Origin of the sequence: Barrientosiimonas endolithica, assembly GCF_030296655.1 — a bacterium.
Classification (GTDB): domain Bacteria; phylum Actinomycetota; class Actinomycetes; order Actinomycetales; family Dermatophilaceae; genus Barrientosiimonas; species Barrientosiimonas humi.
Map to the genome: position 1 here is coordinate 2,539,393 of NZ_AP027735.1, position 227,549 is coordinate 2,766,941.

The following is a 227,549-nucleotide window of genomic DNA, read 5'->3' on the forward strand; positions in this document are numbered from 1 at the left end:
GGACGGGGTCGGTCAGCAGCTCAGGCACGGGTCGACCCTATGCCCGCCCCGGCCCATGAAACCGGGTTACGTGCGTTTGACCCGAATGCATCAGGGTCAAACGCACGTAACCCGGTTTCATGCCCAGGAGGGAGGGCCGAGCGGCCCGCGGCTCAGCCGACGCGGTCGATGACCAGCGGCGGCCGGTCGGCGGCGGACTCGCCGATCTCCCAGGCGCCGTCGAGGTCGCGCCGCGCCGACTCGAAGGCGTCGGGGGTGTCGGTGTGCAGGGTCAGCAGCGGTTGCCCGGCCCGTACGTCATCGCCGGGCTTCGCGTGCAGCTCCACCCCGGCGCCGGCCTGCACCGGGTCCTCCTTGCGCGCCCGGCCGGCCCCGAGCCGCCACGCGGCGACCCCCACCTGCAACGCGTCGAGCCGGGTGAGCACGCCGTCGCGGTCGGCCGTGACGACCTCCGTCTCGCGCGCGGTCGGCAGGTCCGCGTCGGGGTCGCCGCCCTGCGCCCGGATCATCCGGCGCCACACGTCCATGGCCCGTCCGTCGGCGAGCGCCTCGGCAGGGTCGACGTCGGAAACGCCTGCGGCAGAGAGCATCTCGCGCGCCAGGGTCACGGTCAGCTCGACCACGTCGGCCGGTCCGCCGCCCGCGAGCACCTCGACCGACTCGCGCACCTCGAGCGCGTTGCCGGCCGTCAGCCCGAGCGGGGTGGACATGTCGGTGAGCAGCGCGACGGTGCGCACGCCGGCGTCGGTGCCGAGCTGCACCATGGTGCGGGCCAGCTCGCCGGCGCGGTCGGCGTCCTTCATGAACGCGCCCGACCCGACCTTGACGTCGAGCACCAGCGCGCCGGTGCCCTCGGCGATCTTCTTGCTCATGATGGAGCTGGCGATCAGCGGGATCGCCTCGACGGTCCCGGTCACGTCGCGAAGGGCGTACAGCTTCTTGTCGGCGGGCGCGAGCCCGTCGCCGGCCGCGCAGATCACGGCGCCCACGTCGTCGAGCTGGGCCAGCATCTCGGCGTTGCTGAGTGCGGCGCGCCAGCCGGGGACCGCCTCGAGCTTGTCGAGGGTGCCGCCGGTGTGGCCGAGGCCGCGGCCCGACAGCTGCGGCACGGCGACGCCGCACGCCGCGACCAGCGGGGCGAGCGGCAGGGTGATCTTGTCGCCGACGCCGCCGGTGGAGTGCTTGTCGGCGGTCGGGCGCGACAGGCCGGAGAAGTCCATCCGCTCCCCGAGGCGATCATCGCCTGCGTCCACCGGGCGATCTCCGCGGCGGTCATCCCGTTGAGCAGGATCGCCATCGCGAGCGCCGACATCTGCTCGTCGGCGACGTCACCGCGGGTGTAGGCGTCGACCACCCAGTCGATCTGCTCGGGGGTCAGCTCCCCCGGTCGCGCTTGGTGCGGATCACGTCGACAGCGGCGAAGGACATGCCCGGATCCTAGGACGCCCGTGCTCGGGCTGGAGGTGGGCCAACTCGGCGGGAACCGGACCCGGACTTCCCCGTCCAACCCCCGGCCACCATCATGGGGCCGAATCGCTCATGAGCCCGCGCGCGACGGCGCGCCGAGGAGGACCGCATGCGTCAGACCAAGTCCCGAGTCACGGCAGCCGCGTTGATGCTCGCTGCCACAGGTGTGCTGTCGGGGTGCGGCATGCTCGACAGCAGCAGCGAGGAGTCGGCCTCCACCCCGGCCGGCAGCTCGCAGGCCTCGGAGCCGGGCGGCTCGTCCGACGCGCCGCAGGCCACGCCGACCGACGGCTCGTCCGACGACTCCGGCTCGTCGGAGGACGGGGGCAGCAGCAGCGAGGACGGCGGCGGAGCCGACGACGGCAACAAGCCCTCGCGCGAGGACGTCGTCGCCGGGCTGAAGAACTTCTACGCCACCAACGACTCCAGCGGCGGCGCGCTCGACCAGGACAAGTTCGCCAACTGCATCGTCGACAAGGGCTACGACAGCCTCTCGGCCAAGACGCTCAACGCCATGAAGGACGGGCAGCCCACCCAGATGGACCCGGCCGACCAGGCGAAGTTCGTCTCGATCTCGGGCCAGTGCGCCCCGCAGGCGATGAAGTCCGGCGCGGTCCCCTCGATGCCGTCGATGCCCTCCATGCCGTCGATGCCGTCCATGCCCTCGATGCCCACCGAGCTCCCGAGCTGATTGACGCTCGAGACACCCGACAATGATCGAGACGACCAGGCATGCCTGGTCGTCTCGATCATTTCTGCGGGGGTCGGCGGCCTATCCCTCGAGGCCCCTCGACCCGCCCTACCCCTTGACCCCGCCCTGCGCCACGAACCCGTCGCGCAGCCGGCGGCCGAGCACGAGATAGAGCAGCACCACGGGCATGGTGTAGAGGATCGAGAAGGCGGCGAGCTGGCCGTACTGCACCTGGCCGTACTGCGAGGAGAAGGTGAACAGGCTCACCGACGCCGGCAGCTTGTCCGGCGACAGCAGCAGCATGAACGGCACGAAGAAGTCGCCCCACATCTTGGCGAAGGTGAGCATCGTGACCACGGCCGTGCCGGGCCGCATCAGCGGCAGCACGATCGACCACAGCGCGCGCAGCACGCCGGCGCCCTCGGTCCAGGCGCTCTCCTCCAGCTCGCGCGGCACGCCGTCCATGAAGTTCTTCATCATGAAGATGGCGTACGGCAGCGACGACGCGGCGAGGAACGCGATCGCCCCGAGCATCGAGTCGATCAGGTTGACCTGCACGAACATCGCGTAGACCGGGATCATGATCGCGGTGATCGGCAGCCCGGCCGCGAAGATGATCGTGAGCAGGAACGGCCGCTTGGCGCGCGAGGCATACCGACTGAGCGGGTATGCCGCGAGCGCCGCGCACACGATCGTCAGGATCGTGCCGCCGCCGCACAGCAGCAGCGAGTTCCAGATCGGTCGGTAGGTCGTCTCCTCGTTCAGCACGGCCCGGTAGTTCTGCGTGCTCACCTGCGCGGGCCACTCGACCGACAGGTTGGCGCTGGGGTTGATCGAGGCCAGCACGACCCACAGCAGCGGGATGCAGAACAGCACGGCGACGACGAGCAGCACCGCGGAGCTGCCGAGCTTCACCGACGTACGCCGGGCGCTGGCCGAGCGTCCGGGCGCGGCCTGCTGGGTGGTCGGGACCGACGCGGCGGTCATCGCTTGTTCTCCTCGGGCAGCACCTTCAGGTAGGCGAGGGCGGCGACGCCGCCGATCGCGAGCAGCAGCAGCGCGACCGCCGTGCCGTAGCCGAGCTGGCCGAAGCTGAACGCCTGCTCGTACATGTAGAGCGGCAGCGTCTGGCTGTCGGTGCCGGGGCCGCCGCCGGTCATGATGTAGATCAGGCCGAAGACCGACAGGGTCTGCAGCGTGGTCAGCATCAGGCAGGTCATGATCGAGGGCCGCAGCAGCGGCAGCGTGATCGAGCGGAACCGCCGGATCACACCCGCCCCGTCGATCTGTGCGCTCTCGTCGAGCGCGGGGTCGACCTGCGACAGGGCCGCCGAGTAGGTCAGCATCGCGAACGCCGTCCCCCGCCACACGTTGGCGAACGACACCGCGACGATCGGTGAGGCGATCAGCCAGTCCTGGCTCGGCAGGTTGAGGAAGCCGAGCAGGTTGTTCAGCGACCCGCCGTCGGACAGGAAGGTGTACCAGAGGTATCCGGCGACGACCTCGGGCACGATCCACGCGCCCACGACGACCGTCGAGGTGAGCACGTTCACCCAGGTCGCCGAGCGGCGCAGCAGCAGCGCGAGCGCCATGCCGAGGACGTTCTGTCCGATCACGCCGGACAGCACGGCGAAGATCAGCGTCAGGGTGACCGAGTTCCAGAACTCGGGGTTGTCGAACGCGGTGCGGAAGTTCTCCAGCCCCACGAACGACGTCTCCGACGACCCCTCGCCGCGCAGCGCGCGGTTGGTGAAGGCCAGGTAGACGCTGTAGATCACCGGCCCGGCGAGGAAGACGCCGAGCAGCACCAGCGCCGGCAGCGTGGGGATCGCCCGGCCGGGGCGGCGCTTCGGCGGGTTCAGCCGAGGCCGCGAATCGTGTTTCTTCTCAACGGTTTCGGTGACGGTCGCCATCACGCCTCCCGCATGGTCTGGTCGGGGCCGACGATGCCGGTGACCGTGCTGTCGTACGCCTTCGCGGCCGCGGCGGGTGACCCGCCGAGCATCACGGACTCGGAGGCGATCTGGATCGCGTTGGACACCTGCGGGTACGGCGCGAGCGCCGGTCGGTACGTCGTGTTCTTCACCAGGTCGGTGAAGAAGGGGATGAACGGCGAGCCGTTGCGGTACGCCGGCTGGGCCGCGACGTCCGTGCGCACCGTGACGTTGCCGTCGGCGACGGTGAAGTCGGTCATGTTCTCGGTGCTGGCCAGCACCTTGAGCAGCTCCCAGGCGAGGTCGGGGCGCGATGCCTTGGCGGGCAGCGCCCACAGCCAGCCGCCCGAGAGGGTCACCATCCCCGGTGCCTGGCCGCGCTGGGTCGGCATCCGCGCCATGCGCATGACCTGGGCCGCCTGCGGCCACTCCCCCGACGCGCCCTCGCGCCAGGCGGAGCTGATCCAGCTGCCGTCGACGGCCATCGCGATCTTGCCCTGGGGGAACCAGGCGTTGTTGATCTGCTAGCTGAGGTTGGGGTCGAGCGCGCTGTTCAGCGGCGGGCCGAGCTTCTCGGCGAACAGGGTGCGCACGAAGCCGAGGCTGTCGAGGAACCCCTTGCTGCCGAGCACCCACTTGCGGGCGTCCTGGTCGTACAGCGTGGAGCCGGTGCCGTAGAGCAGCATCTCGAACCCCTGCATCGAGGTCTTCTCGCCGGAGGCCTTGCTGGCGTACAGGTTCAGCGGGATGACGCCGGGCAGCCGGCGCTTGATCGTGCGGGCGGCGGTCAGCACGTCCGCCCAGGTGCGCGGCTGCCACGGCACCGGCAGGCCGGCCCGGCGGAACAGCTCGGAGTGGTACCAGATCGCGCGGGTGTCGGTGGAGGTCGGGACGCCGTAGCGCTTGCCGTCCTCGGCCTTGACCGCGTCACGGGTGACGGGCTGGAAGTAGCGCCACTGCGGCCAGTCGGCGAGGTAGTCGTCGATCGGGCGCAGGTAACCCGCCGCAACGTCGGAGTTGAGGATGAAGGTGTCCTCGTAGACCAGGTCGGTCGCGGTGCGCGCCGAGCTCATCATCAGCTCGTTCTTGGTGAAGTAGTCGTTCTCGGCCGCGACCAGCGGCACCAGGTCGACCGCGAGCTCGGGCCGCTGCTGGCTGAACTCGGGCCACCTCGGTGATGTAGTTGCGCATCACCTGCCCGGAGCCGAACTGCTGATAGCTCACCCGCAGCGTGCTGGCCGTGTCCTGCCTGCCGCAGCCGGCGAGGGCCGAGGCGATCGGCACGGCGAACGCCGCGCCGCCGATCATCCGGATCACGTCTCGTCGGGAGTGCCCCTGCGCGGGGTGCCAGGGCCGGGCGTCGGGTGGAGGTCGGTGCGCGTCCATCGGGTCCTTCGGGTGCCGGGGAGCCGCGGGGTGTGACTCGGGTCACGACAGCCTGGCAAAGAAGTGCCGCCCGATGGGGTGAACCGGTTAATCCTTATCCCCCGGTGACCTGCGCGAACCTCGCTCGAGACGCCCGACGAAGATCGAGACGACCAGGCATGCCTGGTCGTCTCGATCATTCTTGAGGTGGTCAGGCGGGGTGCAGGTCGTCGGCGCCGAACGCCTGCGGCAGCACCTCGCGCATGGGCAGCGCGCCCTCGGGGGTGTCGAGCAGGCAGTCGGGGCCGCCGTTCTCCCAGAGCAGCTGGCGGCAGCGGCCGCACGGCATGAGGGCCGCGCCGTCGCGGTTCACGCACGCGACGGCGACGAGCCGGCCGCCGCCGGTGCGGTGCAGCTGCGACACCATCCCGCACTCGGCGCACAGGCCGACGCCGTAGGCGGCGTTCTCGACGTTGCAGCCGCTCACGACCCGCCCGTCGTCGACCAGCCCGGCGACGCCGACCGGGAACCCGCTGTACGGCGCGTAGGCCGTGCGCATGGCCGTCACCGCCTCGCGGCGCAGCGCCGCCCAGTCCACCTCGGGAATCACTGCCCCTCGCCGCGGCGATAGATCTTGCCGTCGGCCGCGGGCATGCGCAGCCGTTGCGAGGCGAGCGCCATGACCAGCAGCGTCACGACGTACGGCGTGGTGCTGGCGAGCTCGCTGCTGACCGTGTCGGTGAGCAGGTAGAGCAGCAGCGCCGCACCGGCGAAGGCGATGGCCAGCATGCCCTGCAGCGTCTTGCCCTTCTTGACCAGCTGCCACAGGCCGACGGCCAGCAGCACCACGGCAGCGACCAGGATCATCGCGTGGATGTTGCTGCCGCCGCCGCGCAGCCGGGCGGCGTCGGTGTAGCCGAACAGCAGCGAGCCGGCGGCGAGCCCGCCGGGGCGCCAGTTGCCGAAGATCATCGCGGCCAGACCGATGTATCCGCGGCCGCCGGTCTGCCCCTCGCGGTAGGAGTTGGCGGCCACCTGCGCGAGGAACGACCCGGCGAGGCCGGCCATCGCGCCGGAGATCAGCACGGCGAGGAACTTGTAGCGGTAGACGTTGACGCCGAGCGTCTCGGCGGCGACCGGCGACTCACCGCACGCGCGCAGGCGCAGGCCGAAGGGCGTACGCCACAGCACCCACCAGGACACGACGACCAGGGCGATCGCGAGCAGGGTGACGACGGACAGGTTGGTGAGCAGCCCGCGCAGGATGCCCGCGATGTCGGACAGCAGGAAGGTGCCCTGCTGCTCGAGGTCGCCGAGCGGCTCGCTGATGCCGGGCACCGACAGGCGCGGCAGCGGGTCCAGCGGGGGCGACTGGGTCGGGCCGCCGCCCTGCAGCCCGACGAACGTGCGGGTCGCGAGGAAGGCCGCCGCGCCGGGCGCGATGACGTTGATCGCGACACCGGAGACGATGTGGTCGACGCCGAAGACGACGGTCGCGAGCGCGTGCAGCGCCGCGCCGAGCAGCCCGGCGACGATGCCGCCGACGAGCCCCATCCACGGGCCCCACTGGATCGCGGCGAACGCGGCGCCCCAGGTGCCGAGGATCATCATGCCCTCGAGACCGATGTTGACCACGCCCGCGCGCTCGGACCACAGCCCGCCCAGGGCGGCCAGGCCGATCGGCACCGCGCCGATGAGCGCGGCGTTGACGACGCCGCTGGAGTCGATGTCGTCGGCGCCGGTGACCACCCGCAGCAGCGACACCAGCACCAGGCCGGCGAGGGCGCCGAGCAGCCAGTACTTCGGGGGCACCCGGCGCGGCGCGCGCCGCGGCTCGGCGGTGTGCGTGCCGACCTCGAGCCCGGCGGTCATGCCTGCGCCCCGGTGGTCTCGGCGGGGCGCTTGTCCTGCGCGGCCAGCTCGCGGGTCACCTGTTGCTGCTCCATCCGTCGCTGGAACCGGCGTACGACCTCGTAGGCGATGACGACGGCCAGCACCATCACGCCCTGGATGATCTTGACGATCGAGTCGTCGACGTCGGTGGCGATCGGCAGGGTGACCGCCTGCTGCTCGAGGTAGGCCCACAGCAGCGCCCCGAGCGCGACCCCGACCGGGTGGTTGCGGCCGAGCAGCGCGATCGCGATGCCCGAGAAGCCCAGCCCGGACTGGAAGTCGGTGCCGTAGTTGAAGTTCTCGCCGAGCAGCAGCGGCAGCCCGACCAGGCCCGCGACGGCGCCGGACATGAGCATCGAGACGAGCACCATCTTCTTGACGTCGACGCCGCTCGCGACGGCCGCGCTCTCGGAGCGGCCGGTGGCGCGCAGGTCGAACCCGAAGCGGGTGCGGTTGATGACGAACCAGTAGAGGAAGCCCACGAGGATCGCGAGGAAGATCAGGCCGTAGACCTGCCGGCCGGTGCCGGGGACCAGGCTGAGGCCGGGGATGCGCGAGCTCTCCGGCAGGTCCTTGGTGCCGATGTCGTTGGACCCGGCCTCCTGCTCGGCCGCGACCCGCGCCAGCAGCCACGCGACGACGCCGGTGGCGATGGCGTTGAGCATGATCGTGGAGATGACCTCGCTGACGCCGCGAGTCACCTTGAGCCAGCCGGCGATGCCGGCCCACAGCGCGCCGCACATCATCGCGGTGATCAGGATGAGCACGATGTTGAGCGGCCCGGGCAGCCACGCCTCGCCGCCGACGGCGGCCGCGGCGAACGCGGCCACGCGGTACTGCCCGTCGACGCCGATGTTGAACAGGTTCATCCGGAAGCCGATGGCCACGGCGATCGCGGAGAAGTAGAGCACCGTCGCGCTGTTGATGATGATGACCGTCTGGCTGGCGCTCGGCTGGGTGAGCATCTGGCGCCACACCTCACCGACCGGGTCGCCGGTCGCGAGCAGCACCAGCGACGTGACGACGATCGCGACGAGCAGCGCGAGCACGGGGCGGCCACCGCGAGACCGATCGCGCGCAGGTCGACCCGGCCGCGGGCGTACGACTTCGGCGGGGTGGACCCGCCCGGCGCCTCCGCCTCGGGGCTGGCGTGGCTCATGCGCTCTCCTCCTGGCTCGCGCCGGTCATGGCCGACCCGAGCTGCTCGGCGGTGACGGTGTCGGGGTCGAACGTGCCGACCAGCCGGCCGCGCAGGATGACCCGGATCGTGTCGGACAGGCCGATCAGCTCGTCGAGGTCGGCCGAGATCAGCAGCACGCCCAGGCCCTCGCGGCGGGCGGCGCGGATGTGGTCCCAGATCGCGGCCTGCGCACCGACGTCGACGCCGCGGGTCGGGTGGGAGGCCACGAGCACCTTCGGCTGGTGGCTCATCTCGCGGCCGATGATCAGCTTCTGCTGGTTGCCGCCGGACAGCGAGCCGGCGGTGACGTTGATCCCCGGCGTGCGCACGTCGTAGGTCTGCACGATCCGCTCGGTGTCGTCCTTGGCGGCCCTGGCGTCGATCAGCGCGCCCTTGACGTTGGGCGGCTCGGTCTGGTGGCCGAGGATGCGGTTCTCCCACAGCGGCGCGTCGAGCAGCAGCCCGTGCCGGTGCCGGTCGGCGGGGACGTAACCGATCCCGGCCTCGCGGATCTGCCGGGTGTGCCAGTCGGTGATGTCGGTGTCGCCGAAGTGCACGGTGCCGGCGTCGGAGTCGACCATGCCCATGACGATCTCGACGAGCTCCTCCTGGCCGTTGCCCTCGACGCCGGCGATGCCGACGACCTCGCCGGCGTGCACGGTGAGGTCGATGTCGTCGAGCACCGCCGGGCCGGCGCCCTTGCGCAGGGTGAGGTCGGTGAGCTGCAGCACGACCCGGTCGGTGACCGTCGACTCCTCGGTGTCGGGCGTCGGCAGCTGCGAGCCGACCATCAGCTCGGCCAGCTGGCGCGCGGTGACGCCCTTCGGGTCGACGGTCTGCACGGTGGTGCCGCGCCGGATGACGGTGATGTCGTCGGCGACCTTGAGCACCTCGTCGAGCTTGTGCGAGATGAAGATGATCGTCAGGCCCTCGGCCTTGAGCTCGGCGAGGTTGGCGAACAGCTCGTCGACCTCCTGCGGCACCAGCACCGCGGTCGGCTCGTCGAGGATGAGGATCTGGGCGCCGCGATAGAGCACCTTGAGGATCTCGACGCGCTGCCGGGAGCCCACCCCGAGGTCGGCCACCAGGTCGTCGGCGTGCACGCCCAGGCCGTACGCCTGGCTGATCTTCTCGATCTCGCGCCGGGCAGCGCCGCCGATGCCGTGCAGCTTCTCCGCGCCGAGCACGACGTTCTCCAGCACGGTGAGGTTGTCGGCCAGCATGAAGTGCTGGAACACCATGCCGATGCCGGCCTCGATGGCGTCGGTCGGGCTGTGCAGCTCGACCTGCCGGCCGTTGATGGTGATGGTGCCCTCGTCGGGCCGCTGCACGCCGTACAGGATCTTCATCAGGGTCGACTTGCCCGCGCCGTTCTCGCCCACGACCGCGTGCACGGTGCCGCGGCGCACGGAGATCTCGACGTCCTTGTTGGCGACGACGCCCGGGAAGCGCTTGGTGATGCCGTGCAGCTCGACGGCCAGCTGGCCGGCCGGGCTCTGGGGGTCTGCGCTGATGGCGAACGCTCCTGGTCCGGGCCCGCAGCGTCGCGGGCGTCGTGGTTGGGGCGGGACGGTTCGGCGGGGACGACGACCCGGGTGGCACGGTAGCGCGCCACCCGGGTCGGTGTCGTGAGGTGCGGCCGGGCCGCGCAGGTCAGCTCGCGGGCACCTTGATGGTGCCGTCGACGATCTGCTTCTGCAGGGCGTCCAGCTGCGGCTTGATGTCGTTGATGTGCCCGCCGGTGGTGGCGACGCTGACGCCGCCGTCCTTCAGCGTGAAGGTGCGCACGCCCGCCTTGAACGAGTCGTCCTTGACCGACTTGATGAAGTCGAAGACGCCGACGTTCACGTTCTTGACCATCGAGGTCAGGATCAGCGGACGCACGGCCGGGTCGGCGGTCAGCGCCTGGTCGGAGTCGACGCCGATGGCCCACTTGCCCTTGCTCGCACCGCCCGCGGCGTTGGCGGCGTTGAACACGCCCGCGCCCGAACCGCCGGCCGCCTGGTAGACGATGTCGGCGCCCTTCTGGTACATGCCGTCGGCCGCGGTCTTGCCCTTGGCCGAGTCGGCGAAGCCGCTGAAGTCCGGCGGCTGGGTGAGGTAGGTGGTGTCCACCTTGATGCTCGGGTCGATCTTCTGGGCGCCGGCCTTGTAGCCCGCCTCGAACTTCTTGATCAGCGGGGTCTGCACGCCGCCGACGAAGCCGATCTGCTTGCTCTTGGACTTCAGCGCGGCCGCCGCGCCGACGAGGTAGGAGCCCTCGTTCTCGGCGAAGGTGATCTGGGCGACGTTGGGGCCCTTGGAGTCGGCCGAGGCGTCGTCGATGATCGCGAACTTCACGTCGGGGTTGGCCTTGGCCATCTTGCCGACCGACTTCGCGTAGGCGTAGCCCACCGCGATGATCGTGGTGTAGCCGCCGTCGACCAGGCTCTGCAGGCGCTGCTCGCGGGCCGACTCCGACTCGCCGGTGCTGGCCTCGGACTCCTTGCCCTCGACGCCGAGCTCCTTCTTGGCCTGGTCGAGGCCGCGGGCGGCGGAGTCGTTGAACGACTGGTCGCCACGGCCGCCCACGTCATAGGCGAGGCCGACCTTCATGGCGCCGTCGCCGGAGGCGCCCGCGCCGTCGCCGCTGTCGCTGGACCCGCAGGCCGTCAGTCCCAGGGCAAGAGTGGTGAATGCGGCGGTCATGCTGAGAGCGCGGCGCACGGGATCTCCTTCGTTGCTCGGACGTCCCCGGCGCCTGGTGGGGTGGACGTGCCTGCGCCGCGGGACCGTTCGGCCTGGTGACGGCACGAACCGACCGGACTCTACTCGCGGGTCGCGCCCCGCGGGGAGGTCCTCCGTGCGGGGTGATCCAACCGTTACCGGATGGGCGAGGTGGCGTCTCCCGCACCGTGGTACAGCGCCGCGCCTGCCAGCAGCGTCGCGCCGTGACCGATGGCGCGCTCGTCGACGACGAGGTCGCCCTGGTGGAGCTCGTACGTCGTCCCGCCCGGCGTGCGCGTGCCCAGCCGGGCCATCGCGCCGGGCACGTCGCCGAGGTACCAGGAGAAGTCCTCGCCGCCGAGCGACTGCCGCGTCGGCACGACGGCGGCCGGGCCGAGCGCGCTGCTCGCGGCGCGGCTGAGCGCCAGCACCGACGCCGCCTGGTTGACCACCGGCGGCACGCCGCGGACGTACTCGGTCTGCACACTCACGTCGTAGGGCGCCGCGACCTCCTGCACGATCTTCTCGACCCGCTCCCCCAGGTCGCGCCACGCCTCGACGTCGAGCACCCGGATGGTGCCGGAGGCCGAGCCGCTGGCGGGGATGACGTTCTGGGCGTTGCCGGCGTGCACCGTGCCCCACACGAGCACCACGCCCGAGCGCGGGTCGAGCCGGCGAGACAGCGCAGCCGGGACGTCGGCGACGATCTTGCCGAGGGCGTACACGAGGTCCTGGGTCAGGTGCGGGCGCGAGGTGTGGCCGCCCTTGCCGTGCAGGTTCACGGTGAGCGCGTCGCAGGCGGAGGTGATCGGGCCGGTCGCGAGACCGACCTCGCCCACGTCGATGCTGGGGTCGCAGTGCACCGCGAAGATCTCGTCCACGCCGTCGAGCGCGCCGTGCTCCATCATGTGGTGCGCGCCGCCGGGGACCCGCTCCTCGGCGGGCTGGAACAGCAGCCGCACCGCGCGGCCCTGGGCCTCCAGCTCGTCCTGCACGTGGGCCAGCGCCAGCCCGGCGCCGAGCACCACGGTGGTGTGCACGTCGTGGCCGCAGCCGTGCGCGACGCCGTCGATGGTCGAGGCGTACTCCAGGCCGGTGCGGTCCTGGATCGGCAGCGCGTCGAGGTCGGCGCGCAGCGCGACCCGGCGGGTCGGCTCGGCCGCCCCCACGTCGGCGATGACACCGGTCCCGGGAAGGCGGCGATGGCGTACGCCGGCGCGGGCCAGGTGCTCGCAGACGACGTCGGTGGTGCGCGTCTCCTGCCAGGACAGCTCGGGGTGGGAGTGCAGGTCGCGGCGGACCTGGACGAGCACGGGATCGAGCTCGGTGACCCGGTCCCGCACCCGCTCGGTCAGCTCGCTTCCGAGGTGGTCGGTGGGGAGGGGACTGTTCACAGTTGAATGATTCTACGCCCGTCGCCTCAGCCGGACGCGCGCACCACCAGGACAGCGGGGCTCGGCGCGGGCTCCTCGGCCCGCTCCAGCAGCACCTCGCGCAGGGTCTCGCGCAGGGACTCCTCGAGGTCTTCGGAGCCCGTCCAGGCGAGCAGCGTGCCGGGCGTGGCGTCCAGGTCGCGCAGCGCGTCGGCGAGGGCGTCCCAGTTGCGGCCGAACCACGCGGGCAGGTCGAGGTCGCGCGCGACGCGATCCATGAGGGCGGCCTTGTCCTCGATCCCGGAGGTGTCCAGGCGGGCGGTGCGCCAGCCCGCGTCGGCGGCCAGGCGCAGCACGTCGGCGGCGGGGGCGGCGGTGCGGAACCCGCCGCCGCGGCCCTGCGCGAGCGCGGTGCGCAGGGTGGGGCGGGGCTGGTCGGCGGCGTCGCTCATCGGTTCTCGCTCACGATCCTGCGGAAGGAGTCGTAGTGGTCGTCGGTGTAGTAGAGCGTGCCGTCGCGCGCGGCCACGATGCGCCGGGCGCCGCGGTCGTTCTCCCCCGGCGTGCGCACGGTGTACTCGCGGTAGTAGCCGCGCGGCTCGATCGGCAGCAGCCGCTCCCGGTTGCCGAACACCGAGCCGTCCTGGCGGTAGGGGAACGGCCCGTCGCGCTCGATCAGCCGCATCGTCTCGCGCGCCTCGGGCGGCAGGTCCGCGGCGGCGACCGTCGCGTAACCGTCGGAGCGCTCGGGGCCCTCGGTGCTGCGCGTGGCGCCGTCGGTGCCGCGCCCGGTCGAGGAGCCGCCGGGGCTCGGCGACCAGGCGCCCTGGTCGGTGGTGGTGGCGTACGTCCGCGTCGGCTCCGCGGCCCCGTCGCCCCCGCCGCGCGAGCCGTAGGCGATCAGCGCGATGAGCCCCAGCACGACCAGCACCACCATCGGCCAGCTGCGCCGCAGCGTGGACACGGTGGACCGGTTGATCATGCGTGGTCCTCCGAGCCGGTCGAGCGTCGCCCTGAGTAGCGCGAGGGACGAGCGCGTATCGAAGGGGAGGGCTGAGCGCCGGCGGAGCCCGCCGACAGCCGGGTCGCCAGGGCGGTGACCAGGGCGGGGCCGCGATAGATCAGCCCGGTGTAGACCTGCACCAGCTGGGCGCCGGCGTCGACCAGGGCGACCCCGTCGTCGGGCGTCATGACCCCGCCCACCCCGATCACGGGCAGGTGCGTGGCCTGCGCGAGCCGGCCGACGACGTACCGCGAGCGCCGGGTCAGGGGCGCCCCGGAGAGCCCGCCGGCCTCGTCGGCCAGGGGCAGGTCGCGGGCCGCCAGGCCGTCGCGGGACAGCGTGGTGTTGGTCGCGACGATCCCGCTGACGTCGGCCTCGTGGGCGACCTCGAGCACCTCGTCGAGCGCCTCGTCGGTGAGGTCGGGCGCAACCTTCACGAAGACGGGGACCGGCCGGGCGTCGCGGCGACGGGCCAGGTGCGCGGCCTCGGAGGTGATCGCGGCGAGCAGCTCGCGCAGTGGCTCCTTGTCCTGCAGCGAGCGCAGCCCCGGCGTGTTGGGGCTGGAGACGTTGACCGCGAGGTAGTCGGCCAGCCCGTCGAGCGCGCGCACGCTGGTGAGGTAGTCATCGACCGCGTCCTCGACGGGGACGACCTTGGTCTTGCCGATGCTCACGCCGACGGGGATCCCGACCGGGCCGACCTCGCGCAGCCGGGCCGCGAGCGCGGCGGCGCCGGCGTTGTTGAACCCCATCCGGTTGATGATCGCCCGGCTCGCGGGGAGCCGGAACAGGCGCGGCTCGGGGTTGCCCGGCTGCGGCTGACCGGTGACCGTGCCGAGCTCGACGTGCCCGAGGCCGAGAGCGGGCCAGGCGCGCAGGGCCAGGCCGTCCTTGTCGACGCCGGCGGCCAGGCCGACCCGGTGCGGGAAGGTGATGCCGGCGACGGTCACCGGGCTCTCGGGCGCGCGCTGCAGCCGCGCGACGGCGGCCAGGCGGCGCGGCTCCTCGGCGAGCGCGGCCAGCCGCCGCAGCGTGTCGTGGTGGGCGGCCTCCGGGTCGCCTCCGCCGGTGCGGAACAGCACGGGCCGCACCGCACCGCGGTACCCGACGTCGAAGATGCGCGTGCGGATCGCGGCGGCGCGGGACGTACGAGAAACCACGGTGGCGACCCTATCCCCGCAGCTGAAACGCAGTTCTGGCGGTTTGACTCCGCTGCAGTGGAGTCAGAGCGCTGGAACCGCGTTTCAGCGGTCAGGTGAGGTCTTCGCGGCCGGAGAGCTTGAGCTTCTCCACGATCTGCTTGACGTCCTGGGCGCGCTCGCGGGTGGTGACCATGACGGCGTCGGGGGTGTCGACCACGACGACGTCGTCGAGGCCGAGGGCGACGACCGTACGTCCGGAGCGGGGGCGATGACGCCGGTCGAGTCCTGCATGACCACCAGCTCCTGCTCCCCCAGCACCTTGACGCCCGGGGCGTCGGCGGACTCGACGAGCACCGAGGCGAGCGAGGCGAAGTCGCCGACGTCGTCCCACTCGAAGTTGCCGGGGACCACGGCGACCCGGCCGTCGACGGCGGCCGGCTCGGCGATGGCCGGGTCGATCGCGATCTTGGTGAGGCGCGGCCACAGCTCGTTGAGCCGCATGGGGTTGTTGGCGATCGAGCGCAGGTAGTGCGCCATCAGCGGCTGGTAGTGCGCCAGCATGTCGAGCAGCACCGACGCCTTGACGACGAACATGCCGGCGTTCCAACGGAACTCGCCGCTGCTGACGTAGGCCTGGGCGGTCGGCGCGTCAGGCTTCTCGACGAACGCCCGCACCGCCAGGGCCCGCGGGGCGCCGGGGATCTCCAGCGGCAGACCGGTCTGGATGTAGCCGAAACCCGTTGCGGGATATGACGGTTCGATGCCGATCGTGACGAGCTTGCCGGTGTGGGCGACGGCGACGGCCTCGCGCACGCACTCGCGGAAGGCGTCCTCCTGCCCGATCACGTGGTCGGCGGCGAACGAGCCGATGACGCCCTCGGGGTCCTGCTGCTCTACGAGCGCGGCGGCCAGTCCGATCGCCGGCATCGACTCGCGGGGCGAGGGCTCGACCAGCAGCCCGTCGTCGCCGAGGTCGGGCAGCTGCTCGCGCACCGACTCGGCGTGCAGCACGCCGGTGACGACCATCAGCCGCTCGCCGCACAGCGGCTCCAGCCGGTCGACGGTGCCCTGCAGCAGCGACCTGCCGCTGCCGGTCAGGTCGTGCAGGAACTTCGGCGACCCCGCCCGCGACAGCGGCCACAGCCGCGTCCCGGAGCCGCCCGCCGGCACGATGCCCCAGAAACCCGCCATCTCGCCTCGCTCGGTCACGCCACCCTCGGACATGACAGGGACGCTAACCCACGCCGTTCACCGACCGCTCACCAGACACTCAGGTCGGTGACCCCGTGATTCCACCCCGCGTCGGGACCGTGGTGGTGTGCGCATCGCCATCGTGACCGAGTCGTTCTTGCCGACGCTCAACGGTGTGACCACGAGCGTCTGCCGAGTCCTGGACTGCCTGCGCGAGGCGGGGCACGACGCCCTGGTCATCGCCCCCGCGCCGGCCCCCGCGACCTATCGCGACTTCCCCGTCCGCACCGTCCGCGGCGTCACGCTGCGCCAGTTCCGGGTGGGGCTGCCGTCGTACGAGCTCGAGGGCGTGCTCGCCCGCTTCTCGCCCGACGTGGTCCACGCCGCCTCGCCGTTCGGCCTCGGCGCCCGCGGCCTCGCCGCGGCGCGCAACCTCGGCATCCCGAGCGTCGCGGTCTACCAGACCGACATGCCGAGCTATCTGAAGCAGCACGGCGGCCCGCTCGGCGCCCCCGTCGAGCGCGCCGCGTGGCGCTGGATCCGGCACTTCCACACCCTCGCCGACCTCACCCTGGCGCCGAGCACCCAGACGCTGCAGGAACTTTCGGCCCACGGGGTGCCGCGCACGGCGCTGTGGCGGCGCGGGGTCGACGCGGAAAGCTACTCCCCGAGCGACGCACCGACCCCGAGGTCGCCGACCTGCGTTCGATGCTGGCCCCGCGCGGCGAGACGATCGTGGGGTACGTCGGCCGACTCGCCCCCGAGAAGGAGTGCCACCGCCTCGCCGAGGTCGCCAACCTTCCGGGCGTCAGCCTGTGCCTGGTCGGCGACGGCCCGACCCGCGGCGCGCTGGAGCAGCTGCTCCCCCGCGCCAACTTCCTGGGCTACCGCAGCGGGCTGCCGCTGGCGCACGCGTACGCCGCGCTCGACGTGTTCGTGCACACGGGCACCAAGGAGACGTTCGGGCAGACGCTGCAGGAGGCCATGGCCGCCGGGCTCCCCGTCGTCGCCCCGGCCGCCGGCGGACCGCTCGACATCGTCAAGCCGGGTGTCACCGGGCTGCTGTTCGACCCCGAGCAGCCGGGCTCGCTGCGCCAGGCCGTCGGCGGGCTCGTGGCCGACCCGGCGATGCGCGCGCGGATGGGCGCCTCCGGCCGCGGCAAGGTCGAGACCCGCAGCTGGAAGACGCTGACCGCCGAGCTGCTGGAGTTCTACGGGTCGGTGATCAACCCCGCCTGGGCCCCCGGCATCCGGGTGGCGTGAGGCGGTCTCAAGCTGGTCGAGTGGCCTCCGACGATGGTCGAGTAGGCCGGAGCTCCAGCGGAGGCCGTATCGAGACCTCCCAAGGTGGTCGAGTGGCCTCCGACGATGGTCGAGTAGGCCGCGAGGGACGAGCGGCCGTATCGAGACCCGTCACCTGGCTCTTCGGTCATCGAAAGGCGCCTGGAGGCGGGAGTCGGGGCGTGGTCGGCCTGGTCTGGCGGCTCGCGGTGGCGACGTTTCTGACAGAACCCGACGTTGTTGACACGGACTGACGTTGTTGACAGACGTGCGTGCTGTAGCAGCCCTTCGTGTCAACAACGCACTGTCGTGTCGAGATCGTGGGGTGCTGTCAGGACCGACCCCGCCCAGACTGGCCAGAATCTCTCAGACTGGTCGCGAACTAACAGACTGGTCAGTTGCAACCGACCAGTCTGTTAGTTGGTGACCACTCCGGCGATGTACGCCATCGGCGACTCGCGAGAACGACGTCACCCCAGGCGTACTCACGCCTCCCGGCGCCTTTCGGTCACCACCGAGCGCGGTGACCGGGTCTCGATACGGCCTCCGCTGCGCTCCGGCCTACTCGACCACCTTCAGGCCGGGTCAGCTGTGGCGCTTGGCGCGGCGGAAGTCGGAGTTGAGCGTGGAGATCACGTCCAGCGGGATCTCCTTGGGGCAGGCGCCGGCGCACTCACCGATGTTCGTGCAGCCGCCGAAGCCCTCGTGGTCGTGCTGGTTGACCATCGAGACCACGCGGGCGTCGCGCTCGGGCTGGCCCTGCGGCATCTCGCCGAGGTGCCGGATCTTGGCGCCGACGAACAGCATCGCCGAGGCGTTCGGGCAGGCCGCGACGCAGGCGCCGCAGCCGATGCACTTGGCCGCCTCGAACGCGCGGTCGGCGTTCTCCTTGGGCACCGGGGTCGAGTGCGCCTCGGGGGCGGCACCGGTGTTGACCGAGATGTAGCCGCCGGACTGGATGATCCGGTCGAACGCCGACCGGTCGACCACCAGGTCGCGCACGACCGGGAACGCCTCGGCGCGCCACGGCTCGATGGTGATGGTGTCGCCGTCGGTGAACGAGCGCATGTGCAGCTGGCAGGTCGTGGTGACCTCGGGGCCGTGGGCCTCGCCGGAGATCATCAGACCGCACATGCCGCAGATGCCCTCGCGACAGTCGCTGTCGAACGCCACCGGCTCGACGCCCTGCTCGATGAGCTGCTCGTTGAGCACGTCGAGCATCTCCAGGAACGACATCTCGGGCGAGACGTCGGAGATGGGGTAGGTGACCAGCTCGCCGGCGACGTCGGGCCCGTCCTGCCGCCAGATCTTGAGGGTGAGATTCACTTGTAGCTCCGCTGCTTCAGCTCGATGAACTTGTAGACGAGTTCTTCCTTGTGCAGGGTCGGCACGAGCGCACCGGTCTCGTCGATGCCGGTGAACTCCCAGTTGGCGACGTAGGCGAACTCGTCGTCGTGCCGCAGCGCCTCGCCGTCCTCGGTCTGGCTCTCGACCCGGAAGTGGCCGCCGCAGGACTCGCGACGGTGCAGGGCGTCGATGCACATCAGCTCGCCCAGCTCGAGGAAGTCGGCGACGCGGCCGGCCTTCTCCAGCGACTGGTTGAGCGTGTCGGCACTGCCGAGCACCCGCACGTTGCGCCAGAACTCCTCGCGCAGACCGCGGATGAGGCCGATGGCCTTGCGCAGCCCCTCGTCGGAGCGCTCCATCCCGCAGTACTCCCACATGATGTGGCCGAGCTCCTTGTGGAAGGAGTCGACGCTGCGCTCGCCCTGGATCGCCAGCAGCTTCTGCAGGCGGTCCTCGACCTGGGCCCGCGCCTCGACCACCTCGGGGGCGTCGTCGGTGACCTTGTCGAACGGTCCCTCCGCGAGGTAGTCGCGGATGGTGTTGGGCAGCACGAAGTAGCCGTCGGCGAGGCACTGCATGAGCGAGCTCGCACCCAGCCGGTTGGCTCCGTGGTCGGAGAAGTTGGCCTCGCCGATGGCGTACAGGCCCGGGATGGTCGTGCGCAGGTCGTAGTCGACCCACAGCCCGCCCATCGTGTAGTGCACCGCGGGGTAGATGCGCATCGGCACCTCGTACGGCGACTCACCGGTGATCCGCTCGTACATGTCGAAGAGGTTGCCGTACTTGGCCTTGACCTGGTCCTTGCTCAGCCGGGCCATGGCGTCGGCGAAGTCGAGGTAGACGCCGCGGCGGAAGTCGCCGACCAGCGGGCCGACGCCGCGACCCTCGTCGCAGACGTTCTTGGCCTGCCGGGAGGCGATGTCGCGCGGGACCAGGTTGCCGAACGAGGGGTAGATCCGCTCCAGGTAGTAGTCGCGGTCCTCCTCGGGGATGTCGCGCGGGTCCTTGTCGGCGTCCTCGCGGCGCTTGGGCACCCAGATGCGGCCGTCGTTGCGCAGCGACTCCGACATCAGCGTCAGCTTCGACTGGTAGTCGCCGGAGACGGGGATGCAGGTCGGGTGGATCTGGGTGTAGCAGGGGTTGCCGAACAGGGCGCCCTTGCGGTGCGCGCGCCAGGTGGCGGTCGCGTTGCAACCCATCGCGTTGGTGGACAGGAAGAAGACGTTGCCGTAGCCGCCCGTGGCCAGCACGACCGCGTCGGCCAGGTGGGTCTTGATCTCGCCGGTGGTCATGTCGCGCGCGACGATGCCGCGGGCGCGCCCGTCGACGATGACCAGCTCGAGCATCTCGTGGCGGGTGAACTCCTGCACCGTGCCGGCCTGCACTTGGCGCTCCATGGCCTGGTAGGCGCCGATCAGCAGCTGCTGCCCGGTCTGGCCGGCGGCGTAGAACGTGCGGGCCACCTGCACACCGCCGAACGAGCGGTTGTCGAGCAGGCCGCCGTACTCGCGGGCGAAGGGCACGCCCTGGGCGACGCACTGGTCGATGATCTTGGTGCTGACGTCGGCCAGGCGGTAGACGTTGGACTCGCGCGAGCGGTAGTCGCCGCCCTTCACGGTGTCGTAGAACAACCGGTAGACCGAGTCGCCGTCGTCGTTGTAGTTCTTCGCCGCGTTGATGCCGCCCTGGGCCGCGATCGAGTGGGCGCGGCGGGTGGAGTCCTGGTAGCAGAAGACCTTGACGTTGTAGCCGTCCTGGCCCATCGTCGCGGCGGCCGAGGCGCCGGCCAGGCCGGTGCCGACGATGATCACCGACAGCTTGCGGCGGTTGGCCGGGTTCACCAGCTTGTTGGTGAACTGCTTCTCCGGCCACATCTTGGTGATGTCGACGTCGGGCGTCGCGTGGTCGCTGATCGGGTCGCCGAGGCGGTACAGCCCCTCCACGAGTTCACTCATGATGTCGTCCCTCTTAGTTGATGACGTCGAACTGGACCAGCAGCGGCGGCAGGATGAAGCCGATCGAGATCACCAGGCCGACGACGGCACCGGCGGTCTTGGCGATGCGGCGGCTCTTGGGGGTGCTGGTCAGCCCCAGGGTCTGGGCGGCGCTCCACACCCCGTGGTGCAGGTGCAGGCCGAGCGCGACCATCGCCGCGAAGTAGATGAGCGTGATCCACCAGATCTCGAAGCTCCCGACCAGCAGCTGGTAGGGGTTCCCGGTCTGGCCGTCGCCGAAGTTCATCTTCGGCGCGGTGAACTGCAGCAGGTGGAAGATCACGAACAGCAGCAGGGCGAGGCCGCCCCAGCGCATGGTGCGCGAGCTCGGCGTCGACGCCGGGTTCTTCTTCACCTGGTACTTCTGCGGGCGAGCCTTGCTCGCGCGCGCGGCGAGGATCGCCGCGGAGGCGACGTGCGCCACCAGCGACACGATCAGGCCGACGCGCAGGATCCACAGGAGGCCGGCGTACGGCAGGATCGGCTCGCCGATCGTGCGCAGGTGCTCGGCGTAGGAGTTGAACGCACGCTCGCCCTGGATGATTTTCAGGTTGCCGGCCATGTGGGCGGCGACGAAGAGGACGAACAGCACTCCCGAGACCGCCATCAGCGTCTTCAGGAAGAGCGTGGTCCCCGCCTTCGACGTCCGCTCCGCAGCGGGGAGGGTCTTGGTTGCCACAAGCGAAGATTACTGCTGCGGTCACGCCGTGTCCGGGTGAGGCGACCCTTAACTGGGTGTGGCGTCGCCCACCTGGCCGCCGCCGCCGAACGCGAACCGCTCGACCGGCCGCCAGACGAGGTCCTCGCCGTGCAGGTAGAGATCGAACCCGGCCACCTCGAACTGCGCGCGATAGCCGGCCAGGTCTTCGAACGCGCGGTCCAGCGCCGCCTCGTCGACGCCGTGAGCGATCGTCACGTGCGGGTGGTAGGGGAACTCCAGGTCGCGGTGGACCGGCCCGGAGCGCACCATCGCCTCGAGCCGCTCGCACGGCGCGATGCCCTCGGCGACCGCGACGAACACGACGGGCGACACCGGCCGGAAGGTGCCCGTTCCCTGCAGCGTCATCCGGAACGGCTCGGCCGAACCCGCGACCGCGCGCAGGTGCTCGGTGAACTCCGGCTCCCCCACCCGCGCGAGGGGCGTCGGCGGCATCAGCGTGACGTGGCTGGGCACCGCGTCGGCGAGCGGGTCACCCGCGCGGCGCCGCGCCTCCTGCAGCTGCTCGCCGAACGGGGCGGGCACGGGGATGCTGACCCCGATCGTCCTCATGGGTGGCAAGCCTGGCGCAGGTCAGCGGCCTGAGGAAGGAAACCGACGGCGTCGTACGCCCGCGCGAGCGTCGCCGAGGCGACCTCCCGTGCGCGGTCGGCCCCCTTGGCGAGGATCGCGTCGAGCTCGGCCGGGTCGGCGAGCAGCTCGTCGACCCGCTGCTTGAACGGCTGCTGCACCGCGACGACCAGCTCGGCGACGTCGGTCTTGAGCGCGCCGTACTTGTTCTCCCCGCGTAGCGCTCGACGAGGGTGTCGACGCTCTCGCCGGACAGCGCGGAGTGGATGCGCAGCAGGTTGGCGATGCCGGGCTTGGTCTCGGGGTCGAACCGGACGGCGTTGTCGGTGTCGGTGACGGCCGACTTGACCTTCTTGGTGTTGGCCTTGGGCTCGTCGAGCATCATCAGGTTGCCCGACTGGTTGTCGGCCGACTTGCTCATCTTCGAGGTGGGTTCGGCGAGCGACATGATGCGCGCGGTCTCGGTCGGGATGTGCGCCTCGGGCACCGTGAACGTGTCGCGGTAGCGGGTGTTGAAGCGCTGCGCGAGGTCGCGGGTGAGCTCCAGGTGCTGGCGCTGGTCCTCGCCCACCGGCACGGCGGCGGTGTCGTAGAGCAGGATGTCGGCCGCCATGAGCATCGGGTAGGCGAACAGCCCGACGTTGGTGCCCTCGTGCCCGCGCTTGCCGGACTTGTCCTTGAACTGGGTCATCCGCGACGCCTCGCCGAAGCCGGTGAGGCAGTCCAGCACCCACGCCAGCTGCGCGTGCTCGGGCACGTGGCTCTGCACGAAGACGGTCGAGCGGTCCGAGTCGACGCCGCCGGCGAGGTACTGCGCGGCCGTCACGCGCGTACGCCGTCGCAGGTCGTCCGGGTCCGGCAGCACGGTCAGGGCGTGCTGGTCGACGACGCAGAAGAAGGCGTCGAAGTCGTCCTGCATCCGCACCCAGTTGACCTGCGCACCCAGGTAGTTGCCGAGGTGCAGCGAGTCGTGCGTGGGCTGCATGCCGGAGAGCAGGCGAGGTCGAGGCATGCGGATGATTCTGCCAAGGCTCGCGCGGGGTCATACCGTGGGTGCGTGCTGGCGAGGCAGCGGCAGGAGCTGATCCTGCAGGAGGTCGAGCAGTCCGGGGGCGTGCGCGTCTCGGAGCTGGTCGAGCGACTCGGCGTCTCCGACATGACGGTTCGGCGCGACATCGAGGTGCTCGCGAGCAAGAACCTCGTGGTCAAGGTGCACGGCGGCGCGACCGCGGCGGGCACCCGGCACCCGGACGAGCCCGGCTTCTCGGTGAAGTCGGAGATCAACCCGGCGCACAAGTCGGAGATCGCGCGCACCGCCGCCTCGCTCATCGAGCCCGGCTCGACCATCGCGGTGTCGGCGGGCACCACGGCCTACGCGGTGGCGGTGGAGCTGCGCCCGATCAAGCGGCTGACCGTGGTGACGAACTCGCCCCGGGTGGCCGAGGTCCTCTACGACGCCGACCGCGACGACCAGCTGGTCGTGCTGACCGGTGGGGTGCGTACGCCGTCGGACGCCCTGGCAGGGCCCGTCGCCAACACGATGCTCGCCGACATCCACGTGGAGACGCTCATCCTCGGCGTGCACGGGATCGACCTCACGGCCGGCCTGACAACGCCGAATCTGCAGGAGGCGCAGACGAATCGGGCGCTGATCCGCAGCGCCCGACGCATCGTCGTCGTGGCCGACCACAGCAAGTGGGGGTCGTCGGGCTGCAGACCATCGCGCCGCTCGGCAGCGTGCACACGCTGGTGACCGACGCCGACCTCGACCCCGAGGCCCGGCGGGCGATCGCCGACCTCGGGGTGCAGCTGATCGTGGCGCCGCGCTCGGACGGGGAGCAGGCGGCGGGTCAGTAGGCAGGTCGGTCTCAACTATTCTCGGTCGGACTGCTAGTCTCCAGCGTGAACGGCCGTCCACCGGTGCGCGGCCCGACTTCCAACTGTCTTCTCGCGGCGGCGCTTGCGCTGCCGCGACCTGCCGAGAGTTCCGCCATGAGCAAACCAGGCGCCACGTCCCCGACGCGACGATCTGTCGCCGCGGGGACGGCGTGGGCCGTCCCCAGCATCCTCGTCGCGGCGGCAGCGCCAGCAGCTGCGGCGTCGCCTCGAATCGTGATGTCCCACATCACCAGGTTCCAGTGGTTCAACAACTCCGCTGACTGGTGCCAGTCGGGGCGCGACGGCCTGCGCTTCAACACCACTGCGACGGGCACCGGCACGACCTTCACCAATACGCGCACGACGACGTCAATCACCAACGTCTATGCGATCTTCTGGTGGGCACGAACCGACATCGCCTGGTCCGCCGACACTGGTAACTCGGGATGCTGGAGCGTGCCGACCCTGACGTCGACCACCGCCGTCGACGGCTTGTATCCCTATCGGTCCAACTACACCTGTGCCATCACTCCGGTGAACGGCACCACGGGGCTGCAACCGTATGCCTGGCGGAGCCAGTGCTACGACCAGAGCGACTGGAGCCCCGAGCGTTATGTCCGCCGTCAGGCATTCGGCACCGTCAACGGGCAGCAGCAGACGACCGACACCGGTCGCTTTGAGATCAAGTCATGAAGCGCTGAGGAGCACCGATGAGCACTGACCAGCCTCTTCCCAGCACGGGTGACGAGAAATTGACACCTGGCCCAACCTCATCCCCATCCACGCTCGAGACCGACACGCCCTCCACGGCGGAGACCGACACGTCGCCGGCCCCGCCCGACGCGTCGACCCCTCGGGTGGAGACCTGCATCAGGTGACTTGCGCGTAACCGGAGATTCATCAACGGCACCTATGCTGTGCCCGTGGCAGAACTCGCGACGCCGTCCACGGGCGAGCGCACAGACAGCAGTCTCAGCCGTCGCACCTTGACCCACGGCACGGCATGGGCCGTGCCGGTGGTCATCCTCGGCAGCCGCGCACCTGCCACCGCCGCCTCGCCATGCCCACGGCTCCCGACCGTGAGTTCGGGTTGGACCACCACGGGGACGAACCTCGACTGCACCGCCGGCCAGGGCAGCTCGGGCTACGTGACGAACTGGAACGGCAGCCCTCCAGCTGCGTTGACTTCCGGGTTCGCGTTCACCTCTGGGTGCAACGCGAGGCAGGGCTCGCCGCCACCGTGACGACATCCACCACCATCGACGTCGTCTCCGGCACGACCTACCGATTCGACCAGCTGGTGATCGGCGCCGGCTACGGCAACAACAACTCGGCCACGAGCATGGCCCAAACCATCCGCGTGAGCATCGGCGGGACGCAGATCTTCTACGGGTCAACCCGCGCGCTGACCGGCGCCACGACCCTGCGCATCGGCAGCTCGCAGACCTACGACACCAGCGCCGTCGCCTACACCCCGACGACGAGTGGGCAGGTCACGGTGACTTTTTCCTTCACCCTGTCGGCCACGACGTCCACGCGCCCCGCAAGCGACGACATCGCCATCCGACTGCCGGTGCTGACCTGTCGGTAAGCCCGTCAGGCACCGGCCAGCCCATCGGCGACGGTGTCAGTAGGCGCCGCGCCCGTGGAGCACGGCGCCGACGGTGCGCCCGAGGATGACCAGGTCGCCCAGCACCGACCAGTTCTCGACGTAGTAGAGGTCCAGGCGCACCGACTCCTGCCAGGACAGGTCGCTGCGGCCGTTGATCTGCCACAGACCGGTGGCGCCGGGGCGAACAAGGAGGCGACGGCGTACGTCGTTCTCGTAGCCGGCGACCTCGTGCGGCAGCGGCGGGCGCGGCCCGACCAGGCTCATGTCGCCGCGCAGCACGTTGATCAGCTGGGGGTCTCGTCGATGGAGAACCGGCGCAGCACGCGGCCGACGCGCGTCACGCGCGGGTCGTCGCGGTCCTTGAACAGCAGGCCGGAGCCGTCGTGCTCGCCCTCGCGCAGGTCGAGCTCCTCGGAGTCAGCGCCCACCCGCATCGAGCGGAACTTCCAGATCTTGAACGGGCGCCCGTTCTGGCCGATGCGTTCCTGGCGATAGAACAGCGGACCGCGGTCGCCGGCCCAGATGGCGACCGCGACGACCGCCCAGACGGGCAGCAGCACCAGCAGCATCACCGTCGAGAGTGCGTAGTCCATTGCCAGCTTGGCGATGAGCTTGGGGCCGGAAAAGGTCGGTCGCTCGACGTAGAGCAGCGGCAGGCCCGACACCGGGGTGGCGCTGAGCCGGGGGCCCGCGATGTCGATCAGGCCGGGCAGCACGACCAGACCGGTGCGCGTGCCTTCGAGCGACCAGCCCAGACGCTTGAGTGCCTCGGGGCCGGAGCGCGAGCCCGCCCAGGCAACCAGGTCGTAGTCGCCGCTGGCGACGACCGTGGGCGCCTGCAGCTCGCGCCCGACGACCGGCCGTCCCGCGACCGAGCCGTCTGGCGACGACTCGTCGGAGCAGACCGCGTCGACCCGGAAACCGGCGCCCGGCTCGCGGTCGGTGGCCTCGACGAGCTGGGCGATGTGGGCGCTGTCACCGACAGCCAGCACTCGCACGGAGAGCTCACCGCGCTGGCGCAACCGGACCAGGCGGCGACGCCACAGCCAGTGGTTGAGCAGCAGCAGCAGGATCCCCAGCGGCAGCGCGATCAGCACATAGCCGCGGGCCAGCTGGTAGCGCAGGGCATAGCTGAGCAGAGCGGCGAAGGCGAACAGCTGCACGCTGGCCGTGACCGCCAGGACGAACTCCTTGGTCCCATGGCCGAGAACGTCCTTGCGGTAGGCACCGCGCGACAGCAGCGCGACCGACCAGGCGACCACGAGCGCGGCAGAGAGGCTGGCGTAGCGGATCTCGGAGCCCTCCACGTTGGCTCCCGCAAAGCCGAACCGGGTGAACTGGGCGATTCCGACGGCGACCGCGACCAGCAGCAGGTCGGTGACCGCGAGGCCGAGCCGGAAGCGGCGCAACCTGGCCCCGCTACGCTGCGCGGCGGCGGACTCGCGACCCGCGCTCACGGCGCGGGCGGCCACCTGCTGCGGCTCAACGGACGTGCTCAAGGACTACCTCTGATGGGCGCGGGATTCGGCTAATGTGCCGGGCCCCTCCCCGGCTACTCCCATAAGGTTACTCCCCCGAAACGGTGTTCTCTATCCGAACGGAAGATGTGTGGTTGAGGCCTCAACCGCCTGGAGTCGCAAGGCGGGCGGCCACAGCGGCAGCCGGCTCGACGGCCGGGTCGGGCCAAGCGGGAGTGGGGTCCTCCCCCACCGGCGCAGGCCGTAACGCTCCCACAGGTCCTCGACCCACGGCGGCGAGTCGGTGTGCGCGACCCAGGCGGGCAGGCCGCGCTGGGCGGCCTCGAGCGTGCCGGTGGAGAAGATGCTAACGACCGGGCGGCCGAGGTCGAGCAGGCTGCCCGGCTCGTCGGCGAAACGGACCCCGGCGCGGCGCATGACCCGGTGAGCGGCACGGGAGGCAAGGTCTCGCTCGTTGGGGTGCGGCCGGTAGTCGACTCTCTCGGAACGACCGAACCGAAGGTACGTCCGCAGCGCCTCGCGGCGGTTCAGCTCCACGCCGTGAAGCTGTCCGAGCATCACGGCCCGATCGCTCTTGAGCGGCACCTTCGGCTCGCGTCCGGCGAGCGCCAGCAGCTGCGAGCCGACCACCTCTGACGTGATGGACGCGCGGCCGGCGGTCCAGTACGCCGCGTCGGCCTCGCTCCAGGCGAGCAGGTGGTCACCGTCTGCGAGGGGTGGCACCCAACGGGTGAGCAGCCCGTGCTGGACGACCACGTGCCGCGCCCCGCGCGGCCGTGCCCACGCGACGACCTGGTCGGCGAGGGCATTGAACGTGCCGAGCGTCAGGACCTGCTGCACCCCCGGTAGCACGGTCTCGGCGGACCAGGAGCGCGGTTCCCACTGCGCAGGGAGGTCAGCCGAGTCGAGCGGCACGGGCGCGAGCAGCGCGGTCCGGGCGGGGTCCAGATGCGCGACCGGGTCGAGCACCGCCGCCCGGCAGCTCGGGCTGAGCACGTCGAGCACCACGAGCGTCTCGACCCCGCCCTCACCTGCGGGCGGCAGGTGGAGCGTGGGTGCGACGTACGGCATGGGGCGCAGCCGCTGCTTCGCTGCGCGCACGGCGCGCTCGACCGGTCGCCGCGTGCGCGCCCAGCGGCGCCACGCGTCCAGGTCGGCGGGAAAGGCCAGGCCAGCCTCGGACGTACGGCTCATGACCGGCCTTCCTCGATGCCGACACCGACGGCCGGCTCGTGCCGGCGCCCGCGCACCCGGTCGATCTCACCGAGCCACAGCCCGAGCCCGGCTCCGAGGCGGGTCGCCACCGCGGGCCAGTCACGCTCCTCGCGTGGACGGGTCGCCACCTTGGCGGCCGCGCCCGTCGCCCGGAGCGGGTCGAGTCGCCACGTCGGCCGGCTCAGGTGGGGCGACTGCTCCCGCATGCCGTGCCGGACGCTCAGCTCCACGTGCCCGCGCCCCGCCCGCAGTGCGCGGTCAAAGGCTCCTCGGGAGCTCGCGCGTCGTCGCGCGGCGTGCAGCATGGCGTGCGCGCGGTGCAGCAGGTGACCATGGCGCTGCAGCCGCACGGCCAGGTCGTTGTCCTCGTTGGCGTCGACCATGCCGGCGTCGAATCCCCTACCTGGAGCAGGGTTTCGCGCCTCGCCGCGAAGTTTCCGCCGAGCAGGATCGGATAGGGCACCGGCGCCGCGGCACGCTCCAGAGCACCGCGCGGGATGACGTCGAGGTGCTGGTCCCAGACGTTGTGGAGGCTGCGGAACTCCGCGTAGGGCAGCGTGACGTCGTCGCCGTTGGCCACCTCGACCTGCTCGAGCGCTGCGGCGCCCTCGCGCACCCAGTCGCGGGCCACGACGTCGTCGGCGTCGCAGAACAGCAGCCGCTCCCCTGCGCCGCGCCGATGCCGACGTTGCGCGCATACCCCGCCCCGGGGAGACGCTCGGCGCGGACCAGCCGAACCCCGGGCAGGCTCACCGCCCAGCGCCGCACGACCTCGGCGAGGTCGTCGGTCGAGCGGTTGTCGACGACGACGACCTCGAAGTCCGGCGCCTCTTCCTGACCGGCGAGCGCGGCCAGCTGCAGCGAGAGCAGGCCGGCGGCGTCGTGGCACGGGATCACCACGCTCACCGCGGGGGCGTCGCTCATCGGTCACCTCGGGGTCGACGGGGTTCCTAGTATTGGCGCGATGCGGCCGACTAGTGGAACGGAGACCGCGATGACCGGTCCCGACGCGGCCGACGATCTCACGCCCGTCCTGCACGCGCGACCGGTCCTGGTGCTCGCCCCGCACCTGGACGACGCGTGGCTGAGCGCGGCCGGGGTGCTGCAGCGGGCGACGTGCACGGTCTGGACGGTGTTCGCCGGGACGCCGTCCCCCGTGCAGTCGACGCCGTGGGACGCGGCCAGCGGGTTCGCCGACTCGGACGCCACGATGCGCGCCCGGACCGACGAGGACACGAAGGCGTTCGCGGGAACCCCGCACGAGGTCGAGCGGTTGCCGCTGCTGGACGCGACGTACGCCGACCACGCCGTGCGCGCGCAGGACCGGCAGGAGCTGGGTCGGCGGCTCGACGCCTGGCTCGAGTCGCACCCCGACGGCGTCGTCGTGGCGCCCGTGGGCGCGGGGTGCACGTGCCGCAGGCGGCGTGGCAGGTGCTGCGCGAGCGACTGCGCGGGGCGCGGGACACCCCGGCCGGGCCCGTCGCGGCGGACGCGACCTCCGACGCACCGCCGGCACCCCCGGTCGGTGGCGCCCGCCGGCTAGGATCGGTGAAAAACGTTGCGGCACAGGCGGTTCGCCGACTCATGCACGCGGACGCGCAGCGCCGCCGCCGCAAGGCGCAGCGGCGCGGGATGGCGGCGAACCCGGATCATCTGCTGGTGCGCGACGTCGCGCTGGCGACGGTGCCCCAGCACCGGGGGCGACATTGGTCCTGTCGGAGGACCTTCCCTACCTGTGGCACGAGAGAGGTGCCGCTCAGGCTCGACGGCTGCGAGGGCGTACGGCGGGGTTGCGGGAGGTCACCGTGCCCGTGGACGTGACCGACAAGCACGCGCGGCTGCAGGCATACGTGTCGCAGCTCCCGGTGCTCGACGAGCAGGGCCGGCTCAGCGCCGCCGACGGGCTGCCGATCACCGAGACCTACTGGATCGTCGAGGACGAGGACCGTTCATGAGCATTCCCGCAGTCATCCCGGCGCGCGGAGGTTCCAAGGGCATCCCGCGCAAGAACCTCAAGCCGCTCGGGGAAGCCGTTGATCGTCTGGACGATCGAGCAGGTGCTGGCCGCCCCGGGGCTGACGCCGTACGTCTCCACCGAGGACGCCGAGATCGCCGCGGTGGCGCGCGCCGCCGGGGCCGAGATCATCGAGCGTCCCGACGACCTGGCCGAGGACACCACGGCCACCGAGCCGGTGGTCGAGCACGCCGTCGAGGTCATCACCGAGCGGTCGCAACGCCCCGAGGCCGTGATGCTGCTCCAGGCCACGTCACCGATCCGACTGCCCGGAACGCTCTCCCGGGCGGTCGCCGAGTTCTCTTCCAGCGCAGTCGATTCCATGGTCGGCGTGGTCCCCGAGCCGATCTTCCTGTGGCAGCGCTCCCCCGAGGTGCGCGCGCTCTATCCGTTCGAGAACCGGCCGCGCCGACAGGACGTCACTCCCGAGCAGGAACGGTTCCGCGAGACGGGATCGCTCTATCTCACCCGCACCGAGATCTATGAGAGGCAGCACAACCGCCTCGGCGGCCGCATCGGACTGTTCGTGATGGACCCGGCCGAGAGCCTGGACATCGACACGCTGGAGGACTTCGAACGGGCCGAGCAGTGGGTGGCCGGCAACCACTGACCTTTCTCCTAGACTTGCCCAGGCCTACGCGAAAGATGTTGCGCATGACGACGATCGACCGACGCATCGGTCCCTACGTGGTTCTTGGCGACGACTCCATCCTCGCCGCGCTGACGAAGATCAGCGACAACAAGTCGGGAATCGTGTTCTGCGTCGACGCGCGGGGCATCCTCGTGGGGTCCTTCTCCGACGGCGACTTCCGCCGGTGGGTCACCTCCACTCCCACTATCGACCTCACAACCCCGGTGGAGCAGGCCGCGCACCGCGACGCGGTGAGCCTGGCATACGGCTCGGACCCAGCCACCGTGGCCGCCGCCTTCCGCCCCGGCATCGAGGTCATCCCGCTCGTGGACGACCGCGGCCGGCTGGAGGCGATCGCGCGTCCGGCCGCGCAGGAGCTGCAGATCGGCCGGCACACGGTCGGCGAGGGGCACCCGGCGCTGCTCATCGCCGAGATCGGCAACAACCACCAGGGCGACGTCGGCCGGGCCAAGCACCTGGTCGACCTGGCCAAGGAGGCCGGGGCCGACGCCGTGAAGTTCCAGCTGCGCGACCTCGATTCCCTCTATCGCCAGGGCGCGGTGTCGACGTCGGAGGGCGAAGACCTCGGCCCGCAGTACACGATGAATCTGCTCGCGAAGTTCTCCTTCACCCCGGAGCAGATGATCGAGACGCTCGACCACTGCCGCGCCGTCGACATCGACGCGTTCTGCACGCCGTGGGACGAGCCGTCGCTGCGCGTGCTGTCCGACTACGGCGTGCCCGCGCTGAAGACCGCGAGCGCCGACCTGACCAACCACGACCTGCTGCGCGCCTGCGCCGCCGAGCACCTGCCGCTGCTGGTCTCGACCGGCATGTCGACCGAGGACGAGATCGTCGCGGCCGTCGACGTGCTGCGCCGGGCCGGCGCCCAGTTCGCGCTGCTGCAGTGCCAGTCGACCTACCCCGCCCCGTTCAAGGACGTCCACCTGCGCTACATGGACCGGTTGGCCGAGCTGGGCGACTGCCCCGTCGGCTACTCCGGGCACGAGCGCGGCATCCACGTCCCCGTCGCCGCCGTCGCCCGCGGCGCGCACGTCATCGAGAAGCACTTCACCGACGACAAGACGCTCGAGGGCAACGACCACCAGGTGTCGCTGCTGCCCGATGAGTTCGCCGACATGCTGAGCCGGGTGCGCGAGGTGGAGTCGGCGCTCGGCAGCGGCGAGTCACGCGCGGTGTCCACGGGCGAGCTGATGAACCGCGCCAACCTGGCCAAGTCGCTGGTCGCCACGCGTCGGCTCGAGATCGGCGAGCACGTGACGCGCGACGCCGTCACGGTGAAGTCTCCCGGCCGCGGACTGCAGCCCAACCACCTCGACGCGCTGATCGGCCGTCCCACGCGCCGCGTCGTCGAGGCCGGTGACTTCTTCTACGCCTCGGACGTCTCCGACACGGTGACCGAGGGCCGCGCCTACACCTTCCGGCGCCCGTGGGGGTGCCGGTGCGCTACCACGACGCCCGCCGGCTCATCACCGACAACCCGGTCAACCCCGACTTCCTGGAGTTCCACCTCTCGGCGCACGACGTGGAGATGGACGCCGAGACGATCGACCGGCTCCTCGGCGGCCGGTTCCCGGGCATGACGTACGCCGTGCACTGCCCCGACCTCTATCCCGGCGACTTCATCATCGACCTGGCCAGCGAGGACGACGACGTCTGGGAGCGCTCGATCGTCGAGGTCCAGCGCGTCATCGACATCACCCGCGACCTGGCCGGATGGTTCGACGCCGACCAGCCGCCCGTCGTGATCTGCACCATGGGCGGGTTCACCCGCGACCGGTTCATCCCGCCGGAGGACCGCCCCGCGCGCTACGCCCGCATCGCCCAGGCGCTGGAGCGGGTCGACGAGAGCGACGTGCGGCTGACGTCCCAGACGCTGCCGCCCTTCCCCTGGCTCATGGGCGGCCAGCAGCACCACAACCTGTTCATGGGCCTGGAGGACACGGTCGAGTTCTGCCGTCAGTACGATCGGCGCCTGACCCTGGACCTCAGCCACTCCAAGCTCGCCGCGAACTACACCCGCCGCCCGTTCAGCGAGTACGTCGAGCAGCTGGCGCCGCTCACCGACCACCTGCACATCGTCGACGCCGAGGGCGTCGACGGCGAAGGGCCGCAGATCGGCGAGGGCGAGATCGACTGGGCCACCACCGCGACGCAGCTGGACCGGCTCGCGCCGGGCGTCCCGTTCATCCCCGAGATCTGGCAGGGCCACGTCGACAACGGGGCCGGGTTCTGGACCGCCCTGGACCGCCTGGAGGAGTGGTTCTGATGCAGCCGGTCGCGCTGTGGGTGTGCCCGGTCGGGGAGTTCGCGGGCGTCGCGCGCCACATCACCGACGTCGCGCGCGTCGGCCTGCCCGGCTATCGGCTGGTCGTCACCGCACCGGAAGGTCCGCTGCTGGACCGGTTGTACGCCCTGGGCTGCCCGGCCGTCCCGCTTCCGGTCGAGGGAACGCCGACGCACCGCACGGTGCGCACCCTGCGTGAGACGGTGCGCCGGCTGCGGCCCGCTGTCGTCCACTCCCACCTGGCGAAGGCCGACTTCCTGGTCGCGATGGCCACGGTGGGAATGCCGGTCCGGCTGGTGTCGACCGAGCACCACATCCCCGAGGACCCGTTGACCTTCCACGGCAGCCGGGCCAAGTCGATGAGCCGGCGCGGCGCGCACCACGCGCGCATCCGGCGCTTCGACCAGCTGATCGCGGTGAGCGAGTCGACCCGGCGCGACATGCTGCGCCAGTGGCGCCCGAGCGCGCCCGTCACGGTCATCCGCAACGGCGTGGACCGCCTTGCGCCACAACAGGATCCGCCCACCGGGTTGCGCTTGCTGTCGTTGTCCCGGCTGTCCCCGGAGAAGAACGTCGAGACGACCCTTGAGGTGTTCGCCCGGCTTCGCAACCGCCACCCCGACGCCACGCTGACCGTGGCGGGGCAGGGCGACGAGCGAGCCGCCCTGGAGCAGCTGGCCGGACGGCTCGGGATCGAGGACGCCACGACGTTTCCCGGGTTCGTCGACGCCGAGGAGGCGATGGCGGACCACGACGTCCTGGTGCAGCCGTCGCGTGCCGACAACCTGTCCTACACGCTGCTCGACGCGGTCAACCGCGGCATGGGGGTCGTCGCCAGCGACATCGGCGGCAACCCGGAAATCCTGCCGCCCGGTTGCCTGGCCGGCCCCGACGACGTCGACGCCCTGGCCGTTGCCGTCGTCGAGCAGGGCACGCAGCCCGAGGCGCGCCCCTCGCTTCCGACGAACATCCCCGACGTGGCGGGGATGGTTCGCCAGATCGTCGGCATCTACGAACAGGCCCACCCCACTCCCGACCACGTCGACACCGCAGGAGCCGCCTGATGGGCGCCATGAACACCATCCGCCGCCTCGGCAGCCTCCCGGGTGTGCGCAAGGTCGCGCTGCACCCGCCCGTCCGCAAGGCGCTGGCCACCACCCTGATGCTGCGTTACATCCCGGCGGCGTGGGAGACGACCACTCCCAGAGCGTTCCTGCGACGCGAGTACCTCGATCGCGGCAACGTCGCGGCCTACACGCTGAAAGACGGCGGCTCTCGCCTCTGGCTCCAGCACGGACGCGACTTCGAGGCCCTGTACGAGTTGATCCACCGGGGCGAATACGAGCCCCCGGAACCTCTGCGTGCCCGGCTCGACCGCCCCGCGCTGCGGGTGCTCGACATCGGCGCCAACATCGGCGTCTTCTCCGCCTGGATCCTGCAGAAGTGGCCCGACGCGCAGATCACTGCCTTCGAGCCCGAGCCGGAGAACGCGGACCTCTACCGCCGCTGGGCGGCCTCTGCACCGCAGTCACCGGCCTTCGTCGAAGCCGCAGTGGTGACCTCCGAGAGCACGGTCCACATGCGGGAGGGCCTGGGCAGCGGGTCGTTCCTCACGGCCGACGAGCAGGGCAGCGCGGTCCGGGGTGTCGACGCGTTCGACTACCTCCCCGACGCGGACTTCGTGAAGATCGACATCGAGGGCGGTGAGTGGGCGATCCTCGGGGACCCGCGCATGCGTGACCTCCGGGAGTTGACCTTGGTCATGGAGTATCACCGCCACATGTCCCCCAGTCAGCCGCCGCGAGACGCCGCGGAGCGCCTCCTGCGTGACGCCGGGTTCACGACTGGGTTCGTCACGCAGAACTACTGGGGCCACGGGACGCTGTGGGCGTGGAAGGACTGACCCGCCCGCACCGGATCTCGTTCGCGGCCAACCACGGACAGATGGCCGGGGGCGAGGTGATGCTGCTCGCGATGGCCGAGGCCGCCACCGAGCTCGGCCACGACGTCGAGGTCGTGGCCCCGGAGCACCCCCACGACGTCGTCGACGAGGCTGCTCGGCGGGGTCTTCGCGTCGTCCCGCTGCGGACCCGCGGTGGCGCCGACCAGCTGCGGGTCACCCGCGCCTGGGACCGTGCCGAGCGTCGAGGACTGTTGTGGTGCAACGGGCCACGGCCTGCGCTCGCCACGACGGGACGGCCCCACCGGGTCGTGCACCTGCACCAGCGCCCCTCCGCAAGACAGCGGCGCCTGGTCCAGCTGGCGCGCCGCGGAGCGCTCGCGACCATCGTCCCCTCCTCCTCGATGGCGCGCCACGTGGCCAGCGCGAAGATCCTGTGGAACTGGTCTCCGGCCTTCCCTCCACCTCGACCCCAACCCGACCGGGGTTACATCACCCTCGGCTACCTCGGGCGCCTGTCGGAGGACAAGGGTCTGCTCGTGCTGTGCGAGGCGGTGCGCCGGCTGCAGGACCGTCGCCCGGGCTCCTTCCGTCTGCTGGTCGCCGGCGAGTCCCGGTTCGTCGCGCCCGACGAGGCCGGACGGGTGGCCGCCGCGCTGCAGGCGGTCGGGGCCGACCTCAGGGGATGGATGCCCGCCGACCGCTTCTTCGAGTCGGTCGACCTGGCCGTCTTCCCCTCGCTCTGGGACGAACCCTTCGGACTCGTGGTGAGCGAGGCGATGTCGGCCCGCCGGGCGTTCGTCATCAGCGACGCCGGCGCGCTCCCGGAGGTGGCCGGTGAGGGCTATCCGTGGACCTTCCGTCGCGGTGACGCCGACGGACTGGCGCGGCTGCTGGACAGGGCCAGCACCGCCGACTGGGCCCCCACGGTCGAAGAATCCTACGCGCGGTGGGCGACGCACTTCTCGCCCGAGGCGGGACGCGAGCGCCTGGGCCGACTGCTGGGGCAGCTCGAGACGAGGAAAGCCTCATGACGCGCGCCTCGCTGGTGGTCCCGTCCTATGCCGGGGCCGGTCGCCTCCCCCGGTTGCTCGACGCCCTGGCGCGGCAGACCCACGACGACTGGGAGGCCGTCGTCGTCCTCGACGGCGAGGTAGACGGCTCCGCCCAGACCCTGCGCGACCGTCACGACCTGCCGCTGCGCACCGTCGTGCTCCCGACCAACCAGGGACGGGTCGCTGCGCTCAACGCCGGCTTCCGGGCGGCAGACGGCGATGTCCTCATCCGGTGCGACGACGACTTCGAGCCTGCTCCGCACCACGTCGCGGCTCACGTCGCCGCGCACGAACGGCGCGAGTGCGGCGTGATCGGCCTGCCACGAAACATCGCCCCCGACGGCGCCTACCTGCGCGCGTACGGTCTCTACGCCGACGAGCGCCACCGAATCGCCGCGCTCTCGGCGCCGCCGGACGAACGTTGGCGCTTCTGGGGCGGCAACACCTCGGTCACCCGCGAAGTGTTCGACCGGGTCGGCGAGTTCGACGACCGCTATCGCGGATACGGCTGGGAGGACGTCGACTTCGGTTACCGCGTCCATCGGTTGGGCGTGCCCATCGACGTCGTCGAAGCGACCGAGGTGCGGCACCACATGGCCTCGGTCGACACCCGCACCCGAGCCCAGCGCGCCTTCTGGTCCGGCCAGGCACGGCGTCAGTTCGAGAACATCCACGGTCCCGACGTCAGCGCTCCGCCCGGCCCACCCACCTGGTGGAGCAGAGCCACCGACGCCGTGGCGGCCCGGCTCGACGAGGGGCGCGTCGCACGACTCGGCGCGGCCGTAGACAGGGCACTGCCCGCGCTGCCCGCCCCCGTCGGCCGCAAGGCTGTGGCGCTGGTGGTCGAGTCCTCGGCCAGGGCCGGCTTCGACAACAATGAGCCCCGATGACTTCCGGTGCAGCGATGGAGATCTGGTGCGTCACGCCCTCGTCCTCGGGCGGCTGGGGCCCGGTCACAGCACTCGCCGAGCTGGCTGGGCGAGTGCTCCAGGCCGACGTGCGGTTCATCCACCCTTCGAAGCCGTACGGGCCAGCCCGTAAAGCATTCGCCCATCTCCCCCGCCGACGTGGCAGTGGGCGGTCCCTGCTACTCATCGCCGCCCACCCAGGGAACCTGTTGTCGGTGGCCGAAGCTCCGGTGCTCGCGGGCCGTTTCGACCGCGTGGGTGCCTGGATCATCGACTCCTTCTGGGACGAGCTGCTGCCGCGATTCGCCCGACACCGCAACACGTTCGACAGGCTCTGGGTGACGGACGGCGAGCTGGCCGACCGCTACGGCGCGGCCACGGGCGTTCCTACTGGCTGGCTCCCCTGGGGGACGGACGCGTTGCAGGCGCAGCAGGACCACGACCTCACCGCCAATCGCCCGGTCGATGTGCTGCGTCTGGGTCGCCAACCGCGCGCCTGGGATGACGACGACTCCAACCGAGCAGCGCTCTCCCGCGTCGGGATGAGCTATCAGGGCCGCTTCCCGCTGGCAACAGACGGGTCGACCAACCAGCGCACGGTTCACGACCAGCTACGAAGGGCAAAGGTCGTCCTCGCGTCGAGCAGCCTCGACAGTCCCAGCGCATACCGCCACCCAACTCGCGACTATCTCTCTGCCCGATTCACCGACGCCGTGGCCAACGGGACGCTGATCGCCGGTTCGTCGCCCCGCTGCCGAGCCGCAGACCTGCTCCCGTCTGACGCGCTCATCCCAATGGATGTCAGCTCTCTCGAGGTGGGCCTGCCTGCCCTGCGCGCGGCCCTCGAGACGTACGACACCGGTGCGCCCCTGCGGCTGTCGCGCCACGCCCTGCGCATGTTGGACTGGCGCCACCGGATCCGCATCATCGCCGACGAGTTCGAGCTGAATCCAGCCACGCTCGATCAGGAGCTCGCTCAGATCGGGCACCTCGCGGAGGTGATGGACCCATGAGAGCGGACCTGCGCTACCTGCTCTCCACCTTCACGGCGAGAGACCGGTTCCTTCTCGTCATGGTGGTGCTGGCCCAGTTCACCTCGGCACTGCTCGACCTGGTCGGTATCGCCGTCGTGTTCCCGTTGATGCAGACACTTACCGGCGCCTCGCTGGACAGCGGCGTCCTCGGGCGCCTCTACGACATCCTCGGTGGCGGGTCCCGCGAGCGATTCACCATTGCCCTCGCCCTCGTCATGATCCTCGCCTTTCTGGCGAAGGCCGTACTGGCGTCGATCATCCTGTGGTGGTCCAGTGGGATCGTGGTGCGGTTGCAGACGACAACATCACGGCGACTCCTGCAGCACTACTTGACCGAGCCCTACCTGCGGCATCGCGACCGCAACGTGGGTGAGGTCATCAGTGCCGTCGGGCAGGGCGCGCAGATGGCTCACACCAGCGTGCTCGGTGGGTTGCTCCAGGTGCTCAGCCAGGCCATGTCGATCGGGTTGATCGCGGCGTTTCTACTCGTGGTGGCACCACTGCCCACCCTCGCCGCCATCGCCTACTTCGCCATCGTCGTCTTCGGTCTGCAACGGGCGCTAGCACCCGCCAACCGCAAGGCGGGTCTCGAGGCGCAGAACGCCGCCTGGGCGAGCTCCCACGCCTTGGTGGACTCGCTGCACGGCTTCCGAGAGCTGACGATGCACGACGCTCAGGGCTTTTTCGTCGATCGCTTCGACGCTGCCAACGTCAGCCAGGCTCAGTCCGCGCGGCGGGCGAACTTCTTGGCCATGCTGCCGAAGTCAGTCCTGGAACTGACCACGATGGCAGCAATCGCGCTCCTGGTGATCCTCTCGGTGGCGACCGGCAGCGAAGCCGCAGCCCTCCCCACGCTGAGTCTGTTCGTGGCCGCGAGCATCCGGATCCTCCCCTCGATGGTCGCCCTCACCGCGACCTTGGGAACCATCAAGGTCGGGCGAGCCGGTCTCGAGGTTGTCGTGCGTGCGCTCCAGGAGGCCCTCACGTCCGGGGCCAACGATCGAGACCCGCGCACGGAAGCCGCGCATCCCGTCACCGGAGCCCCGATCGAGGTGCAACAAGTCGGGTTCCGGTACCCCGGTGCCGGTCGCGACGTGCTCCGCGACGTGACGCTCCACATCCCCACCGGTTCGTCGCTGGCCCTCGCCGGCCCGAGCGGATCGGGCAAGACGACGCTGGTCAACATCATCCTCGGGCTCATCCCGCCGACCAGCGGCTCGGTGGCCTACGGCGATGTCCCCATCCGCCAGTCCGACCAGTGGTGGCACGACGTCGTGGCCTATGTACCGCAGGACGTCTACGTCGCCGACGACACTCTCGCCGGGAACATCGCCTTCGGAGTCCCAGAGGATCAGCGCGATCACGAGCTCGTTCGGCGCTCCGCCGACCGCGCGCTCTTGGGTGACCTGCTCGCAGAGCTCCCCGACGGCCTCGACACCCGTGTGGGAGAACGAGGTTCGCGACTGTCCGGCGGACAGCGTCAGCGTGTCGGGATCGCACGCGCCCTCTATCGCGAACCGCAGGTGCTAGTCCTGGACGAGGCGACCTCAGCCCTCGACAACGAGACAGAGCACCGGATGACCGAGGCGATCCGCAGTCTGCACGGTGAGATCACCACGATCATCGTCGCGCACCGGCTGTCCACGGTCCGCCACGCGCGCCAGCTGGCCTTCCTTGCCGACGGTCGGGTTGAAGCCGTCGGCACGTTCGACGAGGTGGTCTCCGCTTCCCCTCGATTCGCGCGGCTTGTCGCGCTAGGACAGCTCGACCTACAGGAGGGGCCCGAATCGGCATGAGAGATCGAGCGCGAGAATCGTTCGCTTCCGGCAAGCACGCAGCGCAGCAGCTGAAGCACCGGGCGTTCCTGGCGTACAAGCCGTACCGGTTCCGGGTGGCCGGCGCGGTCGAGCCGGTGTTCCGAGCCGCACACAAGCTCCGGCCATACCGGCTCGATCCGAATGACTGGCCGGGAACCCACCTCCCGCACAACGAGCCGCTGACTCGACGCACCAACGAGGCGCTGCCACGCCGCATCTTCGTGTTCTGGACCGGTGACAATGCAGTGTCGGCGCAGCGCCAGCGAGGCATCGACTCGCTGCGGGCGCTCAACCCAAGCCTCGACGTCGTCCTGATCACCCCCGAGAATCTGGACGACTACGTATTTCCGGGACACCCCTTCACCCGGCGTACAACGGCCTCTCCTTCATTCACCGCGCGGACTACCTCAAGAGCTACTTCATGCAGTTCCACGGTGGCGGCTATGCCGACATCAAGCCATCCCGGAACAGTTGGGAACCAGTTTTCGACCGCATGGACGACTCAGAGCAATGGATGGCCGGGTATCGCGTCCCGGTGCGGCTCATGACTCCCAACGAACCTGACCCTCGATTGGAGAAGGTTATGCGTCGATGCTCAGAGGTCCGCCTGGGGCAGTGCAGCTACATCGCTCGCCCAGACACTCCCCTGACCCGCGAGTGGTGGGTGGAGCTGAATCATCGAATGGACAAGTACGCTGACCACCTCGCTCTGCACCCGGGGAACGCTCGCGGCGACAACGTTGGCTACCCTGTCCCCTTCAACGCTCTCCTGGCTCAGGTCGTCGACCCGCTGCAGGTGAAGTACCGGGACGCGCTGCTGTACGACGAGCGGCTCTTCCCGGACCACGACGACTACCAGTGATGCGCATCCGCCAGATCCGCGTAGCCCTCGACGACTGACCATCGGGGGTCGAGCTGAAAGGCCTTGTCGCCGTTGATCCCTCGACGGTGGAACGCCGGCGCCCACACCAGCGCGTGGTTGTCTCTGTAGACACCGTTGCTGAGGTAGGCACCCCAGTAGGAGAACGTCGAGTTCGCGAGCACCAGCCGCCGCGCTGAAGCGAGCTGCGCCAGGTTGGCCACAGGCCCGTCTCCGGTTCGCTGGTATGTCACCTCCCCGAACTCGGTCAGGAACCCCAGCTCGGCCGAGCACCACCCGGGGTCGTCGGAGACCACGTCCACGCGCGCGATTGCCTGTTGCCGCCTGGCCCCGTGCATGGCTGCGCGCACGTAGCCACGCACGTCGAACCCGTAGAGCAGTCGAAGCTGCGGATCTGAGTAGTAGTCACCGCGGCGAACGTTGACCGTGACTACGTCCTCGCGCGGCTCGCGGGAGACGGGGAGGCCCGACCTCAGGAGTCGCTCGCGCACGAAGTCCGGGAGGAACTCCTCGGGGAACTTGTCGAAGTCTTGCGACCAGTCGCACTCTCGCGCGTCCGAGAAGCGAAGCTCGTCGCGAGCCAGGAGCAGAGGCTCGATGCGGGGGAACACCTCGAGCCACGGCCGCATGGCGTCGGTCTGGAGGACCCACCAGTCCCGACCGGTCGCCTGGCCGTAGTGGCCCCAGAGCCAGAAGGAGAACATGTTGCCGACGCCGATCCCGGACTCGGGAGGCAGGTTGACCGTTCGATGGCGGCCATTCGCTCGCCAGGCGTCCAGCCGCTTCAGAGCGTGAAAGCGGACGAACCGGGCTGCCCGGGCGGGTGCGCTCCTGCGTGCTACCGAAGTGCGGCTCATTTCCACCGACCGGTCTCGCGCACGAACGCGATCTTGCGTCGCACGCGCTTGTGCGCCGCGCGCCCCAGAAGCGCAAGCTCGCGACCGACCATCTCGCGGCGTGGCATCTCTTCCCGACGGCGGACCGAGAATCGATCGAGCAGCTCCTCAGGCACCAGCTCCTGCCCCATGCCGAAGCGGCGTCCGAACCGGGCCACCTTGAGGGGTTTGTCGCCGGGGCCGCAGAAGTGCACTGCGAACGCGTCGTTGAGGTCGCCGTCGTAGTAGTGAGCACGAGAGTTGAGCCGTCGGTGACCGACGATGGTCACGCCTTCGGTGAACTCCGGGTGGTCGCGGATCGTGCGCCAGATCGCGTCCTGGTCGCCGAACGTGTACAACCCCTCGTCGGTCTCGGACCAGTCAGAGCGGATCGCCTCGAGATCCCAGGCCTGTGCCGCATCGAGGAAGGCGAAGGTGCGCGGGTCGTTGCGCAGGAGCAGCACACCGCTGTTGACCCGGGTCCAGGTGTCATCCGGTTCTCGCGGCCCCTCAGCGATCACGAGGAACGCATCGCTGTCCGTCGCTTCAGCGATCAGCTCTTCCACCGCGGGGCTCTTCAGGTCGGTGACGTAGACGTCGTCATCCAGATAGAGGACCCAGTCGAAATGCGGCAGGATCTCGCGAACCAGCTCGAACTTGTAGTAGTAGACGGTGTCGATGCCCGGGGCCAGGCCGATCCCGATGTGATGGGTGAAACCGTGAAGACCGGCGAAGACCTTGTGGTTGACGTACGAGCGATAGCGCACCTCGTCACCACCGCTCGCCACGCACACGCGCGGACTAGCCGCCATTCGCGTTCACCTCCTCGGATGATTCTCCCTCACGACGAGTCGCCCAGCCGTGCTGGATGATCGCCCTTTGGCTGCGGAACCCTGACAGCGGCTGGACGTCGCGTCCGGCCAACCGACGGGCGCCGTTCCAGCCGAGATTGACCAGACTCGCCGCCATCAAGCCCACGCGCAGGGCTGCTGGTGAACCCCACTTCTGCTGGTAACGGAACCGCGAGTCGACGACCCAGCCAGCGCGGCGGAGCGGGTCGGACGAACCCCCGCCTTCGTGCTCGAGCGTCGGGGACGGCAGGACGACGACGGGCAGTCCTCGCTCCTCGTGAAGACGCCGCTGCAGGTCGATCTCCTCGCTGTTCATGAAGAACCGCTCGTCAAACCCGCCGACAGCCTGGACGTCGTCCGTCGGGATCAGCAGGCACACACCGACCGCCCAGTCCGTGACGGCAACGGACGGCGAGGACCATCCGGCGACGTCGTTGCCCAGCGCTCGCTCCAGCCAAGGCCGACCGTGGAAACGGGCAAGGGGCTCCAGCCACTCGACGACGTGCTGGCCTGGCGTGGGCCACAACCGCGTGACACACAGGTCACGCTGCTGACGGACCTGCACGGACACCACGGCTGGCCACCACGGATCGGCTGCCGCCAGCAGGCGGGAGACGAAGTCAGGCTCGACCTGGGCGTCGCTGTTGAGCACCAGCACCGCATCCTCACTGACGACAGCGAGCCCTGAGTTCACCGCGGACCCGAACCCCCGTTCCTATGGCGCCGGACCACCTCGAACCCTTCCCCGGCGGGGAAAGGGACCGGAGACGCGTCGTCCACGACGATGACCCGGCAGTCGCTGCCCTTCTGGTCAGTGAGCTGCCGGACCAGCAGCTGAGTCGGGGCAGGATCACCGAAGTGCGGGATGACCACCGCTACAGACGCGTTCGTCACCACAGCTGCTCCAGCTGCGTCACCCGCTGCACCATCGTGTGTTCGGCCAGCGTGCGCTGCCTCGCCCGGCGTCGCAGCTCGACGAACTCCGCCGGGTGCTCGACGACCCGGCGAGCGGCCTCCACCAGCTCGTCGTGATCGGTGAAGACCAGGATCTCCCGACCGGGCTCGTAGAGCTCGGCGACGTCGGGCCGGTCGATGAGCTGCACGCCACCGACCGCGCTGGCCTCGTAGGTGCGCATGGTGAACCCGTCCTGGTCGCCGTGCACGTTCAGCGTCGCGGCACTGTCCCGCATGATCGCGAGTGCCTGGTCATAGGGAACGTCGCGCGAGTTGGGCAGCGGGTTCGGCCGCAATCGCCACGTGCGCGCACGGTCGATCGGGTGGTCCGACCATCCTCGGCCCCACACGTGGACCGGAAGCCCGGCCTGGTGCATCGCGGTGAGAGCGACGGTCCGGTTAGGCAGAGGGGCGCCCACGAAACTCACCAGCCCGTCGGCCTCGCTCGTGGCTGCCGGAACCTTGCGGTCGTCGAAGCCGGTGCGCACGTGCAGCGCGGGGATTCCCTTCTCGCGCAACGCTGCTGCGTCACCGCTGCTGTAGGTCGCGATGCGTGCGACCTGGGCGAGGCCAGCGGGGTCGTACGTCATCCGACGCAGCTCGTCGTAGAGCCAGACTGCGACCTGCCTCCCGCCGGACGACGCCTCGTCCCAGAAGGCAGAGGTCAGCAGATCGCCCCGGACGACCAGCACGACGTCCGGCCGGAACTGCCGCATCCGGGCGATGGCACGGTCGGTGGCATAGGTGGCCGACTGGACCAGGGCACCGTCCCCCGGATCTTCGCCGGCAGCTCGAAGGCGAGCTTGTTCCAGGCCTTGCGCGCACGGGAGTCGACGGCGTCGTAGCGGTGCACGGCCACGTCATAGCCGCGCCGCGACAGCGCGTCACCGATGGAGTCGCCGTACCCGTGGAACCCGGGCGCGACCACAAGCAGCCGGCTCATGCTGACCGACTCCGCAACAGCTTGGCGGGGACTCCGCCGACCACGGCGCCGGCCGGAACGTCGGACACCACTACGGCCCCCGCCGCGACGGTGGCGCCGTCACCGATCTGGACGCCGCCGAGCACGACGACGTTCTGTCCCAGGAAGACGTCGTCACCGATCGTGACCGCCCCGGTCCCGTGCACCCCGTGCCGGTCGGCTCGCTCGTGGTCGGTGCTGGTCACCATGACGTTGTCGGCCAGCACGCACCGCTGACCCAGCTCGACGGGGTCGATCGAGTGCAGGTGTGCGCGGTGACCGATGTAGCAGCCGTCGCCGATGACGAGCCGGCTGCCCTCGCCCTCGGTCGCCAGCCAGGCGCCGTCGCGGACGAGCACATCCCGACCGATGGTGATGCGGTCGACGCCCATGAGCATCAGCGGAGCGACAACGACCGTGCCGGCGCCGATGCTGTCGAACGCCGCGCGCATGACGGGCATCCCGAGCTGCGCCAGCCGGTAGCGCAGGCCAGCGCGCTTCTCGACCAGGAGCCGGGCGAGCTTGTGGCTCATGGCGCCGCCCACCATCGATCGGCCAGACGGGGCTCTTCTCCGAACCGCGCGCCGATGGCCAGTCCGAGCACAATGAAGGCTCCCGTCGTCATGAACACCTCACCGAGCTTCCACCCACACACGAGGATCACGACGGTCGCCGCCTCCGCGATCAGCAGCGGCCTCGGCACGGTCACCCGGCGACTGAAGATGCCGAGGGCCAGGACGCCGAACGCCAGGATCGTCGCGTACAGGAAGGGATAACCGCCCTCGACGAAGGCCTGGGCATAGGAGTCGTGCATGAATGCCTCTCGGCCGCCTTCGAGCACGACGTATCCCTCGTTGAGGCCAAGCCCGGTCGGGGGTGTAGCCAACCTTCACCTCAGTGGCCGCATTGATCTGCTCGCGATACCAGTCCGTGCCGACTCGGTCGGCGAAGACTCCGATGCGGGCGAACTGGGTCTCGACGAAGATCACCATCCAGACCGCCAACGCGGTTCCAGCCAGCCGGAAGGTGATCCCGAGTCGGTTGCGGAGCAGCAGCCAGGCGACCCCCAACGCGAACGCCATCATGGACGTGCGTGAGCCGGTGAGGAACAGCAGACCGCTCGACAGCAGCAACCAGGGGATCGTCCAGCGGCGCGGGATGGCGAGCAGCCCCAGCATCCCGACGAGGGCGTAGTAGAGGCCGGCGACGTTCTTGTCGGTGTAGAAACCGCTGAGGAACGGGGGTAGTTGTTCGGCGCGACCCCCGCGTAGAACGCGATGGCGTTGAGGAGCGGGGAGATGGCCGCCCCCGCGAAGAACGACACCGGGTCGATGCGTTGCTGCGCGACGACCGCCGCAACGGTCAGGATGAGGAAGAAGCGGAAGCTGCGCTGCGCCCAGGTTTGGCCCTGGTCGATCGACACCAGGATCAGATACGCGAAAAGCGCCAGGCCCAGAAGGTAGAGGATCCCACCCCAGCGCACGTGCACGGCGGGTCGCCGGAACGCGGCCACCGTGATGATCAATCCGGACAGCGCGACCCCGAGGGGCGCCGGGCCGATCGTGTAGTTGTTGAGCACGAGCAGGGCGCCCAGCACGAAGTCGAGCGCATTGACCTGCGACCAGTAGGCGCTGGCCCGCTCCAGCCACTGCGGCTTGGCCGACGCGGTGGCAACCGAGGCCCCGCTGTGCGCGGCCGGGGGCGCGAGGGCCACCTCAGCCCACCGCGTCCTTCCTCCGCCGCCGCTTCCGGGCCGCCCGGCTGCTGGTCGGCTCGGCATCAGTGACGACGTCTGCGGGCCGCGAGCGCTCGGACGAGGCCGCCCCGGCTCCGCCGCGGCGTAGTAGTCCTTGTAGTAGCCGGTGTATCCGGTGTAGCTGTAGGCCGAGTCGGTCAGCGAGCGCTTCGACGCCGCGTTCAGGACGACGCCCAGGACGCGGGCCTTGGTCTGGTCGAGCAGCTTGGTGCTCTGCTCGAGCGCCGCCCGGTGCGTGCGCCCGAGTCGCGTCACCAGGATGGTGCCGTCGGCAGCGGCGCTCAGCAGGGCGCCGTCGGTGACCGCGAGCACCGGCGGCGCGTCGATGACGACCATGTGGTTGGCCGCGAGCCGATCGATGAGCGTGTGCATGGCGTTCGACCCCACCAGCTCGGACGGGTTCGGGGGATGCGTCCTGCGGGGAGGATCTGCAGCCCCCGCGTGCCCGACTCGACGAGCGCGTCCTCGAGCGGCACGTCACCGGCGAGCACCTGGGTGACCCCGACCGCCGAGTCGACGTTGAACTGGTCGCCCTGGGTCGGGCGGCGCAGGTCGCAGTCGATGAGCACCACGGGCTGGCCAGCGGCGGCCAGAAGGCGAGCGAGCTGCGCCGCGATGGTCGACTTGCCGTCACCGGGGGCGGGCGACGTGACGACCACCGAGCGCGGCGGGGCGTCCACGCTCACGAACCGCAGGTTGGTGCGCAGCTGCCGCAACGCCTCCCCTGCCGCGCCGCTGACCCGCTTCGACGCCTGACCCTTGCGGATCTTGAGCGACTTGGTCTCGGGGACGACGCCGAGCACCGACTTGCCGGTGAGCAGCTCGACCTGCTCCTGGCTGCGGATCCGCGCGTCCAACGCACGCCGGGCGAAGGCGAAGAAACCACCGAGCAGCGCCCCGGCCAACCCGCCGATAACGAGGTTTCGCAGTGCCCCGGGGCGTGCCGGCGCCCCCGGCAGCGCAGCTGGTTCGTAGGCGAGCACGTTGATGCTCGTCATCCCCCGCATCTGTTCCTCGGATGTCTCTCGGCCCTGGGTCCGCCCGAAGGTCTCCAGGCGCAGCGCCTCGTAGCGCAGGGCGGACAAGGTCGCGTTGGCCAGAGCCTGCGCCTCGCGGGCGGTCGGCGCCTGCGCCGTCACGTTGATGAAGGGAGACCCGGCCGACGTGGTCGCCGTGACCGTGCCGCTGCTCGTGAGCCCCTGCGAGGCCAGGGTCCGCGACGCGCGCTCGGCGACGGCGCTGGTGTTGACCAACGACGCGTACATCGACGCACGACTGACCGTGACGGTGTCACCAGACATGGTGTCGCCGACCGACAGTGTGCTGCCGGCGACAACCACTCCACGCGACTCCGCGACGTACATCGTCGGACGGGTCAGGGTGTAGGCGGCGGCGACGAGCAGGCCGATCAGCAGCCCGATGGCCACGCTGAGCCACGAGCGGCGCAGCAGGCGGATGACGTCGAGGATGGTCACGGTGCTCCCGGGGTGTTCTCCAGCAGGCCCACCTCGGTGAGCTGTGCCAGACAGGTCTGAATGTCGGCGCGGACGATGGATGGGGTTTGGTCGAGGGCCTGGCTCACCTCGTCGACGACTTCCTCGGCGGTGCTCCTGCCCGACGCGACGTCCCACACGACGAACGCCGTGGGCGACAGCACGTGGACCGGTCCGCCGTCGGCGTGCACGACGTAGGCCACGCCGTCGCCAGCGTGCCAGACGACATCCTCCGGGGCCTTCCAGGTCATGCTCTCCCCTCCGTAGACCCCGGCGCGCAAGAATACCGGCCTGCGAGAACGCTGTCCTCACCCGGTGCAGATTCGCCCGTGCGTAGTCGGTCGGTGTCGGCTCGCGGCCCAGCTCCTCGCGCAGCAGATCGGGGTTGACCGATACGAAGGCCCGCGCGACCCGCGCCTTGGCGCGGGGCCCGCGCGCCGCCTGGAAGCGGCCCGCCCACTCGTCGAAGCGGTTCGAGTCACGCTCGGAGAAGTGCCGCCACAGCCGATAGTCGCGGTGGTGGCGAAACTGCTCCAGCTCCCCCGTCGCGGCCGCCAGCGCCACCTCGGCGTCGAACTCCTTCGCCAGCCGCCGCACGACCGCCCGGTCCTCCTCGCTCGCGTCCAACCAGGTGAGGGACTGGTCGTCGACGGCCGTCCCGCCGCTGCGCGCCGCGTGCAGCAGCAGGATGAAGCGTTGGGCTGGCACTGACGGGACCGGGCACGAGACGTGTCCCAGCTCGACGCGCCCCGCGTCGCGCCACAGCCGGTCGAACGCCTCGGTCGCGTCGATCCCGAACCCCGGCCAGCTGCGGTGCAGGTCGAGCAGTCCGAGGTATTCGTGCCGGAGGTTGAACGCGTGGCCGAACGCCGAGCCTTCGTCGAACCCGCTGACGCGCGCCCACCCGCGCTGCTGCAGCGCCTCGAGCAGGACGTCGACGTGTGCCGGGCGGACCAGCACGTCGGCGTCCAGGCTCTGCCGACCCGGGGCGCGCAGCGACCCGTCGGCGGCGGGCCCCTTGAGGTGCAGCAGGTCGACGCCGTGCTGATCGGCGAGGCGCTGCGCCACGCCGTGCGCGAGCCGCACGCGCACGGCGACCGGGACCTCCTCGATCATTCCGCGCCACCCCGCGACGAGTTCGCGAGCAGCCCCGCCACCACGCGCCGGACGTCTGCGTCGAGGACCCGCGCGCAGTTGCGCGCGGCCTCGGGCCCCTTGCCCATGGGGTCGGCGACGTCCTCCTCGGGCCGCACGCTCGCCCGGTGCCGGCGGATCGTCGCGGCCAGGTCGGCTCCGGTCTGCTCGGCCGGCAGCCGCTCCAGGGTGCGGGCCAGCTGCCCGAGCGTGAGGGTGACCGAGGCGCGGGCCGGGTGGTCCTCGATCACGCGGTCGCGCTGGGAGCGCTGCATCGCCACGACGAGATCGGCCGCGCGGACGAGCGACGGGGTCAGCTGCCGCGCGACGAATCCGCCCGGGTCGCCGCCGCGGCGGGCCAGCTGCTCGGCCATCAGCGGATCCATCGGTGAGCCCGCCAGCGCCCCCAGGCCGGCGCTGCTGAACTGCCACCCGCTGTCGCCGGCCAGGGAGCCGGCCAGGCGCTCGGCGAACGGGGAACGGCAGACGTTGCCCTCGCAGACGAAAAGCAGTGTCGGCAAACCGTCGCCCTCAGACCTCGACCGGCTCTTCAGGTTCGCCGCTGGGTGCCAGCTCGTCGACGAGCGGCACGACGTCGGCGATCGACTCGCAGACCCGGGTCGGCACGAACGGGAAGCGGTCGACGGCGTCCTTCCGCGTCGATCCGGACAGCACCAGGATCGTCCGCAGCCCGGCCTCCAGACCGCTGACGATGTCGGTGTCCATCCGGTCACCGACCATCACCGTGGTCTCGCTGTGCGCGTCGATGCGGTTCAGCGCGCTGCGCATCATCAGCGGGTTGGGCTTGCCGACGTAGTAGGGCTCGACGCCGGTCGCCTTCGTGATCAGCGCCGCGATCGACCCGGTCGCCGGCAGCGACCCCTCGGTGGAAGGGCCGGTGGCGTCGGGGTTCGTGGCGATGAACCGCGCGCCCGCCTCGATCAGCCTGATCGCCCGGGTGATCGCCTCGAAGGAGTAGGTGCGGGTCTCCCCCAGCACGACGTAGTCCGGCTTGCGCGAGGACAGCACGTAGCCCACGTCGTGCAGCGCCGTGGTCAACCCGGCCTCCCCGAGGACGTACGCCGACCCGCCCGCACGCTGGTCGTCCAGGAACTGCGCGGTGGCCAGGGCCGACGTCCAGATCGACTCCTCCGGCACGTCGATGCCCGACGCCAGCAGCCGCGCCCGCAGGTCTCGCGGGGTGTAGATGGAGTTGTTGGTCAGGACCAGGAAGCGACGACCGGTCTCCTGCAGCCGGGCCAGGAACTCGCCCGCCCCGGGGATCGCCTGCTCCTCGTGCACCAGGACGCCGTCCATGTCGGTGAGCCAGCACTCGACGGGCTTGCGGTTGGTCATGGGCACAGTGTGTCAGGGGTAGGTCGATTCGGGCCCGGGTCGTGACCAGCGGGAACCTCGACTCCTCACCCTGCCCGAGCACCGCTCCAGCCGATCTACCCGCACCTGGCCTACTTCCATCGCAGCGAATACTTACGCTGCCAGATGCACCAGTCCGGCGGCACCCACACTGACATCAAGAGGAAACGAGGTTCATGCAGAAGCGGTCGAGATCCTCAACGGTCGACCCGCCCTGTGGGTTGTGGGCGCCTGCCGAGTAGAGCTCCCCGCCCGATCGACATTGAGTCACGACTCGACCGGAACTGCTCACGGAACACTGACATCCTCTCGTTCGACGACGCATTCGCGATCCTACCCAGACCAGTTTGGACTGGTATGCCGAAGTACACCGACGAGCGGACTACATGACTTGACCAAGAGGCGCCCCTGCAGCGGCATCCCCAGCATTGCACATACCCGCACCGAACTTACGTGATGATGCCGAGGAGCGCTCAGCAAGGGACCCGATCAGGGATCAGCCCGGTTCACGGGAACGTAGACCTGACCGTAGTTGCTCCCGATCGTCTGATACCGATCCAGAAAAATGGGGGCCGGCAGGACGCATCCCGACCAGGAGCCGCGAAAGAGCTCGTTCAGCACCTTCGGAAACGTATGGGTTGCCAGGGCGTCGACTGACCAATATGCAGTCAGGTCGACGCTCCAACTGACGTTCTACCGGAAGTCGATGCAGGACCTCAAGACTCACCCATGACCCCATCGCTGCACTATCCGCCGGGAGCCACAAATACGCACCAGCAACCCCAATAACTAGCGAACGCGAGTCACGTGGGCACCGCGCTGCGAGCGCTTCTACGGCACGGGTACGCGTAACGGAGCTTTCCGATACCCAGAGGCCAGCGGCAGGGCCGGAGGTGATCTGATGCCTGGACTGAAAGGTTGTCCCTTCGCTGAACACCACGGCCGTCAAGGCCGCCGCACTGATGAGTGCAGGAAGAATGGATCCAACCCGTGCTGCTCGGCTCCAGGTCGAAAACTCAAGACTAGACTCGCGATCGCGCGTCAACGGATTTCTTTCATGGTTGCTGTATCTACTTCCAACTTTCACCGGCCTTGGGTCCTGGGCGTCCCTGCAGCCTGGCCAATCGGGTGCACAGGTCACGCTGTTCAGGGTTTGGGCAGCATTTCTGGCGGTAATCGCCTTTGCTCTCTTCTTTGGGGCCCAGCGCCCCTTCCCGTCCTCGCTGCCCGGCGTGGCATGGTACCTATTTTTTGCGGCGATTTTGATGCAGGGCCTCTTTTTATTCTCTGGCCGCAGCTATGTCTGGTTCGGTAGTTGGCGAGAGTACCTTGGGTTCCTTGTAGCCACTCTGGTTGCGACCACTGTTTTCTTCATCCTTCGGAGTGATCCAGCAACTAGGGAACCCTTCCTCCACGGATTTCAGCTTAGCTTCTGGATATTCGGGCTGTTCGCACTTCTCGAAGTGATTACCGGGTTTCACGTCCTCCAGTTCACGAGCAGGGGCTGGATTTTTCCTGCTCGATCCGCCGCCGCAACCTTTAACAATCCGAATGACCTTGCTGTCTTCTTGACGCTGAGCCTGGTCGCGCTTCTTGCTTTGCCGTCGCCCAAATCACAGGTATCTCGGATGATTTTCCCCCTGGGCCTGCTGACGGTCGTGGCGTTCGCAGGCGGCAGTCGTGGCGCACTGCTGGGGGACTTGTTATCGGCATTCTTGTGATGCTGTCGTACCCGCGTTATCGCGTCCACGCCATCGTTTTCGGCGGCCTCGCGATCTGGCCAACCCTTGTGCTGCAGTCCGCGCTCTCGCCACCAGCAGGGCCCGACCAATCTGCCGAGCGACGAATGGCACTAATGGGAGACGCTTGGGAGCTGTTCCTACGGGCACCGGCATTGGGCTCGGGGCCCGGCAGCTTCGAGGGGTTCTGGTCGCAGCGGTACAACTATCCCATCGAGCTTGCGGCGCCGCCACACAGTCTCTTGCATGAGCTGCTGTCTGAGTACGGACTCTTCGTCACTGTCCCGCTAGCGCTGTCGCTGGCTGTTGTCGCGGTACGAGCGATACGGCCCATGCTTTCGCGCAACGGTGCCGATGTTCAGAGTTTCATCGGTCCGTCGTGGATCCCTGCGCTCATCTTGGCGGCTCTCCTGCCCTCATCGGTGATCGCCGCTCCCTGGTTCTGGATCTGGCTCGCAGGGGTGATCGCAATTCAGATCAACCAACATCAGAGCTCTGAAGTGACGAGTACTGGGATCACCGGACGTGCTCACTCGGTGGAATCTGGCTCATCCGAATCGAGGGTGTAGTTGCGGTCTGAAGCCGCCGGTCTCGAGCAGGCTTCTGGCGATGTAGTTGGTCAGGTTGCGGAACCCGAGTGCGGATCCGCGCAGGTGTTCGAGCCTGCCGTTGATCGCCTCGGTGGGTCCGTTGGACGTGCCGGGGCGGTCGAAGTAGGCCAGCACGTCCTCGGTGCGCTTGGTCAGCGTCCGGCCCAGCTTCGTGACCTCGACCAGGGCCTTCGGGACGCCGGTGCGGATCGAGTCGATGAGCGTGACCATCAGCTCACGCCCACGGTGCCGGTCCTGGTGGCGGTACGCCTCGATCATCCGCTGGTAGACACCCCAGGTCGCCTCGACCTCGACGTGGGCGTCGTCGGCGAACAGCGTGGTGAGTCGGTCGGCCTGCCTGTCGGTGAGCAGGTCAGCACCCGTCGATGAGGTCCGACGCGCGGCGTAGAGCGGATCGCCCTTCCTGCCGCGGTGACCGTGGATGGCTTGTTGGACCCGGCGTCGGCACTCCTCGAGCGCCTCGCCGGCCAGCCTCGTGACATGGAAGGGATCCATCACCGTGGCCACGCCGGGCAGCTCCTCAACGGCGGCGGTCTTGAACCCGGTGAACCCGTCCATCGCCACGACCTCAACACCGTCACGCCAGGCCTGATCACGGTCGGCGAGCCAGCTCTTGAACGTCTGCTTGGAGCGGCCCTCGATCATGTCGAGCAGCCTCGCTGGGCCGGTGCCGTCGCGGACCGGGGTCAGGTCGATGACCACGGTGACGTACTTCTCGCCCCGCCGGGTGTGCCGCCACACGTGCTCATCCACGCCGATCACGGCCACGCCGTCGAACCTGGCGGGGTCGTGAATCAGCAGGCGCTTGCCCTTCGGCCAGGACCGCGTTGTTCGCGGTGTCCCACGCGACCCCAAGTCCTTCGGCGACCCGAGCCACGGTCAGGTGCTGGACCACGATCCCGACCACCGCCCACCGCACCGCGGCCCGGGTCAGCTTGGCCCGCGGCTCGGCCGCTGCGCTGGTGTCCTGCCGCCACACGTGACCACATTCGCCGCAGCGGTAGCGACGGATCGTGACCTCCAACGTCGTCGGCCGCCAGCCCAGCGGCTCGTGCGCCAACGGACGCACCACCGTGTCCCGCGGTGCGCCCTCGCACCCACAGCGACGACACCACTGGTCGGGTTCGACCACCCGGCACGCCAGCACCGCCCGGTCAGGCTCGAGCCGCTGCCCCGTTACCTCAAGACCCAGCTCATCGAGCCGGCAGAACGTGGTGAGGTCAGGGCAAGCGAAGAAGGTAGCGTCAGGCACGTCGAGGTCTTCCAGATGGGCAGCGTGAGAACTCCCATCCTCGGAAGACCTCGACGCCTACGCCCGGACCGACGCGCCCGCACGCACTACACCCTCATCTGGGAAGAGCCTGGAATCGCTCGCCTAGCACCTCGTGCACGCAGAAGGCCGCCCCGCGTTCGTGCGGGGCGGCCTTTCGCGTCAGGGGCGAGGGCTCAGCCCATCGCCTTCTGCAGGTTCTCGTCGATCGCGGCCAGGAACTCCTCGGTCGTCAGGAACTCCTGCTCCGGCGAGATCAGCAGCGCCAGGTCCTTGGTCATCTTGCCCGACTCGACGGTCTCGATGCAGACCCGCTCGAGGGTCTCGGCGAACTGGGTGACCTCGGGGGTGCCGTCGAGCTTGCCGCGGTGCGCGAGGCCGCGCGTCCAGGCGAAGATCGAGGCGATCGGGTTGGTCGAGGTGGCCTTGCCCTGCTGGTGCTGGCGGTAGTGCCGCGTCACCGTGCCGTGCGCCGCCTCGGCCTCGACGGTCTTGCCGTCGGGGCTCATCAGCACCGAGGTCATCAGCCCGAGCGAGCCGAAGCCCTGCGCGACGACGTCGGACTGCACGTCGCCGTCGTAGTTCTTGCACGCCCAGACGTAGCCGCCCTCCCACTTCATCGCGGCGGCGACCATGTCGTCGATCAGCCGGTGCTCGTAGGTGATGCCGACGGCGTCGAACTTGTCCTTGAACTCGGTGTCGAAGACGTGCTGGAAGATGTCCTTGAACTGCCCGTCGTAGGCCTTGAGGATCGTGTTCTTCGTCGACAGGTAGACGGGGTACTTGCGCTGCAGGCCGTAGTTGAACGACGCCCGCGCGAAGTCGCGGATCGAGTCGTCGAAGTTGTACATGCCCATCGCGACGCCGCCGTCGTCGCCGAACTCGGCGATCTCGTACGTCTGCACCTCGCCGCCGTCGGCCGGGGCGTACGAGATCGTCACCGTGCCGGCGCCCGGCACCTTGAAGTTCTGCGACTTGTACTGGTCGCCGTGCGCGTGACGGCCGATGACGATCGGCTGCTTCCAGCCCGGCACCAGCCGCGGCACGTTGCCGATGATGATCGGCTCGCGGAAGATCACGCCACCGAGGATGTTGCGGATCGTCCCGTTCGGGCTCTTCCACATCTCCTTCAGGCCGAACTCCTCGACCCGCGCCTCGTCCGGGGTGATGGTGGCGCACTTGACGCCGACGCCGTACTCCTTGATGGCCTTGGCCGCGTCGACGGTCACCTGGTCGTCGGTGGCGTCGCGGTTCTCGATCCCGAGGTCGTAGTACTTCAGGTCGACGTCGACGTAGGGGTGGATGAGCCGGTCCTTGATGAACGCCCAGATGATGCGCGTCATCTCGTCACCGTCGAGCTCGACGATGGGGTTCTTGACCGTGATCTTCTGCATGGACGAAGGGCTCCTAGACAGCGGGGTGACGCTCGGGGCACCGGCCGAACACGCCGGTTGCGCGGTCGCTAGCCTATCGCCCGCCCCGGCGCCGATTTTCAGCGGGCGGCGCGCCGCCAGGTGATACACAAGTCACACCGCCCCCACCTTCGCGCGTAGTCTTGAGGGTGCACGGCACTGCCCCGCACGAAGAACACGGATGGAGACGACTCGGGTGCGATCGGGACGAGCGGACGGCGCCTTCGAGCGGTCGAGCGCGGGACGTGCGCGATGACCAGGCGCAACGAGGTCCCCAGGACCAGGGTCCAGCGACGCCACCTCGCGACGGTCGAGGAGGTCAAGGAGATCGCCCGTGAGCGGCTGGTCCGCGAGGGCGCGGCCACGCTGTCGCTGCGCGCGATCGCGCGCGACATGGGCGTCGTCCCGTCCGCGCTGTACCGCTACTTCCCCAGCCACGCCCACCTGCTCGAGGCGCTCGCCGACGACGCCGCGACCTCGATGCTGGAGCACGTCCGCATGGCCGGCGCCGTGCTGCCCAGCACCGACCACCGCGGCCGGTGGGTCGCCCAGCTGCGGGCGTACCGCGCCTGGGTGATGAGCCACGTGCCCGGCTACACCCTGAACTTCGGCCCCGCGCCCGAGCGGCACACCGAGCACCCGCCCGACGACGTCGTGCGGCGCATCGTCGCCCAGCTCGCCCGCACGCTGCAGGACGCCGACGCCGACGGCACCCTCGACCTGCTCAACCACCCGATCAGCGAGGTCGTCGGGGTGACCCTCGAGGTCCCCGCGATGCACGACACCGACATCGACCCCAAGATCTTCAGCATCGCGCTGGCCGCCTGGACCGCGATCCACGGCATCGTCGCCCTCGAGGCCACCGGCCGGCTGCCGCTGACCGACAAGGCCGCGGACGACTACTTCGAGGCGCAGCTAGCGGGGCTCACCCTCGCCCTCGGGTTCGACGACCAGTGACAGCCGCTGCGGCGGCCCGTCGAACAGGCCGTCGCTGAACTCGCTCGCCCGGTTGCCCCCAGGGAAGCGCAGCGCCGCCTGCACGAGCGTGTACGCCATCGGCAGCACCTCCAGCAGGTCGGCCGACCACTGGTCGCCGTAGAACTCCACCGCCCAGGCCACCGCGTCGGGGTCGTAGCCCCCGACCAGCAGCACCTCGCGCACCGACGTGCCCTGGAAGCGGGCGCGGGTGCCCGCGGGGGCGTCGCTCATCAGCACGTGCAGCCCCACCCCGTCGACCACCGAGCTGACGGGGATCCCGTCGTCGTGGTGCGGGCCGGCGTCGCGCGCCTGGAAGCGCAGCTCGAGCCGGGTGCCCGCCGTGTCGTCGCGGATCGCCCGCCAGCCGGAGGCGTTGACCGCCCGGCCCAGGGCGTGCGCGACCGCGGAGATGCGCATGCGCGTGCTGTCGCGCTCCATGCCGTCGAGATCGTGCAGCACGCGGTAGGCCACCTCGGCGAACGCCCGCGGATCGACGCGGCGGTCGTCGGACTGCGGCAGGCTCGCCGCGTGGCTCCGGAACTCTCGGTGGAGTCCGCTCATCGGTGTTCCCTCCCCTGACAAACCTTCCACATTCAACAGGTTCGGCGGGCGGAGCGCACGTCGGTCGCCGATTCCCCCAGAAACGACCTCAAGCGGGAACAACTTGCACCCACGACTGCTGGTTGACCCGGCTGGGGCCCCAGGCGATGTCGACGACGCCCAGCGCGAAGCCCCGCCGCCGCAGCTCGGTGATGGTCCGCCCAAGGTAGGACAGCTGCCCCGAGCCGCACTGCACCACGTCGTTGCCGTCGTGCAGCAGGATCAGCGCCTGGTCGACCGCGTTGCCGACGACGTACTTCTGTACGCCCGCCGCACCCGGGCACTCGAAGTCGCCCGGGAGCGGGTTGGTCCAGTGCCACAGCACCCCGCCCCACATGCCCTGCTCGCGGATGACCGCGTTGCCGTCGGCGGTCTCCTCCCCGAACGGGTAGCGGAACAGCACCGGCCGGGTGCCGGTGATCTGCTCGATGGTGTCGTTGGTGCGCACGATCTCGGTGCGCGCCTGCTCGGCGGTCAGCGACGAGAACCGCGGGTGGCTCCAGGAGTGGTTGCCGATGACGTGGCCGTCGGCGGCGATCGCGCGCACCAGGTCGGGCCGGGCCGCGGCGTGCTCGCCCTGCAGGAAGAACGTCGCCTTCGCGCGGTAGCTGCGCAGCGTCGACAGCACCGTGGGCGTGATCTCGGCCGACGGGCCGTCGTCGAAGGTGAGCGCCACGAGGCCGGCCGAGCCGGGCGCGGTCGCCCGCGCCCACCCGGGCGTCGCCGCGGTCGCCCGGTCTGCGGGGAGCAGCGCCAGCGGGGCCGCGGCGGCGGCGCCCAGCAGCGTGCGGCGCCGCATCACCGGCGGGTGGCCCGCGCGCCCCGCAGCACGATCCGGTAGAGGACGAACAGGGTGAACAGGATGGTGACCGTCAGCAGCAGCCCGTGCAGGGCGCCGACGGCCGTCCCCATGCCGGCGAGCGAGACGTAACCGGTGTTGACCAGCGGTCCGTTGCCGTTGTCGTACATGTCGTGTGCTTCCTTCTGTCGTTCCGATGTTTTCGGTGTGATCTCGGTGGTGGTCGGTCGGTGGGCGCTACCAGTTCTGGTCGGCGCCCCGGAGGCTGCGCACCACGGCGACCGCGGTGCACGCCTCGAGGAAGAGCCCGTAGAAGTCCTCGATGAGCATCGGCAGGACGATCGCCATGTCGCGCCAGTCACGGCCCGGGACCCGCCAGGCCGAGGCAACCCGGTCGAACCACATGATCGCCAGCGGCACGAGGCCGAGCAGCGACAGCGTCATGCTGAGCCCGAGCGCCAGGATGAGCACGACGTACGCGATGAACACCAGGCGCATGAGCATCCCGAACGCGAACAGCACGTAGGCCGCGATGTCGCGCCGGGTCCCCCAGACCCAGCCGCGCTTGCGGCACTCGTCGACGCCGCCGCGGCCCCAGCGCTGCCGCTGGGTCCACAGCTCGCCGAACGTCTTCGGGGTGTCGGTGATGACGTGGGCGCCGTTGGAGGCGCGCACCCGATAGCCCTGCGACTTCAGGTCGAGCGTGAGGCCGTAGTCCTCGATCAGGCTCGTCTCGTCCCACGGCCCCCGCCCGGCGCGCACCCGCGGCAGCCGGCGCAGCACCTCGCCGCGATACATCGCCGCCGCACCCGAGGCCACCTGGATGCGCCAGCCGCGGATCTCGCGGTTGTCGTCGTAGCGGGCGTACTCCAGCCGCTGCAGCCGCTGGGCCAGGCCCTTGGCGTCGCGCGCCCAGTAGCGCGCGCACACCGCGGCCGAGCTGCGGTCGGCGAGCATCGAGGCCACCAGCTGCTCGATCGAGTCGGGGCGCAGCACCGTGTCGGCGTCCATCGTGAAGACGACGTCGGCGTCGCGGGCGTGCAGCGCCCACGCCTGGTTCAGGGCACCTGACTTGCGGTGGGGGTTGTCGACCGTCTCCATCACGACGACCGGGAACTCCCGGGCGATCTCGACGGTGCGGTCGGTGCAGTTGTCGGCGACGACGACGATCGTGGTGGGCGGCACGGTCTGCGTCAGCAACGACGTGATGGTCTGCGCGACGCAGTCCTGCTCGTTGTGCGCCGGCACGATCGCCACGATCTCGGGGACGACGAGCCCCGCCCGCAGCCACGAGCGCATCCGACGGCTTCCGTGGGTGCGCCCCAGCTCCGGTCGTTGAATCTTGTCCCCTGCCACGAGAGAACACTGTTCTCGTTAGCGAGCACCGTTGTCAACTGTGATGAACGTCCCCTTTGCACGAATTTTACGTTACCGAAGGTTACTGGCGCGTGAAGTCACCCCGAAGTGGGGGCTTGGATCGTCGCTCGGGGGAGCGCGCGCCCGGACGGCGCGGGCCTACTCCCCCGGGACGACGGGGTTCTTGGGCGTACGCCCGGCGCGGCGCAGCGTCTCGCGCGCCAGCGCGTCGACCGAGTCGACGAGACGAGGATCACGTCCGAGGTTGTGCTCGTCGTACGCCACCGACAGCTCGGTGCAGCCCAGCACCACGACGTCGCTGCCCTTGGCGACCATCGCGTCGACCAGCGCGAGCAGCGCCCCGAGGTCGGTCGACAGGCCGGCCTTGACCTGGTCGTAGATGATCCGCATGACCTCGCGCTGCTCGTCGTCGCTGGTGTCGACCGGCTCGCCACCGAGCGCCCGCACGGCGTCGGCGTAGATGCCGGCCGCGCGGGTGCCGGTCGTCGCGAGGATGCCGACGCGCGGAGGGCGGCCCTCGGCGCGGGCCGCGGCCTGCTCGACCGCGGCCGTCGCGGTGGTCTCGACGATGTCGATCATCGGCACCGAGACCTGGTCCGCGACGGCGCGCAGGAACGGGTGCGCGGAGTTGCACGGCACCGCGATCAGCTCGGCGCCGATGCCCTGCAGCCGCAGCGCGTCGGCGAGCAGCACCGGGGCCGGGTCGGGCGCGGCCGGGTCGGTGAGCCGGGCGGTGCGGTCGGGCGTGGTCGAGTGGCTGAGCAGCACCGCGTCGAGCTGCTCCTGGTCGGACTCGGCCGGGGTGAGCAGGGTCAGCACCCGCAGGAACGTCGCGCCCGCCAGCGGCCCGAGCCCGCCCATGATGCCGACGACCGGGGCGGACCAGCCCTGCTCGGCCGTCACGCGGATCTCGTTGTCGCTCATGACGATTCAGGCCTTCTCGCGCTCGGCGTCACGCTTGGGCGGCGGGTAGACCCGGAAGTACTTGCGCACCTGGTTCGCGCCGTACGCCCCGACGTAGGCCCAGCGCTTGGGGTGGGGGTCGCGGGCGTACATCATCGGGTTGGTGACCTTGCCGCGCGCGACGAGCGAGAGCACCTTCTTGCGCAGGTCGCCCGGCAGGTAGCGCAGGACCAGCGGCACCGGCAGCGAGGTGTAGAGCTCCTCCTTCGCCGACTCCACGAGGCGCGGCTCGTCGGAGAGGTCGCTGCCGTCGACGTACTGCTCGACGTAGTAGCGGGCGGTGTTGACCCCGCCGGCGTTGACGTAGAAGTTGGACCGGCCGAGCCGGGGTTGAGCTCGAAGAACTTGGTACGTCCGTCGCGGGGGTCGTACTTCAGGTCGAAGTTGGCGTAGCCGCGCCAGCCGACGTGCTCCAGCAGGCGCACGGCCTCGTCGAGGACCGCGCGGTCCTGACCGGTGATGATCGCGGCGGGGACGCCGAGGGTCTCCGGCAGGTGCTCCTCGAGCAGCACGTGCCCGAAGGCGCCCATGCGCACCTTGCCGGCGCGGTCGCAGTAGCAGGTGAGGATCCGCATGCCGTCGTCCAGGCCGGGGATCATGTCCTGCAGGATGAAGGTGCCGGGGTAGCCGCTGTCGTGGACGCGCTGCATCAGGTCCATCAGCTCCTCGCGGGAGCCCGCCGTGTGCACCTTCTGCTTGCCGGGGAAGTCGTAGCGCTCGTACGTCGCGGAGTTGCCGGTCTTGGCGATGATCGGGAAGCTCAGCCGGGAAAGCCGCTCGCGCAGCTGCGGGTCTTCCTTGAGCTGCTCGTGGCGGGCGACGTCGTAGACCACCGTCTCGGGGTGGGCGATGCCGAGCTCGCTGCACAGCTCGGCGAACTGGGCCTTGTCGGTGAGCCGGTCGATCAGCGCGAGGCCGGGGTAGGGGATCGTCAGGCGCGGCTCGAGCCGGTCGCGCAGCGTGACGATGCGGCGCACGAGGTAGTCGGTGCTGGTGAGCAGCAGCAGCGGGCGGTCGCCGAACCGCTCCCCCAGGCCCTGCAGGTGGGCGACCAGGGCGTCGTCGTCGTCGAAGTCGGCCAGCCGGGAGACCTCGATGATGCGGCTGTTGGCGACCGGGCCGGCGCCGAGCCGGGAGACGGCGACCGAGATCGCGGCGTACTCCTCGTGGAAGCTGCGCGCGAGGCTGTAGGTCGAGGCGTCGGCCCCCAGCAGCACGGGCACGAATCGTTGGTCGTCCGGAACGGTCGTGGCACTCACGCCGCCACCCTAGGCTGCCGGGGTGGACGACGACGCGAGCACCACGACCCCCGCCGCCGATGCGAGCGAGACCACACGCCCGGCCGAGCCGAAGGACGAGCTGGTCACGACGGCGCACACGCTGAAGGTCGGCCGAAAGACGTTGCGCTACAAGGCGGCTGCCGGTCGGCTGGTGCTGCGCGAGGACGTGTTCAAGGACGACGTCTACCAGGGCCGGCGGGCCAAGGCCGAGGTCGGGCTGACGGCGTACACGCTCGACGAGGGGGCCGACGCGGACGCGACGACCCGGCCGGTGACGTTCGCGTTCAACGGCGGGCCGGGGTCCTCCAGCGTGTGGCTGCACCTGGGCCTGCTCGGGCCGCGCCGCGTCGTCGCCGGTGACGCGGGCGGGTTGGCGCGCCCGCCGTACGCCCTCGCGGACAACCCCGAGTCGCTCCTCGCGGTCAGCGACCTGGTGCTCATCGACCCGGTCTCGACCGGCTGGTCGCGCGCCGCGGAGGGCGAGAAGGCCAAGGACTTCCACGGCTACGCCAAGGACGTGGAGTCGATGGCCGAGGTGATCCGGCTGTGGACCACCCGCAACGCGCGGTGGGGGTCGCCGAAGTTCCTCGCGGGCGAGTCCTACGGCACGACGCGGGCCGTGGCGCTGGCCGAGCGGCTGCAGAGCCGGGAGGGGATGTACCTCAACGGGCTGATGCTCATCTCCTCGGTGCTGGACTTCGGCACCCTCGACTTCGAGATCCCGCGCAACGACCGGGCGCACGCGCTCTACCTGCCGCACTACGCCGCGACGGCGCACTTCCACGGCAAGCACGGGCGCCGGTCGCTGCGCTCGGTGCTGACCGAGGCCGAGACGTACGCGGCGGGCGAGTACCCGCGGGTGCTGGCGCTCGGCAGCCGCGCGTCGGCGACCGAGCGGGCCGAGGCGGTGGCCACGGTGGCGCGGCTGGCCGGTCTGAGCGAGGACTACGTCGACCGGGCCGACCTGCGCATCGAGCACTGGCGCTACTACGGCGAGCTGCTGCGCGACGAGCGGCGCACGGTCGGCCGGCTGGACTCGCGGTTCACCGGGGCGGCCGCGTCGGCGATCGCCGAGTCGATGGACGCCGACCCGTCGATGGACGCGATCATCGGGCCGTACGCCACCGCCTGGAACCACTACGCCCGGGCCGAGCTCGGGCTCGACTCGGACGCGCCCTACCGCGTGTTCGGCGACGTGCACCCTTGGAGCTACAAGGATTTCGAGGGCAAGCCGATCTACGTGCTCGACAAGCTGGAGCGGGCGATGCGGCAGAACCCGCACCTGCGCGTGCACGTCGCGTACGGCTACTACGACGGCGCCACCCCGTACGCCGCCGGCCAGGACGCCCTCGCCCGCACCAGCCTCCCGCCCGAGCTGCTGGACAACATCGAGCACCGGTTCTACGAGGCCGGCCACATGATGTACGTCCACGAGCCCAGCCGCCTCCAGCAGAGCAAGGACCTCGCGGACTTCGTCGCCCGCGCCACGTGACGCCCACGCCCAGGCTGGTCGAGTAGGCCGCGAGGGACGAGCCGCTACAAGCCGGTCGAGTAGGCGGCGAGGAACGAGCGGCCGTATCGAGACCCTGCTCAGCCCCCGAAACCCTCTCGCCCCGCGGCTTTACTCTGGGGCGGCTCGTGCGCCACCCGCGAACCCCGTGATCCTGCGGTGGCGCACCACGTGCCCCAGAGTAAAGCCGCCGCCGAGCCATTCCTCCGTCTCGGCCGAACGGCCGATACCGCCGCCGCACAACCGGTCTCGCGGCCGATGTGGCGGCACCCCCGCGATTCCTACCGTCGTGGCCATGAACTCGTTGAACTCGATCTGGCAGGCCCAGCAGGGTCTCGATACGGCCTCCGCTGGCGCTCCGGCCTACTCGACCACCATGGGCGGCGCTCCGGCCTCCTCGACCACCACGCGCGCCACCACGGGCGCTCCGCTGCTGTCGGTGCGCGGGGTGGGGCACGCGTACGGCGACACGACCGTGCTGCACGGCGTCAGCTGCGACGTCCCGCAGGGACGAGCCGTGGCGCTGATGGGGCCGTCCGGCTCCGGCAAGACCACGCTGCTGCACCTGATGGCCGGCATCCTGGCGCCGCAGCAGGGCAGCATCGTGCTCGCCGGCGACCAGACCGACCTCGCCCGGCTGGGCATCGAGGAGCGAGCGGCGTTGCGGCGCAGCCGGTTCGGTCTGGTGTTCCAGTCCGGCCAGCTGCTCGGTGAGCTCACCGCCGTCGAGAACGCGGCGCTGCCGCTGATCGTCGACGGGGTGGCCTACGCCGATGCGCTGGCCCGGACGTCCGAGCTGTTCGCGCCGCTCGGCCTCGGCGGTCTCGACGCGCGCCGGCCGGGTGAGCTGTCCGGCGGCCAGCAGCAGCGCGTCGCCATCGCCCGCGCGATGGTCACCCGCCCGCAGCTGCTGCTCGCCGACGAGCCGACCGGCGCGCTCGACCGGCGCACCGGCGAGGAGGTCATGACCCTGCTGCTGCAGGCGCAGCGCTCGCTCGGCGCCTCGCTCGTGCTGGTCACCCACGACCCGGAGATCGCCCAGCGCTGCGACCTCGTGCTGCACCTGCGCGACGGCCGCATCGTCAGCGCCAGCGAGGGGTCCTGCGATGAGCACCAGCGCCCTCCTGGCCCGCCGCATGCTGCGCGGCGGCGGTGCGCGCGACCTGCGCACCCACGGCCTGGCCGTGCTCGCGACCGCCGTCGCGGTCACCGTCATGCTGCTCACCCTCGGCGCCGTCACCGGTCTGGCCGACCGCGACGGACGGACCGCCTGGCTGCGGCCCGCCGCCTCCGACGACGCCGTCGCGGTCCAGACCACGAGCACGACGTACGTCGACGGCAAGCCGCTCACGCTCGTGCACCTGGCCGCGCTGCCGGGTGAGCGCGGCAGGGACCGCGCGCTGCCCGCGCCGCCCGGCATGGACGCCTTCCCGGAGCCCGGCGAGGTCGCCGTCTCCCCGCGCTGCGCGACCTGCTGGCGTCGCGCCCGGCCGACCAGCGGCCGGTGGGTCCGGTCACCGCCGAGCTCGGCACCGACGGGCTGATCGGCCCCGACCAGCTGGTCGCGGTCGTCGGCGCCCGCCCCGGTGACGCGGTGCTGCAGGGCCCGGCCTGGAGCTCGGCCAACACCCCCGGCGACTTCGCCGGCCCGACCGAGATCCGCGACTTCACCGGCAGTCCGGCCGCGGCCGAGAGCGACGAGCGCGGCTACGTCCAGCTCGCGCTGGTGGCCTCGATCCTGCTGGTCATCCCGGTGCTCACGCTGACCGGCGCCGCGGCCCGGCTCGGCGCCTCCCGTCGCGCCGACCGCCTCGCACGGCTGCGCCTCGCCGGCGCCTCCGGGCGCACCGTCGCGGGCGTCGCGGTCGTCGAGGCCGGGGCGATCGCGGTGACGGGCGCGCTCGCGGGGGCGATGGCGTACGCCCTGCTCCTGCCTCTCGTCAGCCGCATCCCGGTCGGCGGCTCTGCGTTCACCCCCGGTCAGCTGTGGGTCGGTGTGCTCGGGCTGCTCGCGGTGACCGCGCTCGTCGCGGCCCTCGGCATCGCCAGCGCGCTGGTGCCGGTGCGGCGGATCCTGCGCGACCCGCTCAGCGTCGCCCAGCAGCACGCCCAGTCGATGCCGCTGCTGTGGCGCGTGCTCGCCGCCGGCGCCGCGGCCCTGGCCTTCCACCAGCTCACCCGCAACGGCGACACCTCGTCGGTCGGCGTGCTGATCGCGTTCGCCGCGGTGTTCGGGGTGCTCGCGATCGTCGGCCCGGTCGTGGTGACGCTGCTCGGCCGGATGGTCGTACGCCGGGCGCAGCGCCGCGCCGACAGCGCCCGGCTCATCGCCGGCCGCCGGCTGCTGGACGACCCCCGCGCCGGCTGGCGCAGCGTGTCCGGGCTGGTCATGGCCAGCTTCGTCGCGGGCTTCCTCGCGCTGTTCTCCGTCGGTGGCGGCGGGGTCGTGTGGGGTCAGGAGCGCGAGCTGGAGATCGCCGTGACCGCCGAGCAGGCTCCCGGCGCGCTCGCGAAGGCCCGGTCCGCCCTGGCCGACGCCGACGTCGAGGCCACCCCCGTGCGCGGCGACGACAGCGGCGCGCTGCTCTTCCTCGACGCGGGCGAGCGCGCGTGGAGCACCGTCGTGGTGCCGCTGCCCGCCGACCCCGCCGAGGAGAACCGCGCCCGCGCGGCCGTCGCCCGGGCCTTCCCCGGCGCGCCCACCGCGAGCGGCGGCGACGTGGAGAACCGCGCCGACCAGTTCGCCCGCGACTTCCGCGCCGCGAGCGTGGTGGTGCTGCTGGTGTCGTTCCTCGTCGCCGCGGCCTCGACCGGGATCGTCGCGGCGGCCGCCGTGCTCGACCGCCGGGAGAACTACCGCCGGCTCTGGCAGGCAGGCGTCCCGCTGCCGACGCTGGACCGCGCGCGGGTGCTCGAGAGCACCTCGCCGATGGTCGTGTGCGCCTCGCTCGCGGTCTTCGCCGGGCTGTTCGCCGCGGCACCGATCACCCTCGCCGGCGGGTCGGTCAGCGGCACCGGAGCCCTGCTGCTGGTGCTCACCATCGTGCTCGGCGCGGCCGGCGTGCACCTGGCGATCCGGGCCAGCCGCGGCCTGCTCCGCTCGGCCGCGCAGTCCTGAGAACCGTTCCGCCCCAACCTGATTCGTCCCTCACCACCACCCTGCACAGAGATCGGAGAACTCCCATGCGCACCTCCCGGGTCATCGTCCCGCTCGTCCTGCCCCTCCTCCTCGTCGGCGGCGGCCTCGCCTCCGAGCAGCTCGCCAAGCGCACCCTCGAGGACGATGTCCGCACCGCGGTCACCTCGCTCTATCCCGAGGAGCGGGTGAGCGCGATGAACGTCCGCGGCCGGCCGTACGTCGTGTCGAGCCTGAACGGAGAGGTGTCGACGGCGTACGTCGAGCTGGCGCCGGGTCGCGACGCGCGGCGCCAGCTGCTCGTGCAGGAGCTGCGCCCCGACGAGGGCAAGGTCGGCCGCAGCCGGATGTTCGTGACGCTGCCCTACGCCGACGGCCAGCAGGGCAAGCCGCAGCTGACCCGCAACGACGCCTACACCGACCGCGCGACCGTCGACGGCCGGACGGTGACCTATCGGGCCTCGGTCGACGGGCGCACCCTGACCGTGCGGGGCACCGGCGTCGACCGGCTGCGCACGGCGCTGCCCGAGGGCACCTCGTGGAGCATGGTCGGCACCCCCGCGGCCACCGAGCGCGGCGTGCTCGTCGAGGTCGAGGCCGACGAGGTGCGCCTCCCCGCGCGTAGGCTGCGCGAGCAACCCCGTTCACGAGGAGCGCCCCGATGCCCTGGCTCGCCCTGCTGATCCTCGGGCCGCTGCTGCCCGCGGCGCTGCTGGAGGCCGTGAGCGACCCGCCGCCGCTGCTGCTGGCCGGATCCGTCGCTGCCGCAACGGTTCTCGCGTGGTGCGCCCTGCAGGTGGCGCGGGGCAGGCGGGAGCCGGCACCGGCGTACGGCTGGGCGGGCGTGGCCGCGCTGGTGCTGCTCAGCGCGACCGCGACGAGCCGCGAGCTGTGGCCCATCACGCTGGGCTGGGCGGTCGTCGCCCTCGCCGGTGCGCTCGCGTCGCGGCTGCGCGGCAACGCCGAGCTGGTGGCGCTGTGCGCGCTGGTCGCGGCGGCGGTGCTGACGCCGCTGACGATGCCCGACACCGGGGTGCTGCTCGCACTGTTCCTGGCCACGGCGATGGCGACCGCGGTGGGTGTCGGGCTGCAGGTGCGCTCGGGACGGGAGCAGGCGGTGACCGCGCGGCGGCAGGCCGTCGCCGAGGAGCGCGCCGGCATGGCCCGCGAGCTGCACGACCTCGTCGCGCACGAGGTGACCGGCATCGTCGTGCTCGCGCAGGCCGCGGCGGCCGCGACGCCCGACCCGACCACGGCCGACGTGCTGCGCCGCATCGAGCGGTCGGGGCACGACGCGCTGGCCCAGATCCGCGCGATGGTGCAGACGCTGCGCGCCGACGAGGAGGCCGAGCTGCGCCCGACCGGCGGCGGGGCTGCCGGCCTGCGCGACCTGGTGGCGGAGTTCGCCACGTCGGGCCGGGCCCGGGTGGACGCCCGGATCGACGACCTGGACCTGCCCGCCGCGCACGACGCCGCGCTGCAGCGCCTCGTGTCGGAGGGGCTGACCAACGTGCGCCGGCACGCGGGTGAGGCCACCGTCGTGGAGGTGTCGGTGACGCAGCGCCCCGGGGGTGTCGGTCTGCGGATCGTCAACGACGGCAGCGGAACTCGCGGCATCGGACCCGGCAGCGGTTACGGCCTGGTCGGGGCGCGCGAGCGGCTCGAACGCCTCGGGGGCCGCCTCGACACCCGCCGCGAGCAGGACCGGTGGATCCTGGAGGCAGACCTGCCCCTGGCCGACCCGAAGGACGGTGCGTCGTGATCCGCGTGGTGCTCGCCGACGACCAGGAGATGGTGCGCATGGGGTTCGCGATGATCCTCGAGCGCGCCGACGACATCGAGGTCGTCGCGCAGTGCCGCGACGGGGTCGAGGCGCTGGAGGCGATCCGGCGCGAGCGGCCCGACGTGGCGCTGCTCGACATCCGCATGCCCAGGCTCGACGGCCTCGCGGTCAACCGGCAGGTCGCCGGCCAGACCCGGGTCGTCATCGTCACGACGTTCGACCACGACGACTACGTCGACACCGCCCTGGCCGACGGCGCGGTCGGCTTCCTGCTGAAGGACTCCGGACCCGACCTGCTGGTCTCGGCGATCCGCGCGGCGGCCAGCGGGGACGCGCTGATCAGCCCCGAGCTGACCGTGCGTCTGCTGCAGCGCACCCGCGCCGCCGGCTCGGCCGCGCCGGCCGTGCCCGGCGTCGCCGACCTGTCCGAGCGGGAGCTGGACGTCGCGCGCCTGGTGGCGCGCGGACGTACCAACTCCGAGGTGGCGGCCGAGCTGTTCATCTCGCTCGGCACGGTCAAGACCCACCTCGGCAGCATCCAGACCAAGCTGGGCGTGCGGAACCGGGTCGAGATCGCCGCCCGGATGTGGGAGTCGGGCCAGGTCTGAGCCGGCCTGGTCAGGCGGCGCCGCGCTCGGCGTCGGCCTCGCCCTCGAGCTCACGCACCAGCGGGATGACCTCCTTGCCGAAGCGCTCGACCTCCTCCTGCACGTGCAGGAAGCCGACGAGCAGCAGGTCGACGCCGACCTTCTTGTACTCGACGATGCGGCGGGCGACCTGCTCGGGCGTGCCGACGAGGCCGGTCTTGAAGCCGTCGTTGTACTGCACCAGGTCCTTGAAGTCGGAGCCGGCCCACATGCCCTTGCCGTCCGAGCTGGCCTTGCCGGCCTGCTTCACGGCCTCGCCGAACGCCTTGACCTTGTCCTCGTCGGCGTTGTCGATGATGTCCTGCACCACCTGGCGGGCCTCGTCCTCGGTGTCGCGCACGACGGCGAACCCGTTGAGCCCGAAGCCCGGTCGGCGGTCATGCTCCTGGCCGTAGCCGGAGACCTCCTCGACCTGGTCACGCACGTCCTCGACGGTGTTGCCGTTCATGAAGTACCAGTCCGACAGGCGGCCGGCCATCTTGCGCGCGCTGGTGGAGTTGCCGCCCTGGAAGACCTCCGGCGGCGTGCTCGGCTGCGGGCGGAAGGTGAGGTCGCGGGTGCGGTAGAAGTCGCCGCGGAAGGTGAAGTCGTCGGTGCTCCAGGCGCCCTTGAGCACCTCGATGAACTCCTCGGAGCGGCGGTAGCGCTCCTCGTGGTCCAGCCACGGCTCACCGAGGTTGGTGAACTCCTGCTTGAACCAGCCCGACACGACGTTGAGCGCGAACCGGTCGTTGCTCCACTCCTGCGCGGTCGCCGCGAGCTTGGCGAGCACCGCCGGCTGCCAGAAGCCCGGGTGGACGGCCGCGATGACCTTCAGCTTCTCGGTGTTGGCGAGCAGCAGCTGCGAGAACGAGGTCGACTCGTGCTGGGCGTCGGCGCCGTAGGACGCGAGGTAGCGCACCTGCGTCAGGGCGTACTCGAAGCCGTTCTGCTCGGCCACGCGCGCCGTGTCGATGTTGTACGCCGGTGAGTGGTTCGTGCGCTGCGGCAGCGTGCTCACGACGAGACCACCGGACACGTTGGGCACCCAGTAGGCGAACTTCAGAGGGTCGACAGACATGCGTGAAACTCCTTGTGGGGTTTGGGTTCTCGAGGTCCGGTGCGCTGCGCGCGACTCAGTCGAGCGCGCGGTAGACCGCGTCGTGGTGCACCAGCGGACGCACGCCCTCGGCGCGCTCGAGGTCGGTGACCTCCGCGGTCACGACGAGGCTGTCGCCGGCCTCCAGCACCCCGACCACGGCGGCCGACAGGCGCAGCACCGGGTCGGTGAGCGCGGGCAGCTCGTCGGCGTGCCAGCGCCAGGTGCCGTCGTAGGCGAACCGCTGGCTGCGGTCGGCGGAGAAGCGGCGGGCGAGGTCGGCCTGCCCGTCGGCGAGCAGGTGCAGGGCCACCCGACCGGACTGCTCGATCGTCGACCGGCTCGAGCTGGTGAGGTTGAGGTTGAACGACACCAGCGGCGGGTCCACCGACACCGACACCACGGAGATCGCGGTGAAGCCGACCGGCTGACCAGCGTGCGAGCTGGTGATGACCCAGGCGCTGCTGGCCGCCTGCCGGAAGGCCGGGCGCAGGTCGATCGGGGCGTCTCGTCGGGGCAGCACGGTGAGGGGTTGTGACATCGCGGAGCGTCCTCTCGGCCATCGGTCCTGGCGTTAGCACCTTCCTCGGGCGAGGCGGTTGCTGCGGCGTCGACGAGCCAGGTCTCTCAGCAGCTCTGGATGGGATAACGAGACGTTATTGAGAGGTCCGTCAGTCGGGCAAGCCCTGTCCAGCACCTGGGACCAGGGCCAGCCCGTCGGCCACCACGCGTCCGGCGTGGATCACCGTGCGGTCGGTGCCGCGGTCCATCACCGCCGAGGTCACGGTCTCGCCGTCGACCAGCAGCAGCTCGGCCGGGTCGCCCACCTCGAGACCGGGCCGGTCGGCGACGCCGCCGAGCCGCGGCGCGGTCGCGTCGAGCACCGCCGCGCCGCCCACGGTCGCGATCGCGACGCAATGCTCGATGAGCTCGTCGGCCCGGAAGCCGTGGGTGAACGCCAGCTGCCAGGTGCGCTCGAGCATGTCCGCGTTGCCGTAGGGCGACCAGTAGTCGCGCTGCCCGTCCTCCCCCAGCCCCACGCGTACGCCCGCCTCGGCGAGCGCCGTCAGCGGCAGTCCCTGCTGCCTGGCCGGGGCGACGGTGGCCATCGCGATGTCGAGCTCGGCGAACGTCTCGACCAGCCGCCGGGTGGTGGCCTCGTCGACCGAGCCGAGGTCGTACGCGTGGGACATCGTGACCTGCCCCTGCATGCCGAGCGCGCGCACCCGCTCGATCACCAGGTCGGTGCTGAACACCCCGAGGTGCCCGGGCTCGTGCAGGTGAATGTCGATCGGGACCTGGTACCGCTCGGCCAGGTCGAAGACCACGTCGAGGTGGCCCTTGGGGTCGCGGTCGAGCGTGCACGGGTCGATGCCGCCCATCACGTCGGCGCCCTGGCGCAGCGCCTCCTCGAGCAGCGGCACCGTCCCCTCCTCGCGCAGCAGCCCCGCCTGCGGGAAGGCGATGACCGCGACGTCGCAGCGGTCCGCGTGGGCCTCCTTGGCCCGGCGCACCGCGTCGAACCGCTCGAGCCCGGCGTCGACGTCGATCTGGGCGTAGGAGCGAACCCGCGTCGCGCCGCGGGCGATCATCCGGCCGAGGGTCAGCTCGGCCCGCTCGGCGACCGGAAGCTCTGCCGAGCGCCAGTTGGCGCGGTCGTTCATCACCATCGGCCAGATGCCCGGCGAGCCGGTGTGCTCGCGGAACGGCAGCCCGATGCGGGTGGAGTCCAGGTGCACGTGCACGTCGGAGAACGACGGCAGCAGCAGCCGGCCGCGTCCCGGCACCACCTGTGGCTCGACCCCCTCGGGCAGCGCGGCCACGATCCGGCCGTCGAGGACGGCGACGTCGGTCGCGCTCCGGCCCCACGGGCGTACGTCGGTGATGAGCAGGGCGGTCATGCGGGCTCCTCGTCGGTGGGCTCGGTGCGGGGTCCGGGGGTGGTGGGCCAGACGGTAGCCGCCGAGGTAAGCCTCGACGCCCGCGTGGTGATCGTCGCGCTGATGACGCTGACGGGGTCGTTCGTGCTCGCGGCACTCCTGGCCCAGAGCGTGATCCACCTGTGAGGTAGCGTCCGAAGCATCCGTAACCGCCTCGCCCGAAGGGGAGACCCCGTGAGCACCACGCCCGTCAAGGTGGCCGTCACCGGCGCCGCCGGCAACATCGGCTACAGCCTGCTGTTCCGCATCGCGAGCGGTGCGATCTTCGGCCCGGACCGCCCCGTGGAGCTGCGGCTGCTCGAGGTCACCCCGGCGCTCAAGGCGCTCGAGGGCGTCGTCATGGAGCTCGACGACTCGGCGTTCCCGCTGCTCGCGGGCGTCGAGACCGGCGACGACCCCAACAAGGTCTTCGACGGGGTCAACCTCGCCCTGCTGGTCGGCGCGAAGCCGCGCGGCCCGGGCATGGAGCGCGGTGACCTGCTGAAGGACAACGGCGGCATCTTCGCCCCGCAGGGCAAGGCGCTGAACGACGTGGCGGCCGACGACGTGCGCGTCGTGGTCACCGGCAACCCGGCCAACACCAACGCGCTCATCGCGATGAACAACGCGCCCGACATCCCGAACGAGCGGTTCAGCGCGCTCACCCGCCTCGACCACAACCGCGCGATCGCCCAGCTGGCCGCGAAGACCGGCGCGAGCGTGACCGAGATCAGCAACATGACGATCTGGGGCAACCACTCGGCGACGCAGTACCCCGACCTGTTCCACGCCAAGGTCAAGGGTCAGGTCGCGGCCGAGGCCGTGGGCGACCAGGCCTGGATCGAGGACACCTACATCCCGACCGTCGCCAAGCGCGGCGCGGCGATCATCGACGCCCGCGGCGCGTCGTCGGCGGCCTCGGCCGCGGCGGCCACCATCGACCACGCGCGCGACTGGTTCGCCGGCACGGCGCAGGGCGACTGGACCTCGATGGCGGTGCCGAGCGACGGGTCGTACGGCGTCGCCGAGGGCCTGATCTCCTCGTTCCCGGTGACCACCAAGGACGGCGACTACGAGATCGTCCAGGGCCTGGAGATCGACGACTTCTCGCGCGGCAAGATCGACGCGTCGGTGCAGGAGCTGACCGAGGAGCGCGACACCGTCAAGGGGCTCGGGCTGATCTGAGCCTGACGCTGGACGATCCGGCCGGGCAGCCCTCGTGGCTGCCCGGCCGTGTCGTTGCTCAGGGAGCTTGAGGGTGCGGAAGATGACCAGGATCGAGATCGCGAGGCTCAGGTAGATCGCGAGGTCGACGAACCGGCTGCGCACGGCGAGGCCGAGCGAGGTGTCGTCGGGCAGCCCGACCCGGACCAGGCCGCACACCAGGAGAAGGCCGCCGAGGGCGTACCCGCCCGTGCGCACGTCGCCGAGGACCATCACCGCCAGGCACACCAGGGTCCCGGCCGCAGCGGCGATCCACAACGGACCGGGGCGGGCCGAGCGGGCGGACACGGGGGCTCAGCCCGCGAGCTTCTCGGCGGCGAGCACCACGTTGGTCAGCAGCATCGCGCGGGTCATCGGGCCGACCCCGCCGGGGTTGGGCGAGACGAACCCGGCGACCTCGGCCACCTCGGGCGCGACGTCGCCGACCGGCTTGCCGTCGACGCGGGAGACCCCGACGTCGAGCACGGCCGCGCCGGGCTTGACCATGTCGGGCGTGATCAGGCCGGGTACGCCGGCGGCCGCCACCACGACATCGGCGGCCCGGGTGTGCGCGGCCAGGTCGCGGGTGCCGGTGTGGCACAGCGTGGTCGTGGCATTCTCGGAGCGCCGGGTGAGCAGCAGGCCGAGCGGGCGGCCGACGGTCAGGCCGCGGCCGACCACGACGACCTCCGCCCCGTCGAGCGGCACGTCGTAGCGGCGCAGCAGCTCGATCGCGCCGATGGGCGTGCACGGCAGCGGCCCCTCCTCCCCCAGCACGAGCTTGCCGAGGTTGAACGGGTGCAGGCCGTCGACGTCCTTGGCCGGGTCGACGCGCGACAGCAGCGCGAACTCGTCGAGCCCGGTCGGCTGCTGCACGAGGAAGCCGGTGCAGGCGGGGTCGGCGTTGAGCTCGTCGATGACCGCCTCGACCTCGGCCTGGGTGGCGGTGGCGGGCAGGTCGCGCCGGATGGAGGTGATGCCGACGGAGGCGCAGTCGCGGTGCTTGGCCGCGACGTACCACCTGCTGCCGGGGTCGTCGCCGACGAGCACCGTGCCGAGCCCGGGCACCACGCCGCGGGCGGCGAGCGCCTCGATGCGGGTGCGCAGCTCGTCCTTGATCGCCTGGAGGGTCGCCTTGCCGTCGAGAACCGTCGCCGTCACGGAGCCATATCCTGCCACGCAGGTTTCGGACGCTCCGGAGCGCGGCGTTACCCTTCCCGGATGAGCTCCCCGCCCTGGACGGTGCGGCCCGTGCCGTACCTGGACCCCGTGGCCCAGGAGCTGGTTGCTGAGCTCGACCAGGACATGCAGGCGCGCTACGGCGGGCAGGACGCGACACCGGTCGACCCCGACCACTTCGCCGACCCGTCCGGCACGTTCCTCGTGATGGAGGACGGCGCGGGGCCCATCGGGTGCGCGGGCATCCGCACCCACGGCGCCGACGCCGAGATCAAGCGGATGTACGTCCGCGCCAGCCGCCGTCGCCGCGGCTTCGCGCGGCACCTGCTCACCGCGCTGGAGGCCTACGCCCGCGCCCGCGGCTTCACCCGGGTGATCCTGGAGACCGGCACCGCCCAGCCCGAGGCCATCGCGCTGTACGAGGCCAGCGGCTACCAGCAGATCGTCGGTTACGGCTACTACCGCGACGAGCCGACCTGCCGGTGCTACGCGAAGTGGCTGATCTGAGCCGAGAGGCTCACGGCTCTCGGTCGCGCCGGTACGTCCACGCCGGAGCCACCTTCTTCGTCCACCATCCGCCGTTGCGGAACAGCCAGACCATCCCCGGGTTCGGTGCCAGCTCGATCGGGAGGTGGGCCGGGAGCGCCCGCCCGGCGAGGTCTTTGGCGACCAGCCGCTCGGGGTCGATCTCGTCACTGGGACGGCTCGCCGGGGAGCCGGAACGGATGACCGCCAGCTCGAACCCCGTGCCCGCCAGGAGGTTGCGCACCGTGTCGAGGCTCTGCCGCCCGGTGCCGCCGCCCTCCGCGCGCCGGATCATGTCGCGGCTGACACCCCGACGCTCGGCGTAGGCACGCTGGCTCTCCCCTGCCGCGTCACGATCCATCCGCAGCGCCAGGCCGACCTGGTCCAAGACCGTCAGCTGCGACCTGGTCGTGGCGATGGCGTCCGCCCTGCGGCCAGGATCGCTCAACGGGTGGCGGTTGAGCCCGCCCTTGTAGACGATCGGCCCCAGAGGACGCAGATGGCTCGGCACTGACGGCGGCCGGTTGAGCAGCTCGACGCGGTCCTGCCGGCGGGCCTCCTCGGCAGGCTCCGGCTCTCGGCCGGGGAAGTCCTCCGGTAGCGGAGCGCACCACGTCATGACGCCACGCTGGCGCCGGGCAGGACAGGTGTCGACGCTGCGCGACCGGCCTGTGGACCCGGCCGCCGCGCTGGTCACGGGCTGTGGACGGCGTGGGCGGCGAGGCGGCTGGTCGGAGATGCGCTGCGCGGCGGCTTTACTCTGGGGCGCCTCGTGCGCCACCCACGATCCCCGTGATCCGGCGGTGGCGCACCACACGCCCCAGAGTAAAGCCGCTCCACGGGGAGTTCGGCCGCCGGCGCACATCAGTGCCACGCCGGTCAGTGCGCTCGGTGCGCGGGCTCGGTGCGCGGGCTCGGTGCGGCTCAGCCGTAGCGCTGCTCGCAGGCCTGCTCGGCGACCTGGGTGTTGGCGCCGGCGAGGCAGTCGTTGTAGTCGCGGGTGGTGGCGTAGAGCAGGTAGGGCACCACGATCGAGATGAGCAGCGCCATGGTGAGGGCGAGCCCGACGCCCGCCCAGATCCGCAGCCCGCGCGGGGCGCGGTCGGAGTGCAGCTCGCGCATCAGGCGCACCGACTCGTAGATCGCGGCCCCGAGCGGCACCAGCGCGACGAGGTTGAACGGCATCGGCATCAGCGAGGCGAGCAGCCCGAGGAACAGGTAGCCGGTGGCGCGGCGGGAGTGGGTCGCGGCAGGCGGCTGCTGCGTGGGGCTGGTCACCCGCCCATCCTCTCAGCCCCTCCCGACACGGCCTCCGCCACCGCGCCCCCAGCGCGCCGCTAGCCTCGGGCTGTGCCCCAGGTCCCGATCGTCGTCCTCGTGTCCGGCTCCGGGACCTTGCTGCAGGCGCTGCTGGACGCGTGCGCGGACCCGGCCTACGGCGTACGCGTGGCAGCGGTCGGGGCAGACCGCGACGGCATCGAGGGACTGGCCAGGGCCGAGCGGGCGGGGGTGCCTACCTTCGTCGTACGCCTGCGCGACTTCCCCGACCGCGCGGCCTGGGACGCGGCGCTGGCGAAGGCGATGACGGCGCACGCGCCCCGGCTCGTGGTGACCGCGGGGTTCATGAAGATCCTCGGGCCGCGGAGCCTCGCGGTCGCCCCGACGGTCAACACCCACCCGGCGCTGCTGCCGAGCTTCCCCGGGGCGCACGGCGTGCGCGACGCGCTGGCGCACGGCGTCAGCGTGACCGGCGCGACCATGCACCTGGTCGACGACGGCCTGGACTCCGGGCCGATCCTGGACCAGCGGGCCGTGCGGATCCAGCCTGACGACGACGAGGCGTCGCTGCACGAGCGCATCAAGGTCGTCGAGCGCGCGATGCTCGTCGAGCAGGTCGGCGCGATAGCGCGCGAGGGGTTCCGGGTGGAGGGCCGGCGCGTACGGATCGGGTCCTGAGCCTCGCTACCCTGGAGCCACACGACTGGCGTAGGTGGACCACCACCGGGGAGTGAACGACGCGCATCGCCCGCCTGGGTGCGCGCACCGCCTCAGCACCCGAGCAGGAGCGTCATGACCACCCCGTCCGACCAGCCGACGTCCGACCAGGCCACGTCCACGCAGGCCACGTCCGAGGGCCGCCGGCCGATCCGCCGCGCCCTCGTCAGCGTCTACGACAAGACCGGCCTCGACGAGCTCGCCCAGGCGCTGCACGCCGCGGGCGTCGACATCGTCTCGACCGGCGGATCCGCCTCTCGCATCGAGGGACTCGGCATCCCCGTCACCCGGGTCGAGGAGCTCACCGGCTTCCCCGAGTGCCTCGAGGGCCGGGTCAAGACCCTGCACCCCAAGGTCCACGCCGGTCTCCTCGCCGACTCGCGCAAGCCCGAGCACCTGCAGCAGATCGCCGAGCTCGGCGTCGAGCCGTTCGACCTGGTCGTGGTGAACCTCTACCCGTTCACCGAGACCGTCGCCTCCGGCGCCTCCCCCGACGAGTGCGTCGAGCAGATCGACATCGGCGGCCCCTCGATGGTCCGCGCGGCCGCGAAGAACCACCCGACGGTCGCGGTCGTGACCTCGCCGAGCGCGTACGCCGACGTCGAGTCCGCCCTGGCCGCAGGCGGATTCACGCTCGCCCAGCGTCAGCGACTGGCGGCCGAGGCATTCGTGCACACCGCGACCTACGACGTGCACGTCGCCTCCTGGATGGGCAACGTGCTGACCGACACCAGCGACGGCGAGGGGTACCCCGCCTGGGTCGGGGCGACCTGGGACAAGGTGCGCACGCTGCGCTACGGCGAGAACCCGCACCAGTCGGCCGCGCTCTACGCCAGCGGCTTCCTGCCGCAGGGACCCGGCCTGGCCCAGGCCGAGCTGCTGCACGGCAAGGAGATGTCGTTCAACAACTACGTCGACGCCGACGCCGCGCACCGCGCCGCCTACGACCACGGCGACCGGCCGACCGTCGCGATCATCAAGCACGCCAACCCGTGCGGCATCGCCGTGGGCGACGACGTGGCCGACGCCCACCGCAAGGCCCACGAGTGCGACCCGGTGTCGGCGTACGGCGGCGTGATCGCCACCAACCGCCCGGTGAGCCGGGCGATGGCCGAGACGGTGAAGGACATCTTCACCGAGGTCGTCGTGGCCCCTGACTTCGACGCCGACGCGCTCGAGGTGCTGCAGGCCAAGAAGAACATCCGCCTGGTCCGCTGCGCCCCGCGCGCGGCCGGCGGCGAGCTGCGCACCATCTCCGGCGGGATGCTGCTGCAGGAGGGCGACCGGGTCGACGCGCAGGTGCGCGACGAGTCCGACGAGATCGTCGGCGGCGACGACGCGACGGCCTGGCGGCTCGTGTCCGGCGACCCGGCCGACGAGGCGACGCTCGCCGACCTGCAGTTCGCCTGGCGCGCGATCCGCGCGGTGAAGTCCAACGCGATCCTGCTGGCCCGCGACGGCGCCTCGGTCGGGGTCGGCATGGGGCAGGTGAACCGGGTCGACTCCTGCCACCTCGCGGTCGACCGCGCCGGTGCCGAGCGGGCGCGCGGCGCCGTCGCGGCCTCCGACGCGTTCTTCCCGTTCGCCGACGGGCTGCAGGTGCTGCTGGACGCGGGAGTGCGCGCGGTCGTCGCCCCCGGTGGCTCCAAGCGCGACCCCGAGGTGATCGAGGCCGCCCAGGCGGCCGGGGTGACCATGTACTTCACCGGCACCAGGCACTTCGCCCACTGATGGCGCAGGCGACGAGCGCGACGCCGCAGCACGCGCGTACGAGCGCGGTGGCGCTGTTCGCGGCGTTCGTGTGCGGCGCCCTCATCGCGCTCCAGTCGCGGATCAACGGCACGCTCAGCCAGCACAGCCCGCGCGCCGTGATCGCCGCGCTGTGGTCGTTCGGGTCGGGGCTCGCGATCCTCACCGTCGCCGTACTGCTGGTGCCGCGGCTGCGCTCGGCCGTGCGCGACCTGCCCCGGGCGGTGCGCGACGGCCGGCTGAAGTGGTGGCAGTGCCTCGGCGGGCTCGTCGGCGGCATGCTCGTCGCCGCGCAGACGTGGGCGGTCCCGGTGATCGGGGTCGCGATCTTCAGCGTCGCGGTGCTCGGCGGGCAGACGCTGGCCGCGATCGGGGTCGACCGGGCGGGGCTGGGGTCCAGCGGCCCGCACCCGGTGACCCCGGCCCGGGTCGGCTTCGCGCTGCTGGCCGTCGCCGGCGTCGTCGTGTCCTCGCTCGGCCACGGCGTCGGCTCGCTGGCGTGGCTGCCGGTGCTCGTGACGTTCGTCGCCGGCGCCGGCATCGCCGTGCAGCAGGCCGTCAACGCCCGGGTCAACCGCGCCGTCGGGCAGCCGCTCGCGACGACCTGGCAGAACTTCCTGTTCGGCTGCGTCGTGCTCGTCGGGCTCGCGCTCGGCTCGGCGCTCACCCGGCCGGGCGCCTGGGGCTGGCCGCAGGGCGCGCCGTGGTGGGCCTGGCTCGGGGCGCCGTGCGGCATCGCGTTCATCGCGATCACCGCGTGGGCGGTGCACGAGCTGGGCGTGCTGCTGTTCGGCCTCGGGTCGGTCGCCGGCCAGCTGCTCACCGCGCTCGGGCTCGACCTGGCCGACCCCGCCGTGCGCCCCGACATCGGCACCCCCGTCGTGGTCGGCGTGGTGATCAGCCTGCTGGCCGCGCTGGGGGCCGGGGTGGCTGCGCGCCGCTGAGCGCGGACTACGGTCGGAGCATGAAGTCGCAGGAGATCACCGTCCGCACCGGCGACCGCGAGGTCGTGCACGACCTGACCGACGAGTGCGCCGCGTTCGCGCGCGACGCGGCGGGTGACAGGGGCAACGCGAGCGACGGGCTGCTGCACGTGTTCGTGCCGCACGCCACCGCCGGCATCGCGATCATCGAGACCGGCGCCGGCTCCGACGACGACCTGCTCGCGGCGCTGGGCGACCTGCTCCCCGCCGACGACCGGTGGCAGCACGCGCACGGCTCGCGCGGTCACGGCCGCTCGCACGTGATGCCTGCGCTGATCCCGCCCTACGCGACCGTGCCGGTGCTCGACGGCCGCCTCACGCTCGGCACCTGGCAGAGCATCTGCCTGGTGGACCTCAACGTGGACAACGCCGTACGCCAGGTGCGGCTGTCCTTCCTCGCCGGCTGACCCAGCAAGCCGGTCGAGTAGCCCGCGAGGGACGAGCGGGCGTATCGAGACCCGGCCGCCCAAGCCGGTCGAGTAGCCCGCGAGGACGAGCGGGCGTATCGAGACCCCAGCCGACCGACCGTGTGGGGCGCTCAGCGGTGCGTGCGCCAGTAGTGCAGCGCCGTCGCCGCGGCCACCGCGCCGACGACCAGCTCGAGCAGCAGCAGCGGGATCGCGAGCAGGTGCGGCCCGACGTACGACATCGCGCCCTCGGACAGGCCCATGCTCCCCAGATAGCCCACCGCCAGGACGATGCCGCCGGCGAGAGCGCCCGCGACGGCGGCGGTGCGCACCTTGACCTGCAGCGACGCGAGCGAGGTGAGCCGGCGCAGCGTCAGCAGCCCGACCACCGCGCCGACCGCGACCGGCACCAGCGGCACGAACGGCGCCCACGCCGGGCCCGCGCCCGCCTCGGGGATCGCGCCGAACACGGGCACCATCGGCAGCAGCCCCGGCGAGATCGCGGCGTGGCCGACGCTGACCGGGCCGACCGTGACCGAGGCACCGGAGAGCCAGGCGGCCGACCAGGCGGCGACGTTGGGCAGCGCGAGCAGCTGGCCGAGGGTCAGCAGCACCCCGGCGGTCGCGCCCACGCCCAGCTCCCCGCCGATCTGGCTGACACGCGACCACGACAGGGCGACGGCGACCAGCGCGAGCAGCGCCCCCAGCACGAGCAGCACGCCCGCCCCGACCAGCGCGGGCTGCAGGGCGCGCCGCACGACGACCGGCACCCGCTCGGTGAGCCCGTCGATGACCTCGAGCGCGGCGTCCGCCTCGGGGTCCTCGCGAGAGCGCAGCAGCGCCCAGCCCATGCCGAGGGCGGCGACGACGATCGAGCCGGGGAGGACGTACAGCGGGTTGGGGCGGGTCGGCCCCACCCAGGCGAGCAGCGCGAGCAGGACCCCGCTCAGGGCGTAACCCCCGACGAACGCCGCGGGCAGGTGCCACCAGGCGTCACCGCCGCGCGCGTCGTCCTCTGAGTCGGCGTCGTCGGACGCGGTGGACGCGGTGGACGCGGTGGACGATGTCGTCGCCGAGGGCGCAGGCCGTACGTCCGTGTCGACCTTGACCAGCGCGGCGCGGGCCGCTGAACGCGCCAGCAGCACGGCGCCGGCCGTGAGCGCGAGCAGCGGCGCGGTGACCGCGACCGCGTCGCCGGGGGCGGTCACGCTGCCCCGGTGCACCAGCACCCACAGCGCCGGCGCGAACGACAGCGCGTCGGACCAGGTGGCGGTGCTCTGCGCGTCGGTGACCCACCCGGCGACGCTCGGCACCACGAGGATCAGCGCCAGCGCGAACGCCGCCACCGCCCCGAATCCGGCGGCCACGAGCAGCCGATGCCAGCGGTGCTGCGGGTCCAGCGAGGGCCCGGGGACGATCTGGCGGGTGCGCTCGAGCAGGGTCATGGTGCTCATATGGTCGCCGCTCGCCACGCGCCCATCGCGCCGCCACGCCGCGCCGCGGAGAATCGCGGCATACACAGACCCGCGCCCCCAGCCGCCAGGGGCGGTGGGGGCGCGGGTCTGGGGGCTCGGGTCTCGATACGCGGCTCGTTCCTCGCCGCTGCTCGACCAGCCTCAGCCGATCAGCCCTGCTTGGCCTGCATGATCTCGCGCATCAGCTCCGCGGTCTCGGTGGGCGTCTTGCCGACCTTGACCCCGGCGGCCTCGAGGGCCTCCTTCTTGGCCTGGGCGGTGCCGGACGAGCCGGACACGATCGCGCCGGCGTGGCCCATCGTCTTGCCCTCGGGCGCGGTGAACCCGGCGACGTAGCCGACGACCGGCTTGCTGACGTTGTCCTTGATGTACGCCGCCGCGCGCTCCTCCGCGTCGCCGCCGATCTCGCCGATCATCACGATCGCGTCGGTCTCGGGGTCGGCCTCGAAGGCCTCGAGCGCGTCGATGTGCGTGGTGCCGATGATCGGGTCCCCGCCGATGCCGATGGCGGTGGAGAAGCCGAAGTCACGCAGCTCGTACATCATCTGGTAGGTCAGCGTGCCCGACTTGGACACCAGGCCGATGCGGCCACCCTCGGCGATGTTGGCCGGGATGATGCCGGCGTTGGACTGCCCGGGGCTGATCAGGCCGGGGCAGTTGGGGCCGACGATGCGGGTCTTCTTGCCCTGGGAGTAGGCGAAGAACTCGGCGGTGTCCTTGACCGGGATGCCCTCGGTGATGACGACGGCGAGCGGGATCTCGGCGTCGATGGCCTCGACGGCGGCGCCCTTGGCGAAGGCCGGCGGCACGAACAGCACCGACACGTTGGCGCCGGTGGCGTCCATGGCCTCCTTGACCGACCCGAAGACGGGGACCTTGACCCCGCCCTCGAACTCGACCTCGGTGCCCGCCTTCTTGGGGTTCACGCCGCCGACGACGGCGGTTCCGGAGCGCAGCATCCGCTGGGTGTGCTTCATCCCCTCGGAGCCGGTCATGCCCTGGACGATGACCTTGCTGTCCTTGTTCAGGAAGATCGACATGTCTGAGTTAGTCCCTCTGCTCCGTCACTTGGCGGCCAGCTCGGCGGCCTTGGCCGCGGCGCCGTCCATGGTGTCTTCGATGGTCACGAGCGGGTGGTTGCGCTCGGCGAGGATGCGCCGGCCCTCCTCGACGGCGTTGCCGTCGAGCCGGACCACCAGCTGCTTGGTGGCGGCGTCCCCGAGCGTGTCGAGCGCGCCGACGATGCCCTTGGCGACCTCGTCGCACGCGGTGATGCCACCGAAGACGTTGACGAACACGGACTTGACCTGCTCGTCGCCGAGGATGATGCCGAGGCCGTTGGCCATGACGGCGGCGGAGGCGCCGCCGCCGATGTCGAGGAAGTTGGCGGGCTTGGAGCCGACCTTCTCACCGGCGTACGCCACCACGTCGAGCGTGGACATGACCAGGCCGGCGCCGTTGCCGATGATGCCGACGTTGCCGTCGAGCTTGACGTAGTTGAGGTCCTTCTCCTTGGCCGCCGCCTCCAGCGGGTCGGCCGCGGACTTGTCCTCCAGCGTCGCGTGGTCGGGGTGGCGGAAGTCGGCGTTGCCGTCGAGCGTCACCTTGCCGTCGAGGGCGATGATCTGGCCGTCCTCGGTCTTGACCAGCGGGTTGACCTCGACGAGCGTCGCGTCCTCCCCGGCGTAGACGTCCCACAGCTTCTGCAGCACCGGCACGATCTTGTCGCCGGTCTCGGCGTCGAAGCCGGCCTGCTCGACGATCTCGCGGGCCTTGGCCTCGTCGATGCCGACGTTGGGGTCGACCGGCACCTTGGCGAGCGCCTCGGGGCGCTCGACGGCCAGCGTCTCGATGTCGACGCCGCCCTCCTTGGAGCACATCGCGAGCACGCCGCGGTTGGTGCGGTCGAGCAGGATGGAGAAGTAGTACTCCTCGGCGATCTGGGCGCCCTGGGCGATCATCACCGTGTTCACGGTGTGGCCCTTGATGTCCATGCCGAGGATCTGGCCGGCGAGCTGCTCGGCCTCCTCGGCGGACTTGGCGACCTTGACGCCGCCGGCCTTGCCTCGGCCACCGGTCTTGACCTGCGCCTTGACGACGGTCACGCCGCCGGACTTGGCACCGATCTCCTCGGCCGCGGCCTTGGCCTCGGCCGGGGTGGTGGCCGTCTTGCCACCGAGCACCGGAACGCCGTGCGCCTCGAACACGTCGCGCGCCTGGTATTCGAAAAGATCCACGAACTCGTCCTCGCCGTTGAAGGGGATCGTCCGAGTCCGAGGGTAGACCCAGGTCGTCCGCCCAAATGAGGCGGTGCTGGACCTAGGCCTGCGGGCCGGGCGAGGGCGTCAGGCCCAGCTGCGGCACGGCCTCGGCGAGCGCCGCGCGCCAGTCGCGCTGGGCCGCCACGCCGGTGCCGTCCCAGGCGTCGTGCCCGAGCACGCTGTACGCCGGTCGCGGCGCCGGGCGCGGGAAGGCGTCGGTGGTGGTCGGCTCGACCCGCTCGGGGTCCATGCCGAGCTCGGTGAACAGCGCCCGGGTGAGCCCGAACCACGTCGTCTCGCCCGCGCCGGTGCCGTGGTAGGTCCCGAACGGCGCGTCCGAACCCACGAGCGCGACCAGCTGGTCCGCCAGGTCGCCGGTCCACGTCGGGCCGCCGCGCTGGTCGTCGACCACGCTCAGCGTCGCGTGCTGACCCGCGAGCCGGACCATGGTGGCGAGGAAGTTCGGCCCGCCCGCGCCGTACAGCCAGGACGTGCGCACCACATAGCTGCGCGGGCACAGCGCCCGCACCGCCCACTCCCCCGCCAGCTTGGTCCGGCCGTACGCCGAGCGCGGCTCGGTCGGCGCGTCCTCGGCGTAGGGGGTGGTCGCGTCGCCGGAGAAGACGTAGTCGGTCGACACCTGCACCAGCCGAGCGCCCGAGTCTGCTGCAGCACGAGCGAGATTCGCGGCTCCGACCGCGTTGACGGCGAACGCCGCGGGCTCCTGGTCCTGCGCGTCGTCGACCTTGGTCCAGGCGGCTGCGTTGATCACCGCGTCGTGCCCGGTGACCGCAGCCGCGCAGGCCGCCGGGTCGGTCACGTCGAGGTCGGCCCGCGTCGCCGCGGTGACGTCGTGCCCGGCCGCGCGCAGGGCGGGCAGCAGGTCGTGGGCGAGCATCCCGCCGGCCCCGGTCACCAGCACCTTCGTCGCGACGCCCATCTCAGCGCCCCAGCCGTGCGTACGTCGTCTCGGACGTGACCCGCGCGGTGCGCCACCACTCGGGGTTGGCGCGGTACCACTCGATGGTGGCGGCGAGCCCGTCGCGGAAGGTGGTGTAGCGCGGCTCCCAGCCCAGCTCGGTGCGCAGCTTGGTGGAGTCGATGGCGTAGCGCAGGTCGTGACCGGGCCGGTCGGGCACGTGGTCGAACCAGTCGGCCGGCCTCCCCATCAGCTCCAGGATCATCGCCACGACCTCGCGGTTGCTCATCTCTCCGTCGGCGCCGATCAGGTAGGTCTCCCCCGGCGTACCGCGCTCCAGGATCGTGACGACCGCGTCGTTGTGGTCGTCGACGTGGATCCAGTCGCGCACGTTGGCCCCCGCGCCGTACAGCTTGGGCCGGATCCCCTCGAGCACCCCGGTGACCTGCCGCGGGATGAACTTCTCGACGTGCTGGCGCGGGCCGTAGTTGTTGGAGCAGTTGGAGATCGTCGCCTCGATGCCGAACGAGCGCCCCCACGCCCGCACGAGCAGGTCGGAGGAGGCCTTGGTCGCCGAGTAGGGCGAGCTGGGGTTGACCGGCGTCTGCTCGGTGAACCGCGCCGGGTCGCCCAGCTCCAGGTCGCCGTAGACCTCGTCGGTCGAGACGTGGTGCAGGCGGGTGCCGTGCCGGCGCACGGCCTCCAGCAGGCGATAGGTGCCGACGACGTTGGTCTCCACGAACGGCCACGGGTCGTCGAGGCTGTTGTCGTTGTGGCTGTCGGCCGCGGAGTGCACCACGGCGTCGTGCCGTCCGACGAGGTCGTCGACCAGGTCGGCGTCGGCGACCGAACCCTTGACCAGGTGGATGTCGTCGATGACCGGGTCCAGCGAGGACAGGTTGGCGGCGTAGGTCACGGCGTCGAGCACGGTGACCTGCCAGTCGGGCCGGGTCTCGCGCACGCGGAGCACGAAGTTTGCGCCGATGAAGCCGGCGCCGCCGGTCACGAGAAGCCGCATGGCGTCGACTGTATTAAGGGAGTCGCGACCGCTCTAGGGTTGGCTGGCATGAAGGGCATCGTCCTCGCCGGGGGTCGGGCACGCGTCTGCATCCGATCACCCGCGGCATCAGCAAGCAGCTGGTGCCGGTCTACGACAAGCCGCTGGTCTACTACCCCCTCGCGACGCTCATGCTGGCCGGCATCCGCGAGGTGCTGGTGATCACCACCCCGCACGACGCCGAGCAGTTCCGGCGGCTCCTCGGTGACGGCTCGCAGTGGGGCATGACCCTGTCGTACGCCGTCCAGCCCGAGCCGGAGGGGCTCGCCCAGGCCTTCCTCATCGGCGCCGACTTCATCGGCGACGACAAGGTCGCCCTCGCGCTCGGCGACAACGTGTTCTTCGGGCCGGGGCTCGGCACCCGGCTGCGCGCCAACACCGACGTGACCGGCGGCCACGTGTTCGCCTACCAGGTGACCAACCCCGAGGCGTACGGCGTCGTGGAGTTCGGGCCCGACGGCGAGGTGCTCTCGATCGAGGAGAAGCCCGCGCGGCCTCGGTCGCGGTTCGCGCTGCCGGGGCTGTACTTCTACGACAACGACGTCATCGACATCGCGCGCAACCTGCGGCCGAGCGCGCGCGGCGAGCTGGAGATCACCGACGTGAACGGGGTCTACCTCGAGCGCGGCGAGCTGACCGTCACGGTGCTGCCGCGCGGCACGGCCTGGTTCGACACCGGCACGTTCGACGGGCTGCTGGAGGCCAGCCAGTTCGTGCACACCGTCGAGGCGCGGCAGGGGCTGAAGATCTCCTGCCCCGAGGAGATCGCCTGGCGCAACGCCTGGATCGACGACGAGCGGCTGCGCCAGCACGCCCGCGACCTGGCCAAGAGCGGCTACGGCGGCTACCTCGCCGACCTGGCCGACCCGCCCGAGCCCGACGCGACGCAGGAGGCCTGAATGCAGATCGAGCCGCTGGACATCGAGGGCGCGTTCGTCGTCACTCCCCGGCAGTTCCCCGACGACCGCGGGGTGTTCCTGGAGGGATACCGCGGCGACCTGCTGCGCGAGCACCTCGGGCACGAGCCGCGCGTGGTGCAGACCAACGTGTCGGTCTCCTCGCGCGGCACGGTGCGCGGCATCCACTTCGCCGACGTGCCGCCCTCGCAGGCGAAGTACGTCTCCGCCCTCACCGGGTCCTTCCTCGACGTCGTCGTCGACATCCGGGTCGGGTCGCCGACCTTCGGGCAGTGGCGCGCGGTGCGCATCGACGCGGTCGACCGCCGCTCGGTCTACCTGTCCGAAGGGCTGGGGCACGCGCTCGTCTCGCTCGAGGACGGCTCGACCGCGCACTACCTGTGCAGCGCGACCTACGACCCGCAGCGCGAGCACGGCATCCACCCGCTCGACCCGCAGATCGGCATCGAGCTGCCCGACGGGCTCACCCCGCTGCTGTCGCCCAAGGACGAGCAGGCCCCCACGCTCGCCGAGGCCGAGCAGGCCGGGCTGCTGCCGACGTACGAGCAGTGCCGGGTGTTCGCCCAGCAGCTGCGCGACGCGGCGCGCGGCTGAGGGACGAGCGCTGACCGGGACTACTGCCGAGCTGGACGACTGCTGGGCTGGACTACTGCTGAGCGGGTGAGCCCTGGTCGCCCGCGGGGTCGCCGAGGTTCTCGCGCACCCAGGTGACGATCTCCTGGGTGGTCGCGCCGGGGGTGAAGACCGTGGCGACGCCCATGCGCCGCAGCTCGGGCAGGTCCTCCTCGGGGATGATCCCGCCGCCGAAGACGACGATGTCGGCGGCGTCTCGTTCCTTCAGCAGCTCGGTGACCTTGGCGAACTGGGTCATGTGCGCGCCGGAGAGGACCGAGAGCCCGACGGCGTCGGCGTCCTCCTGGATGGCCGCCTCGACGATCTGCTCGGGGGTCTGGTGCAGCCCGGTGTAGATCACCTCGACCCCGGCGTCGCGCAGCGCCCGGGCCACCACCTTGGCGCCGCGATCGTGCCCGTCGAGTCCGGGCTTGGCGACGACGATCCGCAACGGGGAGGCGCTCATGACCGCCGAGCGTAACCGCCGGTGTGACCGAGGTCTCACGCCGGAGGGGTGAACTCGCCCAGATCGGGCCATCCTGCGGCCGGGCGTCCGGGACACCGCCGATCCTGTGGTGCGAGTGGGAGCGCTGTGACGAATGTGGCGATCACAGGAAAGATTTCCACAGATTTCGCCGAAGTCGATTTCATGTCACGAGAAGGTCACGCTAGGGTCTAGCGGTCACTCTCCCCGAGAATCAGGAAGTTGGTGTGCGTCTTGTCCCGTAAGTACCAGGGCCGGCACCGCGCGCTTCCGGTGTCTCCGCTGCAGAGCGCTCGCGTGGCGCTGCCGGCTATCGCCGCAGCCTCGCTGACCGTCGCAGCGGCAGGGACCGCAGCCGCAACTGATGCCGCGCCGCAGGCTCGCTCGAACAGCGTGTCTGCCGGTTTCCAGGACACCACGCAGTGGTCCCGCTCCAGCACCGCGGGCATCTCTCGTTCCGGCACGCGCACCGCGGTGACGCAGGCCAAGGCAAGTGTTGCCGCCAAGGCGAAGTCGCGGGCCACCGCGGCCGCCAAGGCCAAGGCAGCCAAGAGCAACAAGGCTCGCAGCGCCGCCCTGAGCGCGCTCGCGCAGCCGCAGGTTCTGGCGAAGGACTACGAGCAGCCCGCTCCGAAGCCCAAGCCCGAGCCCGTCCAGGACTCCGTGGGCCAGCAGGCGAAGGCCCCCGAGCCCACGCGCTCCGCCGCGCCCGCGCAGTCGGAGCACGACCACTCGTCCAGCTCGCGTTCGGCTCGGGGGAGCAACGAGCGCAGCAGCACCTCCGAGCGGTCGACCTCCAGCCGTGACTCGGTGAGCCGCTCCAGCAGCCGCTCGGCCGCGCCGGCGACGTCGTCCGACAACGACAACGACGCCCCGGTCAGCAGCTCGGGCCGTTGGGTCAGCCCGGTCTCCGGCGCCACGTTCACCTCCGGCTTCGGCATGCGCTGGGGTCGGATGCACAACGGCGTCGACTGGGCCGTGCCCACCGGCACGCCGCTGCGCGCCATCGGTGACGGCACCATCGCCGCCGCCGGCTGGTACGGCGGCCAGGGTCTGCGCGTGGTCGTGCAGTTCGACAACGGTGTCCAGGCGGTCTACGCCCACACCTCGTCGCTCGCGGTCAGCGCCGGTCAGCGGGTCTCCGCCGGTCAGCGCATCGCCTACTCCGGCAACACCGGCAACTCCACCGGTCCGCACCTGCACCTCGAGATCCACGTCGGCGGGACGCCCATCAACCCCGCCGGCTGGCTCGCTGCGCGCGGTCTGTGAGCTCGACCTGTTGAGCTCACCTCGGTGAGCACGACAGCTACGACGGCGAAGGCCGCCACCCGGTTCCGGGTGGCGGCCTTCGCCGCGTCGTGACGCCGGTCACGCCCGCGCGCGACCGGCCCGGGTCGCATGCGACCCGGCCTGGGCGCAGGCGACCCGGCCAGGTCGTACGCGACCCGGCCTGGGCGCGGGCGGCGCCTCAGGCCGTGACGCCGCGCGGGTCGCGGGTGAGGAAGTCGATCAGCGCGTCGTTGAACTCCTTGGCGTGGCTGACGTTGAGCCCGTGCGGGCCGCCGGGGACCAGGACGACCTCGCTGCCCGAGATCGCGTCGGCCGAGCGCTGACCCGACCCCTCGAACGGCACGATCCCGTCGGCGTCGCCGTGCACGATCAGCACCGGGACGGTGATCTTGGGCAGCTCGTCGCGGAAGTCGGTGGTCCCGAACGCCTCCATCGCACCCAGCGCCGCGTCCTGGTCGGACTGCTCGGCCATCCGGATCGCGTCCTGGCGCTGCTGCTCGGTGACCAGCGGCTCGCCCTCGCCGCCCGCGGCGAAGAACTGCGTGGTGAAGTCGTCGAAGAAGGCCGAGCGGTCCTGCTTCAGCTGCGACTCCATGTCGTCGGCGAGGTCCTGGGTCATCGGGCCGTCGGGGTTGTCCTCGCTCTGCAGCAGATAGGGAGGTACGGCCGCGGCCAGCACCACGTTGCGGATCCGGTCGGCGCCGTGGCGGGTCAGGTAGCGCACGACCTCGCCGCCGCCCATCGAGAAGCCGACGAGCGTGACGTCGCGCAGGTCGAGGGCCTCCAGCACGCCGGCGAGGTCGTCGGCGAAGGTGTCGTAGTCGTAGCCGCTGGACGGCTTGTCGCTGCGCCCGAAGCCGCGCCGGTCGTACGTGATGACCCGCAGGCCGGCCTGCTGCAGCGGCTCGATCTGCTCCGACCAGGACTCCCCGACAACGGCCAGCCGTGGATCAGCACCACGGGCCGCCCGGGCCCGCCGTGGTCGTCGACGTGGACCTGGACGTCCTTGAGGCCGAGCATCTGGCTGTTCACGCTGACTTCGGACACGCGCTCCTCCTGCGGTGGTCTGGGTGATTCGCGACCAACCTAGGAGGGGCGGGGCTAGGCGACCACACCCCTTGCGGTGGCTGCGGGAGCCGCCCACAGCCACCGCGGCGGGCTGGGCTTACAGCTTCTCGACGGGGGCGTAGCGCAGCAGGAGGCGCTTGACGCCGGCGTCGCCGCCGAAGTCGACGTGGGCCATGGCCCGCTCCCCTCGCCCTCGACGCGCACCACGGTGCCGAGGCCGAAGCTGTCGTGGGTGACCTTGTCGCCGGACTCCAGGGAGATGACCGGGCGGTTGCCGGGGCTGCGCACCCCCGGCCGGGCGGCCAGGGTGGCGACGGCGGGGGCTGCGACCGGCGTACGGACGAGGCGCCCGTGGCGACGTCGCGCTCCCAGCTGATCAGGCCGCTCGGGATCTCGTCGAGGAACCGGGAGGGCGGGTTGTACTGCGGGGCGCCCCAGGCGGAGCGGACCTGCGCGCGCGACAGGTGCAGCCGCTCGCGGGCGCGGGTGATGCCGACGTACGCCAGCCGCCGCTCCTCGGCGAGCTCGTCGTCGTCGCCGAGCGAGCGCAGGTGCGGGAACGTGCCGTCCTCGAGGCCGGTGAGGAAGACGACGGGGAACTCCAGACCCTTGGCGGTGTGCAGCGTCATCAGGGTGATCACGCCGTTGTCGTCGCCCTCGTCGGGGATCTCGTCGGAGTCGGCGACCAGCGAGACCTGCTCCAGGAAGTCCTCGAGGCTGCCCTCGGGGTAGGTCTCGTCGAACTCGCGGGCCACGGCGACGAGCTCGGCGAGGTTCTCGATGCGGGTCTCGTCCTGCGGGTCGTGGCTGGCGCGCAGCTCGGCGAGGTAGCCCGAGCGGTCGAGGATCGCCTCGAGCAGCTCGGCGACGCCGGCGCCGGAGTCGCGGGTCTGGCCGAGGCCCTCGAGCAGGGTGGTGAAGCCACGGATCGCGGTGACCGAGCGGGTGGCGATGCCCGGGGCGTCCTCCGGGCGGCCGAGCGCCGCGACGAACGGGATGCGCTCGCGCTCGGCGAGCGCCGCGACGCACGCCTCGGCCCGATCGCCGATGCCGCGCTTGGGCACGTTGAGGATGCGGCGCAGGTTGACGGTGTCGGCGGGGTTGGAGACGACCCGCAGGTAGGCCAGGGCGTCCTTGACCTCGCGCCGCTCGTAGAACCGGGTGCCGCCGACGATCTTGTACGGCAGCCCGACCCGCACGAGCACCTCCTCCACCGCGCGCGACTGGGCGTTGGTGCGGTAGAACACGGCGACGTCGCGCGGCTTGACGCCGTGGTCGTCGGCGAGCCGGTCGATGGTGCGCGCGACGAAGGAGGCCTCGTCGTGCTCGTTGTCAGCGACGTAACCCACGATCGGCTCGCCGTCGCCGGAGTCGCTCCACAGGTTCTTCTCGCGGCGGTCGGAGTTGCGCTCGATGACGGCGTTGGCGGCCTTGAGGATGGTCTGGGTGGAGCGGTAGTTCTGCTCGAGCAGGATCGTCGTGGCGTCGGGGTAGTCCTGCTCGAACTCCACGATGTTGCGGATCGTCGCGCCGCGGAAGGCATAGATCGACTGGTCGGCATCGCCCACGACCGCGAGCTCGGCCGGCGGGACCTGCCCCTGAGCCGCGTCGTCGACCCGGTGACCGACGAGCTCGCGGACGAGGACGTACTGCGCGTGGTTGGTGTCCTGGTACTCGTCGACGAGCACGTGGCGGAACCGGCGGCGGTAGTGCTCGGCGACGTCGGGGAAGACCTGCAGCAGGTTGACCGTGGTCATGATCAGGTCGTCGAAGTCGAAGGCGTTGGCCTGGCGCAGGCGGGCCTGATACTCGGCGTACGCCTGCGCGACCAGGCGGTCGCGCTCGGTCGCCGTCTCGCCGGCTGCGTTGCTGGCGGCGGTCTCGTGGTCGATCAGCTCGTTCTTGAGGTTGCTCACGGCGTGGCTGAACGACCGCGGGGGTAGCGCTTGGGGTCGAGGTCCATGTCGCGCAGCACCATCGCCATGAGGCGCTGGCTGTCGGCCGCGTCGTAGATCGAGAAGGTCGACTTCATGCCGAGCTTGCCGGCCTCGCGGCGCAGGATGCGCACGCACGCGGAGTGGAACGTCGACACCCACATCGCGCGGGCGGCGCCCCCGACGAGCCCCTCGACCCGCTCGCGCATCTCGGCGGCGGCCTTGTTGGTGAAGGTGATCGCGAGGATCTGCCCGGGCTGGACGTTGCGCTCGGCCAGCAGGTAGGCGATGCGGTGGGTCAGCACGCGGGTCTTGCCCGAGCCGGCGCCGGCGACGATGAGCAGCGGGCCGCCGTGGTGCAGCACCGCCGCGCGCTGCTGCGGGTTGAGGCCCTCGAGGAGCTGGTCGCCGGTCAGCCGGCCGTGGGCGCCCGGGTGGCCGCCGGGGCCGCCGCCCTGGTCGCCGGGCGGCGGGGTGCCCTCGATCGCCCAGGCGGGCACGCCGCGCTCGTCGACCGGGGGCAGCGCGCCGTCGCCACGGGTCTGCGGCTCGTCGGTCAGCTGACTGCCGCTGGGCTGGTCGCCGGTGGGGCGGCCGTGCTCGTCGAGGTCGGGGTGCGGCAGCCCGGCCGACGCCTGGGCAGGGCTCAGCCCGGGCAGCGGGAGGTCGCCGAAGAGGTCGGTGTCGGTGCTGGTCATCGCGAGCACCAGCGTACGTCCGGGGTCCGACAACCCTCGCTACGCTCCGGCCCATGATCCGACTGGTCGAGCCGAGCAAGCGCCTGCACGCGTCGTGGTGGGAGGGCGTCGCGGAGTTCGACGCCGACGCGACGCTGCACGGGTACTCCGCGTTCGGGTTCGAGCGGGCCGACCTGGCGAGCGAGCCGGCCTTCGGCGACTGGCTGGACCAGCAGCGCCGCAACCTGACCGACCCGCCCGAGGGCTTCGTGCCGGCCACGCTGTTCTGGATCGTCGACGACGTCGCGCCCGACCGGGTGCTGGGCTCGTTGCACCTGCGGCACGAGCTCAACGCGTACCTGCTGGAGGAGGGCGGCCACATCGGCTACGGCGTGCGCCCGTCGGCCCGGGGCCGCGGCGTGGCGACGAGCGCGCTGCGCGAGGCGATCGCGTACGCCGGGTCTATCGGCATCGACCGGTTGCTGGTGACGTGCGACGACGGCAACGAGCCGTCGCAGCGCACCATCGAGGCCGGCGGCGGGGTGCTGGAGGACGTGCGCCACGGCACGCGCCGCTACTGGATCACGCCCCAGCGCTGAGCCGCGCCGGGCGTCGCGGCCCGCGTGGGCCAGCGTGGGCCCACGGGCACCGGCGACGGTCGATCAGTCGGGTGGCGCGGCGTCCACGATGGCGCGGAGCGCCTGCACGTGCGCGGCGTACGCCCTCCGCCCCGCCGCGCTCAGCCGCAGCCAGGTGCGCGGCCGCTTGCCGACGTACCCCTTGCGCACCTTGACGTAGCCCGCCTGCTCGAGCTGACTGACCTGCTTCGACAGCGCCGAGTCGCTCAGCTCGACCGCGTCGCGCACGGCGGCGAACTCGGCCTCGTCGACCCCGTTGAGGGCGGCGACGATGCTGAACCGGACCGGCGCGTGGATGACCGGGTCGAGCTCGTGGCGGGCGTGCGCCTCGGAGGCCCTGGTCATGCGCGCGTTCGAGCGATCATCGCGGCCGCGACCAACGAGGGCAGGGCGATGAGCACGATCGCGGCGAGGGCGGCCGCCCACGTGATCGGCTGGTCCTGGGCTCGCAGGTTGAGCCACGGAAGCACCGCGGCCAGACCGACGAGCAACGAGGCGCCGACTCCCGCACGCGAGATCAACCGGGCACGGCGGGGCACCGTGCGCGCCCGGCCGTCGGCCCACACCAGCAGGCCGAGCAGCGCCGCAGCCACGATGCCGGACACCGCGCTGGCGACGAGTCCGTCCAGCACGTTGCTCAGCACCGCCAGCACGCCCAGCCCGACGCCGAACAGCGCGGTCGATCCCGCGTGCAGGCGGCGATCGGCCGTCGTCGCCAGAGGCGTGGCCGCGTCGAGGTCGAGGCGCCGCCGCGCCTCGTCGGGGGTCAGGGTGGTGTCGCGGTCGTCCATGTCGCGCATCTCCTGTCGCGGGTTCGTGGTTCCATCGAAGCATCTACTTTCCATAGTGGCAAGTAGTTTCCGACGATGCTTCCCGCCCGCTCGGCGCAGGTGATGCCGACCCGCGCGTGGGGCGCGGCGCGGCGTCGCGCGGGCAGGCGCGCGCCACTCGCGGGACGGTGAATGCGCATGCGGGCGGCGCCGGCGGCTGCCTATGCTCGCGGCCCATGAGCAGCGCGCTGGATGTCGCCCGCCACCACCTCGACGTACGCCTCGCGCGCGAGCAGCGCGAGCGTCGCCTCCCCGCGGTGACGGCCGCACTGGTGCGGCGGGGCGAGATCGTCTGGTCGGCCGCGGTGGGGACGGTCGACGGGCGCGCGGGCGGCGCTGCGGCGACGGCGGACACGCAGTTCCGCATCGGGTCGATCACCAAGACCATGGTCGGTGTCGGGGTGCTGCGGCTGGTCGCCGACGGCTCGGTGACCCTGACCGACCCGATCCGCCGCCACCTGCCCGAGCTCGACCCTGCGCTCGACGGCGTGACGGTCACCGCGCTGCTCGGCCACTCCAGCGGCCTGTTCGCCGAGACGACCGGCCCGTGGTGGGAACGCTCCCCCGGCGTGAGCTGGGAAGAGCTGCTGCCCAGCATCCGGTTGACCCACGACCCGGGACGCCGATTCCATTACAGCAACGTGGGATTCGCGGTTCTCGGTCGCCTCGTGGAGCAGGTGCGCGGGCGGCGGTGGGACGCCGTGCTGGCCGACGAGGTGCTCGCGCCGCTGGGGATGGCGCGCACGACGTACAGCGCCGTCTCGCCCGCCGCGCAGGGTCTGGGCGTGCACCCCTACGCCGACCTGCGGCACGTCGAGCCCGAGCAGGACACGGGCGCGATGGCGCCAGCCGGGCAGCTGTGGTCGACCGTCGACGACCTGTCGCGGTGGGCGACGTTCCTCGCCGCCGGCGACCCGCGGGTGCTCGACGACGAGCTGCGCACGGCCATGCAGGTGCCCGGCGTCGTGTGGGACACGCCCGGGCAGCCGTGGACGAGGGCGTACGGGCTGGGCCTGGACGTGTTCAACCGCGACGGCAAGCGGTACGTCGGCCACGGCGGGTCCATGCCCGGCTTCCAGGCGGTGGTCGCCGTCGACCCGGCCACCGGCACCGGGGTGTCGCTGCTGACGAGCTCCACGAGCGGGCCCTCGCCCGCGCTCGGGTGGGACCTGCTCGACCTGCTCGAGATGCACGCGCCCGAGGAACCCGAGCCGTGGCACACCGAGGCGACCGACCACCTCGACCTTGTCGGCGAATGGTTCTGGGGCCCAAGGCCTTTCGTGGTCTCGTCCCGCCCGGGCGACGTGCTCGACCTGGGCGCCCCCGGCGGCGGTCGCGGCTCCCGGTTCGTGCCCTCCGGCGACGGCACCTGGGTGGGTCAGGACGACTACTGGGCCGGCGAGACGCTGCGGGTGATCGGGCGCGGCACCCCTGGCGTGCACCTCGATCTCGGGTCGTTCCGACTGACGCGCACGCCCTACTCCCCTGACGGTGACATCCCGGGCGGAGTCGACGAATCAGGTTGGCACGCCTGAGGGTTCGGCAGGCGAAAGTATTGGTCGGTTGTGATTGTGCGGCCGCGGGTCCGGCTCGCAGCCCTTGCGACGGGTCGACTGCTACGGGTGGACCGACGGTGAGGGTTTCTCGTTGTTGCGGCCGGCCGCGCGGTCACCGAGCGTCGTCAGCGTGTTCACCACGCGCGACCCGAGGTCGCGGCGGGCGTGGCGGCCCTCCACGGCGCCGTCGGTCGCCGGCCCGGAGGAGTCCGGCAGCAGCCGCCCGACCAGGCCCATCACGCGGGTGGTCGTGGCGGGGGCGAGGCCGCGCACCCGGATCCCCACCCAGGTGAGCGGCGTCAGGGTGACCATCGGCTTGCCGTCGAGCACCCCGTCGACGATGCGCCTTGCGGCGCGCTCGGCGTCCATCGACAGCACGGGCAGCGAGGCGCCGGGGCCGAACCAGGCGTACTCCTTGGCCGCGTCGCCGGTGAACTGCGCACGCAGGTGCGAGCCGGTGCGCATCAGACCCGGCACGATCGTCGTGGCGGTGACGCCCGTGCCCGACAGGGCGGCGGCCAGCCCGTCGGAAAACCCGACAGCGCCGAACTTCGCTGTCGCATAAGGCAATAGGTGCGGCGGTGACACCATGCCGCCGACGGACGTGACCGTGCCGATGGCGCCGCGGTCACGTGCTCGCATGCGCGGCAGCACCGCCCACGCGACGTGGATCGGGCCCCACGTCATGGTGTCGATCGCGTCGCGGAAGTGCTCGAGGGTCATCGCCTCGGCCGGTCCGGCCTGGATGATGCCGGCGACGGTGAGCGCGACCCGGATGGGCCCGGTCTGCTCCTCGACCCGGTCGACGAGGCGCTGCACCTCGTCGGCGTCGCGGACGTCGCAGACGTGCGTCGTCACCTCTCCTGTGCGCGCGAGATCCGTTGCGGCGCGGTCGAGCTCGGCCGCGTCACGGGCGGCGATCACGACCTGGTGACCGCGGCGCTGCAGCTCGCGTGCGGCGAGGAGCCCGAGTCCGCGGGAACCCCCGACGACGAGCGCGACGGGCGCGGCGGCGGTGACGTCTGCATCGACCATGCCTCGACCGTACGGATCCGGCCCGTCGCACAACGCACCCGGACGGGTGGCGACCCGAGCGAGCGCTCGTGCCTATGGTCCGACCATGCGAGCACTCACCTGGCAGGGACTTCAGGACGTCCGGGTCGAGGAGGTTCCCGACCCGGTGCTGCAGGAACCGACCGACGCGATCGTGCGGGTCACCTCGACCGCGATCTGCGGGTCGGACCTGCACCTCTACAACGTGCTCAAGCCGTACCTGAGCCCCGGCGACGTGCTCGGCCACGAGTTCATGGGCGTGGTCGAGGAGGTCGGCAGCGGCGTGCAGAACCTCTCGGTCGGCGACCGGGTGGTCGTGCCGTTCAACATCTCCTGCGGCCACTGCTGGATGTGTGAGCGCGGACTGTTCGCGCAGTGCGAGACGACGCAGAACGTGCAGCAGGACAAGGGCGCGAGCCTGTTCGGGTTCAGCAGCCTCTACGGCTCGGTGCCCGGCGGGCAGGCCGAGCGGGTGCGCGTGCCGCACGCCGACTTCGGCCCCGTGCGGCTGCCGCAGGAGCACTCCGACGAGCGGTTCCTCTATCTGTCCGACATCCTCCCGACGGCCTGGCAGGGCGTGGAGTACGCCGACGTCCCCGAGGGCGGGACCCTCGCCGTGCTCGGGCTCGGCCCGGTGGGGCAGCTGGCCGTGCGGGCGGCCAAGCACCGGGGCATCGAGCGGGTGATCGGGGTCGACCTGGTGCCCGACCGGCTGACCAAGGCGGCCGCCGCCGGCGCGGAGGTGGTCGACCTCCAGGGGGTCAAGGACGTCGCGGAGACGTTGCGCGAGCTCACCGACGGTCGTGGGCCGGACAGCGTGCTCGACGCCGTCGGCATGGAGGCGCACGGGAACCCCGTGTCGGAGAAGGTGATCGCGGGGGCGAGTCGCCTGCCCGGCCCGCTCGCACGTACGGCCATCGAGAAGGCCGGCATCGACCGGCTCGCGGCGCTCACCACGGCGATCTCGGCCGTACGGCGCGGCGGCACGGTGTCGATCAGCGGTGTCTACGGCGGGATGGCCGACCCGCTGCCGATGATGCAGATGTTCGACAAGGGCATCGCGCTGCGGATGGGCCAGTGCCACGTCCGCCGGTGGACCGACGAGCTCCTCGACATCGCCCGGCAGCCCGACGACGTGCTCGGCCTCGAGCAGCTGGCGACCCACCGGGTGAGCCTTGAGGACGCACCGGAGATGTACGACACGTTCATGAACAAGGACGACGGGTGCCTCAAGGTCGTCCTGACGCCCTGACCCCGTGACGCTGTGGGGGTACGAGGCCGTGAGGGTCTGACGCCTGGGCCTCGGCGCCCTGGGGCCGCCGGGGCTGACCCGGCGCCCCGGTGCCCCGGACGCCTCATCCGGCGCGGCGAGGCGGGTCGGTCCGGGGCCGAAGCATCGGCGTGAGCTGGTCGAGACGGCCCTTGGTCAGGTCCCAGACGACCCGGCCGTCGACCAGCTGCCCGAGGAGACCGTCGCGGTGCACGATCGTGTGGTGCCGCGAGCACAGCAGCGCCCCGTTGTCCACGTCGGTCGGGCCGCCGGCCCACCACGGCACCAGGTGGTGCACCTCGCACCAGTCCGGCGGCCGGTCGCACCCGGGGAAGGTGCAGCACCGGTCACGATGGACCACCGCGGTGCGGGCACGGCCGACGAACAGCCGTTCCTCCTGGCCGAGGTCGATGATCCCGCCGTGCGAACCCAGCACCGCCGGGATCACTCCCGCGTCGCAGGCCAACCGGCGCAGCATCGAACCGGCGAGGAGCTCCCCGGCCTGCGTGCTGCCGGTGCCGGGCAGGAACCGCACCCCGACGCTCGACCCCTCGAACGGACCCGGAACACCCTGCAGCGTCTCCAGCCCGACCGTGACCACGACCTTCGGGTGCGAGGTCACCGAACCCTTTCCGGCGCCGGGCAGCGCAGCAGCAGCCCGCTGCACCAGCTCCATGAACGCATCCGCCCGCCGCTTCGGCGCACTCCGCGGATCGCGCACCGGCCCACGCTCCTCCGGCGTGACCGGCTCCGCCGGCAGCCCTCCTGGCGGTGATCCGGTCACCGGGGGTTCTCGATCCGCCGCTTCCTGCCCCTCGGCCGGAGGCGAGCCTCGGCCAGGCGTGTCCTGAGAGAGCGCTCCCGCCGTCCCGGCCGGACGGGGACGAGCCTGGTCCGGCGAACGCGTCCCGCGAGCACGGTCCTGGTCGACCCCGCGAGGCCGGACGGCGCCGTCCGCCGCACCCGCACCCGCACCGGCACCCGCACCGGCACCTGCGGCCGCACCCGCACCAGCACCAGCACCCGAGGCGCCTATGCCCGGCCCCGCGCCGGGGCAGTGCATCGGGTCCGGTGCAGACAGGTGACCGATCGCCTGCGCGACGATCGCGGCGTTGCCCGGGGACAGCTCGGCGACGAGCCGGACGAGGCCGGACGGAAGCTCGTACATCGTCAACGACTCCGCGCGCTGCGCCGCCTCCTCGGACCGGTCCAGCTGCTCGGGGTCGTAGCGCCCGATCAGCTGCTTGGTCAACGAGCGGCGGTCGGCATCTGTGGCGTCGTCGCCCAGCGCCAGGAACCACGACAGCACCTCGGCCCGCGACGCGGTCGGCAGCAGCGGCGTGATCTTCGGCGCCTCGCGCAGCGCGGAAGCGGCGGCCCGGACGCTCACCACGTCGCCCGAGACGACCTCGGCCAGCAGTGCGCGACCGGTGGGGTCGGACAGCACGACCGAGCCCACCTCCTCGACGCCGCCGTCGACGCTGTCGCCGGCCGACTCGTTCGCACCGTCGTCTGCGTCGGGGCCGTCACCAGCATCGGGATGCACGAACGGCACCAGGCCCGTCGACATCGCGATCTCTTCGGCCACCACAGCCACGCGCCGCGCCTGGCTCGGCTCGACCCCCGGCCCGAGCCACTGGACCCACTGGCACGCGTTGGCCGCGACCGACTCGCGCACCACGCCGCGACTGATCGCCTCCACCGTCACCGCGACCAGCAACGACTCACCCTTGCGCGTCATGCTCAGCCCGGCCTGACCCAGCTGGGTCAGCTGATCCTCGGACAGCTGGTGCAGCACGGCCGGCGCGGCCGCGACCTCCTCCAGCACGTCGGTCAGCCGCTGCAACAGGTCGACGCCGGCGCCGGGCGCAGGAGCCGGCACGGTGGACTCGCTGGCGCGAGGCAGCCGGACGGGACGCTGCGGCGGATCTGCCATGTGCTCCATGCCCCTGGCCCCCTTCCCCGAAGCCCTGCGGGCCGCCCTCGACCCGGTGCCCGCCGCGGACGCCAGGTCCGGGCGATGCACCCATCATCGAACACGCGTACGAGTCCTGTCAAGGGTTCGAGAACCTGAATCTTGTTCGCTCTCAGCGGAATTCGAGCATCATGGGCCTATACCAGACACCACTGACAACGCTCGGAGCTCGCTTCCGAGACGGGGTGGTGCACCACCCGCCCCAGTGAAGAGCCGCCCACGAAGTCACCCGGTTCGAGCGCCGGCGCGCCGGGGCGCCGGCGCCCGAGCGCACGCCGCGCTACGACCAGCGCACCACCAGCGGCGCGTGATCGCTCCACCGCTCGGCGTAGGTCGGCGCGCGCCCCACGGCGACCTCGACCGGGCGCTCGGCGAGGGGCGGGCTGGCGATGGCGTAGTCGATGCGCCATCCCGCGTCGTTGTCGAACGCCTTCCCGCGCCACGACCACCACGTGTAGGGCCCGTCGACGTCACCCGCCTGCCGCCGGCCGAGATCCACCCAGCCGCGCTCGGCCCAGCCCGTCAGCCGCTCCTGCTCCTCCGGGAGGAAGCCGGCCTTGCCGCGGTTCCCCTTCCAGTTCTTCAGGTCTCGAGCGGTGTGACAGACGTTGAGGTCGCCGGTGAGCACCACGTGCTGGTCGCGCAGCTCCTCCAGCCGCCCACCGATCGCATCGAGGAGCGCGAACTTCTCCTCCTGCACGGGCGTCCCCGCCTCGCCGGTGTGGACGTACGCCGACAGCACCGTCAGCGCGGGCCCACCGGGCACCTGCACCTCGGCCTCGATCCAGCGGCCCTGCCCCTGCGCCACCGGCAGGTCCACGGCGGTCCGAGCGATCGGCCCCCGACTCAGCACCGCCACGCCGGCCCGTCCCGACACGCCCTCGGCGTACGCCAGGTGCCAGTCTGCGAACGGCGTCCCGGCGAGCGCGGACTCGAGCTGGTCGCGGGTCGCGCGGACCTCCTGGAGGAGAGCACATTCGGCTCCTGGGCGGCGAGCCAGGCGAGCCCGCCGCGTCGCGCCGCGGCGCGAATTCCGTTGACGTTGGCGGTGATCAGCAGCACCGCTGCATGCTACGAGGGGGCGCTTCAGGGCCAGCCGACGGCCACGATCACGTTGAGCACCGCGAGGTAGCCGGCGGCGTTGGCGAGGCCGACCGCCCGGCCGCCGCGCTGCTGGCGTCCGCGCCCCATCTCGGCGCACGCCAGCACCGCGACGGCGATCAGCAGCTTCAGCCCGACCTTGTTGTGGTCGAGCACCTTGTCGAGCGCGCTGGCGCTCTCGCCGAGACCGACGAGCACGACACCGCTGAGCAGCTGCGCACGGGCGCCCCAGGTCATGAGCGCGCTGACCCGCGGCGAGGCGGCCACGGCGAACCAGCCACCGACCAGCGCGGCCATGCCGAGCAGGTGCACGATGACGAGGATGTCGTAGACCACCTTCATTGCTGCGGAGCCTAGCGACGCGCACCGTCCGCCGTGGCCCGCCACGGCAACAGCGCACCGGTCACGAGCAGCACCCCCGCCCCGACCGCGATCCCGGCGCGCAACCCCGCCAGCGCCGTGACCAGCCCGCCCAGCGCGATGAACAGCGGCTGCACGGTTCGGGTCGCCACCGACCACGACATCCCGACCCGCGACATCAGCTCGTCGGGGGTCACCGTCATCCGGTACGACGCGAACGTGGGGTTGAACAACCCGGCGAAGAACAGCAGCAAGGTCTCGGCCGCGGTGACCAGCACGAACCCGGCGGTGCCGGGCGGCGCGACCACCAGCAGCGGCATCCAGACGGCCCGGAGGGTACCGGCCCCCAGCAGCACCGCCCGCTCTCCCCACCACCGCACGGCCCGCGGCGCCAGCGTCGCGCCGACCAGTCCGCCGAGCCCCGAGACGCCGAGCAGCAGGCCGTACTGCCACGGCGCCAGCCCCAGGTCGCGCAGCACGAGCACGGCCAGCAGCGGCGAGATGAGCATGATCCCGCCGCCGAACAGCAGGGCGTTGCAGAACAGTGCCCGCAGCCCCGGGTGACCGAGCACGAAGCGCCAGCCGGCCGCCATCTCGGCCCGCCAGTGCTGGTCGGCCTGCCGCGCCGGCGGGTCGGGCTCGGGGCTGCGCAGCCGACGGATCCCGAGCGCCGAACCCAGGTAGCTCACCGCGTCGACCGCCAGCACCAGCACCGGCCCGAACGCGCTCGCGAGCGCCCCGCCCGCGGGTGGGCCCAGCGTGAAGCCTCCCCACATCGTGCTGTCGAGCCGCGACTGCGCCCAGACGCGGGCGTCCGGCGCGACGAGCCCCTTGAGGTGCGCCCCCGCCGCCGCGGCGAACGACACGGTCGCGAGCACCTGCAGCGCCCCCACCACGCACAGCTGGGCGAACGTCAGGCGCCCGAGCCACCACGCCACCGGCACCGACAGCAGAGCCGCGGCCGCGAGCAGGTCGGCCGCGATCATCACCGGGCGTTTTCGGCGGAACTCGATGCGGCTGCCCAGCGGCAGCGCGACCAGCGCCGTCGTGATCGCCGAGACCGCACCGAGCACCGACACCTGCCAGTCGGCCACCGCCAGGGTGAGCACCGCGACCAGCGCCAGACCGCCCGTGGCGACGCCGGAGCCGATCTGGCCGAGGGCGTACGCCAACCACAGCCTGCGGAAGTCGCTCCGCCAGTCGGTGGTCAGCACGGGCCGACCGTAGACGCCAGGACCGACAACCGCCGCCCCGTCGGTCCAGCCCGGCGCTCAGAGTAGGCGGCGCGACATCGCCCAGCTGGTCAGCTCGTGCCGCGAGGACAGCTGCAGCTTGCGCAGCACCGACGACACGTGCGTCTCGACCGTCTTGACCGAGATGAACAGCTCCTTGGCGACCTCCTTGTACTGGTAGCCGCGCGCGATGAGCCGCATCACCTCGCGCTCGCGCGCCGAGAGCCGGTCGAGCTCCTCGTCCACCTCGGCGATCTCGCCCGCCGCCGCGCCGAACGCGTCGAGCACGAACCCGGCCAGCCGCGGCGAGAACACCGCGTCCCCCTCCGCCACCCGGTGGATCGCGCTGACCAGGTCGGTCGGCGAGATGGTCTTGGTGACGTATCCCCTTGCGCCAGAACGGATCACGGCGATCACGTCTTCAGCAGCGTCGCTCACCGACAGCGCCAGGAATCGCACCGGCCGACCCTTGCCGGTCTCGACACCCGCACACCCAGGGGGTACGTCCGCGCCGCCGCGACCCGACCCGCCGGGCAGGTGCACGTCGAGCAGCACGACGTCGGGCCGCATCTCGCGGATCACCTCGATCGCCCGATCCACGTCGGGCGCCTCGCCCACGACCTCGACGCTGTCGTCCAGCTCGGCCTTGACCCCCGACCGGAACATCCGGTGGTCGTCCACCAGCACCACCCGGACCGGTTCGCCGCTCATCCGCTCTCCTCCTCGCCGCCCTGCACTGCGGCTCGTTCCTCGCCGCCACCCTGCGCTGCGCGCTCCTCGCCGCTCATGCCTTCTGTCGCGCTCGGTCGCACTCCGCTCCGGCCGGCGTCTCGTTCCTCGCCGCCACCCTGCGCTGCGCGCTCCTCGCCGCTCAGATGAGGCAGCCTCAGCACCACTTCCGTCCCGTCCTCCCGCCGGCGCACCTCGGCGCTCCCACCGTGCCGCTCCATCCGGCCCACGATCGACTCGCGCACCCCCAGCCGGTCGGCGGGCACCGCGTCAGGGTCGAACCCGGCGCCGTGGTCTCGCACGAACGCCTCGGTCTCGCCCGGCCCCACCTCGACGTACGCCGACACGGGCGGGGCCGCGTGGCGTACGGCGTTGGACACCGCCTCCCGCACCGCGGCCACCAGCGCCGCGCCGTGCTCGTCGAGCGGCCGGTCGCCGGTGACGACCAGGTCGACCGGCACCCCGAGCTGGTCCTCGATCTCGTCGGTCGTGGAGCGTACGGCCGTGGCCAGGGTCGCGCCCGCCGGCGCGGCGTCGGCGAACAGCCACTGCCGCAGCTCACGCTCCTGGCCGCGCGCGAGCCGCTGGACCGCCGCCGGGTCGTCGGCGCGGCGCTGGATCAGCGCGAGCGTCTGCAGCACCGAGTCGTGCAGGTGGGCGGCGATGTCGGCCTTCTCGGTGACCCGGATGCGCTCGGTCTGCTCGCGGCGGAAGTCCTCGAACAGCCGGATCGCGAACGGCGCCACCAGCAGCGTCACGCCCACGAGCACCACGAGCGTCGCGAGCAGCACGTCGCGCAGCCCGCCGAGGCCGCGGCCGCCGGAGATGAGCACCGCGATCCCGCCGAGCACCAGCGCCGCCCCGAGCCCCACGCGCAGCAGCGACTCGCCGCGCGCGAGGTCGGTGCCGGCCAGCCAGTGCTGCCGGCGCCGCCCGTCGAGCAACGACCAGCTCAGCAGCAGGCCGGCGACGATCGCGAGCAGCGGGAGCACCGCGGAGGGGTTGATCGTGGAGCCGATGACCAGCGTGCTGATCCCGGCCAGCGCCAGCAGCACGCCGCCCAGCACGACCCAGCGCGTCGACAGCGAGCGCCGGTCGATCAGGGCCGCGTCCTCCTCGGCGACGCCCTGGTCACCGACCGGCATCGTCAACCACAGGAACCCGTAGACCACGACACCCGCCCCGAAGACCACCACGCCCACGAACGTCGCGATCCGCAGCGGCACCACCGGGATCCCCAGGTGCACCGACACCCCACGGCACACGCCGGCGAGCATCCGCCCGTGCGGCGGGCGGCGCAGCGGCGGCCGCTCCGGCAGCGCGCCTGGCGCCGCGGGCGCGCTCGGCGCCGCGGGCGGCAGCGCGGGCGCGCCGGGCGGGGTCGTCATGCCTCCATCTTGACCCACCGACGGCCCGGTTCCCCGGCCGCTCAGGGTGGGATCAGGGGCGCGTCAGGGTCGAACCTCATGTCGCGCGCGGGCCGACCGGCAGCAGAGTGCTGCCATGACCTCGTCCGTCCCTCCCACCGAGCCGCACGGCGCGACGCGCCTCGAACCGCCGCAGACCGGCCCCGGCGCCGCACCGCGCGACCCCTGGACCGCTTCTTCGCCAGCCTGCGCGGCAGCGGCCTGTTCCGCGCCGAGGACCGGTGGATCGGCGGCGTCTGCGCGGGGCTGGCCGAGCGGCTGCGGGTGGACCCGCTGATCGTCCGGGCTGCGTTCGTGCTGCTCGGGCTCACCTTCGGCATCGGCATCCCGCTCTACCTCGTCGCCTGGCTCCTGCTGCCCGACCGGCAGGGCACGATCCTCCTCGAGCGCGGCCTGCGGACCGGTGACGTCGGCGCGGTGGTGCTGATGATCGTCGCGATCGTCGTGGTCACCAGTGGCTTCGGCTGGGCCTGGGGCTGGGGCGGCCCCGGCCCGCTCCTGCCGCTGGTGGTGGTCGCGGGCGCCGTCTGGTTCGTGCTGAGCCGCAACCGACCCGCCACCCCGAGCCCGTACGCCGGCGCCACCTCCACCCCCACCGCACCTTTCCCCTCGGCCGGTGCCCCCTCGGCGGGCGTCCGCTCGGCGGGCGTCAGCACCTGGGAGAGCGCCACCACCTCGGCGGGCGTCACCCCCTCGGGGACGCACGCCACCACGACTCCCGCCCCCGCTCCGCCCGGTCTCGGGGGCCGGGCGGACCGGGCGGACCGGTGGGCGGGGCACCCACCTTCCCCGCCGCCGCGCCGCGGTGGCAGGCCCCGCCGCCGGACCCGCGTCCGCGCCGGCGCACCCTCCCCGGCGGGTTCACCCTGCTCGTCCTGGGCCTCGCCGCGATCGCCGGCGCCGCCACGACCATGCTGACCCGCGGCACCGACCTCGGCACGGTCGCCGACCGGCTCGGCTGGGTCGCGGCCACCGCGGTCGTCGCGCTCGGTGCGCTCGTCGCGGGGCTGCTCGGCCGCCGGGCGGTCGCCGCCGGCGCGATCGCCCTGGTGCTCGCGGCCGGGACCGCCGTCGCGGCCGCCTTCCCCACCGACGTGGCGCTCACCGGTCCCCACGGCAACGCCCGGTGGCAGCCGACGACGGTGGCGAGCCAGTCGTACGACCTGTCCTCCGGCACCGCGCGGCTCGACCTCGCCGCGCTCACCCCGCAGCAGGCCACCGGCACGCTCACCAGCCACGTGGGCGCCGGCGAGCTGCGCATCGTCGTGCCCGACGACCTGACCGTGCGGGTGCGCGCCCAGGTCGGCGCGGGACAGATCAGCTCCGGCTGGCCCGGCGACCCGTGGGAGGTCGACGACGGCGGTCTCGGCCGCACCCGCACCGTCACCGTCGGCACCGGCACCCCGACCCTCACCGTCGACGCCCGCGTCGGGCTCGGCGTCATCACCATCGAGAGGACGACGCGATGAGCGACCGGACCACCCCGCTGCCGCGGGCCACCGACCAGGCCGGCCAGACCGACCACACCGATCAGACCGACCGCCTCGACCAGGCCGACCACCCCGACCACGTACCACCGCGCTCCCAGGGCGCCGCCCCGCCCGAGCCGCAGTGGATCTCCGGCCCCGCGCCGACCACCACGCTCGCCGGACTGCTGGCGCTGGTCGTGGCCGTCCTCGCGGGCGTACGCCTCACGACCGACATCGACCTCGACTGGTCCACCGCGCTGCCCGTCGCCGGGATCGCGCTCGGCGTGATCTTCGTGCTGCTGGGGGTCGTGTCGCTCAGCGTGCGGGCTCGGCGAGCAGAGCACCGACCCACGGACTGACCGGCAGACCGGCAAGCTCGTGCTCCTCGACCCACGCGGCCGACTCGGTGGTGCCTCCCACGTCGTGCACCACCGGGTCGGTCGGCTCCTCGACCCACGCCCGATAGACCAGGCGCACGGCGTGGAAGTCCTCGACCAGACCGTCGGGCGCGCGCCCGACCCAGTGCTGGCTGAGCACGTCGAGCGGCTCCTCGAGCCGGATGTGCTGCCCCGACTCCTCCCACACCTCGCGCACGACCGCCTGGTCGGGCTCCTCGCCCGGCTCGACCCCGCCGCCCGGCAGCCCCAGGTGCCCGGCCGCGCGGTGCGCGCGGAGAACTCGGTCAGCAGCAGCCCGCGCTCGCTGCGCACCACGGCGTAGGCCGCCACCCGCTGCTTGCGCACCGCCCCCGCGGCCTCGGCCGCGCTGACCTCGACGCGCGGGGCGACCGGCGCGGCCGCGGCGTGAGCCCGGCGACGGCGCACCCGGAAGTCCAGCTCGATCTCGCCCCGGGCTGCCGCCCGATGCTGACCAGACTCACGACCTCCCACCCGGCGTCGGCGAGCACCGCGCGCGGGTCGGCACCGTGCTCCAGCGCGACCTCGACGCAGTCGCTCCCCGACCCGTCGACCCCGCGCACCAGCACGCCTGCGTCCGTCATCCTCGGTCCTTCCCCCGATCAAGCCCGGGCCCGACCGTACGCCTGCACGGTCTGCGCGACGACCTCGCCCCAGTCCTGGCGCACCGGGGTCGAGCGGGCGTACGCCCCCAGCCGGTCGCGCAGGTCGGCGTCGGTCGCGAGCCGGGCCAGGGCCTGCGCGAACTGCTCGTCGTCGTCGACCAGCAGCCCGTCGCGGCCGTCGGCGACGAACTCGGTGATGCCGCTGCGGCGCGGCCCGACCACGGGCAGGCCGCTCGCCCGCGCCTCGAGCGCCGCGATGCCGAACGCCTCGAGCTCGGCGGGCGCCACGTAGACGTCGGAGGCGAGGTAGCGCCGGTGCAGCTCCTCGCGGGTCACCCGGCCCGGCAGCGACAGCCACTCCTGCGCCCCGTGCCGGGCCGACCAGGCCTCGAGCCGGCGCCGCTGCGGTCCCTCCCCCAGGATCTCCAGGCGCAGGTCGGCACCGGGCGCCAGCTCGCGGGCGCGGGCCACCACCTTGACCAGGTCGAGCGGGCGCTTGCGCAGCGCGAGCCGCATCGCGGTGACGACGCGCAGCGAGCCGGTCGACGCCTCCGGCCGCGGCCCGGGCGACCAGCGCGCGACGTCGATCCCGTTGGGCAGCACCGAGACCGGCGCGCCGCCGCTCATCCGGCGCAGCGGCGCCGCGGCGACCTGCGACACGGCGGTGAGCTCGGCGCCGCGGACGGCCCAGCGCTCGACGTAGCCGGCGGCGTCGACGAGCGGGGCGGCGTGCGCCAGCACGCAGTGCCAGGTGGCGACGGTCGGGATGCCGACGCCCAGCGCGACCCGCATCGAGTCCATCGCGAACGGGCTCACGACCCCCATGTGCACGTGCGCCACGTCGAACCCGCCGTCGAGCAGCAGCCGCCGAACCTTCGGCGGCGCAAGGGATTCACCGGCACGCCGCCGGGCAGCGGGATCGCGAGGCGCTCGACCGGCACGTCGTCGATCGGCTCGTCGGGGCCCTGGGTGGCGGTGATGATCACGGCCTCGTGGCCGGCCTCGCGCAGCGAGCGGGCGAGGTCGTGCACCTGCACCTCGATGCCGCCGAGCCGCGGCAGGTAGCAGTCCGACAGCAGCGCGACCCTCACCCGTCCGAGGATGTCATGCTGCGAGACTGTCGCGTGATGCCCTACACCCTCGTGGCTTTTCACGCCCACCCCGACGACGAGGCCCTGCTGACCTCGGGGACGATGGCGCGCGCCGCGGCCGAGGGGCACCGGGTGGTCCTGGTCGTCGCGACCGACGGCGAGCTGGGTCTGGCCTCGACCGACTTCACCGCCGGCGGCGGGCTGGCGGCGCACCGCCGCGCCGAGCTCGAGGCCAGCGCCGCGGTGCTCGGGGTCGCCCGCACCGAGTGGCTGGGCTACGCCGACAGCGGCAGCGGCGAGGAGCTGTTGCCCGACCCACCGGGGCGCACCCGGTTCGTGCGGGCGCCGGTCGAGGAGGCCGCCCAGCGGCTCGCCGGCATCCTCGGCGAGGAGCAGGCCGAGGTGCTGCTGACGTACGACCCGAACGGCGGTTACGGCCATCGCGACCACGTGCGGGTGCACGAGGTGGGAGCTCGTGCCGCCGAGATCGCAGGCACACCAAGGGTTCTCGAGGCCACCGTGCCGCGCGACCTGCTGGTGCGGGTGCTGCGGCTGCTGACCAAGGTCTATCGCTTCCCGCCGGAGTTCGACCTGTCGTCGTTCGAGCGGGCCTACAGCGCCCGGGCCGACATCACCCACCGCATCCCGGTCCGGCGCTTCGTCCGGGCCAAGCGAGCCTCGCTGCGCGCGCACGCGTCGCAGTCCTCGGCCGACGGCGGCACCGACCGCACGGTCGGGATGCTGCTGAAGATCCCGCGGCCGCTGTTCGACCTGGTCTTCCGCCGGGAGTGGTACGTCGACCGCGCCCACACCGGGCCGGTCGCCTCCGACGTGTTCGCCGGGCTGCCGTGAGCCCGGCCAGCCGCGCGCCGGCACCTGCCCCCGAGACCACCTTCCCGAAGCCGACACCGCGCACCGTGCTGCAGGCCGTGCTCGGGCTGGGCCTCGCGATGGCGATCATCGCCTTCGGCCTGCCCTACTTCGCCGACACCACCTGGGCCAAGATCGGCACGCACCTCGGGTCGGTCGGCCCGGCCTCCGCCCTGGAGCTGTTCGGCTGGATGGTGCTCGGGCTGTGGTGCTACACCTTCACCCTCACCGGCTCCCTGCCCGGCCTGTCGCACAGCAAGGCCCTGATGATGAACGTCTCGGGCTCGGCCGTCGGCAACATGCTGCCCGGCGGAGGCGCGGCGGGCGTGGCCGTGACCTACCTGTTCGGCCGCAGCTGGGGCTTCTCGCGGATGGCGATCTCGACCTCGATCATCGTCTCCGGGGTCTGGAACGTCCTGGCCCGGGTGGCCCTGCCGCTGCTCGGCATCGTGGTGCTCGCGTGGGACCAGACCGCGCTGCCGAAGTCGGTGCGCCAGGGCGCCTTCGCCGCCGGCGTGACCGCGCTGGTCGTGCTCGCGGTCTTCATCGCCATGGTCATCAGCGACGAGCGCGCCCGCCAGCTCGGCGGCCTCCTCGACCGGCGGGTCGGGCACCTGCTCGCCCGGCTGCGGCGCGGCCCGAAGAAGGGCCAGCGCCTCGACCTCGCGACCGTGCTGCAGAACCAGCGCTCCCGCCTCGCCAGCGTCACGGCCCACGGCTGGTTCCCGATGACGTTCGGGGTGGTGGGCTTCCTCGGGATCTACTTCGTGCTGTTCTGGCGCACGATGGAGGCGGTAGGCGTCGAGATCCCGCTGCCCAAGCTGTTCGCGGCGTACGCCATCGGCCGCCTGCTCACCGCCGTCGGCGTCACCCCGGGCGGGCTCGGCATCACCGAGGCCGGCACCCTCTCGGTGCTCGTCGCGTGGGGCGCCCCGCCCGCCCCCGCCGCGGCCGGCGTCCTGATCTTCGCGCTCTACACGCACGTGTTCGAGGTGCCGCTCGGGCTGCTGGGGTGGCTCGGCTGGTCGCTGAGCCCCAAGGTGCCGCCGCCCGACTGAGGTGCGGGCGAAGGGGTGCGAGCGGAGGCGTACGGCTCGGGGTCCCGCCCACATTTCGTGCGCAAGTGAACGAAATGCAGCGGGCCGCCGCGGAATCCCGGCCCCCACGCCTTCATTTCGTGCACAAGTGAACGAAATGAAGCCCGGCGTACGTCGGCGCCGGCACCCCCGGCCCGGCACCGGCGAGCGGGTCAGGCCAGGTGGCGGTCGGCCACGGCCGAGGTCCAGGCGAGCGCGGCGGCGCTGGCGATGCCGATCGGCACCAGCGCGAGCACCGCGAGGACGAGGTTCACGTCGTGGTCGGCCGGGCGCAGGCCCCAGCCGACGAAGATCAGCCCGACGACGGCCGACCCGACCAGCGCGAGCGAGGAACGAGCCGCCCACCCCGGACGCCGCGGCGCCGCACCGGGCTGGATCAGGGCCGCGAGACCGACCGCGAGCGCCGTCCAGCCGAGGCAGACCGCGACGGCCGCGAGCACGTCACCCGGACGGTGCCACTGCCCCACCACCGTGCCCGCACCGACGAACGTCGCCACGAACCCGGCGAACGGCACCACCACCCAGCGCCACGCCGCGGGCGCCACGAGCACGGCGGCCAGCCCCAGCGACAGCGCGACGGTGGCGTGACCGCTCGGCAGCGAGTTCCCGGCCCCGTCGGCACGGTCGAGCACGTTGAGCTTGAGGATGCGGGTCGTCACGTTGGCCCCCACGACCAGCACCATCGCGGCCACCGCGAGCCCCACCCGGCGCCGCATCAGGGCCACGCCCACGCAGACGGCGAGACACAGCGCGACTCCGCCGACACTGACGTACGTGATCCAGTCGGTGACCTTCATCGCCGCCGTCGCCGAGTTGCCGACCGCGTGCATCATGTCGTTGTCGAGCTCGGACCCGCGCAGGCTGCCCAGCGAGACCCGCACGATCGCAGCGAACGCCGCCAGCGCCAGCAGCCCCATCAGCACCACGCTCAGCCACGGCCCCGACGCGCGCCGCTCGGGACCCTCGGGCTCTTCGGGCAGGCGCCCGTCGGCCCCGCGCGTCTCCGCGAGGACCGGACGGCTCATGGTGGGTGCTTCGGACATGTGAACAGTGTGCAGGACCCGGCTGGACGCAGTCTGGACGCGTGACGGGTGCCCGCCGTCACGCGGAGCGGTTCACTCCCACTCGATGCCTTCTGTCGCAGGAGCGAACCGGCGGAACCTCACCTCACGCTGGCGCGCTCGCCGAGGCACCGCCGGTTCACTCCCACTCGATCGTCCCGGGGGCTTGCTCGTCACGTCCAGCACCACCCGGTTGACCTCTTCGACCTCGTTGGTGATGCGGCTGGAGATCCGGGCGAGCACGTCGTACGGCAGGCGCGTCCAGTCCGCCGTCATCGCGTCCTCCGACGACACCGGGCGCAGCACGATCGGGTGGCCGTAGGTGCGGCCGTCACCCTGCACGCCGACGGAGCGTACGTCCGCGAGCAGCACCACCGGGCACTGCCAGATGTCCCGGTCCAGCTCGGCCGCCGTGAGCTCCTCGCGCGCGATCAGGTCGGCCTTGCGCAGCGTCTCGAGCCGGTCCGCGGTGACCTCGCCGACGATCCGGATGCCGAGGCCCGGCCCCGGGAACGGCTGGCGGTAGACGATCTTCTCGGGCAGCCCCAGCTCGAGCCCGACCTGGCGCACCTCGTCCTTGAACAGCGTGCGCAGCGGCTCGACCAGCTTGAACTGGATGTCGTCGGGCAGCCCGCCGACGTTGTGGTGGCTCTTGATGTTGGCCGCGCCCGCACCGCCGCCGGACTCCACGACGTCGGGATAGAGCGTGCCCTGCACCAGCCACTTCACCGGGTGCTCGTTGTCGCCGCGGTCGTGCACGATGTCGCGCGCGGCCTGCTCGAAGATGCGGATGAACTCGCGGCCGATGATCTTGCGCTTCTGCTCCGGGTCGCTCACCCCGGCCAGCGCGTCGAGGTATCGCTCGCTCGCGTCGATCACGACCAGGTCGGCGCCGGTGAGCTCCACGAAGTCGGTGCGCACCTGCTCGGCCTCTCCCGCACGCAGCAGGCCGTGGTCGACGAACACGCAGGTCAGCTGGTCGCCGATCGCCTTCTGCACCAGCGCGGCCGCGACCATCGAGTCGACGCCACCGGACAGCGCACAGATCGCCCGGTCCTCGCCGACCTCCTCGCGCACCCGGGCGACCAGCTCGTCGACCATGTTCTTGGGGTCCACTCGGCCTCGAGGCCGGCGCCGCGCAGCAGGAAGTTCTCCATGACCCGCTGCCCGAACGTGGAGTGCATGACCTCCGGGTGCCACTGCACGCCGTACAGCCGGCGCTCGTCGTCCTCGAACGCCGCGACGGTCGTGCCGGGGGTGCGCGCGGTGACCTTCATGCCGTCGGGCGCCTCGCTCACCGAGTCGCCGTGCGACATCCACACCGACTGCTGCGGCGGCTGCCCGTTGAACAGCGTCGAGCCGGTGTCGTCGATGTCGGCCCGGGTCGCGCCGTACTCGCGCATGCCCGTGTGCGCCACGGTCCCGCCGAGCGCCTGGGTCATCGCCTGGAAGCCGTAGCAGATGCCGAAGACGGGCACGCCCGCCTCCAGCAGCGCCTTGTCGAGCGCGGGCGCGCCGTCGGCGTAGACCGACGACGGGCCGCCCGAGAGCACGATCGCCGCCGGCTCCATCGCGAGGATCTCCTCGGCCGGCATGTCGTGCGGCACGACCTCGCTGTAGAGCGAGGCCTCCCGCACGCGCCGGGCGATGAGCTGGGCGTACTGCGCGCCGAAGTCGACGACCAGGACGGGATGGTCCTGCAGATTCTCCGTCACAGCGAGAGCCTAGCGAGCCGTCGCGGGTGCGCCGCGCTCCAGCCGTTCCAGCTGGGCCTCGACCTCGCCGCCGACCTTGCGCTCGACCCAGAAGGACAGCAGCGGCACGCAGCCGGCGAGCATCACCAGCACCATCTTCGACAGCGGCCAGCGCACGGCGAACCCGAGCACGGCGGTGGCGACGACGTAGATCACGAAGATCAAGCCGTGCGGCTGCGGCCACCACGCGAGCGCGTCGTTCTGGAAGCCGTACTGCAGGATCATCTCGGCCACGAGCACCAGCAGCCCGATGCCGACGATGAACGCCATCACCTTGAAGAACTTCAGCTTGGTGCGGGCGCTCGGGACGTCGATGCGCTCCTCGCGGGCGAGGTCAGACATGCAGATCCTTCGGTCGTACGTCGTCGGCCGGCGCGGGCGCCCCGGCACCGTGGTCATCGGTCGGCCCGTCGGTCGGGCCGTCGTCGGTCGGGTCGTCGGCCGGCTCGTCGCCCGTCGGGCCGTCGTCGCGGGCCCTCAGGGCCAGCTGGTCGAGGTGGTCCTCGCGCACCGAGCGCCACCACAGGTAGAGGGCGAACACCGCGAACACCCACCACTGGAGGGCGTACCCGAGGTTGCGCCAGTCGACCCCTTCGACCGTCGGCGACGGCGGCGGCACGTGCTGCATCGCCGCGGACTGCTCGGCCGGGGTCTGCTCGATGGTGAACAGGAACGCGTTGTAGACCGTGCCGCCCCACTCGTTGAGCAGCGTGCTCACGTCGACCGAGGCCTGCTGCCCCGGCGGCACGGTGACGTCGGGGCGCGGCGACTCGGCCGGCACGAGGGAGCCGAGCAGCTGGATCGGCCCGGTGGGCGGGGCCGGGGCGGCGGCCGCGTCGGTCACGAAGCCGCGCAGGACCGGGATGCGCGCGCCGGTGCCGTCGACCACCAGCGGGGTCAGCACCCAGAAGCCGGCCCGGCCCTCGAGGCGCCGGTCGGGCACGAGGAACTGCTTGGGCGCGTCGTACGTCCCGGTCACGCTGACCCGGCGCAGCGACCCGTCGTCGGGGAACGCCTCGTGCGGGGCGATGACCTCGTTCAGCGGCGCGACCGGCTGGGCCGGCCCCTGCTGCAGCACCTGCTCGCGCGCGTCCTGCTTGGCGACGCCGTACTGCCAGAAGCCGAGGCCCACGAAGAGCGCCACGAAGGCCAGCGCGAGCGCCAGCAGCGCCAGGTGACGCGGGCGGCGGGCGGTCTCGATCACTCCCTCAGGGTAGGCGTCGAACCTGACCGCTCCCGCGTCGCCTCAGGCGGTGCGCGTCGCCGGCATGCCGAGCTCGACGCCGGGCACCCGCGCGGGCTCGGCCGGGAAGCGCCGGTATCCCTCGCCCTGCGCCGGGCGCTGGTCGGTCTGCCCCTTGGCCGGCCACAGCGAGATCGCCCGCTCCGCCTGCGCGGTGATGGTCAGCGAGGGGTTCACGCCGAGGTTGGCCGACACCGCCGACCCGTCGACCACGTGCATCCCGGGATAGCCCCAGACCCGCTGGTAGGGGTCGACGACCCCGCGCTCGGGGCTGTCGGAGATCACCGCGCCGCCGAGGAAGTGCGCGGTCATCGGGATGCCGAACGTCTCGGGCCAGGTGCTGCCGGCGATGGTGTGCACCCCGCTGCGCTCCTGCAGGCGCTTGGCGATGGCGCGCACCGCGGCCTGCCCCTGCGGGATGTACGTCGGGTTCGGCATGCCGTGGCCCTGCCGGCTGGTCAGCCAGTAGCGGCCGAAGCGCTTGCGCACCGACGTGGTCAGCGAGTTGTCGAGGGTCTGCATCACCAGCAGGATCACCGTGCGCTCGCTCCACCGCGGGCCGAACGCCGCCCGGGTGTTGGAGATCGGCTCGCGCAGGAACTTGCGGGTGAACTCCAGGCCGCGCGAGGCGAGCGACCGGGAGCTGTCGACCTGCAGGGTCGACAGCAGCCCCATCGCGTTGGAGCCGGGGCCGTAGCGGACGTTCTCGACGTGGGTGTGCTCGTCGACGTGGAACGAGGTGGTGATCGCGATGCCCTTGGCGACCGGGAAGTCCTCGCGCACCGTCACCGCGGCCGCGCCCTCGAGGGCCTCGGAGTTGGTGCGGGTGAGCATGCCGAGCCGGTCGGACAGCTTCGCGAGCCGCCCGGTCTGGCGCATGGTGTGCAGCAGGTTCTGGGTGCCCCAGGCGCCGGCCGCGAGCACGACCTGCTCGGCGGTGACCGTCTGCTCGCCGCGCTTCACCCACGCGCCCGTGCGGCGGGTCGTGACGCGAAAACCCTTGTCTCCCAATGGGTCCAGGCCGACGACCGTGCGCATCGGCTGGATCTTCACGCCGGCCCGCTCGGCCAGCGCGAGGTAGTTCTTCATGAGCGTGTTCTTGGCGCCCACGCGGCAGCCGACCATGCAGTTGCCGCACTCGGTGCAGCCGCTGCGCGCCGGGCCCTCGCCGCCGAAGTAGGGGTCGGCCACCTGCTTGCCGGGCTCGCCGAAGAACACCCCGACCGGCGTCTTGCGGAAGGTGCTGCCGACGCCCATGTCGTGCGCGACGTCGCGCATGACCTGCTCGACCGGCCCGTCGCACGGGTTGTCCTCGACGACGCCGAGCATCCGCCGCGCCACGTCGTAGTGCGGGGTGAGCTCGTCCTCCCAGTCGGTGATGTGGCCCCACTGCGGGTCGGTGTAGAACGGCCCCGTCGGCTGGTAGAGCGTGTTGGCGTAGTTGAGCGATCCGCCGCCGACACCCGCCCCGGCCAGGATCAGCACGTCGGGCAGCTTGTGGATGCGCTGCACGCCGAAGCACTTCAGCGCCGGCGCCCACAGGTATCGGCGCAGGTCCCAGGAGGTCTTGGCAAAGTCCGCGTCCTCGAAGCGGCGGCCCGCCTCGAGCACCAGGACGGAGTAGCCCTTCTCGGCCAGCCGCAGCGCCGCCACCGAGCCGCCGAAGCCGGAGCCCACGACGACGACGTCGTAGTCGTAGGTGCCGGTCACGACAGGCCCGCGCCCTTCATCACGCGCAGGCCGGTGGCCATGGCCTTGGCCCACACCTTCTCGGGGACGCCCTTGGGCACGGCGAAGCCGGGCGGGCGCTGGACCGCGACGTTCTGCGACTCGGTGTACTTCTGGATGCCCTCGGCGCCGTGCCGCCGGCCGAGACCCGAGGCACCCATGCCACCCATCGGCGAGCCGTTGCTGCCCCACGCCGCGGCGTAGCCCTCGTTGATGTTGACCGTGCCGGTGCGGATCTGCGCGGCGAGCTCGCGCCCGCGCCGGACGTCGCGCGTCCAGACCGAGGCGTTGAGGCCGTACGGCGTGTCGTTGGCGAGCGCCAGCGCCTCCTGGTCGTTCGCGACCCGATAGACCGACACGACGGGCCCGAAGGTCTCCTCGTCGCGGCAGAGCATGTCGCCGGTGACGTTGGTGAGCACGGTCGGCTCGTAGAACAGCGGGCCGAGGTCGGGCCGCGCCCGCCCGCCGGCGAGCACCGCGGCGCCCTTGGCCTTGGCGTCCTCGACGTGCGCGCTGACCCGCTCGAGCTGCTCGGCGGTCACCAGCGTGCCCATGTCGATGCCCCACTGCAGGCCGGGGCCGATGCGCATCGCCTCGACCCGGCGCAGGAAGTGCTTGAGGAACTCGTCGGCGACCTGCTCGTGCACGATCAGCCGCTCGGCCGAGATGCACAGCTGCCCCGCCGAGCCGTACGCCGCCCGCACCGCCCCCTCCGCGGCGCGGCTGGGCGAGGCGTCGGCACGGACGTACATCGGGTTCTTGCCGCCGAGCTCCAGCGAGGCGCCGACGAGGCGCTCCCCGCGTCGCGGGCGACGCCGCGGCCGGTCTTGGTGGAGCCGGTGTACATCACGTAGTCGGCGCGGTCGAGCACCGCCTTGCCGATGACCGAGCCGGGGCCGAGCACGACCTGCAGCACGCCCTCGGGCAGCCCCGCCTGGTCGATCAGCTCGACGGCGCGCAGCGCGGTGAGGGCCGACTGGGTGTCGGGGCGCAGCACGACGGCGTTGCCCGCGACCAGGGCCGGGAGCGCGTCGGTGATCGACATCGACAGGGGGTAGTTCCACGGCGACACGACCCCGACGACGCCCTTGGGATGGCGCAGCTCGACCGAGGTGGTGAGCAGCGGGATCGCGCCCAGGTGCTTCTTCGGGCCGAGGTAGCTCTCGGCCTTCTTGGCGTAGTGCCGGCACACGCCCGCCGCGTCGAGCACCTCCTCGAACGCGTGCTTGCGCGCCTTGCCGGCGTCGAGCTGGATGAGGTCGAGCAGCTCGTTCTGGTGGCGCAGCAGCAGGTCGTGCAGGCGGGTCAGGAAGCGGGTGCGCTCCTCGACCGGCCGCGCGGCCCAGCGCGCGGCGGCCTCGCGGGCGTCGCGGAAGGCCTGGTCGACCGAGTCGACCGTCGAGAGCGGCAGCCGCCCGATCACCTCGCCGGTGAACGGGGTGACGCACTCGTGCATCTCGGGCCGCGCCGGGGCGACGACGCGCCGCCCGAGGCGGGCGTCGAGGCCGGTGGGGAGGGCGTACGCGCTGGGCTGGCCGCCCGCGTCGGCGGAGGAACGCTGCCGAGAGTCCTGGACCAACGAATCAGTCATTACGTCAGCGTAACCTCGCGGGACGTGATCTGCGCCACTGAACGTCCAAAAATCCGCGCGGGGGACCCAGATCCCGGGTAGGAGCGTGCGACCGGCTCGGCGACGATGCCGCGAGCCCGGAGCGTGCGACGGGCTCGCGGAGGAGGAGCTGAGCCAGAAGGAGTAAGCGCGTGCTCGGCGACGATGCCGCGAGACCGGAGCGTACGACCGGCTCGGCGAATCAGGACCGCTGGTACGGCGCGACGACGACCTCGACGCGCTGGAACTCCTTGAGGTCGGTGTAGCCCGTGGTGGCCATCGCCCGGCGCAGCGCGCCGATGAGGTTGGTGGTGCCGTCGGCGCCGCGGCCGGGGCCGAGCAGGATCTCCTGCAGCGAACCGACGGTGCCGACCTCGACCCGCTCGCCGCGCGGCAGCTCGTGGTGGTGCGCCTCGGAGCCCCAGTGGAACCCGCGGCCGGGGGCGTCGCTCGCCCGCGCCAGCGCGGCGCCGATCATCACCGCGTCGGCGCCGCAGCCGACGGCCTTCACGATGTCGCCGGAGGTGCCCATGCCGCCGTCGGCGATGACGTGGACGTAGCGCCCGCCCGACTCGTCGAGGTAGTCGCGCCGCGCGGCCGCGATGTCGGCGATCGCCGAGGCCATCGGCGCGTGGATGCCGAGCGTGACGCGGGTGGTGTGCGCCGCGCCGCCGCCGAACCCGACGAGCACGCCGGCCGCGCCGGTGCGCATCAGGTGCAGCGCCGCGGTGTACGTGCTCGCGCCCCCGACGATCACCGGCACGTCGAGCTCGTAGATGAACCGCTTGAGGTTGAGCGGCTCGGCCTTGCCGGACACGTGCTCGGCCGAGACGGTCGTACCGCGGATGACGAACAGGTCGACGCCGGCGTCGACGACCGACTTCCAGTGCTCCTGGGTGCGCTGCGGGCTGAGCGCGCCCGCGACGGTCACGCCCGCGTCGCGAATCTCCTTGAGCCGCAACGAGATCAGGTCGGGGTTGATCGGCTGGGCGTAGAGCTCGCGCATGCGCGAGGTGGCCTCAGCGGGGTCTAGCCCGGCGATCTCGGCGAGCAGCGGCTCGGGGCTCTCGTAGCGGGTCCACAGCCCCTCGAGGTCGAGCACCGGCAGGCCGCCGAGCTGCCCGAACGCGATCGCGGTCTGCGGCGACATCACCGAGTCCATCGGCGCGGCCAGCACCGGGAGGTCGAAGTGGTAGGCGTCGATCTGCCAGGAGACCGACACCTCCTCGGGGTCGCGCGTGCGCCGCGACGGCACCACCGCCACGTCGTCGAAGGAAAACGCGCGCCGCCCCCGCTTGCCGCGGCCGATCTCGATCTCAGTCACCGGCACAGGCTATCGACGGGCGGCCGCGCGAGGCCCACCAGGCGGTGCATGCAAATTGCTACCATGCATGCATGGCCCTGATCCAGATCCGCGACGTGCCCGAGGACGTCTACGAGACGATCCGCCGCCGGGCGCGCCGGTCGGGCCAGTCGATCCAGGCGTACATGCTCGCCCGGACGGTCGAGGTGGGCCGACGGCCCGAGCCCGACGAGGTCGTGCAAGCCCTCGAGGACGACCTCGCCGGTCGCCCGCCGCTGACCCTCGACGTCAACCAGGTGCTCGCCGCGCGCGACGCCGACCGCTGACGTGCTCGTCATCGACGCCTCCGCCCTGGTCCTGGCCGTCGTCGACACCACGAGCCGCGGCGCAGCCGTGCGCCAGCAGCTCCTGTCCGGCGTCGCCGCCCCGCACCTCGTCGACGCGGAGTGCGGTCAGGCGTTGCGCGGGCTCGTCCACCGCGGGGTGCTGCCCGCCGACCGAGCCGCCACCTCGCTGGCCGCGGCGCGCGACCTCGTCGTCCAGCGCTACCCCGTCGCCCCGCTGCAGTCCAGAGCCTGGGAGCTGCGCGACAGCCTCAGCTTCTACGACGCGACCTACGTCGCGCTCGCCGAGGTGCTCGACGCGCGACTTCTCACCGCCGACCGACGGCTCGCGACCGCGCCCGGCCCCGAGTGCCCCATCGACCTCGCCTGACCCGGCCGACGTCGCGGGGCGAGGCACCCGCGCCCCTTCCGCATTTCGTACGTCGTCGCACGATCTGAGCGGCCCCTCCCCCGGGATCCCGGGGTCGGCCCGCCGCACTTCGTACGTCGTCGCACGATCTGCGAGACGGGCTATCGCCCGCGCGCTTATCGCCCGACGTAGTTGGGCGCCTCCACGATCCCCTGCACGTCGTGCGGGTGCGACTCCTTCAGGCCGGCGGTCGTGATGCGCACGAACTGGCCGCGCTCCTGCAGCTCGGGGATGGTGCGGGCGCCGACGTAGAACATCGACTGACCCAGGCCGCCGACCAGCTGGTGCAGCACCCCGGACAGCGAGCCGCGGTAGGCGACGCGACCCTCGATGCCCTCGGGCACGATCTCGTCGTCGCTCGCGACGTCGGCCTGGAAGTAGCGGTCCTTGGAGAAGGACTTCTTGCCACGCGAGGCCATCGCCCCGAGCGACCCCATGCCGCGGTAGCTCTTGAACTGCTTGCCGTTGACCAGGATCAGGTCGCCCGGCGACTCCTCGCAGCCGGCGAGCAGCGAGCCGAGCATCACCGTGTCGGCGCCGGCGACCAGGGCCTTGGCGATGTCGCCGGAGTACTGCAGGCCGCCGTCGCCGATCACCGGCACCCCCGCCGGGCGGCACGCCTGCGCCGCGTCGAAGATCGCCGTGACCTGAGGGACGCCGACGCCCGCGACCACGCGCGTGGTGCAGATCGAGCCCGGTCCGACCCCGACCTTGACCGCGTCGACACCCGCGTCGACCAGCGCCTGCGCGCCGGCCTGGGTCGCGACGTTGCCGCCGATGATCTGCACGTGGCGGGTGGCCGGGTCGGACTTGAGCTTCTTGATCATCTCGAGCATGAGCCGCGCGTGCCCGTTGGCCACGTCGGGGACCAGCACGTCGACACCGGCGTCGACCAGCGTGGTGGCGCGCTCCCAGGCGTCGCCGAAGTAGCCGATCGCCGCGGCGACGAGCAGCCGCCCCTGGCCGTCCTTGGACGCGTTGGGGAACTGCTCGGACTTCACGAAGTCCTTGACCGTGATAAGGCCGGACAGCTTGCCGTCACCGTCGACCAGCGGCAGCCGCTCGCGCTTGTGCTGGCGCAGCAGCGCGGTGGCGTCCTCGTGGGAGATGTCGGTGGGCGCGGTGATGAGCGGCATCGGCGTCATGACCTCGCGCACCCGCAGCGTGCCCCAGTCGGCGACGGGGGTGAACCGCAGGTCGCGGTTGGTGATCATGCCGATGAGGGTGCCGTCGCCCTCGACGACCGGGAGGCCGCTCACGCGGTACTCGCCGCACAGCTCGTCGAGCTGCTCGAGGGTGGCGTCGGGGCCGATGGTGACGGGGTTGGTGATGCGCCCGGTCTGGGTGCGCTTCACGAGGTCGACCTGATAGGCCTGGTCCTCGATCGACAGGTTGCGGTGCAGCACGCCGAGCCCGCCCTGGCGGGCCATGGCGATCGCCATGCGGGCCTCGGTGACGGTGTCCATCGCGGCCGAGATCAGCGGCACGCGCAGGGAGATCTCCCGGGTCAGCCGCGAGGTGGTGTCGACCTCGCTGGGCACGACATCCGTCTCACCGGGCAGCAGCAGCACGTCGTCGTAGGTCAGACCGAGCTGGCCGAAGTGCGTGGGAACCGAAGGAAGCGGGGCCATCTCTGGTGCCATGAACCAAGTGTAGGTTCCCCGAAGGGGTGCCCTGACCACGGCAGGAACAGCCGATCACGGCGTACGTCTGCGCCAGGTCAGGGGCTGGGCGTCACCGAGGGCGCCGGGCCACGACCGTTGCCCCGGCTGGTGCGCTCGGTGGACTGGCCAGGGGCGTCGGCCGACCGGCCGGGCGAGCGCTGCGACGTGGTCGAGCCGGTCGGCTCGGGACTGATCAGGCGCTGCCGGCTCGTGGTCGAGCCGGTGCTGTCGACGCTCGACCCCTTCGGGCCGCCGGGGCGCGACGCCGAGGAGCTGGACGAGGTCGGCGACGGGCTCGAGGGCCGGATCGACGGACGGTTCGCCTCGGTCGAGGTCGACGTGCCGGACGAGGAGCCCGAGGAGCTGGAGCTCGTGGACCCGCTGCTGCTGGTCGACCCCGTGCTGGAGCTGCTGCTCGGCCGCGAGGAGCTGCTGCCCGTCGAGGTCGAGGAGCCGCTGCCGCCCGAGGACGACCCGGACGGTGTCGACGGGGTGGTCGGGGTGGCCGTCGGCGCGGGACCGGTGCCCGGGCGGCTCGGCCGCTGCTGCTGCGACGTGCCCGGCGCATCGCTCAGCGACGCCGTGCCCGGCAGCCGGGACGGCAGGTCGGTCGGGGTCGGGCGCGGCGAGGGGCTCGTGCCGGGCGGGCCCGGCAGCGGCGAGGACGCCGGGGCGGTGGTCGCCGAGCCCGACGGCTGACCCACCGTGGTGGAGCTGCCGGTCGAGCCGGGGACGCCGCCGTTGCCGCTGCCGTCGTCGTTGCCGTGGCCGCTGCCACCGTCGCCGGTGCCGTCGTCGGCGACCGGTGTCTGGCTGGGCGTCTGGCCCCCGAACACGCTGCTCGCCACGTTGCCGAGCTGGTAGAGCACCGGGACCTGGTGACCGGTCACCGCGGCAGCCATCGACGAGACCGAGAGGGTGGCGACGGCGATGCCCGTGGCCGCACCGACGTACGACAGGTGCCGGCGGCGCGACGGGCGCGCCGGGACCGAGCCGGGGTGCGGTCGATCTCCCCGACCCACGCGGAGAGCAGGTCGCTGAGCTCGTCGCGCTCCGCGGGGCGGCGGCGGCCGCCGAGGGCGTCGAGCGCCCGGTCGTCGCTGTGGATGCGACCGAGAGAGGGCGGCGTCACGCCAGCTCACTCCCCTCGGCCAGCATGCTGCGCAGCCGGCCGAGAGCGCGGTGCTGGGCCACACGCACGGCGCCGGGGGTCATGCCCAGCGCCTCGGCGGTCTCGTCGGCCGAGAGGCCCACGGCCACGCGCAGCGTGACGATCTCGCGGTGCTGGGGGAGAGCCGGTCCATCAGCTCCCACACGGCGCGCGCCTGGTCCGAGCGCAGCGCGTGCTCCTCGGGGCCTGCGGCGGAGTCGACCTGGTCGGGCACGTCGTCGGTGGGCACCGCTCCGCGCAGGGTGCCGCGCTGGGCGTCGGCGACCTGGTTGGCGGCGATGCGATAGACGAAGGCCTCGAACGGGAGCCCGCGGTCGGTGTAGCGCGACAGCGACGTCAGCACGGCCACACACACCTCCTGCGCCACGTCCTGCGCGGCTTCCCGGGCTCCGGGCAAGGTGCCGAGACGCGCCCGCGCATAGCGGACAGCGATCTGGTGGACCCCTGCCATGAGCTGATCTGTGGCTGCGCCGTCACCTGCCCGCGCGGCGCCAACCAGATCCCGCAACGCACCCTGCGGGATCGACTGCTCCATCGGCCTGGGGCCGGAGAATGTTACGGGTGTGACGTCATCCTGATCGTCTGCTGAGACAGGGTCGGCGGAGCCGCGGCGTCCGTAACGCACATGTCCTCCGTCCCGAGTGTCCAGCAGCGGCCCCCTGCCGCGGTCGCTGGAGGTGCCGGCGACCTGAGATCCAGCGTGACCGACGACTCCTACCTGTGCAAGCCGACCCCGCAAACTCGGCTCCTCCCTGCGGGTGACCCCGGTCTCGCCCGGCGTCGCGGGGCGCACGCACCGCCCGCCGTACGTCGGGCGCCGGCTCTCCCCGTACGCCGGCACGGGTGTGTCCGCACCCGCCGCCGTCTGGGAGGATCACGGCTATGGCTGGTGACGCAGGCGACCCCGTGATCGAGGTGCCGATCCGTGACGAGGAGATCCGCCTCGGGCAGTTGCTGAAGCTGTCCGGGCTGGTCGAGGACGGCGCCGAGGCGCGCGAGCTCATCCAGACCGGGCGCGTCCAGGTCGACGGCGAGGTCGAGACCCGCCGGGCCCACGGCGTACGCCCGGGCAGCACCGTGCACCTGCCCGGCGCGACCATGACCGTGGTGCGCGCCGACGAGGTCTCACCCGCGCCCTGACGTACGACACCCCTGCGTACGCCACCCCCGACGTACGGCACCCCCGGAGCCCCGCATGAAACCCGGTTACGGCCATCTGACCCTGATGCATCGAGGTCATACGCACCTGACCCGGTTTCATGCACATCGAGGTCGGCGCACGTAACCCGGTTTCATGCCCAGGGTGGGGCATGAGGGCTGGGGGCATGACATGGGTCGGCCCCGGTGCGCGAGCGCGCACCGGGGCCGACCCGTCGGACCGAGAGGTCAGTGGCTGTGGCCGTGGCCGGCAGCCGCCGGCTCCTCTTCCTCCGGCTTGTCGACGACCAGCGTGTCGGTGGTGAGCACCATCGACGCGATGGACGCGGCGTTGCGCAGCGCGGAGCGGGTGACCTTGACCGGGTCGATGATCCCGGCCTTGACCAGGTCGCCGTACTCACCGGTGGCGGCGTTGAGGCCGCTGCCGATGCCCAGCTCGCCGACGCGCGCGACGGCGACGTAGCCCTCGAGCCCGGCGTTCTCGGCGATCCAGCGCAGCGGCTCGGCGACCGCCTTGCGCACGATCGCGACACCAGTGGCCTCGTCGCCCTCGAGCGACAGGTCGTCCAGCGCTGCGGCGGCGTGGATGAGGGCCGAGCCGCCGCCGGCGACGATGCCCTCCTCGATGGCCGCGCGGGTCGCCGAGATGGCGTCCTCGATGCGGTGCTTCTTCTCCTTGAGCTCCACCTCGGTGTGCGCACCCACGCGGATCACGCAGACACCGCCGGCGAGCTTGGCCAGGCGCTCCTGCAGCTTCTCGCGGTCCCAGTCGGAGTCGGTGCGCTCGATCTCGGCCTTGAGCTCCTTGACCCGGCCCTCGACCGCGTCGTTGTCGCCGGCGCCGTCGATGATCGTGGTGGTGTCCTTGGTGAGGACGACGCGGCGGGCCTGGCCCAGCACGTCGAGGTCGGCCTGGTCGAGCTTGAGGCCGACCTCCTCGGCGATGACCTGACCGCCGGTCAGGATCGCGATGTCCTGCAGCATCGCCTTGCGGCGGTCGCCGAAGCCGGGTGCCTTGACCGCGGCGACGTTGAACGTGCCGCGGATCTTGTTGACGACCAGGGTCGACAGGGCCTCGCCCTCGACGTCCTCGGCGATGATCAGCAGCGGCTTGCCGGACTGGACGACCTTCTCCAGCAGCGGCAGCAGGTCGGCGATCGAGCCGATCTTGCCCTGGTTGATGAGGATGTAGGCGTCCTCGAGGACGGCCTCCATGCGCTCGGGGTCGGTCACGAAGTACTGCGACAGGTAGCCCTTGTCGAACTGCATGCCCTCGGTGAAGTCCAGCTCGGTGACCGTGCTCGAGGACTCCTCGACGGTGATCACGCCGTCCTTGCCGACCTTGTCGAACGCGTCGGCGATGAGCCCGCCGATGGTCTCGTCCTGGGCCGAACCGGTCGCGACCTGGGCAATCTCGCTCTTGCCCTCGACCGCGCGGGCGTTCTGCAGCAGCCGCTCCTTCATCGCGTCGACGGCCTTGTCGATGCCGCGCTTGACGCCACCGGGCGCCGCGCCGGCCGCGACGTTGCGCAGGCCCTCCTTGACCAGGGCCTGGGCGAGGACCGTGGCGGTCGTCGTGCCGTCACCGGCGATGTCGTTGGTCTTGGTGGCGGCCTCCTTGGCGAGCTGCGCACCGAGGTTCTCGTACGGGTCCTCCAGCTCGACCTCGCGAGCGATGGTGACGCCGTCGTTGGTGATGGTGGGGGCACCCCACTTCTTGTCGATCACGACGTTGCGACCCTTGGGGCCGAGCGTGACCTTCACGGCGTTGGCGAGGGCGTCGACGCCCCGCTCGAGCGACTTGCGAGCGGAGTCGTTGAACTCCAGCTGCTTGGCCATGTTGTGGATTTCCTTTCGGGTCGATCAGATTCGGGCGCGGCGGGCGCAGGCTGCGCCGCTCACCGCGGGGACGACGACGCCCCGGGGCACCCGGACGGGGCGCCCGGGGCGCGTCGAGAAGTCAGGAGTCGTCAGCCGACGACCGCGAGCACGTCGCGAGCCGAGAGGATGAGCAGCTCGTCGCCGCCGTACTTCACCTCGGTGCCGCCGTACTTGCTGTAGATGACCTTGTCGCCGACCTTGACGTCCAGCGGCACCCGCTGGCCGTTGTCGTCGATGCGACCGGGACCGATCGCCAGGACCTCGCCCTCCTGGGGCTTCTCCTTGGCGGTGTCCGGGATGACCAGACCGGACGCGGTCGTCTGCTCGGCCTCGACCGACTTGACGACGATGCGGTCCTCGAGCGGCTTGATGTTCACCGACACGGTGTGACCTTCCTTGTGAGGTGCGCTGCGCGAAGCAGCAGGGATCCGTCCTGCTCGCCCGGGGTCAGAGCCAAGACCGGTGGCGCGCCGTCGCGGGGGTCGCGCTGTGCGGTCGGGGCTGGCACTTGCCCCTGGCGAGTGCCAGAACTGAATCTAGGCGGGCGTTAGCACTCGGTCAACTCGAGTGCCAGAAATTCGTCTGCCGAGCACCGGCCGTACGTCCGGCTCAGGTGGTCCAAGCCCGCCAGAGCGCGGCGTACTCGCCGTCGCGCGCCAGCAGCTCCTCGTGCGAGCCGAGCTCGGCGATGCGCCCGTCGATCACCACCGCGATCCGGTCGGCGTCGTGCGCGGTGTGCAGCCGGTGCGCGATCGCGACGACCGTGCGGCCGGTGAGCAGCGCGTTCATCGACCCCTCGAGGTGGCGGGCGGTGCGCGGGTCGATGAGCGAGGTGGCCTCGTCGAGCACGATGGTGTGCGGGTCGGCGAGCACCAGCCGGGCCAGCGCGACCTGCTGGGCGCGGCCGGGCGACAGCTCCAGGTTGCCGGAGCCGACCTTGGTGCCGAGGCCCTCGGGCAGCTGCTCGACCCAGCCGCGCGCGTCGACGGCCTCCAGCGCCGTCAGCAGCTCGTCGTCGCTCGCGCCCTCGCGGCCCAGCATCAGGTTGTCGCGGATCGTGCCGATGAAGATGTGGTGCTCCTGGGTGACCAGGGCGACCTCGCGGCGCAGCAGCGGCAGCGGCAGCCGGGTGAGCTCGACTCCCCGACCTGCACGCTGCCGGTGCGCGGGCCGTGGATGCCGGCGAGCAGCCGCCCGAGCGTCGACTTGCCCGACCCGCTCGGACCGACGATCGCGAGCCGCTCCCCCGTGCGCAGCTCCAGGTCGATGCCGTGCAGCACGTCGTGACCCTCGCGGTAGGCGTAGCGCAGGTCGCGCCCCGAGAGCGCGACACCGTCGGGGCGCTCCTGCCCCTCGTCGCGGTCGCGCGGCACCGTGGAGATGCCGAGCAGTCGCGCGGTCGAGGCGATGCCGACCTGCACCCGGTCGACCGTGGCGACGAGCATGTCGAACGGGCCCCAGATCATCCCCGTGTAGAGGATCGCCGTGGTGATCTGTCCGATCGAGACCCAGCCCCTGGCGTACGCGATCGCGCCCACCGCGAGCACGAAGACCCGGGGAGGCTGAACGCCAGGTCCATGGCGACGAACAACAGGTTGCGCAGCGACATGGTGTAGCGCTCGGCCTCGCTGGACACGTCGAGGTCGGCGCGGCCGCGGCCGAGGCGCCGCTCGGTGAGGCCGAGCGCCTCGACGGTGCGCGCGCCGGTGACGGTCTCGGTGAGGGTCGTGTTGATCCGGGCGTAGCTGCCGGCCTCGGTGAGGTAGCCGGCGGGCGCGCGGCGCAGGTATCGCCGGATCTGCAGCATCGCGAGCGCCATCGGGACGATCGTGGTGAGCGCGAGCAGCGGCGAGTTGATGACCATCGCGACCAGCGCGAGCGCCACGGTGATCAGCGCGAACACCGACTCCGGCAGCGCCCAGGCCACCGAGTCGCTCATCGTGCCGGCGTCGCGGGTGACGCGGGTGACCAGGTCGCCGGACGTCGCCGACTCCACCCGCGACAGCGGCAGGTGCAGGATGTCGCGGGTGATCCGCTCGCGGGCGGTCGCGAGGATGCCCTGGCCCAGCCGGGCGGCGGTGGCCTTGGCGACGAAGGTGAGCGCGGCCTGCGCGACCACGACGACCGCGACCAGCAGCGCCATCTCGTCGGCGGCGGCGATCGCCGAGGAGACGGCCCCGCGGCCGATGTCGGCGATGGCGGAGTCGACCAGACGTCCGAGCAGCAGCGGGACCAGCAGTCCGGCCGCGGCGGCGAGCACGTTGGCGAGCACGAGCAGCAGCCCGAGACGGCGGCGCTCGGCCAGCAGGCCGCCGACGAACCGGACGACCTGGCGCGCGGTGGCGACGGGCAGCCCGCCGTGCGGCTCGCGCAGCTCGCGGGCGAAGTCCTGGGCGCGCTCGGCGCGCAGCAGGTGACGGCGGCGCAGCGCCCGCGCACGCGGCAGCGGACCTCCGCCGGGCCGGTGGGTGAGCAGCTCGGGGACCGGCTCCTCCCCCGCCCGGGTCGTGCTGTCGCTCCAGGTGCGCGCCGACTCGGCCGCGATCTGCTCGGGCAGGCCGGTGCGCTCGGGCTCGGAGGACGTACGAGTGCTGGTGTGGCTCATGGCTGCGTCACCTCCTCGACGGACTCGGCGGGTTCGGCGTCGTCGCCGCGGACGACGGTGGCGCGGTAGTCGGGGTTGCCGGCCAGCAGGTCGGCGTGGTTGCCGCGGGCGACCTCGCGGCCGCCGGCGACCAGCACGACCTCGTCGGCGTGGTGCAGCAGCAGCGGCGACGCGGTGACGACCACCGTGGTGCGGCCGCGCCGGTGCTCGGCCAGCCGCTCGGCGATGCGCGCCTCGGTGTGGGCGTCGACGGCCGAGGTGGGTTCGACGAGCACCAGCACCTCGGGGTCGGCGGTGAGCGCCCGGGCAAGGACCAGCCGCTGGCGCTGACCGCCGGACAGGCCGCGGCCGTTCTCGTCGACGCGCCCGCCCCAGCCGCCGGGCACGGCGTCGAAGACGTCTTCGGCGGCGGCCGTGTGCAGCGCGCGCTCAGCCTGCGCACGCGAGGCGTGCCCCCACGGGTCGACGGCCGACTGCAGGGTGCCGGCGAAGATCTGCGGCGTCGCGTCGCTCACGACCACCTGGTGGCGGTATCGCTCGAGCGGCACCCGGGAGACGTCGACGCCGGCGACGGTGACGCCCCACGGGCGCGCGGCGCGCTCGCGGTCGGCCCGCTCCTGCTCGGCGCGGCGGCGGGCCCGCTCGGCCCGCTCCTTGCGCGCGGCGCGGCCGCGCAGGTGCTCGGGCAGCTCCTCGCTGACCTGGGCCTCGGCGTCCTTGGGGAGGTATCGGCCGAGGCGGTCGGCCAGCGCCGCGGTGTCGTCGGGCACCGCCGAGACGAGCATGGTGAGCCGGCCGGGCTCGATGCGGGTGCCGGAGGCCTCGTCGACGATCGTCGCCTCGCCCGGCAGCTCCAGCGGGTCGACCGGGGACACCCACGGCGCCTGCTGGGAGAGGACCGCGCGGGCCTTCGTCGCCGACACGTGGGCGCGGGTGAGCTTCTGGGCGAACTCCACGAAGGTGCGCATCGGCTCGATGAGCATCACGGCGTAGCCGAGGAGGCTGACCAGCTGGCCGACGGTGAGCTCGCCGGTGGCGACGTCGCGCACGCCGAGCCACATCAGCAGCACGACGAACGCCCCGGAGAGCAGCACGCCCATCGCGTCGACCGACGCCTGCCAGATGCCGGCGCGGGTGCCGGCCTCGCGCACGCGCTGCGACTGGGCGGTGAAGTTGCCGCCGAACGTCGACTCGCCGCCGATGCCGCGCAGGATGCGCAGCCCGGCCACGATGTCGGTGGACAGCGAGGTGAGGTCGGAGTTGCGGGAGCGCTCGATGCCGCGCCAGCGCTGCAGCGGGCGCAGAAGGGGCGCGCCGAGCACCACGAGCAGCGGCGCGGCCAGCAGCACGATCAGGCCGAGCTCGACCGACGTGCGCAGCACGATCACCGCGACCGCGAGGTAGGCCAGCAGCTGGGAGATCGTGCGCCCGGTGATCTCCATGAGCGCGCCGAACTGGTCGCCGTCGCTGCCCGAGACCGACAGCACCTCGCCGGCGGGCGTGCGGCGCGGGAGCACGTGGCCGAGGCTGAGCGACTTGCGGGTGACGAGGCTGGTGGTGCCGTAGAGCGCGACCAGCCACTGCCGCACGATGACGGTGTGGAACAGGATGCCGAACGAGGCACCCACCACGGTCACGACCGCCAGCAGGGCGACCCCGCGCACGGTGGCTCCGGTGTCGCCGGTGACCAGGCCCTGGTCGATGGTCCAGCCGACCAGCCAGGGCCCGACGACCTGCGGCACCATCCACATGCACGACATGAGGGTGCCGATCCACACCAGGCTCCCCTGGGCACGGAACATCGACCCCAGCAGGCGCATCGGCGAGCGGGTGTCGGGCTCGGACGCACCGGGGGTGAGGTAGGCCTCGACGGGAGGCGGGAAGTCGCGCATGGCGGGACAACGCTAGGCGGTGGCACCGACCGGCGCGAACGGTTTTCCGAGCGGCATGCGGCTCGGCCAGGTGCGCAACGGCTGCAGCGCGCGGCCACCGCCCGCCCACCGCCGTGAGAGTGCACGACACGCCCATCGCGCGGCGGTGCTATGGGCGTGTCGTGCACTCACGGAGCGCCGCCCGCTCGCCCGCCCCCGCCGACCTCGTGACTGGTCGATCAGCCGCCGGGGATGCGGACGACCTGGCGCAGCGCGACCTCGACACCCTCCGGGGCCGCCGCAGCTGCCGGGCCGACCAGATCGGTCTTGACCGCACGGGAGGCGACGGACAGAGCGACCTCGACGTCGGACGACACCGGCACGAGGTAGGCGGTGCTCGGGGTCGCAGACTCGCCGGCGGCCTGCCCCGCCGCGTCACGAGCGGCTCGCTGCGGCGTGGCGCCGCTGACCGACAGCCGCAGAGCCGGAGCGGCGGCGAGGCGGTAGTACGTCGGCGATCCCTCGGTCTCGTCCCACGACCCGACGGTGTGGTCGGTGCGCACGAGGCCGCGGACCACCAGCCACTCCTGACCTTGCGGGGCCCAGCCGAGTCCGGCGACCCACGGGCCCCGACGCGTCCGCAGCTCGCACGCCACCTGGTCGAGCCGGACCCCGTCGACCGTGACCGGGTCGGCGCCGTCGGGGACGCAGTCCGGCGCCTCGGAGCGCCGGTCCAGGTTGCGCTGCGGTTCCGCTGACCGGCCGGGCAGATCGCGGTTCTCGGCCTGGGCGACCACGGCGATCTCACCCGTGGCCGGCACGCGCGTCGTCACCGAGCCGTTGCTCTGCAGGCTGCGGATGCCGTCGGCAACCGGGAACACGCGGTCGCCGACGCGCAGGAGCAGACGGGTGGCCGGCTCCCGGAGCTCGGCGGCCGCAGCACCCGGCCAGGGCGCCGGACCGACGGGGGATGCGTCAACCCTCCAGGTCACGCCCACGAGCCGCCCGTCGTCGGCGGTGAACGTCGATCCCCCGTCGCGGACCTCGGACACGGTCCCCGCCTCGATCCGCAGGATGCCGCCACCGGGCAGGGCGACGTTCGACTTGCCGCCGTTGTGGATCGAGACCGCACTGCCGCGCACCTGCTGCCCCGCCTCCAGCTCCGGCGGACGCAGCCAGATCAGCACAGCACCGATGACCGCGGCGACGAGCAGCACCTTCGCCACGGGACGGACGTACGCCCGCGCCGCGCCGTCCCCGGCGCGACCGGAGTCGTTCGTCGCGGTCATGCCAGATCCACCGCCGCCGGGACCTCCCAGGTCCGCTCGAACCTGACACGCCGCGGGGCGTCGCCCTCGCGCTCCACCTGCGTGGAGACCCAGAGCCGCACGCGCACCGGCGCACCGTTGGGCGCGTCCAGCACGACCTCGGGGAACTCGACGCTCAGGCTGCTGGATCTCATGCTGATCGGGACCCGCTCCACCGGTGGGGAGACGACTCGCGCGCCCGACGCCGACACTCCCCCGGCGACACCGGCTGCGGGGGCTCCAGCCGGGTGCGGCGGTCGCCCGGGCCCCAGATCGATGTCACCTCCAACGCCGGATCGGTGACCACCACCCACTCACGACCGGTCGGCGCCCAGCCGCGACCGGCGACATACGGCGTCCGCTGCCAGCCCGCAGTCACCCAGCTGGTCCACACCAGACCGCCGTTGCCGGACTCGGGCAGCTGGGAGTCGAGGACGTCGATGCTGGTCCGCCCCCGAGCGCGGTAGAGGCTGCGGAACGAGCCCGCGTCCCGGCGACCGGTGAACAGCTCTACCGACTGCCTGCGCCCGGCGTACGACACCGTCGCCGTGAGCTCGTCCACGTCACCCGGGAGCGCCAGCACGGCTGAGCCCTCGTCGGCCTGGGCAGCGACGTCGCCACCCAGGTCGACCTCCCGGCCGCCGGTCGCCAGGCGCAGGCCGACCCGCTGCAGGTCCTGGCCCTGATAGAGCACCAGCGCGGGCACGCCGTTCTGGTCAGTGATGCGCCACTGGGTCTCGACCAGTCGGCCGCCTCGGGGTGGTCGCACGCTCCCGTCGGACTCGACGCCGACCTGGGTGCTGACGACCACCTCCCGCCCGTCCGGCAACCGGAAGCGTGCCGACGCCTCGCGCTCGGCGAACACCTGCAGCTCCCCGGCAGCACGCCCACCGGCGCGCGGTCGCGCCACTGGTCGTTCCACAACCACCACCCACCGCCGGCCACGAGCGCGACGACGAGCAGACCCACCAGAGCCCGCGACGACGTACGCCGTCGTGGCGCGGGCGTCTCGGAGTCCGCCGGGACGACGGAGGCGGGGGTCATGCCGTTGCGACGCCGAGCTCGACACGGAGGTTCCGGCGACGACGAGCCACACACCCCCGCGAGCCGGGCTAGGTGATCGCCTTCTGGATCTCGGTCGCGGCCAGCCAGACGAACGCCGCGGCGCACAGCACCATCAGCAGGTTGGACCACCAGCCGTTGCGCCAGCGCGCCGGCACCCGGTCGGTGTTGAGCAGCCAGAGCAGCGTGACCGCGAGGAACGGCATGAAGAACGCGCCGAGCACGCCGTACGCCAGGATCAGCCAGACCGGCCGCCCGAACATCACCAGGACGATGGGCGGGATCGTCAGCCACAGGATGTACGCCCGGTACCACTTCCCGCCCGCGCGCCGCTCGGGGTCGTCCTGGCTGAGCCCCTTCAGGTGGCCGACGAGGTCGGCGAACATCAGCGAGACGCCGTTCCACACGCCGATCAGCGACGACATGGCCGCGGAGAAGAACCCGACGAGGAACAGCTTCCCGAACCACTCGCCGTAGCGGTCGGCGAGCACGCCGGACAGGTCGAGCAGCCCCTGGTCGCCGGTGCTGACCGCGATCCGCGCGGAGTAGAGCAGCTCGGCCCCGACGATCAGCGTGGCGACCACGAAGATGCCGGTGACCAGGTAGGCCACCCGGTTGTCGAGCCGCATGACCCCCATCGACCGCTCGTCGGTCCAGCCCTTCTCGCGGATCCAGTAGCCGTAGGCCGCCAGCGTGATCGTGCCGCCGACGCCTCCGCCGACCGCGAGCATGTTGACCACACCGCCCTCGGGGATCGTCGGCACCAGACCCGCGACCAGCTCGCCGAGGTTCGGCAGCGTGCGGATCGCCGCGCCCACCATCGTCACGAACATCAGCGCGACCAGCGCGGCGCAGATCTTCTCGAACAGGGAGTACCGGCCCATCCACACCAGCGCGAGACCGATCAGCCCGCAGGCGATGCCCCACACCTTGACGCTGAGGAAGGGGAACAGCGAGTGCAGCGGCAGCCCCGTTCCGGCCATCGCGGCGGCGCCGTAGACGAAGCCCCACACGACGATGTACGGCACGAAGTAGATGTGCGTCCAGGTGCCGAGGGTGGACCAGCCCTCGTAGATCGTCTTTCCCGTCGCGAGGAGTACCGCCCGGCGCCCTCGACGAGCACGATCTTCATGAGGCAGCCGACGACGACCGCCCACAGCAGCGCGTAGCCGTACTTCTGCCCGGCGATCAGCGTCGCGACCAGGTCGGCCGCGCCGACGCCGGTGGCCGCGACCACCAGCCCCGGACCGACGAGCTTCCAACGGGGCGTGCTGGTCTGGGCTTCGGTGCTCACCGGGTCATCGAACCACCAAAGGGGTGTGCCGAACGACGATTTCGTACGCCGTCGCCCGGCGCGGGCGCGCGCCCGCACCACCCCGCACGGGGCTCAGCCCAGCGGCAGCGTCTGCGGCGGCGGCCCGTGCGTCGGGTCGACGCCGTCGAACAGGCTGGAGACCGACTCGCCGGCATGGCTGCGGGCGATGGCCTCGGCGAACAGCGTGGCGATCGAGCGCACCTGCAGCTGCGGCCATCCCTCGGGGGCGGGCACGGTGTCGGTGGTCACGACCTCGCGGATCATCGGGTGCCCCTGCAGCCGCTGGACCGCCGGCCCGGCGAACAGCCCGTGCGTGCACGCCACCGCGGCCTCGGTCGAGCCGAAGTCCTTGAGCCGCTCCAGCAGCTCGATGATCGAGCCTCCGGTGGCGATCTCGTCGTCGAGCACGATCGCGCGCTTGCCCGCGACGTCGCCGACGATCGCGTCGATGACGACCTTGTCGTCGGCCTTGCGCTGCTTGCTGCCGGCCGCGACCGGGAGCCCCAGCAGCCGCGCGAACTGGGTGGCGGTCTTGGCGTTGCCGAGGTCGGGCGAGACCACGACGGTGTCGGTCAGGTCCTGCCCGCGGAAGTGGTCGGCGAGCACGCCGATGGCGGTGAGGTGGTCGACCGGCACCGAGAAGAAGCCGTGCACCTGCGGCGCGTGCAGCGCCATGGTGATCACCCGGTTGACCCCCGCCGTGGCGAGCATGTCGGCCACGAGCCGGCCGCCGAGCGAGATGCGCGACGCGTCCTTCTTGTCCGAGCGGGCGTACGCGAAGTGCGGGATCACCGCGGTCACCTGGGCGGCCGAGGCGCCCTTGGCGGCGTCGACCATGAGCAGCAGCTCCATGAGGTGCTCCTGCGTCGGCGGCACCAGCGACTGCACGATGTAGACGTCGCGCTGGCGGCAGTTGGCGAGCAGCTGCACCTGCAGGCAGTCGTTGCTGAAGCGCTTGATGTCGACCTCGCTGAGCCGCACCCCGAGGTGGGCGCAGATGCTGCGGGCGAGCGCAGGGTGGGCCGAGCCGGAGAAGACGACGATGTCGCGCACGAGACCTCCAGGGGGCGTCCGGCTTCCAGGGTTGTGCCGTACGTCTTCGGCAGCGTAAGCGCTCAGGCGCGCCCGCGGGCGGCCTCGGTGCTGAACAGCTCGACCTTGTCGGTCGGGCCGGCGACCACGAGCTCGTGGTCACGCTCGACCACGGTCTCGGGGCGGGCGTACTCGAAGTCCTCGCGGACCTTCTTCACACCCACCACGGTGACGCCGAACTTGGTGCGCAGCGCGACGTCGGCGAGCGACTTGTCCCACGCCCAGCGCGGGGCGGCGGTGCGGGCGATGGCGAAGCCGTCGTCGAACTCCAGGTAGTCCGACAGCGACCCGGAGATCATGTGCGCCACCCGTTCGCCCATCGCCGACTCGGGGTAGACGACGTGCCGGGCGCCGATGCGCTCGAGGATCTTGCCGTGCTGCTTGGTGATCGCCTTGGCCCAGATGTCGGTGACGCCCAGGTCGGCGAGGTTGACCACGGTCAGCACGCTCGCCTCGACGTCGGTGCCGATCGCGACGATGCCCCGCTCGAACTCGGCGACGCCGACCTGGCGCAGCGCCTCGGGGTCGGTGGAGTCGACGACGGCGGTGTAGGTCAGGTCGTCGGCGAACTTCTGCACCAGCTCGGGGTTCTCGTCGATCGCGACGACGTCCCAGCCCTGGTCGATGAGGCTGCGGGCGGTGGCTGCGCCGAACCGGCCGAGGCCGACGACGAGCACGGCCCGGTCACCGGGGCTCGGGGGTTTGCGGAACGCCATGGTGTCCTTCCGGGGTCAACCGACGATGGGGCGCTCGTCGGCGAGGCGGTAGCGGCGGTGCCGCCGGTTGAGGGCCAACGAGGTGACCACGGTGATCGTGCCGACTCGGCCGATGAACATCAACACCATGAGCACGACCTGCGCCGGCGCGTTGAGGCCGGTGGTCACGTTGGCGGACAGCCCGACCGTGCAGAACGCCGACATCGCCTCGAAGACGACCCGGTTGAGCGGCTGGTCGGTGAACAGGGTGAGCGCGATCGTGCCGGCGACCACGCACGCGACGCCGCCGAGGGCGATGGTGAGCGCCTGGCGCTGCACGTCCTCGGGGATGCGGCGGTGGGCGAAGATGACGTCCTTCTCGCCGCGGATCTCGGCGACCATGACGAACAGCAGGATCAGGAACGTCGTGATCTTGATGCCGCCGGCGGTGCCGGCGCTGCCGCCGCCGATGAACATCAGCACCAGGTGGGTGACCATCGTCTCGTCGGAGATCAGCGTGTAGTCGACCGAGTTGAACCCGGCGGTGCGCGGGAAGACGGCGCCGGCGAGCGCGCCCACGCCCTTGTCGTACACCGACAGCGGGCCGAGGGTGCCGGGGTTGGCCCACTCGAACGCTGCGAACGAGACGAACCCGATGCTGAACAGCGCCAGCGAGCCGTAGACGGTCAGCCGGGTGTGCACCGACCAGGAGTCGGGCTTGCGCCACTTGTTGCGCAGCTCGAACAGCACCGGGTAGCCCAGGCCGCCGACGAAGATCCCGAAGCACAGCGGCCCGATGATCATGATGTCGCCGACGTAGCGCGAGACGCTGTCCGGCCACAGCGAGAAGCCGGCGGAGTTGGCGCCCGAGACGCCGTGGAAGATCCCCTGCCACAGCGCGGTCGGCCAGACCATGTCGTAGCCGAACCGGAAGCGCAGCACCAGGCAGGTGACCACGACCAGCTCGAGCAGCAGGAACAGCCGGACGATGCGGGCCAGCAGCAGGCGTACGTCCCCGACGCTCAGCGTGTGCGCGTCGCGCTGGGCGGCCATCCGGTCGCGGATGCCGAGCCGGCCGCGCACGAACAGCGCGGTGAGCGTGCCGAGCGTGACGATCCCGAGGCCACCGAGCTGGACCAGCAGCAGGATCACGCCCTGGCCGAACGGGGTCCAGTAGGTGCCGGTGTCGACCGTCGTGAGGCCGGTGATGCACACGCCCGACACGGCGGTGAACAGCGCGGTCACGACCGGCGCGTTGCCCGGCCCGACCGTCGCGAACGGCATGAGCAGCAGCGTGGTCCCGACCGCGATGGCGGACAGGTAGGCGGTCACCACCATCCGGGCAGGCGTGGTGAGCAGGCTGCGCGACTTTCCTTCGCTCATCCGATGATCGGCCGTTCTTCGGGGAGGCGGTAACGGCGGTGGCGGTGCTGGGCGCGCAGCGCCATCGATGTCGCGAAGGTAATGGGTCCGACGCGTCCGACGAACATCAGCAGCATCAGCACGACCTGCGAGGGGACGTCGAGCGTGGGGGTGACCCCCGCCGACAGACCCACCGTCGCGAAGGCCGACGAGGCCTCGAACATCGCGAGGCTGAGCGGCAGCCCGGCCAGCAGCATGAGCACCATCGCCCCGCCCGCGACCAGCGCCACGCCACCGAGCGCGACGGTCAGCGCCTGGCGCACCGTGTGCGAGCTGATCGAGCGGTGCGACATGACCGCGTCGCGCTCGCCGCGGATCTCGGCCCACATCGCACCGGCCAGCACGAGGAACGTCGTGATCTTGATGCCGCCCGCGGTGCCTGCGCTGCCGCCGCCGATGAACATGAGCACGCTGGTCACGAGCAACGTCTCCTCCTGCGCGGAGGCGTAGTCGATCGAGTTGAAGCCCACCGTGCGGGGGAAGGCTGTGCCGCCGAGCGCACCGACGAGCTTGCCACCCACCGACATCGGACCGAGCGTGTCGCGGTTGGTCCACTCCAGCGCGAGGAACGCGACGAACCCGATCGCGAGCAGCGCGACCGTGCCGGCCACGGTGAGGCGGGTGTGCAGCGACCAGCGGTGGGGTGTACGCCAGCGTCGCCACACCTCGAACACCACCGGGTAGCCGATGCCCCCGAGGATGGCCGCGCCCGAGATGACGCCGATGAGCCACAGGTCGGTCGCGAAGCTCACCAGGCTGTCGGAGTAGAGCGCGAAGCCGGCGTTGTTGACGCTGGAGATGGCGTGGAAGAACGCGTGCCAGGCGGCGGTGCCCCAGTCACCGTCGTACGCCTGCCGGAAGCGCACGAGCAGGAAGCAGAAGACGGCCAGCTCCAGCAGCAGGAACCAGCGCACCACCCGCCCCACGACCTGGCGCACGTCGCCGAGGTGGGTGCTGTGCGTGTCGGCCGCCGCGAGCTGGCGGTCGCGCTGACCGAGCCGGCCGCGCACCGCGAGCGCCAGCAGCGTCGCGAGCGTCATGATCCCGAGCCCGCCGATCTGGATGAGCGCCGCGATGACCACCTGCCCGAAGGGGGTCCAGTAGGTCGCGGTGTCCACCGTGGTCAGGCCCGTGATGCACACCGCGCTGACCGCGGTGAAGATCGCCGCCGACACCGAGCCGCTGCCCGGCTGGGTCGTCGCGATCGGCAGCAGGAGCAGCAGGCTGCCGACGATCACGGCCAGCGCGTAGGCGGTGACGACCAGCCGCGCCGGGGTCGCGATCAGGCGCGTCATCCGGTGCCTCCGTGCGCGGTCGTCTGCGATTCGGTCGTGCGCCAGGATGGCACCCATGGACCCGGCTCTGGTGCACAGGCTCACCTCGGGAGAGGGGTGGGGCCTGCTGCAGTCGCTGCCGCCGTACGACCCGGCGGGCGCGCTCGCGCTCGGCGAGCGACTGCGCGCGGCGGGGTTCGACGCCGACCTGGTGGCCGCCGCGCTGACCCAGTCGCGGCTGCGCGCGGCGGCCGTCGACAAGCTCGGGCCCGACGCCGCCGAGATGCTGCTGACCCAGGACGGGCTGGAGCAGGCGACCCGGCGCGCGGTCGCCGACCACCACGCCCGGCGCTTCCGCGACGCCGGCGTCTCGCGGGTGCTCGACCTCGGGTGCGGCATCGGGTCCGACGCGATGGCGTACGCCCGCGCCGGCCTGCGCGTCGACGCGCGCGACGCCGACGAGACCACCGCGCTGATCGCTGCCGCCAACCTGCGCCCGTGGCCGCGCTCGAGCGTCGAGACCGGGCTCGCCGAGGACGTCGTCCTGCCGCGCGGCGAGGCGGCCCGCGGGCTCGGTCTGTGGCTCGACCCCGCCCGCCGCGTGCCCGGCGTCGCCGACGTGACCGGGCGCACCCGGCGGGTGTTCCGGCTCGAGGAGATCAGCCCGACCTGGGAGACGGTGCGCACGCTCGCCGGGGCGGTGCCGGCCGCGGGCGCCAAGCTGTCGCCGGCGTTCCCGCACGCGCAGGTGCCGCCGGGCGCCGAGGCGGCGTGGACCTCCTACGACGGCGAGGTCGTCGAGTGCGCGCTGTGGTGGGGGCGCTCGCGCGCACCGCCGGGCGCACCGCGCACGTGCTCGGGCCGCGGGTCGACGCGCTCGTCACCGAGAAGATGGCGGCCGGCGCGACCACCGAGAGCCCCGACGTGCCCGCGACCGGCAGCTATCTGTACGAGCCCGACCGGGCCGTCATCCGCGCCGGGCTGGTGGGCGCGCTGGTCAACGCGACCGGGGGCCGCGAGCTGGCGCCGGGGGTCGGCTACGTCGTGGCGCAGCGCGAGGCGCGGCTGCCGTGGGCGCGGCGGTTCGTCGTGACCGAGGCGATGCCGTTCAACGTCAAGCGGCTCCGGGCGGCGCTGCGCGACCGGGGCGTCGGGCGCCTCACCGTCAAGAAGCGTGGCGTGAGCATCGAGCCCGACCAGCTGCGGCGGCAGCTGCGGCTCAAGGGCGACGCCTCGGCCACCTGCGTGCTCACCCGCGCCGGCAGCACCCAGGTGGCGCTGCTGGTGAGCGGTCCGTGAGGGCGGCGAGAGGCGGCGGGCGGCCGGCGGCGGGCCGCGGGCCGCGGGCCGCGGGCCGCGGCGGAGCGTGACGCCGGCGAGAGGCGTCTCGCTGGTTACCGTGGGGGCCATGCGCCCCACCCGACTGCTCGTGCTCGTCAGCGCCGTGGCCCTGGTCGCCACCGGATGCACCTCCGGCGACGGGTCGTCGGAGTCGGCGTCGAGCCCGGGTTCGGGAGGTACCCCCGCCGCACCCGGGTCGGGGCCGGCGGGGTCGTCGTCGCCGGGCGCGTCGTCGCCCGGGGCCTCCTCCGCCGCCCCTTCGGCGACCACCGGCTCTGCGCCCGGATCGGCGAGCTCGCCTGGTAGCAGCCAGAGCTCGGCGACCAGCAGCAACGGCTGCGCCGACCGGATCGTCGCGCGGCTCACGCCCGACCAGCGCGTCGGCCAGCTCGTGATGGTCGGGCTGCAGGCCGGCAGCCCCGCCTCGAGCGTGACGTCGGTGGTGCGCGAGCACAACGTCGGCAACGTGCTCTACCTCGGCGGCTGGGAGGGCAACGACCTGGTGTCGCGCACCTCCGCCGAGCTGCAGCGCGCGGTCGGCCCGGAGAGCACCGGCGGGCTGCGGCTGCTGGTGGCGGCCGACCAGGAGGGCGGCGGGGTCTGGCAGCTGCGCGACCCTCGACCCCGCGACTGCCCGCGGCCGTGGAGCAGGGCGGGCCGCGCCCGCCCAGCGGCAGGCGTACGGCAGGCAGGTGGGTTCGCTGCTCGACAAGGTCGGGGTCAACGTCAACCTCGCGCCGGTCGCCGACACGGTGCCGACGTCGATCGGCGAGGCCAACCAGCCGATCGGGCGGCACGGGCGGCAGTACGGCTCCGACCCCGTCGCCGTCGGGCCGGCGGTGCAGGACCTCGTGCGCGGCATGCACGCGGGCGGCGTCGCCACCACGCTGAAGCACTTCCCGGGCCTCGGCCGGGTCACCGGCAACACCGACTTCACCGCCGAGGGCACCGACGACTCGGTCGCGACCCGCAGCGACCCCTATCTCGGGCCGTTCCGGCAGGGCATCCAGGCCGGCTCGGAGCTGGTGATGATGTCGTCGGCGCGCTACCCCAAGATCGACGCCGACAACCAGGCCGTCTTCTCGCGCACGATGATCACCGACGTGCTGCGCGGCCAGCTCGGCTTCGGCGGCGTCGTGATCACCGACGACCTCAACGCCAAGGCGCTCTCCGGGGTGCCGGTCGGCGAACGGGCCACCCGGTTCGTCGCCGCCGGCGGCGACATCCTGCTCACCGGGCGGGCCGCGGACGCGGGACCGATGACCCAGGCGCTGCTCGCCCGCTCATCGACCGACCCGGCGTTCGCCAAGCAGGTCGACGCGGCCGTACGCCGGGTGGTCGGGCTCAAGGTCGCCCGCGGCCTCGCCCCCTGCAGCTGACCCACCCCACAACGCATGAAACCGGGTTACGTGCGTTTGACCCTGATGAATCGAGGTCAAACGCGCGTAACCCGGTTTCATGCCCGCGAAGGTGACGCCGGCCTCAGGACGCGCGCAGCTGCTCCACCGGCATCGAGGAGTCGGCGGGCAGCGCCAGGTCGGAGGCCGGCAGGCCGCGCATGACCATCTGCGCCCCGAGCGCCGCGACCATCGCGCCGTTGTCGGTGCACAGCCGCGGGCGCGGCACGCGCAGGCTGACACCGGCCGCGGCGCAGCGCTCCTCCGCGAGCGCGCGCAGCTGGCTGTTGGCCGTCACCCCGCCGCCGATCTGCAGGTCGCGGATGCCGAGCTCCGCGCACGCGAGCAGCGCCTTCCTGGTGAGCACGTCCGCGACTGCCATCGAGAAGCTCGCCGCGACGTCGGCCACCGGCACCGGCTCCCCGCCCGCTCGCGCGCCTCGACCCAGCGCACCACGGCGGTCTTCAGCCCCGAGAAGGAGTAGTCGTAGCGGTGCCGCTCCATGTCGTGCCGCGCGGTCAGCCCGCGCGGGAACGCGATCGCCGCCGGGTCGCCCTCGCGCGCGGCGCGGTCGATGTGCGGACCACCGGGATAGGGCAGGCCGAGCACCCGCGCGACCTTGTCGTACGCCTCCCCCGCCGCATCGTCGATCGTGCCGCCGAGCTCCTCGACGTCGGTCGCGATGTCGCGCGCGACCAGGAGGTTGGTGTGCCCGCCGGAGACGAGCAGCGCGACCGTCGGCTCCGGCAGCGGGCCGTGGTCGAGCACGTCGGCGCACACGTGCGCGGCGAGGTGGTTGACGCCGTACAGCGGCTTGTCGAGGCACAGCGCCAGCGCCTTCGCGGCGGCCACGCCGACCATCAGCGCACCCGCCAGACCGGGGCCGGAGGTCACGGCGATGGCATCGACGTCGGCGAGCCGGTGGCCCGCGTCGGCGCTGGCCCGCTCGAGCATCGGGATCATCGCCTCGAGGTGGGCGCGGCTGGCGACCTCGGGCACCACGCCGCCGAAGCGGGCGTGCTCGTCGACGCTGCTGGCGAGCGCGTCACCGACCAGCGTGGTGCCGCGCACGAAGGCGACGCCGGTCTCGTCGCAGGAGGACTCGATGCCGAGCACGAGGGGTTCAGCGGCCATGCAGCGAGGATCCTCAACGCCGACGAAACTCCCAAGAATGCGCGAGGCGGCTAGGCATGCCTATCCGCCTCGCGCCTTTTCGGGTGTTTCGAGCAGGCGGCGCAGCACCAGCGCGTCGACACCACCGGGCTGGTAGTAGCCGCGCCGCACGTTGATCTGCTCGAAACCGTTGCGGGCATAGAGGTTTCGCGCCGCGTCGTTGTCGGCACGCACCTCGAGCAGCACCGCCTCGACCCCCGCCTCGCGCGCGATCTGCAGCAGCCGGTCGAGCAGCCGCTGCCCGAGCCCGCGGCCCTGCGCCTGCGGGCTCACCCCGATCGTCATGACGTCGGCGACGTCTCCGGCCACGTCCAGCCCGCCGTACGCCATCGCCCGGTCGTCGGGGCCCGTCGCCACGACGTACACCCGTCGCGGTCGCTCCCGCAGCTCCGCCCACCAGGTCGCGGCCGGCCACGCGTCGTGCTCGAACAGCAGCGCGTCGATGCGCACCAGGTCGTCGATGTCGGTCCAACGCATGGGCCGCAGCGAATCTTCTTGCCCCCAGGCGTATTCACGCCTCCGACCTCGTCGGGGATCACGGTCCGGCGGGGTGCGGGGCGCCTGCGGCTGAGCGTCGGGCCGGCGCAGGTAGAGCGGCTCGGGCACCAGCAGCGACCGGCCGGCCGCGAGCTCCGCCTCGGCGAGCTCGGCCAGCGCCCCCGCGGAGACGTCAAGCGGGCCGAGCGGGTCGCCGGTCAGCAGGTCGGGGTAGAGGTCGTGCCCGCGGCCGGCGCTCGGCAGCGCCCGCACGTCGTCGGGAAGTTCTCCGGGGCGGACCACCTGCGGCTCGCCGTCGCGCTGCGCCCCGTGGGCCCCCGCGCGGTAGGTCGCCCAGTAGACCTCCTTGCGCCGCGCGTCGGTCGCGACCAGGAACCGCTCCGGCGCCCCGGTCGCGACCACCTGCCGGGCGATGGCGTCGAGGCTGCACACGCCGTGCACCGGGATCCCGAGCGCGAGCCCCATCGTGCGCGCGGTGACCACGCCGACCCGCAGGCCGGTGAACGGGCCGGGCCCGACCCCGACGACGACCGTGGTCAGGTCGGCGGGCCGCAGCCCGGCGTCGGCCAGCACGTCACGCACCGCGGGGGCGAGCGTCTCGGTGTGCCGCCGCACGTCGATCTCGCTGCGCTCGGCCAGCGTGCGACCGTCGGCGCGGACGGCGACCGTGACGGCTGACGTGGCGGTGTCGAGAGCGAGCAGCACGGCGCGAGGCTACGCCAGCGCGGCGATCTGCGACCACACGGCCGCCCAGCGCGCACCGTGCCCACGCGCGACGATGATCCGGGGCACGTCGCCCGGCTCCTCACCCGGCTCCTCACCCGAGCCACCCGAACCCCCGGCCCGTCACCCGAGCCACCCGACCCGTCCCCCGCCCGGTCCAGCGTCAGCTCCAGGTAGTCCTCGCTGAGCGCCTCGGCCAGCCCGTGCCCCCACTCGACCACGGTGACCGCCTCGGCGAGCTCGGCGTCCAGGTCGAGGTCGTCGAGCTCGGCGGCGCCCTGCAGCCGGTAGGCGTCCACGTGCACCAGCGGCGGCCCGCCGACCAGGCTCGGGTGCTCGCGCGAGACGACGAACGTCGGCGAGGTGATCGGCCCACGCACCCGCAGCCCGAGGGCGAGGCCCTGGGTGAAGGTGGTCTTGCCGGCGCCGAGGCCGCCGGTGAGCAGCACCAGGTCGCCCGCGCGCAGCAGGGCACCCAGCCGCTCCGCCAGCCGCTGGGTGGTCGCGACGTCGCGCGCGACCCAGCGCGCGGTGAGCGGCTCCTGCTCCGGTGAGGTCACGCGGGTCCCCGGCCGGTGCCCGCGCCGCGCACCCGCCGGCGAGCGGCCATGTCAGTGACGGTCTTGCGCACCCGGCGACCGCTGCGGGGACGCTCCACCGCCCGGCGGGCCCGGGCGATGAGCGCGATCAGCTGCTCGTTGACCAGATCGGGGTGCTCCAGCATCAGCATGTGCCCGGCGTCGTCGACCACGACGTGCTCGGCGCCGTGGATCGCCGAGACGATCGCGTCGGAGTGCTCGGCCGGGGTGAGCTTGTCGGCGGTGCCGTTGAGCACCAGCGTCTCGATGCCGTCGAACGCCTTCAGCGACATCAGCTGGTCGTGCTTCATCAGCTCGGACAGGAACGCGCTGACGACGCTCATCTTGGTGCTGAACACCATCTTGCCGGTGTGCCGCACCACCGACATGGGCACGCGCGAACCGAACGAGAAGTGATGCACCACAAGGGATTCCACGTCACGGCCGGCCTTGAGCGCAGCCGCCAGCAGCGCCTCACGACCGGCGAGCTGAGCCACCGCGACCGGACCCATCCGGTGCACCAGCGACCCGATCGGGCTGCCCAGCCCCCAGTTGACCTCCGCCAGCCCGCCCGAGCTCGTGGCGACCAGCGCGGCGCCGATGACCCGCTCGCGCAGCACGTCGGGGAACTGCGCGGCGAAGCTCATCAGGGTCATGCCGCCCATCGAGTGGCCGACGAGCACGACCGGCCCCTCGGGCACCGCCTGCTCCAGCACCGCGGCGAGGTCGCGGGCCAGCTGCTCGATGTTGTACGACGTCGGCTCGCCCTCCTCGGACCGGCCGTGCCCGCGCAGGTCGAACAGCACCACGCGATATCCGGCCTCACGCAGCGCGCGCCGCTGGAACACCCACGACGCGAGGTTGAGGGTGTAGCCGTGCACGAGCACCACCGTCGGCGTGCGCCCGTTGGCGGGCGGGTCGGCGCGCGGCTCGTCGATCTCGACGTGCAGCGGCACCCCGTCCTCGGTGATCACCGCGAGCTCGTGGTCGGCGGTCTCGGCGAAGTCGTCGTCGACCCCGAGCCGCACCGCGGTCGAGCGGCTGCGCCACAGCCGGTCGGCGGTGACCCCGAGGGCCGCGCCGGCGCCCGTGGCCACCGCGCCCACCCCCAGGCGAGCACTCCTCCGCGAGCCATCAGGCCGGCTCCTCGCCGCCGACGTACGTCCGGGGCAGCCGCGAACTCATCCGCGCCACGATCTCGTAGGAGATCGTGCCGGTGGCCTCGGCCCAGTCCTGGGCGGTGGGCTCGCCACCGTCGCCGGGCCCGAACAGCACGATCGGGTCGCCCGCGGCGACCTCCTCGTCGCCCACGTCGACGACGAACTGGTCCATGCAGACCCGGCCGGCCACGGTGTGCCGCTCGCCGTTGACCAGCACCGGACCCACCGAGGAGCCGGCTCGCGGCACGCCGTCGGCGTAACCGATCGGCACGTCGACGAGGCTGGTCTCGCGGTCGGTGACGTAGGTGTGGGCATAGCTCACGCCCTGCCCGGCCGGCACCCGCTTGGTCACCGTCGCGCGCGCCTGCACGCGCATCGCGGGGCGCAGGCCGAAGTGGGCGGGGTCGCCGATCTGCGGCACGGGCGTCAGGCCGTAGACCGCCAGGCCAGGACGCACCATGTCCCAGGCCGCGCTCGGCTGGGTGAGGGTCGCGGCGGAGTTGGACATGTGCCGCGTCTGCAGCCGCAGCCCGGCCCGCTCGGCGTCGCGCACCCGCTCGGCGAACAGCTCCTGCTGGGTCAGCACCGTCGGGTGCTCGGGGGCGTCGGCGTAGGCGAAATGGGTGAACAGCCCGACGACCTCCACGCTGCCCTCGGCCTGGGCCTTGGCCGCGGCGTCGCGCAGAGCGTCCCAGTCGGCGCCGAACGCGCCGTTGCGGCCGAGGCCGGTGTCGACCTTGAGCTGCACGCGGGCGGCCGTGCCGGTGATGCGGGCCGCCGCGACGGCCGCCTCGAGCTCCCACACGGCCGGCACGCCGATGTCGATCCCGGCCCGCACGGCCGGCTGGAAGTCGGTGCCGGGGGCGGTCAGCCAGGTGAGCACGGGGGCCTCGATGCCGGCCTCGCGCAGCGCGAGCGCCTCGGACATCTGGGCCACCCCCAGCCACGTCGCGCCGCCGCGCAGCGCCGCCCGGGCGACCGGCAGCAGCCCGTGGCCGTAGGCGTCGCCCTTGACGACCGCCATGACCTCGGCGTCGCCGGCGTACTCCTTCAGCCGGGCCACGTTCTGCTGGATCGCCGTGAGGTCGACGGTGATCCAGGCCGGTGGTTGATCGTTCATCCCGGTCAGTTTCGCACGGCGGATTGTGCGCCAGCCGAACGACACTCGTGCCTTACGCCACCGTCACAACCCCCGATATCGGCCGCTGCCGCAGCCCCCACCCCGCAGGAACCGTCACAACCCCCGATATCGGCCGCTGCCGCAGCCTCCACCCCGCAGGGACCGTCACAAGCCCCGACACCGGGGGTTGTGCCGAGCGCGTACGCCCTCGCCCAGCCCGTACGCCTACGCCGGCTCGGTGAGGACGCCGGCCACCGTGCGCCCGAGCGCGTGGGCGACGTCCAGCGCCCGGACGGGCCCGCCGGGGTTGGCCCGGTCGGCCGCCATCCCGTGCACGGCCGCGGCCATCGACCCGGTGTCGAGCATCGAGCAGCCGGAGGCCGCGAGCGCGCCGGCGAGCCCGGCCAGCACGTCGCCCGCACCGGCCGTGGCCAGCCAGGCCGGCCCGTCGGACTGCGACCGCACCGGCAGCCCGGTCGAGGTTGGCGGCACGACGACGGTCACCGCTCCCTTGACCAGCACGGTCGCGTCGAGCCGGTCGGCGACCGCGCGGGCCACGAGCACCGGCCGCTCGCGGGTCATCTGGACCCACGACGCCTCCGACCGCCCGGCCCGCGGCAGCCCCCGCGGCCGCAGCCGCTTGGCCAGCCGCGCGAGCTCTCCGACGTGCGGGGTGAGCAGCGTCGGGGCCGACCGCGGCTTGCTCAGCAGGTCGAGCGCGCCGGCGTCGACGACGCACGGCACGTCCTCCCCGAGCGCGTCCTCGGCCGCGCGCAGCTGGGCGCGGCCCGGCGAGGTGCGGTCGCCCGAGTCGAGCCCGGGGCCGACCAGCCAGGCCTGCACCCGGCCCTTGCCGGGCACCGCCTCGGGCACGGCGGCGTGCACGAGCCCGGTCGGCGTGGACGGCCCGACGTAGCGCACCATCCCGACCCCGGCCGTGGCCGCAGCGGTCGTCGCCAGCACCGCCGCGCCCGGATAGCGCTCTCCGCCGGCGACCACGCCGAGCACGCCGCGGGTGTACTTGTCGTCGAACGGCCCTGGCACCGGCCACATCTCGGCGATGTCGGCGCGCGTCAGTCGCTCCACCGCAGCACGCTCGGGCTCCTCGACACCGATCTCCACGACGGTGAGCAGCCCGGTCGCGGCCTCGCCCGCAGGCAGCAGGTGCACCGGCTTGGCCAGGCTGAAGGTCACCGTCTCGTCGGCGAAGAAGGTCTCGCCCGGCTCGATGCCCGCAGGGTCGGAGCCGCTGGGCAGGTCGACGGAGACGACGTACGCCGTCTCGGGCACCGCATCGCGCAGCCGGACCGCGCTCTCCCGCAGCCCGGCGCTGCCACCGATGCCGGTGACGCCGTCGACCACGACGTCGGCCTCACCGAGCGCGGCGGTCACCTCGTCGGGGTCGGACTCGGCCGCCAGCACGACGCAGCCGGCGCCGCGCGCTGCCTCGACGCCGCCCTCGTGGGCCCGGTCGGAGAGCAGCACCACGGCGACGTTGTGCCCGTCGGCGGCCAGCCGCGCGGCGGCGTAGGCCGCGTCGCCGCCGTTGTCGCCCGACCCGACCAGGGCCACCACGCGGTCCCCGTCGCGCTGCTCGAGCCGCGCGGCCACCACCTCGGCGAGCCCGGTGGCGGCGCGCTGCATGAGCTCGCCGTCGGGCAGGTCCGCCATGGCGGCCGACTCGGCGCGGCGTACGGAATCGACGCTGAATGCACGAATCATGCTGCTATCACTCACTTTCCGCGATCACGACGGCCGACGCGATGCCCGCGTCGTGGCTGAGCGACAGGTGCAGCGTGTCGATGCCCAGCGCAGCCACCCGCGCCGCCACCGTGCCCTGCACGAGAAGCTCGGGACGTCCGTCGTCGTGCTTGCGCACCGTCGCGTCGGTCCAGTGCAGCCCGGCCGGGGCGCCCAGTGCCTTGGCGAGGGCCTCCTTGGCCGCGAACCGGGCCGCCAGGGAGTTGATCGGCAGCTGCGCCTCGTCGGCGGTGAACAGCCGCTCGCGCAGCGCGGGGGTGCGCTCGAGCGTCTGCTCGAAGCGCGCGACGTCGACGACGTCGATCCCGACCCCGACGATCGCCACTGCCGCTCCCTCCGCCGGTCCTGCCGTGCCCGCCGGCCCTACTCGACCGTGACCGACTTGGCCAGGTTGCGCGGCTGGTCGACGTCGAGGCCCTTGGCGCTGGACAGCTCCAGCGCGAAGACCTGCAGCGGCACCACGGTCAGCAGCGGCGCGAGCATCGGCGAGGTCGACGGCACCCGGATGATCTCGTCGGCGAACGGCTCGACCGCGGTGTCGCCGTGCTCGGCGATCACCAGGGTGCGGGCGCCGCGGGCGCGGATCTCCTGGATGTTGGAGACGACCTTGCCGTGCAGCCCGTGCGGGGTGCTCGGCCCGGGCACGACGATGAACACCGGCTGGCCCGGCTCGATCAGCGCGATCGGGCCGTGCTTGAGCTCGCCCGCGGCGAACCCCTCGGCGTGGATGTAGGCGAGCTCCTTGAGCTTCAGCGCCCCCTCCATCGCGACCGGGTATCCGACGTTGCGCCCGAGGAAGAGCACCGAGCGGGTGTCGGCCATGAAGCGGGCGATCTCGCGCACCCGCTCCATGCCGTCGAGCAGCTCGGTGATCTTGCCGGGGATGTCGTGCAGCTCGGTCAGCACCTGCTGCGCGTCGTCGGCGTAGGACCCGCCGCGCAGCTGCGCCAGGTAGAGGCCGAGCACGTAGCAGGCGGTGATCTGCGCGAGGAACGCCTTGGTCGAGGCGACCGCGATCTCCGGCCCGGCGTGGGTGTAGAGCACGGCGTCGGACTCGCGCGGGATGGTCGAGCCGTGCGTGTTGCACACCGAGATGGTGAGCGCGCCCAGCTCGCGGGCGTGCTTCACGGCCATCAGCGTGTCCATCGTCTCGCCGGACTGGCTGATAGAGACGACCAGGGTGCGGTCGCTGACGATCGGGTCGCAGTAGCGGAACTCGTGGGCCAGCGACACCTCGACGGGGATGCGCGTCCAGTGCTCGATGGCGTACTTCGCGACCATCCCGGCGTACGCCGCCGTGCCGCACGCGACGATCGTGATCCGGTCGACCTGGCGCAGCTTGTCCTCGTCGATGCGCAGCTCGTCCAGCGTGAGCCGGCCCTGCTCGTCGGTGCGGCCGAGCAGGGTGTCGCCGACCGCCTGGGGCTGCTCGTTGATCTCCTTCTCCATGTAGGTGGAGTAGCCACCCTTCTCGGCAGCCGCGGCGTCCCAGTCGACGTGATAACGCTTGCCCTGCGCGGGCGTACCGTCGAAGTTGATGACCGTCGCGCCCTCGGGCGTGATCGTGACGATCTGGTCCTGCTCCAGCTCCATGGCCTCGCGGGTGTAGCCGATGAACGCCGCGACGTCGGAGCCGAGGAAGTTCTCGCCCTCGCCGAGGCCGACCACGAGCGGGCTGTTGCGCCGGGCGCCGACGACGACGTCGGGCTGGTCGGCGTGCACCGCGAGCAGCGTGAACGCGCCCTCCAGCGACTGCACCACCTCGCGCATCGCGGCGGTGAGGTCGCCGTCGTACGCCCGCGCCAGCAGGTGCGCCACGACCTCGGTGTCGGTCTCGCTGCTGAACTCCACGCCCTCGGCGACCAGCTCGGACTTCAGCGCGTGGAAGTTCTCGATGATCCCGTTGTGGATCAGCGCCAGCTTGCCGTCCTCGCCGCCGCGGTGCGGGTGGGCGTTGGCGTCGGTCGGGCCGCCGTGGGTCGCCCAGCGGGTGTGCCCGATGCCGGTGCCCGACTCGGGGAGGGGGTCTCGGTGAGCGCCTCGCGCAGGTTGGCCAGCTTGCCGGCGCGCTTGTCGGTCGCGACCGACTCCCCGTCGACCAGCGCCACCCCGGCCGAGTCGTAGCCGCGGTACTCCAGGCGCGCGAGCCCCTCCATGACGACCTCGAGGGCCTTGCCGTCGCCCCGCGGGCCGACATATCCGACGATTCCACACATGAGGGGCAGCCTATTGCGTGCCCGACCGGGCCCACCCCGCCCGGTGCGGTCGGCAACAATGAGCCGGTGACCTCACCGTCAACGACCGCGCGGGAGACCTATCCGTCGCCGTACGTCGAGCTCGACCGGAGCGACTGGGCGCGGCTGCGCCGGGCGCACCCGATGAGCCTCGACGCCGACGACCTGCAGCGGTTGTCCGGCCTGGAGGAGCCGATCGACCTGCGCGAGGTCGAGGAGGTCTACCTCCCGGTCTCGCGGCTGCTGAACTTCTACGTCGGCGCCACCTCGGGGCTGCACCAGGTCACCTCCGACTTCCTCGGCGAGAGCCCCGCCAAGACCCCGTTCATCATCGGCGTCGCCGGCTCGGTGGCGGTCGGCAAGTCGACGACCGCGCGCGTGCTGCGCGAGCTGCTGGCCCGGTGGGACGACACCCCGCGTGTCGAGCTCGTCACGACCGACGGGTTCCTCTTCCCCAACGCCGAGCTCGAACGCCGGGGACTGTTGGAGCGCAAGGGTTTTCCGGAGTCGTACGACCGCCGCGCCCTCGTCCGGTTCGTCGCCGAGGTGAAGTCGGGCAAGGCCGAGGTGACCGCCCCGGTCTACTCCCACCTGGTCTACGACATCGTCCCCGGCGAGCGCACCGTCATCCGCCAGCCCGACGTGCTCATCGTCGAGGGGCTCAACGTGCTGCAGCAGCCGGTCGTCACGCCCGAGCGCCGGTCACCGCTGGCCGTGTCCGACTTCTTCGACTTCTCGATCTACGTCGACGCCCGCGAGCGCGACATCCGCCGGTGGTACGTCAACCGCTTCCTCACCCTGCGCGGCACCGCCTTCGCCAACCCCGACTCCTACTTCCACCGCTTCGCCGCGCTGTCCGACGACGAGGCCGTCGCGCGCGCGACGCAGATCTGGGAGTCGATCAACTACCCCAACCTGATGCAGAACATCGTCCCCACCCGCAGCCGCGCGAGCCTGGTGATGCGCAAGCGCCCCGACCACACGGTCGGCCAGGTGTTCCTGCGCAAGCTCTGACGGACGTACGGCCCTCGCCCGGCTCAGCGCCGGGCCGTCACGGTCGTGGCGGGCGAGAATGGCAACGGGTCGTCGATGGCTTGCGCTGTCACCTACCGGCCGTTCACGGTGAGCACGCGCGACCCCAGCGGTCCGGCCAGCCGCACCTCGATGCCGACGGTGTCCAGAGCGAGCAGCCCGTGGCCGTGAGGGCGAGGAGCATCCCGGTCGCCAGGGCTGCGCCGCGGACCCTCATCGGACCGTCAGCGCCGGAAGCGCTCGCCCTCCTCGTCGACCAGGATGTCGTCGAAGTCGTCCTCGTCGTCGCTCTCGTCCCACTCCTCGACCTGCGGGTGGGACCGGCGTTCGAGTGCCCACAGGGCCAGCCAGACTCCGGCGAAGACCGCGATCGCGCCGAGCATCCCGAGCGCGAATCCGACCAGCCCGTAAAGGATCTGGGCGCCGTTGGTGGTGGGTTCGCCCAGCTCGTCGGTGGTCTCGGGCGCGAAGCCGACCGCCGCGTTGGCCGCGGCCACGCCGGCGAACACCGACAGGACGGCCGCCACGAACCAGTAGGCGATCGCGACGGGGCGACGGTTGAGCAGGCGCATGCCGCCTATTGTGACCGGTTCGGCGCGACGCATGATGGAGACATGTCGGAGACGCCTCGCACCGAGAAGAACACCCGCACCGAGCACGACTCCATGGGAGCCGTCGAGGTGCCCGCCGACGCGCTCTACGGCGCGCAGACCGCCCGGGCGGTGGAGAACTTCCCGATCTCGGGTCAGCCCGTGCCGCCGGAGATCGTCCACGCGCTGGCCCGGATCAAGGCGGCAGCCGCGGCGGAGAACGGGGCGAACGGCATCCTCACCGCCGAGCAGGCCGACGCCATCGTGGCCGCGGCGGGCCGGGTGGCCGCGGGTGAGTACGACGACCACTTCCCGATCGACGTGTTCCAGACCGGCTCGGGCACCTCGACGAACATGAACGTCAACGAGGTGCTGTCGCACCTGGCGCAGCGCGACGCCGGCGTCACGGTGCACCCCAACGACCACGTCAACGCCGGCCAGTCCAGCAACGACACGTTCCCGAGCGCGATCCGGCTGGCCGCCGCGGTCGCCGTGCGCGACCGGCTCGACCCGGCGCTGGCCACGCTGCAGGCGTCGCTGGAGCGCAAGGCCGGCGAGTTCGGCGACGTCGTGAAGGCCGGCCGCACCCACCTGATGGACGCGGTGCCGGTGACGATCGGCCAGGAGTTCGCCGGCTACGCCCGGCAGGTCGCGCTCGGGCGGCAGCGGATCCGCGAGGCGGCGGAGTACGTCCACGAGCTGCCCCTCGGCGGCACCGCCACCGGCACCGGGCTCAACGCCCGCCCGGGGTTCGCGAACGCCGTGATCCAGCGGCTGGCGCAGGAGACCGACCTGACGCTGCGCGAGGCCGACGACCACTTCGAGGCGCAGAGCAGCCAGGACGCGGTCGTGGCCCTCAGCGGCGCGCTGCGCACGCTCGCGGTGTCGCTGACCAAGATCTGCAACGACCTGCGCTGGATGGGCTCCGGCCCGCTCGCGGGGCTCGCCGAGCTGCACCTGCCCGACCTGCAGCCGGGGTCCAGCATCATGCCCGGCAAGGTCAACCCGGTGCTGCCGGAGGCCACGCTCATGGTGTGCGCCCAGGTGATCGGGCACGACACGACGATCACGATGGCCGGCGCCAGCGGCGCGTTCGAGCTCAACGTCATGCTGCCGGTCATCGGCCGGGCGGTGCTGGAGCAGATCACCTTCCTGGCCGGCGCCACCGAGACCCTCGCGACGCGGTGCATCGAGGGGCTGGAGGCCGACGCCGACCGCGCCCGCACCTTCGCCGAGTCCAGCCCGGCGATCGTGACCGCGCTGAACTCCTACATCGGCTACGAGGCCGCCGCCGCCGTCGCCAAGCAGGCGGTCAAGGAGGGCCGCACGATCCGTGAGGTCGTGATCGAGCGCGGCCACGTCGAGCGCGGCGACCTCACCGAGGCCCAGCTCGACGAGGCTCTCGACGTGCTGCGCATGGCCACGGGGCGCTAGGCGTACGCCCTCGCCGCCCCGAGCTGGTCAAGCACGCCGCGGCCAGGCTGGAGCGGTGAGCCGGATCGGTGATCGACCGTGCGCGCCGGCGCACTCCTGGTCACCGGTCCTGCTCACCGATCCACCCCACCCGGGGTCGGGCACGTCCCTGCCCGCCGGGCGTCGTACGACGGGCTGCCCAGAGGAGGAGCTGAACCGGGGAGCCCAGCACGGCTCGGCGACGATGCCGACGGGCGCGCAGCGAAGCAAGCGCCGGTCGGAGGAGGAGCCGAGCCAGAAGGAACTCAGTACCAGTGCGGGTTCTTGGAGTTCCAGAACGCGAGGGCGCCGCACGGGCTGCCGTACGACTGCTTGATGTAGGTCAGGCCCCACTCGATCTGGGTGGCGGGGTTGGTGCGCCAGTCCGGCCCGGCCGAGGCCATCTTGCCGGCGGGCAGCGACTGCGGGATGCCGTAGGCGCCCGAGGTCGGGTTGGTCGCGTTCACGCGCCAGTTGCTCTCGCCGACCCACAGCTGGTCGAGGCAGCCGAACTGGCCCTGGCCCCAGCCGTACTGACTGAGCATGCCGCGCGCGATGGTGCGCGGGTCGCCGCTGACGACCGGGCGCTCGGCGTCGCGCGAGGCGCGGTCGGCGCCCTGCGTGCGCGGCTCCACGGTGGGCTCGGTGTCGAGCTTGTTAATCGCCGCGGCGCGTGCCTTGGCGGCCTTGGCGCTCTTGGACCGGGCCGACGACTGTCGCTTCGCCTGCTCGCCGCGCGCCTTGCGCGAGGCCGCCTCGCGGGCGCCGCGCGCCTTCGCCTTGGCGCCGGCGGTGCCGTTCTCGTCGAGGCTGGTCACGCCGGCGCTGTGCGCCCGCGGCATCCCCATCGCGGCCTCCGGCGCGGCGGCGGCACGGTCGAAGCTGAACCCCGTGGAGTAGCCGGCGGCGCTGACGGCGAGCGCCGACAGGGTGGCGGTGGCCGCGACCGAGGGGCGGCGCAGCGGGTGACGCCGCTTGGCGCGGTGACGACCGACGTGACGGGACATGCGGGAAGGACCTCCTGGCGTCATGCGACGCCAGGGATGCGCCGATGTGCCGTTCTGCGAACATGACTGCTGGCCACGGGGCCGTAACCATTTCGTGACCAGCGCGACCACCATGCCGGAAGCCGCCGCGGATGTCCAACCGGCGCCGAGCCCGCGCGACCCACGCTCGCATGAAACCGGGTTATGTGGCCCTGACCTCGATGCATCAGGGTCAGACGCACGAAACCCGGTTTCATGCACGGGATCTCGACGTACGCCGGTGCCGGCTGCGCGTGATCCCACCACCGCCCAGGGCTTTCGTCACACGTCGGAGTCTTCGCGACGCGCTCCTCATCCCTGGGCGGTGCCGACGCTACGCGTGATCCCACCACCGCCCAGGGCTTTTCGTCACACGTCGGAGCCCTCCAGCAGGTCCGTCACCAGCGCCGCGATGGGGCTGCGCTCGGAGCGGTGCAGCGTGACGTGCCCGAACAGCGGGTGGCCCTTGAGCTTCTCGATGACTGCGGCGACGCCGTCGTGCCGGCCGACCCGCAGGTTGTCGCGCTGCGCCACGTCGTGGGTCAGCACCACGCGGGAGTTCTGCCCCACCCGCGACAGCACCGTCAGCAGCACGTTGCGCTCCAGCGACTGCGCCTCGTCGACCACGACGAACGCGTCGTGCAGCGACCTGCCCCGGATGTGGGTCAGCGGCAGCACCTCGAGCAGCTCACGGTCGACGACCTCCTCGACCACCTCGCGCGAGCACACCGCCCCGAGCGTGTCGAACACCGCCTGGGCCCACGGGCCCATCTTCTCGTTCTCGGTGCCGGGCAGGTATCCGAGCTCCTGGCCGCCGACGGCGTACAGCGGGCGGAAGACGATGACCTTGCGGTGCTGCCGACGCTCCATGACCGCCTCGAGCCCGGCGCACAGCGCGAGCGCCGACTTGCCGGTGCCGGCGCGCCCGCCCAGCGACACGATGCCCACGTCCGGGTCCAGCAGCAGGTCCAGCGCGATGCGCTGCTCGGCGCTGCGCCCGTGCAGACCGAACGCGTCACGATCACCCCGCACCAGGCGTACGGACTTGTCGGCCATGACCCGGCCCAGCGCGCTCCCCGCCCGCCGAGCAGCACCACGCCCGTGTTGCAGGGGAGGTCGGCGGCCTGCGCCAGCTCCACCCGGCTGTCCTCGTAGAGCGTGTCGAGCTCGGCGTCGGTGGCCTCCAGCTCCTGGATGCCGGTCCAGCCGGAGTCGACCGCGAGCTCGGCGCGGTACTCCTCGGCCGGCAGCCCCACCGCCGAGGCCTTGACCCGCATCGGCAGGTCCTTCGAGACGACCGTGACGTCGTGCCCCTCGTTGGCGAGGTTGCGCGACACCGCGAGGATGCGCGTGTCGTTGTCGCCCAGCCGGAACCCGGCCGGCAGCGACTCGGGGTCGGTGTGGTTCAGCTCGACGCGCAGCGACCCGCCGTCACCGATCGGCACCGGCGAGTCCAGCTGGCCGTGCTCGACCCGCAGCTCGTCGAGGATCCGCAGCGCCTGCCGCGCGAAGTAGCCCAGCTCCGGGTGGTGACGTTTGGCCTCCAGCTCGGTCACGACCACGACCGGGAGCACCACCTCGTGCTCGGCGAACCGGGTCATCGCCCGGGGGTCGGAGAGCAGCACCGAGGTGTCGAGCACGAACGTGCGCTGCGAGGGTGCCGTGGACGCGGATGCCTGCGAGGAACGGGAGGACTGCCGGGCAGATGCCATGGTCGAATCTCCTTGCCGCCGCGGGCGATTCCCGCGTCGGCCTACTCTCGGACGAGGTGCCGGGACCGAGCCCCCACGAGACGGTGGAGCCGGTGCCGGCCCTCCGTCCGGAGCAACGTTCGCTCCATGTGATGGGCCTCCCGAACACGAGGACGGGTGTTCTCGTGTCGCTGCCGACGCTACGACCTCCGCGCCTTTGCACCGCACATCCGGACGGCGTGGCGCCGACCTTTCGACGCGCGTTCGTACGCCGTTCACCGCCTGCCGTGACCGCCCGGCCGGGCGAGCGCTCCGGCCACCCAGCCCATTTCGTACGACGACGCACGATCTGGGAAGCCCGCCCCCGGGATCTCGGGCCGGCTCTGCGCATTTCGTACGTCAACGCACGATCTGCGCTGACCGCTTCGTCAGGCGCCGAGCCCTCAGGCGCCGAACCGCCGCTCCCGCTCGGCGTACGCCCGCAGCGCGCGCAGGAAGTCGACGCGGCGGAAGTCGGGCCAGTAGGCCTCGCAGAAGTAGAACTCCGAGTGCGTGCTCTGCCACAGCAGGAAGCCGCCGAGCCGCTGCTCGCCCGAGGTGCGGATCACCAGGTCGGGGTCGGGCTGGCCCTTGGTGTAGAGGTGCCCGGCGATGGTGTCGACGTCGATGACCTCGGCGAGCTCCTCGAGCGTGGTGCCGCGCGACGCGTGCTCCTGCAGCAGCGAGCGCACCGCGTCGGCGATCTCCTGCCGCCCGCCGTAGCCCACCGCGATGTTGACCACCAGCCCGTCGACCTCGCGGGTGGCGTCGGCCGCCGACTTCAGCTTCAGGGTCGTCTGCTGCGGCAGCAGGTCGAGCGCGCCCACGGCGTTGATCCGCCAGCGCTTCTCCCCCGCCAGGTCGCTGACGACGTCCTCGATGATCGTGAGCAGCGGCGCCAGCTCGGCCTGCGGGCGGTTGAGGTTGTCGGTCGACAGCAGCCACAGCGTGACGACCTCGACACCCACCTCCTCGCACCACCCGAGGAAGGGCTTGATGTTGTCGGCGCCCGCGCGGTGCCCGGTCTGCGTGTCGTGGCCGCGCAGCTTGGCCCAGCGCCGGTTGCCGTCGAGCATCACCCCGACGTGCCGCGGCAGCTTCTCGGTCGGGAGCGAGCGGCTGAGATTGCGTTCGTACGCCCGATACAACAGATCGAACGGCCCTGCCATCTCCAGCTCCTGACTGTTCACCGACGCCCCCAGCACCGTACCCCTCGCCACCCTTCGCCCGCCGGTCACCGTGCGCACCCGCAGGCATCCCGCACGCCCGGGCGGCCCTGAGATCCCCGGCCCGAGCACGTGAGCTTCGCAGACACTGACGCAGCCGAGCGCCGGTCGGTTGCAGCCTGGTCGCCACGGTGCGTGCGGCCGGCTCCCAGCCGCACGCCGTACTCTTCGGTACATGGCCCGCACCGGAGACGCCGTCGCCGAGACGCTCGATCAGGCGAGCGAGTCTGCGCGCGAGCTCGCGGCGTACGTCAAGCCCCGGCTGCGCGGGTGGCTGCACCTGGGCATGGCGCCGCTGGCGCTGGCGGCCTCGATCGTGCTCATCGTGCTGGCGCCGACCACGCGCGGCCGCATCGGCGCGCTGGTCTTCGGGATCTCGGCGGTGCTGCTGTTCACCACCTCGGCCGTCTATCACCGGGGCCGCTGGTCACCGCGCGTGCTGGCCGTGCTGAAGCGGTGGGACCACTCCAACATCTTCCTGATCATCGCCGGCACCTACACGCCGTTCGCGCTCACCCTGCTGCCGCCCGACCAGGCCCGCACGCTGCTGATCATCGTCTGGTCCGGGGCGCTGGTCGGGGTGGCCTTCCGCATCCTGTGGGTCGGGGCGCCGCGCTGGCTCTACGTCCCGGTGTACGTCGCGCTCGGCTGGGTGGCGGTGTTCTACTTCGGGCCGATGCTGCAGCACGGCGGCGTCGCCGTGGTCGCGCTGATCGCGACCGGCGGGCTGCTCTACACGCTCGGCGCCGTGGTCTACGGCCTCAAGCGGCCCGACCCCTCACCCCGCTGGTTCGGCTTCCACGAGGTGTTCCACACCTTCACGGTGCTGGCCTTCGTCGCGCACTACGTCGCGGCGTCGCTCGCGATCTACTCCGGGGCGTCGGGCGCGCTGGCCTGAGCGACGGGCCGCTTCCCGTCGGTCTCCGGCCGCTCCGGGCCGTACCACCGCTGCAGCGGCATCCCGGGCTTCCAGCCGCCCGCGTCCTCGCCGCGCTCGGCGCGCTCGACCTCGTCGCGGTAGCGGATGCGCCGCATCGTGTTGTTCATGCTGCGGAAGATCCACCAGCAGGCGAGCGACATCGTGAACAGCACGATGAAGCCCACCAGACCGGCGGTCGTGGTGACGCTCTCGATGCTCTCGTTGTTCATCGGGCCTCCTCGGGCACCCTCTCGCGCACGTCGTCGACGACGAGTTGCTGCCCGCCGCGCGTCGCGCGCTCGTCGGCCTCGGCGGTGGTGCCGAGCCCGGCGAACAGGTCGTCCTCGTCCCCGTCGTCGGGGAGGGGGACGTAGGACAGTGTCAGGTCGAAGTCCTCGGTGGGCCAGACCTGGGCCTGCATCTCGCGCGAGATGCGGAAGAAGTTGCCGTCGGGGTCGACCTGCGTGGCGTGCGCGAGCAGCGCCCGCTCCCGCTGCTCGAAGTAGTCGGCGACCTGCACCCGGGTGGTGATCCGCCCCTCGGGCCGGTCCTTCCACCCCGCGATCCACTCGGCGTACGGCGACTCCTGGCCGGCCGAGATCAGCGCCTCGTGGAAGGCCTCGAGCTTGGCGCGGGAGAACCCCCGGTCGTAGTAGAGCTTCAGCGGCTGCCAGGCCGGCCCGGCGTGCGGGTAGGCCTCGGGGTCGCCGGCCGCGCGGAACGCGGCGACCGACACCACGTGGCACATGATGTGGTCGGGGTGGGGGTAGCCACCGTTCTCGTCGTACGTCGTCATCACGTGCGGGCGGAAGCGCCGCACCTCGCGCACGAGGGCCTCGACGGTGATGTCGAGCGGCTCGAGCGCGAAGCAGCCCTCGGGCAGCGGCGGCAGCGGGTCGCCCTCGGGGAGCCCGGAGTCGACGAAGCCGAGCCAGTGGTGGTCGATGCCGAGGATCTCGGCGGCCGCGGCCATCTCGCGCCGGCGCACCTCGGGCAGCTCGCGCAGGATCTGCGGGTCGTCCTGCAGCCGCGGGTTGAGCACGTCGCCGCGCTCCCCGCCGGTGCACGAGACGACGAGCACCTCGTGGCCCTCCGCGACGTACTTGGCGAGGGTGGCGGCGCCCTTGCTCGACTCGTCGTCGGGGTGGGCGTGGACCGCCATCAGACGCATCCGCTCGGCCACGTGAGGTTCCTTCCTGGTGCACTCGTTGCAGCGCTCCCGCGGGGCACTCGGCTCGCCCGCAGGATCGCCACCTATCCTCTCACTGCGCACCGACCGACCCTGCGCCGGTGGCCATCGACCTCCCCTCTGCAAGGAGCCCGCGTGCCCATCCCCCGTCCCGCGCCCGAGCAGCGACGCTGGTGGATCTTCGGCACCATCGCGATCACCCTCGCGGTCGCGGTGACGGTGTGGTTCGGCATCTCGGCGTCGAGCGGCATCTCCTGGCAGGACACCGGGCGCACCACGGTGGACGACCGCACGGTCCAGGTCCGGTTCGACGTCATCGACCCGGAGAACGGCCCGGTGACCTGCACGCTGGTCGCCCTCGCCCCCGACAAGTCCATCGTGGGACGGCGCACCGTCGCGCTGCCCGCGAGCCGGTTCGAGTCCACGCGCCACGTCGTGGAGGTCAAGACCACCCAGCGGGCCGTCGCCACGACGGTCGAGTCGTGCCAGCGCACCCCGACCGACACCCCCGGGGTGACCCCCCGCAGCTGACCGCGGGGAATGGCCATCGAGCCGTTCGCTGTTAGACTTGTCAGTTCAACCACGGTCTGGGCTGGCCTTGACGTCGACTCGTCGTCGTAGGCGCCATCCCGGACCGCGTTGTTTGTGCCGGGTGGTTCGCCACCCGGCCTACGTTCATTCCCAAGGAGACCAACCGTGACCGACACCGCCAACACCTCGGCAAGCTTCCTGACCCAGGACGCCTACGACCGGCTGAAGGCTGAGCTGGAGCACCTCTCCGGCGAGGGTCGCACCGACATCGCCAAGCGCATCGAGGCCGCCCGCGACGAGGGTGACCTCAAGGAGAACGGCGGCTACCACGCGGCCAAGGAGGAGCAGGGCAAGATGGAGGCCCGCATCCGCCAGCTCGAGTCGCTGCTGCGCGACGCCATCGTCGGCGAGGCCCCCAAGGACGACGGGATCGTCGAGCCCGGCATGGTCGTGACCGTCGAGATGTTCGGCGACGAGGAGAAGTTCCTGCTCGGCAGCCGCGAGATCGCCGGCGACAGCGAGCTCGACGTCTACTCCGAGAAGTCGCCGCTCGGCGCGGCCATCATGGGCAAGAAGAAGGGCGAGTCCGCCGAGTACGAAGCGCCCAACGGCAAAACCGTCAAGGTCAAGATCCTCGACGCGACGCCCTACACCGACTGAGGGTCGCAGCGTCCGGCGTGGGCCGAGACACCGAAGAATGCGCGAGGCGTACAGGGATTCCTGTACGCCTCGCGCGTTCGTGGGGTCCCGCTTCGGCGACACGATGCCGCCGCAGGATGAGCCGAGGCCAAGGGGTCCCGCTTCGGCGACGATGCCGCCGGACCGGAGCGTGCGACGGGCCGGCGGAGGAGGAGCCGAGGCCAAAGGATCAGCGCGCGACGGCCCGCTGGTACATCCGGATCGACAGCGGGACGAAGATCGCCAGGATCAGCGCGATCCAGCCGAGGGTGTAGATCTCGGCGTTGCGCAGCGCCCAGGTGTACTCGATCGTCGCGAGCCGCTGCTCCTGGCTCACGCCTGGTTGCCCGGGCAGGGCGAACAGGTTGCCGAAGTTCTCGCGGGCGGCATGGGTCAGCGTCGACACCGGGTTCCACCCGGCGATCGCCTTGAGCACCGCCGGCATCTGCTCGCTCGGCACGAACGTGTTGGCGATGAACGTCAGCGGGAAGATCACGATGAACGAGGCGTTATTGACGATCTCGGGCGTGCGCACCGCGAGGCCGACGAACGCCATGATCCAGCTGAACGCGTAGGCGAACAGCAGCATCAGGCCGTACGCCACCACGGCCCCCGCGATCCCCTCGCGGATGCGCCAGCCGATGGCCAGCCCGGTGAGGGTCATGACCACGAGCACGACGACGTTGGTGAGCAGGTCGGACAGCGTCCGCCCGAAGAGCACGGCGCCGGGGTGCATCGGCAGCGTGCGGAACCGGTCGATGACGCCCTTCTGCATGTCTTCGGCCATGCCCCACCCGGTGAGGGTGGCGCCGAAGATGATCGTCTGGGTGAAGATGCCGCACATCAGGAACTCGCGGTATCCGGCGTTGTTGCCGGGGCCGGCGAGGCTGCCGAAGACGTAGCCGAACAGCAGGATGAACATGATCGGCTGCAGCGTGGTGAAGACCAGCAGGTCGGGCACCCGCTTGATCTTGATCAGGTTGCGCCGGGTGACGGTCCAGGCGTCGGGGACGAGCGTGCTCATGAGCTGACCTCCTGCTGCTGGTCGGCCCCAGCCTCGGCGTCGTCGGTGGCGTCCTCGGCGCGGTGGCCGGTGAGGGACAGGAAGGCGTCGTCCAGCGTGGGGCGACGGATCCCGATGTCCTGCACGGCGATGCCCGCGTCGTCGAGCGCCCGGACCCCCGCAGCAGGGAGTCGGTGCCGCCGGAGACCGGCACGGTGAGGGTGCGGGTGTGCTCGTCGAGGTCGGGCTGGTCGCCCGCGCCGACCTGGCCCAGCAGCGAGCGCGCCTCGCCGAGCCGGGTCGCGTCGGCGATGGTGACGTGCAGCCGCGAGCCGCCCACCTGGTCCTTGAGCTGGTCGGCCGTGCCCTCGGCGATGACCTTGCCCTGGTCGACCACGACGATGTTGTCGGCCAGCCGGTCGGCCTCCTCGAGGTACTGCGTGGTGAGCAGCACGGAGGTGCCGCCGCGCACCAGGTCGGCGATGACGTCCCACATGTCGCCGCGGCTGCGCGGGTCGAGGCCGGTGGTCGGCTCGTCGAGGAAGATCACCGGCGGGTTGGCGACCAGCGCGCCCGCGAGGTCGAGCCGGCGCCGCATGCCGCCGGAGTAGGTCTTGGCGGGGCGGTCGGCCGCGTCCTCGAGGCGGAACTGCGCGAGCAGCTCGCGGGTGCGTGCCTTCGCGGCCGACCCCGACAGGTGATAGAGCCGCGCGACCATCTCGAGGTTCTCGAAGCCGCTGAGGTACTCGTCGACCGCGGCGTACTGCCCGCTGACGCCGATGCGCCGGCGCACCTCGCCGGGCTGGCGCACGACGTCGGCCCCGGCCACGGTCGCGTGGCCCGAGTCGGGCTTGATCAGGGTGGTGAGCATGCGCACCGTCGTGGTCTTGCCGGCCCCGTTCGGGCCCAGCACTCCCAGGACGCTTCCTCGGGCACGCGCAACGAGATCCCGTCGGCGGCCTTCACGTCGCCGTAGTGCTTCTTGAGCCCCTCGGCGGTCACTGAATCGGTCACGGCTCAGAGCATGACACCCCCCACGGACAGCGTGTGTCCGCGGGTAGCAACGATTCAGGTGAGCCAGGTCACGAGCGCGACCACCGCGGCCACCAGGCCGTAGGCCGCGATGCCCATCAGCGCCAGACCGAGGAACTGCAGCGGCCGGCTGCCGGTGCGGCGCGCGTGGTCGAACAGCGCCCAGCCGCCACCGGCGAACGCGGCGACGAGGATCAGCACCCCGACGACCGCGAGCAGCCCGGTCATGAACGTCATCGCCAGCACCCCCGAGCCATCAGGTCAGCCCATGGCCTGCTCGAGGTCGGCGACGAGGTCGTCGACGTCCTCGATGCCGACCGAGAGCCGGATCAGGTCGCTCGGGACCTCCAGCTCGGTGCCCGCGACGCTCGCGTGGGTCATCCGGCCCGGGTGCTCGATGAGCGACTCGACGCCCCCGAGCGACTCCCCCAGGATCCACAGCTTGGTGGAGCCGACGATGTCCAGCGCGCGCTGCTCGCCACCCTCGACCTGGAAACTGACCATGCCGCCGAACCGGCGCATCTGCTTCGCGGCGACGTCGTGGCCCGGGTGGAAGTCGAGCCCGGGGTAGTTCACGTGCGTGACGTCGCTGCGGCCGCGCAGGAACTCGACGACCCGCTCGGCGTTGTCGCAGTGCCGCTCCATGCGCACGGCGAGCGTCTTCAGCCCGCGCAGGGTGAGCCAGGAGTCCATCGGGCCGGCGACGCCGCCCATGGAGTTCTGGTGGAACGCGATGCGCTCGGCCGCGTCGGCGTACTCCGGGACGGCGATCTGCGGTGCGACCACGACCGCGCCGCCGACGACATCGGAGTGGCCACCGACGTACTTCGTGGTGGAGTGCACGACGATGTCGGCGCCCAGCGCGATCGGTTGCTGCAGGTAGGGCGAGGCGAAGGTGTTGTCGACGACCAGCAGCGCCCCGGCCTCGTGCGCGATCTCGGCGATGGCGGCGATGTCGGCGATGCCGAGCAGCGGGTTGGTGGGCGTCTCGAGCCAGATCATCTTCGTCACGCCGGGGCGGATCTCGCCGCGGATCGCGTCGGGCTGGGAGACCTTCGCGAGGCTGTGGTCGACGCCCCAGCGCTGCTGCACCTTGGCGACCAGGCGGTAGGTGCCGCCGTACGCGTCGGTCGGCACCACCATGTGGTCACCCGGCCCGAGCAGCCCGCGCATGATCGCGTCCTCGCCCGCCAGACCCGACGCGAACGCGAATCCCCTTGCCCCGCCTTCGAGGTCGGCGATGCACTCCTCGAGCGCGGTGCGCGTGGGGTTCGCCGAGCGGGAGTACTCATACCCTCGCGGAAGCCGCCGACGCCGTCCTGCTTGTACGTCGACGTCTGGTAGATCGCCGGCACGACGGCGCCGGTGCGCGGGTCGGGCTCCTGCCCCGCATGGATGGCGCGGGTGGAGAAGCCCTGACGGGAGGTCTGGTCGGTCATGGACCCAGGCTATGCGGCGGCCCACCATCCCGGTCGAGGCGCCCGATCATGCCGGTCGAGCCGGGCCGCCCATGCAGGTCGAGCAGGCCGCGAGGGACGAGCGGCCGCATCGAGACCCCCGCGGCGGACAGTTCGACAGGAAGAACGCGGCGTGCGCCCCGAGATCCCGCGGGAGCACGCGGGACTCGGCTGGTTCGTCCTGTCCAGATGTACGCCGGCGTCGCGCGCGAACCCCGGTTCGCCCCGGGTTACCGTCGACAGGTGCCCTCCCCCGCCGTCCCAGAGTACGCCGACCTCGCCCCGCTCCTGCTCGATCCCGAGCGTCTGGTGCGGGCGGTCGCCGGTGGCGCCCTGCGCGGGTCCGAGCCGCCGGCCTACCACCGGGTCGAGCTGCGCTACGTCGACCTCAAGGCCGGCCGCCGGCTGCAGGTGCAGCGCTTCGACGCGACGCAGGCGCACACCAGCAACCACGACGCCGAGGCCGCGACCGGCGAGGTCGAGGGCCTGCTGAGCCAGGCGTACGGCCACTGGCACGTCGAGACCACCGGCGGCGACCACGCGGTCCGGGTCAACAAGAAGGGACGCGCGGTCGTGCAGCGATCAAGGGCCGCGACCGCCACTGTCGACCGCAGCCACGACCGCGCCAAGCGGCGCTGGCTCGCCGAGGACGACCCGGTGTTCGCCGCGCTCGGCATCGCCACCGCCGACGGCACGATCAAACCGTCGCGCCGCGACAAGTTCACCCAGGTGCAGGACTTCCTCGCCACGCTCGAGCCGGTGCTCGACGCCGCCGTGGCCGCCGCGGGCGACGGCCCGCTGCGGGTGGTCGACCTCGGCTGCGGCAACGCCTACCTCACCTTCGCGGCCTACCGATATCTGCACGAGGTGCGCGGTCTCGACGTGCACGTCACCGGCGTCGACAGCAAGGCGCAGTCGCGCGAGCACAACTCGCTCGTCGCCGAGAACCTCGGCGCCGCAACGGATCTCACGTTCGTCCAGGGGATGATCGGCGAGACCGAGCTGGACCAGGAGCCACACCTGGTGATGGCGCTGCACGCGTGCGACACCGCGACCGACGACGCCCTCGCCCAGGCGGTGCGGTGGGCGGCGCCCGTGGTCGTGGCGGCGCCGTGCTGCCACCACGACCTGCAGCGCCAGCTCGACGCGCAGACGGTCCCCGGGCCGTACGCCCTGCTCACCCGGCACGGCATCCTGCGCGAGCGGATGGCCGACGTGCTCACCGACGGGCTGCGCGCGGCGCTGCTGCGGCAGCAGGGGTACCGCACCGAGGTCATCGAGTTCGTCGACAGCAAGCACACCCCGCGCAACGCGATCATCCGCGCGGTGCGCACCGGCTCGACCGCCACCGCGGACGACCGGCAGGCGTACGCCGACCTGTGCCGGCAGTGGGGCGTCACCCCTCGCCTGGAGTCCGCGCTCGGTCCGCTCAGCTCCCCTGACGAGTGCCGTGAGCTGCGCGGTCACCCTCGGCTGCGTCAGCAGCGGCACGCCGTGCTCGCTCCCCGGGACGACGAGCACGCTCGCGCGCGGAAGCGCCGCGGCATCGGCCCGCACCTCCGACTCGGGCACGTCGGGGTCCTGCGCCGCCACCACCGACAGCACCGGCTGGCGCACCTTCGGCAGATAGCCCGCGAGCGCCGTCGGGTCGCCCCGGTTCCACACCTTCGCGCAGCTCAGCACGCCCACGGCGTCGATGTCCGCGGACGAGGCCGCCTCGATCAGTCCCAGGCACCCGCCGCGGGACCCGCCGATCACGACGACACGATCGGCGCCCTGCGCCCTGGCCCCGGCCACGACGCCGCGCAGCTCTCGCTGCCGGTCGGCGAGCGGACCGTCCGGCGTCGCGTAGTCGTACGCCACGACGGTGGTGCCGTCCTCGACCAGGGTCTTGGCGTAGTCGGCCCAGTCGCAGGCGGTCCCGTCGGCCGTGTTGACGAAGACCACGGCGGTGGCGCCCCGGCCGGTCACGGTGGCGTTGGTGCCGTGCGCGCCCGGGAGCGACCGGCCGCCGGGCAGGCAGCCCAGGGCCGGCGCAGAGGTCGACGGGGAAGTAGGCGGGCCTGTCGCCGGGGACGACGCGGCGGTCGCCGGCTCGGAGGCCGACCCCGCGGCGGGGCGGTCGTCACCCGACCCGCAGGCCGCGAGGCCGCCCGCCACGACCGTCGCCAGGGCGACCCGACCGAGGAACCGTGCTGCTGCGAAGGAGTCCATCCCTCAGCATGGCCCAGCTCGGCCCATATGACTAGAGTGACATAGAGGCTGTGCTAGAGCGCCGAGTCGAGCGCCTTCCAGTCGATGCCGGCCGGTGCCCGGTCGACGATGGTCTGCAGCAGCCCGAGCCGCGCGGCCCGCACCTGCTCGTCGGGGTCCATCACCAGCACGTCGTCGAAGAACGTCGTGAGCGGCGCGACCAGCCGGTGCGCGTCGGGCAGCCACGCCGGGAGCCCGTCGCGGGCGTGGTCGGGCAGCTCCTCGACGTAGACCGCGAGGGCGTCCTCGGCGTCGGAGGCCAGCAGCGCCCGGTCGTACGTCGGCGCGGTCTCCGCGGGCACGATGCGGGTGATCCGCTGCACGGCCTCGACGGTCGGCGCCAGCTGCGGGTCGCCGGCCAGCTGCTGGATGTCGCGCAGCGCCTGCTCGGCGGTGCCGGGAGCCTCGGCGAGCGCCTGCACGGCGTTGACGAGCCCCACGGGCACGCCCTCGTCGCGCAGCGCCTGCCCGAACCGGCCGACCACGAACTCCGTTGCGCTCTCGACGGATTCGTCGCTGACGTCGACGCCCTGCTGCTTGAGGCGGTCGGCGGCGGCGGTCAGTCCGCGCTCGACGGTGATCGACGCCAGCGCCGGCTGCGCACGCAGGATGTTGACGACGCCCAGCGCCGCCCGCCGCAGGGCGAACGGGTCGGACGACCCGGTGGGCTTGGCGCCGATCGCGAACATCGCGGCCAGCAGGTCGAAGCGGTCGGCGAGCGCCAGGAGCGCGCCCGGCGTGGAGTCAGGCAGGGCGTCGCCGGTCGAGCGGGGCAGCTCCATCTGCCACAGCGCTTCGGCCACGGCGGCGGGTTCGCCTGCGCGAGAGGCATATTCGCGGGCCATCGTGCCGGCGAGCGACGACAGCTCGACCACCATCTGCGACGACAGGTCGAACTTCGCGAGCTCCCCGCGCGTGCCAGGGTCGACCGCTCGTCGGCATCCAGATCGACGTCGGCGGCGAGCGCGGTGGCCACGTCGCGGATGCGGTCGGCCCGATCGGCCATCGACCCGATGCGGTCCTCGAAGGTCAGCTTGGAGATGCCCGACCGCAGGTCGGCGAGCGGCACCTTGAGGTCGCTGTCGAAGAAGAACGCGGCGTCCTCGTAACGCGCGCGCAGCACCGACTCGTTGCCGGCGCGCACCAGGTCCTCGTCGACCTCGCCGTTGGTCATGGTGACGAAGTGCGGCATGAGCGCGCCGGACTCGTCGCGCACCGGGAGGTATCGCTGGTGCTTGCGCATCACGGTCGTGAGGATCTGCTCGGGCAGCTCGAGGTACTTCGGGCCGAACGACCCGAGGATGCCGCGCGGCTCCTCGACGAGGTTGGTGATCTCGTCGACCAGCGCCGCCTCGGCCTCGACGTCGACGGTGCCGCCGACGCCGCGGGCCAGCTCGGTGGCCTGCTCGACGACCAGCTCGCGGCGCTTCGCCGGGTCGAGCACCAGCCCGTGCGTCTCGAGGGTGTTGCGCAGACCGGCCGCGTCGTCGACGCGGACCAGCGGCGTGGCGTCGGTGCGCCGCACGTACGTCGTCCGCCCCGCGCGCAGACCCGACACCTGCGCGGGCACGACCGTCTCGCCCCACAGCGCCACCAGCCACCGGATCGGGCGGCTGTAGCTCAGCTGCGGGTCGCTCCACCGCATGTTCTTGTCGGCGCGCAGCGACCCGACGACGTCGGCGACCAGCGCCGACATCACCTCGAGCACGTCGCGTCCCTGCTCGCTGATGCGCACGGCGACGTGCTCGACCCCGTCGAACTCGGCCCGCTCCAGATCTTCGACGGCGACCTTCTGCCCGCGGGCGAAGCCCTCGCCGGCCTTGGTCGGGTTGCCCTCGCTGTCGTACGCCGCGCTCACCTTCGGGCCCTTGCGCAGCGTCTCCGCGTCGGGCTCGCGCGCCGACAGCCCCGCGACGGTCGCGACGATCCGCCGCGGCGTGCCGACGACCTCGATCGCGCCGTGCGTGAGGCGGGTGGCGGCCAGCCCGTCGGTGAGCGCCTGGCGCACCTGGTCGATGGCCTGCCCGACGACGTGCGGCGGCAGCTCCTCGACGCCGATCTCGAGCGCGAAGTCCTGCGCGTCGGTGGGCAGCGAGGCGGCCTCGGGCGCCTCGGGCTCCTCCGGCCGCGGCGGCATGACGGCCGACCCGACCTGGATCTGGCCGAGGTCGGCCTTGAGCAGCGGGAAGTCCAGCTCCTCGCGCCGCTCGACCCACAGCTGCCCGACCTCGCGGGCCAGCCGGCGCATGAGCGAGAACGACTTGGCCCGCTCGGTCGTGGACACCGCGCCGCGTGCGTCGAGCACGTTGAACGCGTGCGAGCTCTTCAGCACGTACGTCCACGCCGGCACGGGCAGCCGGGCGTCGATCAGCCGCTGGGCCTCGGTCGTGTAGTGCTCGAACAGGTCCTGGTTGGCACCGATGTCGGCGTCGTCGAGGTAGTAGCGCGACATCTCGTACTCGCTCTGCCCGAACACCTCGCCGTAGGTGAGGCCGGGGGCGTACTGCATGTCCTTGAAGTGGCTGACGCCCTGCTGGGCCATCATGATCCGCTCGATGCCGTAGGTGAGCTCGACGCTCACCGGGTCGAGGTTCTGCCCGCCCACCTGCTGGAAGTAGGTGAACTGGGTGACCTCCATGCCGTCGAGCCAGACCTCCCAGCCGAGCCCCCAGGCGCCGATCGCCGGCTGCTGCCAGTTGTCCTCGACGAAGCGCACGTCGTGCGCGCGGATGTCGATGCCGAGCGCCTCGAGCGACTCCAGGTAGAGCTCCTGCGGGTTGCCCGGGTCGGGCTTGAGGATCACCTGGAACTGCGTGTGCGTCTGCAGTCGGTTCGGGTTCTCGCCGTATCGGCTGTCGTCGGGTCGCACCGACGGCTCGACGTACGCCACCCGCCAGGGCTCGGGGCCCAGCACCCGCATGACGGTGGCCGGGTTCATCGTGCCGGCGCCCACCTCGGTGTTGAACGGCTGCACGACCATGCAGCCGCGGTCGGTCCAGAACTTCTGCAGGCGGATGAGGGCGTCTTGCACTGTCAGCACGCGTGCAGGCTATCGGGCTGACGGACTAGTGCAGCCGCCGCTCCCACACCCGCAGGTAGCCCTCCGGGCGGTATCCCAGCTCGGTGTTCACCGCGAGCATGTGCCGGTTGTCGTCGGCGTTCCAGGTGCGCACCCGGGTCACCTGCGGCAGCGCCTGCTGCAGCTCCAGGGCCGCGGCCGCCTTGACCCGCAACCCCAGCCGGTTGCCCCTCGCCTCGCGCAGCACGAGCGTGTCGTGCTGGTAGGCCAGGGTCGGCTCGTGCCCGGGCACCTGCAGCACCGTGAACGCGACCAGCCCGCCGGTCGACCCGTCGCGCGCGACGGCGGTCAGCGAGCGCCGGCCGGCGTCGGCCGCCCAGCGGTAGTTGCGCTCGACGCGGGCGACGTCCCAGACCTCCTCCTCGAAGCTGGTCTCCCCGAGCGGGGCGTCGGTGCTCATCCGCTGCTCCAGCACCGCGAGGTCGGCCAGCCACTCCTGCGGCGGCAGGTCCCACGCCGTCTCGACGGTGAAGGCGGCGGCGTCCTCGACCCCGTCCCCACCGGCGTACGCCCGGAGCAGCTCGGCGTCCGCGGGCAGCGGCATCGCGCTGCGCACCGTCGTCTGCGCGTCGACGAATCCCCTTGGCGCAGCGAAGAACTGGCCGGACTCGTCCTGCGCCCCGGCGACCCATTCGGTGTCGGCCTGCACGACCGTACGGCCTGCCGCCCGTGCCGACGCGAGCGCGTCGTCGAGCAGCATCGACCCGATGCCCTCGCGCCGCCGTTCCGGCCGCACCGTGAGCATCAGGAAGGCCAGCGACAGGTTGTCCTGCGACGGCATCGCGAGCGCGGTCATCCCGACGACGTCGCCGCCGTCGAGCGCGACACGGTCGACGAAGCGATAGCCCGGCACGGCGCGCTTGCCCCGCAGCTCGGCCTCGGTCCACCCGCTGTGCTCGTCGCCGAAGACCGCCCGGGAGGCCGCGGTGTGCGCCCCCACCAGGCCCGTCAGCAGCCGGCGCTGCTCGGGGTCCTCGGACAGGGCGTCGACCGGCACGATCTGTACGTCAGGCATGCCGGCACCCTGGCACCCGACCCGCTGCCGCGGCCAACGACTTTTCCCGGCGCCGCGACGCCGCCACGATGGGGCCATGCCCGAGCAGCAGCCGCCCCTTCCACCCCGGACGACACCGGTCTGGTCGGCGGGCGCCGCGAGACCGCGAACGAGCGGCTCGACCGCAACTGGATCGAGCTGCTGCAGGAGCTGCGGGTCGCCCAGACCGGCGTGCAGATCCTGATGGGCTTCCTGCTGATCGTGCCGTTCCAGTCCCGCTTCGCCGACCTCGACGACCTCACCCGGGTGGCCTACATCCTGGCCGTCAGCTTCGCCGGGCTCACCGTGGCGCTGCTCATCGCGCCGGTCAGCGCCCACCGGATGCTGTTCCGCCGCCGCGAGAAGGACGTGCTGGTCGACGCCGGCGACCGGGTCGCCAAGCTCGGCCTCGGGACCCTGGCGGTCACCATCGTGCTGGTGATCTTCCTGGTGTTCAGCGTGGTGCTGGGCCAGACCGCCGCCTGGGTCGCCGCGGTCGTGGCCGCCGCGACCTTCGCCGGCACCTGGGTGCTGTTCCCGTTCTTCGCCGCCCGCGCCGCCCGCCGACGGCGCGCGACGAGCTGAGCTCGACGAATCTCGCCGAAACCCGGACGACGCCCGCGAGGCCGGGATAGGATTCGCCCCGTCGGACAGGGGGTCCGACCTCTCACCCCAAGGAAAATCATGCGTCGCTTCGTCGCTGCGCTGGCTGCTGCCTGCGCGCTCACCGTCTCCGTCTCGGCCAACTCCACGGCCGAGGCGGCTCTCCCGCCGGTCAAGTTCGGCACCTTCGTGGCCGACCCGGCCGGCGCCGACCTCCCGATCAGCACCACCAAGCTGAACGCGGAGTTCATCCGGCTGACCAACACCACGACCCGGTCGATCGTCATGACCGGCTACACCGTGCGCGACAACGGCGACGCACACATCTACCGGTTCCCCAGCGGCTACACGATCGGCTCCAAGCGCACCGTGACCCTGCACACCGGCACGGGCCGCAACACCAGCACCGACCTCTACTGGGGCCGCACCTCGCAGTACGTCTGGAACAACACCGGCGACACGGCTCGGCTGCTCAGCCCGACCGGCCGCCTGGTGCACAGCTGCACCTACACCCAGGTCGCCAGCGGCACGAAGTACTGCTGAGCGCGACGGGGCCACAGCTCCCCTCCGCGACCCGCCGCCCGGGAAGGATCCCGGGCGGCGGGTCGTTGGACCAGACATGATCTTCGGACTCGGCCGCAGCACGCAGATGGTGTCCCCCGACGAGGCCCTCCCGGGTCGTCCCGACCCGCTGCCCGGCATCCCCGACACGCACGAGGTGCTCGGCACGTCCATGCACGGACCGTGGCCCGACGGCACCGAGGTGATGTACGTCGCGATGGGCTGCTTCTGGGGTGCCGAGCGCATCTTCTGGCAGCAGCCGGGCGTGGTCACCACCGCCGCCGGCTACATGGGCGGCTACACGCCCAACCCGACGTACGAGGAGACCTGCACCGGTCGCACCGGCCACACCGAGGCCGTGCTCGTGGCGTACGACCCGAGCCGGACCGACGCCGAGACGCTGCTCAAGGCGTTCTGGGAGAACCACGACCCCACCACCGCCAACCGGCAGGGCAACGACGTCGGCACGCAGTACCGCTCGGCGATCTACTGGACCACCCCCGGCCAGCAGGCGGCGGCCGAGGCGACGCGCGAGGCGTTCCAGCAGGTGCTCACCGACCACGGCCACGGGGAGATCTCGACCGAGCTGCGCCCGGCGAGCGAGGCGGGCGAGTTCTTCTACGCCGAGGACTACCACCAGCAGTACCTCCACAAGAACCCCGGCGGCTACTGCAACCACGGCCCCAACGGCCTGACCTGCCCCACCGGTCTGGTGCGCCAGGACGAGCTGCCCAGCCAGCAGTCCGTCCGCCCCGCCGACTGACCCTGCAGGTGCGACTCTGATCCGTCGCACCCGCGGGGCCGTGCGCACCCGCCCGGACCCGCGCGTACGCCGGCTCAGCCCTGCGAGATCGCGCGCACCACGTCGCCGGTCTGCTCGGCGCTCAGCTCGCGGGCGACGTCGGCCTGGCTGATCACGCCGACCAGCTCCTCGCCGTCGAGCACGGGGAGGCGGCGCACCTGGTTGTCCGACAGCGCCTGCATGACCGCCTGGGCGTCGTCGTCGGCCGACACGGTGACCACGGTGCTGCTGGCGACGTCGGCCACCCGCGCGTCGTCGGGGTTGGCGCCCTCGGCGACGCTCTTGACCACGATGTCGCGGTCGGTGACGACGCCGACCACCTTGCCGTTGTCGTCCTTCACCGGCATCGAGCCGACGTTGCTGGTCTTCAGCGCCTGCGCGGCGACGGTGAGCGAGTCGCTCTCCTGCAGGAACTCGGCGGGGCTGGTCATGAGGTCACGAGCGGTTGCCATCTGAACTCTCCAGACTGCCGGCCGTGGACCCGGATGGGGTCGCGGGGCGACCGGCCCTAGGCACGGTAGTGGCGCAGACCACCAGGCGCCACGGTCCCAACCTACGGTCGAGAAGGCGATGATGGAGGGATGAACAGCGCCCCCGGCCGGCGGGGCCGACGACGCGCGGCGCGCGCCCTCGGCGCCGGGTTGGTCGCCGCCCTGCTCGCGTCGTGCGGTCTGGTCGACGGCGACCGCAGCGGCAGCTCCACGCCGACCGACCCCAACGCCTACCGCATGGAGCCCGCGTGCGGCCCGGCACCCGCCGAGTTCCCGGTGAGCGCCGAGATCGTCAACCGCGTGGTCTCCAGCAACTCGACGCTGCCCGCGTGGGAGGCCGGCGACATCGGCGCGAGCGCCCGCCTCTCCGACAACCGGCTGGTGTGGGTGTTCGGCGACACCGTGCGCGGCGACGACTACATCCCCAAGATCGTCGCGAACTCGATGCTGCTGTCCTCGGGTCTGTGCCTCTCGCAGGTGATGACGCGGTTCGACCAGCCGATCATCCCCGACGTGTCCGAGAAGGTCGTCCACTGGCCGATGTCGGTCGCGCGGCTGGACCCCGCGAAGATCAAGGACCCCGCGGTGCCGCCCGGCACCAGCGACATCCTCGTGGTCTTCACCGGCCGCATCGAGCGCGGCACCCAGAACGCCCTGGACTTCCGCTACCTCGGCTTCTCCGCCACGATCTTCACGGTCCGGCGCGGCGAGGCGCCGCAGCGGGTGCTGACGCTGGAGATCACCCCCGACCGCACCAACCAGGACCAGATCCACTGGGGAGCGGCCGCGATGGTCGACCAGGGCTGGTACTACGTCTACGGCAGCCGCCTCCCGAAGGGTTCGTTCGGCCGCGAGCTGTACGTCGGTCGCGCCCCCGTGGCCCGCCCGGCCGTGCGCTCGGGCTGGCAGTTCTGGGACGGCAAGCGCTGGCAGTCCGACCTCGAGAAGGCCCGGCCGGTGCTCCCGGCCAGCGAGGGCGTGTCGCAGACGCTGTCGGTCAGCCGCACCCACGGGCAGTACGTCGTCGTCTCCAAGAAGGACGGCGACCTCGGCGACTTCGTCTACACCTGGTCCTCCCGCTCCCCCACCGGCCCGTGGCGCGGGCGCAAGGGCGTCAAGGCGCCGTACGGCGTCAACCAGGACGAGCTGCAGTACGCCCCGCTCGGCCACCCGGAGATCCCGCTGGAGTCGGGCAAGCTGCTGGTGTCGATCTCGCGCAACACGACCGACCTGACCAAGCTGCTGCGCGAGCCCGAGCAGGTCGGCCGCCCGGTCTTCACCGAGATCGAGATCCCGCCGCTGTGACCGCCCACCCCAAGGGCGGGGAAGCCCGGGCCGCGCGGCTGAGCGCCGCCCCGGCGCGCTAGTTTGCAAGAGCCCCGCACCGTCTCGTCCGCCCCCTGGAGGGAGAGCATGTCCACCCGCCGGCTGCAGCTGGGCTGCACCTTCCGCTACTCCGCGACCAACCCCACCGCCGCGATCTTCCAGGTGAAGGCGGCCGGCTCCCCGCGCATCACGGTGAGCGAGGAGTCGTTCGCGTGGGACGGCGAGGCCCCGCTGCACCACTACGCCGACCTGTTCGACAACCCGTGCACCCGCACGACGCTGCCGACGGGAGTGTCGACGCTGACGTACTCCGCGGTGGCGCAGGTGCCCGACGAGCTGGACGAGATCGACGAGAACGCCGAGGAGGTCCCGCCGGCGCTGCTGCCCGACGACGTGCTCGTCTACACCCTCGCCAGCCGCTTCTGCCAGCCCGACATCCTGGGCCAGCAGGCCTGGCGCCGGTTCGGCGGGATGAAGCCCGGCTGGGGCCGGGTGCAGGCGGTGGTCGACTTCGTGCACCAGCACCTGGCGTACACCACCGGCTCGACCAACGCGACGGCCACCTCGGTCGACACCTTCGCGACCGGGCTCGGCGTCTGCCGCGACTTCGCGCACCTGTCGATCACGATGCTGCGCGCGCTCAACATCCCGGCGCGCTACGTGCACGGCTACCTGCCCGTGCTCGACGGCGCCCCGCAGCCGCCGGTCATGGACTTCCACGCCTGGACCCAGGTGTGGCTCGACGGGCGCTGGTGGGACGTCGACGCCCGGTGGAACCGCCGGTTCAAGGGCCGCACGGTCATCGGGCAGGGTCGCGACGCGGCCGACGTGGCGATGGTGACGACGTACGGCGCTCCCTGGCTGCAGCTGATGACGGTCACCTGCCACGAGCTCCCGGACGACGCCGGCCAGGCAAACTGAGCCTTCCCAAACTGGACTGAGGCCAGCCTAGCCACGCTATCGCGGCGGGAATCGCGTGGTTACAGTCCTTCGTATGAAGCTCGCACCCTCTCTCGAAACGGCATTCAACGCGCAGATCACCCTCGAGTTCGAGGCGTCGATGGTCTATCGGCAGCTGGCGATCGAGATGGAGATCCGCGACCTCCCCGGCATGGCCGCGTGGCTGCGCCACCAGGCCGACGAGGAGATCGTCCACGCCAACAAGTTCATCAACCACCTGGCCGACCGCGACAACCACCCGGCCATCGGCCAGATCAACGCGCCGTCGGTCGAGGCGACCACGCCCCTGCAGGTGTTCGAGGCGGCGTACGCCCACGAGCAGAAGGTCTCCCAGGCCATCCGCGACCTCTACCTCGCGGCCGAGAAGGAGAGCGACCTCGACTCGCGCCCGCTGCTCAACTGGTTCCTGGAGGAGCAGGTCGAGGAGGAGGCCACGGTCAGCGAGATCGTCGCCCACCTCGAGCTGATCAAGGACGACGGCCCCGGCCTGCTGCGCCTCGACGAGGAGCTCGGCAACCGCCCGACCAGCACCACCGAGACCGGCGAAGCGTGAGCACCGACGTCGCCCGGGAGGTCCTCACCTGGGACGCCTTCGGGCAGGCCTCGCGCGACCTGGCGCAGGAGGTCGTCGACGACGGCTTCCGCCCCGACCTGATCCTCGGGATCGCGCGCGGCGGCCTCCTCCCGGCCGGCACGATCAGCTACGCGCTCGGCATCAAGAACCTGCACGTCATCAACGTCGAGTTCTACACCGGCGTCAACGAGCGGCTCGAGATGCCGGTCATGCTGCCGCCGGTGCCGCAGGCGGTCGACCTGTCGGCCAAGTCGGTGCTCATCGTCGACGACGTCGCCGACACCGGCGGCACCCTGCAGCTGGTGCGCGACTTCTGCACCGAGCACGTCGCCGACGCGCGCTGCGCGGTGATCTTCGAGAAGGACCGCTCGGCCGTGAAGTGCGAGTACGTCTGGAAGCGCACCAACGACTGGATCGACTTCCCCTGGTCGGACAAGCCGGTGATCACGGCCACCTCCTAGCCACCGGCCGCGCCCCGCACGACGACGGCGGCCCACATCCGACGACGGCGGCACAGAAAACTTCTGTGCCGCCGTCGTGGTTTCTGTGCCGCCGTCGACGATGCCGGGCGGGTGAGCCTGCGAGCCCGCCCGGAGGAGGAGACGCGGCAAGACAACACAGCCTGGTCCGCCGTCGTACGCCGGTCAGGGCTGGGGGCGGACGAACGGGAAGGCGAGCGTGGGGCGGATCGACACCCCGGCGAGCAGCATCACCAACCGGTCGACGCCGAACCCGAGGCCGCCGGTCGGCGGCATCCCGAGCTCGAGCGCGGCGAGGAACGCCTCGTCGAGCTGCATCGCCTCCAGGTCGCCGGCGGCCGCGGCCATCGACTGCTCGGTGAGCCGCTGCCGCTGGTCGATCGGGTCGGTGAGCTCGGTGTACGCCGTCCCCAGCTCGGCGCCCCAGGCCACCAGGTCCCACTGCTCGGTCAGTCGCGGGTCCTCCCGGTGCCGCCGCGCCAGGGGCGAGACCTCGACCGGGAAGTCGGTGTAGAAGGTCGGGTAGGTCGTCTGCTTCTCGACCAGCGCCTCGTACAGCTCCATCACGAGGCGGCCCGCGCTGGTGCCGGGCGGCACGTCGACCCCGTGCTCCCGGCAGACCTCGGCGACGTCTCGCAGCGGCGTGCTCGAGGTGAGCCGCGCGCCCGTGGCTCGCGAGACGGCCTCGTGCAGCGGCACCACCGGCCACTCCCCCGTCAGGTCCACCTCGACGAGCTGGCCACCGGCACCGGGTCGCATCGCGACCGGGCGGCCGTTGACCGCGGTCGCCGCAGCGATCGTGGCGGAGCGCATCAGCTCCCGCATCGTCGTGTAGTCGCCGTAGGCGGCGTACGCCTCCAGCGAGGTGAACTCCGGGTTGTGCGTCGCGTCGGCGCCCTCGTTGCGGAAGTTCCGGTTGAGCTCGAAGATCCGCGGCATCCCGCCGACGGCCAGCCGCTTGAGATAGAGCTCGGGCGCGATGCGCAGGAACAGCTCGGTGTCGTAGGCGTTGATGTGCGTCGTGAACGGTCGTGCCGCGGCGCCGCCGTGGACGGCCTGCAGCATCGGCGTCTCGACCTCGAGGAAGCCGCGCTCGGCGAAGATCTCGCGCAGCGCGCGCACGGCGGCCGAGCGTCGGCGCAGCAGGTCCACGGCGTCGGGGTTGGTGATCAGGTCCAACGACCGGTTGCGGACGCGCACGTCGTCACTGAGCCGGGCGCGCAGCGGCGGCACCGGGTGCAGGCACTTCGCGGCCATCGCCCATCGGTGCAGCACGACCGACAGCTCCCCGGTGCGCGAGGCCCCGACCTCGCCGGTGACGCTCACCAGGTCGCCGAGATCGACCCCGCTCACCCACGTCTCGCGCGCGGGCGCCGGGGTCTCGTCGCGGCTGGTCAGCACCTGCAGCAGCGCGCCCTCCTCCTCCAGCACGGCGAACGTCACGCCGCCGAGGTCGCGCCACGCCCGCACCCGCCCGGTCACCGACACGGTGCGCCCGGTCCGGGCGCCGGGCGCCAGCCCGCCGCAGGCCGCGCGCACGTCGGCGAGCGAGCGGTCCCGCTCGACCGACGGTGGGTACGCCGGCAGCCCCTTCCCCTCGAGGGCGTCGGCCTTGGCGCGGCGCACCCGCTGCTGCTCGCCCACGCGAGGGGCCGGCGCCGCGACGTGCAGCAGCTCCTCCTCCTGGGCGCGGACCCGCTCGACGAAGCCGGCCTCGGGCCGCGGCGGCTGGTGGTCGTCGACGCGCGGGCCGGTGAGGAACCGGGGACCGACCACAGGCAGGAAGCCTTCGGCCACGCCCATGGCGATGCCGGCCCGGGCCACGGTGAGCGCCGGGTCGTAGCACAGCAGCCGCGGCACCCACTGCGGGCGGTACTTGTCGTTGGACCGGTAGAGCGTCTCGAGCTGGTAGAACCGCGAGGCGAACGACAGGGCGGCGTCGGTGAGCCGGGTGACCGGCCCGGCGCCCACCTGGTCGGCGCCGGCGAACACGTTGCGGAAGACCGCGAAGTTGAGCGAGACCCGCCGCACGCCCAGGCCCGGCCCCTGCTCGGCCAGCCGCGACACGAGGAACTCGTTCAGGCCGTTCGGCGCCGTCCGGTCGCGGCGCATCAGGTCCAGCGACAGCCCGCGCGTGCCCCACGGCACGAAGCTGAGGAAGCCGCGCACCTGCCCCTGCGGGTCGTGCGCCGTGACGACGACGCACCGCCCGTCGGCCGGGTCGCCGACCCGGTTGAGCGCCATCGAGAAGCCGCGCTCGGTCTCCTCGCCGCGCCAGGCGTCGGCGAGGCGCTCGAGCTCGGCGAGCTCGGCCGGGTCGAGCTCGCTGTGCCGCCGCACCCGGGCGGTGTAGCCGGCTCGGGCCACCCGGGTCACCGCCTGGCGCACCGGCCGCATGTCGCGGCCGCTCAGCGAGAAGGAGTCCAGCTCGACGATCGCCTCGTCACCCAGCGCGAAGGGGCGCAGCCCGGCCGCGACGTACGCCCGCGCCCCCTCCTCGCTGCACGACAGCACCGCGGCGTGCCAGCCGTGCGCGCGGCACCGCTCCAGCCAGTCGCCGATCACCTCTGGCCAGCCGCTGCGCGCGCCCACGGGGTCCGCGCTCGCCACGCAGACGGTCCCCTCGACCCGGTAGGTCAGCGCGGCCCGGCCGTCGCTGGAGAACAGCACGCTCTTGTCTCGGCGGGTCGCGAAGTAGCCCAGCGAGTCGTGCTCCCCGTGCTCCAGCAGCAGCCGCCGCACGGCCAGCTCCTCGTCGGTGCTCTGATGAGTGCTGGCGCGGTTGCCCCGCAGCAGCACGAGCGTGGCCAGCACGAGCGCCGCCGCCGAGGCCAGCCCGGCCAGCCCGAAGATCCACTGATGGCCCATGCGTCCGTCGAACGTGGGGTCGACCGGGGACGTGGACTGCCCGAACGTCGCGCGCAGCGCCCACCGCGCCTCCTCCAGGAGTCCGTCGAGCGAACCTGGCATGAGCACGGTGAGCGCCAGGGTCAGCCCGAACGAGGCGAGCAGACCGGCGACCAGCACGACCAGGGCGGTGCGGCGCGATCCGTGAGCCAGGCGGGCCGGGAACTGGCGGAACGCTGCTGCCAAGAGCAGGAGCACGGCCAGGGTGACCGCGGCGCACCCGACGTTGAACAGCGGTCGCTCCCGCAGCCCCCACCAGAGCCCAGCGAACCGGCCGGTCCCGGCCGTGTCGGGCGCGGCGCCTCCCGACCAGGAGTCGACCGCCACCAGTACCTGGAAACCCAGGCTGAGCGACACCAGGACGACCACCACGACGTACGCCGCCCGCAGCCTCCGTCGGACGGCGCCGGCGAGCACGAGCAGCATGGCGATGACGAACAGGCTGGGCTCTGCCGGGAGCCCGAGGACTCCCAGCGCGTCGTTGACGGCCTCGACGGTCGCGCTGTGCCGCCAGGGCCACGACACCAGCGACCAGAGCGCGACCAGGGCGAACGCGTTGCCCAGCGTGCGCGCCACACGCTCCCGCCAGGTCATGCCGCGATTGTGGCAGGAAACGCAAGAAGGGGAGCCGCATGTGCGGCTCCCCTTCTCGGAAAGATTGTCCGGCGGTGTCCTACTCTCCCACACCCTACCGAGTGCAGTACCATCGGCGCTGAAGGGCTTAGCTTCCGGGTTCGGAATGTGACCGGGCGTTTCCCCATTCGCTATGACCGCCGTAACACTGTGAAACTATCAACCAACCAACGGGCCGGTGCTGTTTCAGAGTTGCATAGTGGACGCGAGTATCTTTGTGGTAACAAGTTATCGGCTTATTAGTACCGGTCAGCTCCACACATTACTGTGCTTCCACGTCCGGCCTATCAACCCAGTCGTCTAGCTGGGAGCCTCACCACCCAAAGGGTGTTGGAAACCTCATCTTGAAGCGTGCTTCCCGCTTAGATGCTTTCAGCGGTTATCACTTCCGAACGTAGCTAATCAGCGGTGCTCTTGGCAGAACAACTGACACACCAGAGGTTCGTCCATCCCGGTCCTCTCGTACTAGGGACAGGTCTTCTCAAGCTTCCTACGCGCACAGCGGATAGGGACCGAACTGTCTCACGACGTTCTAAACCCAGCTCGCGTACCGCTTTAATGGGCGAACAGCCCAACCCTTGGGACCAACTCCAGCCCCAGGATGCGACGAGCCGACATCGAGGTGCCAAACCATGCCGTCGATATGAGCTCTTGGGCAAGATCAGCCTGTTATCCCCGGGGTACCTTTTATCCGTTGAGCGACGGCGCTTCCACAAGCCACCGTCGGGTCACTAGTCCCGACTTTCGTCCCTGCTCGACATGTCTGTCTCGCAGTCAAGCTCCCTTGTGCACTTACACTCGACACCTGATTGCCAACCAGGCTGAGGGAACCTTTGGGCGCCTCCGTTACCTTTTAGGAGGCAACCGCCCCAGTTAAACTACCCACCAGGCACTGTCCCTGAACCAGATCATGGTCCGAAGTTAGGAGCCCAGAACGACCAGAGTGGTATTTCAACAACGACTCCCCACCCCGCTGGCGCGAGGGGATCAACATCTCCCACCTATCCTACACAAGCCGTACCGAACACCAATACCAAGCTATAGTAAAGGTCCCGGGGTCTTTCCGTCCTGCTGCGCGTAACGAGCATCTTTACTCGTAGTGCAATTTCGCCGAGTTCGTGGTTGAGACAGTGGAGAAGTCGTTACGCCATTCGTGCAGGTCGGAACTTACCCGACAAGGAATTTCGCTACCTTAGGATGGTTATAGTTACCACCGCCGTTTACTGGCGCTTAAGATCTCAGCTTCACACCCCGAAAGATGTTAACCGGTCCCCTTAACGTTCCAGCACCGGGCAGGCGTCAGTCCGTATACATCGAATTGCTTCTTCGCACGGACCTGTGTTTTTAGTAAACAGTCGCTTCTCCCTGGTCTCTGCGGCCCTCGCCCCTAACCCGAAAGGGTTTCAAGGCTCAGGCCCCCTTCTCCCGAAGTTACGGGGGCATTTTGCCGAATTCCTTAACCACGATTCACTCGATCGCCTTGGTATTCTCTACCCAACCACCTGAGTCGGTTTGGGGTACGGGCGGCTCGAACCTCGCTAGAAGTTTTTCTCGGCAGCATAGGATCACCCTACTTCCCACTAACGTGGTCACTATCAAGTCTCAGCCTTCAAGGCACCCGGATTTACCAGTAGTGCCGGCCTACACTCTTAGACGGGGACAACCATCGCCCCGCGGAGGCTACCTTCCTGCGTCACTCCATCGCTTACCTACTACAAGATCGGGTCCCACGCGCCCCCGACACCCCTACCCCCGAAAGGGCAGTAAGCGCGGGTTAGGGTGGTTAGCATCACCTGATTCGATATGGGCGGTCCTTCGCCGGTTCCGGAATATCAACCGGATGTCCATCGACTACGCCTGTCGGCCTCGCCTTAGGTCCCGACTTACCCAGGGCAGATTAGCTTGACCCTGGAACCCTTGGTTATTCGGCGCACGGGTTTCTCACCCGTGATTCGCTACTCATGCCTGCATTCTCACTCGTGTAGCGTCCACACCTGGATCACTCCGATGCTTCACCCGCCACACGACGCTCCCCTACCCAACCACACCCCTGAACAACCAAAAGATTGCTAGAGTAATGTGTGACTGCCACAGCTTCGGTGATGTGCTTGAGCCCCGCTACATTGTCGGCGCGGAATCACTTGACCAGTGAGCTATTACGCACTCTTTAAAGGGTGGCTGCTTCTAAGCCAACCTCCTGGTTGTCACAGCAACTCCACATCCTTTCCCACTTAGCACACGCTTAGGGACCTTAGCTGGTGATCTGGGCTGTTTCCCTCTCGACTACGAAGCTTATCCCCCGCAGTCTCACTGCCACGCTTCACTTACCGGCATTCGGAGTTTGGCTGACGTCAGTAACCTGGTGAGGCCCATCAGCCATCCAGTAGCTCTACCTCCGGCAAGAAACACGCAACGCTGCACCTAAATGCATTTCGGGGAGAACCAGCTATCACGGAGTTTGATTGGCCTTTCACCCCTACCCACAGCTCATCCCCTCAGTTTTCAACCTAAGTGGGTTCGGTCCTCCACGCCGTCTTACCGGCGCTTCAACCTGGCCATGGGTAGATCACTCCGCTTCGGGTCTAGACCCAGCGACTCAACCGCCCTATTCGGACTCGCTTTCGCTACGGCTACCCCACACGGGTTAACCTCGCCACTGAGCACTAACTCGCAGGCTCATTCTTCAAAAGGCACGCCATCACCCACACAAAGTGCAGGCCCTGACGGATTGTAAGCACATGGTTTCAGGTACTATTTCACTCCCCTCCCGGGGTACTTTTCACCTTTCCCTCACGGTACTAGTCCGCTATCGGTCACCAGGGAATATTTAGGCTTGACAGGTGGTCCTGCCAGATTCACACGGGATTCCTCGAGCCCCGTGCTACTCGGGGTAACACGCCAACGAAGTCACGCACATTTCAGCTACGGGGGTACCACCCTCTACGCCACGCCATTCAAGACGCTTCGCCTATGCACGCGATTTATCACTCCGCGCCGACCTGTCAGAGCCAGCACGACGCACCCCAAACAACCCCCGCTCCGCAACCCCTGACAGGTATCACACGAAACAGGTTTAGCCTCATCCGCTTTCGCTCGCCACTACTCACGGAATCACATATTGTTTTCTCTTCCTGTGGGTACTGAGATGTTTCACTTCCCCACGTTCCCTCCACACACCCTATATATTCAGATGCGGGTAACACCTCATAACAGGTGCTGGGTTTCCCCATTCGGACACCCTCGGATCACAGTCCGGTTATCGACTCCCCGAGGCTTATCGCAGATTCCTACGTCCTTCATCGGTTCCTGGTGCCAAGGCATCCACCATGCGCCCTTAAAAACTTGGCCACAAAGATGCTCGCGTCCACTATACAATTCTCAAACAACACACGAACACCAACCACCAACACACCCAGTGCGCCAGCCAGCTGGTCCCGTCCACGAGAAAACCCCCACCCCACAAGGAACCCCGCCACGAACTGACGGACTCCCTCAGGGCGGGTCCTGTTCCCTCAGGACCCAACAACGTGTCGACACCCCCACGCACTCCACAACCCGGTCACCAGCCCTCCACACCACCACCCCCACCCAACCAAGAAGGCTAAGCAGGAAGCGTGGTCGTACTAGCCGGCCCTGACCAGACCGAAGCGCCACGAGGCACCATGATCGATGTTCCACCCATGAGCACACCCCCAGCACACACACGGCACTGAAGAGGCTTAACAGCTCCTTAGAAAGGAGGTGATCCAGCCGCACCTTCCGGTACGGCTACCTTGTTACGACTTAGTCCCAATCGCCAGTCCCACCTTCGACCACTCCCCCAGGAAAACCTGGTTAGGCCATGGGCTTCGGGTGTTACCAACTTTCGTGACTTGACGGGCGGTGTGTACAAGGCCCGGGAACGTATTCACCGCAGCGTTGCTGATCTGCGATTACTAGCGACTCCAACTTCATAGGGTCGAGTTGCAGACCCCAATCCGAACTGAGACCAGCTTTAAGGGATTCGCTCCACCTCACGGTCTCGCAACCCTCTGTACCGGCCATTGTAGCATGCGTGAAGCCCAAGACATAAGGGGCATGATGATTTGACGTCATCCCCACCTTCCTCCGAGTTGACCCCGGCAGTCTCCCATGAGTCCCCACCATCACGTGCTGGCAACATGGAACGAGGGTTGCGCTCGTTGCGGGACTTAACCCAACATCTCACGACACGAGCTGACGACAACCATGCACCACCTGTGCACCAGCCACAAAGGGAAACCACATCTCTGCAGTCGTCCGGTGCATGTCAAGCCTTGGTAAGGTTCTTCGCGTTGCATCGAATTAATCCGCATGCTCCGCCGCTTGTGCGGGCCCCCGTCAATTCCTTTGAGTTTTAGCCTTGCGGCCGTACTCCCCAGGCGGGGCGCTTAATGCGTTAGCTGCGGCACGGAACCCGTGGAATGGATCCCACACCTAGCGCCCAACGTTTACGGCATGGACTACCAGGGTATCTAATCCTGTTCGCTCCCCATGCTTTCGCTTCTCAGCGTCAGTAATGGCCCAGAGACCTGCCTTCGCCATCGGTGTTCCTCCTGATATCTGCGCATTTCACCGCTACACCAGGAATTCCAGTCTCCCCTACCACACTCTAGTCTGCCCGTACCCACTGCAGACCCGGAGTTAAGCCCCGGGCTTTCACAGCAGACGCGACAAACCGCCTACAAGCTCTTTACGCCCAATAATTCCGGACAACGCTCGCACCCTACGTATTACCGCGGCTGCTGGCACGTAGTCAGCCGGTGCTTCTTCTCCACCTACCGTCACCCCGAAGGGCTTCGTCAATGGCGAAAGGAGTTTACAACCCGAAGGCCGTCATCCCCCACGCGGCGTCGCTGCATCAGGCTTGCGCCCATTGTGCAATATTCCCCACTGCTGCCTCCCGTAGGAGTCTGGGCCGTGTCTCAGTCCCAGTGTGGCCGGTCGCCCTCTCAGGCCGGCTACCCGTCACCGCCTTGGTAGGCCACTACCCCACCAACAAGCTGATAGGCCGCGAGCCCATCCTTCACCGAAAAAATCTTTCCACAACACACCATGCAGTGCGCCGTCATATCCAGTATTAGACCCAGTTTCCCAGGCTTATCCCAGAGTGAAGGGCAGGTTACTCACGTGTTACTCACCCGTTCGCCACTAATCCACCCGAGCAAGCTCGGGCATCATCGTTCGACTTGCATGTGTTAAGCACGCCGCCAGCGTTCGTCCTGAGCCAGGATCAAACTCTCCGTAGAAAATCAAAACCTGGCCGAAATTGAACAGAGTTCAAAATCAACCAAACAAACATTTGGCATCAATCACTCGACACGCTGTTGAGTTCTCAAGAAACAAGCACGCACCTCAGCGACAGATGCATTCGCACCGATCGTGTGGGGTGACCCATCTCGTTGGTTCCGACTCGGCTCTTGGGCGTCAAGCCGGCCCTGTGAGGTCCGAACTCTCGCGCACTTGGCTCCGAGCGGAGTGCCATCGTAGCAGAACCTTGTCGGCTTCGCTACCCGGCTTGCCTGCCCTGTCGGGCTGACGTCGAGAACATTAGGACACCGGGAGCGCGGCCTGCAAATCGAGAACGCCTCCGGAGCGTGAGACCTGCGTCACAAGGCCCAATCCCGTTGCAGCACAACAGGATTGGGCCTTGGGCGAGGCCGGCCGACGTCAGTCGACCAGGAAGTTGAGCAGGTCGGACCGGGTCAGCACCCCGCTGGGCTTGCCGTCGCTCACCACGAGGATCGCGTCGTGGTCCTCCAGCAGCTCGCGGGCCTGGCTCACCGGCTCCCCCGCGCCGAGCATCGGCGGCGGCGGGGCCATGTGCTTCTCGACCGGGTCGGCGAGGTGGGCCTCCCCTGCGTAGAGCGACTCCAGCAGCGCCTTGTCGGTGACCGACCCCGCGACCTCTCCGGCCATGACCGGAGGCTCGGCCTTGACGACAGGCATGGCCGAGACGTCGTACTCGCGCATGATCTGGATGGCGTCGCGCACGGTCTCCACCGGGTGGGTGTGCACCAGGTCCGGCATCGAGCCGTCCTTGCCCTCGAGGATCTGCCCGACGGTCTGCTCGGTGCTGCCCTTGCGGAAGCCGTACGACGCGAGCCAGCCGTCGTCGAAGATCTTGGACATGTAGCCGCGCCCTGAGTCGGGCAGCAGCACGACGACCACGGCGTCGGCGGGCAGCGTGCGCGCGTGCCGCAGGGCCGCGACGACGGCCATGCCGCAGGAGCCGCCCACGAGCATCCCCTCCTCGCGGGCCAGCCGTCGGGTCATCTCGAAGGAGTCGGCGTCGCTGACGGCGATGACCTCGTCGACGACCTTGGGGTCGTAGGCCTCGGGCCACATGTCCTCACCGACCCCCTCCACGAGGTAGGGCCGGCCGGTTCCGCCGGAGTAGACCGAGCCCTCGGGGTCGGCGCCGATGATCTGCACCCGGCCGCCCTCACGCTCGGCCGACACCTCGCGGAGGTACCGGCCGGTGCCGGTGATGGTGCCGCCGGTGCCGATGCCGGTCACGAACGAGGTGATCCGGCCCGCCGTGTCGCGCCAGATCTCCGGGCCCGTCGTGTCGTAGTGGCTGGCCGGGCCGTTCTGGTTGGAGTACTGGTCGGGCTTCCAGCCGCCCTCGGTCTCGGCCGCGATGCGGTCGGAGACGGAGTAGTAGCTGTCCGGGTGGTCCGGCGGGACCGACGTCGGGGTGACGACCACCTCGGCGCCGTACGCCCGCAGCACGTTGCGCTTGTCCTCGCTCACCTTGTCGGGGCACACGAAGATGCACTTGTAGCCCTTCTTCTGCGCGACCAGCGCGAGCCCGACCCCGGTGTTGCCGGAGGTCGGCTCGACGATGGTCCCGCCGGGCTTCAGCTCGCCGGAGGCCTCCGCGGCCTCGACCATGCGCAGGGCGATGCGGTCCTTCACGGAGCCGCCGGGGTTGAGGTACTCCACCTTCGCGAGCACCGTGCAGTCGATTCCGTCGGTGACCGAGCTCAGCCGGACCAGCGGGGTGTTTCCCACGAGGTCGGCGATGTGCTCGGCGTAGGTCATGCCGTCGTCAGCCATGTGCTCATCGTGACACCTGCTCCGGCGGGCCATTCCGGCGATGCCGGGGCCGGCACGTTTTGCCCCGGTGAGACGCTGGAACAGGCAGAAGGCACGAGGACCGGAGGGGGTCGCATGGGTCGAGCACGGCGAGCGCGCAGGATCGCGGCGGCGGCGGCGTACGGCGGTGGGGGCGCGGGAGCGGTGGGGCTGGCGACGTACGGCCTGCTCGCCGCCGAGGCGAAGATCGCGCGGCGCGTGGTGGGGACGCCGTTCGAGACCGCCCCCGACGACTCGGGCCGCTACGGGCACGGGTTCGGCGACCAGATCGACCTGGTCGTGCTCGGTGACTCCAGCGCGCGCGGCCTCGGGGTGGACGAGCCAAGCCAGACCGTCGGCGCGATCGTCGCCGGCGCGGTCGCGGCGTTCAGCGGCCGGCCGGTCGAGCTGACCAACCTGGCCGTCGTGGGCGCCCAGTCGGCCGACCTCGACGGGCAGGTCGACCAGCTGTGGGAGCGCGTGGAGTACCCCGATGTCGCGATCATCATGGTCGGCGTCAACGACGTGACCCACCGCATCGACCGCAGCGTCGCCGTGCGCCACCTCGCGATGGCGGTGAACCGGCTGCGCGAGCGCGGCACCGAGGTCGTCGTCGGCACCTGCCCCGACCTCGGCGTGATCCGGCCGGTGCCGCAGCCGCTGCGGCTCATCGCGCAGCGCTGGTCGCGCGACCTGGCCGCCGCGCAGACCGTGGCCGTGGTCGAGCAGGGCGGGCGCACCGTGTCGCTCGGCGACCTGCTGGGGCCGGAGTTCCTGGAGAGCCCGACCGTGATGTTCAGCAAGGACCAGTTCCACCCCTCGCCGGCGGGGTACGCCCGCGCGGCCTCCGCGCTGCTGCCGAGCGTGCTCGACGCGCTGGGTCAGACCACCGTCGACACCGGCCGGGCACCCGACCAGCGCCGCGGCGAGGGCGTCGGCCCGGTCGCGGTCGCGGCGGTGCGCGCCGTGGCCGACCCGGGCACCGAGGTCGTCGGCACCGACGAGGTCGGGCTGCGCGGCCGGCTGGCGGTGCTGCTGCGACGCCACCGCGAGCCGCTGCCGGACACCTCCGACGGCGACGGGCGCGCCGGCCCCGCGGACGACTCCGCCGACCCGACGCCCGCGTCGGACGGGCAGGAGGAGCCGGCCGCGGACGTACAGAACAGGACCGGGCAACCCCACTAAGCGAGCGCTTAGCACGGGTTATGCTCGGATCACGCCGGTCTCTCGACCGCTCCGCCGACCTGGAGGACTCATGCCAGAAGCCGTCATCGTCTCCGTCGCCCGCACGCCGATCGGTCGTGCGTTCAAGGGCAGCCTGAAGGACATCCGCCCCGACGACCTCACGGTGCAGGCGGTGCAGGCCGCCCTCGCGAAGGTGCCCGACCTGGACCCGACGCTGATCGAGGACCTCTACCTCGGCTGCGCCGAGCCGTGGGGCGAGCAGGGCAACAACATGGCCCGCGTGGTCGCGACGCTCGCCGGCTACGACCACCTGCCCGGGGCGACCGTCAACCGGTTCTGCTCCTCCTCGGTGCAGACGACCCGGATGGCCGCGCACGCGATCAAGGCCGGCGAGGCCGACATCCTGCTGTCGGCCGGTGTCGAGTGCGTCTCGCGCTACCCCGACCTCAGCGGCGCCGGCCAGTCCAAGGCCGAGTGGCACAACCCCCAGTTCGCCGAGGCCGAGGCGCGCACCGCCGAGACCGCGCGCACCAACGCGACCTGGACCGACCCGCGGGAGCAGGGCCAGCTGCCCGACATCTACATCGCGATGGGTCAGACCGCCGAGAACGTCGCGACCTCGCGCGGCATCTCCCGCGAGCGGCAGGACGAGTGGGGCGTCAGCTCCCAGAACCGCGCCGAGAAGGCCATCTCCGAGGGCTTCTTCGAGCGCGAGATCTCGCCGGTCACGCTGCCCGACGGCACCGTGGTCAGCACCGACGACGGCCCGCGGGCGGGCGTGACGCTGGAGAAGGTCTCCCAGCTGCAGCCGGTGTTCCGCGAGCAGGGCACGGTCACCGCCGGCAACTGCTGCCCGCTCAACGACGGCGCCGCCGCGATGATCGTCATGAGCGACACCAAGGCCAAGGAGCTCGGCCTCACCCCGCTCGCCCGTGTGGTCTCGACCGGCGTCTCAGCGCTGTCGCCCGAGATCATGGGCCTCGGCCCGGTCGAGGCGTCCAAGCAGGCGCTGGCCCGCGCCGGCATGACGGTCGCCGACATGGACCTGTACGAGATCAACGAGGCGTTCGCGGTGCAGGTGCTGGCCTCGGCCGACGACCTGAAGCTCGACCACGACAAGCTCAACAAGCACGGCGGCGCGATCGCGCTGGGCCACCCGTTCGGCATGACCGGCGCGCGGATCACCGCGACGCTGCTCAACGGTCTGCAGACCGTCGACGGGACCTTCGGCCTGGAGACGATGTGCGTCGGCGGCGGTCAGGGCATGGCGATCATCTACGAGCGGCTCAGCTGACGCGCGTACCTCAAGATTGATCGAGGCGGACCGGCATGCCGGTCCGCCTCGATCATTCTTGCGGTTCTCGCGGTCTCAGCCCGGCGGCCGGGCGAGGGTCGCGCGCAGCTGCCGCAGGCGTACGGGCAGGTCGGGGGCCAGCCCCGCCGCGCAGGCGTCGTAGCTGGTGACGACGAGCTGGTCGTACGCCGTCGCCGGACCGAGGTCGGGCAGCGGCACCACCGCGCGGTGCTCGGTCGCGGCGACCTCGTCGGCGAGGTCCTGGGCCAGCCCGCGCATGGCCGGGGCAAGCGAAAGCGCGTGGCCGAGCGGCAGCTGCTGCCACCGCTCGGCCACGCGCCGCAGCTCCGCGGCCACCGCGTCGGGGACGGGTGAGCCTGGAGCCATCGGTCAGTCGCTCTGGATGCGCGCCAGGAGGCGCAGGATCTCCAGGTAGAGCCAGACCAGGCTGACGATCAGGCCGTGGGCCATCAGCCAGGAGGTCTTCTCCGGGACGCCCATGCGCACGCCCTGGTCGATCGTGTCGAAGTCGATCGCGAGCGAGTAGGACGCGAGGCCGACCGCGAAGACCGAGATCGCGATGCCGAGGGCGCCCGAGCCGCCGATGCCGAACGGGGTGTTCGTGTACATCGCGTAGCCGAGGTTGATCAGCGCGAAGATGAAGTAGCCCAGGATCGCCATGCCGAAGATGCGGCGGCTCTTGGCCGTCACCTTGATGAAGCCGGCCTTCCAGCCGACGAACATCGCGGCGAACACGCACAGCGTCGCGAGCACCGCCTGGCCGACGATGCCACCACCGAAGATGTCGCTGTACGTCATGCTGATCGCGCCGACGAACAGGCCCTCGAAGACGGCGTAGGCCACGATCAGCGGGACCGAGATCGTCTTCTTGAACGCGATGGCGATGCCGAGGCCGAGGGTGGCGACCAGGCCGACACCCCAGATGGCCATGCCCATCTCGGGCATCTCGCGGACGGCGAACCAGCCGACCGCGGCGAAGACCAGCACGACCCCGAACAGGCCGAGCGACTTCATCATCACGTCGTCGAGCGTCATCCGGCCGGTCTGCTGCGGCCCGGCCGGAGTCTGGTTGTACATCTGCTCCAGCTGCTGGGGGCTCATGGCGTCCTGGCCGGCGCCCCAGGCGCCGCCCATGCCACCGGGGCCCTGCTGCTGACCGGGGAACCCGGGCTGGCCCTGCTGCGGCTGGCCGTAGGGCTGCTGGCCGTAACCCTGCTGGCCGTAACCCTGCTGGCCGGGCTGGGCGTACGGCTGCTGGCCGTAACCCTGCTGGGGCTGGGCATAACCCTGCTGGCCGAAGCCGGCGTACTGCCCCTGCTCCATCTGCTTCTCGATCCGGCCGAAGACCGGGTTGCTTGCCATGGCTCCTCCAGGCGTCATGGTGATGCGTGCTGCTGCACGCGACTTCTCACAGTGTAGAAGTGCCGGGGCGCGCAAAAGGTTCCCGTCGCAGGGGCGCGGCGGGCCGGGCCGCCCGGTCGGGCGGCTGAGCGGGCGTCCGGTGGCGGGTGCGGGGTCAGCGCAGGACGCGGTCGAGCAGCCCGGCGGCGCCGCGCTGCTGCTCCCCCAGGTAGGCGTCGAGCACGAGCAGCGCGCCGGTGGCGGCGGGCACGACCCAGCGCAGCACGGCCAGCCGCTGGTGCAGCTGCTGCTCGTCCTGGCCGGCCGCGCCGGCCTTGCCCTCGCGCAGGTCGCCGAGCTTGCGGCCCTGGTCCCAGGCCGCCCCGGTGGCGGCGAGCGCGACACCGGTGAGCGCGGTCTTGGCGACGACCGCGCCGCGGGTCGGGGCGTGCAGCGTCGTGCGACGGCGGTTGTCGGCGACGATCGCGAGCCCGCTCAGCAGGTGCAGCGCGATGGCGCCGCCCTGCACCGGTCCCCAGCGCTCCCAGCCGGTGCCCGCGACCCGCGCGGTGTCCTGGCGGCTGCCCGCCTCGTGCGAGGCGGCGTTGAGGCTCACGGCTCCCATCAGCGAGCCACCGAACCAGGCGGCGTTGGTGAGCAGGTGCGTGGCGCGTACGGCCGTGCTGAGTGCAGTCATGCCCGTCACGCTAGGAAGGTGCTGGCTGCCCGGGCACACCCCTGGGTGCTCCCTACGGCGGCGTCGGTCCGCCGCGCAGGCGCCGGATCGGAACTGATCGGCGCAGACGGACGGGGTTCGTCCGTGTCGGCTGGCATGCTCGCGCCCATGACGACTCAGATTGTGCTGGTGCCCGGTTTCTGGCTCGGTGCGTGGGCCTGGAACGACGTGACGAACGGACTGCGCGAGCGGGGCTACGACGTGGCGCCGCTCACCCTGCCCGGCCTCGAGCCCGACCGCGACGACCGGTCGCAGGTGACGGTCGAGGAGCAGGCCGAGGCGATCGTGGCGGCGCTCGACCGCAGCAAGGACCGGCGGGTGCTCGTCGTGCACAGCGGCGCGGCGGTGCCCGGGACGGTCGTGCTCGACCGGGAGCCCGAGCTCGTCGACCAGGTGATCTACGTCGACACCGCGCCCGTGCGCGACGGCTACGCCATGAACGCCGACCTCGAGGGCGACGTGCTCGAGCTGAGCGAGGTGTGGGACGAGGAGAAGGAGGGCGGCGCGATGCGCGACCTCACCGACGAGCAGCTGGCGGAGTTTCGCGCCAAGGCGGTGCCGCAGCCGGGCCGGACGGTCAAGGAGCCGGTGAGCCTCGGCAACGACGCACGGCACGGGGTCCCGGCCACGCTCATCGCGACGAGCTACTCGAGCGAGGACTACCGCAAGTACGCCGCCGAGGGCGCCGGCTTCCTCGCGGCGCTGCCGGACTACCCCGACCTGAAGTTCGTCGACCTGCCGACCGGCCACTGGCCGATGTGGTCCAAGCCCGACCAGCTGGTCGAGACGATCGCCGAGATCGCCGGCTGACGTACGGCCCGCCGGAGGGCGGTTCGTCGTACGGTGTCAGCAACGACGTTCGTTCGGGGGTGAGCGAGCATGACGCAGACGATCGAGGCGCCGCAGCGGCAGCCGGAGTCGCCGGTGCAGCGCGGGCGGGCCTGGCTGCTGCGCAAGGAGACGCTGGGGTATCTGGTCCTGGCGCTGTTCACGGTGTTCCTGGTGGCGGGTTCGTTCGTGGGGCCGCGCGAGGAGTCCGACCTGCCACCGGCGGAGTACCGCGGCGGTTACGTGCTCACCGACCGAGAGCCGACGCCGCTGCACCGCTCGGCATGGGCCGTCGACCGGCGCGCGAGCGAGCTCCAGCCGTCGGCGACCGGCACCGTGCTGGTGTGGGCCGACGCCCAGGGCGACTACACCCTGAGCTGGACGCGGCTGCGGGCGCAGGACCCGGAGCTGGCCGCGCTGCGCGCACAGCCCCAGGCCACCGCCGAGGGTGACCCGCGCGACCTGATGCGACGGGTGGCGCAGATCGGGTTCGTCCTCGCCGGTGTCACCGCGCTCACGATCCTGTTCGGCCCGCGGCCTCGCGTCGGCACCCGGTGGTTCTGGATCTTCCAGCTGCTCGTGCCGCTCGGCATCGGCGCCGCGTGGTTCGCCTGGACCGAGTTGGTGCGCACGCCCCACGAGCGACGGCCGCGCCGGCGCAGCGGCCTCGACGGCTTCTTCACGATGGTCGGGCTGACCATCGTGATCACGGCCGGCCTGTGGTTCGTCGCAGGATTCTGAGCAGGTTCGACCGGGGGCACGTGTGACGCAGACGATCGAGGCACCACAGCGGCCCGGGCGACGGCTCGGGTGGCGCACCCTGGCGCTGCGCAAGGAGGCCCTCGGCGTGCTGCTGCTGGGGCTGGTCGCCGTCTTCGTCCTGTGGGGCGCCTGGGTGGGACCGCGACCGGACAGTCCGCCGCCGGAGAGCATGCCCAGCGAGGGCTACGTGCTCTCGCTCAACGCAGCCGACGGTCTGTCCAGCGTGCGGCCGTGGTCGACGGGCGAGCTCATCGACCGGCTGCGGCCGGCACCCGAGGGCAACGTGCTGGTCTGGACCGAGGCCGGCCGCGTGCGGTGGGCCACGCTCTCGCCGTCCGACCCGATGCTGAAGGAGTACCGCGCGCGCCCGGTGTCGAGCACCGGTCTGCAGCCGGCCGAGGCGCTGCACCGGCCGATGGTCGTCGGCGTCTTGATGTCACTGCTCTCGCTGTGGGCGGTCGTGGCCGGACCGCGGCCTCGCTACGGCACGCGCTGGTTCTGGTTCTGGCTGCTGCCGGCGTCGCTCGGCCTCGGCATCGCGTGGTACGCCGTCGCCGAGCTGATCCGCACGCCCGACGATCGACGGCCCCGCCGACGCTCCGGGCTCGACGGGTTCGTCACCGGACTCGTGATCTCGGCCGGAGTCGGGGCGATGCTGTGGCTGCTCCAGGGGTTGTGAGCCTCCGGGTGGCCTGACGGGGTCAGTCGGGGCGGCGGGTGAGCAGCCAGACGGTGAGGCCGACGGCGAGCGCGCTGATCACGAACGCGCCCGGGACGTGCAGGTCGAGGGTGGCGCGGCTGCCGTAGGACGCCTGCAGGAACGACAGCCCGAACAGCGCGGCCGCGACGATCGGGCCCGCCCAGGAGACGCGCCGCTGGGCGGCGAGCACCCCGAGCGCCAGGGTCAGCAGACCCGACGTGACGTGCAGCAGGACGGCACCGGTGCCGTGCAGCCCCTCGGCGCGCCCGTCCTGCACCAGGGCACCGGCCGTCCCGAAGATCAGGACCACTGTCGCCGCGGTGAGGACCGCCAGCAGCTGCGCCACCCGCAGCACGGGTGCGGCGGCGGGGCGGGTGCGGTCGATGGTCTGGTGGTTCAGGCTCATGGGTCGGACACCTCCAGTAGTTGCCCGGTCAACCCGTGAGCGCGGTGCGGAGTTCCGCGACGTCCTGCATTTCGTACGACAACGCACGATCTGAGAGAGCGCGCCCCGGAATCCCGGGCCGGCTCACCGCATTTCGTACGACAACGCACGATCTGAGGGCGCGGCGCGGCGGGTGCCCTCGACGGGAGTCGAACCCGCACCGTGAGCGATTTTAAGTCGCCTGCCTCTGCCAGTTGGGCCACGAGGGCAGCGTCAGGGTACGACGGAGCGGGTCTCGATACGCCGCTCGCGCCTCGCGGCTACTCGACCGGCTTGCGGGTGGGGACCGACAGGGCGATGCCGTCGAGGATGTCGCTCTCGCTGGTGACCGCCTCGGTGATGCCGGAGCGCTGGGCGACGCGGTCGACGATGCGCTGCCAGATCAGCGCGCCGGCCCCGATCACGTCGACGCGGCCGGGGTGCATGAACCCCAGGGCCGCGCGCTCGGCGTGGCCCGCCTGCAGCAGCTCGGTCGTGGCGCGCAGCACCCGCTCGACGGGGACGCGCGCGTGGTGGATGCGCCCGGAGTCGTAGCGCTCGAGGTCGAGGGCGTGGGCGGTGACCGTGGTGATCGAGCCGGCCAGGCCGACGAGCGTGCGCACCCCGCTGAGGTCGACCGTGCGCTCGGCAAGGTCGAGCGCCGCGTCCACCTCGGCGCTGGCCACCCGGATCTCCTCCGGCGTGGGCGGGTCGGAGCGCAGGTAGCGCTCGGTCAGGCGGACCGATCCCATGTCGAGCGAGATCGCCTGCTCGACCGTGTCGGACCCGCGCACCAGCTCGGTGGAGCCACCGCCGAGATCGACTACCAGATAAGGAGATTCGGCACCGGACGCCGCGAGACCGATCGTCGCACCGGCGAAGCTCAGCGCGGCCTCCTCGTCGCCGCTGACCACCTCGGGCGCGACGTCCAGGTCGCCGAAGGCGGCCACCACGCCCTGCACGAACTCCCCGCGTTCGAGGCGTCGCGGGAGGCCGACGTCGCCACGAACCGCGCTGCGGTGACGCCGTGCTCGCGGGCGAGCCCGGCGTACTCACGACTGCGCGCCAGCGTGCGCTCCATCGCCTCGGGGGCGATGCGGCCGGACACGTCGACGCCCTGGCCGAGCCGGACGATCTCGGTGCGCCGCAGCACCTCCTGCAGCCGGTCGCCGTCGTGGTCGGCGATGAGCAGGCGGATCGAGTTGGTGCCGCAGTCGATGGCGGCGACGCGCGTCATGGAGCTCCTTCGGGGGCAGGGGTGAGCCCGACGCTCGCGATCCTCGTACGGTGAGGGGCGCGAGACAAGCCGGACCGCCGGCGACCGTCCGCGTCAGACCACAGCCGACCCACAGCCGACCAGGAGTGCACCGATGATCCTCATCACCGTGAAGTTCCCCATCCGCGAGGACAAGCTGGACGAGTGGCGCGAGCTGTCCGCGGACTACGCCCGCAACGTCACCCAGGAGCCGGGCAACGAGTTCTTCGAGTTCTCCCAGAGCGTCACCGAGCCCAACACGTTCGTGTGCATCGAGGGCTTCCGCGACAGCGCGGCCGGCGAGGAGCACATGGCCACCGAGCACGTGAAGACCTTTATGGAGAAGATGCCCGACATCGTCTCCGCGCAGCCGCAGATCATCTACGTCGACGCCGAGGAGGTCGACGGTTTCGGGCCGATGGGCGAGATCCAGCCGCGATGACCGTCGCGACCGAGCACCGGCCGACGGTTGTCTCCGGCGACGCTGACTTCGGCCGCTTCCGCGACGTGCGGTGGAGCAGGCCCGATGAGCTCCACTGAGTCACCTGGCGACGGCGCTCGCACCGCGCCCACAACCCTGGTGGTCGACGGAGCCAACGTCGTCGGCTCGCGGCCGGACGGGTGGTGGCGCGACCGGGCCGGCGCCGCCCGTCGACTGTTCGACCGGCTGGCTGACGCCGGCCTGCCGTACGACCGGGTCACCCTCGTGCTCGAGGGCGCGGCCAAGGCGGGCGTGCCGGCCGGTGACGACGGCGCCGTCGCCGTCGTGCACGCGCCGCGCAACGGTGACGACGAGATCGTCGGGCAGGCCCGATCGGCCGCCGCCGACGGTCCGGTTACCGTGGCGACGGCCGATCGTGAGCTGCGCGAGCGCGTACGTCAGGTTGGTGCCGAGATCCTTTCTCCTGGAAGGCTTCTCGAGCTCATCGGTGACTGATCGGTCGGCTCAGCCGACGCCGTACAGCAGCATCTGCTCGTCCGGCTTGCACGACACGTCGCCGCGCGGGCCGGGGCGCAGCAGGTAGTCGCCCAGCTGGCGCGTCGCGCACTGGCTCGTGCCGAGCACCCCGTGGCCCCAGGAGTCGACGTTGACGATGCCAGCGCCCGGCAGCAGCTCGCGGGTGCGCTGCGCCCCGGCCGATGGCAGCGCCGGGTCGTGGGTCGTCGTGAGCATCAGCGGCGGGTTGAGCATCTTCATCCCGGTCCACGGTCCGCGGTAGGCCGAGTCGGGCGAGCCCGGCCAGCCGACGCACACCGTGCCCGACCACGACCACGGGCCGCCGCCGGGGTAGGTGCGGTCGCGCTTGGCGGCCTTGGCCGCGACGAGCTGCGGGATGCGCGGAGCGGGCTGGTCGAGGCAGGAGACCGCGCGCCCGTCGACACCGAGGCTGGCGGCCCAGTCGTCGTAGTTCGCCCCCGGCCGGAACAGTCCAACACCGGTGAGCAGCCCGAGCACCTCCTGCTCCAGGCTGCCCCGGGTCGCCGGGTCCAGGTCCTCGGTGAGCAGCCGGTTGACCGCCTTCACCCACGAGGCCATCTGCGGGTACATCTGCGTCGAGTAGGAGCTGAACCCCACGACCATGCCGAGGTAGCCGCGGGTCATCTGCAGCCCGGGCAGCTGCAGCGGCCGCTTGTCCAGCAGCCGCCGGGTCTGGTCGTACGTCCTCAGCGCGTTCGGTGCGAGCGCGCACCGCTCCGGCCCGGCCTGGTCGCACACCCCCATCGAGCTGCGGATCGTCTCGCTCATCCCGACGTCCTGCCCCTGGCGCATCGGCGCCGTGAGGTGCTTGTCGTCGCGGGTGAGGGCTCGGGCGTCGACGACGCCGTCCATGACCGTGGCGCGCAGCCGGTTCGGGAACAGCGCGGCGTAGGTCTGACCCAGGAACGAGCCGTACGACATCCCCAGGTAGGAGATCGTCCGCTCCCCCAGCCCCGAGCGGATCAGGTCCATGTCGCGCGCGGTGTCGGCGGTGGACACCCGGTTCAGCAGCGCCCCGCCGTGCTGCGCGCAGCTGCGCCGGAACCACGCGTCATAGCTCAGCTGCTGCTTGATCTCGCTGCGGGTGCTCGGCACGGGCGAGCCGGGCGGCGACTGCTCCGGCTCCCCTCGGCCGGGGAGCAGTCGACCCGGGTGGAGGAGCCGGTGCCGCGCGGGTCGAACGTGACCAGGTCGAACCGGTCGCGCACCTCCTGCGGCAGCAGCGACGCGATGCCCGGGATCTGGGCGACCGCAGGTGCACCGGGGCCGCCCGGGTTGATGAACAGCGACCCGATGCGCTGGTCGGGGTCACCCGCCGGGATGCGCGCGGCCTGCAGCCGGACGGTGCCGGCGTCGGGTCGGGCGTGGTCGAGCGGCACGGTGATGGTCGAGCACTGCTGACCGGGTGCCACCTCGCCCTCGCAGGCGGACCAGGAGATCTGCGCCGGGGCGCTCGCCCCGGTGGTGTCGGCCAGAGCCGGAGCTGCTGCGGCGGCCGTTCCGACCGACGCGAGCAGGGCCACGATGCTGCGGATGAGGTGCGGCGACATGATCCGCACGCTCCTCCCGTACGACCGCCCGCGCTCACGTCGTGACCTGCCCGTGACGGAACCGAGGCCTGTGCGTGACCTGTGCGGGAGCGCTGAGGGGGTCTCGATACGGCCCGCTCGTCCCTCGCGGGCCTACTCGACCGGCTTGGGGGCCTGCTCGTCCCTCGCGGGCCTACTCGACCAGCTTGGGGGCCTGCTCGACCGGCATGGGCTGGCAGCAGCCATTGGACCACCACTGCGGCAGGGCGGCGAGCGCCTCGTCGCCGAGCGGGTTGACGCCCGGGCCGACCGCCAGCGAGTGGGCGACCAGCACGTGCAGGCACTTCACCCGGGTCGGCATGCCGCCGGCGCTGACGCCCTCGATCTCAGGAACCTCGCCGAGCTCGCCGCGCCGGCGCAGGTAGTCCTCGTGCGCGGCGGCGTAGGCCGCCGCCAGCTCCGGGTCGTGCCGCAGCCGCTCGGTCATCTCGCGCATCATCCCCTGCGCCTCCAGGGTGCTGATCGCGCCGGTCAGCCGGGGACACGTGGCGTAGAACGACGTCGGGAACGGGGTGCCGTCAGGCAGTCGCGGCAGCGTGCGCACCACCGTCGGGCAGCCGCACGGGCAGCGCGCGGCGATCTCGACGATGCCGCGGGGCAGCCGGCCCAGCTGCTGCTGGACGGCGGCGATGTCGGCTGGGTCGATGCCGGGTGCGTGGCCCGGGTCGGGGGTCTGGGGTCGCGCGCTCACTTGGTCTTGCTGCCCACCGTGGGCTCCTCGCCCGCCGAGACGACCGACCCCCACAGCTGGCCGTACCACGGGCGGTTCTGCCCAGCCTTGTCGTTGCGCACGCCGGTGACCTCGTCGACCTGCTGCTTGCGACCCTTGTCGTCGATCACGATGTACGCCCGCTCGCCCGGCTTGGCGAAGCCCAGCCGCTCCCGCGCCTGCTGCGCGACGTAGTTGGGGTCGTTCCACCGATTGCGTTCGCGCTGAAGGTTGTTCACGGTCTGCTGCTGCCCGGTGACCTGCTCGTTGAGCGCGTCGATCTGCGAGCGCTGCTGGAGGTAGCCGCGCAGCGTCGGGATCAGCAGCACCGCCAGGAACACCATGAGCAGCCCCAGCGTGACCATCCGGCGCATCGACGTCGGGCGGCGCCGCTTCGGCAGCTGCCGGCCGCCCCCGCCGACGCCGGCCGGACCGCGGGACGCGAGGTCCCGCGGCCCCCGACGACGACGTACGTCCGCGTGGGCTGCCCGCGCCGCTAGCCCGGCCCGACGCCCGGCTCGCCGAGCCGGCCGAGGTGCTGGGGCGACGGCCCGCAGGACGCGAGCCGGACGTACGGCGGCGTTCGGTGCTCATGGACCCTCCCGGCTCAGGCCGTGAACCGCGGGAAGGCGCTCGCGCCGGCGTAGACCGCGGCGTCGTCGAGCTCCTCCTCGATGCGCAGGAGCTGGTTGTACTTCGCGACGCGGTCGGAGCGCGCGGGCGCACCGGTCTTGATCTGGCCGCAGTTGGTCGCGACGGCGAGGTCGGCGATCGTGGTGTCCTCGGTCTCGCCGGACCGGTGCGACATCATCGAGGCGTAGCCGTTGCGCGCCGCGAGCGAGACGGCGTCGAGCGTCTCGGACAGGGTGCCGATCTGGTTGACCTTGACCAGCAGCGCGTTAGCGGCGCCGTCGTCGATGCCGCGCTGCAGCCGCTTGGGGTTGGTGACGAACAGGTCGTCGCCGACCAGCTGCACCTTGTCACCGAGCTGCTCGGTCATCTGGGTCCAGCCGGCCCAGTCCTCCTCGTCCAGCGGGTCCTCGATGGAGACCAGCGGGTAGGCGTCGACGAGCTCGGCGTAGTAGTCGACCATGTCCTTGGCCGAGCGCTTCTTGCCCTCGAAGGTGTACTTGCCCTTGTCGGCGAACTCGCTGGCCGCGACGTCGAGCGCGAGCGCGATGTCGGTGCCGGGCTTGTAGCCGGCCTTCTTGATCGCCTCGACGATGAGGTCGAGCGCGGCGCGGTTGGACTCCAGGTCGGGGGCGAAGCCGCCCTCGTCGCCGAGACCGGTGGACAGGCCCTTCTTCTTCAGCACGTCCTTGAGCGCGTGGTAGACCTCGGCGCCCCAGCGCAGCGCCTCGCGGAAGCTCTCCGCACCGATCGGCGCGATCATGAACTCCTGGATGTCGACGTTGGAGTCGGCGTGGGCGCCACCGTTGAGGATGTTCATCATCGGCACGGGCAGCACGTGGGCGTTGGGGCCGCCGACGTAGCGGAACAGCGGCAGCTCGGCCGAGTCGGCGGCGGCCTTGGCCACCGCGAGCGAGACGCCGAGGATGGCGTTGGCGCCGATCGAGCCCTTGTTGTCGGTGCCGTCGAGCCCGATCATCTCGGCGTCGATCAGCCGCTGCTCGCTGGCCTCGAAGCCCAGCAGCGCGGGCGCGATCTGCTCCATGACGGCGTCGACGGCGTCCTCGACGCCCTTGCCGAGGTAGCGCTTCTTGTCGCCGTCGCGGCGCTCGACGGCCTCGAACTGACCGGTCGACGCACCGCTCGGGACGGCTGCGCGGGCGATGGTGCCGTCGTCGAGCGCCACCTCCACCTCGACGGTGGGGTTGCCGCGGGAGTCGAGGATCTCGCGGGCGCCGATTGCTTCGATGGTGGCCACAGATGGCTCCTTGAGGTGTGGCGTGATCGGTCGCGCCCAGGCTACAAGCGGCCCGCGCGGCACTCCGGGACCGACCCGCAGAGCGGGACGGCCGAGGCGGGTGTACGCCCGCGCCGGCTCAGGCGCGCTCGTCCAGCAGGGCGCGCAGCTGCTCCCAGCCGCGGGCGGTGCCGACCCGGCTGTCCTCGGCGAGCTGCTCCAGGCGTACGTCCAGGGCGGGGTCGGCGCCCCGGCGCCGCACGCGGGCGCGCACCTTGTCGACCACCAGCGGCAGCGGCAGCGAGGCGGGGATGCCGGCGAGCAGGTCGGCGGCGTCGCGGGTGGGCTTCTCGTCGGCCTTGATCTGCTCCCAGGCGCGCTCGACGTCCTCGGGCGAGGAGGCGTCGCCGTCGGCGAAGACGTGCGGGTGGCGGCGCACGAGCTTCCCGACCAGACCCGCCGCCACGTCGTCGACGTCGAACGGCGCCTCGGGGTGCTCGGCCGCGATGCGGGCGTGGAACAGCACCTGCAGCAGCACGTCGCCGAGCTCCTCGGCCAGGTGCTCGCGGTCGCCGACCTCGATCGCCTCGACGGTCTCGTGCGCCTCCTCGAGGAGATACTTCGTGAGCGACTCGTGGGTCTGCTCGGCGTCCCACGGGCAGCCGCCGGGCGAGCGCAGCTGGTCCATCACGGCCACGGCGTCGAGCAGCCGGGCTCCGGGGACGTCCCAGGACGCGACGAGCACCTCGACCTCGGGCGGGTCGGGCAGCCGGGTGAGCTCGGCGGCGAGGGCGTCGGTGAGGCCCGGGTCGGCGTCGGGCGACCCCACCCACACCGTGCGCGACGAGAGGGCCGACTGCGCGAGATCTCTTGCGAGAGAATCAGGTTCGGCGACCAATGCCTCGACCTCGATGCCGCTGCTGACGAGCGCGGCCGGGGTCGGGTCGTCGAGGTCGATCGCGAGCACCCGGTCGGCGCGGGAGAGCACGTCCCACGCGTCGCGCGTGAGCAGGCCCGCGGCGACGCGCGGGCTGGTGACCAGCAGGGTCAGCGACCCGGCCGGCTCGGTCACTGCGGCGGCGCCGGCTGGGCCGAGGCGGCTGCGTCGGGCCGGATCCACGGGGTCGCGGCCGGGCCGATGGCGCCGCCCTTGGCATAGCTGCCGTAGCGCGGGTTGAGCTGCACGTCGGCGGTGTTGATCAGCCGGTTGATGGCTTCCTGCCCGGCGGCGCGGCCCTGCAGCAGCTGACCGAGCTCGCCGTTGGCGCGGGTCATGCTGATGGTGGACGGGCTGGGGTCGCGCAGGCCGTTCTGGGCGAAGGTCTGCTCGACCATCGACGGCGAGATCGTCGCGCCCTGCTGGGCCGCGATGCGGCTGATGGCCGGGCCGAGCGCGAGCAGCACCGCCGCCTGCTGGCCGCTGATCTCGCTCTGCGGGTTGATCGAGCGCAGGTCGGCGACGGCGTCCTGCACCTGGCTGGTGCTGACCGTGGTGTCGCCGTACTTCGCCGCGACGCCGCCGTCGGTGAAGACTCCGCTGGTGCCGCACCCGGTGAGTGCGGTGGCGGTGGCGACCGCCGCGAGCGCGCCGAGGGCGCGCCGGCCCGTGCGGGAAGTGGCCATCTGGGGGATCCTCTCGTGCTGGCGTCGGCGGCCATCTTGTCACGCCGCCCGATCGCTCCACACGCGCGAGGGGAAGGAGCGCCGCAGCGCGGGCACGACCTCGGCCACGAACAGCTCGGCGCCGCGCCGGATCACCGGCTCGGGCACCCCGGGACCTCCAGCGGCACGCCGGTCAGCTCGTGGCCGAACGCCTCGCGGTAGCGACCGATCTTGTCCAGCACCTCCTCGGGCGAGCCGACCAGGGCCGACCCCTGCTCGAGGAACTCCTCGAGGGTGCGGAACGGCAGCCGGTTGTGCCGGGCCCCGGGCGAGTCGAGGAAGGCCCGGAAGGCCGGTTCGTACGCCCGGCGCGCGTCCTGGGAGCGCGGCGCCACGACCAGCGCGATGAACCCGGCGCCGACCACCGCGTCGGCGGGGTCGTGCCCGTGCGCCGCGAACCGCTCGCGGTAGTGGTCGATGAGCGCGGCGTAGGTGCGCATCGGGTGAAAACCGTTGGCGGAGAACAACGGCTCGCCGAACCGCGCGGCCAGCTCGGTCGACTCCGTCGACGAGGCCGACCCGTGCCAGACGGGGATGCCGGGTTGCTGCAGCGGGCGCGGCTGGGTGGTGGCCTCGACCAGGTCGGGGCGGAACCGCCCGCTCCAGGTCACCCGCTCCTCGCGCAGCAGGCGGCGCAGCAGCTCGTACTTCTCCCGGTTGCGTTCCCACTGCTCGTCGAGGTCGTAGCCGAACAGCGCGTTCTGCTCGGGGTCGTTGCCCTTGCCGATGATGATCTCGAGCCGGCCGCCGCTCAGCTGGTCGAGCGTCGCGTAGTCCTCGGCGACCCGCACCGGGTCCAGCAGCGACAGCACGGTCACCGTGGTGAGCAGGCGGATGCGCTCGGTCCGGGCGGCGACGTACGACAGCAGCACCGGCGGCGAGGACGAGAGGAACCGTTGCGCGTGCCGCTCCCCCACCCCGTAGGCGTCGAAGCCGAGCTGCTCGGCCCAGCGGGCCTGGTCGACGACGTGCGCGAGCCGGTCACGGGGGCTGAGCTGCACCCCCGTGACCGGGTCGGGACTGTTGTCGACCAGCGTGTAGCTGATCAGCCTCACGCGGGGACCCGCTCGCCGGCCGCGCGCTCGCGCTCGGCGACGGCCTGGCGCACCAGCGGGATGACCTGGCGGCCGAAGTCGACGGCGGTCTCGTGCAGGTCGTAGCCGCGGGCGGAGAAGATGCGCACGCCGAGGTCGTAGTAGTCCAGCAGCGCCTCCGCCACCGTCTCGGGGGTGCCGACCAGCGCTGTCGAGTTGCCGCCGCCGCCGGTCGCCCTCGACGTCGCGGTCCACAGCGCGCGGTCGTGCCGCTCCCCGACTCGGCCGCCGCGAGCAGCCGCTGGGAGCCGGCGTTCTCCGGCGTCGACCCGTTGCGCCGCAGGCGACCGCGCGGGGAGTTGCCGACCGCGGTCAGCGCCTCGATCTCGCTCAGCGTGCTCTCCGCCTTGGCCCAGGCCAGCTCCTCGGTCGCGCCGAGGATCGGCCGGAAGGCGACCTGGATCGTCGGCAGCGGGCGGCCCGCCGCCTCGGCCGCGCGACGGATCGTCTCGATCTGCTCCCGGGTGCCGGCCAGCGGCTCGCCCCACAGGGCGAACACGTCGGCCTCGCTGGCGCCGACGTCGTACGCCGCGGGCGAGGACCCGCCGAAGCTGATCCGGGGGCGGGGCTGCTGCACGGGCTTCACGTCGGCCAGGAAGTTCTCCAGCTGGTAGTGCTCGCCGGCGAAGTCGAACGGCTCGTCGGAGGTCCACGCCTGCTTGAGGATCTGGATGAACTCGCGGGTGCGGCCGTAGCGGTCGTCCTTGGCGAGGTGGTCGCCCTCGGCGGCCTGGTCGGCGGTGCTGCCGCCGGTGATGACATGCACCTCGACCCGGCCGTCGCTGATGTGGTCGAGCGTGGCGAGCGTCTTGGCGGTCAGCGTCGGGGCCGCGGTGTTGGGCCGGTGCGCGACCACCAGCCGCAGCGAATCCGTCTGTCCCGCAAGGAAAGCCGCGACCTGGGCCGGGTCGGGCGACCCGGAGTGGTAGGCGAACAGCACCCGGTCCCAGCCGTTGTCCTCGTGAGCGCGGGCGAGCTTCGCGGCGTACCTGAGGTCGAGCGCCCCGCCGGAGCGGGCGCGGGTCTCGGTGCCGTCGTGGTTGGCGGCCATTCCCAGGAACTCAACTGGCATGACGGTGCTCCTTCGTGAGGGTGGTGGTGTCTTCGCCGGCGCGCGCGAGCCTGCCGAGCAGGTGTCGCGCGAGCCGGTCGTTCTGCCGCAGCGCGGGGCCGTCGAAGCCGGGGCGGACGAAGCCGCCGCTGCCGACGCTGCCCGAGACCGCGGGACCGACGAGGAACCGGTCGGGGTGCGCGCTGCCGTCGGCGCGCACCGCCCGGCACTCCTCGTCGGACGTGAGCTGGCCGGCGACGAGCCGGCCGGTGGTGGGGTCGTGCACGCCTTCGGCGCGCAGCTCGCCCGAGGCGACCAGCCGACGTACGACGGGGTCGGTGACCCGCGTGACGTCGGGTCGCGGGAGCCTCGCCTCCACGAGCGCGCGGGCCCGCACCGGGGCCGGCACCGCGGGCGAGCGTGCGACGAAGCCGCGCTCGGCGAGCTCGACCTCGACGTCGGGGCCGAGGAAGCGCACGACGCCGGCCCGGTGCAGCGCGAGCAGCTCCGCGAGGCGCCGCGGCGGGGGCCGCTCGCGAGGTAGGAGAAGAAGCCGTGGAACTCGCGCTCGAAGCGAATCACCCTGTCGGCGCTGGAGATCCGGCCCTGCCGCGCAAGCGTCGCGAGCACGGCGTAGATCGACAGCAGCCCGTCGAAGACGGCGCGGTCGCTGGAGCGGGAGGCGTCGGCGCGGCGGGCGATGTCGGCGCGCACGTGGGCGACGACGTCGGCCTCGAGCGCCTCGCCGGAGTCCCACGCGCGCCCGGCCAGGGGGCGGTCGAGCAGCCGCAGGTCGAGCCGGTCGGCGGGGTCGGGCACCTGCCGCTCGACGGCCGCGAGCAGGGTGGGCGAGCCGGGTGGCTCGGTCGCGATCGCGCGCTCGAGGTCGCGCCAGGTGCCGCGGGTGCGCTCGGGGTGCGCGGCGAACAGGCGGCGGTAGTGCAGGTCGGTGATCTCGCGCTCCACGAGCGGGCGCAGGTGCTCGTCCCAGTCGAGCGTGCCCACGTCGGGCAGCGCGTCGACGCGCAGGTGGTGCAGGGCGACCGGGCCCTGCGCGCCCACGTCGTAACCGAGCTTGGCGCGGTAGGGCACCCCGCGCGTCGAGCCGACGTGCAGCACCGGCTCTCGGCCGCTCGGGTGGTAGGTCAGGTCGTCGCCGGTCCCGGTGAAACGCCCGCCGCGGCCCTCGCCGAGCAGGACGAACAGGTCGACGAAGGCCAGCCCCATCCCCCGCACCAGCACCGGCTCGCCCGGGCGCAGCTCGCTCAGGTCGAGGTCGGCGGTGTGCCCGGTGGGGACGTACGTCAGCCCACGCCCGTCGGCGGCCGCCTGCCACACCCGCTCGGTCGGGCTGGGTCGCTGGGCGAGGTAGCCCTGGGCGAGCACCACCGCGTCGGCGTCGAGGGGTGACCCGTCGGCGAGGGTCACTCGCTGGCGGCCGTCGTCGAGGTCGTCGAGGGCGACCGCCGACGTCGCGTGGTGCACGACCTCGACTCCCTCGGGGAGCCGGTCCAGCGTGCGGCGCCAGGCCCACCCCAGATAGTCCGCCTGGACGGCGCGGGGTGCGAACTCCGTTGATCTCATGGGCTGCTCGCGGTCGAACCACCCGTTCTGGTGCAGCGTCTCGCGCCCCTCGCCGACGGCCCACTCGGCCAGCGAGGGACCGTCGTCGACCGGGCCGTCGCAGGTCACCGACGCGTCGGTGAAGATCGTGACGTCCTCGGCCAGCGAGTTCATCCACAGCAGCCGCGACTGGGCGTGCCGCCAGATGCGGCCCCCGCCGGGCGGGTGCGGGTCGACGACGTGCACCCGCAGCCCGAGCCCGGGGGCGACCTCGGCGGCGTTGGCCGCGAGGCGCATCAGCACCCCGAGGGCCCGCGGGCCGCCGCCCACCACGACGAGCGATGCGGCGCTCATGAGGTCGGTCGGTCCGGGAGGCCGGGCGGGTTGAGCTCGGACTTCTTCACCGACTCGCCCGCGAGGCCCCAGCGCTGCAGGATCTTGGCGTAGGACCCGTTGGCGATCGCCTTGTCGAGCGCCGCCCGCACCACGGGGGTCAGCCCGTTGCCCTTCTTGCTCAGCGTCCCGACCTTGCCCTGCACCGGGTAGCTGGAGGAGACGGTGCCCGCGATGCGCGTCGTGCCGCTGGTGGCGACGTGGTAGGTCGCGGTCGGGTTGGGACCGAGGAAGGCGTCGATGCGGCCCGAGGACAGCGCGAGGTAGTAGTCGGCCGTGTTCTGGTAGTAGACGATCTTGATCGGCGCCCGGCCGGCCTTGCGGTTCTCGTCGTTCCAGCGCAGCAGGATGTCCTCCTGCAGCGTGCCGGAGCTGACGGCGACCCGCTTCCCCGACACGTCCTTGGCCGACCGCACCTGCAGCTTCGAGGTCTTCGGCACCTCGAAGGCGTGCAGCCCGAGGCGATAGGTGGCGAAGTCGTACTTGCGCTTGCGCTTCTCGCTCACGCCGATGTTGGCGATCGCCAGCTCGTAGCGGCCGGAGTCGACGCCCACGAACGTGTTCTCGAACGAGGTGGTGCCGATGCGCGGCTCGAGCCCGAGGGTGTCGGCGATCAAGAAGGCGATGTCGACGTCGACCCCGGCCGGGGTCTTGTTGTCGGTCGCGAGGAACGAGAGCGGCGGGGTGCCGCCCGCGGCCGCCGAGTTGCCGATCGCCAGCGCCCCGTCGCGGCGGATCGCCGCGGGGACCTGCCCGGCCAGCTTCGCGTCGTAGGTGCCCTTGACCCGGCCGGCCTGACCGGGCGTGGTGTCGTAGCGCACGACCTGCGCGGTCGCGGCCCCGCCGCCGGGCTGGGTGACGGTGGCCTCGGCCTGCTTCTCCTGCGGGTCGGCGCAGCCGGCGAGGCCGACGGCGACAACGGCGGTCGCGGCGAGGATGGCTCGAGTTTGCTTGCGGTTGCTCATGATCGGTGTCCTTGGGGTCAGCGGAAGCGGCGCAGGAAGGCGCGCGTACGTTCGTGGCTGGGGGCGTCGATGACGCTCGCGGGCGGTCCGACCTCGACCACCCGGCCGCGGTCGAGGAAGACGACGGTGTCGGCGACGTCGCGGGCGAACCCGATCTCGTGGGTGACCACGACCATCGCGACACCCTCGTCGGCGAGGCCGCGGATGACCTCGAGCACCTCGCCGACCAGCTCGGGGTCGAGCGCCGAGGTGGGCTCGTCCAGGAGCAGCACCGCCGGCCGCAGCGCGAGGGCGCGGGCGATGGCGACCCGCTGTTGCTGGCCGCCGCTGAGCTGACGCGGGTAGGCCCTCCTTCTCGGCGAGGCCGACGCGCGCGAGCAGCGACCGGGCGAGCTCGGTCACCTCCGACCGGTCGCGGCGCTGGGCCGACACCGGGGCCTCGACGACGTTCTCCAGCACGGTCAGGTGCGGGAAGAGGTTGAAGTCCTGGAAGACGAACCCGATCTTCGAGCGTTGCCGTCGCACCTCGCGCTCGGGCAGCTCGTGCAGGTTGTCGCCGGAGCGGCGGTAGCCGATGAGCTCGCCGTCGACCCGGATCAGCCCGCCGTCGACCTTCTCCAGGTGATTGACCGTGCGCAGCAGGGTCGACTTGCCCGAGCCGGAGGGTCCGATGATGGCGGTGACGCTGCCGTGCGGGACGGTGAGCGACACGTCGTCCAGCACCAGGTGGGGCCCGAATCGCTTGGAGACGGAGTCGATCTCGACGAGCGGCTGGCGGTTCTGGGGCTCGGTGGTCTCGGTGGTAGTCGTGGTCTCGGCGGTCATCGGATCTGTCCCGTCCGTGCGGTCTGGGCGCCGGCGCGCCACTCGGCGGCCTGGGAGCGCAGGCGCTGCAGCGGCGTCGGTGCCTGCGCCTCGCGGGAGCTGCCGCGGGCGTAGCGGCGCTCGAGGTAGTACTGCGCGACGGACAGCACCGTGGTGAGGACGACGTACCAGATGGTCGCGACGATGAGCAGCGGCACGACCTGCGAGGTGCGCCCGTAGATCACCTGCACCTGGTAGAAGAGCTCGGGGATCGCGAGCACCGACACGATCGAGGTGCCCTTGAAGAGGCTGATCACCTCGTTGGTCGCGTTGGGCAGGATCGAGCGCATCGCCTGCGGGAGGACGATCCGGAAGAACTGGCGACGGCGCGAAAGTCCCAGTGCCGCAGCGGCTTCCAGCTGCCCCTGGTCGACCGAGCCGATGCCTGCGCGGACGATCTCGGCGGAGTAGGCGGCCTGGTGCAGGGTCAGGCCGAGCACGGCCGCGCCCATCGCCCCGATGGCGGTGCTGGAGTCGATGGTGACCAGCTCGGGGCCGAACGGGACGCCGAAGCCCAGGCGCGGGTAGAGGTAGGCGATGTTGAACCAGAACAGCAGCTGGACGATGAGGGGGACCGACCGGAAGACCCAGACATAGGTCCAGGCGGCGCCGCGCAGCACCGGGCTGCCCGACAGTCGCATCGCGGCGAGCACGACGCCGAGGGCGAACCCGAGGACGGTGCCGAGCACGGTCAGCCAGATGGTGATGCCGAGCGCGTTGATGACCGTCCGGGAGAACAGGTAGGACCCGACCGTGCCCCACTCCCACGCGGGGTTGGTCACGAGGCCGTTCACCAGCTGCGCGAGCAGCACGGCCACCACGGCGGTGGCCACCCAGCGCCACGGGTTGCGGCGCGGGACGACGGTCAGGGACGAGCTGCTCGCCGGCGCCTCGGCGCGCGGCGGCGGGGCGGCCGCGGCGTCGCGCGCGGGGCCGGCGCGCAAGGTGGACGAGGTTGACATGGGTTCTCCTTCAACGGGATTCGGCTGAGAGCGGCCGGGGACCGACTCAGCTGGCGAGGGTCTGCACCGAGGTGACGAGGGGCTTCTCGAAGGCGAGGTGGCCGAGCTCCTCGGGGTCGGCGTGCAGGTCGAACTGGGGGCGTAGCCGGCGGCGAGGTAGAGCCCCCGCGCCTCGGGCTGGCGGGGCCCGGTGGTGAGGAAGATGCGGTGGTACCCGAGGCGCCGAGCCTGCTCCTCCAGCTCCTGCAGGACACGACGACCGAGGCCCTGCCGGCGGGCGTGGTGGGCGGTCCACATCCGCTTGACCTCGGCGACGCCCGGTTCGCGGCGGCGGATCGCACCGCCCGCGACCACCACGCCGGCGCGCTCCAGCACGACGAACGCACCGTGCGGGGCGTCGAAGTCGGTCACCGGCACCTCGACCAGGCGCTCGTTGACGCTGTCGCGGGCGTAGCGGGTGCCGTACTCCACCTGCAGCTCCTCCAGCAGCGGGCGCAGCACGGGGTCGTCGACGGGCACGACGCGCGCGGTCACCTCGGCCGGCCGGTCGGTCGCGGGGGCAGCAGCCTCCGCCGGCCGCCCCTCGAGGCGGGCGACGAACGCCGAGGCGACGGCGCCCAGGGCGGCGAGCACCTCCGGGGCGAGCACGGCTCCGCCGCCCTCGTGCAGGCGTACCTGCTCGGCGAGGACGAACCGCCCGCCCCCGACGTACGCCGGCTGCAGCGACCGCAGGACCGGCGCCAGCGCGTAGTCACCGACCAGGGCGTGCGCCAGGCTGCCCCCGGTCACCAGCGGCAGGACCGCCTTGCCGGACAGCGCGTCCCGCGGCAGCAGGTCGAGGAACGCCTTGAGCAGACCGGAGAACGACGCGCGGTAGACGGGCGTGCCGACGATGACGGCGTCGGCCCGCTCGATCGCCGCGACCGCGTCGGCCACCGCCGGCGCCGTGGGGTCGGCGCGCAGCAGCGGCTCGGCCGGGAGGTCACGCAGGGTGATGGCCTGCACCTGGTGGCCACGCACCGCGGCGCGCCGGGCGACGTGGTCGACGACGGCGTCGGTGCGCGACGGTGCGGTCGGGCTGCCGGTGATCGTGACGATGAGTGCCATGTGCGGATTCCCTTTGTTCCGAAGGCGATTCAGGACTTGGGCAGACCGGGCGGGTTGACCAGGGAGCGCGGCACGGCGTCGGCCTGCACGCCCCAGCGGTCGAGCACGGCGCGATAGCTGCCGTCGGCGATCGCTGCGTCGACCGCGGCGGCGAAGGCGGGCGCGAGACCCGACCCCTTCTTGCTCAGCACGCCGATGAGGCCCTGCCGCGACCCGCCGCCGGAGAAGCGGCCGATCTCGACCGTCTGCTTCGCGGTGTCGATGTGGTAGCGCACGTTGGGGCTCGGCCCGACGTAGGCGTCGATCTGGCCCGACTGCAGCGCGAGGTAGCGATCAGCCGGGTTCTGGTAGTAGCGGATCGTCGCCCGGGGCCGCCCCGCCTTGACGTTGGCGGCGTTCCAGTCGACCAGGATCTTCTCCTGGTTCGTGCCGGACCCGACGGCGAGCGTGCGCCCCGCGATGTCGGCCCCCGACCGCACCCGCCAGGTGGCGCCCTTCTTGGCCTCGACCGAGATGTCGTCCTTGCGATAGGTGGCGAAGTCGTACTTGGCCTTGCGCTCCTCGGTCACGGTGACGTTGGACAGCACCGCGTCGAAGGTGCCGGCGTCGACCTTGAGGAAGAGGTTCTCCCAGGAGGTGACCGGCTGCTCGACGCGCAGGCCGAGGATCTCGGCGAGCAGCCGCGCGAGGTCGACCTCGACCCCGGTCGGTGTCGTGTTGTCCTCGGCGAGGAAGGCCAGCGGCGGGGTGCCGCCACCGCCGGCGGCGTTGCCGATGACGATGCTGCCGCGCTCGCGCACGGCGGCCGGGAGCCGGGCGGCCGCCGCCGCGTTCTTCGCACCGGTCACGCGCGGCGCGCCGCTGCTGGAGCCCGCCGCGCGGGTCGCGGCGTTGCCGGGGTCGGCGCACCCGGCGAGGGCGCCCCCGGCGAGCAGGGTCAGGCCGCCGGCGAGCAGGGTGCGGCGGTCGAGAGAAGGGTTGGACGTCACGGAGGGTTCCTTCGGACGGACCGGCGGGCGGGCGTACGCTCGCGGCAGCCGGTGCGGGATCGCCGACCTGTCGGCGGATCCCCTTGCAGGACAGGGACTTGCGAGGTCTACCTGTCAGCGACAGAGGTCGCTTGCCACCTGCAGCAGATCGATGTGGCGACGGCGCACGAGGGCCTGGTTGCCGTTCATCCGTGAGTCTCCTGGATCGCGCTTGCCCGGCCGCTGCTGCGACCGAGCCAGGTCGTCACCCGGAGCACCCCACCGCGTCGGAGGGTTGCTGGCCAGCGAGCCGGGGCTTCGCGCTGACGCTCAAGACCTAACGAGAGATTATGGAATCCATTGCGTTGCGACAAGGAGGCCCCGCGGTCGTCTCGCCTGTCGAGAGCCCCACCACCCGGACAGGACCCCACCCGGCCACGAGACCCACCCCCACCCGGGCATGAAACCGGGTTACGTGCGTTTGACCTCAATGCATGGGGGTCAAATGCACGTAACCCGGTTTCATGCGGAGTTGCGGGGGTCCGAGGGGCGGGGCGGGGCGGGGGCGGGGTCAGGCTGCGGCGGCGCTGTCGAGCAGCACCTGCTCGATCAGCTGGCGGGCCCACTGCAGCACCTCGGTGTCGCGCAGCGGGCGGCCGCCGACGGCGGCGGTGCGCGGGGCGGGCACCAGGATCTGGTGCATCGCCTCGCGGATGACCGTCCCCTTGTAGAGCCGCTGCAGCCGCAGCGCCTGGCTCTCGCGCAGGTCGACCGGGGAGAACCGCACGTTCTTGCCCTGCACCGCGATGTCGCTGATGCCGGCGCGGCGGGCCACCGTGCGCAGCCGCGCCACCTCGATGAGGTGCTGGGCCGGCTCCGGGGGCGTGCCGTAGCGGTCCTCCAGCTCCTCCACGATCGCGGCGAGCGCCGCCTCGTCCTCGACGGTCGCGAGCTTCTTGTACGCCTCCAGCCGCAGCCGCTCCCCGGCACGTAGTCGTGCGGCAGGTGGGCGTCGACCGGCAGCTCGATCTTCACCTCCGACGGCGGCTTCTCGGCCGTGCCGTCGGAGCGGAAGTCGGCGACCGCCTCGCCGACCATGCGGACGTACAGGTCGAAGCCGACGCCGGCGATGTGGCCGGACTGCTCACCGCCGAGCAGGTTGCCCGCGCCGCGGATCTCCAGGTCCTTCATCGCGACCTGCATGCCCGCGCCGAGGTCGGTGTGGCTGGCGATCGTCTCGAGCCGGTCGTGCGCGGTCTCGGTGAGCGGCTTGTCGGGCGGGAACAGGAAATAGGCGTACGCCCGCTCGCGGCCGCGCCCGACGCGTCCCCGCAGCTGGTGCAGCTGGGAGAGGCCGAGCACGTCGGAGCGCTCGACGATGAGGGTGTTGGCGTTGGAGATGTCCAGGCCGGTCTCGACGATCGTGGTGCAGACCAGCACGTCGGAGCGGCGCTCCCAGAAGTCGACGACGACCTCCTCGAGCCGCTGCTCGCTCATCTTCCCGTGCGCCGTGGTGATGCGGGCCTCGGGCACCAGCTCGCGCAGCCGGGCCGCGGCCTTCTCGATCGACTGCACCTTGTTGTGCACGAAGAAGACCTGTCCCTCGCGCATCAGCTCGCGCCGGATCGCCGCGGTGATCTGCTTCTCGTCGTATCCGCCGACGAAGGTCAGCACCGGGTGCCGCTCCTCGGGCGGCGTTGCGAGAGTAGACATCTCGCGGATGCCGGTGACCGCCATCTCGAGCGTGCGCGGGATCGGCGTGGCCGACATGGCGAGCACGTCGACGGCCGTGCGCAGCTGCTTGAGCTGCTCCTTGTGCTCGACGCCGAAGCGCTGCTCCTCGTCGACCACGACCAGGCCGAGGTCCTTGAACCTGATCTCGTTCGACAGCAGCCGGTGGGTGCCGATCACCAGGTCGACCGACCCGTCGGCCAGCCCCGCGATGACCTCGCGCGCCTCCTTGTCGGACTGGAAGCGCGACAGCGAGCGCACTGTCACCGGGAAGCCGGCGTAGCGCTCGGAGAAGGTCTGCTGGTGCTGCTTGACCAGCAGCGTCGTCGGCACGAGCACCGCGACCTGCTTGCCGTCCTGGATCGCCTTGAACGCCGCGCGCACCGCGATCTCGGTCTTGCCGTAACCCACGTCGCCGCAGATCAGCCGGTCCATCGGCACCGACTTCTCCATGTCGGCCTTGACCTCGTCGATGCTGGAGAGCTGGTCGGGCGTCTCGATGTAGGCGAAGGCGTCCTCCAGCTCGCGCTGCCACGGGCTGTCCGGCGCGAACGCGTGACCGGGCGAGGCCATCCGCGCGGAGTACAGCTGGATCAGCTGCCCCGCGATCTGGCGCACGTGCCGACGGGCGCGCGACTTGGTCTTCTGCCAGTCCGACCCGCCCAGCTTGTTGAGCGTGGGCAGCTCGCCACCGACGTACCGCGTGACCTGGTCGAGCTGGTCGGTCGGCACGAACAGCCGGTCGCCGGGCTGGCCGCGCTTGCTGCTGGCGTACTCGACCACGAGGTACTCGCGGGTCGCGCCGGCGACGGTGCGCTGCATCATCTCGACGAACTTGCCGACGCCGTGCTGCTCGTGCACCACGAAGTCGCCCTTGCGCAGCTGCAGCGGGTCGACCACGTTGCGCCGGCGCGAGGGCATCTTGCGCATGTCCTTGGTGCTGCCGCCGGTGGCGCCGGCCGCGCCCGTGAGGTCGGCCTCGGTGAGCACGACCAGGTCGCAGGTCGGCAGCGCGAAGCCGTGACCGAGCGAGCCGGTCGCGACCTCGACGGTGCGCGGCTGCAGGTCGGTGAGCTCGCGCACGGGAATGTCGTTGTCGCGCAACACTTCCGAGACCCGCTGCCCCAGCCCCGCCCCCTCGGTGACGACGAGCACGCGGCGGCCGGCCTCGACGAACGAGCGCAGGTCGGCGACGGCCTGCTCCGTGTTCCCCCTGTACGCCGGCACCTCCTCGGTCGGCACCGTCACCCGCTCCCCGGGCAGGGAGTCCTCGACGAACTCGGCGAGGTCCTCGTCGCTGGCGAACGACGACAGCGACCACCAGGGGCGCCCGGTCTCCAGCGCGTGCTCGCGCAGGTCGGCGAGACCCCAGTAGGACGCGGTGCCGAGCACCGACTCCAGGTCGACGGGCACGGCGTTGCCTGCGGCGGCGTTGGCCCACGACGCCTGCAGGAACTCCTCGCTGGTCGCGACCAGGTCGTGCGCGCGGGTGCGCACCCGCTCGGGGTCGGACAGCACCACGTGGGTGCCCTCGGGCAGCACGTCGAGCAGCGTCTCCATCCCGTCGGCGAGCAGCGCGGGCATGAGCGACTCCATGCCCTCGACCGCGATGCCCTCGGCGACCTTGTGCAGCAGGTCGGCCACGCCGGGCAGCTGCTCGGCGAGCTCGGCCGCGCGCAGGCGTACGTCGTCGGTGAGCAGCAGCTCGCGGCACGGCGGCGCCCACAGCCCGAGCTCCTCGGGGGCGCCGGCCTCGTCGGCGGCGATGGTGCGCTGGTCGGCGACCTTGAAGTGGCGCACCTCGTCGACCTCGTCGCCGAAGAACTCCACCCGCAGCGGGTGCTCCTCGGTGGGCGGGAAGACGTCGACGATGCCGCCGCGCACGGCGAACTCGCCGCGCCGCTCGACCATGTCGGTGCGGGTGTAGGCCGCGGCGGCGAGCGCCTCGACGACCTGCTCGAGCGGGCGCTCGTCGCCCACCTGCAGCGCGACCGGCTCGAGGTCGCCGAGGCCCTTGGCGATGGGCTGCATCAGCGCGCGCACCGACGCGACGACGACCTGCAGCGGGCCATGCTCGGGGTCGCCCTCGACGGGGTGCGCGAGGCGGCGCAGCACCCCGAGCCGGCGGCCGACGGTGTCGCTGCGCGGGCTCAGCCGCTCGTGCGGCAGCGTCTCCCAGCTGGGCATCTCGGCGACCGCGCCCGCGGGCAGGAAGGTGCGCAGCCCCGCCGCGAGGTCCTGCGCCTCGCGCCCGGTGGCGGTCACCGCGAGCACCGGCACCGGCCGCTCGGCGCCGGTGGCGATCAGCGTGGTGAGCGGCGCGCGGGCGCCCGGCGCCGCGGCGACGTCGACCACGGCGGAACGACCGACGTGCTCGAGCACCCGGCGCACGGCCGGGTCGGTGGCGAGGACGTCGAGCAGCGGGCGGAGGCTCACGGGGCTCCTTGAGCGGTGGGTGGGGCTGGCACGAGACAGCACGAAGGCCCCACGTCGCGCGCGGGACGGGTGGTCACGCGGAGCGGGTGGGGTGGGTGCTGCGCGCCCAGTCTACGCGCGGGCCAGCCGGCGCAGCTGCGGCAGCCGCTCGCGCAGCAGCGTCAGCGCCCGGCGCATCGGCTCCGGCTCGCCGGTCGTGCGGTGCAGCGCGATCATCCCGGGGTCGCCGGCCGCGACGGCCGCCAGCACGCCGCGGATCGCGAGCTCGACCCGGTCGACGGCCGCGTCGAGCAGCGCCTCGGCGTCGACCTCCTCCCCGCCGTACGCCCTCGCCAGCACCCCCAGCCGGCGCACCGTCCACTCGTCGGGCAGCCGGCGTACGAGCGGGGCGGCCTGCCAGGCCAGCCACCCCAGCTCGAGCCGCGGCGTCGTCGGGCCGGCGAGGTCCCAGTCGAAGACTCCGGCCAGCTCGTCGCCGTCGAAGCAGATGTTGTAGGGCGCGATGTCGTTGTGCCCCACCAGGATCGGGCTGTCCGCGCCGAAGAACCGCCACGGCCCGGGGTGGGTGAACCCGGCCACCGCCTCGTGCAGCTCGCGCGTCCAGCGAGCCACCGACACCAGCTGGGCGTCGGTGAGCAGCTCGGTCTCGACGTCGACGATGCGCCCGGGCAGGAAGTCGAGCACCTCGCGCCCCTGCTCGTCGAACCCGTGCACCCGCGGCACGCAGCGCAGCCCCTCGAGGTGCGCCAGCAGCGCGTGCACGGCGGGCGTCCACGGCCCGGTGGTGCGGCGCACGGTCCGACCCACCTTCCACGCACCGCCCACGTTGCCGCCGGGCAGCCGCACCTCACCGGGCACCTCACCGGGGACCTCGTCCGCGGCCCCGCCCGCGACCTCGCCCGCGGCCTCGCCCGGGGTCTGCGCGGGGGCCGGGCGGTCATCGGGCGTGGACGACGTTCTGCGCCGCGGTGAGCCCGTCGTGCACGACCCGCTCGACCGCGTCGACCGTGTCGGGCAGCACGAACTCGAGCTCCTTGCGCTCGGCGGCGGAGAAGTCCTTGAGCACGTAGTCGGCCGGGTCCATCCGGCCCGGCGGCCGGCCGATGCCGACGCGCACGCGCAGGTAGTCCTTGGTGCCGATCGACTTGCTGATCGAGCGCAGCCCGTTGTGCCCGCCCTCTCCCCCGCCGCGCTTGAGGCGCAGCGCGCCGAAGTCGATGTCGAGCTCGTCGTGCACGACCACGAGCCGCTCGGGCGTGACCTTGAAGAACTTCATCAGCGCCGACACCGGGCCGCCAGACTCGTTCATGTACGTCATCGGCACCGCGACCACCGCGCGCGGACCGGGCCGGCCGCCGGCGAGGGTGCCGATGCGCAGCTCGGCGGCGTGCGCGCGGGCCTTGTGCTGACGCAGCGGGGTGCCGGCGTCGGCCGCGAGCTGCTCGATCGCCATCGCGCCGACGTTGTGCCGGTTGCCGGCGTAGCGCGGACCCGGGTTGCCCAGCCCCACGACCAGCCAGGTGTCGCTGCCACTCGCCACGGGTTCGCTCACGGCGAGCCAGTATGCCCGGTGCGGCGAGGTGCGCCGCGCGAGGTCGTACGTCACAACCCCCGATATCGGGCTCACGTGCCGGATCCGTGGATGACGCGCGTGAGGCGCACCGGCCAGTCGCCGGTGCGCCTCACGTACGTCCTGCTGGAGAGGGTCAGCTCTCGTCGGAGTCGGACTCCTCGCCGTCGGAGTCGCCCTCGCCCTCGGACTCCTCGCCCTCGGCCTCCTCGCGCTCGGCGGCCTCCTCGTCGGACTCCTCGTGCTCGATGCCGGCCTCGGCCTCGGCCTCGGCGAGCTCGGCCTCCAGGGCCTCCTCGGAGATCTGCTGGGTGATGTTGACGATCAGCAGCTCCTCGTCGGCGAGCAGCGTGGTGCCCGCGGGCAGCTCGACCTCCTTGGCGAGGATCTGCGAGCCGGCCTCGAGGTCGTCCACGTGGACGGTGAACAGCTCGGGGATGTTCGTCGCCTCGGCCTCGACCTGCAGCGAGGCGTTCTCGAGCGTGACGACGGTCTCGGGAGCGGCCTCGCCCTCGATGTGCACCGGCACGTCGACGGTGACCTTCTCGCCGCGGCGCACGATGACCAGGTCGACGTGCTCGATGAACGGCTTGATCGGGTCGCGCTGGACGTCCTTGGCCAGGGCCAGCTGCTCCTTGCCCTCCAGGACGATGGTGAGCAGGGCGTTGACGTTCTTCAGCGCGAGCATCGTCGCGTGGCCGGGCAGGCTCACGTGGACGGGGGCCTCGCCGTGGCCGTAGAGGACGGCGGGGATCTTGTCGGCGCGGCGGATGCGGCGGGCGGCACCCTTGCCGAACTCGGTGCGGGTCTCCGCCTCGAGGCGGTTCTCGGTCTGGGCCATGTCGGTCGGCTCCTGGATCAATCGGATGGGTGGCCGGTTGATCGGATCGAACCGGCCTCGGGGGCGGCGGCCTCGACGCGGGACGCGTCACGCGGGTCGGATCACGCACGGACGCCCGGCGGACGTCGTGAGCACAACATCTGCAAGACCACCGCGTCGATCACGGACGCTCGTGGGGCGTCCCTCGCCGAGGCAACGCCGATGATCGTACGACCTCGCGCGGCGCGCCCCAAATCGCGCCGTCGGCCCGGGGCCGGGAGCAGACCGGCCGGCCAGGGCCGACCCTGACCGGACCGGTCGCCTCAGGCGCGCCCGCCGAACAGCGAGGTGACCGAGCCGTCCTCGAAGACCTCGCGGATCGCGGTCGACAGCAGCGGCGCGATGGGCAGCACGGTCAGCTTGTCGAAGTGCTTGTCCTGCGAGATCGGCAGGGTGTCCATGACGACGACCTCGCGGGCCACCGAGTCGCGCAGCCGCTGGGTCGCGGGGTCGGACAGGATCGGGTGGGTCGCGGCGATGACCACCGACGAGGCGCCGTCGCGCATCAGCGCCTCGGCCGCGTGGGTGATGGTGCCGCCGGAGTCGATCATGTCGTCGACGAGGATGCAGGTGCGGCCCTCGACCTGGCCGACCACGCGGTTGGCGCGGCTCTCGTTGGGCCGGTCGATGTCGCGGGTCTTGTGGATGAACGCCAGCGGCGCGCCGCCGAGGCGGGCGGCCCACTGCTCGGCGACCTTGATGCGCCCGGCGTCGGGCGAGACGACCACGAGGTCCTCCTCGCCGTACTTCTCGCGCACGTAGTCGGCGAGGATCGGCAGCGCCATGAGGTGGTCGACGGGGCCGTCGAAGAAGCCCTGGATCTGGTCGGTGTGCAGGTCGACGGCCATCAGCCGGTCGGCGCCGGCGGTCTTGAACAGGTCGGCGACCAGGCGGGCCGAGATGGGCTCGCGGCCGCGGTGCTTCTTGTCCTGCCGGGCGTAGCCGTAGAACGGCATGACCACCGTGATCCGCTTGGCCGAGGCGCGCTTGAGCGCGTCGACCATGATCAGGTGCTCCATGATCCACTCGTTGATCGGCGCCGTGTGGCTCTGGATGACGAACGCGTCGCAGCCGCGCACCGACTCCTCGAACCGCACGTAGATCTCGGAGTTGGCGAACGCCCGCGCCTCGGTCGGCACCAGCTGGGTGCCGAGCTCGGCGGCCACCTGCTCGGCGAGCTCGGGGTGGGCGCGGCCGGAGAAGACCATGAGGTTCTTCTCGGTGGTGCGCGTCATCGAGATGTTCATGCGCGTCCGCCTTCGTCGGTCTCGCTCGGATCCTGTTGCGCCAGAGCGGCTTCGGCCGCCTCGGCCTGCGCGGTGCCCGGACGCTTGTCGAGCGCCCAGCGCTCGATGTTGCGCTGCGGCGCGACCGAGATCGCCAGCGCCCCCGGCGGGACGTCCTTGCGGATGACCGCGCCGGCCCCGGACCCGGCGCCGTCGCCCACGGTGACTGGCGCGACGTACATGTTGTCGCTGCCCATGCGCACGTTGTCGCCGATCGTCGTCTGGTGCTTGTTGACGCCGTCGTAGTTCACCGTGACGCTCGCGGCGCCGATGTTGGAGCCGCGGCCGATGGTCGCGTCGCCGATGTAGGACAGGTGCGGCACCTTCGAGCCCTCGCCGATGCGGGCGTTCTTGGTCTCGACGAACGTGCCGATCTTGCCCTTGCCGCCGAGCTCGGTGCCGGGGCGCAGGTAGGCCCACGGCCCCACGGTCGCGCCCGGACCGACCAGCGCCAGCTCGCCGTGGGTGCGCACGACGCTCGCGCCGTCCTGCACCTCGGTGTCCTTCAGCGTGGTGCTCGGGCCGATCTCGCAGCCGGCGCCGATGGTCGTGGCGCCGAGCAGCTGGGTGTCGGGGTGAACCACGGTGTCGCGGCCGATGCTCACATCGGTGTCGACCCAGGTGGTGGCCGGGTCGACCACGATGGCGCCGTTCTCGCGCATGAGCCGCTCGAGCGTACGGCGGTTGAGCTCGCGCCCGAGCCGGGCCAGCTGCACCTTGTCGTTGACGCCCTCGATCTCCCACGGGTCGTCGACCAGGTGCGCGGCCACCTTGCCGCCGGCGGCGCGGGCGATGGCGGGCACGTCGGTGAGGTACTTCTCGCCCTGGGCGTTCTCGCTGGTGACCTGCGCCAGGCTCGCGCGCAGCACGGACACGTCGAAGGCGTAGATGCCCGAGTTGATCTCGTTGATCTCCAGCGCGCGGCCGCGCACCTCGTCGCCGCTCTCGCGGGCGGCCAGGGCGTCCTTGTGCTCGATGATCTCGGCGAGGCTGCCGTCGGGGGCGCGCAGCACCCGGCCGTAACCGGTCGCGTCGATGACCTCCGCGGTGAGCACGGTGACGGCGTTGCCGGCGGCCTCGTGCTCGGCGGTCAGCTGGAGCAGCGTCGCGGCGGTGAGCAGCGGGGTGTCGCCGTACGTCACCAGCACCGTCCCCTGCAGGTCGCCCGGGAGCAGCTCGAGTCCGCACTCGGCCGCGCGGCCGGTGCCCTTGACGTCGTCCTGGTCGGCGATGGCGGCGCGCTCGGCCGCGACGGCGATGGCCTCGGCGACCGCGTCACGCTGGGCGCGGACCACCCCGACGAGGTGCTCGGCGCCGGTGGCGTCGGCCGCCCGCATCGCGTGCCCCACCAGCGGGTGACCGCCGATGGTGTGCAGCATCTTGTTGAGGTCTGACTTCATCCGGGTGCCGTCGCCGGCGGCCAGGACGATGACGGCAGCAGGGCGCACAGTGCTCACGGTGGGGATGCTCCCAGGGGGTTGGGGCGGTGGGTCGGGCACAGGCTACCGGTCGGTCGAAGGTGCCCCGTTCCACCTGGGGTGCGCGCCCGCGCGTGGGAGCCTGGTCGGGCCGAGCCGCACCGGGTCGGGAGGGGAGCGCGCACATGCCCGAGTTCACGTGGCGCCCGGCCAACGAGGCGTCCACCGACGACGTCGAGGCGATCTTCGGCGCGGGCGGCGCCCGCAGGTGCCGCTGCCAGGCCCTGAAGGTGCCGGGCTGGATCTGGCGCGACAGCACCCAGGAGGAGCGCGAGGCGGCGCTGCTGGAGCAGACCGCGTGCGGCACCGACGGGCCGACCTCCGGGCTCGTGGGTTACGTCGACGGCGAGGCGGCCGGGTGGGTCGCCGTCGAGCCGCGGGAGAACTACCCCCGGATCTGGAGCCGCCGGCAGCCGTGGATGCGGATGGACCCCGAGATGGAGGGCGTCTGGTCGGTCACCTGCTTCGTCGTGGCGAGGGGCCATCGCCGGTCCGGGCTGACGTACGAGCTGGCCGCCGCCACCGTGGAGTACGGCCAGCAGGTCGGCGCCCGGGTGCTCGAGGGCTATCCGATGGACCCGCCGCCGGGCAAGACGGTGATCTGGGACGAGGCGTCGGTCGGTCTGCTGCACGTCTTCGTGGAGGCGGGGTACGCCGTCGTCGCCTCCCCCACGCTGCGTCGCCGGGTGGTGCGGCACGGGCTGGGCGCGTGATGCTCCCCGGGAAGGAATCGAACCTTCGTCGCTAATCCTGATTCAAAGTCAGGCGGCCCCTACCAGCAGAGCAACCGGGGAACGGGCGGATCGGGCAGTTTCGGCCCGTGAGCCCGTACCAGGGTAGGACAGGGCCAGAATGGCCCGGTGAGCCAGACACCGAAGCCGAGAATGACCGGGGCCCAGCGGCGCGAGCAGCTGCTGCGCGTGGGCCGGAAGGTCTTTGCCGACAAGGGCGTCGGCAACGCGACCGTCGAAGAGATCGCCTCGGTGGCGGGGGTGACCAAGCCGGTCGTCTACGAGCACTTCGGCGGCAAGGAAGGCCTGTACGCCGTCGTCGTCGACCGCGAGATGCAGACCCTCGTCGACACGATCGCGAGCGCGCTGCAGTCCGGCGAGGCCGGTCGCCCGCTGCTGGCCCGGGCCGCGCTGGCGGTGCTGACGTACGTCGAGGAGCAGCCCGACGGCTTCCGGGTGATGTCGCACGACTCGCCGCACTGGCACGGCACCGGGCGGCTCGGCAGCCTGCTCGCCGACATCGGTGACCGCGTGGAGGCGGTGCTGGCCGGCGGCTTCGAGGAGGCGGGCATCGACCCGAAGTTCGCGCCGATCTACTCCCAGATGCTCGTCGGGATGATCGCCTACACCGGCGACTGGTGGCTGGAGCACGAGAACGCCCTCACCAAGGAGGAGCTCGCCGCGCACATGACCAACTTCGCCTGGAACGGCATGAAGGGTCTGGAGGGCCGGCCCGAGCTGCGACTGGACTCGGTCAAGCCCGAGGAGACCATCTCGCCGAGCTGAGGCTCGGCCGGGCGGAGCCTGGGTCGGGCGCGAAGCCTCGGTCGAGCAGGCTCAGGCCTGCTGCAGCTCGATCCGGTTGCCGACCGGGTCGTCGGTGTGGAACCGGCGCACGCCCGGGATCTGCTCGTCCCAGCGCACCTCGCCGCCGACGGTCGCGACCCGCTCGGCCACCTCGGCGATGTCGTCGACCAGCAGGCACGGGTGCGCCTTGCGCGCGGGGCGGAAGTCGTCCTCGACGCCGCAGTGGATCTCGGCGTCGCCGGCGCGGAACCAGCAGCCGCCGCGCCCGGCGAGGGCCGGAGGCTTCTCGACCTCGTGCATCCCGAGCACCCCGGAGTAGAACTCCCGCAGCCGCTCCTCGCTGCCCGCGGGGCACGCCACCTGCACGTGGTGCAGTCCGACAACGCTCATCTCGCCTCTCCTGCCACTCGGCCCACCGCGAAGATACGCCGGAACGGGAAGGGCACGCCGTACGAACGCCGCGGGTAGGCCCGGCCCAGCGCCTCCCGCAGGTCGGCCAGCAACCGCTCCTGCCCCTCGGGGTCGAGCTGGTCGAGCAGCGGCCGCAGGGCGGTGCCCTTGACCCACTCCAGCACCGGCGCCTCCTGCTCACCCGGCGGGTCGAGCAGCTGGACGTACGTCGTCTCCCAGACATCGACGTACGGGCAGTGGGCGGCGAGCAGGTCGGCGTAGTCGGTCGGTTCGTCGACCGGGCTGGTCATCCGGTAGCTCGCGAGCAGCCGTTCGCCGTCGGGCTGGGCGGCCGCGACCTCGCGGATGATGCGGTGCGAGGGGGCGTCGAAGTTGCCGGGCACCTGCATCGCGAACCAGCCGCCGGGCGCGAGGCCGGCCAGCCACTCGGGGATCAGCTCGCGGTGCTCGGGCACCCACTGCAGCGTCGCGTTGCTGACGATCACGTCGGGCGCGCCGGCCTCGCCGACCTGCCATTCGGTGACGTCCTGCAGCTGCCAGGTCACCCGGTCGCGGTCGTCGAGGTTGCGGGCGCGCTCGAGCATCTGGGCCGAGGAGTCGACGCCGGTGACCGCCGCGCCGGGCCAGCGGTCGGCCAGGGCCAGGGTCAGCGGCCCGTTGCCGCAGCCGAGGTCGACCACGCGGGCCGGCCGGTCGGCGCCGACCCGGGCCAGCAGGTCGAAGAACGGGCGGGTGCGGTGGTCGGCGAATCGTTCGTACTGCTGCGGGTCCCAGCTCGGCACGGCGCTCTCCCGTCGTCGGATCTATCTTGACGTCAAGATATATCACGCCAGCCACGTCTCTTGACGTCAAGAAACTTGACGGATCTAGACTGACGCGCATGGCCACCCCGAAGCCGGACGAGGTCGACGCCATCGTCGAGGCCTGGCAGCGCGAGCGCACCGACCTGGACGTCGCGCCGCTGCAGGTGCTCTCCCGCGTGTCGCGCCTCGCGCGACAGCTCGACCGGGCGCGGGCCGGGGCGTTCGCCGAGCACGGCCTGGAGAGCTGGGAGTTCGACGTGCTGGCGGCGCTGCGCCGGGCCGGCAAGCCCTACGAGCTGTCCCCCGGCGCGCTGGTGCAGCAGACCCTGGTGACCAGCGGCACGATGACCAACCGGGTCGACCGGCTGGAGAAGCGCGGCTTCGTCGTGCGCCGGCGGGACACCGCCGACCGGCGCGGCGTGCTCGTGCGGCTCAGTCGCGAGGGGCGCGGCGTCGTCGACGCCGCCTTCGCCGACCTGCTGCAGCGCGAGCACGAGCTGCTCGAGGCGCTGCCCCAGCGCGACCGGGCCCGCACCGCCGACCTGCTGCGCCGGCTCCTGGCCGCGGTGGAGGGCGAGTAGGCGAGGAGGGCGTACGCCACAACCCCCGACATCGGCCGCACTGACCGCAGGTGCGACCCCGGGACGCAACAACCCCCGATATCGGCCGCACTGACGTACGCCGCGACCCCCGAGACGCAACAACCCCCGATATCGGCCGCACTGACGTACGCCCGCGACCCCCGAGACGCAACAACCCCGACATCGGCCGCACTGACGTACGCCATGGGCCGGCGAGCGTCGGAAGGGCCGATATCGGGGGTTGGGGACGGGGACTGCGGGCGACGCTCAGGCGTCGGCGGCGGTGAGCGCCTGGGCCTCGGCGGGCGAGTCGACCGGGTCGGCGCCGTGCTCGGGCAGCGCGTCGACGGCGGCCACGATGCTGCGACCGGAGAGCAGGACCAGGATCGCGACGACGACCGCCCCTGCGCCGACCCAGTAGGGCAGGTCGAACGAGCGCTCCCCCAGGCGGCCGGCGAGCCACGGCGCGACCGCACCGCCGGCGAACCGCACGAAGCTGTACGCCGCGGAGGCCACCCCGCGCTCGACCGGGGCCACCTTCATGACGGCCTCGGTGATCAGGGTGTTGTTGATGCCGAGGAAGCCGCCGGCGACGACGGTGCAGGCGATGAGCACCGCCTTGCTGTCGGTGAACGCCCCCATGACGGCCAGCACGATCGCGAAGCCGACCAGCGCGATGAGAATGCCGGGCAGCGTGCCGATGCGGCGCTGCAGGCGCGGCGCGACGACCACCGAGGTGAAGGCGAGCAGGATTCCCCAGCCGAAGAAGACGTACCCCACCTCGCGAGCGCCCAGGTCGAGCGGGAACGGGGTGAAGGCGAGCAGCGTGAAGAAGCCGAAGTTGTAGAACAGCGCGGTCAGGCCGACGGTGAGCAGGCCGCGGTGGCCGAGCGCCCGCAGCGGCGCCGAGATCGGGGTCTTGTGCCCGGTCGGCGGGGTGGCCGGCAGCGCGATCGCGGTGGCGACCAGGGCGATGACCATCAGGGCACTGACGCCGAAGAACGGGAAGCGCCAGGAGAGCTCGCCGAGCGCGCCGCCGAGCAGCGGGCCGGTCGCGATGCCGATGCCGAGCGCGGCCTCGTAGAGGATGATCGCCTGGCCGACCGAGCCCTGGGCGGCGCCGACGATGGCGGCCAGCGCGGTCGCGACGAACAGCGCGTTGCCGAGGCCCCACACGGCGCGGAAGGCGACGACGCCGCCGACGGAGTCCATGGTGCCGGCCAGCCCCGCGCCGACGATGATGATCACCAGGCCGGTGAGCAGCGTGCGCTTGGCGCCGATCCGGCTGGAGACCCAGCCCGTGACGAGCATCGCCAGACCCATGACCGCCATGTAGCTGGTGAACAGCAGCGAGACCTCCGAGGGGCCCGCCCCGAGCTCGTCGGCGATCGGCTTGAGGATGGGGTCGACCAGGCCGATGCCCATGAAGGCGATGACACAGGCGAACGCGACCGCCCAGACGGTCTTGGGTTGGCGCAGCACGAGGATGCGGTCCTTTCAGGTGTGACGGACGAGCGAGGGCTCGCCCTCCACCTTTACATAGACCACCTATCTAGTTCAACCGCGCGGGAGGCTCCCGTCCTTCACGAACGCCAGCACCTGCTTGCCGATCGGCGTCACGGGATCCTCGGGAGCGATGTCCTTGAGCAGGGTGACGCCGTGCATGCCGGCCGGGCCCTGGACGTACGCCTTCTGCCGGCTCGGCGAGGCCGCCACCGCCCGCTGGAGGGCGGCCGGGTCGGTGTCGGTGTCGCCGGGCGAGGCGACGACGAGCACGGGAATCCGCAGCTCCCGCAACGCTTTTGCCGTGTCGGGCACGCCGTTCCAGCTCGTGGGTCCGGACAGGTCGACCACCCGGTCGGCCTTGACCTCGGCGGCGGACCCGATCGCGATCGTGCCACCCATCGACGCGCCGACGAGGGTGATGCTGCGCGCGCCCTCCTGGCGCAACCGGTCGACGACGGCCCGCACCTGGGCCACCGGGTCGCGGGCGGCCTCGGAGCCGGGCGCGCACTGCGACCCGCCGTAACCGCACAGGTCGAACGCGACGAGCCGCACCCCTCCTTCGCGGCGGCCGCCATGAACGGCCAGAAGCCGCACAGCCCGTCGCCGTTGGTCTGGTGCAGCAGCAGCGCGACCCGATCTCCGCTGCCGGTCTGGGCTCCGATCAGCGAGCTGCCCGAGGGGCCGGGGAAGATCAGCGGCGTCGCCGGCGCGTCGGGGAGCCCGCAGCGCTCGACGATCGGGTTGCTCGCGGACGACTCGCTCGCCGCCGACGACGACGACGAGCCTGCCGCCCCCGACGAGCTCGTGACCACCGACGGGCTCGCGGCGCTGCCGGACGTGGGCGACGAGGCCTCCTGACCCCCGCCGCCGCACGCCGCCAGCAGCACCGCGACTGCACCGACCCACCACCCCTGACGTCCCCTCATATGTCGACTCTGACATATCGACTACGGTCGTGCCGTGCCTTCCGCGGAACCGTTGCCGGTCAGTGACCTGGGTGGGGCCCTGCTCGGCCTTCTCGCGCGCGGCCCGGGCACGGGGTATGACCTGACCCGGCAGATGCACCGCCCGGTCGGCTACTTCTGGAGCGCCCAGCACAGCCAGATCTACGGCGAGCTGACGCGGCTGGAGCAGGACGGGCTGATCCGCGGCCGCGACGTCGACGGCGCCGGCCCGCGGCAGTCGCGCAGGTGGTCGATCACCGGCGCCGGGCGACGCGCGCTGCACGCCTTCGTCACGACCCCGCCACCCGACCGGCCCACGCGCAGTCGCCTGGCCGTGCAGGCGTACTCGCTGTGGCTGGCCGACCCCGACGCCGCCCGCGCGATGGTCCAGCAGGTGCGCCGGCGCCACGTCGAGCTGCTCGCGGACTACGCCCGCGAGGACGCCGAGCTCGGCTCACCGGCCGTCGGCGACCCCGAGTTCGGCAACGCGGCGGCGCTGCGCATGGGCGTGCTCGGCGCCGAGGGCATGGTCGCGTGGTGCGACTGGGTGCTCGAGGCGCTCGAGCGCGGTTGATCCCGCCCGGCGCGCGGCGCGCGCGGCGCGAGGGGCCACGCGCCGCGGCCCTCGTCAGCCGAGCTTCTCGGCGGCCTCGAGCCAGGCGAGCTCGGCCGCCTCCTGCTCCTCCTGCACCCCACGCAGCTCGCGGTCTAGCTCGGCGGCGCGGGCGTGGTCGCTGGCCGCCTCGACCAGCTGGTCGTGCAGCTTCTGCTCCCGCTCGTGCAGCCGGTTGAGGGTGCGCTCGGCGCGCGCGAGGTCCTTGCGGGCCTGGCGCTCCTCGGCCGCGCTCAGCCCGCCCGACCCGGCGCCCGACGAGCCCGACGCCGCACCCGACGAGCCGCCCGCCGAGGAGCCGGTCGCCGAACTGCCTTGCGCCGCAGCGGTTCTCGAGGTTCGCTGCTGCTGGTCGTGGCGCAGCTGGAGGTACTGCTCCACACCACCGGGCAGCTCGCGGATGCGCCCGTCGCCGAGCAGCGCCACCTGCCGGTCGCACATCCGCTCCAGCAGGTATCGGTCGTGCGAGACCACCAGCAGCGTGCCGGCCCAGCCGTCGAGCACGTCCTCCATCGACGTCAGGGTCTCGATGTCGAGGTCGTTGGTCGGCTCACCCAGAAATTCGATGGCAGATCCCAAGGGAGCACCTGTCTGCCATGGAAACTCAATCACTCGCTCTGCCGGTCGCCTCGGAAGTCAGAGCACTCATCTACACACGTGCCTCGATGGATCGCCACTACCTCATGCGATCCACCACCGACCAGGAGACCGACTGCCGCGCCTGGTGCGAGCAGGAGAAGTGGACGGTCGCCAAGGTCATCACCGACGCCAACCGATCCGCGTCGCGCTGGCGCACCCGCGAGCGCGAAGGATTCGAGGAGGCTCTGGAACTGATCGCGTCGAAGGAGTACGACGCCTTCGTGACGTGGGAGCCCTCACGTGCCGGTCGTGAGCTCCTGGCCTATGTGCAGCTGCGCGCCGCCTGTCAGGAGGCCGGGGTGCTGTACCTGACGAAGGGTCGTGTCTACGACTTCGCCCGCCACGATGACAGCTTCATGATGGGCCTGGAGTTTCTGAGTGCGGAGAAGGACGCGGCGATCATCCGCGACCGGCAGTTGCGCACGGTGCGGCTGAACGCGCAGAAGGGCCGCCCGCACGGGCGGCTGCCGTTCGGGTACCGGAGGGTCTACGACGAGCATACCCGTGCGCTCGTTCGCCAGGAGGTAGACCCGGAGAAGGCGGCGATCATCGTCTCAGCGGTTGACGAGATTCTCGACGGCGGGTCGATCAACCAGATCGTGACGCGCCTCAATCGTCAGGGCGTGCCCACGCCGATGAAGGCGACCTCTGATCACTCG

At 71.8% G+C, this 227,549-nt stretch carries 202 protein-coding genes, 2 tRNA genes, 3 rRNA genes, 25 pseudogenes and 3 riboswitches (1 of these 235 running past the window's edge); of the genes and pseudogenes, 78 read left to right on the forward strand and 154 right to left on the reverse strand.

Going from position 1 to position 227,549, the window contains the following annotated elements; genetic code table 11:
* Positions 1-152: 152 nt before the first annotated feature.
* Positions 153-1,428: pseudogene (locus QUE40_RS12875) on the reverse strand (thymidine phosphorylase).
* Positions 1,429-1,576: 148 nt separating this feature from the next.
* On the opposite strand from QUE40_RS12875, the gene QUE40_RS12880 reads away from it, so the two are divergent.
* On the forward strand, positions 1,577-2,158 hold the full coding sequence (locus QUE40_RS12880) for a hypothetical protein (protein WP_142006013.1): 582 nt from the start codon (positions 1,577-1,579) through the stop codon (positions 2,156-2,158).
* A gap of 108 nt (positions 2,159-2,266) precedes the next feature.
* On the opposite strand, the gene QUE40_RS12885 is transcribed toward QUE40_RS12880, so the two are convergent.
* From QUE40_RS12885 to QUE40_RS12945, 13 genes and pseudogenes are all read right to left on the reverse strand, one after another.
* Positions 2,267-3,145, reverse strand: a complete 879-nt coding sequence (locus QUE40_RS12885) for a carbohydrate ABC transporter permease (RefSeq protein ID WP_289231222.1) — start codon at positions 3,143-3,145, stop codon at positions 2,267-2,269.
* On the reverse strand, positions 3,142-4,071 hold the full coding sequence (locus QUE40_RS12890; RefSeq protein ID WP_289231223.1) for a carbohydrate ABC transporter permease: 930 nt from the start codon (positions 4,069-4,071) through the stop codon (positions 3,142-3,144). The genes QUE40_RS12885 and QUE40_RS12890 overlap by 4 nt, the downstream gene beginning before the upstream one ends.
* Positions 4,071-5,216: pseudogene (locus QUE40_RS12895) on the reverse strand (extracellular solute-binding protein). Before QUE40_RS12895 ends, QUE40_RS12890 begins: the two are co-directional and overlap by 1 nt.
* 452 nt (positions 5,217-5,668) lie before the next feature.
* Entirely contained in the window at positions 5,669-6,016 is a 348-nt protein-coding gene (locus QUE40_RS12900) for a cytidine deaminase (RefSeq protein ID WP_433997087.1), read from the reverse strand.
* 47 nt (positions 6,017-6,063) lie between these two features.
* Entirely contained in the window at positions 6,064-7,329 is a 1,266-nt protein-coding gene (locus QUE40_RS12905) for an ABC transporter permease (RefSeq protein ID WP_289231224.1), read from the reverse strand.
* The gene (locus QUE40_RS12910; protein WP_289231225.1) at positions 7,326-8,399 is read right to left on the reverse strand and encodes an ABC transporter permease; all 1,074 of its coding nucleotides are present in this window, start codon (positions 8,397-8,399) and stop codon (positions 7,326-7,328) included. Before QUE40_RS12910 ends, QUE40_RS12905 begins: the two co-directional genes overlap by 4 nt.
* A gap of 106 nt (positions 8,400-8,505) precedes the next feature.
* Entirely contained in the window at positions 8,506-10,011 is a 1,506-nt protein-coding gene (locus tag QUE40_RS12915; RefSeq protein ID WP_392426384.1) for an ABC transporter ATP-binding protein, read from the reverse strand.
* A gap of 172 nt (positions 10,012-10,183) precedes the next feature.
* Positions 10,184-11,218, reverse strand: a complete 1,035-nt coding sequence (locus tag QUE40_RS12920; RefSeq protein ID WP_142006029.1) for a BMP family lipoprotein — start codon at positions 11,216-11,218, stop codon at positions 10,184-10,186.
* A 173-nt stretch (positions 11,219-11,391) separates the two neighbouring features.
* On the reverse strand, positions 11,392-12,630 hold the full coding sequence (locus tag QUE40_RS12925) for an amidohydrolase (protein WP_142006031.1): 1,239 nt from the start codon (positions 12,628-12,630) through the stop codon (positions 11,392-11,394).
* A gap of 26 nt (positions 12,631-12,656) precedes the next feature.
* Complete coding sequence (locus QUE40_RS12930) at positions 12,657-13,061, reverse strand: barstar family protein (protein WP_142006033.1); 405 nt, start codon at positions 13,059-13,061, stop codon at positions 12,657-12,659.
* Positions 13,058-13,591: a guanyl-specific ribonuclease gene (locus QUE40_RS12935; protein WP_289231226.1), complete on the reverse strand. Its 534-nt coding sequence runs from the start codon at positions 13,589-13,591 to the stop codon at positions 13,058-13,060. Before QUE40_RS12935 ends, QUE40_RS12930 begins: the two co-directional genes overlap by 4 nt.
* The gene (locus QUE40_RS12940) at positions 13,588-14,772 is read right to left on the reverse strand and encodes a quinone-dependent dihydroorotate dehydrogenase (protein WP_289231227.1); all 1,185 of its coding nucleotides are present in this window, start codon (positions 14,770-14,772) and stop codon (positions 13,588-13,590) included. Before QUE40_RS12940 ends, QUE40_RS12935 begins: the two co-directional genes overlap by 4 nt.
* A gap of 91 nt (positions 14,773-14,863) precedes the next feature.
* A pseudogene (locus QUE40_RS12945) lies at positions 14,864-15,978 on the reverse strand (mannose-1-phosphate guanylyltransferase).
* Positions 15,979-16,120: 142 nt separating this feature from the next.
* Between QUE40_RS12945 and QUE40_RS19320 the strand changes: the two are divergent.
* Together QUE40_RS19320 and QUE40_RS19325 are read left to right on the forward strand one after the other, a co-directional pair.
* Positions 16,121-16,543: pseudogene (locus QUE40_RS19320) on the forward strand (glycosyltransferase); the annotation flags it as partial.
* A gap of 110 nt (positions 16,544-16,653) precedes the next feature.
* A complete protein-coding gene (locus QUE40_RS19325) occupies positions 16,654-17,208 on the forward strand; it encodes a glycosyltransferase (RefSeq protein WP_350226970.1) in 555 nt (184 codons plus the stop codon).
* 603 nt (positions 17,209-17,811) lie between these two features.
* On the opposite strand, the gene QUE40_RS12955 is transcribed toward QUE40_RS19325, so the two are convergent.
* The 5 genes and pseudogenes from QUE40_RS12955 to trpS all read right to left on the reverse strand — a co-directional run bounded on the left by QUE40_RS12955 (position 17,812) and on the right by trpS (position 22,867).
* Positions 17,812-18,552, reverse strand: a complete 741-nt coding sequence (locus QUE40_RS12955) for a succinate dehydrogenase/fumarate reductase iron-sulfur subunit (protein WP_142006040.1) — start codon at positions 18,550-18,552, stop codon at positions 17,812-17,814.
* Positions 18,549-20,528 carry a fumarate reductase/succinate dehydrogenase flavoprotein subunit gene (locus tag QUE40_RS12960; RefSeq protein ID WP_142006042.1) on the reverse strand — a complete coding sequence of 660 codons (1,980 nt, stop codon included), beginning with the start codon at positions 20,526-20,528 and terminating at the stop codon, positions 18,549-18,551. The genes QUE40_RS12955 and QUE40_RS12960 overlap by 4 nt, the downstream gene beginning before the upstream one ends.
* Before the next feature lie 13 nt (positions 20,529-20,541).
* Positions 20,542-21,246 (reverse strand): succinate dehydrogenase cytochrome b subunit, encoded by a 705-nt coding sequence (locus QUE40_RS12965; RefSeq protein WP_289231228.1) that lies wholly within the window; start codon positions 21,244-21,246, stop codon positions 20,542-20,544.
* A gap of 48 nt (positions 21,247-21,294) precedes the next feature.
* A complete protein-coding gene (locus QUE40_RS12970; protein ID WP_350227160.1) occupies positions 21,295-21,810 on the reverse strand; it encodes a 2'-5' RNA ligase family protein in 516 nt (171 codons plus the stop codon).
* 23 nt (positions 21,811-21,833) lie between these two features.
* Positions 21,834-22,867 (reverse strand): annotated as a pseudogene (gene trpS, locus QUE40_RS12975) (tryptophan--tRNA ligase).
* 45 nt (positions 22,868-22,912) lie between these two features.
* Between trpS and QUE40_RS12980 the strand changes: the two are divergent.
* The 3 genes from QUE40_RS12980 to QUE40_RS12990 all read left to right on the forward strand — a co-directional run bounded on the left by QUE40_RS12980 (position 22,913) and on the right by QUE40_RS12990 (position 25,324).
* Positions 22,913-23,608: a DeoR/GlpR family DNA-binding transcription regulator gene (locus QUE40_RS12980; RefSeq protein WP_289231230.1), complete on the forward strand. Its 696-nt coding sequence runs from the start codon at positions 22,913-22,915 to the stop codon at positions 23,606-23,608.
* Positions 23,609-23,967: 359 nt separating this feature from the next.
* Positions 23,968-24,426 (forward strand): hypothetical protein, encoded by a 459-nt coding sequence (locus QUE40_RS12985; protein WP_289231231.1) that lies wholly within the window; start codon positions 23,968-23,970, stop codon positions 24,424-24,426.
* Positions 24,427-24,973: 547 nt separating this feature from the next.
* The gene (locus QUE40_RS12990; protein ID WP_289231232.1) at positions 24,974-25,324 is read left to right on the forward strand and encodes a hypothetical protein; all 351 of its coding nucleotides are present in this window, start codon (positions 24,974-24,976) and stop codon (positions 25,322-25,324) included.
* Between the two features lie 36 nt (positions 25,325-25,360).
* Here the strand turns inward: QUE40_RS12990 and QUE40_RS13000 are convergent.
* From QUE40_RS13000 to QUE40_RS19330, 5 genes and pseudogenes are all read right to left on the reverse strand, one after another.
* Positions 25,361-26,817 (reverse strand): annotated as a pseudogene (locus tag QUE40_RS13000) (sugar transferase).
* Between the two features lie 117 nt (positions 26,818-26,934).
* The gene (locus tag QUE40_RS13005; protein WP_289231235.1) at positions 26,935-28,017 is read right to left on the reverse strand and encodes a hypothetical protein; all 1,083 of its coding nucleotides are present in this window, start codon (positions 28,015-28,017) and stop codon (positions 26,935-26,937) included.
* Positions 28,014-28,268, reverse strand: a complete 255-nt coding sequence (locus QUE40_RS13010) for a hypothetical protein (protein ID WP_289231236.1) — start codon at positions 28,266-28,268, stop codon at positions 28,014-28,016. Before QUE40_RS13010 ends, QUE40_RS13005 begins: the two co-directional genes overlap by 4 nt.
* Positions 28,259-28,669, reverse strand: a complete 411-nt coding sequence (locus QUE40_RS13015) for a hypothetical protein (protein ID WP_289231237.1) — start codon at positions 28,667-28,669, stop codon at positions 28,259-28,261. Before QUE40_RS13015 ends, QUE40_RS13010 begins: the two co-directional genes overlap by 10 nt.
* Positions 28,670-28,713: 44 nt before the next feature.
* A pseudogene (locus QUE40_RS19330) lies at positions 28,714-28,962 on the reverse strand (glycosyltransferase family 2 protein); the annotation flags it as partial.
* A gap of 70 nt (positions 28,963-29,032) precedes the next feature.
* On the opposite strand from QUE40_RS19330, the gene QUE40_RS13020 reads away from it, so the two are divergent.
* The 12 genes from QUE40_RS13020 (at position 29,033) to QUE40_RS13075 (ending at position 40,567) form a co-directional block, all read left to right on the forward strand.
* The gene (locus QUE40_RS13020) at positions 29,033-29,581 is read left to right on the forward strand and encodes a PIG-L family deacetylase (protein WP_289231238.1); all 549 of its coding nucleotides are present in this window, start codon (positions 29,033-29,035) and stop codon (positions 29,579-29,581) included.
* Positions 29,582-29,843: 262 nt separating this feature from the next.
* Entirely contained in the window at positions 29,844-29,993 is a 150-nt protein-coding gene (locus tag QUE40_RS13025; protein ID WP_289231239.1) for a hypothetical protein, read from the forward strand.
* A gap of 78 nt (positions 29,994-30,071) precedes the next feature.
* On the forward strand, positions 30,072-30,662 hold the full coding sequence (locus tag QUE40_RS13030; RefSeq protein ID WP_289231240.1) for an acylneuraminate cytidylyltransferase family protein: 591 nt from the start codon (positions 30,072-30,074) through the stop codon (positions 30,660-30,662).
* Between the two features lie 44 nt (positions 30,663-30,706).
* The gene (locus QUE40_RS13035) at positions 30,707-32,287 is read left to right on the forward strand and encodes an N-acetylneuraminate synthase family protein (RefSeq protein ID WP_289231241.1); all 1,581 of its coding nucleotides are present in this window, start codon (positions 30,707-30,709) and stop codon (positions 32,285-32,287) included.
* Entirely contained in the window at positions 32,284-32,973 is a 690-nt protein-coding gene (locus QUE40_RS13040; protein WP_289233086.1) for a sugar phosphate isomerase/epimerase family protein, read from the forward strand. The genes QUE40_RS13035 and QUE40_RS13040 overlap by 4 nt, the downstream gene beginning before the upstream one ends.
* Positions 32,973-34,055: a glycosyltransferase family 4 protein gene (locus QUE40_RS13045; protein WP_289231242.1), complete on the forward strand. Its 1,083-nt coding sequence runs from the start codon at positions 32,973-32,975 to the stop codon at positions 34,053-34,055. The genes QUE40_RS13040 and QUE40_RS13045 overlap by 1 nt, the downstream gene beginning before the upstream one ends.
* Positions 34,055-34,894: an FkbM family methyltransferase gene (locus tag QUE40_RS13050; RefSeq protein ID WP_289231243.1), complete on the forward strand. Its 840-nt coding sequence runs from the start codon at positions 34,055-34,057 to the stop codon at positions 34,892-34,894. The genes QUE40_RS13045 and QUE40_RS13050 overlap by 1 nt, the downstream gene beginning before the upstream one ends.
* Complete coding sequence (locus QUE40_RS13055) at positions 34,882-35,925, forward strand: glycosyltransferase family 4 protein (protein ID WP_289231244.1); 1,044 nt, start codon at positions 34,882-34,884, stop codon at positions 35,923-35,925. Before QUE40_RS13050 ends, QUE40_RS13055 begins: the two co-directional genes overlap by 13 nt.
* Positions 35,922-36,836, forward strand: a complete 915-nt coding sequence (locus QUE40_RS13060) for a glycosyltransferase family 2 protein (protein WP_289231245.1) — start codon at positions 35,922-35,924, stop codon at positions 36,834-36,836. The genes QUE40_RS13055 and QUE40_RS13060 overlap by 4 nt, the downstream gene beginning before the upstream one ends.
* 233 nt (positions 36,837-37,069) lie before the next feature.
* Positions 37,070-37,867, forward strand: coding sequence for a hypothetical protein (locus tag QUE40_RS13065; RefSeq protein ID WP_289231246.1), 798 nt, complete (start codon positions 37,070-37,072; stop codon positions 37,865-37,867).
* Complete coding sequence (locus tag QUE40_RS13070) at positions 37,864-39,684, forward strand: ABC transporter ATP-binding protein (RefSeq protein WP_289231247.1); 1,821 nt, start codon at positions 37,864-37,866, stop codon at positions 39,682-39,684. Before QUE40_RS13065 ends, QUE40_RS13070 begins: the two co-directional genes overlap by 4 nt.
* Before the next feature lie 442 nt (positions 39,685-40,126).
* On the forward strand, positions 40,127-40,567 hold the full coding sequence (locus QUE40_RS13075) for a hypothetical protein (protein ID WP_289231248.1): 441 nt from the start codon (positions 40,127-40,129) through the stop codon (positions 40,565-40,567).
* On the opposite strand, the gene QUE40_RS13080 is transcribed toward QUE40_RS13075, so the two are convergent.
* The 11 genes from QUE40_RS13080 to QUE40_RS13130 form a co-directional block, all read right to left on the reverse strand.
* Positions 40,558-41,289, reverse strand: coding sequence for an alpha-1,2-fucosyltransferase (locus QUE40_RS13080; protein WP_289231249.1), 732 nt, complete (start codon positions 41,287-41,289; stop codon positions 40,558-40,560). The two genes, QUE40_RS13075 and QUE40_RS13080, sit on opposite strands and share 10 nt — an antisense overlap.
* Before the next feature lie 149 nt (positions 41,290-41,438).
* Positions 41,439-42,227, reverse strand: coding sequence for a glycosyltransferase family protein (locus QUE40_RS13085; RefSeq protein ID WP_289231250.1), 789 nt, complete (start codon positions 42,225-42,227; stop codon positions 41,439-41,441).
* 34 nt (positions 42,228-42,261) lie between these two features.
* Complete coding sequence (locus QUE40_RS13090) at positions 42,262-42,969, reverse strand: glycosyltransferase family 2 protein (protein ID WP_433997001.1); 708 nt, start codon at positions 42,967-42,969, stop codon at positions 42,262-42,264.
* A 232-nt stretch (positions 42,970-43,201) separates the two neighbouring features.
* Positions 43,202-43,981 carry a CgeB family protein gene (locus tag QUE40_RS13095; RefSeq protein WP_289231251.1) on the reverse strand — a complete coding sequence of 260 codons (780 nt, stop codon included), beginning with the start codon at positions 43,979-43,981 and terminating at the stop codon, positions 43,202-43,204.
* Positions 43,930-44,208 (reverse strand): hypothetical protein, encoded by a 279-nt coding sequence (locus QUE40_RS13100; protein ID WP_289231252.1) that lies wholly within the window; start codon positions 44,206-44,208, stop codon positions 43,930-43,932. The genes QUE40_RS13095 and QUE40_RS13100 overlap by 52 nt, the downstream gene beginning before the upstream one ends.
* Positions 44,205-44,759, reverse strand: a complete 555-nt coding sequence (locus tag QUE40_RS13105; RefSeq protein ID WP_289231253.1) for an acyltransferase — start codon at positions 44,757-44,759, stop codon at positions 44,205-44,207. The genes QUE40_RS13100 and QUE40_RS13105 overlap by 4 nt, the downstream gene beginning before the upstream one ends.
* Entirely contained in the window at positions 44,756-45,067 is a 312-nt protein-coding gene (locus QUE40_RS13110) for a hypothetical protein (protein ID WP_289231254.1), read from the reverse strand. Before QUE40_RS13110 ends, QUE40_RS13105 begins: the two co-directional genes overlap by 4 nt.
* A gap of 240 nt (positions 45,068-45,307) precedes the next feature.
* Positions 45,308-46,354 carry a P-loop NTPase family protein gene (locus QUE40_RS13115; protein ID WP_289231255.1) on the reverse strand — a complete coding sequence of 349 codons (1,047 nt, stop codon included), beginning with the start codon at positions 46,352-46,354 and terminating at the stop codon, positions 45,308-45,310.
* Positions 46,264-48,591, reverse strand: coding sequence for a nucleotidyltransferase family protein (locus QUE40_RS19725; RefSeq protein WP_289231256.1), 2,328 nt, complete (start codon positions 48,589-48,591; stop codon positions 46,264-46,266). The genes QUE40_RS13115 and QUE40_RS19725 overlap by 91 nt, the downstream gene beginning before the upstream one ends.
* Positions 48,588-49,130 (reverse strand): arsenate reductase/protein-tyrosine-phosphatase family protein, encoded by a 543-nt coding sequence (locus QUE40_RS13125; protein ID WP_289231257.1) that lies wholly within the window; start codon positions 49,128-49,130, stop codon positions 48,588-48,590. The genes QUE40_RS19725 and QUE40_RS13125 overlap by 4 nt, the downstream gene beginning before the upstream one ends.
* Before the next feature lie 10 nt (positions 49,131-49,140).
* On the reverse strand, positions 49,141-49,965 hold the full coding sequence (locus QUE40_RS13130) for an HAD-IIA family hydrolase (protein ID WP_289231258.1): 825 nt from the start codon (positions 49,963-49,965) through the stop codon (positions 49,141-49,143).
* Between the two features lie 1,079 nt (positions 49,966-51,044).
* Here QUE40_RS13130 and QUE40_RS13135 point away from each other — a divergent pair.
* Together QUE40_RS13135 and QUE40_RS13140 are read left to right on the forward strand one after the other, a co-directional pair.
* Positions 51,045-51,704, forward strand: a complete 660-nt coding sequence (locus tag QUE40_RS13135; RefSeq protein ID WP_289231259.1) for a hypothetical protein — start codon at positions 51,045-51,047, stop codon at positions 51,702-51,704.
* Positions 51,704-52,291, forward strand: a complete 588-nt coding sequence (locus QUE40_RS13140) for an O-antigen ligase family protein (RefSeq protein WP_289231260.1) — start codon at positions 51,704-51,706, stop codon at positions 52,289-52,291. The genes QUE40_RS13135 and QUE40_RS13140 overlap by 1 nt, the downstream gene beginning before the upstream one ends.
* Here QUE40_RS13140 and QUE40_RS13145 read toward each other — a convergent pair.
* Both QUE40_RS13145 and QUE40_RS13150 read right to left on the reverse strand, forming a co-directional pair.
* A pseudogene (locus tag QUE40_RS13145) lies at positions 52,271-53,585 on the reverse strand (ISL3 family transposase). The gene QUE40_RS13140 and the pseudogene QUE40_RS13145 overlap by 21 nt on opposite strands.
* A 194-nt stretch (positions 53,586-53,779) precedes the next feature.
* Positions 53,780-54,997, reverse strand: a complete 1,218-nt coding sequence (locus tag QUE40_RS13150; protein WP_142006116.1) for an NADP-dependent isocitrate dehydrogenase — start codon at positions 54,995-54,997, stop codon at positions 53,780-53,782.
* A gap of 270 nt (positions 54,998-55,267) precedes the next feature.
* Between QUE40_RS13150 and QUE40_RS13155 the strand changes: the two genes are divergently transcribed.
* Positions 55,268-55,972 (forward strand): TetR/AcrR family transcriptional regulator, encoded by a 705-nt coding sequence (locus tag QUE40_RS13155; RefSeq protein ID WP_289231261.1) that lies wholly within the window; start codon positions 55,268-55,270, stop codon positions 55,970-55,972.
* Here the strand turns inward: QUE40_RS13155 and QUE40_RS13160 are convergent.
* The 7 genes from QUE40_RS13160 to QUE40_RS13190 all read right to left on the reverse strand — a co-directional run bounded on the left by QUE40_RS13160 (position 55,931) and on the right by QUE40_RS13190 (position 60,991).
* Positions 55,931-56,554 (reverse strand): hypothetical protein, encoded by a 624-nt coding sequence (locus tag QUE40_RS13160; RefSeq protein WP_289231262.1) that lies wholly within the window; start codon positions 56,552-56,554, stop codon positions 55,931-55,933. The genes QUE40_RS13155 and QUE40_RS13160 overlap by 42 nt on opposite strands.
* Positions 56,555-56,642: 88 nt before the next feature.
* Positions 56,643-57,392: a polysaccharide deacetylase family protein gene (locus QUE40_RS13165; protein WP_289231263.1), complete on the reverse strand. Its 750-nt coding sequence runs from the start codon at positions 57,390-57,392 to the stop codon at positions 56,643-56,645.
* A complete protein-coding gene (locus QUE40_RS13170) occupies positions 57,392-57,562 on the reverse strand; it encodes a hypothetical protein (protein ID WP_289231264.1) in 171 nt (56 codons plus the stop codon). Before QUE40_RS13170 ends, QUE40_RS13165 begins: the two co-directional genes overlap by 1 nt.
* Before the next feature lie 67 nt (positions 57,563-57,629).
* Entirely contained in the window at positions 57,630-58,691 is a 1,062-nt protein-coding gene (locus QUE40_RS13175) for a glycosyltransferase family 2 protein (RefSeq protein WP_289231265.1), read from the reverse strand.
* A 216-nt stretch (positions 58,692-58,907) separates the two neighbouring features.
* Positions 58,908-59,693 carry an aspartate/glutamate racemase family protein gene (locus QUE40_RS13180; protein WP_289231266.1) on the reverse strand — a complete coding sequence of 262 codons (786 nt, stop codon included), beginning with the start codon at positions 59,691-59,693 and terminating at the stop codon, positions 58,908-58,910.
* Between the two features lie 6 nt (positions 59,694-59,699).
* Positions 59,700-59,867, reverse strand: a complete 168-nt coding sequence (locus QUE40_RS13185; protein ID WP_289231267.1) for a hypothetical protein — start codon at positions 59,865-59,867, stop codon at positions 59,700-59,702.
* Positions 59,825-60,991 carry a carboxylate--amine ligase gene (locus tag QUE40_RS13190; protein WP_289231268.1) on the reverse strand — a complete coding sequence of 389 codons (1,167 nt, stop codon included), beginning with the start codon at positions 60,989-60,991 and terminating at the stop codon, positions 59,825-59,827. The genes QUE40_RS13185 and QUE40_RS13190 overlap by 43 nt, the downstream gene beginning before the upstream one ends.
* Before the next feature lie 22 nt (positions 60,992-61,013).
* Between QUE40_RS13190 and QUE40_RS13195 the strand changes: the two genes are divergently transcribed.
* From QUE40_RS13195 to QUE40_RS13220, 6 genes are all read left to right on the forward strand, one after another.
* Complete coding sequence (locus QUE40_RS13195) at positions 61,014-62,504, forward strand: S10 family peptidase (RefSeq protein WP_289231269.1); 1,491 nt, start codon at positions 61,014-61,016, stop codon at positions 62,502-62,504.
* A gap of 313 nt (positions 62,505-62,817) precedes the next feature.
* On the forward strand, positions 62,818-63,903 hold the full coding sequence (locus QUE40_RS13200; RefSeq protein WP_289231270.1) for an ABC transporter ATP-binding protein: 1,086 nt from the start codon (positions 62,818-62,820) through the stop codon (positions 63,901-63,903).
* A gap of 123 nt (positions 63,904-64,026) precedes the next feature.
* Entirely contained in the window at positions 64,027-65,640 is a 1,614-nt protein-coding gene (locus QUE40_RS13205) for an ABC transporter permease family protein (protein ID WP_289231271.1), read from the forward strand.
* A gap of 65 nt (positions 65,641-65,705) precedes the next feature.
* Positions 65,706-66,341, forward strand: a complete 636-nt coding sequence (locus tag QUE40_RS13210) for a hypothetical protein (RefSeq protein ID WP_289231272.1) — start codon at positions 65,706-65,708, stop codon at positions 66,339-66,341.
* Positions 66,320-67,420 (forward strand): sensor histidine kinase, encoded by a 1,101-nt coding sequence (locus QUE40_RS13215; protein ID WP_289231273.1) that lies wholly within the window; start codon positions 66,320-66,322, stop codon positions 67,418-67,420. Before QUE40_RS13210 ends, QUE40_RS13215 begins: the two co-directional genes overlap by 22 nt.
* Before the next feature lie 29 nt (positions 67,421-67,449).
* Positions 67,450-68,049: a response regulator gene (locus QUE40_RS13220; protein WP_433997088.1), complete on the forward strand. Its 600-nt coding sequence runs from the start codon at positions 67,450-67,452 to the stop codon at positions 68,047-68,049.
* A gap of 10 nt (positions 68,050-68,059) precedes the next feature.
* Here QUE40_RS13220 and sfnG read toward each other — a convergent pair whose 3' ends face one another.
* The 3 genes from sfnG to QUE40_RS13235 all read right to left on the reverse strand — a co-directional run bounded on the left by sfnG (position 68,060) and on the right by QUE40_RS13235 (position 71,067).
* Positions 68,060-69,148: a dimethylsulfone monooxygenase SfnG gene (sfnG, locus tag QUE40_RS13225; protein ID WP_142006138.1), complete on the reverse strand. Its 1,089-nt coding sequence runs from the start codon at positions 69,146-69,148 to the stop codon at positions 68,060-68,062.
* 55 nt (positions 69,149-69,203) lie between these two features.
* A complete protein-coding gene (locus tag QUE40_RS13230; RefSeq protein WP_142006140.1) occupies positions 69,204-69,707 on the reverse strand; it encodes a flavin reductase family protein in 504 nt (167 codons plus the stop codon).
* A gap of 15 nt (positions 69,708-69,722) precedes the next feature.
* A riboswitch (SAM riboswitch) is annotated at positions 69,723-69,813 on the reverse strand.
* 24 nt (positions 69,814-69,837) lie between these two features.
* Complete coding sequence (locus QUE40_RS13235; protein WP_289231275.1) at positions 69,838-71,067, reverse strand: amidohydrolase family protein; 1,230 nt, start codon at positions 71,065-71,067, stop codon at positions 69,838-69,840.
* A gap of 42 nt (positions 71,068-71,109) precedes the next feature.
* On the opposite strand from QUE40_RS13235, the gene QUE40_RS13240 reads away from it, so the two are divergent.
* Both QUE40_RS13240 and QUE40_RS13245 read left to right on the forward strand, forming a co-directional pair.
* A complete protein-coding gene (locus QUE40_RS13240) occupies positions 71,110-71,232 on the forward strand; it encodes a hypothetical protein (RefSeq protein WP_268885490.1) in 123 nt (40 codons plus the stop codon).
* Positions 71,233-71,280: 48 nt separating this feature from the next.
* Positions 71,281-72,270, forward strand: a complete 990-nt coding sequence (locus QUE40_RS13245; protein WP_289231276.1) for a malate dehydrogenase — start codon at positions 71,281-71,283, stop codon at positions 72,268-72,270.
* Positions 72,271-72,363: 93 nt separating this feature from the next.
* On the opposite strand, the pseudogene QUE40_RS19350 reads toward QUE40_RS13245, so the two are convergent.
* Together QUE40_RS19350 and QUE40_RS13250 are read right to left on the reverse strand one after the other, a co-directional pair.
* A pseudogene (locus QUE40_RS19350) lies at positions 72,364-72,597 on the reverse strand (DUF3017 domain-containing protein); the annotation flags it as partial.
* 6 nt (positions 72,598-72,603) lie between these two features.
* Positions 72,604-73,449: a bifunctional methylenetetrahydrofolate dehydrogenase/methenyltetrahydrofolate cyclohydrolase gene (locus QUE40_RS13250; protein WP_289231277.1), complete on the reverse strand. Its 846-nt coding sequence runs from the start codon at positions 73,447-73,449 to the stop codon at positions 72,604-72,606.
* 60 nt (positions 73,450-73,509) lie between these two features.
* Here QUE40_RS13250 and QUE40_RS13255 point away from each other — a divergent pair, with 60 nt between their 5' ends.
* Positions 73,510-73,974, forward strand: coding sequence for a GNAT family N-acetyltransferase (locus QUE40_RS13255; RefSeq protein WP_142006148.1), 465 nt, complete (start codon positions 73,510-73,512; stop codon positions 73,972-73,974).
* Between the two features lie 10 nt (positions 73,975-73,984).
* Here the strand turns inward: QUE40_RS13255 and QUE40_RS13260 are convergent, their stop codons facing one another.
* Together QUE40_RS13260 and QUE40_RS13265 are read right to left on the reverse strand one after the other, a co-directional pair.
* Positions 73,985-74,773 carry a helix-turn-helix domain-containing protein gene (locus QUE40_RS13260; protein WP_289231278.1) on the reverse strand — a complete coding sequence of 263 codons (789 nt, stop codon included), beginning with the start codon at positions 74,771-74,773 and terminating at the stop codon, positions 73,985-73,987.
* Between the two features lie 143 nt (positions 74,774-74,916).
* Positions 74,917-75,270 (reverse strand): hypothetical protein, encoded by a 354-nt coding sequence (locus QUE40_RS13265; RefSeq protein ID WP_142006152.1) that lies wholly within the window; start codon positions 75,268-75,270, stop codon positions 74,917-74,919.
* Between the two features lie 72 nt (positions 75,271-75,342).
* Between QUE40_RS13265 and purN the strand changes: the two genes are divergently transcribed.
* From purN to QUE40_RS13285, 4 genes are all read left to right on the forward strand, one after another.
* Positions 75,343-75,948, forward strand: coding sequence for a phosphoribosylglycinamide formyltransferase (gene purN, locus QUE40_RS13270; RefSeq protein ID WP_289231279.1), 606 nt, complete (start codon positions 75,343-75,345; stop codon positions 75,946-75,948).
* An 18-nt stretch (positions 75,949-75,966) separates the two neighbouring features.
* A riboswitch (ZMP/ZTP riboswitch) is annotated at positions 75,967-76,035 on the forward strand.
* Positions 76,036-76,062: 27 nt separating this feature from the next.
* The gene (purH, locus tag QUE40_RS13275) at positions 76,063-77,718 is read left to right on the forward strand and encodes a bifunctional phosphoribosylaminoimidazolecarboxamide formyltransferase/IMP cyclohydrolase (protein WP_289231280.1); all 1,656 of its coding nucleotides are present in this window, start codon (positions 76,063-76,065) and stop codon (positions 77,716-77,718) included.
* The gene (locus QUE40_RS13280; RefSeq protein ID WP_289231281.1) at positions 77,718-78,680 is read left to right on the forward strand and encodes a DMT family transporter; all 963 of its coding nucleotides are present in this window, start codon (positions 77,718-77,720) and stop codon (positions 78,678-78,680) included. Before purH ends, QUE40_RS13280 begins: the two co-directional genes overlap by 1 nt.
* Positions 78,681-78,700: 20 nt before the next feature.
* Positions 78,701-79,126 (forward strand): secondary thiamine-phosphate synthase enzyme YjbQ, encoded by a 426-nt coding sequence (locus tag QUE40_RS13285; RefSeq protein ID WP_142006160.1) that lies wholly within the window; start codon positions 78,701-78,703, stop codon positions 79,124-79,126.
* Between the two features lie 131 nt (positions 79,127-79,257).
* Here QUE40_RS13285 and QUE40_RS13290 read toward each other — a convergent pair whose 3' ends face one another.
* From QUE40_RS13290 to rfbB, 5 genes are all read right to left on the reverse strand, one after another.
* Positions 79,258-80,571 carry a cell division protein PerM gene (locus QUE40_RS13290; RefSeq protein WP_289231282.1) on the reverse strand — a complete coding sequence of 438 codons (1,314 nt, stop codon included), beginning with the start codon at positions 80,569-80,571 and terminating at the stop codon, positions 79,258-79,260.
* A 179-nt stretch (positions 80,572-80,750) separates the two neighbouring features.
* On the reverse strand, positions 80,751-81,641 hold the full coding sequence (gene sucD, locus QUE40_RS13295; protein ID WP_289231283.1) for a succinate--CoA ligase subunit alpha: 891 nt from the start codon (positions 81,639-81,641) through the stop codon (positions 80,751-80,753).
* Positions 81,642-81,665: 24 nt separating this feature from the next.
* Positions 81,666-82,838, reverse strand: coding sequence for an ADP-forming succinate--CoA ligase subunit beta (gene sucC / locus QUE40_RS13300; RefSeq protein ID WP_142006166.1), 1,173 nt, complete (start codon positions 82,836-82,838; stop codon positions 81,666-81,668).
* Positions 82,839-82,920: 82 nt separating this feature from the next.
* Entirely contained in the window at positions 82,921-83,802 is an 882-nt protein-coding gene (gene rfbD, locus QUE40_RS13305; RefSeq protein ID WP_289231284.1) for a dTDP-4-dehydrorhamnose reductase, read from the reverse strand.
* Position 83,803: 1 nt separating this feature from the next.
* Positions 83,804-84,799 (reverse strand): dTDP-glucose 4,6-dehydratase, encoded by a 996-nt coding sequence (gene rfbB / locus QUE40_RS13310; protein ID WP_289231285.1) that lies wholly within the window; start codon positions 84,797-84,799, stop codon positions 83,804-83,806.
* Between the two features lie 48 nt (positions 84,800-84,847).
* Here rfbB and rfbA point away from each other — a divergent pair.
* Together rfbA and QUE40_RS13320 are read left to right on the forward strand one after the other, a co-directional pair.
* A pseudogene (gene rfbA, locus QUE40_RS13315) lies at positions 84,848-85,737 on the forward strand (glucose-1-phosphate thymidylyltransferase RfbA).
* On the forward strand, positions 85,738-86,349 hold the full coding sequence (locus QUE40_RS13320) for a dTDP-4-dehydrorhamnose 3,5-epimerase family protein (protein ID WP_289231286.1): 612 nt from the start codon (positions 85,738-85,740) through the stop codon (positions 86,347-86,349).
* A 52-nt stretch (positions 86,350-86,401) separates the two neighbouring features.
* Here QUE40_RS13320 and icmB read toward each other — a convergent pair whose 3' ends face one another.
* A complete protein-coding gene (gene icmB / locus QUE40_RS13325; RefSeq protein ID WP_142006174.1) occupies positions 86,402-86,833 on the reverse strand; it encodes a coenzyme B12-dependent isobutyryl CoA mutase small subunit in 432 nt (143 codons plus the stop codon).
* A 411-nt stretch (positions 86,834-87,244) separates the two neighbouring features.
* Here icmB and QUE40_RS13330 point away from each other — a divergent pair, with 411 nt between their 5' ends.
* Positions 87,245-88,120, forward strand: a complete 876-nt coding sequence (locus tag QUE40_RS13330; RefSeq protein ID WP_142006176.1) for a M23 family metallopeptidase — start codon at positions 87,245-87,247, stop codon at positions 88,118-88,120.
* A 199-nt stretch (positions 88,121-88,319) separates the two neighbouring features.
* On the opposite strand, the gene QUE40_RS13335 is transcribed toward QUE40_RS13330, so the two are convergent.
* Both QUE40_RS13335 and pcrA read right to left on the reverse strand, forming a co-directional pair.
* Positions 88,320-89,291, reverse strand: coding sequence for an alpha/beta fold hydrolase (locus QUE40_RS13335; RefSeq protein ID WP_350226972.1), 972 nt, complete (start codon positions 89,289-89,291; stop codon positions 88,320-88,322).
* Positions 89,292-89,306: 15 nt separating this feature from the next.
* Positions 89,307-91,841: pseudogene (gene pcrA / locus QUE40_RS13340) on the reverse strand (DNA helicase PcrA).
* A 53-nt stretch (positions 91,842-91,894) separates the two neighbouring features.
* Here pcrA and QUE40_RS13345 point away from each other — a divergent pair.
* On the forward strand, positions 91,895-92,419 hold the full coding sequence (locus QUE40_RS13345) for a GNAT family N-acetyltransferase (protein WP_289231287.1): 525 nt from the start codon (positions 91,895-91,897) through the stop codon (positions 92,417-92,419).
* A gap of 63 nt (positions 92,420-92,482) precedes the next feature.
* Here QUE40_RS13345 and QUE40_RS13350 read toward each other — a convergent pair whose 3' ends face one another.
* Together QUE40_RS13350 and QUE40_RS13355 are read right to left on the reverse strand one after the other, a co-directional pair.
* Positions 92,483-92,803, reverse strand: a complete 321-nt coding sequence (locus QUE40_RS13350; protein ID WP_142006182.1) for a winged helix-turn-helix domain-containing protein — start codon at positions 92,801-92,803, stop codon at positions 92,483-92,485.
* Positions 92,800-93,258 carry a hypothetical protein gene (locus QUE40_RS13355; RefSeq protein WP_289231288.1) on the reverse strand — a complete coding sequence of 153 codons (459 nt, stop codon included), beginning with the start codon at positions 93,256-93,258 and terminating at the stop codon, positions 92,800-92,802. The genes QUE40_RS13350 and QUE40_RS13355 overlap by 4 nt, the downstream gene beginning before the upstream one ends.
* A gap of 206 nt (positions 93,259-93,464) precedes the next feature.
* Here QUE40_RS13355 and QUE40_RS13360 point away from each other — a divergent pair, with 206 nt between their 5' ends.
* Positions 93,465-94,823 carry a serine hydrolase domain-containing protein gene (locus QUE40_RS13360; protein ID WP_289231289.1) on the forward strand — a complete coding sequence of 453 codons (1,359 nt, stop codon included), beginning with the start codon at positions 93,465-93,467 and terminating at the stop codon, positions 94,821-94,823.
* Positions 94,824-94,904: 81 nt separating this feature from the next.
* On the opposite strand, the gene QUE40_RS13365 is transcribed toward QUE40_RS13360, so the two are convergent.
* Positions 94,905-95,879, reverse strand: coding sequence for an SDR family NAD(P)-dependent oxidoreductase (locus tag QUE40_RS13365; protein ID WP_289231290.1), 975 nt, complete (start codon positions 95,877-95,879; stop codon positions 94,905-94,907).
* 85 nt (positions 95,880-95,964) lie between these two features.
* On the opposite strand from QUE40_RS13365, the gene QUE40_RS13370 reads away from it, so the two are divergent.
* Entirely contained in the window at positions 95,965-97,149 is a 1,185-nt protein-coding gene (locus tag QUE40_RS13370) for a zinc-dependent alcohol dehydrogenase (protein WP_142006189.1), read from the forward strand.
* Between the two features lie 103 nt (positions 97,150-97,252).
* Here the strand turns inward: QUE40_RS13370 and QUE40_RS13375 are convergent, their stop codons facing one another.
* From QUE40_RS13375 to QUE40_RS13400, 6 genes are all read right to left on the reverse strand, one after another.
* Positions 97,253-99,103: a DUF222 domain-containing protein gene (locus QUE40_RS13375; protein ID WP_289231291.1), complete on the reverse strand. Its 1,851-nt coding sequence runs from the start codon at positions 99,101-99,103 to the stop codon at positions 97,253-97,255.
* 319 nt (positions 99,104-99,422) lie between these two features.
* Entirely contained in the window at positions 99,423-100,343 is a 921-nt protein-coding gene (locus QUE40_RS13380; RefSeq protein WP_350226973.1) for an exodeoxyribonuclease III, read from the reverse strand.
* The gene (locus QUE40_RS13385; RefSeq protein WP_289231292.1) at positions 100,229-100,585 is read right to left on the reverse strand and encodes a hypothetical protein; all 357 of its coding nucleotides are present in this window, start codon (positions 100,583-100,585) and stop codon (positions 100,229-100,231) included. The genes QUE40_RS13380 and QUE40_RS13385 overlap by 115 nt, the downstream gene beginning before the upstream one ends.
* An 11-nt stretch (positions 100,586-100,596) precedes the next feature.
* The gene (locus tag QUE40_RS13390; protein ID WP_289231293.1) at positions 100,597-101,817 is read right to left on the reverse strand and encodes an MFS transporter; all 1,221 of its coding nucleotides are present in this window, start codon (positions 101,815-101,817) and stop codon (positions 100,597-100,599) included.
* A gap of 57 nt (positions 101,818-101,874) precedes the next feature.
* On the reverse strand, positions 101,875-102,546 hold the full coding sequence (locus QUE40_RS13395; protein WP_289231294.1) for a LuxR C-terminal-related transcriptional regulator: 672 nt from the start codon (positions 102,544-102,546) through the stop codon (positions 101,875-101,877).
* On the reverse strand, positions 102,543-103,952 hold the full coding sequence (locus QUE40_RS13400; RefSeq protein ID WP_289231295.1) for an ATP-binding protein: 1,410 nt from the start codon (positions 103,950-103,952) through the stop codon (positions 102,543-102,545). The genes QUE40_RS13395 and QUE40_RS13400 overlap by 4 nt, the downstream gene beginning before the upstream one ends.
* Before the next feature lie 78 nt (positions 103,953-104,030).
* On the opposite strand from QUE40_RS13400, the gene QUE40_RS13405 reads away from it, so the two are divergent.
* From QUE40_RS13405 to QUE40_RS13415, 3 genes are read left to right on the forward strand one after another with little or no spacing between them, the layout of a single operon-like run.
* A complete protein-coding gene (locus QUE40_RS13405) occupies positions 104,031-104,909 on the forward strand; it encodes a PspC domain-containing protein (protein WP_289231296.1) in 879 nt (292 codons plus the stop codon).
* Entirely contained in the window at positions 104,903-105,460 is a 558-nt protein-coding gene (locus QUE40_RS13410) for a LiaF domain-containing protein (protein WP_289231297.1), read from the forward strand. Before QUE40_RS13405 ends, QUE40_RS13410 begins: the two co-directional genes overlap by 7 nt.
* Complete coding sequence (locus QUE40_RS13415; protein WP_289231298.1) at positions 105,457-105,819, forward strand: hypothetical protein; 363 nt, start codon at positions 105,457-105,459, stop codon at positions 105,817-105,819. Before QUE40_RS13410 ends, QUE40_RS13415 begins: the two co-directional genes overlap by 4 nt.
* Here the strand turns inward: QUE40_RS13415 and QUE40_RS13420 are convergent.
* From QUE40_RS13420 to QUE40_RS19355, 3 genes are read right to left on the reverse strand one after another with little or no spacing between them, the layout of a single operon-like run.
* Positions 105,776-106,108 (reverse strand): NUDIX hydrolase, encoded by a 333-nt coding sequence (locus QUE40_RS13420; RefSeq protein WP_350227163.1) that lies wholly within the window; start codon positions 106,106-106,108, stop codon positions 105,776-105,778. The genes QUE40_RS13415 and QUE40_RS13420 overlap by 44 nt on opposite strands.
* Positions 106,109-106,142: 34 nt before the next feature.
* Positions 106,143-106,460 carry a hypothetical protein gene (locus QUE40_RS13425; RefSeq protein ID WP_289231299.1) on the reverse strand — a complete coding sequence of 106 codons (318 nt, stop codon included), beginning with the start codon at positions 106,458-106,460 and terminating at the stop codon, positions 106,143-106,145.
* Positions 106,461-106,478: 18 nt separating this feature from the next.
* Positions 106,479-107,549, reverse strand: a complete 1,071-nt coding sequence (locus tag QUE40_RS19355; RefSeq protein ID WP_350227164.1) for a glycosyltransferase — start codon at positions 107,547-107,549, stop codon at positions 106,479-106,481.
* A gap of 38 nt (positions 107,550-107,587) precedes the next feature.
* Between QUE40_RS19355 and QUE40_RS13445 the strand changes: the two genes are divergently transcribed.
* Both QUE40_RS13445 and QUE40_RS13450 read left to right on the forward strand, forming a co-directional pair.
* Positions 107,588-108,424 carry a PIG-L deacetylase family protein gene (locus QUE40_RS13445; protein WP_289231301.1) on the forward strand — a complete coding sequence of 279 codons (837 nt, stop codon included), beginning with the start codon at positions 107,588-107,590 and terminating at the stop codon, positions 108,422-108,424.
* Positions 108,421-109,500, forward strand: coding sequence for a lysylphosphatidylglycerol synthase transmembrane domain-containing protein (locus tag QUE40_RS13450; protein ID WP_289231302.1), 1,080 nt, complete (start codon positions 108,421-108,423; stop codon positions 109,498-109,500). Before QUE40_RS13445 ends, QUE40_RS13450 begins: the two co-directional genes overlap by 4 nt.
* Before the next feature lie 191 nt (positions 109,501-109,691).
* Here QUE40_RS13450 and QUE40_RS13455 read toward each other — a convergent pair whose 3' ends face one another.
* The 7 genes and pseudogenes from QUE40_RS13455 to QUE40_RS13490 form a co-directional block, all read right to left on the reverse strand.
* Positions 109,692-110,582 carry a phosphatase PAP2 family protein gene (locus QUE40_RS13455; RefSeq protein WP_142006210.1) on the reverse strand — a complete coding sequence of 297 codons (891 nt, stop codon included), beginning with the start codon at positions 110,580-110,582 and terminating at the stop codon, positions 109,692-109,694.
* Between the two features lie 157 nt (positions 110,583-110,739).
* A pseudogene (guaA, locus tag QUE40_RS13460) lies at positions 110,740-112,315 on the reverse strand (glutamine-hydrolyzing GMP synthase).
* A gap of 9 nt (positions 112,316-112,324) precedes the next feature.
* Positions 112,325-112,696, reverse strand: a complete 372-nt coding sequence (locus QUE40_RS13465) for a DUF3817 domain-containing protein (protein WP_142006213.1) — start codon at positions 112,694-112,696, stop codon at positions 112,325-112,327.
* On the reverse strand, positions 112,689-113,558 hold the full coding sequence (locus tag QUE40_RS13470) for an SURF1 family protein (RefSeq protein WP_289231303.1): 870 nt from the start codon (positions 113,556-113,558) through the stop codon (positions 112,689-112,691). The genes QUE40_RS13465 and QUE40_RS13470 overlap by 8 nt, the downstream gene beginning before the upstream one ends.
* A 42-nt stretch (positions 113,559-113,600) precedes the next feature.
* A complete protein-coding gene (locus QUE40_RS13475; RefSeq protein ID WP_289231304.1) occupies positions 113,601-115,307 on the reverse strand; it encodes a GMC oxidoreductase in 1,707 nt (568 codons plus the stop codon).
* A pseudogene (locus QUE40_RS19360) lies at positions 115,304-116,916 on the reverse strand (succinic semialdehyde dehydrogenase). Before QUE40_RS19360 ends, QUE40_RS13475 begins: the two are co-directional and overlap by 4 nt.
* A gap of 220 nt (positions 116,917-117,136) precedes the next feature.
* Positions 117,137-118,258, reverse strand: coding sequence for a GuaB3 family IMP dehydrogenase-related protein (locus tag QUE40_RS13490; protein WP_142006220.1), 1,122 nt, complete (start codon positions 118,256-118,258; stop codon positions 117,137-117,139).
* A gap of 71 nt (positions 118,259-118,329) precedes the next feature.
* Between QUE40_RS13490 and QUE40_RS13495 the strand changes: the two genes are divergently transcribed.
* Positions 118,330-118,563 carry a FitA-like ribbon-helix-helix domain-containing protein gene (locus tag QUE40_RS13495; RefSeq protein ID WP_142006222.1) on the forward strand — a complete coding sequence of 78 codons (234 nt, stop codon included), beginning with the start codon at positions 118,330-118,332 and terminating at the stop codon, positions 118,561-118,563.
* A 1-nt stretch (position 118,564) separates the two neighbouring features.
* Positions 118,565-118,951: a type II toxin-antitoxin system VapC family toxin gene (locus tag QUE40_RS13500; protein ID WP_289231307.1), complete on the forward strand. Its 387-nt coding sequence runs from the start codon at positions 118,565-118,567 to the stop codon at positions 118,949-118,951.
* Between the two features lie 155 nt (positions 118,952-119,106).
* Here the strand turns inward: QUE40_RS13500 and guaB are convergent, their stop codons facing one another.
* Complete coding sequence (guaB, locus tag QUE40_RS13505) at positions 119,107-120,633, reverse strand: IMP dehydrogenase (RefSeq protein WP_142006223.1); 1,527 nt, start codon at positions 120,631-120,633, stop codon at positions 119,107-119,109.
* A 138-nt stretch (positions 120,634-120,771) separates the two neighbouring features.
* Here guaB and QUE40_RS13510 point away from each other — a divergent pair, with 138 nt between their 5' ends.
* On the forward strand, positions 120,772-121,353 hold the full coding sequence (locus QUE40_RS13510; RefSeq protein WP_289231308.1) for a hypothetical protein: 582 nt from the start codon (positions 120,772-120,774) through the stop codon (positions 121,351-121,353).
* Between the two features lie 187 nt (positions 121,354-121,540).
* Here the strand turns inward: QUE40_RS13510 and QUE40_RS13515 are convergent, their stop codons facing one another.
* Genes QUE40_RS13515 through QUE40_RS13525 form a run of 3 tightly spaced genes read right to left on the reverse strand, consistent with a single transcriptional unit; the run spans position 121,541 to position 122,360 of the window.
* Positions 121,541-121,786, reverse strand: coding sequence for a hypothetical protein (locus tag QUE40_RS13515; RefSeq protein ID WP_289231309.1), 246 nt, complete (start codon positions 121,784-121,786; stop codon positions 121,541-121,543).
* On the reverse strand, positions 121,783-121,914 hold the full coding sequence (locus QUE40_RS19730) for a sigma factor-like helix-turn-helix DNA-binding protein (RefSeq protein WP_433997002.1): 132 nt from the start codon (positions 121,912-121,914) through the stop codon (positions 121,783-121,785). The genes QUE40_RS13515 and QUE40_RS19730 overlap by 4 nt, the downstream gene beginning before the upstream one ends.
* Complete coding sequence (locus QUE40_RS13525) at positions 121,866-122,360, reverse strand: sigma factor (RefSeq protein ID WP_433997003.1); 495 nt, start codon at positions 122,358-122,360, stop codon at positions 121,866-121,868. Before QUE40_RS13525 ends, QUE40_RS19730 begins: the two co-directional genes overlap by 49 nt.
* A 347-nt stretch (positions 122,361-122,707) precedes the next feature.
* On the opposite strand from QUE40_RS13525, the gene QUE40_RS13530 reads away from it, so the two are divergent.
* Positions 122,708-122,965 (forward strand): RNA-binding S4 domain-containing protein, encoded by a 258-nt coding sequence (locus QUE40_RS13530; RefSeq protein ID WP_142006229.1) that lies wholly within the window; start codon positions 122,708-122,710, stop codon positions 122,963-122,965.
* A 246-nt stretch (positions 122,966-123,211) separates the two neighbouring features.
* Here the strand turns inward: QUE40_RS13530 and groL are convergent, their stop codons facing one another.
* The 13 genes and pseudogenes from groL to QUE40_RS13590 form a co-directional block, all read right to left on the reverse strand.
* Positions 123,212-124,822 (reverse strand): chaperonin GroEL, encoded by a 1,611-nt coding sequence (groL, locus tag QUE40_RS13535; protein ID WP_289231311.1) that lies wholly within the window; start codon positions 124,820-124,822, stop codon positions 123,212-123,214.
* Positions 124,823-124,953: 131 nt separating this feature from the next.
* On the reverse strand, positions 124,954-125,247 hold the full coding sequence (gene groES / locus QUE40_RS13540; protein WP_142006233.1) for a co-chaperone GroES: 294 nt from the start codon (positions 125,245-125,247) through the stop codon (positions 124,954-124,956).
* A 226-nt stretch (positions 125,248-125,473) separates the two neighbouring features.
* A pseudogene (locus QUE40_RS19365) lies at positions 125,474-126,330 on the reverse strand (ABC transporter ATP-binding protein).
* Complete coding sequence (locus tag QUE40_RS19370) at positions 126,327-127,469, reverse strand: ABC transporter transmembrane domain-containing protein (protein ID WP_350226974.1); 1,143 nt, start codon at positions 127,467-127,469, stop codon at positions 126,327-126,329. Before QUE40_RS19370 ends, QUE40_RS19365 begins: the two are co-directional and overlap by 4 nt.
* Positions 127,466-129,361 (reverse strand): ABC transporter transmembrane domain-containing protein, encoded by a 1,896-nt coding sequence (locus QUE40_RS13550; protein WP_289231312.1) that lies wholly within the window; start codon positions 129,359-129,361, stop codon positions 127,466-127,468. Before QUE40_RS13550 ends, QUE40_RS19370 begins: the two co-directional genes overlap by 4 nt.
* 218 nt (positions 129,362-129,579) lie before the next feature.
* Positions 129,580-130,629, reverse strand: coding sequence for a hypothetical protein (locus QUE40_RS13555; protein ID WP_289231313.1), 1,050 nt, complete (start codon positions 130,627-130,629; stop codon positions 129,580-129,582).
* A complete protein-coding gene (locus tag QUE40_RS13560; RefSeq protein WP_289231314.1) occupies positions 130,626-130,802 on the reverse strand; it encodes a hypothetical protein in 177 nt (58 codons plus the stop codon). The genes QUE40_RS13555 and QUE40_RS13560 overlap by 4 nt, the downstream gene beginning before the upstream one ends.
* Complete coding sequence (locus QUE40_RS13565) at positions 130,799-131,557, reverse strand: hypothetical protein (protein ID WP_289231315.1); 759 nt, start codon at positions 131,555-131,557, stop codon at positions 130,799-130,801. The genes QUE40_RS13560 and QUE40_RS13565 overlap by 4 nt, the downstream gene beginning before the upstream one ends.
* 202 nt (positions 131,558-131,759) lie before the next feature.
* Positions 131,760-133,003, reverse strand: a pseudogene (locus QUE40_RS13570) (Nramp family divalent metal transporter).
* 93 nt (positions 133,004-133,096) lie between these two features.
* A complete protein-coding gene (locus QUE40_RS13575) occupies positions 133,097-134,077 on the reverse strand; it encodes a ribose-phosphate diphosphokinase (protein WP_142006242.1) in 981 nt (326 codons plus the stop codon).
* Positions 134,078-134,139: 62 nt separating this feature from the next.
* Positions 134,140-134,832 (reverse strand): potassium channel family protein, encoded by a 693-nt coding sequence (locus tag QUE40_RS13580; RefSeq protein WP_142006244.1) that lies wholly within the window; start codon positions 134,830-134,832, stop codon positions 134,140-134,142.
* Positions 134,833-134,847: 15 nt separating this feature from the next.
* On the reverse strand, positions 134,848-136,194 hold the full coding sequence (locus QUE40_RS13585) for a TrkH family potassium uptake protein (RefSeq protein ID WP_289231316.1): 1,347 nt from the start codon (positions 136,192-136,194) through the stop codon (positions 134,848-134,850).
* Positions 136,191-137,528, reverse strand: coding sequence for a TrkH family potassium uptake protein (locus QUE40_RS13590; RefSeq protein WP_142006246.1), 1,338 nt, complete (start codon positions 137,526-137,528; stop codon positions 136,191-136,193). Before QUE40_RS13590 ends, QUE40_RS13585 begins: the two co-directional genes overlap by 4 nt.
* A 55-nt stretch (positions 137,529-137,583) precedes the next feature.
* Here QUE40_RS13590 and QUE40_RS13595 point away from each other — a divergent pair, with 55 nt between their 5' ends.
* From QUE40_RS13595 to QUE40_RS13605, 3 genes are all read left to right on the forward strand, one after another.
* Positions 137,584-138,600: a DUF8688 domain-containing protein gene (locus tag QUE40_RS13595; protein ID WP_289231317.1), complete on the forward strand. Its 1,017-nt coding sequence runs from the start codon at positions 137,584-137,586 to the stop codon at positions 138,598-138,600.
* Complete coding sequence (locus tag QUE40_RS13600; RefSeq protein ID WP_289231318.1) at positions 138,552-138,806, forward strand: THUMP-like domain-containing protein; 255 nt, start codon at positions 138,552-138,554, stop codon at positions 138,804-138,806. The genes QUE40_RS13595 and QUE40_RS13600 overlap by 49 nt, the downstream gene beginning before the upstream one ends.
* Positions 138,807-139,540: 734 nt before the next feature.
* Positions 139,541-140,227, forward strand: a complete 687-nt coding sequence (locus tag QUE40_RS13605; protein WP_433997004.1) for a glycoside hydrolase family 3 N-terminal domain-containing protein — start codon at positions 139,541-139,543, stop codon at positions 140,225-140,227.
* A gap of 103 nt (positions 140,228-140,330) precedes the next feature.
* On the opposite strand, the pseudogene tsaD reads toward QUE40_RS13605, so the two are convergent.
* The 8 genes and pseudogenes from tsaD to glmS all read right to left on the reverse strand — a co-directional run bounded on the left by tsaD (position 140,331) and on the right by glmS (position 149,474).
* Positions 140,331-141,379 (reverse strand): annotated as a pseudogene (gene tsaD / locus QUE40_RS13610) (tRNA (adenosine(37)-N6)-threonylcarbamoyltransferase complex transferase subunit TsaD).
* Positions 141,380-141,439: 60 nt separating this feature from the next.
* Entirely contained in the window at positions 141,440-142,621 is a 1,182-nt protein-coding gene (gene tsaB / locus QUE40_RS19375) for a tRNA (adenosine(37)-N6)-threonylcarbamoyltransferase complex dimerization subunit type 1 TsaB (RefSeq protein WP_350226975.1), read from the reverse strand.
* A gap of 9 nt (positions 142,622-142,630) precedes the next feature.
* Positions 142,631-143,130: pseudogene (gene tsaE / locus QUE40_RS13625) on the reverse strand (tRNA (adenosine(37)-N6)-threonylcarbamoyltransferase complex ATPase subunit type 1 TsaE).
* 65 nt (positions 143,131-143,195) lie between these two features.
* A complete protein-coding gene (locus QUE40_RS13630) occupies positions 143,196-144,314 on the reverse strand; it encodes an alpha/beta fold hydrolase (RefSeq protein WP_289231319.1) in 1,119 nt (372 codons plus the stop codon).
* Between the two features lie 37 nt (positions 144,315-144,351).
* Positions 144,352-145,497 (reverse strand): alanine racemase, encoded by a 1,146-nt coding sequence (gene alr / locus QUE40_RS13635; RefSeq protein WP_289231320.1) that lies wholly within the window; start codon positions 145,495-145,497, stop codon positions 144,352-144,354.
* A 225-nt stretch (positions 145,498-145,722) separates the two neighbouring features.
* Complete coding sequence (locus QUE40_RS13640; RefSeq protein ID WP_289231321.1) at positions 145,723-147,219, reverse strand: bifunctional ADP-dependent NAD(P)H-hydrate dehydratase/NAD(P)H-hydrate epimerase; 1,497 nt, start codon at positions 147,217-147,219, stop codon at positions 145,723-145,725.
* Positions 147,220-147,226: 7 nt separating this feature from the next.
* Positions 147,227-147,583, reverse strand: coding sequence for a holo-ACP synthase (locus QUE40_RS13645; RefSeq protein ID WP_142006264.1), 357 nt, complete (start codon positions 147,581-147,583; stop codon positions 147,227-147,229).
* Between the two features lie 38 nt (positions 147,584-147,621).
* Positions 147,622-149,474, reverse strand: a pseudogene (gene glmS / locus QUE40_RS13650) (glutamine--fructose-6-phosphate transaminase (isomerizing)).
* Between the two features lie 66 nt (positions 149,475-149,540).
* On the opposite strand from glmS, the gene coaA reads away from it, so the two are divergent.
* Entirely contained in the window at positions 149,541-150,506 is a 966-nt protein-coding gene (gene coaA, locus QUE40_RS13655; protein ID WP_142006268.1) for a type I pantothenate kinase, read from the forward strand.
* Between the two features lie 242 nt (positions 150,507-150,748).
* Here the strand turns inward: coaA and QUE40_RS13660 are convergent, their stop codons facing one another.
* Entirely contained in the window at positions 150,749-151,096 is a 348-nt protein-coding gene (locus tag QUE40_RS13660; RefSeq protein ID WP_142006272.1) for a hypothetical protein, read from the reverse strand.
* Between the two features lie 42 nt (positions 151,097-151,138).
* Between QUE40_RS13660 and QUE40_RS13665 the strand changes: the two genes are divergently transcribed.
* The gene (locus tag QUE40_RS13665) at positions 151,139-152,548 is read left to right on the forward strand and encodes a class II fumarate hydratase (protein ID WP_289231322.1); all 1,410 of its coding nucleotides are present in this window, start codon (positions 151,139-151,141) and stop codon (positions 152,546-152,548) included.
* Between the two features lie 284 nt (positions 152,549-152,832).
* Here the strand turns inward: QUE40_RS13665 and QUE40_RS13670 are convergent, their stop codons facing one another.
* The 3 genes and pseudogenes from QUE40_RS13670 to QUE40_RS13680 all read right to left on the reverse strand — a co-directional run bounded on the left by QUE40_RS13670 (position 152,833) and on the right by QUE40_RS13680 (position 156,490).
* Complete coding sequence (locus QUE40_RS13670) at positions 152,833-153,573, reverse strand: aggregation-promoting factor C-terminal-like domain-containing protein (protein WP_289231323.1); 741 nt, start codon at positions 153,571-153,573, stop codon at positions 152,833-152,835.
* Positions 153,574-153,960: 387 nt separating this feature from the next.
* A pseudogene (phoH2, locus tag QUE40_RS13675) lies at positions 153,961-155,192 on the reverse strand (RNA 5'-3' helicase PhoH2).
* A gap of 533 nt (positions 155,193-155,725) precedes the next feature.
* Positions 155,726-156,490, reverse strand: coding sequence for an isoprenyl transferase (locus QUE40_RS13680; protein WP_142006278.1), 765 nt, complete (start codon positions 156,488-156,490; stop codon positions 155,726-155,728).
* A 232-nt stretch (positions 156,491-156,722) separates the two neighbouring features.
* On the opposite strand from QUE40_RS13680, the gene trhA reads away from it, so the two are divergent.
* The gene (trhA, locus tag QUE40_RS13685; RefSeq protein ID WP_142006280.1) at positions 156,723-157,445 is read left to right on the forward strand and encodes a PAQR family membrane homeostasis protein TrhA; all 723 of its coding nucleotides are present in this window, start codon (positions 156,723-156,725) and stop codon (positions 157,443-157,445) included.
* Here the strand turns inward: trhA and QUE40_RS13690 are convergent.
* Both QUE40_RS13690 and mca read right to left on the reverse strand, forming a co-directional pair.
* Positions 157,415-157,696, reverse strand: coding sequence for a hypothetical protein (locus QUE40_RS13690; protein ID WP_142006282.1), 282 nt, complete (start codon positions 157,694-157,696; stop codon positions 157,415-157,417). The genes trhA and QUE40_RS13690 overlap by 31 nt on opposite strands.
* Positions 157,693-158,649, reverse strand: a complete 957-nt coding sequence (mca, locus tag QUE40_RS13695; RefSeq protein WP_289231324.1) for a mycothiol conjugate amidase Mca — start codon at positions 158,647-158,649, stop codon at positions 157,693-157,695. The genes QUE40_RS13690 and mca overlap by 4 nt, the downstream gene beginning before the upstream one ends.
* Before the next feature lie 141 nt (positions 158,650-158,790).
* Here mca and QUE40_RS13700 point away from each other — a divergent pair, with 141 nt between their 5' ends.
* Positions 158,791-159,186: a DUF4307 domain-containing protein gene (locus tag QUE40_RS13700; RefSeq protein WP_289231325.1), complete on the forward strand. Its 396-nt coding sequence runs from the start codon at positions 158,791-158,793 to the stop codon at positions 159,184-159,186.
* 165 nt (positions 159,187-159,351) lie between these two features.
* Positions 159,352-159,846, forward strand: coding sequence for a transcription elongation factor GreA (greA, locus tag QUE40_RS13705; protein WP_142006285.1), 495 nt, complete (start codon positions 159,352-159,354; stop codon positions 159,844-159,846).
* A 208-nt stretch (positions 159,847-160,054) separates the two neighbouring features.
* On the opposite strand, the gene QUE40_RS13710 is transcribed toward greA, so the two are convergent.
* From QUE40_RS13710 to QUE40_RS13725, 5 genes and pseudogenes are all read right to left on the reverse strand, one after another.
* Positions 160,055-160,888, reverse strand: coding sequence for an ABC transporter permease (locus QUE40_RS13710; RefSeq protein ID WP_142006287.1), 834 nt, complete (start codon positions 160,886-160,888; stop codon positions 160,055-160,057).
* The gene (locus QUE40_RS19735) at positions 160,885-161,013 is read right to left on the reverse strand and encodes a hypothetical protein (RefSeq protein ID WP_433997005.1); all 129 of its coding nucleotides are present in this window, start codon (positions 161,011-161,013) and stop codon (positions 160,885-160,887) included. The genes QUE40_RS13710 and QUE40_RS19735 overlap by 4 nt, the downstream gene beginning before the upstream one ends.
* Positions 161,014-161,450: 437 nt before the next feature.
* A pseudogene (locus tag QUE40_RS19740) lies at positions 161,451-161,738 on the reverse strand (ATP-binding cassette domain-containing protein); the annotation flags it as partial.
* A gap of 197 nt (positions 161,739-161,935) precedes the next feature.
* Positions 161,936-162,136 carry a hypothetical protein gene (locus tag QUE40_RS13720; protein ID WP_142006290.1) on the reverse strand — a complete coding sequence of 67 codons (201 nt, stop codon included), beginning with the start codon at positions 162,134-162,136 and terminating at the stop codon, positions 161,936-161,938.
* A gap of 24 nt (positions 162,137-162,160) precedes the next feature.
* Positions 162,161-163,338: pseudogene (locus tag QUE40_RS13725) on the reverse strand (cystathionine gamma-synthase).
* A 261-nt stretch (positions 163,339-163,599) separates the two neighbouring features.
* Here QUE40_RS13725 and QUE40_RS13730 point away from each other — a divergent pair.
* Complete coding sequence (locus tag QUE40_RS13730) at positions 163,600-165,615, forward strand: class I SAM-dependent methyltransferase (protein ID WP_289231326.1); 2,016 nt, start codon at positions 163,600-163,602, stop codon at positions 165,613-165,615.
* Positions 165,616-165,623: 8 nt separating this feature from the next.
* Here the strand turns inward: QUE40_RS13730 and QUE40_RS13735 are convergent, their stop codons facing one another.
* The 3 genes and pseudogenes from QUE40_RS13735 to QUE40_RS13745 form a co-directional block, all read right to left on the reverse strand.
* Positions 165,624-166,487, reverse strand: coding sequence for a glycine--tRNA ligase subunit beta (locus QUE40_RS13735; RefSeq protein WP_289231327.1), 864 nt, complete (start codon positions 166,485-166,487; stop codon positions 165,624-165,626).
* Between the two features lie 89 nt (positions 166,488-166,576).
* Positions 166,577-168,589 (reverse strand): annotated as a pseudogene (gene glyS / locus QUE40_RS13740) (glycine--tRNA ligase subunit beta); the annotation flags it as partial.
* A gap of 85 nt (positions 168,590-168,674) precedes the next feature.
* The gene (locus QUE40_RS13745; RefSeq protein ID WP_142006300.1) at positions 168,675-169,703 is read right to left on the reverse strand and encodes a GNAT family N-acetyltransferase; all 1,029 of its coding nucleotides are present in this window, start codon (positions 169,701-169,703) and stop codon (positions 168,675-168,677) included.
* Between QUE40_RS13745 and QUE40_RS13750 the strand changes: the two genes are divergently transcribed.
* The 3 genes from QUE40_RS13750 to msrA all read left to right on the forward strand — a co-directional run bounded on the left by QUE40_RS13750 (position 169,617) and on the right by msrA (position 171,648).
* Complete coding sequence (locus QUE40_RS13750; protein ID WP_289231328.1) at positions 169,617-170,306, forward strand: DUF6328 family protein; 690 nt, start codon at positions 169,617-169,619, stop codon at positions 170,304-170,306. The genes QUE40_RS13745 and QUE40_RS13750 overlap by 87 nt on opposite strands.
* 99 nt (positions 170,307-170,405) lie before the next feature.
* Positions 170,406-170,867 (forward strand): lamin tail domain-containing protein, encoded by a 462-nt coding sequence (locus QUE40_RS13755; protein ID WP_142006304.1) that lies wholly within the window; start codon positions 170,406-170,408, stop codon positions 170,865-170,867.
* A gap of 76 nt (positions 170,868-170,943) precedes the next feature.
* On the forward strand, positions 170,944-171,648 hold the full coding sequence (gene msrA / locus QUE40_RS13760) for a peptide-methionine (S)-S-oxide reductase MsrA (protein ID WP_170206861.1): 705 nt from the start codon (positions 170,944-170,946) through the stop codon (positions 171,646-171,648).
* A gap of 74 nt (positions 171,649-171,722) precedes the next feature.
* Here the strand turns inward: msrA and QUE40_RS13765 are convergent, their stop codons facing one another.
* A complete protein-coding gene (locus tag QUE40_RS13765; RefSeq protein WP_142006307.1) occupies positions 171,723-172,139 on the reverse strand; it encodes a CBS domain-containing protein in 417 nt (138 codons plus the stop codon).
* A gap of 129 nt (positions 172,140-172,268) precedes the next feature.
* Here QUE40_RS13765 and QUE40_RS13770 point away from each other — a divergent pair, with 129 nt between their 5' ends.
* From QUE40_RS13770 to QUE40_RS13785, 4 genes are all read left to right on the forward strand, one after another.
* Positions 172,269-173,483 carry a DUF5005 domain-containing protein gene (locus QUE40_RS13770; protein ID WP_142006309.1) on the forward strand — a complete coding sequence of 405 codons (1,215 nt, stop codon included), beginning with the start codon at positions 172,269-172,271 and terminating at the stop codon, positions 173,481-173,483.
* A 108-nt stretch (positions 173,484-173,591) separates the two neighbouring features.
* The gene (locus QUE40_RS13775; protein WP_142006310.1) at positions 173,592-174,425 is read left to right on the forward strand and encodes a transglutaminase-like domain-containing protein; all 834 of its coding nucleotides are present in this window, start codon (positions 173,592-173,594) and stop codon (positions 174,423-174,425) included.
* Between the two features lie 73 nt (positions 174,426-174,498).
* The gene (locus QUE40_RS13780) at positions 174,499-175,017 is read left to right on the forward strand and encodes a ferritin (protein ID WP_142006313.1); all 519 of its coding nucleotides are present in this window, start codon (positions 174,499-174,501) and stop codon (positions 175,015-175,017) included.
* Positions 175,014-175,499, forward strand: a complete 486-nt coding sequence (locus QUE40_RS13785) for a phosphoribosyltransferase (protein WP_142006315.1) — start codon at positions 175,014-175,016, stop codon at positions 175,497-175,499. The genes QUE40_RS13780 and QUE40_RS13785 overlap by 4 nt, the downstream gene beginning before the upstream one ends.
* Positions 175,500-175,682: 183 nt before the next feature.
* On the opposite strand, the gene lysX is transcribed toward QUE40_RS13785, so the two are convergent.
* The 5 genes from lysX to QUE40_RS13810 all read right to left on the reverse strand — a co-directional run bounded on the left by lysX (position 175,683) and on the right by QUE40_RS13810 (position 186,122).
* Complete coding sequence (gene lysX, locus QUE40_RS13790; protein ID WP_289231329.1) at positions 175,683-179,018, reverse strand: bifunctional lysylphosphatidylglycerol synthetase/lysine--tRNA ligase LysX; 3,336 nt, start codon at positions 179,016-179,018, stop codon at positions 175,683-175,685.
* 66 nt (positions 179,019-179,084) lie between these two features.
* Positions 179,085-179,202: ribosomal RNA gene (rrf, locus tag QUE40_RS13795) — 5S ribosomal RNA — on the reverse strand.
* Between the two features lie 74 nt (positions 179,203-179,276).
* Positions 179,277-182,405: ribosomal RNA gene (locus tag QUE40_RS13800) — 23S ribosomal RNA — on the reverse strand.
* A gap of 386 nt (positions 182,406-182,791) precedes the next feature.
* Positions 182,792-184,324, reverse strand: a 16S ribosomal RNA gene (locus tag QUE40_RS13805).
* Together the 16S, 23S and 5S rRNA genes form the textbook arrangement of a ribosomal RNA operon.
* A gap of 421 nt (positions 184,325-184,745) precedes the next feature.
* Positions 184,746-186,122 (reverse strand): cystathionine beta-synthase, encoded by a 1,377-nt coding sequence (locus tag QUE40_RS13810; protein WP_289233091.1) that lies wholly within the window; start codon positions 186,120-186,122, stop codon positions 184,746-184,748.
* A 129-nt stretch (positions 186,123-186,251) separates the two neighbouring features.
* On the opposite strand from QUE40_RS13810, the gene QUE40_RS13815 reads away from it, so the two are divergent.
* Together QUE40_RS13815 and QUE40_RS13820 are read left to right on the forward strand one after the other, a co-directional pair.
* The gene (locus QUE40_RS13815) at positions 186,252-187,340 is read left to right on the forward strand and encodes an SGNH/GDSL hydrolase family protein (protein ID WP_289231330.1); all 1,089 of its coding nucleotides are present in this window, start codon (positions 186,252-186,254) and stop codon (positions 187,338-187,340) included.
* 70 nt (positions 187,341-187,410) lie between these two features.
* Positions 187,411-188,634, forward strand: coding sequence for an acetyl-CoA C-acetyltransferase (locus QUE40_RS13820; protein ID WP_289231331.1), 1,224 nt, complete (start codon positions 187,411-187,413; stop codon positions 188,632-188,634).
* A 75-nt stretch (positions 188,635-188,709) separates the two neighbouring features.
* On the opposite strand, the gene QUE40_RS13825 is transcribed toward QUE40_RS13820, so the two are convergent.
* The 3 genes from QUE40_RS13825 to QUE40_RS13835 form a co-directional block, all read right to left on the reverse strand.
* Complete coding sequence (locus tag QUE40_RS13825; protein ID WP_289231332.1) at positions 188,710-189,021, reverse strand: hypothetical protein; 312 nt, start codon at positions 189,019-189,021, stop codon at positions 188,710-188,712.
* 3 nt (positions 189,022-189,024) lie between these two features.
* A complete protein-coding gene (locus QUE40_RS13830; RefSeq protein WP_289231333.1) occupies positions 189,025-190,017 on the reverse strand; it encodes a Bax inhibitor-1/YccA family protein in 993 nt (330 codons plus the stop codon).
* A gap of 154 nt (positions 190,018-190,171) precedes the next feature.
* Entirely contained in the window at positions 190,172-190,693 is a 522-nt protein-coding gene (locus QUE40_RS13835; RefSeq protein ID WP_142006326.1) for a hypothetical protein, read from the reverse strand.
* 147 nt (positions 190,694-190,840) lie between these two features.
* Here QUE40_RS13835 and QUE40_RS13840 point away from each other — a divergent pair, with 147 nt between their 5' ends.
* The 3 genes from QUE40_RS13840 to QUE40_RS13850 all read left to right on the forward strand — a co-directional run bounded on the left by QUE40_RS13840 (position 190,841) and on the right by QUE40_RS13850 (position 193,001).
* The gene (locus QUE40_RS13840) at positions 190,841-191,542 is read left to right on the forward strand and encodes an alpha/beta fold hydrolase (protein ID WP_289231334.1); all 702 of its coding nucleotides are present in this window, start codon (positions 190,841-190,843) and stop codon (positions 191,540-191,542) included.
* Positions 191,543-191,611: 69 nt separating this feature from the next.
* Positions 191,612-192,301 carry a hypothetical protein gene (locus QUE40_RS13845; protein ID WP_289231335.1) on the forward strand — a complete coding sequence of 230 codons (690 nt, stop codon included), beginning with the start codon at positions 191,612-191,614 and terminating at the stop codon, positions 192,299-192,301.
* 22 nt (positions 192,302-192,323) lie between these two features.
* Entirely contained in the window at positions 192,324-193,001 is a 678-nt protein-coding gene (locus QUE40_RS13850; RefSeq protein ID WP_289231336.1) for a hypothetical protein, read from the forward strand.
* A 22-nt stretch (positions 193,002-193,023) separates the two neighbouring features.
* Here the strand turns inward: QUE40_RS13850 and QUE40_RS13855 are convergent, their stop codons facing one another.
* From QUE40_RS13855 to QUE40_RS13865, 3 genes and pseudogenes are all read right to left on the reverse strand, one after another.
* Entirely contained in the window at positions 193,024-193,428 is a 405-nt protein-coding gene (locus tag QUE40_RS13855) for a hypothetical protein (RefSeq protein ID WP_211344589.1), read from the reverse strand.
* Positions 193,429-193,601: 173 nt separating this feature from the next.
* A tRNA-Leu gene (locus tag QUE40_RS13860) sits at positions 193,602-193,676 on the reverse strand.
* A 51-nt stretch (positions 193,677-193,727) separates the two neighbouring features.
* Positions 193,728-194,683 (reverse strand): annotated as a pseudogene (locus QUE40_RS13865) (Ppx/GppA phosphatase family protein).
* Between the two features lie 133 nt (positions 194,684-194,816).
* Between QUE40_RS13865 and QUE40_RS13870 the strand changes: the two are divergent.
* A complete protein-coding gene (locus QUE40_RS13870) occupies positions 194,817-195,143 on the forward strand; it encodes a putative quinol monooxygenase (protein ID WP_142006389.1) in 327 nt (108 codons plus the stop codon).
* Between the two features lie 84 nt (positions 195,144-195,227).
* Positions 195,228-195,638: a PIN domain-containing protein gene (locus tag QUE40_RS13875; RefSeq protein ID WP_289231337.1), complete on the forward strand. Its 411-nt coding sequence runs from the start codon at positions 195,228-195,230 to the stop codon at positions 195,636-195,638.
* A gap of 9 nt (positions 195,639-195,647) precedes the next feature.
* On the opposite strand, the gene QUE40_RS13880 is transcribed toward QUE40_RS13875, so the two are convergent.
* The 19 genes and pseudogenes from QUE40_RS13880 to glmU form a co-directional block, all read right to left on the reverse strand.
* The gene (locus QUE40_RS13880) at positions 195,648-196,775 is read right to left on the reverse strand and encodes an alpha/beta fold hydrolase (RefSeq protein WP_289231338.1); all 1,128 of its coding nucleotides are present in this window, start codon (positions 196,773-196,775) and stop codon (positions 195,648-195,650) included.
* The gene (locus QUE40_RS13885) at positions 196,739-197,230 is read right to left on the reverse strand and encodes an alpha/beta fold hydrolase (protein WP_289231339.1); all 492 of its coding nucleotides are present in this window, start codon (positions 197,228-197,230) and stop codon (positions 196,739-196,741) included. Before QUE40_RS13885 ends, QUE40_RS13880 begins: the two co-directional genes overlap by 37 nt.
* 172 nt (positions 197,231-197,402) lie before the next feature.
* Positions 197,403-197,960 (reverse strand): DUF501 domain-containing protein, encoded by a 558-nt coding sequence (locus tag QUE40_RS13890; protein ID WP_289231340.1) that lies wholly within the window; start codon positions 197,958-197,960, stop codon positions 197,403-197,405.
* A complete protein-coding gene (locus QUE40_RS13895) occupies positions 197,957-198,343 on the reverse strand; it encodes an FtsB family cell division protein (RefSeq protein ID WP_289231341.1) in 387 nt (128 codons plus the stop codon). The genes QUE40_RS13890 and QUE40_RS13895 overlap by 4 nt, the downstream gene beginning before the upstream one ends.
* 242 nt (positions 198,344-198,585) lie before the next feature.
* Positions 198,586-199,866 (reverse strand): phosphopyruvate hydratase, encoded by a 1,281-nt coding sequence (gene eno, locus QUE40_RS13900; protein ID WP_289231342.1) that lies wholly within the window; start codon positions 199,864-199,866, stop codon positions 198,586-198,588.
* A 118-nt stretch (positions 199,867-199,984) separates the two neighbouring features.
* Positions 199,985-200,917 (reverse strand): nucleoside triphosphate pyrophosphohydrolase, encoded by a 933-nt coding sequence (locus QUE40_RS13905; protein WP_289231343.1) that lies wholly within the window; start codon positions 200,915-200,917, stop codon positions 199,985-199,987.
* Entirely contained in the window at positions 200,914-201,468 is a 555-nt protein-coding gene (locus tag QUE40_RS13910) for a hypothetical protein (protein ID WP_289231344.1), read from the reverse strand. Before QUE40_RS13910 ends, QUE40_RS13905 begins: the two co-directional genes overlap by 4 nt.
* Positions 201,469-201,599: 131 nt before the next feature.
* The gene (locus QUE40_RS13915; RefSeq protein ID WP_289231345.1) at positions 201,600-202,562 is read right to left on the reverse strand and encodes an LLM class flavin-dependent oxidoreductase; all 963 of its coding nucleotides are present in this window, start codon (positions 202,560-202,562) and stop codon (positions 201,600-201,602) included.
* Positions 202,489-205,569, reverse strand: a complete 3,081-nt coding sequence (locus tag QUE40_RS13920) for an LLM class flavin-dependent oxidoreductase (protein WP_289231346.1) — start codon at positions 205,567-205,569, stop codon at positions 202,489-202,491. The genes QUE40_RS13915 and QUE40_RS13920 overlap by 74 nt, the downstream gene beginning before the upstream one ends.
* Positions 205,566-206,573, reverse strand: coding sequence for an ABC transporter substrate-binding protein (locus QUE40_RS13925; protein WP_289231347.1), 1,008 nt, complete (start codon positions 206,571-206,573; stop codon positions 205,566-205,568). Before QUE40_RS13925 ends, QUE40_RS13920 begins: the two co-directional genes overlap by 4 nt.
* Positions 206,574-206,590: 17 nt before the next feature.
* Positions 206,591-207,398: pseudogene (locus QUE40_RS13930) on the reverse strand (amino acid ABC transporter ATP-binding protein).
* On the reverse strand, positions 207,395-209,506 hold the full coding sequence (gene ssuE, locus QUE40_RS13935) for an NADPH-dependent FMN reductase (RefSeq protein ID WP_289231348.1): 2,112 nt from the start codon (positions 209,504-209,506) through the stop codon (positions 207,395-207,397). The pseudogene QUE40_RS13930 and the gene ssuE overlap by 4 nt, the downstream one beginning before the upstream one ends.
* Positions 209,507-209,535: 29 nt before the next feature.
* Positions 209,536-210,495, reverse strand: a complete 960-nt coding sequence (locus QUE40_RS13940; protein WP_289231349.1) for a transporter substrate-binding domain-containing protein — start codon at positions 210,493-210,495, stop codon at positions 209,536-209,538.
* Between the two features lie 202 nt (positions 210,496-210,697).
* Positions 210,698-210,812: riboswitch (SAM riboswitch) on the reverse strand.
* A 233-nt stretch (positions 210,813-211,045) separates the two neighbouring features.
* Positions 211,046-214,641, reverse strand: a pseudogene (gene mfd / locus QUE40_RS13945) (transcription-repair coupling factor).
* 111 nt (positions 214,642-214,752) lie between these two features.
* Positions 214,753-215,499 carry a phosphotransferase gene (locus QUE40_RS13950; RefSeq protein WP_289231350.1) on the reverse strand — a complete coding sequence of 249 codons (747 nt, stop codon included), beginning with the start codon at positions 215,497-215,499 and terminating at the stop codon, positions 214,753-214,755.
* A 79-nt stretch (positions 215,500-215,578) separates the two neighbouring features.
* Positions 215,579-216,193, reverse strand: coding sequence for an aminoacyl-tRNA hydrolase (gene pth, locus QUE40_RS13955; RefSeq protein ID WP_236022384.1), 615 nt, complete (start codon positions 216,191-216,193; stop codon positions 215,579-215,581).
* Positions 216,194-216,347: 154 nt separating this feature from the next.
* Entirely contained in the window at positions 216,348-217,052 is a 705-nt protein-coding gene (locus QUE40_RS13960; protein WP_289231351.1) for a 50S ribosomal protein L25/general stress protein Ctc, read from the reverse strand.
* A gap of 302 nt (positions 217,053-217,354) precedes the next feature.
* Entirely contained in the window at positions 217,355-218,338 is a 984-nt protein-coding gene (locus tag QUE40_RS13965; protein WP_289231352.1) for a ribose-phosphate diphosphokinase, read from the reverse strand.
* On the reverse strand, positions 218,335-219,834 hold the full coding sequence (gene glmU / locus QUE40_RS13970) for a bifunctional UDP-N-acetylglucosamine diphosphorylase/glucosamine-1-phosphate N-acetyltransferase GlmU (protein WP_142006425.1): 1,500 nt from the start codon (positions 219,832-219,834) through the stop codon (positions 218,335-218,337). The genes QUE40_RS13965 and glmU overlap by 4 nt, the downstream gene beginning before the upstream one ends.
* A gap of 146 nt (positions 219,835-219,980) precedes the next feature.
* Between glmU and QUE40_RS13975 the strand changes: the two genes are divergently transcribed.
* Complete coding sequence (locus tag QUE40_RS13975) at positions 219,981-220,568, forward strand: GNAT family N-acetyltransferase (RefSeq protein ID WP_142006427.1); 588 nt, start codon at positions 219,981-219,983, stop codon at positions 220,566-220,568.
* A gap of 2 nt (positions 220,569-220,570) precedes the next feature.
* Here QUE40_RS13975 and QUE40_RS13980 read toward each other — a convergent pair.
* A tRNA-Gln gene (locus tag QUE40_RS13980) sits at positions 220,571-220,649 on the reverse strand.
* A 90-nt stretch (positions 220,650-220,739) separates the two neighbouring features.
* Here QUE40_RS13980 and QUE40_RS13985 point away from each other — a divergent pair.
* On the forward strand, positions 220,740-221,372 hold the full coding sequence (locus tag QUE40_RS13985) for a TetR/AcrR family transcriptional regulator (protein ID WP_142007587.1): 633 nt from the start codon (positions 220,740-220,742) through the stop codon (positions 221,370-221,372).
* Positions 221,373-221,423: 51 nt separating this feature from the next.
* Here QUE40_RS13985 and QUE40_RS13990 read toward each other — a convergent pair whose 3' ends face one another.
* Both QUE40_RS13990 and QUE40_RS13995 read right to left on the reverse strand, forming a co-directional pair.
* The gene (locus QUE40_RS13990) at positions 221,424-221,783 is read right to left on the reverse strand and encodes a VOC family protein (RefSeq protein ID WP_142006429.1); all 360 of its coding nucleotides are present in this window, start codon (positions 221,781-221,783) and stop codon (positions 221,424-221,426) included.
* Positions 221,780-222,586: a methyltransferase domain-containing protein gene (locus QUE40_RS13995; RefSeq protein WP_289231353.1), complete on the reverse strand. Its 807-nt coding sequence runs from the start codon at positions 222,584-222,586 to the stop codon at positions 221,780-221,782. The genes QUE40_RS13990 and QUE40_RS13995 overlap by 4 nt, the downstream gene beginning before the upstream one ends.
* Positions 222,587-222,684: 98 nt before the next feature.
* Between QUE40_RS13995 and QUE40_RS14000 the strand changes: the two genes are divergently transcribed.
* Positions 222,685-223,188: a MarR family winged helix-turn-helix transcriptional regulator gene (locus QUE40_RS14000; RefSeq protein WP_289231354.1), complete on the forward strand. Its 504-nt coding sequence runs from the start codon at positions 222,685-222,687 to the stop codon at positions 223,186-223,188.
* A 267-nt stretch (positions 223,189-223,455) separates the two neighbouring features.
* Here QUE40_RS14000 and QUE40_RS14005 read toward each other — a convergent pair whose 3' ends face one another.
* Positions 223,456-224,670 carry an MFS transporter gene (locus QUE40_RS14005; RefSeq protein ID WP_142006435.1) on the reverse strand — a complete coding sequence of 405 codons (1,215 nt, stop codon included), beginning with the start codon at positions 224,668-224,670 and terminating at the stop codon, positions 223,456-223,458.
* Positions 224,671-224,745: 75 nt separating this feature from the next.
* Positions 224,746-225,246, reverse strand: a complete 501-nt coding sequence (locus tag QUE40_RS14010) for an alpha/beta hydrolase (protein WP_289231355.1) — start codon at positions 225,244-225,246, stop codon at positions 224,746-224,748.
* A 21-nt stretch (positions 225,247-225,267) separates the two neighbouring features.
* Here QUE40_RS14010 and QUE40_RS14015 point away from each other — a divergent pair, with 21 nt between their 5' ends.
* A complete protein-coding gene (locus QUE40_RS14015; RefSeq protein ID WP_289231356.1) occupies positions 225,268-225,552 on the forward strand; it encodes a hypothetical protein in 285 nt (94 codons plus the stop codon).
* 102 nt (positions 225,553-225,654) lie between these two features.
* Complete coding sequence (locus tag QUE40_RS14020) at positions 225,655-226,212, forward strand: PadR family transcriptional regulator (protein ID WP_289231357.1); 558 nt, start codon at positions 225,655-225,657, stop codon at positions 226,210-226,212.
* A gap of 54 nt (positions 226,213-226,266) precedes the next feature.
* Here the strand turns inward: QUE40_RS14020 and QUE40_RS14025 are convergent, their stop codons facing one another.
* A complete protein-coding gene (locus QUE40_RS14025) occupies positions 226,267-226,830 on the reverse strand; it encodes an ATP-binding cassette domain-containing protein (protein WP_289231358.1) in 564 nt (187 codons plus the stop codon).
* A gap of 86 nt (positions 226,831-226,916) precedes the next feature.
* On the opposite strand from QUE40_RS14025, the gene QUE40_RS14030 reads away from it, so the two are divergent.
* Positions 226,917-227,549, forward strand: partial view of a recombinase family protein gene (locus QUE40_RS14030; protein WP_162228825.1) — the 5' portion only. Its footprint extends 837 nt past the window's final position; the window shows 633 of its 1,470 coding nt (coding positions 1-633); the start codon lies at positions 226,917-226,919; its stop codon lies beyond the right edge, outside the window.

Coding starts and splice junctions, on each gene's coding strand:
- QUE40_RS12900 (WP_433997087.1), bottom strand. CDS start 6,016: ATGCGCACGGCCTACGCGCCGTACAGCGGGTTCCCGGTCGGCGTCGCC.
- QUE40_RS13770 (WP_142006309.1), top strand. CDS start 172,269: ATGAACAGCGCCCCCGGCCGGCGGGGCCGACGACGCGCGGCGCGCGCC.
- QUE40_RS13585 (WP_289231316.1), bottom strand. CDS start 136,194: ATGAGCGAAGGAAAGTCGCGCAGCCTGCTCACCACGCCTGCCCGGATG.
- QUE40_RS13155 (WP_289231261.1), top strand. CDS start 55,268: ATGACCAGGCGCAACGAGGTCCCCAGGACCAGGGTCCAGCGACGCCAC.
- QUE40_RS13130 (WP_289231258.1), bottom strand. CDS start 49,965: ATGACCAACCGCAAGCCCGTCGAGTGCTGGCTCACCGACATGGACGGC.
- QUE40_RS13870 (WP_142006389.1), top strand. CDS start 194,817: ATGATCCTCATCACCGTGAAGTTCCCCATCCGCGAGGACAAGCTGGAC.
- QUE40_RS13115 (WP_289231255.1), bottom strand. CDS start 46,354: ATGCACACGCTCATCGATCGGCTCGCGGCCAACCACATGGTCGTCATC.
- QUE40_RS13355 (WP_289231288.1), bottom strand. CDS start 93,258: ATGCGCGACATGGACGACCGCGACACCACCCTGACCCCCGACGAGGCG.
- QUE40_RS13735 (WP_289231327.1), bottom strand. CDS start 166,487: ATGGTGGTCGAGCTGTCGTCGCTCGCCGGCACGATGGCCCGCGAATAT.
- QUE40_RS13230 (WP_142006140.1), bottom strand. CDS start 69,707: ATGTCACAACCCCTCACCGTGCTGCCCCGACGAGACGCCCCGATCGAC.
- QUE40_RS13835 (WP_142006326.1), bottom strand. CDS start 190,693: ATGACTGCACTCAGCACGGCCGTACGCGCCACGCACCTGCTCACCAAC.
- QUE40_RS13350 (WP_142006182.1), bottom strand. CDS start 92,803: ATGACCAGGGCCTCCGAGGCGCACGCCCGCCACGAGCTCGACCCGGTC.
- QUE40_RS13375 (WP_289231291.1), bottom strand. CDS start 99,103: ATGGCAGATCCGCCGCAGCGTCCCGTCCGGCTGCCTCGCGCCAGCGAG.
- QUE40_RS13765 (WP_142006307.1), bottom strand. CDS start 172,139: ATGGCAACCGCTCGTGACCTCATGACCAGCCCCGCCGAGTTCCTGCAG.
- QUE40_RS13290 (WP_289231282.1), bottom strand. CDS start 80,571: ATGACCCTGCTCGAGCGCACCCGCCAGATCGTCCCCGGGCCCTCGCTG.
- QUE40_RS12890 (WP_289231223.1), bottom strand. CDS start 4,071: ATGGCGACCGTCACCGAAACCGTTGAGAAGAAACACGATTCGCGGCCT.
- QUE40_RS13140 (WP_289231260.1), top strand. CDS start 51,704: ATGCTGTCGTACCCGCGTTATCGCGTCCACGCCATCGTTTTCGGCGGC.
- QUE40_RS14015 (WP_289231356.1), top strand. CDS start 225,268: ATGAACGGCCAGAAGCCGCACAGCCCGTCGCCGTTGGTCTGGTGCAGC.
- groL (WP_289231311.1), bottom strand. CDS start 124,822: ATGGCCAAGCAGCTGGAGTTCAACGACTCCGCTCGCAAGTCGCTCGAG.
- QUE40_RS12960 (WP_142006042.1), bottom strand. CDS start 20,528: ATGAGTGAACTCGTGGAGGGGCTGTACCGCCTCGGCGACCCGATCAGC.
- QUE40_RS13220 (WP_433997088.1), top strand. CDS start 67,450: ATGGTGCGCATGGGGTTCGCGATGATCCTCGAGCGCGCCGACGACATC.
- QUE40_RS13345 (WP_289231287.1), top strand. CDS start 91,895: ATGATCCGACTGGTCGAGCCGAGCAAGCGCCTGCACGCGTCGTGGTGG.
- QUE40_RS13360 (WP_289231289.1), top strand. CDS start 93,465: ATGAGCAGCGCGCTGGATGTCGCCCGCCACCACCTCGACGTACGCCTC.
- QUE40_RS13910 (WP_289231344.1), bottom strand. CDS start 201,468: ATGGCCACTTCCCGCACGGGCCGGCGCGCCCTCGGCGCGCTCGCGGCG.
- QUE40_RS13920 (WP_289231346.1), bottom strand. CDS start 205,569: ATGAGCGCCGCATCGCTCGTCGTGGTGGGCGGCGGCCCGCGGGCCCTC.
- QUE40_RS13975 (WP_142006427.1), top strand. CDS start 219,981: ATGCCCGAGTTCACGTGGCGCCCGGCCAACGAGGCGTCCACCGACGAC.
- QUE40_RS13400 (WP_289231295.1), bottom strand. CDS start 103,952: ATGACGACCCCGCCCGGCGCGCCCGCGCTGCCGCCCGCGGCGCCGAGC.
- QUE40_RS13840 (WP_289231334.1), top strand. CDS start 190,841: ATGACGACTCAGATTGTGCTGGTGCCCGGTTTCTGGCTCGGTGCGTGG.
- QUE40_RS13590 (WP_142006246.1), bottom strand. CDS start 137,528: ATGACGCGCCTGATCGCGACCCCGGCGCGGCTGGTCGTCACCGCCTAC.
- QUE40_RS14000 (WP_289231354.1), top strand. CDS start 222,685: ATGGCCACCCCGAAGCCGGACGAGGTCGACGCCATCGTCGAGGCCTGG.
- QUE40_RS13895 (WP_289231341.1), bottom strand. CDS start 198,343: ATGGTCACGCTGGGGCTGCTCATGGTGTTCCTGGCGGTGCTGCTGATC.
- QUE40_RS13210 (WP_289231272.1), top strand. CDS start 65,706: ATGCGCACCTCCCGGGTCATCGTCCCGCTCGTCCTGCCCCTCCTCCTC.
- QUE40_RS13095 (WP_289231251.1), bottom strand. CDS start 43,981: ATGCGGCAGTTCCGGCCGGACGTCGTGCTGGTCGTCCGGGGCGATCTG.
- QUE40_RS13415 (WP_289231298.1), top strand. CDS start 105,457: ATGAGCGACCGGACCACCCCGCTGCCGCGGGCCACCGACCAGGCCGGC.
- QUE40_RS13200 (WP_289231270.1), top strand. CDS start 62,818: ATGAACTCGTTGAACTCGATCTGGCAGGCCCAGCAGGGTCTCGATACG.
- QUE40_RS13665 (WP_289231322.1), top strand. CDS start 151,139: ATGTCGGAGACGCCTCGCACCGAGAAGAACACCCGCACCGAGCACGAC.
- lysX (WP_289231329.1), bottom strand. CDS start 179,018: ATGACCTGGCGGGAGCGTGTGGCGCGCACGCTGGGCAACGCGTTCGCC.
- QUE40_RS13875 (WP_289231337.1), top strand. CDS start 195,228: ATGAGCTCCACTGAGTCACCTGGCGACGGCGCTCGCACCGCGCCCACA.
- QUE40_RS12885 (WP_289231222.1), bottom strand. CDS start 3,145: ATGACCGCCGCGTCGGTCCCGACCACCCAGCAGGCCGCGCCCGGACGC.
- QUE40_RS13395 (WP_289231294.1), bottom strand. CDS start 102,546: ATGAGCGGCGAACCGGTCCGGGTGGTGCTGGTGGACGACCACCGGATG.
- ssuE (WP_289231348.1), bottom strand. CDS start 209,506: ATGGCACTCATCGTCACGATCACCGGCAGCCCGACCGCACCGTCGCGC.
- QUE40_RS13825 (WP_289231332.1), bottom strand. CDS start 189,021: ATGGCTCCAGGCTCACCCGTCCCCGACGCGGTGGCCGCGGAGCTGCGG.
- purH (WP_289231280.1), top strand. CDS start 76,063: ATGACCACCCCGTCCGACCAGCCGACGTCCGACCAGGCCACGTCCACG.
- QUE40_RS13050 (WP_289231243.1), top strand. CDS start 34,055: ATGGGCGCCATGAACACCATCCGCCGCCTCGGCAGCCTCCCGGGTGTG.
- QUE40_RS13690 (WP_142006282.1), bottom strand. CDS start 157,696: ATGAACAACGAGAGCATCGAGAGCGTCACCACGACCGCCGGTCTGGTG.
- QUE40_RS13965 (WP_289231352.1), bottom strand. CDS start 218,338: ATGAACATCTCGATGACGCGCACCACCGAGAAGAACCTCATGGTCTTC.
- QUE40_RS13660 (WP_142006272.1), bottom strand. CDS start 151,096: ATGCGCCTGCTCAACCGTCGCCCCGTCGCGATCGCCTACTGGTTCGTG.
- QUE40_RS13855 (WP_211344589.1), bottom strand. CDS start 193,428: ATGAGCCTGAACCACCAGACCATCGACCGCACCCGCCCCGCCGCCGCA.
- msrA (WP_170206861.1), top strand. CDS start 170,944: ATGATCTTCGGACTCGGCCGCAGCACGCAGATGGTGTCCCCCGACGAG.
- QUE40_RS13745 (WP_142006300.1), bottom strand. CDS start 169,703: ATGCCTGACGTACAGATCGTGCCGGTCGACGCCCTGTCCGAGGACCCC.
- QUE40_RS13670 (WP_289231323.1), bottom strand. CDS start 153,573: ATGTCCCGTCACGTCGGTCGTCACCGCGCCAAGCGGCGTCACCCGCTG.
- QUE40_RS13040 (WP_289233086.1), top strand. CDS start 32,284: ATGACGTACGCCGTGCACTGCCCCGACCTCTATCCCGGCGACTTCATC.
- QUE40_RS12905 (WP_289231224.1), bottom strand. CDS start 7,329: ATGACCGCCGGGCTCGAGGTCGGCACGCACACCGCCGAGCCGCGGCGC.
- QUE40_RS13410 (WP_289231297.1), top strand. CDS start 104,903: ATGCTGACCCGCGGCACCGACCTCGGCACGGTCGCCGACCGGCTCGGC.
- QUE40_RS13595 (WP_289231317.1), top strand. CDS start 137,584: ATGGACCCGGCTCTGGTGCACAGGCTCACCTCGGGAGAGGGGTGGGGC.
- rfbD (WP_289231284.1), bottom strand. CDS start 83,802: ATGGGCGTCGCGACGAAGGTGCTGGTGACCGGGGCCGGCGGGATGCTC.
- QUE40_RS13080 (WP_289231249.1), bottom strand. CDS start 41,289: ATGTTCTCCTTCTGGCTCTGGGGCCACTACGGCCAGGCGACCGGTCGG.
- QUE40_RS13280 (WP_289231281.1), top strand. CDS start 77,718: ATGGCGCAGGCGACGAGCGCGACGCCGCAGCACGCGCGTACGAGCGCG.
- icmB (WP_142006174.1), bottom strand. CDS start 86,833: ATGAGCGCCTCCCCGTTGCGGATCGTCGTCGCCAAGCCCGGACTCGAC.
- QUE40_RS13525 (WP_433997003.1), bottom strand. CDS start 122,360: ATGGAGCAGTCGATCCCGCAGGGTGCGTTGCGGGATCTGGTTGGCGCC.
- QUE40_RS13550 (WP_289231312.1), bottom strand. CDS start 129,361: ATGCGCGACTTCCCGCCTCCCGTCGAGGCCTACCTCACCCCCGGTGCG.
- QUE40_RS13150 (WP_142006116.1), bottom strand. CDS start 54,997: ATGCAGAAGATCACGGTCAAGAACCCCATCGTCGAGCTCGACGGTGAC.
- QUE40_RS13990 (WP_142006429.1), bottom strand. CDS start 221,783: ATGAGCGTTGTCGGACTGCACCACGTGCAGGTGGCGTGCCCCGCGGGC.
- QUE40_RS13465 (WP_142006213.1), bottom strand. CDS start 112,696: ATGTCTGACCTCGCCCGCGAGGAGCGCATCGACGTCCCGAGCGCCCGC.
- QUE40_RS13985 (WP_142007587.1), top strand. CDS start 220,740: ATGACCGGGGCCCAGCGGCGCGAGCAGCTGCTGCGCGTGGGCCGGAAG.
- QUE40_RS13830 (WP_289231333.1), bottom strand. CDS start 190,017: ATGGCAAGCAACCCGGTCTTCGGCCGGATCGAGAAGCAGATGGAGCAG.
- QUE40_RS13215 (WP_289231273.1), top strand. CDS start 66,320: ATGCCCTGGCTCGCCCTGCTGATCCTCGGGCCGCTGCTGCCCGCGGCG.
- QUE40_RS13775 (WP_142006310.1), top strand. CDS start 173,592: ATGTCCACCCGCCGGCTGCAGCTGGGCTGCACCTTCCGCTACTCCGCG.
- QUE40_RS13495 (WP_142006222.1), top strand. CDS start 118,330: ATGGCCCTGATCCAGATCCGCGACGTGCCCGAGGACGTCTACGAGACG.
- QUE40_RS13560 (WP_289231314.1), bottom strand. CDS start 130,802: ATGAGATCCAGCAGCCTGAGCGTCGAGTTCCCCGAGGTCGTGCTGGAC.
- QUE40_RS13555 (WP_289231313.1), bottom strand. CDS start 130,629: ATGACCGCGACGAACGACTCCGGTCGCGCCGGGGACGGCGCGGCGCGG.
- QUE40_RS13235 (WP_289231275.1), bottom strand. CDS start 71,067: ATGACCGCCCTGCTCATCACCGACGTACGCCCGTGGGGCCGGAGCGCG.
- QUE40_RS13530 (WP_142006229.1), top strand. CDS start 122,708: ATGGCTGGTGACGCAGGCGACCCCGTGATCGAGGTGCCGATCCGTGAC.
- QUE40_RS13180 (WP_289231266.1), bottom strand. CDS start 59,693: ATGAGCGACAACGAGATCCGCGTGACGGCCGAGCAGGGCTGGTCCGCC.
- QUE40_RS13160 (WP_289231262.1), bottom strand. CDS start 56,554: ATGAGCGGACTCCACCGAGAGTTCCGGAGCCACGCGGCGAGCCTGCCG.
- QUE40_RS13780 (WP_142006313.1), top strand. CDS start 174,499: ATGAAGCTCGCACCCTCTCTCGAAACGGCATTCAACGCGCAGATCACC.
- QUE40_RS12930 (WP_142006033.1), bottom strand. CDS start 13,061: ATGAGCGACGCCGCCGACCAGCCCCGCCCCACCCTGCGCACCGCGCTC.
- QUE40_RS13810 (WP_289233091.1), bottom strand. CDS start 186,122: ATGACCTACGCCGAGCACATCGCCGACCTCGTGGGAAACACCCCGCTG.
- rfbB (WP_289231285.1), bottom strand. CDS start 84,799: ATGCGGCTTCTCGTGACCGGCGGCGCCGGCTTCATCGGCGCAAACTTC.
- QUE40_RS13820 (WP_289231331.1), top strand. CDS start 187,411: ATGCCAGAAGCCGTCATCGTCTCCGTCGCCCGCACGCCGATCGGTCGT.
- sucD (WP_289231283.1), bottom strand. CDS start 81,641: ATGTCGATCTTCCTGAACAAGGACAGCAAGGTCATCGTCCAGGGCATG.
- QUE40_RS13060 (WP_289231245.1), top strand. CDS start 35,922: ATGACGCGCGCCTCGCTGGTGGTCCCGTCCTATGCCGGGGCCGGTCGC.
- QUE40_RS12935 (WP_289231226.1), bottom strand. CDS start 13,591: ATGATCAACCGGTCCACCGTGTCCACGCTGCGGCGCAGCTGGCCGATG.
- guaB (WP_142006223.1), bottom strand. CDS start 120,633: ATGGCACCAGAGATGGCCCCGCTTCCTTCGGTTCCCACGCACTTCGGC.
- QUE40_RS13720 (WP_142006290.1), bottom strand. CDS start 162,136: ATGACGTTCATGACCGGGCTGCTCGCGGTCGTCGGGGTGCTGATCCTC.
- QUE40_RS13815 (WP_289231330.1), top strand. CDS start 186,252: ATGGGTCGAGCACGGCGAGCGCGCAGGATCGCGGCGGCGGCGGCGTAC.
- QUE40_RS13680 (WP_142006278.1), bottom strand. CDS start 156,490: ATGGCAGGGCCGTTCGATCTGTTGTATCGGGCGTACGAACGCAATCTC.
- alr (WP_289231320.1), bottom strand. CDS start 145,497: ATGAACGATCAACCACCGGCCTGGATCACCGTCGACCTCACGGCGATC.
- QUE40_RS13105 (WP_289231253.1), bottom strand. CDS start 44,759: ATGAGCCACAAGCTCGCCCGGCTCCTGGTCGAGAAGCGCGCTGGCCTG.
- QUE40_RS13885 (WP_289231339.1), bottom strand. CDS start 197,230: ATGTCGCCGCACCTCATCCGCAGCATCGTGGCCCTGCTCGCGTCGGTC.
- sfnG (WP_142006138.1), bottom strand. CDS start 69,148: ATGTCTGTCGACCCTCTGAAGTTCGCCTACTGGGTGCCCAACGTGTCC.
- QUE40_RS13960 (WP_289231351.1), bottom strand. CDS start 217,052: ATGGCCCAGACCGAGAACCGCCTCGAGGCGGAGACCCGCACCGAGTTC.
- QUE40_RS12920 (WP_142006029.1), bottom strand. CDS start 11,218: ATGACCGCCGCATTCACCACTCTTGCCCTGGGACTGACGGCCTGCGGG.
- QUE40_RS13580 (WP_142006244.1), bottom strand. CDS start 134,832: ATGGCGTTCCGCAAACCCCCGAGCCCCGGTGACCGGGCCGTGCTCGTC.
- QUE40_RS19725 (WP_289231256.1), bottom strand. CDS start 48,591: ATGATCGAGGAGGTCCCGGTCGCCGTGCGCGTGCGGCTCGCGCACGGC.
- QUE40_RS13005 (WP_289231235.1), bottom strand. CDS start 28,017: ATGAGCCGTACGTCCGAGGCTGGCCTGGCCTTTCCCGCCGACCTGGAC.
- QUE40_RS13320 (WP_289231286.1), top strand. CDS start 85,738: ATGCAGATCGAGCCGCTGGACATCGAGGGCGCGTTCGTCGTCACTCCC.
- QUE40_RS13640 (WP_289231321.1), bottom strand. CDS start 147,219: ATGATTCGTGCATTCAGCGTCGATTCCGTACGCCGCGCCGAGTCGGCC.
- QUE40_RS13255 (WP_142006148.1), top strand. CDS start 73,510: ATGAGCTCCCCGCCCTGGACGGTGCGGCCCGTGCCGTACCTGGACCCC.
- QUE40_RS13165 (WP_289231263.1), bottom strand. CDS start 57,392: ATGCGGCGCCGCACGCTGCTGGGCGCCGCCGCCGCGGCCCCGCTGGCG.
- QUE40_RS13445 (WP_289231301.1), top strand. CDS start 107,588: ATGCTGCGAGACTGTCGCGTGATGCCCTACACCCTCGTGGCTTTTCAC.
- QUE40_RS13425 (WP_289231299.1), bottom strand. CDS start 106,460: ATGACGGACGCAGGCGTGCTGGTGCGCGGGGTCGACGGGTCGGGGAGC.
- QUE40_RS13175 (WP_289231265.1), bottom strand. CDS start 58,691: ATGCGCTCGTGGCTGCGGGCGGGGCTCGTCGTCCCCGAGATCGTGGCG.
- QUE40_RS13075 (WP_289231248.1), top strand. CDS start 40,127: ATGCAGTTCCACGGTGGCGGCTATGCCGACATCAAGCCATCCCGGAAC.
- QUE40_RS13455 (WP_142006210.1), bottom strand. CDS start 110,582: ATGTCCGAAGCACCCACCATGAGCCGTCCGGTCCTCGCGGAGACGCGC.
- QUE40_RS13045 (WP_289231242.1), top strand. CDS start 32,973: ATGCAGCCGGTCGCGCTGTGGGTGTGCCCGGTCGGGGAGTTCGCGGGC.
- QUE40_RS13070 (WP_289231247.1), top strand. CDS start 37,864: ATGAGAGCGGACCTGCGCTACCTGCTCTCCACCTTCACGGCGAGAGAC.
- QUE40_RS12880 (WP_142006013.1), top strand. CDS start 1,577: ATGCGTCAGACCAAGTCCCGAGTCACGGCAGCCGCGTTGATGCTCGCT.
- QUE40_RS13845 (WP_289231335.1), top strand. CDS start 191,612: ATGACGCAGACGATCGAGGCGCCGCAGCGGCAGCCGGAGTCGCCGGTG.
- QUE40_RS13925 (WP_289231347.1), bottom strand. CDS start 206,573: ATGAGCAACCGCAAGCAAACTCGAGCCATCCTCGCCGCGACCGCCGTT.
- QUE40_RS13370 (WP_142006189.1), top strand. CDS start 95,965: ATGCGAGCACTCACCTGGCAGGGACTTCAGGACGTCCGGGTCGAGGAG.
- QUE40_RS13385 (WP_289231292.1), bottom strand. CDS start 100,585: ATGAAGGTGGTCTACGACATCCTCGTCATCGTGCACCTGCTCGGCATG.
- QUE40_RS13405 (WP_289231296.1), top strand. CDS start 104,031: ATGTCGCGCGCGGGCCGACCGGCAGCAGAGTGCTGCCATGACCTCGTC.
- QUE40_RS13170 (WP_289231264.1), bottom strand. CDS start 57,562: ATGTACGACAACGGCAACGGACCGCTGGTCAACACCGGTTACGTCTCG.
- QUE40_RS13035 (WP_289231241.1), top strand. CDS start 30,707: ATGACGACGATCGACCGACGCATCGGTCCCTACGTGGTTCTTGGCGAC.
- QUE40_RS19325 (WP_350226970.1), top strand. CDS start 16,654: ATGCTGGCCCCGCGCGGCGAGACGATCGTGGGGTACGTCGGCCGACTC.
- QUE40_RS13020 (WP_289231238.1), top strand. CDS start 29,033: ATGACCGGTCCCGACGCGGCCGACGATCTCACGCCCGTCCTGCACGCG.
- trhA (WP_142006280.1), top strand. CDS start 156,723: ATGGCCCGCACCGGAGACGCCGTCGCCGAGACGCTCGATCAGGCGAGC.
- QUE40_RS13710 (WP_142006287.1), bottom strand. CDS start 160,888: ATGAGCACGCTCGTCCCCGACGCCTGGACCGTCACCCGGCGCAACCTG.
- QUE40_RS13755 (WP_142006304.1), top strand. CDS start 170,406: ATGCGTCGCTTCGTCGCTGCGCTGGCTGCTGCCTGCGCGCTCACCGTC.
- QUE40_RS13365 (WP_289231290.1), bottom strand. CDS start 95,879: ATGGTCGATGCAGACGTCACCGCCGCCGCGCCCGTCGCGCTCGTCGTC.
- QUE40_RS19370 (WP_350226974.1), bottom strand. CDS start 127,469: ATGAGCCACACCAGCACTCGTACGTCCTCCGAGCCCGAGCGCACCGGC.
- QUE40_RS13285 (WP_142006160.1), top strand. CDS start 78,701: ATGAAGTCGCAGGAGATCACCGTCCGCACCGGCGACCGCGAGGTCGTG.
- QUE40_RS13100 (WP_289231252.1), bottom strand. CDS start 44,208: ATGAGCCGGCTGCTTGTGGTCGCGCCCGGGTTCCACGGGTACGGCGAC.